Origin of the sequence: Verticiella sediminum (genome assembly GCF_007558815.1) — a bacterium.
GTDB lineage: Bacteria > Pseudomonadota > Gammaproteobacteria > Burkholderiales > Burkholderiaceae_B > Verticiella > Verticiella sediminum.
In genome coordinates this window covers 56675-281993 of the sequence record NZ_VLTJ01000007.1, presented here as the reverse complement: position 1 = coordinate 281993, position 225319 = coordinate 56675, and the positions used below count along the sequence as shown (strand labels likewise).

The following is a 225319-nucleotide window of genomic DNA, read 5'->3' as shown; positions in this document are numbered from 1 at the left end:
CGAGGAGGAGGGGCAGCGCTTTCCGGTGTCCTTCCTGACTTCCGGCGCGCTCGCCGGCACCTTCGATACCGGCTGGCTGTCGCTGCGCGATGCTGCCGGGATCAGCCTGGGCGAGGCGCTCGCCGCGTACGGCACCGACGCCCAGGCCATCGGCGCGCTGGCGCGCGACCCGGCGCGCTACGCGGGCTATGTCGAGGTGCACATCGAGCAGGGTCCGGTGCTCAACGCCATGGGGCTGCCGCTGGGGGTGGTGAGTTCGATCAACGGCAGCCGCCGCTACCTGGGCGAGGTGGCCGGCGTCGCCTGCCATGCCGGAACCACGCCGATGAACGCGCGTCACGACGCCGCGATGGCGGTGGCCGAATGGATGCTCGAAGTCGAGCGCGCGGGCGCTGCGGGGCGCGAGACGGTCGCCACGGTGGGCAGCCTGCAGGTGCCCGGCGGCGCGGTCAACGTCGTGCCCGGGCTGTGCCGTTTCAGCCTGGATGTGCGTGCGCCCGACGATGCGCGGCGCGACGCCCTGGCCGACGCCTTGCTCGCCGAGCTCGAGCGCGTGTGCGCGCGGCGGGGCGTGTCCTGCCGCATCCAGGAAACCTTGCGTGCGGCGGCCGCGCCCAGCGACGCGCGCTGGATGGCGCGCTGGGAGCAGGCCGTCGTCGCGCTGGGCTTGCCGGTGCATCGCATGCCGAGTGGGGCGGGGCACGACGCGATGTGCATGCACGCGATCCTGCCGCAGGCGATGCTCTTCGTGCGTGGCGAGAACGCGGGCATCAGCCACAACCCGCTGGAGAGCACGACCAGCGACGATATCCAACTGGCCATCGATGCCTTCTCGCATCTGCTCGATGCCACAGGCGAGGGCGACGACGGCTCGAATGCACCGTTTTGAAGCGTATATCGCACCTTATTGGTGCGCTGTGCATTGGCGGTGCGATAGGATGCAGGCGGCATGGGGCTGTCAATCCAGACTTGGCATGGATGTTGCAAAAATTATTTGCAGGCCGGCGTATCCGGCATCACATCCAGCGCTCAAGGAGTTCCCCGGCCATGTCTTTTCGCCTCTTCGCCCGCGTGTCGTCCGTGCTGGCAGGTACCTGCCTGGCGGTCGCCGCCCAGGCCCAGACACCCATCAAGTTCCAGCTCGACTGGCGGTTCGAAGGGCCCGCGGCGCTGTTCACCCATCCGGCGGCGCAGGGCTACTTCAAGGAGGCCGGGCTGGACGTCACGGTCGATTCGGGCAGCGGCTCGGCGGCCTCGATCTCCCGGGTCGCGTCCGGCTCGTACGAGATGGGTTTCGCCGACATGGCGGCGCTCATGGAGTTCCACGCCAACAACCCGGAGATACCGAACAAGCCGGTCGCCGTGATGGTGGTCTACAACAACACGCCGGCAGCGGTGCTGTCGCTGCGCAAGGCCGGCATCGCCACGCCCAAGGAGCTCGCCGGCCGCAAGCTGGGCGCGCCGGTCTTCGATGCCGGGCGCCGTGCTTTCCCGCTGTTCGCCGCCGCCAACGAGGTGGGCGAGGTGAGCTGGACGTCGATGGATCCTCCGCTGCGCGAGACGATGCTGATGCGCGGCGACGTGGACGCGATCACCGGCTTTTCCTTCACCTCGCTGCTCAGCCTGGAGACGCGCGGCGTCAAGACCGAGGACATCAACGTGTTCGCCTATCCGGATTACGGGGTCAAGCTGTACGGCAACGTGATCATCGCCTCGCCCAAGCTCATCGAGGAGAACCCCGCGGCGGTCACCGCCTTTCTGGGCGCGCTCGCCAAGGGCGCGGGCGAAGTCGTGCGCGACCCCGAGGCCGCCATCGGTTCGGTCAAGGCGCGTGACGGCCTCATCGACCTGTCGCTGGAGCTGCGCCGGCTGAAGCTGGCCCTGGATTCGGTGGTGGTGTCGGACGACGCCCGCAAGGACGGCTTCGGCCGGGTGGACCCGGAGCGGCTCGCGCTGATGGGGCGCCAGGTGTCCGACACCTACGCCACCAAGACGCCGGTGGACGTCGCCGCCGTCTGGAACGGCGGCCTGCTCCCTGAAGCCAGCGTGCTCGACGCGGTGCTGCCGTCACGCTGACCAGGGGCCGAAGCGCAAGCCTCGCCCGCCGGGGCGGGGCGAGCGCGGCCGATCCATGCTTCGCGCCTGCGACGCCTGCGTCCCGTGGCGCACAGGCTCCCGCTGCGAGGCGGGAGCGATGCCTTTCACGCGGCAAGCCGTAAACGCCCACCCGCCAACCCGCCCGCGTGCCGCCGGATCCGACCGCACGCAGGCCCGCATACCCCGAGATACCGGATGACGACTGGTTCCAACGCACGCGCTTTCGTCGATTTCCGCGACGTCTGGCTCGCCTACAACGACGAGCTGCTCGCTGCCAACCATTTTGCGGTCGAAGCCATCAACCTGCAGGTGCGCGAAGGCGAGTTCATCGCCATCGTCGGCCCCTCCGGCTGCGGCAAGTCCACCTTCATGAAGCTGGCGACCGGTCTGCGCATGCCATCGATCGGCAGGATCCAGATCGACGGCAAGCCCGTGACCGGCCCGCTCAAGATCTCCGGCATGGCCTTCCAGTCGCCCTCGCTGCTGCCCTGGCGCACCACGGTCGACAACGTCCTGCTGCCGCTGGAGATCGTCGAGCCCCACCGCTCCAACCTGAAGCGCCAGCGCAAGGACTACGAGGAGCGTGCGCGCCACCTGCTGCGCAAGGTCGGCCTGGGCGGCTACGAGGACAAGTTTCCCTGGGAGCTCTCGGGCGGCATGCAGCAGCGCGCATCGATCTGCCGGGCGCTGATCCACGAGCCCAAGATGCTGCTGCTGGACGAGCCCTTCGGCGCCCTCGATGCCTTCACGCGCGAGGAGCTCTGGTGCATTCTGCGCGACCTCTGGACCGAGCAGCGCTTCAACGTGATCCTGGTCACGCACGACCTGCGCGAATCGGTGTTCCTCGCCGATACCGTGTACGTCATGAGCAAGAGCCCGGGCCGCTTCGTGGTGCGCCGCGAGATCGAGCTGCCGCGCCCGCGGGAACTGGCGGTCACCTACACCAAGGAGTTCACCGACATCGTGCTGGAGCTGCGCGGGCACATCGGCGCCATCCGCGACGGCGCGCAGCAAGCCGGCGGCGGCCCCCTCATCAGCCAGTGAGCCGCATGCGCGCTCCGTTCGCGACGGCAGGGCGTGCGCGCCGCCGTCTTCCTCGATTCTCGACCTGACCCCACCATGAAGAATTTCAAGCAATTCGAGCCCTGGGCTCCCTGGCTCCTGCTGGTCGCGGTGCTGTCGCTCTGGCAGTTCCTGTGCCAGGTGCTGAACGTCTCCGAGTTCATCTTCCCCAGCCCGGTGGCGATCTGGCAGAAGTTCTGGGAGTTCAAGGAGGTGATCGCCGGCCATGCCTGGCGCACCTTCTGGGTCACGCTCGCCGGCTTTGGCCTGTCCATCGTCGTCGGCGTGCTGCTGGGCTTTCTGATCGGCTCCTCGCGCCTGGCCTACGCCGCGGTCTATCCCTTGATGACCGCGTTCAATGCGCTGCCCAAGGCGGCGTTCGTGCCGATTCTCGTCGTCTGGTTCGGCATCGGCGTCGGGCCGGCCATCCTCACCGCGTTCCTGATCAGCTTCTTTCCGATCATGGTCAACATCGCCACCGGCCTGGCCACGCTGGAGCCCGAACTGGAGGACGTGCTGCGCGTGCTGGGCGCCAAGCGCTGGGACGTGCTGATGAAGATCGGCCTGCCGCGCTCGCTGCCGTACTTCTATGCGTCGCTGAAGGTGGCCATCACGCTGGCGTTCGTCGGCACCACGGTGTCCGAGATGACCGCCGCCAACGAGGGCATCGGCTATCTGCTGATGTCGGCGGGTTCGTCGATGCAGATGGGCCTGGCCTTCGCCGGGCTGATGGTGATCGGCGTGATGGCGATGGTCATGTACGAACTTTTCAACCTGCTGGAGAAGCACACCACGGGCTGGGCGCGCCGCGGCTCGCAAGGCTGAGGAGGATAGTCACCCGGTCCGCGCCGTCCGGGCCGCGCCGCGCGCGGGCCCGGACGGCGCCGCGCGGCTATCCGGGAAAGAGTTGTGCGACTGCGCGCTCCAGGCCCGTATAACCCGTGCAGCGGCACAGATTGCCGCACATCGCCGCCCGGGCTTGCTCGCGGCAGGCCGCCGCCGGCTGGCGGTGCAGCCAGGTCAGCGTCATCACCACGCCCGCGGTGCAGTATCCGCACTGCACCGCCCCCTGTTCGGCCAGGGCCTGGCGCACGGGCAGGCTGACGACGTCCGCCGCCACCGACTCGATGGTGCGCACGGACCGGCCCTGGAGCTGGTAGGCCATGACCAGGCAGGCGTTGACGGGCACCTCGTCGAGCCAGACCATGCAGGCGCCGCAGCGGCCGATCCCGCAGCCCGGCTTGGCGCCCGTCAGGCACCAGTGCTCGCGCAGCAGGGTGAGCAGGCGCGTGTCGGCGCGGCACTCGAGCGCGACGGGCTGCCCGTTGAGCTGCAGCGCCAGGCGCAACGTGGTGTCGGGCGCGGGACCGGATCGCGAGATGTCAGCGTTCATTGGGAGGCTCTCCTGTCGCGCGAGCGTGCGCGGCGCCGGATTCCAGCATGGCGACGATGTCCGGCGCCTTCAGGGGGAGGCGGTTGACCGGCAGCCCCAGCGCGCGAGAGAGGGCGTTGGCCACGGCCGGCACCGCGATGTTGACGCCGATCTCGCCCGCCCCGCGCGGCCCGATGGGGTCGCCTTCGAACAGGTTCTGCAGCGCCAGCACCTCAATGCGGGGCGCGTCGGCCAGCGTGGGGATGAGATAGCCATCGAGATTGCGGTGCGCATAGCGCCCCTCGGTGCACGGAAGGTCTTCCAGGACGCACATGCCCATGCCCATCACCGCGCCGCCTTCCATCTGGCCGAGCAGACCCTGCGCCGATACGGTCGGCCCGAGGCTGGTGCACACCACGAACCGCTCGAGCCGCACATTGCCGCTCCACGTGTCCACGGCGACCTGGGCCAGTGCCGCGCAGGCACCGAAGACGAAATGGGTGTCGTGGGCGTTGCCCGCCGGGTCCTCGGCGTCGAGTTCGACACTGAGCCGCGGCCGTTCGCCGCCCAGGCGGCGGGCCAGTTCGCCGTAGCCCAGGCACAGCGCGCCATCCGCATGGATGCCGCCCGGGCCCGCCGTGAGCGTCGCGCCGCAGGTGTCGGGCAAGCCCTGGGCGCCGGCCAGCAGCCGGCGCATCCATTCGGCGCGCAGCGCCAGCAGCGCGCGCCACACCAGCGTCGTCGCGCGCGAGGCCGCCACCGGGCCGGAGTCGGGCGCCACGCGGGTGTCCCCGAGCACCGGGCGCACGTCGTCTTCGGCACAGCCCAGGTGGCGTGCGCACATCGCGCGGATGGCGCCGACCAGGTTCTGGCCGAGTTCCGTGAACCCGCAGCGCAGCTCGATCGCGCCGTCCGCGGCCAGGGCAAGCTCCATGCGGCTGGCGCTAGGGCCGCCCTTGCCGAAGCCGTCGCTGCGATGCACCAGCGCCAGGCCCACGGCATGGATGAACCGGCGCTCGGCGCTGCGCCAGAGTCGTGGGCCCTGCCACAAGGGATGCGCGCGCGCGACGTCCAGCGCGCGGTGCGGCCCGTCGAACGGCACCATCTGCTGCCCGAGCGGGCCCGGCGCGTGCGGTGGGGTGAGGTTCAGCGCGCGAAAGGCATCCGGGGCCATGCCCGCACACGCGGCCAGCCGATCGATCTGGCGTTCGAGCGCGAACTGCGTCTGCACGGCGCCAAAGCCGCGGAACGCGCCCGCCACGCCGTTGTTCGTATAGACAAGCCTGGCCTGGATGGCGACGGCCTGGTATCGATAGGGCCCGGGAGCGTGCTCCAGCGCGGCGTCCAGCACCTCCGGCCCGTGCGTGGCGTAGGCGCCCGTGTCGGCGAGAATCTCGACCTCGTGAAAGGTCAGGCGTCCCCGCGCGTCGCAGCCGGTGCGCATGCGCACGCGCATGGGGTGCCGCTTGACGCCGAAATCCGTGGACTGCGGCCGGCCCAGGTGCAGCCGCACGGCGCGCCCTGTCTTCCACGCGAGCAGCGCGGCGATCGGCTGGACGGTGAGTTCGTCCTTGCCGCCGTAGGAGCCACCCACGGGCGTCCCGGTGGACTGCACGCGTTCGAGCGGCAGGCCGAGCATGTCGGCGATGACCTGGCGTTCGCGCGCCGGATTGTGGCCGCCGAAGAACAGGTGCAGCCCGCCCGCACCGTCCGGCTCGGCCACGCCGCCCTCGGTCTCGAGAAAGGCATGCATCTGGCGGGGCGTGTGGTAGACCTCCTCGATCACGTGCGCGCTCATTGCCTGTGCGGCGGCCAGATCGCCGCGCGCATGGCTCGCCGCATGCAGCAGATTGCCGCCGGCGTGGACCCAGGCGTCGTGCTCGAGGTCGGGGTCCAGCGCGCGTTCGGGGTCGGCGATCGTCGGCAGCGGCGCGTAGGCTACGTCGATCAGCCGCGCGGCGGCCAGGGCCGTGGGCAGGTCGTGCGCGGCGACGGCCGCGACTGGGTCGCCGATATAGCGCACCTTGTCGCCGCACAGAAAAGGGCGGTCGGCGCGGCGCAGCCCATAGTCGCGGGTGCCCGGGATGTCGCGATGCGTGACGACGGCGTGCACGCCATCCAGCGCCAGCGCGGCCCGGGTGTCGATGGACACGATGCGCGCATGGGGATGCGGGCTGCCGAGGATGACGCCCCTCAACTGGCCCGGCCGTATCCGGTCCGTCAGGTAGCCGGGGTTGCCGGCGAGCTTGGCATCGACGTCGGGACGGCGGCCCGCGCGCAGGTGCTCGAGGGGACGCAGGATGTGATGAGGCGGCTCGAAACGCATGATTCAGAGGAATCCGCAGTGGCCGGCGACGAGCCGGCTGGCGAGGGTGGCGAGATCCCCGGGCAGCGAGCGCGCGCACGCCTCGCGCAGCAGGGCCAGGCGGCCGCGGCGATCCACGGCGTCCTGCCGCAGCACCGTTTCGGCCGCATGCAGGCGATGCCCCCGCACGCCCGGCGCACAGGCCGCGATGCGCACCGGCGCGCCGGCGTCCTCGCACACCGCCCAGCGCAGTGCGATGCTCAGGCGCGCCGGCGAGAACGCGGCGCGCAGCCCGATCTTCTCGTAGACCGCGCGCGGGCGAGGGGCCTGCCCGCCGTGCTGCGCCAGGCGCACGGCGAGCAGCAGCGGCACCGGCTCGCAGGCATGGAGCTGCGCAAGCGGAATGCAGCGCCCGTCGGCAAGTTCGGCCAGCGCGTCCAGCACCAGCAGCGCGGGCATGCTGTCGCCCGCGCCCCACGCGACGTTGCCGCCCAGGGTGCCGAGATGGCGCACGCCCGGGGCCGCGACCTGGCCCAGGGCCGTGGCTAGCAGCGGTGCGTGACGCAGCACCAGAGGGTGGGCGCGCGCGGCTTCGAGCGTGGTGCCCGCGCCGATGCGCAGCGCGTCCCCGGTCAGCCGCACGTCGTTGGCGCCGAGACAGGCGCGCACGTCGATGAAGCAGGTGTCGTCCGGGGCCTGGTGCGGCTCGGGCCACTCCTGCTGGATGCGGGTGCCGCCGGCGATGTAGCGGGCCCGTCCGCCCAGCCGATCGGCGAGCGCCTGCGCAAGCTGCGGCGTGGCGGGCGTGACGACCTGCATGGTGGGCGCCGGTTCAGTGGCCAGCCCAGAACTTGCGGTGCAGGTGCTCGATCTCGGCCTGGATCTCGGGCACCGGGCCGATCACCTGCACCGGCTTCTGACTGTGCTCGAACACGTAGCGCGACGACACGCTCATGGTGGGATTCTCCGCATGGTTGCCGGTGCACGCGAGCAGCGCGGCCTCGGTGATGCCGAACACCACGCGCCCGATGTTCGCCCAGTAGGCCGTGCCGGCGCACATGCAGCAGGGCTCGACCGTGGTGTAGAGCGTGCAGTCCCACAGGAACGCCGGTGTGAAGTTGGTCGCCGCGATCCGCGCGAGCGTGGACTCCGCATGGTTGACGGTGTCGATGTTGCATTGCTCGAGCAGCACGGTCTCGTGGTCCGGGCCGACCAGAATCGCGCCGAACGGATGGTGGCCGAGCGAGATGGCGCGTTCGGCCACGCGCTGCGCATGGCGCAGGTGACGCAGGATCTGCTCGGACGTAGGAGCGCAAGGCCGGGCGGGCGACGGTTGGGAAGACATGGTGGGCGTGCTCATGAGGTTCAGGCCGCGCTGGCGCGGCTCCAGTCGAAGTAGCGGCGGTGCAGCCACTGCACCAGGCTGTACAGCGCCAGGCTGCTGATGACGAGAAGGATGAGCGCGGCAAAGGCCAGCGGTACCTTGAAGGACGAGGTGGCGAACAGGATCAGGTAGCCCAGGCCTTTCTCGGCGGCGACGAACTCGGCGACCACCGCGCCGACGATGGACAGCGTGATGGACACCTTGAGCGCGGAAAACACGTAGGGCACGGCGAAGGGCATCCGGATCTGCCAGTACTGGCGCGAGAGGCTCGCGCGCAGCGAGCGCGACAGTTCCAGCAGTTCCGCCGGAACCGACGCCAGCCCGAGCGCTGTCGATACGACCAGCGGGAAGAAGGCGATCAGCGTGGTGATGACCACGCGCGGCAGGACGCCGGCGCCCAGCGTGACGACGATGATGGGCGCGACCGCGACGATGGGCGTGGACTGGATGACGACCAGCCACGGCATGACGATGCGCGAGAGCAGGGCGGATCGCGTGATCGCGATGGCCAGCGGGATGGCCAGCAGGATCGCCACCGCGTAGCCGGCCAGCGCGACCTGCAGCGTGGCGCTCAGGTGCTCGAGCCAGCGCGATGCGCCGAGATCGAGCGCGGCGCGCCAGATGGCGTCGGGCGCGGGCAGGATGTATTCGGGCACGCCGAGCAGGCGGCAGCCTAGCTGCCATGCGAGGATCACCGCGAGAAAGACGAGCAGGGAGGCGTGACGGTTGAACAGGGAGGTCATGGCGGGTGCGGCGTAGCGTCAGTCGGGCTTGCGGCTGAAGACCTGGACCCGGATGTCGTTGGCCATGCGGGTGAAGACCGGATCGGCCAGTGTGGCGAGGTTGCGCGGCCGCTCCAGCGGCACGTCGATGATGTCGGCGACCCGGCCCGGCCGCGCGCTCATCACCACGATGCGGTCCGACAGCAGGAGCGCCTCCTGGATCGAGTGGGTGACGAACACCACCGTCTTAGGCCGCTCGTTCCAGATCCGCAGCAGCTCGAAGCTCATCTCGTCGCGGGTGAGCGCGTCGAGCGCCGAGAAAGGCTCGTCCATCAGGAGGATGTCGGGATCGTGCAGCAGCGAGCGGGCGATCGACACGCGCTGCTGCATGCCGCCGGAGAGTTCGTCCGGCCGCTTGTGGCTGAAGTCGGACAGCCCGACCATGGCCAGCAGTTCCTGCGCGCGGGCCGTGTCCGACGGGCTCACCCGGCCGTATTTGTGGCGCATGGGAAACGTGATGTTCTCGAGCACGCTGAGCCAGGGCAGCAGCGTCGGCTTCTGGAACACCAGGCCGATGTCGTCGCGGGGCTCGGTGACGGGCTGCTCGAACACGCGCACCGCGCCGCTGCTCGGCAGCAGCAGGCCCGAGATCAGGCGCAGGATGGTGGACTTGCCGCAGCCGGACGGCCCGATCAGCGAGACGAACTCGTGGCGGCGCAGGTGCAGGTCGACGCCTTGCAGCGCCGTGACGGGGCTGCCGTCACTGGAGCGGAAGGTCTGGGTGAGCGCATCGAGGTCGATGACGTGTTGCATGGACTGCCTGGTTCTTCTCGGAAGGCCGGGTGCGGGCGCAAGCCGGGCGCACGGGGCGCCCGCAGCCCGCACAGGGGGCCATAGCGTTGACAGGCCCTAGTCGGCGAGGAAGCTGCGATCGACCAGGGTTTCGGGATCGACCTTAGCGGGGTCGTAGTCCATCGACTTGGCCACCCAGCCCCAGGTCGAGGCGAGCAGGTCGCGGTCGAAGCGGCCCATGCCGTCGCGTTCCGAGACCGGCGTGCGCAGCAGCGGGATGGACGATTCGAACTCCGCCTGCACGACCGCCACCTCGGCTTCGGGCACCTGGGCCTTGAGCGCCTGGGCGGCGGCCTGGGGATTGTCGATGGAGAACGCCAGGGCCTTGTTCAGCGCCCTCAGGTAGCGCCTGAGGACATCGGGCCGTTCCTGGATGGTCTTGTCGCTGGCCAGGACGGACCAGCCATAGCCGTCCAGGCCGAACTGGGTCCAGGGCAGCACCTCGAGCTCCTTGCCGGCCTGCTTGAGGACCGTGCTGAAGGCGGGGGCGACCGTCACCCAGTTGATGGTGGCGTCCACCCGGCCCTGGGCCAGCATGGGCGCGAGCGCCGACGGGTCGGACTTGACGACCCGGATACGCTCGGGGTCCACCCCGTTCCTTTCCAGGACCACCGGCCAGAGGGCGTTGGAGGACGAGAACGTCGGCATGGCCACGGTCTTGCCTTCCATGTCCTTCAAGCTGCGGATCTGCGAGTCGGCGCGGGTGAACAGCGCGTCGGGCTGGTTGGAATACAGCGACATGACGGCCTTGACCGGCACCTTGCCCTCGGCCGCCGCCATCATCAGGGCGGAGATCCCGCCGAAGCCCACATCCGCCGAGCCCGAGGCGATCTTGGTGACGGCATCCGAGGAACCGCGGCCCGGTACGACCCTCACCTCGAGCCCTTCGTCGCGGAAGAAGCCTTGTTCGATGCCGGCGTAGACGAAGGATTTGTCGCCGCCCGGCAGCCAGTCGAGCTGGACGGTCAGTTTGTCGGCGGCCAGGGCGGTTCCGCTGAAGACCGCGAACAGCAGCGGGGCGAGGAAACGGTGCTTGATCATGAAGAGACTCCTGAAGTGAGACCCGCCCCTACGCGCCGCGCGCGCCCCTCGAGGGGCGGCGCCGGCGGGCCGGCAAAGCCGGCTGCGCGGCGCCCTGGATCGGGTCGAAACGGTTGCATGCGTCGCGGCAAGCGCGAAGCGCAGTGGGGCGGGTGCTCAGCATGGCCCGGCGTCCGGGTCGAGGGCCGGGGCGGCCAGCATGGCCAGGCCGGTGTGCAGCGCATTCAAGAGGTCGAGCGGACAGGCGAGCTGCGGAACGTGGCCGCAATCCAGGCTGACGCGCACGGCGCCGGGCGTCAGAGCCTGCATGAGGCGCTGCAGCGGCAGCGTGACCGAGCGGTCCTGCAGGCATTCGATATAGAGTCGCGGCACCCGGCCGAAGCGCGCCGCGCTCAGGCGATTGCGCATGTCCCGGCCCGGCTCGGGCTGGGGGCAAAGGCGCGCGGCCGCCGCCGCGGCCGCGTTCGGCTCGCAATCATGGAGGAACAGGTCGCGCGCCGCGTCGGCCGGTACACGGCTGGCGCTGCCATCGGGTTCCCAGGCCAGGCGCGGCCCGACGCCCTCGTAATGGAAGGCGGGATCCCGCCTGCGGCATTCGGCGATGAGTTCGGCGTAGCTCATGCCGCTCGGCAGCATCATCCCGCTGACATAGACCAGCGCATGCACGCGCTCGGGCGCGGCCTGCGCCACCTGCGATGCGGTGATCCCGCCGCCGCTGTGACCGAGCACCACCGAGGGCGCGCCGATGCGCTGGAGCACGTGCAGCACGTGCTCGGTGTAGCCCTCGAGATTCGCCTGAGCCACGGAGCCGGCACGGGCGTCGTTGCCGGGCAGGTCGACGGCGTGCACCTGCCAGCCGGCGGCTTCGAGCAAGGGGCGCCAGCCGTCGAATGCCCAACTGCCCTGCCAGGCCCCGTGGATGAGCACCAGCGGCGGGCACGCCGGCATGCGGTCGGTTGCGGGCTCAGCCATAGGTGCGCCGATAGCATGCGATCTGGTGCTCTTCGACCGTCACGGCCGGATAGCGCGGCGTCTCGCCGGGCGCCAGACAGGTCGGCAGGCACTCGACGCGGTGTTCCAGGTTGCCGGTGAAGAAGAACGGCACGGAATAGCGTTCCCGCCCCGAGCGGTTGATGACGCGATGCAGCGTGGACACGTAGCGCTCGTTGGTCCAGCGCGCGAACAGATCGCCGATGTTGACGACGAAGGTGCCCGGCACGGGCGGAGCGTCGATCCAGGCCTCGGCCTGCGTGTCCCAAACCTGCAGGCCACCGATGTCGTCCTGCAGGAGCAGGGTGACACCGCCGAAGTCCGTATGTTCGCCGCAGCCCTTTTCGCCCGGCTGCGGGTTGGCGGGCTGCGGCGGGTAGTGCAGCAGACGCAGCGTTGCGGCCGGGTCCGTCAGATAGTGCTGGAAGTGATCGATGGGCAGGTCCAGCGAGAGCGCCAGGCCGCGCACGATCCATGCGCCCAGGTCATAGGCCGCACGGTAGTAGCGTTCCATCACCGGACGGAACTCGGGCGGGTGCAGCGGCCACTGGTTCGGCCCGGTGTTGAACCGGCCGGCCAGCACGCGCGGATCGTCCGCCGGTATCTCGGCGCCGATGTAGTAGCTTTCCTTCACGTCGGGCGGCGCGCCGGCTTCGAGTGTCTGCGCGCGCAGGGGTTCGTAGCCGCGGTTGCAGGGCGAATGCTTCTTGTCCAGCGCCAGCTTGGCGGCCATGGGCTGCTGGAAGAAGGCCCGGCTCGCGGCGAACACGTCGTCGATCAGCGCCGGCGGCACGCCGTGATTGCAGATGTAGAAGAAGCCACGCCGCTCGCAGGCGTCGCGCAGTTGCTGCGCGAGCGCCATCTGCGCGGTGGGGTCGGCGCTGCGCAGGCCGGCGATGTCGATCACCGGCAGGGTTGCGCTCGAGAGCGGGTTTTCGTGGGACATGCAAAGACTTCCGGAGCAGGGGTTCGATGCCAGTTTAGGAACCCCGCCCGCCATTCGATAGCACCGAATTCTGTGCATGCCGATGCCGAAATGAGAGCACGCACCGCGAACGGGAAATCGCCGGCCATCGTGCCCCGAGCGGGTGCGCGGGGTTGCCCCCATGCCCGTTCCCGGTGCGCGCCCCCGAGCCGGCCAGGCGCTGTCTGCGGTGCCGGAGCGCCGGGGGTGAATGTCGGATGTCGATACATCCTAGCGCTGGTCCAGGGTGTCGCCGATGATGCGGATGAAGGCGTCGAGCGCGGCGGGCAGGGTGCGGCCGGCACGCACGTAGACGCCGAGTTCGGAATGCAGCGGCAGGTTCAGCGGCACGTGTACCAGCCGGCTTTCGCGCAGTTCGCGCTCGAGCCCCAGCACGCTCTGGAAGAACAGGCCGACGCGTTCCTCGACCAGGCGCTTGGCCAGCTCGATGGAGGAACTCTCCATGACGACCCGCAGCGAACGCTTGTACTGCGCGATGACCGGCTGCAGCAGGCGGTGGATCGACAGTTCGGGCGAGGGAAGGATCAGCGGGTAGGCCGCGCAGGTGGCGAAATCCACCTGGGGCAGCCGGGCGATCGGGTGGTCGGGCGGAACGATCACGCCCAGCGGAAAGTAGCCGACCGCGACCTGGCGCAGGCCCTCGTGCCGTCCGACGGAAAAACCGATGCCTACGTCGGCGTCGCCCTGGGTCACGGCCAGCGCCGCCTGGTCGGAGCCGCACACCTGCAACTGGACGCGGATGGTGGGGTAGCGGCGATGCATTTCGCCGAGCACGCGGGGCATGAAATCGGCGTTGAGGCCTTCCACGGCGGCCAGGCTGACCGAGCCGCGCTGCACCCCGCGCAGCATGTCCAGCTCCGAGAACATGCGCTTCTCGTCCTGGAGTACGGTGATGACGTGGCGCGAGAAGACTTCGCCCGCGGGCGTGAGGCGCAGGCCCGAAGCCATCCGCTCGAAGAGCGGCGCGCCGATCTCCTCCTCCAGTTGCAGGAGCTGGCGGTTCACCGCGGACGAGGCGACGTGCAACTGGCGCGCCGCCTCGCGGATCGAGCCGCAGCGGCGGATCATGTCGAAATACCTGAGCGAGCGGGCGTGTATGTGCATCGGGATCGTCGCCGGGCTCCGGCGGTGGTGAATCGCCGCCAGCGCGCCGAGCGGCTCGCTGCCTCAGTACTTCGCGAAGTTCGCGGTGATGCGCTCGCGCAGATAGTCGCCGCCGCTGATCGGGGGATACTTCTTCTGCGGCCCTTCGATGATCGCGTCCTCGTTGGCCTGGCAGAAGAAGGCCAGGCTGTAGCGCGGGCCCAGGTACTCGTCCGGCCGCGGGCAGCGCACGCGGTGAAAGTTCGAGGGCAGCACGTCGTCGCTCCAGCGCATCAGCATGTCGCCGATGTTGCAGGTGATCACGCCTTCGTCCGGCTCCACGCTGGTCCAGGCGCGGCTTTCCATGTCCTTGCCCGGCAGCACCTGCAGGCCGCCCTGGCCCTTCTTCTGAAAGAGCAGGGTGAGGGTGTCGAAATCGGTATGCGCGCCGGCGCGCCAGATGCCGGGCTGGCCCTGCAGCGAGTGCTCGTCCATGGCGAAGTAGTGCAGCATGCGCAGGGTGCTCTGGTAGCGCGGCGAGGACGGATCGTGGGCGCGGGCGAAGAACTCCTCGTCGAAGCCGAGCCTGTCGGCAAAGCACGAGAGGATCTGCATGCCGAGCTTCCAGCAATCCGCTTCGAAGGCGAGCGCCTCGGCCTGGAAGCCCGGCAGCTCGGCCTCGGTCGGCCACAGGCCCTGCATGCGCGGGCGCGTGATCTGGTAGGACTCCTTCTGGTCGGCGGTGCGCGTGGACGGGCGCACCTGCGCCTTGCTCTCCCAGCCGGCGTTGCGGCTGAGCGGCCATTGCGCCTTGACCGCATCCGGCTGGGCGAAGAAGCGTTCGGCGGCGTCGAACGCACGGTCGATCCGCTCCTGCGGGATGCCGTGGTTGCAAACCTGGAAGAAGCCGATGTCGACGGCGGCGCTCCAGAGTTGTTCCGTGATTTCCTGCTTGCGCTCGGCGAAGTTCGAGAGGTCGATGCGGCGCACTTCGCGCTGTGTGCTCTCGGTGCCCATGTCGCCCATGCGGGCTTCCTTGGCGAGTTCGGCGAGCGTGTGGGCCGACGTGGCGGTGGGTGTGCTGTTGGTCATGGTGTGCTTCCTGTGGATAGGGAACCAGGAAGGACGCTGTGGGCCGCGCGCCCGGGCAGCGTCGCTCCTGGCATGGACGACCGGCTCGGGCGCCGCCCCCGCGCAGGAGCGGCGCCCGCCGATCGCATCCAAGAGCAATGACCCGCCGGCCCGCACGGCCGACTGAACGCTTCTACTCTTGGTTTCCGCCATGCAGGTTTCATGCCAATTGGACCCACATGCAGTTGGCATGGAACCTGCATCGTCCTGGTCAAGAGTAGAAGCGTTCAGCGGCTCGTCTGCGTCATCGCCGACAGACCGCCCGGAAATTGCTCGATACGCCCCGTCGCAGTGCGCGGCAGGGCGCATGCTTGTGCATATTCCCGGAGGCTTTCATGAAGCGACGCACCATTTTGAAGCTCGGCGCGGCAGCCGCGCTCGGTACTGCCCTTTCTCCCGTCCTGGCCAGCGCACCGCGCGGCAAGCTCACACCCGTCAAGTTCACCCTGGATTTTCGCGTCACCTCCCAGACCTCGCCGTTCCTGCTCGCGCTGGCCAAGGGCTATTACGCCGAGGAAGGCCTGGACGTGCAGATCGACGTGGGTTCGGGCTCGGTGGCCTCGATCACGCGGGTGGCGAGCGGAGCCTACCAGCTCGGCCTGGGCGACATCAGCGCGCTGATCGAGTTTCGCGCGAACAACGCCGGCGTCGCGCCGGTGCAGGCGATTTATCAGTACTACAACCGCGCCCCGTTCGTGATCATCGGCCGCAAGGATCGCGGCGTCACGGAGGATTTCCGCTCGCTCCAGGGCAAGCGCGTGGCCGGCGCCGCCGTGGAGGCCGTGCGCCGTAGCTGGCCGATCGCCGCGCGCCGCCTGGACGTGCCGGAAGACCTGTTCGACTGGGTCACGACGGACTTCAGCGCCCGCGACAACGTCGTGGTGCGCGGCGACGTGGACGCCGCCACCTATTTCCACGACTCGGCGGTGTCGCTGTTCGCGCGCATGCCGCCCGAGCAGTTGTCCATCCTATCGTACGTCGATACCGGCGCCCATCTCTACGGCAACGCGGTCATCGCCAACCCGACGCTGCTGCAGGAGCAGCCCGACATCGCGCGGGCCTTCCTGCGCGCCTCGAACCGCGCGCTGCGCGAGACGCTGCAGGACGATGCCGAGGCCATCGCCGCGACGCTCAAGCGCGAACCCATGCTGAACCGCGACGTCGAGCGCGAGCGCTGGGCCATCTGCCGGCAGTACATCGCGGGCCCGGAAACGCAGCGCGTCGGCCTGGGTGGTGTGGACCCGGCCGTGATGCAGACGCAGATCGAATCGGTCGCGACGGTATTCGGCCTTGCCCGTACCCCGGCGATGGCGGAGATCGTCACGGACGACTACCTGCCCGAGGCGGGCGAGCGCGAGGTGACGGCATGAGGGCCGTCGAGACCGGCCTGCCGCCAGAGCAAGCGCTGAATGCGCGCGACGGCACCTATCTGCGCCAGGCGATCGCGCTGTCGGTCACGGCCCGCGAGCGCGGCAACCGGCCCTTCGGCGCGGTGATCGTGGCCGACGACGGCGAGGTGCTGGCCGAGGCCTGGAACGCCAACGGCGAAACCGGCGACTGCACGGCCCATGCCGAGACCTCCGCCGTGCGCGAGGCAAGCCGGCGGCATGGCCGCGAACGCCTGGCCGGCAGCACCATCTACTCGTCGGGCGAGCCTTGTGTGATGTGTGCCGGCGCGATCTTCTGGGGCAACATCGGCCGCGTGGTGTTCGGCATCGACGCCGTGCGCCTGCGGGCCTTTCGCGGCAGCCGGACCGACCAGGTCGACATCGAGATGTCCTGCCGCGAGGTGTTCGCGGCCTCGACGCTGCCGATCGAATGCCTGGGCCCGGCACTCATCGAGGAAGCCGGCGCGCCGCATCGGGGCGCCTGGAAGGATTGAACCCTTCTTCCCGGCCGCCCGCCGGCGGCCGCGCAGGCGGTACGCCGACCGTCCAGGCGCCGACGCCCGCTACACCAGGAAAAAGTCGCCGAAGCCCATGCGCTTCAGGCCGCGCCGATAGGCGATCGAGCTGCGATCGGCGGGGATGTGGCCTTCCAGCGAGATGTCCAGCGGCAGGCGTTCCGGCTTCTGGGCCTCGACCATGCGGCGGTCTTCCTCGAAGACCCGCAGATTGAAAGCCTGCACTTCTTCTTCGCTGAGGTGGGTGTTGACGTCGCGCGCGATGGGCACGAAGAGCCGCGTGCGGCGTGCCGACACCGGCGAGGCCGCGTTCATGATCACCTGCCGCCCGCCCTCGGGAAAGTGGATGGTGAGCGTCGCCGTGAAAGGCAGGTGGGCCTCGAAATGGCGCAGCCAGACGAAGCCTTCCGGCTCGGCGACGCCGGCGCTGCGCGGATAGTTCGACACCTGGCTGTAGTAGTCCGCGACGAAGCCGTGCGGCGTCACGCGGGTCTGGTAGTCGGGGACTTCCTGGTTGTCCGGATCGGCGAAGGTGTCAGTATGCACCCAGGCGAAGTGCGCGACATCCAGGAAGCCTTCCACCTGGCGGCCGGCGAAGGCGGCGATGTCGAAGGGCGGACAGACCACCTGCACGAAGCCGAGATCGTCCCAATGCGGCATGTCGGGGATGCCGGGCGCGGCCTCGCCGGCCTCGGGCGCGAGACAGGTCCAGACGAGGCCGTAGCGCTCGATCGCCGGGAACGTCGTCAGGTTGAGCTTGGCCGGCGCCGACTGCGCCGGGTGGGCTGGAATCCGGTTGCAGCGTCCGCCGCTGCCGAAGCGCAGGCCGTGATAGGCGCAGACCACGCCTTCGCCGTCGTGGCGGCCCATGCTGAGCGGTACGCCACGATGCGGGCAGACATCGCGCGCGAGCACCACCTCGCCGTGTACACGGTAGGCCACCAGCGGCTCGTCGAGCAGCATCAGTTGCCCGGGCTGTTCACGCACGTCGGCGCTGCGCGCCACGGGATACCAGTGGCGCGCCAACAGATGCCAGTCCTGCGGCTCGAAGGTGCAGCCGGGCGGCGGCACCGGCGTGCGGGACGGGCGGGCGGCGGCGATGGGGGCGGCGGCATTGTTGCAGGACGTCATCGTCATCCGGAGTCTCCAGCATGCGCCGGCGCGCGCAGCGCAGGCGGATCGAGGGGGAGTGCGTCGCGCGCGAACCGGATCGCGCGCGACGACGCGGGCGGGGCCGGTCGGTCGGCGCCCTTGGTCAGTCCAGCGGATTGCCTTGCACGTTGGCGTAGATGCCGCGGATGATGTTGCTGCCGTCCTCTTGCCAGAGCTCGTCGTACCAGGCCTGGGTGACGGCCGGGTCCTTGCCGTGGGTGACGTCGCAGCGTTTGCGCGCGCGCAGCACCAGGTCGCTCGCGCGCTGTACGCGGCGCTGCGCATAGCGCCGCAGGGCGTCCTCGACACCCAGCGTATTGGTCTGCAGGGCGATGGCCAGGACCACGGCGTCTTCCATGGCGGCGCAGCCGCCCTGGCCGATGTCCGGGGTCGTGCTGTGGGCCGCATCGCCCAGCAGCGCCACGCGGCCGCGCGTCCAGGTGTCGAAGGGTTCGATGTCGTGGATCTCGACGCGGTTGGTGCCGTTCTCGTCGATGCGCTCGATCAGCGTCTGCACCGGCGCGGCCCAGCCGCGGAAGTGCTCGCGCAGGATGGCCTTGTACGTGGCGCGCTCGTTGGCCTGGCCCTTGGGCAGCGGCACGTCGAAGAAGAAATAGAAGCGGTTGCCGGCCACGGGCATCACGGAGACGCGCTTGCCTTCGCCGACGAAGGTGGTCCACTGGTCCGCGGGTGCGATGGCCGTATCGATCTCGACCAGGCCGTTCCAGTTCACGTAGCCCGCATAGCGCCGCTCGGGCTGATGGCCCAGCACGTGGCCGCGCACCACCGAGTGCGTGCCGTCCGCGCCGATGAGCACGTCGCTCGCCACGGTCTGCCCGTTGGCGAAGACGGCGGTCACGGCCGAGGCGCCGTCCTCGACGCCGACCAGCGGCATGCCCAGCGCGATGTCCTCGGGGCCGAAGGCCCGCATCAGCATGTCCTGCAGGCCGGCGCGCGCCACCGGATACGGGCGCTGGCCGGCCTGCTCGACCAGAGGCTGCAGGCTGAAGCGCGTCATCGTGCGGCCGCTCGCGCCGTCGACGTAGGCCATGTGGTCCATCCGGCCGCCCAGCGCGGCGACCTGCTCGGCCAGGCCCAGATAGTTGAGGCATTTGACGCCGTTCGGCCACAGCGAGATGGCTGCGCCGACGGGGCGTATTGCTTCCACTTTTTCGAATACCTTGACTTCGTAACCCAGGCGCTTGAGCGCGATGCCCGCGCTCAAACCGCCCATGCCTGCACCAATGATGCTGACCTTCATACCGCGTCCCTCGTTCCATGCACCAGAATGGCGCGCGAGGGCGCGCCAGCATGGGGCATCCTGGCTGCGATGCCCCTCGCGGCGCGCTCAACCCGAGCGTCCGCGAATTTTGCATACAAAAATCGTGCCCACTTTCCACCGAGGACCGCAGCGGGGGTGGTTCCGGCGCACGTCCGACGCGGGTTCCCCGGTATGTACCGGAACGCGGCGCTGCCTCAGCGGCTCGCGGCCACCACGAGCAGCATCGGGCGCTGCATCTCGTCGCCCAGGGCCGGCTGCTGCGCCAGTTGATCGGCGCTGGGCGACCATTCGGCGATGCGCTCCAGGGTGAAACCCGCCGCGAGGAGCGTATTCACGGTCGTCGCAAGCGTACGATGGTACTTGCGTACGCCGTCGGCGAACCAGTGGGTGATGCGCTCGCCTTCGCAGGCATAGTGATCGAGCGCCCAGGTGCGCTCGCCATCCTCGCGCTGCAGCCATCCGGGCCGGGTCGAGGCCATGTAGATGGGGTGCTCGATGGTGAACACGAACGCCGACCCGGGCCGAAGCGCGTCGAACACGCTCGCCGCCAGGCGCGCGTAGTCCTCGACGTAGTGCAGGGCGAGGGCGGAATAGGCAAGGTCGAACGCGGCGCGGGGCAGGCTGAGCTGTTCGAGATCGGCGCGCTGGTAGCGCACGGCGGGCGAGGCGGTGAGTTCGCGCGCCCGGGCAAGCATGTTCTCCGAGAGGTCCAGGGCCAGCACCGAGGCGGCGTCCTGCTGGGCCGCCCAGCGGGCAAAGGCGCCGAATCCGCAGCCGAGGTCGACGACGTCACGCCCGGCTAGGGCGGGCAGCAGTGCCCTGACCGACGGCCACTCGGGAGCGCCGTCCAGGCCGAGGACCGAACGCGGCAGCCCGCTGTAGCCCGCGAAGAATTCCGGCGTGTCGTAGATGTTCTGTGCCATGGCGGAACGGGACGCAGGCTGCGGGGCGGCCGGACGCCTTGCGGCGACCGGCGCGGCGCGGTTCAGTGGAAATGCTGCGGCGACGGATCGACGTCGGCAGGCAGCTCGGCATGCTCGAGCACGCCCAGCGGATCGGGAAAGAACGGCGCGCCGCAGTCGTCGCAGAACTCGGGCGGCAGAATGCCGGGCAGCCGGCGGATGTCGGTGACGCCCAGGCTTTTCAGAAGCTCCACGATTTCGTCCAGGGCGCCGACCGGCGCATCGTCGCCGGCCATGCCGGGCTCGGCCGGCTCGCGCCCGAACAGCGGCCACACCACGCCGTAGATCACGTCGTTGCTGTTGCGCTCGGTGAAGCCGATGCGGTATTCGTCGATCTGCTGCTCGCCGATGCCGGCGATCACCGCGCGCAGATGGTCGGGCGGGAAGTTGGCCGTGGTCTCGAGCCAGCTCACCGCCGCGCGCACCGACAGCGGACGCACGCAGCGATCCGCCTCGCGATTGCCCATGTACCAGGCGTCGGGCAGGAGGATCTCGAAGCCGCAGCCCGGCAGCAGCCCGGTGAAGGTGGGTTCGGCCTGAGCCTGCCAGCCGGCCAGGCAGGCCGCCCGGCTGGCCGAGGGATCTTCCGGCGTCTCCTGCCAGCGGAACACCGGCTCGCCTTCCTTGACGACGACCACGCCGGCGACATAGCGCGTGTCGGCCAGCATCTCGGCGGTCTCGGCGTCTTCGGGCAGGCTGACTTTCTGCGTGGTGTTCTTGCCGAGCGCCTGCAGGGTGAGGCGATGCAGCCACTGCTGGGTGGCCGAGAAGCTGCGCGGCATCTGGTCGATCGAGAGCAGGCCCGGCACCAGCGCCAGGCGCGCCTCCTTGGCAAGCACGTGCCCGTGCAACTGCGCCTGCAGCGCCTCGATGGCGTCGCGGCGCATCTTGCCGGAGGGGATGCTGTAGCGCGTCCACACGGCAAGCGGAGCGACGACGAGCAGCGCTTCGTAGCGCTCGCCGTCCTTCTCGAATACTTGGGACTCGGACTGCGTCTCGCACAGCTCGGCCAGCACGTCGTAGGCCGCCGGGTCGCGCGTGAAGAGGTCGTCCAGCGCGCCGTCGATCGGCCCGTCCTGGCCCGCACGCATGAGCTTGCCGAGCAGAGCGTCGAGCTGGCGCTCCCAGTAACGGTCTTCGACGCGGCTGCTGGATGCGGCCAGCGACTGGGCAAGCAGCACCAGGCGATCGGTATCGCGGTGGCTGGCGCGCTGGCTGGCGGAAACAGAACGGGAACGGGGCATCGAGGGCACAAAATCGAAGAGGAACCGCCTAGTTTACCGCGCCTGCGCGGATCGGGCTGGCGCCTTGGGCGACGGGCGTGCGAGCCGGTATCATGGACGCACTTTTCCCCCCACACCCGACCAGACGAGGAATGCCCGCCATGTACGAAAAACTGTCCATGTATATCGATGGTGAGTTCATCGATGCCGCGGCCAAGGCGCAGGATGTGATCAACCCGGCCACCGGCGAAGTGCTGGGCCAACTGCCGCACGCGTCGCGCCAGGACCTGGACCGCGCCCTGCAGGCGGCCGAACGCGCCTTCGTGCAGTGGCGCCAGACCTCGCCGGTGGAGCGCGCCCGCATTCTGCGCCGGGTCGGCGAACTGGCGCGCGAGCGCGCCGCGGACATCGCCCGCAACATCACGCTCGACCAGGGCAAGCCGCTGGCCGAGGCCACCGCCGAGGTGCAGGGCTGCGCCGAGCACTGCGACTGGCACGCCGAGGAGGCGCGTCGCATCTACGGGCGCATCGTGCCGTCGCGCGATGCGCGCATGCGCCAGATGGTGCTGCGCGAACCGGTCGGCGTGTGCGCCGCGTTCACCCCGTGGAACTTCCCGCTCAACCAGGCGATCCGCAAGGCGCTCGCCGCGCTGGGCGCCGGCTGCACGCTGATCCTGAAGGGGCCCGAAGACGCCCCGAGCGCGGTCGTGGCCATGGCCCGCCTCTTTCACGATGCCGGCCTGCCCAAGGGCGTGCTCAACATCGTCTGGGGCGTGCCGAGCGAGATCTCGACCTACCTCATCGAATCGCCGATCGTGCGCAAGATCTCGTTCACCGGTTCGGTGCCGGTGGGCAAGGAACTCTCCGCGCTGGCCGGCAAGCACATGAAGCGCGTCACCATGGAGCTGGGCGGGCACTCGCCGGTGATCGTCTGCAACGACGCCGACATCGAGGCCGCCGCCGTCGGCCTGGCCAAGTTCAAGCTGCGCAACGCGGGGCAGGTGTGCATTTCGCCCACCCGCTTCTACGTCCAGGAAGGCATTTTCGATGCCTTCGCCGAGCGTTTCGTCGCGCAGATCGAGGGCACCCGCGTGGGCGACGGCCTGGAGCAGGGCACCCAGATGGGGCCGCTGGCGCATGCCCGGCGCGTGGACGCCATGGCCGCCTTCATCGACGACGCACACAAGCGCGGCGGCAAGGTGCTGACCGGGGGCGATCGCCTCACGGTCGGCGAGGGCAAGGGCTACTTCTATGCGCCGACGGTGATCGCCGGCCTGCCGGACGACGCCCGCCTCATGACCGAGGAGCCGTTCGGCCCGGTCGCGCCGCTCACGCAGTTCAGCGAGGTCGACGACGTGCTGCGCCGGGCCAACAGCCTGCCCTTCGGCCTGGCCTCCTACGTCTTCACCACCAACCTGCAGACTGCGCACCACATCTCGAGCAACCTCGAGGTCGGCATGGTCGGCGTCAACCACTTCGGCGTGGCGCTCTCGGAGCTGCCCTTCGGCGGCGTCAAGGACAGCGGCATCGGCAGCGAAGGCGGGCAGGAGACCTTCGACGGCTACCTGGTCACGAAGACGGTGACGCAGATCTGACGTCGCGCCTGGACGGCCTGTCGACCGGAGCGTCTCGGCAGAGACGCCGCGGCGGCGGGTCGTACCGCTTCCGTTCTTCCCGGAAGCGAAGCTCTGAGATTTCGAACCTTTCTCAAGCCGCCTTCTTCGCGGCTGCTCCCTCGTCAGCCAGCAACTGGCGCAGCACGAACGGCAGAATCCCCCCGTGCTGGTAGTAGTCCACCTCGATCGGGGTGTCGATGCGCAGCAGCACCGTGACGCGCTGCTCGACGCCGTCCTCGCGATGGATCACCAGGGTGACGTCCTGCTGTGGGCGGATGCCGTGCTCCAGGCCCTCGATGTCGTAGGTCTCGCGGCCGGTGATGCCGAGCGACTGCACGCTGTCGGCGCCCTTGAACTGCAGGGGCAGCACGCCCATGCCGACCAGGTTGCTGCGGTGGATGCGCTCGAAGCTGCGTGCGATCACGGCCTTGACGCCGAGCAACTGGGTGCCCTTGGCGGCCCAGTCGCGCGAGGAGCCGGTGCCGTATTCTTCGCCGCCGAAGACGACGGTGGGTATGCCGGCGGCCACGTACTTCATGGCGGCGTCATAGATGGACATCTGCTCGCCGCCGGGCTGGAACAGGGTGTCGCCGCCCTCGAAGCGGCTGCCGTCAGCCCTGGGCGGGATCATGAGGTTCTTGATGCGCACGTTGGCGAAGGTGCCGCGCATCATGATCTCGTGGTTGCCGCGCCGGGAACCGTAGCTGTTGAAGTCGGGCTTGAGCACGCCGTGCTCGGTGAGCCAGCGCCCGGCCGGCGAGGTGTCCTTGATCGAGCCGGCCGGCGAAATGTGGTCGGTGGTGATCGAGTCGCCGAACACGCCCAGCGCCCGCGCGCCGCGCACCTGGGGCATGGGCGCGGGCGTCATCTCGAAGCCCTCGAAGAACGGGGGCTCGGCGATGTAGGTGGACTTGGGCCAGTTGTAGGTCTCGCCGGTGACGCCCTTGATCTTTTCCCACAGCTTGCCCGGGTTCTGCTGGACCTGGGCGTAGTTGTCGCGGAAGTCCCTGGGCGTCATGGAACTCTGGACCAGCGCCTGGATCTCCTCGCTGGTCGGCCAGATGTTGCCGAGCCAGACGTCGCCGTCCTTGCCGCGGCCCACGGGCTCGGTCATGAGGTCGACGGTCATGTTGCCGGCGATGGCGTAGGCCACGACCAGGGGCGGCGAGGCCAGGAAGTTGGCCTTGATGTTGGGATGGATGCGCGCCTCGAAGTTGCGGTTGCCCGAGAGCACGGCGGCGCACACCAGATCGTTCTCGAGGATGGCCTGGTTGTACTCCGCGGCGAGGTCGCCGGCGTTGCCGATGCAGGTGGTGCAGCCGTAGGCCGCGACGTCGAAGCCGAGTTGCTCCAGGTAGGGCAGCAAGCCGGTCTTCTCGAGATAGTGCGTGACCACGCGCGAACCCGGTGCGAGCGAGGTCTTGACCTTGGACGAGACCTTCAGACCGGCCTCCACCGCCTTCTTGGCGAGCAGGCCCGCGGCCAGCATCACGTTCGGATTGGAGGTGTTCGTACACGAGGTGATCGCCGCGATCAGCACGTCGCCGTTCTTGAGCGAGACGTTTTTCTTGGCGGTCGGGAAGATCTCGCTCAGCTTCTCGGCGGGTTGAGCGAAGCCGTTCTCGGCGATCGGGCGGCTGAAGAGGTCGATGAAAGTGGACTTGACGTTGCCGATCTCGATGCGGTCCTGCGGGCGCTTGGGGCCGGCGAGCGACGGGGCGACCGTGGAGAGATCGAGCGTGAGCAGCTTGGTGTAGTCGATGTCCCTGGCCTTGGGCACGCCGAACATCTTCTGCGCCTTGAAGTAGGATTCGAGGGCGGCGATTTCCTCGGCGGTGCGGCCGGTGGCGCGGAAATAATCGATGGTGCGCGTATCGACCGGGAAGAAGCCCATGGTGGCGCCGTACTCGGGCGCCATGTTGCCGATGGTGGCGCGGTCGGTGACGCTCAGGCTGGACGTGCCCTCGCCACAGAACTCGACGAACTTGCCGACCACCTTCTCCTGGCGCAGCATCTCGGTGATGCGCAGCACGAGGTCGGTGGCGGTCACGCCTTCGCGCAACTGGCCCTTGAGCTCCACGCCGACCACGTCGGGCGTGAGGAAGTAGACCGGCTGGCCGAGCATGCCGGCCTCGGCCTCGATGCCGCCCACGCCCCAGCCGACCACGCCGATGCCGTTGATCATGGTGGTGTGGCTGTCGGTGCCGACGAGGGTGTCGGGATAGTAGACGCCGTCAGCCGTGCGGTGCACGCCGCGCGCGAGGTATTCGAGGTTGACCTGGTGCACGATGCCAAAGCCCGGCGGCACCACACCGAAGGTCTTGAACGCCTGCATGCCCCACTTCATGAACTGGTAGCGCTCCTGGTTGCGCTTGAATTCCAGCTTCATGTTGAGATCGAGCGCCTTGGGCGTGCCGAAGTAGTCGATCATCACCGAGTGGTCGACGACCAGATCGACCGGAACCAGCGGCTCGATAGCCTTGGGGTTCTTGCCCATGCGCTGGGCCACGCTGCGCATGGCCGCCACGTCGGCGAGCAGCGGTACGCCGGTGAAATCCTGCAGCACCACGCGCGCCACCACGAAGGGGATTTCTTCTTCGCGGGAGGTGTTCGGCTGCCAGCCGGCGAGCTGGCGCACGTGCTCCTCGGTGACCTTCTTACCGTCGCAGTTGCGCAGCACGGCTTCGAGCACCACCCGGATCGACACCGGCAATCGGGAGATGTCCACCCCCAGGGCCTTGCCCAGGGCGGGCAACGAGTAATACTGCCCTGATTTGTTGTCGCCGATCTTGAATTTCTTGAGTGTGCTGAAGCTGTTGTGCGGCATGGTGGGCTCCGTGAAGGAATCGTCTAAATCTACCATTTATATGCAGCGCACGCGCGATGCGCGCCTGTCTGCAAGCTTACGTCGAACAGGTCTTGTTTTCCAGTGTCTTATATAAGATATAAGACCATAGGGACCATATGGGGAGCTTGCAGCAAGAAGCAAGCCCTGCGCGTGCCGCAGTGCGTTGCGCGCCACTCGCGCCGCGGCCGAGGGCCAGGTTCAGGCCAGGCCCAGCACGCGGGCGGCGTTGTCCTTGAGGATGCGCTGGTGCAGCTCGGGACGAAAGCCGGCTTCCTGGAAGTCCTTCATCCAGCGCTCCGGGGTGATGAGCGGGAAGTCCGAACCGAACAGCACACGGTCCTTCAACTGGGTGTTGGCATACTGCACGAGCTGGGGCGGGAAGTACTTGGGCGACCAGCCCGAGAGGTCGATGTGTACGTTGTGCTTGTGCAGGCAGACCGACAGCGCTTCGTCCTGCCAGGGCCAGGACGGATGCGCGATGATGATCTTCATGTCGGGGAAATCCGCCGCCACGTCGTCCAGGTGGATCGGGTTGGAATATTTCAGCTTCAGGCCGCCGCCGCCGGGCAGGCCGGTGCCGATACCCGAATGGCCGCTGTGGAAGATGCACGGCAGGCCGGCCTCGGCGATCACCTCGTACAGTGGATAGGCCAGCGCATCGTTCGGAAAGAAGCCCTGGGTGGTCGGGTGGAACTTGAAGCCCTTGACCTGGTAATCCTCGATCAGGCGCCGCGCCTCGCGCACGCCCATCTTGCCCTTGTGCGGGTCGATGCTCGCGAACGCGATCATGATGTCGGGGTTTTGCAGCGCGGCCTCGGCGATCTCTTCGTTCGGGATGCGCCGGCGCCCCATGTTGGCCTCGGAGTCCACCGTGAACATGACGAAACCGATCTTGCGCTCGCGGTAGTACTCGATCGTCTGCGGGATGGTCGGCCGGTGGTGGAACTTGAAGTATTTCTCGGCCGCCTCGTCGAATTCCCTGCCGAAGGCATCGGGCGGACAGCGGCAGGAGACTTCGGCGTGGACGTGGACGTCTATGGCGTCGAGATCCTGAATGTTCATGAGGCAGCTCCGCGGGAAAGTCCTCGTTTAGTTATGGAATTTAATTAATTTCCATAACTATATCGACGCGCGTACGCCCGCTGACCTGGGGAAAACCCGGGCGCTTTCTGCAGCACGAACGCGCGCGCCCGGACGAGCCGGGCGCGGGACGGACAACGCGGCCCGGCCCGGCAGCGCACCGGGCCGGGCGCCCGACTCAGTCGGGCAGGGCGTAGGCGATGATGTAGTCGCCGCGCTCGGGCGACTGGCGGGCGCCGCCCGCGTTGATGACGACGTACTGTTTGCCGGTCTTGGGCGAGACGTAGGTCATCGGCCCGGACTGGCTGCCCACCGGCAGGCGCGACTTCCAGATCTCCTTGCCGGTGGCCGCGTCGAAGGCGCGCAGGTAGAAATCCTGCGTGCCGGCGAAGAACACCAGGCCGGACTGGGTGGCGAGCGAGGGGCCGAGCGTGGGCATGCCGATGGGAATCGGCAGGCCCATGCGGATGCCCAGCGGGCCGGTGTCCTTGACCGTGCCGACCGGCACCTGCCAGACGATCTGGCGGGTTTCCAGGTCGATCGCGGTCATGGTGCCGAAGGGCGGCTTCTGGCACGGAATGCCGAGCTGCGACAGGAAGCGCTGGCGCATGGCGCCGTACGGTGTGCCCACCTGGGGCACCGCGCCCATCTCGATGCCGCTCGCGTTGGACGGCATCTTGTCGCGCGGGATCATGTAGTTGGCCAGGCCCAGCCGCATGTCGTTGACGAACATGAGGTGGTTGTTCGGATCGACCGACACGCCGCCCCAGTTCATGCCGCCGAGCGAGCCCGGCATCTGCAGCCCCCAGTCCAGGCCGGGCGGCGTGTAGACGCCTTCATGACGCATGGTCTTGAAGGTGATGCGGCACAGCAACTGGTCGAACGGGGTGGCGCCCCACATGTCGGATTCGACCAGGGTCGTGTTGCCGATCGAGGGCATGCCCACCGAATAGGGCTGGGTCGGCGAGTAGCGTTCGCCGGGCAGGTCGCCCTGCGGCACCGGACGTTCCTCGACCTCGGCGATCGGCTCGCCGGTGACGCGGTTGAGCATGAAGATCTCGCCCTGCTTGGTCACCTGCACGAGCGCGGGCAGCGTGCCGCCCTTGCCGTCGGGCACGTCGTAGAGCAGCGGTTGCGCCGGAATGTCGAAGTCCCAGAGATCGTGGTGGGTCATCTGGAAGTGCCAGCGCACGGCGCCGGTGGCCGCGTCCACGGCCACCACCGAGGAGGAATAGCGTCCGTCGTCCTCGGTGCGAAGGCCGCCGAAGAAGTCGGGCGTGCGGTTGCCCGTGGGCAGGTAGACGAGGTTGAGCTCGGGGTCGTAGGCCATGGCGGCCCAGACGTTCGGTGCGCCGCGGCTGTAGGTGCCGCCCGGTGGCGGCTCCTTGGTGATCGCGGGGTTGCCCGAATCCCAGGCCCAGACCAGGGCGCCGGTGCGCGCGTCGAAGGCGCGCACGACGCCGGGCGGCTCGTCGACCGCCCAGTTGTCCGCGACACGCCCGCCCACCACGACCAGGTCGCCGGCGACCAGCGGCGTCGACGTCTGCTGGTACCAGCCGAACGGGATCTCGCCCATGCCCTGGGACAGGTCGACCGTGCCGTTGTCGCCGAAGCCGGCGCAAGGCTGGCCGTCGTCCGCATTCAGGGCGATCAGGCGGGCATCGACGGTGGGCAGATACAGCCGGCGCGTGCACACGCCGGGCACGGCATTGTCCACGTCGATGGCGGCGCCCGAGGACTGCGTGGCGTCGGGCGCGCCCTCGTCGGCGTGATAGCCCAGCCCGCGGCAACGCTGCCAGCTCGGCGCCTTGCCCTTGGCGTCGAAGCGCCAGCGCTCCTTGCCGGTGTCCACGTCCAGCGCGATCACCTTGGAGTAGGGGGTGCAGACGTAGAGCGTATCGTCGATCTGCAAGGGGGTGTTCTGATCCTCGGCGCCCGCGCCGGTGCTCACGGGAATATCGCCGGTGTGTGCCGTCCACGCCACCTGCAGATTCTTCACGTTGTCCCGGTTGATCTGGTCGAGGCGGGCGAAACGGTCTCCCGCCGTGGTGCCGCCCCAATGCCGCCATTCGGTCTGGCCCTGGCCTTGCGCGACCGGCTGGAAGCTGGGGGCGGGCCCCTGGGCGGCGACGATGTGGCTGGGCACGAAGGCATAGGCGCCGGCCACGATCAGCGCGAGCGCCGTCACGCCGGCCAGCACATAGGCGCCGCGGCCCGCGCGCTCGCCCGTGGTCCTGACCAGCAGCGGGTAGACCAGTGCGACCAGCACGGATATGACGCCGAACGCGAACAGGCGCGAGACCAGCGGCCAGAATTCGAGGCCGGCATCCCAGACGGCCCACACCAGCGTGGCGAGCATGACGACGAGGAACAGCCAGGCGCCGGCGGGCCGTCCGCGTGCCATCAGCCAGCCGCTGACGAGCAGGCCCAGGCCTGCGACGACGAAATAGAGGCTGCCGCCGAGGACGGCGAGATACACGCCGCCCAGCGTCAGGAACAGGCCGCTCAGCAGGACGAGCGCGGCCACGATCCAGACTGGCCAGCGCACAGCGCGGGAAGGTAAGGGATCAGGATTCTTCATTGTTGTTTCCGAGGATGCCAGGGAATGCAGGACGAGCGCTCCAGCCGGGAGGACCGGCACGGCACGCGGGAGAACTCGCCGCGGCGGAGTGTTGCGGGGGTGCGCAACCCCGACATTGTAGTTCTTGCGGCTATCCGCTCGCGGCGCGGGCCTCGCCTTGCCAGGTGCCCGCGCGCCGTGTCCTCTACAATCCGCCGGCGATTGCGGTGGACGCGGCGCGTGCCGCCGCCCGTTGCGGCGCACCAAGAACAACAAGCCTCGATGGAGTATCACGTATGGCATGGCCATTCGTGCCGGTGCGCAACGCGCTGGCTATCAGTACCACCCTGTTCCTGCTTGCCGGCTGCCAGCCGGATCGGGAGCCGCCGGCCGGCCCGCCGGCAGCGCAGGCGGCGCGCGAACTGGCGCTGGACGGCAGCGTGCGCGGCGAGCTGACCACGCAGAGCGCCATGAACATGAACGACGGCAGCCGCTACGACGTGGTGGACGTGAAGGTGCCGGGCGACAAGGCCGTGCGCATCACGCTGGACAGCGCCTTTTCCGGCGTGCTTGCCCTCTACAGGGAAGGCGAGCTCGTCGAAGGCCCGTCGGGCGCGCAGTCGTGCTGCGGCGAATCCCGCGGCCCGGCGGCGCTGGTGTTCCAGCCGGCGGCCGACGCCGCGTACAGGATCGCGGTGAGCGGCGCCGACCGCCGTGGTTTCGGCCCCTTCAGCCTGCAGGCGAGCGCCATCGACATCGTGAACAGCGGTGCGCTCGAATCCGGCAAGAGCCTGACGGGCTGGCTCGGGCGCGACACGCCGCTGCGCGGCGAGCATCGCGCCAACGTGTACGACGTGAACCTGACCGAGGCCGGCCTGTACGAGTTCACCCTGCGTTCGCAGGATTTCGACGCCTATCTGCAGTTGCGCGGGCCGGGCGTCGAGCTGGAGGACGACGATAGCGCGGGCGATCTCGATGCGCGCATCTCGGCCTATCTGGAGCCGGGCGCCTACAGCCTGCGCGCCGGCAGCCTGAGCCAGGAGGGAGCCGGCGTCTACACCGTGACGAGCGCACGCGCGGAGCTGCCGGCCGGCACGGTCCTGCAGAACGATGGCGAGCTTACGGCGGGCCAGGCGGTGATGGGCAGCATCAGCGGCAAGCCGCGCCAGTACCAGTTCACCGTGCGCGAGCGCTCGCGCCTGACGCTGACCATGGATTCGGACCAGTTCGACGCCTATCTCGAGCTGCGCGGCGCCGGCGTCGCGCTGGAGGACGACGATAGCGGCGGCGGCAGCAATGCACGCCTGGACGTCGTGGTGGAGCCGGGCAGCTACACGATCAACGCCAGCGCCCTGAGCGGCGGCGGGATGTACCGGTTGCTCGCGCAGACCGGCCCGGCGCCGGCGGCGGGTGGCGGCGAGATCGCGCCCGGACGCAGCATGGAGGCATCCCTGAGCTCGGGCCGGCCCGACGTCTATGAGCTGCGCATCCCGCGCGCCGGCAGCTATGTGGTGACCATGCGTTCGACAGGTGTGGATTCCTACCTGAAGCTGTCCGGCAACGGCGTCCAGGTCGAGGACGACGACGGCGCCGGCAATCTGGACGCCCGCCTCGCCGTCGATCTCGCCGCCGGCACCTACCGCCTGGAGGCCTCGTCGGTCGATCAGAACGCCGGGGTGTATCAGCTATCGGTGGAGTGAGGACGCCCCATCGGGCTCAATAGCCCAGGAGATTGCGTCTGACGTGCAGCAGATGGGTGCGCGCCGTCTCGGTGGCGCGCATCGCGTCGCGCTCGCACAGGGCGTCGACCAGGGCGCGGTGTTCGCGCTGGTAGGCTTTGCGCCTCTCGTCGGTCAGGCTGCGCCGCTTGAGCACGCCCCACGAAGCATGCGAGCGCGCGTGGTTCATGAGCGAGAACACGTTCTCGATGAGCGGGTTGTGCGCCGCGGCCGCGATGGCTTCATGCAGCGCGGCATCCCAGGTCTCGAAATCCTCGAAGCTGTCGGCGGCCTCGGCCCGCTCGCAGCACAGTCTCATGTGCTCGAAGTCCGCGGGGCGGGCATGTTCGACCACCAGCGCCGCGATTGCCGGCTCGAGCGCCAGGCGCGCGGCCATCAACTGGGCCGGGCTGGTCGTCATCGCGTCGTCCTGCAGCCGCTCGACACCGTTCGCCTCGCCGCCGGGCGCGGCGACATAGGTGCCGCTGCCCACGGTCTGGCTGATCAGGCCCCGCGCCTTGAGCTGCGCGAGGGTGCGCCTGACGGTCGAACGGCTGAGCCGGTGGGCAGCCGCGAATTCGCGCTCGGTCGGCAGGCGGTGTCCGTGCGGCCACTCGCCGGAGGCGATGCGCGCGAGAATCTCATCGCGCAGGGCGGAGGTCTTGTCCATGGGATCTCGGAAGTTTGCGTCATGGTACCAATAAAGACCAATTTTCGCGTACCTATCGATATATCCTGTGAGATTGGTCCACATTAGGGCTGATTTGGTATTTACTTGGTGCCGTATTGGGCCTATATTTCGGGAATTGGCATGTATTGGACCGAGGCCGGTCCGACTTTTCCGGAGCACCCATGAAGATTGCAGTTTTTCGGAGCGAGGGGCGGCGCCAGGTCGGCGTCGTCGCGGACGATGGCAGCACGGTGCAGGCCCTGGCGCTGTCCGATGACGAGGCCGAGCGCGGCGCGCTCGCGCTGATCGCGCGCATGCAGGCGGGGCAGGCGTTGCCGGATCGCGCCGGGCCGCTCCTGCCCTGGGCCAGTGTCGAGCCGGAAGCGCCCATTCCCCTGCCGCATCGCAATCTCTTCTGTGTCGGCCGCAATTACCACGCACATGCACGCGAGCTGTCGGGCTCGGTGTTCCAGGCGAACGACGGCGCCAAGGAAGCCTGGCCGATCGTCTTCACCAAAGTGCCGCAAACGGTGATCGGCCCCCGCGACGAGGTACGGCTGCCGGCTGGCATCACCGAGCAGGTGGATTACGAAGCCGAGCTTGCCATCGTGATCGGCAAGGGCGGACGCAACATCGCCCGCGCCGATGCGCTGGGCCACATCTTTGGCTACACCGTCGTCAACGACGTCACCGCGCGCGACGTGCAGATGCGTCACCAGCAATGGGATCTGGGCAAGTCCTTCGACACCTTCTGCCCCATGGGCCCCTGGCTGGTCACCGCCGACAGCTTCGACGGCGCCGACACGCGGGTGCGCTGCTGGGTCAATGGCGAGCTGCGCCAGGATGCGCGCACGCAGGATCTGATCTTCGACATCCCGACGCTGATCGAGACCTGCTCGCGCGGCATCACGCTGATGCCGGGCGACATCATCGCCACCGGCACGCCGGCGGGCGTGGGCATGGGCATGACGCCGCCTTCGTGGCTGCGCGCGGGCGACGTGGTGCGCATCGCGATCGACGGCCTGGGCGAGATCGAGAACCGATTCGTATGACGTTCGCATGAACCCAAGGGCCAGGCGCAGCGCAACGCATGCCGCGCCGGCCACACTCGGAGGAGGAGACGATGCAGAACAGAATCTGGCGCCGGCTGGCGCTGTGCGCGGCCGGGCTGGCCATGACGGCGGCTGCCCAGGGGGCCGACTACCCGACGCGTGCGATCACCATGATCGTGCCTTTCCCGCCCGCGGGCGTGGCCGACATCGTGGCCAGGCCGGTGGCCGAGGCGCTGTCGCGCGAGCTGGGGCAGTCGGTCGTGATCGAGAACCGGCCCGGCGCCGGCGGCGGCCTGGGCATCGGCCAGGCCGCCAGGGCGCAGCCGGACGGCTACACCTTGCTGATGAGCCTGTCCTCGATCTCGATCCTGCCCGCCGCAGACCGCGTGCTGGCGCGCGAGCCCGCGTATCGCCTGGACCAGTTCGTGCCCATCGCCCGCGTCACCGCCGATCCCACCGTGCTGGCGGTGCGCGCGGACGCGCCCTGGCAGTCCGTCGAGGACTTCCTGGCGGACGCCGGGAAACGTCCCAAGCAGATCAACTACGGCAGCTCCGGCGTGTATGGCACGATGCACCTGCCCATGGAGATGCTGGCGCATGACGCCGGCGTGGAACTGATGCACATCCCGTTCACGGGAGGCGGGCCGGCGGTGCAGGCCCTGCTGGGCGGACAGGTGGACGTGCTGGCGACCGGGCCGTCTACCGTGCTGCAGCTCATCGAGGCGGGCCGGGTACGGGTGCTGGCGCACTGGGGCGACGAGCCGCTGGCCAGCCTGCCCGACGTGCCGAGTCTGCGCTCGCTCGGCCACGACGTGGGCTTTCGCCAGTGGTCCGGCCTGTTCGCCATCGAAGGCACGCCGGAGCCCGTCGTGCAGCGCCTGCGCGACGCGATGGCGAAAGTGGCGCAGGACGAGCGGCTGAACCGGACCATTTCGGCTACCGGCAGCCCCGTCGCCTACCTGGACGCGCAGGCGTTCGACGAGTACTGGAAAGAGGATACGCAAGTGTTGACCGAAACCGTCGAGCGCATCGGCAAGGTGGATTGACCGCGATGGTCAACCCTCGGGCGGCGTGGCGCGGCGCACGCGGATGACGCGCGCCTCGCTGCCGTCCGTCAGTAGGTAGAGACGCCCGTCCGGCCCTTGCCGGACGTCGCGGATGCGTTCGTCCAGTTCGGAGAACAGGGCTTCGCGGCGTACCACACGCGGGGCCTCGGGTGGCCCGAACAGCTCCATGCGCCATACGGCCTTGCTGGACAGGCCGCCCACGAAAAGATTGTCCCGCCATTGCGGCAGTTCGTCGCCCGTATAGATCAGCAGATTGCTCGGCGCGGCCGAGGGCAGCGTCCAGTAGGTGAGCGGCGGCGCCATGCCGGGCTGCTCGGCGGTGCCCGCGCCGATGGGCGCGCAGGTATCGTATTCGCAGCCGTACGAAACCACCGGCCAGCCGTAGTTGGAGCCCTTGCGGGCGATGTTGATTTCGTCGCCGCCCAGCGGGCCGTGCTCGGCGATCCAGAGTTCGCCAGTCTGCGGATGCACGAAGGCGCCTTGCGGATTGCGATGGCCCAGCGTCCAGACCTGCGGCAGCGCGTCCTGTCGGCCGACGAAGGGATTGTCGTCGGGGATGCCGCCATCGGTGCGGATGCGCAGCGTCTTGCCGTGCGCCATGGCGGGGTTCTGCGCGTGGCCGCGTTCCTCGTCGACGCGGCGGTCGCCGAGCGTGATGAAAAGATGGCCGTCGCCGGACACCGCGATGCGCCCGCCCAGGTTCTCCAGGCTGCGCACCTTGGGGGTCTGGCGAAACAGGATTTCGGTGTCCTCGGCGCGCGCGAGATCCTCGCTCAGCCGAGCGCGCGCGACCACCAGGCCGTTGCCGGCGTCGAGGTCTTCGGCATCGGCCTCGGTGTAGCTGAAGTAGAACAGGCGGTTCGAGGCGAAAGCCGGGTCCAGGGCAATGTCGAGCAGGCCGCCGTGCTCGCGCGCATCCACGTCGGGCAGGCCTGCGGTGGCGACGGGTTCCAAGCCGCCGTCAGGGCGCACCACGCGCAGCCGGCCGGGGCGCTCTGTCACCAGCATCCCGCCGTCCGGTAGAAAGGCCATGCTCCAGGGGCGCTCGAAACCGCTGGCATGGGTTTCGGCGTGCGCCGATGGCGGCGTGGCGGCCTCGCCCGTGGCGGTATCGATGGGCGTGGTGCCGGCCTGGGCGGCATCGGGCGCCGCGCTGGCGGCGACAGCCGCGCCCGAAGAACAGCCGAACACCAGGGTCAGCACAGCGGCCGCGCGTTGGGCCGAATCGAGAGGCGTGGCGGTGGCCGATTCCGGCTGATCCGGGAGCGGTGCCCTATGCAGTGCGGTACGAGGCATGACATCGTGGCCTGTTCACAGAAGGGCAGCCCATCTTACCGGCATGGTGCGGTTCCCCACAATGCAGTGCGGGGCCCGCCTGGGCTTCGAGACGGCTCAGCGGCCGCCGCATCATCGGCCTTTCTCGCTCGCCTTCGCCGAGCGCAGGGTGATCTGCACGATCTCGGACGCACGCCCCAGGCGCAGCGCGAAGCCGGGCCACAACCCGGCGCCGTTGCTCACGTAGAGCTGCATGCCGCCGACCTGGTAGCGGCCCGAGACGTAGCCGTCGTTGGCCCATTGGGTGACCCAGTGCAGGCCCAGCACCTGGCCGCCGTGGGTGTGGCCGGACAACTGCAGGTCGGCGCCGGCGCGTGCGTTCTCCTGGGCGCCGGGCGGCCGGTGGCTGAGCAGGATGACGGGGGCATCGCGCTCGACGCCGGCAAGCGCTGCATCGATGTCGGGCATCGGCTGGCCGAAAGGCGCCGCGGCCCGGTCGGTGACGCCGGCCAGCACGAACTGCGCGCTGTCGCGGCCGATGCTCACATGCTCGTTGAGCAGCATGCGCACGCCCAGGCGCTCGAAGTGCTCGAGCCATTGCCGATACCCGAGGTAGTACTCGTGGTTGCCGGGAATCGCGTAGACAGTGTGCTGCGCGGCGAGCTCACGCAGGGGCTCGACGTCGTCGGTACGTGCGGCGACCGTGCCGTCGACCATGTCGCCGGTGAGCACGACCAGGTCCGGGGCTAGGGCGCGGGTTCGGTCGACGACGGCTTGCATCCACGGCCGCTGCAGCAGGCGGCTGGCATGCAGGTCGGTGAGCTGGACGATGCGAAAGCCGTCCAGCCCGGCCGGCAGCCGTGCGAGTTGGATCTCGATGCTGCGCACCTCGGGCACGCGCACCGCCTGCCAGACCCCGACGGCCGCCAGCAGCAGGGCGACGACGCCGATGCCCGCGCGGGGCGCCGGCGCCGTGAGCAGCGTGCGCGCCGTGCGCCGGGACAGCGGCCAGGCCAGCAGGCCGAGCAGGTCCTGGACGAGCAGCAGGACCGCGGCGACGACTATGCTGCCGAAAGCCCAGTTGAGCACCATCAACGCCGCGGCCGGGATCTCGGGAGACGCCATGGAGCCGAAGAAATTGCGCGTGACCAGATGGTGCTGGGATGCCAGCAGGATCGGAATGGCCAGCGCCCACTTGAGCGGAGCGCGCCAGCGTTGGCGCCACACCAGGCGCCAGATCACGTAAAGGGCCAACAGACAGGTGACGGCATGAAACACTTGGGTTCAACTCATCCTGGACGGTCGTCGAGCGCCCGGGAGCCCGGGAGCCCAGGCGCTGGACGACGATAAAAAAAGAGGCCCGGGCGTTGTCGCCCGGGCCTCGCCTTCACGCGTTCGGAAAGACCTCAGGCGCCGACCGAATCCGCGATCTCCTTGTACTCTTCGATCTGGTCGAAGTTCAGGTACTGGTAGATCTTGTCGCCGTTCTGGTTGATGACACCGATGTCGGCCATGTATTCCTCGACGGTCGGGATGCGGCCCAGGCGCGAGCAGATCGCGGCGAGCTCGGCCGAACCGAGGTAGACGTTGGTGTTCTTGCCCAGGCGGTTCGGGAAGTTGCGGGTGCTGGTCGACATCACCGTCGCGCCTTCGCGCACCTGTGCCTGGTTGCCCATGCACAGCGAGCAGCCCGGCATCTCGGTGCGCGCGCCGGCGGTGCCGAACACGCCGTAGTGGCCTTCCTCGGTCAGTTGCTGGGCGTCCATCTTGGTCGGCGGGGCGACCCACAGCTTGACCGGGATGTCGCGCTTGCCTTCGAGCAGCTTGGACGCCGCGCGGAAGTGGCCGATGTTGGTCATGCAGCTACCGATGAACACTTCGTCGATCTTGGCGCCGGCCACGTCGGACAGCACCTTGACGTCGTCCGGGTCGTTCGGGCAGGCCACGATGGGCTCCTTCACGTCGGCGAGGTCGATCTCGATCACGGCGGCGTATTCTGCGTCGGCATCCGGCTCCATGAGCTTGGGATCGGCCAGCCAGGCTTGCATGGCCTTGATGCGGCGCGCCAGCGTGCGCTCGTCCTCGTAGCCGTTGGCGATCATCCACTTCAGCATCACGATGTTGCTGTTGATGTACTCGATGATCGGTTCCTTGTTCAGGTGCACCGTGCAGCCGGCGGCCGAACGCTCGGCGGACGCGTCGGACAGCTCGAACGCCTGCTCGACCTTCAGATCGGGCAGGCCTTCGATTTCCAGGATGCGGCCGGAGAAGATGTTCTTCTTGCCTTGCTTGGCGACCGTCAGCATGCCCTGCTTGATGGCATAGAGCGGGATCGCGTTGACCAGGTCGCGCAGGGTGACGCCGGGCTGCAGCTTGCCCTTGAAGCGCACCAGCACCGATTCGGGCATGTCCAGCGGCATGACGCCGGTGGCGGCCGCGAAGGCGACCAGGCCCGAGCCGGCCGGAAAGGAGATCCCGATCGGAAAACGCGTGTGCGAATCGCCGCCGGTGCCCACGGTGTCGGGCAGCAGCATGCGGTTCAGCCACGAGTGGATCACGCCGTCGCCCGGGCGCAGCGAGACGCCGCCGCGGGTGCTGATGAACTCGGGCAGGGTGTGGTGCGTCTTGACGTCCACGGGCTTGGGGTAGGCCGCGGTGTGGCAGAACGACTGCATGACGAGATCGGCCGAGAAGCCCAGGCAGGCCAGGTCCTTGAGTTCGTCGCGGGTCATGGGGCCGGTGGTGTCCTGGCTGCCGACGGACGTCATGCGCGGTTCGCAGTAGGTGCCCGGGCGGATGCCCTGGCCTTCCGGCAGGCCGCAGGCGCGGCCGACCATCTTCTGCGCGAGCGTGTAGCCCTTGCCGGAGTCGACCGGGTTCTGCGGCAGGCGGAACAGCGTGGAGGGCGGCAGGCCCAGCGCCTCGCGAGCCTTGGCGGTGAGGCCGCGGCCGATGATCAGGGGGATGCGGCCACCGGCACGCACTTCGTCGAACAGCACGTCGGACTTGACCTGGAATTCGGCGATGACCTCGCCGTTCTTCAGGGCCTTGCCTTCGTAGGGGCGCAGCTCGACCACGTCGCCCATCTCCATCTGGGAGACGTCCAGTTCGATCGGCAGGGCGCCGGCGTCTTCCATGGTGTTGTAGAAGATCGGGGCGATCTTGCCGCCCAGGCACACGCCGCCGAAGCGCTTGTTCGGCACGAAGGGGATGTCCTCGCCGGTGAACCAGAGCACCGAGTTGGTGGCCGACTTGCGCGAGGAGCCGGTGCCGACCACGTCGCCCACGTAGGCGACCAGGTGGCCCTTGTCCTTCAGCGACTCGATGAAGGCCACGGGGCCGCGCTTGCCGTCTTCCTCGGGCTGGAACGCCGCGCCTTCGCGCTTGTTCTTGAGCATCGCGAGGGCGTGCATCGGGATATCCGGGCGCGTGGTCGCGTCCGGCGCGGGCGACAGGTCGTCGGTGTTGGTCTCGCCAGGCACCTTGAAGACGGTGATGGTCAGGCTCTCGGGCAGCTCGGGGCGGCTGGTGAACCACTCGGCGTCGGCCCAGCTCTGCAGCACGGCCTTGGCGTCCTCGTTGCCCTGGTCGGCCTTTTCCTTCACGTCGTGAAAGGCGTCGAACATCAGCAGGGTCTTCTTCAGGCCGGCCGCGGCGATCTTGCCGACTTCGGCGTCGCCCAGCAGGTCGACCAGCGGGGCGATGTTGTAGCCACCCAGCATGGTGCCGAGCAGTTCGGTGGCCTTGGCGCGCGAGACCAGGCCACAGGTGTCCTTGCCCAGCGCGATCGCGGCCAGGAACGATGCCTTCACCTTCGCGGCTTCATCCACGCCGGCCGGCACGCGGTGCGTGAGCAGGTCGAGGAGGAAATCTTCTTCGCCCTTGGGCGGGTTCTTGAGCAGGTCCACCAGAGCAGCGGTCTGTTGGGCGGACAGAGGCAGGGCGGGGATGCCCAGCGCGGCGCGTTCGGCCACGTGTTGGCGATAGGATTCCAGCATCGGAGTCGCTTAGGGAGATGAAGGTTGAAGGAGGGTCGCCCGCATTGTAGTTCGCCAGGGCCTTCGGGGCAAACTCTTGTGTCTTATATAAGACATCATGCGCGTATGGCGCTCCGGTGCGCAGTGTTCCGGCGGGCAAGGCGCAGGCTCGTTGCGGCTCGACAGACAGGGTGCCCGGGCATCGAGCGCGTGCGCACCCATGAGCGCGCACCAACGACGGGAGGCTGTGCACCCCGAACGGCCGGTCGATGCACGGGTGTGGGGCCGGGCGTGGGCGCCGGCAGCCTGCTTGCCTGCGGGCCCGCCGGATCGGGCCGCCGGATGGGGCTGCCACGCATGTATCCATCCCCTTCGAGTTGGCGCAGTTCTTGCATTGTTCCGCCATGAAGGTGCGCGTATTGCCGTATGCGGTGCAACCGAATGGAGATGGGCATCATGGTTCCCGTTGTCGACATGTCCGGATACGCTTCGCCGGGCGGCAGGGCGGCAATCGCCCGGCAGGTGGCCCGGGCGGCGCAGGACATCGGATTTTTCACGATAACGGGGCACGGTGTCCCGGCTGCGCTCATCGAGGACATGCGGGCAGTGTCGAAGGCGTTCTTCGGATTGCCCGCCGCGCAGAAGGCAACGGCGCATCGCAGGCATCCTGATCACAACCGCGGCTTCTTCCCGTACGGCGAGGTGGCCCTGGCCAAGAGCACGGGGCACGCCACGCCGCCCGACCGCAAGGAAGTGTTCTCCATGGGGCTGCAGCGTCCACCGGAGGATGTGGACCCGTCCAACCCGGATGCGGCCATCCATTTCGCGCCGAACTACTGGCCCGAGGGCTTCCCGAGGATGCAGGAAGTCTGGGCCCGCTACTTCGACGAACTGCTGGCGCTGGCGGACCGGCTGATGCGCGTCTTCGCGCTCGCGCTGGATCTGCCGGAAGACTTCTTCGTCAAGCGGATCGACCACTCGCCCAGCAGTCTGGCCGCGGTGGACTACTTCGAGACGTCCCATGCCGCGCAGGAGCAGCAACTGCGCGCCGGCGCGCATACCGACTACGGGACCTTGACCATCCTCCTGTCGGAGAACAAGCCCGGCGGGCTGCAGGTGCGTACCCGGGCGGGCGAATGGATCGATGTGCTGACGGTTCCCGACGCCTTCGTCATCAACATCGGCGACCTGATGCAGCGCTGGACCAACGACAAGTGGCTGTCCAACCTGCACCGGGTGGCCAATCCGCCTGCCGACGCCAGCGGGAACAGCCGCCGGCTATCGATCGTGTTCTTTCACAACGCGAACTTCGATGCCCTCATCGAATGCATTCCCAGTTGCCTGGACGACGGGACGGCCAAGTATCCGCCCATCCTGGCCGGGGAACATCGTCTCGAGAAGTTCCGCCGGGCGAACCGCGTCTCCTGAATCCCTGTAGCCGAGTCCGAACATGATCCGATCCTTCCGTCGTCTTGATCGCAGTTTCACGCGCGGCATCGCCGTGCTCGTGGTGGGTGCGGCCGCCACGCTGGCTCACGCGCATGCCCAGGCCCAGGTGACCCTGCGCGCCGTGGGGCAGACGTCGAATACCGGCTTTCACGTGCCCATCGAACGCGAGTTCTTCGAGCAACTGGCGCAGACCTCGGGCGTCGATCTCAAGGCGACGATCACGCCGGCCGACGTGGCGGGCATCCAGAATGCCGACGCTTTGCGTTTGCTGCGCAACGGGACTTTCGACGTGATGTCGGTCCAGATCGGCCAGGCCGCTCGCGACGACCCCTTCATCGAAGGTATCGATCTGGTCGGTGTGGCCACGGATATGGCATCCATCCGCAAAGCCGTCGATGCTTACCGGGAGGTGCTGGATCAGCGTCTGCAGAAGCGCTTCAACGCGAAAGTCCTGACCCTCTGGCCTTTCGGTCCGCAGGTCATTTTCTGCAAGTCCCCGCTCGCCGGTGTGGCCGACCTCAAGGGGCGCAAGGTCCGGGTGTTCACGGCATCGATGTCCGCCCTGGTTTCGCAATTGGGCGGCGTGGGCGTGACCATGCCGACGCCCGAGGTCTATCCCGCGCTGGAGCGTGGCGTGGTCGAGTGCGCAATCAGCGCTGCGTGGGCCGGCAACCTGAACAAGTGGCCCGAGATCACCGATCGCCTGCTGCCGCTGGGCCTGTCCAGCTCGGTGCAGGGCCATTTCATCAACCTGAACACCTGGAACAAGTTCTCGCCCGAGGAGCAGGCAAAGCTCACCGCACAGTTCGACCTGCTGGAGGAGCGGTTGTGGCAGCTCGCCGAATCGCTGGAAGCGCGCGGGATCGAGTGCAACACGGGCCAGGGCGAATGCGCGTCGCCCTTCACCCGCTTTTCGATGGGGCTGGCGCCGGTGGCTGCGGCCGACCAGGACATCGTGAAAAAGGCCGTGCAGGAGGCCGTCCTGCCGGCATGGAAGAAAACCTGCGATGCCATCGAGCCCACATGCTCGGCCACCTGGAACGGCACGGTCGGCGCCTCGATGGGCGTGGCCATTCCCTGACGCCGGAGCGCGCAGCATGCGATTCACATTCCTGATGGCGCGGGTGACGGACCGGATAGCGCTGGCCGCCGGCTGGTGGCTGCTCATGTATGCCACGGTGGTATGCATCGAGATCGTGGCGCGCAAGTTCCTGCAGACCAGCATCCAGGGCATCGACGAGGTCGGCGGCTACACGCTGGCGGTGGTGGCTGCCGTGGGCTATTCAGGCGCCTTGCTCAGCCGCAGCCACACGCGCGTGGACTTCGTCCTGAATCGCCTGCCTGTGCGGATGCGCTGTGTCCTGAACGTGACTGCCATGGTCCTGCTTGCGATCCTGGCCGGCCTCCTGGCCGAGGGCGGCTGGCGCGTCCTCGAGGAGTCCCTGGAGTTCCAGTCGCGCTCCACGTCGCCGCTGCAGGCGCCGCTCTACGTGCCGCAGGCCGTCTGGCTGGCGGGGCTCGTGCTGTTCTTCCTGACGGCGCTGGTTCTGTGCGTCGAGTCGATCGTACTCGCCGTGAGCAAGGGGCCCGCCGCGGTCAACCAGCGCTTCGGCCCGCCCTCGCTGGAGGAGGAAATCCGCGCCGAGGCGGGGCTCGAAGTTCGCGAACCGGCTGCGGCGCGACCGGCTACGGCAACGCTCGCGCCGAAGGTGCAGTCGTGAGCGCCACCCCCCCGCTGCCTGCAGGCGCTGACGCGTCTGCCGCGGGAAGGACGTCGCGCAGCGACGGGAGGGTAGCCCGGTGAGCGCGATCGCCATGTCGGCGGTCATCTTCGCGGCCATGCTGACGCTGATGTTCCTCGGCCTGCACATCGCAGTCGCGATGTTCGCCGTGGCGGTCGTCGCGGCCGCCGTCTGGATCGGCCCTGCGGCGGTCCACGCGGTGGGTACCCAGATCTGGGCGGCGACCGAGGATCCGCTTCTGCTGTCGATTCCGCTGTACATCCTTCTGGGCGAGCTGCTGGTAAGGGGAGGCTCGACGGACAAGATGTATGGCTCGTTGAGCGACTGGTTCGGACGTATGCCGGGCGGCCTGCTGCATTCCAATATCGCAGCCTCGGCCATGTTCTCCGCCGTATCCGGATCGTCCGTGGCGACGGCCGCCACCATCTCGACCGTGGCCTTGCCCAACTTCCGGCAGCAGGGCTATGACCCGCGACTGGTGCTGGGCTCGATAGCCGCCGGCGCAAGCCTGGGCAACCTGATCCCGCCTGGCATCGCGTTCCTGATCTATGGCGCCATGACCAATACCTCCGCGGGGCGGCTGTATGCCGCCGGCATGGTGCCCGGCCTGCTCATGGCGCTCTTGTTCCTGCTGACGATCTACATCATCGCCCGCGCGCGGCCGGGCTTGACGGGTGCGCGTCCCCAGCCGCTCAGCCTGCGGGACAAACTGCGCCGCAGCCGCTATCTTGCGGGGCCTACGGTCATCTTCGTGGTGGTCATGGGGGCCATCTATACGGGTTGGGCCACCGTCACCGAGAGCGCGGCGATCGGCGTGATGCTGGCTGTCGTCTTCTGCGCGCTCTACGGAACCTTGTCGGTGGGCCTGCTGCACGACGCCTTTCGCGCGACCATGCGGCTGACCGCGATGAGCATCCTGATCCTGTCGGTCGCGTTCTACCTGAACTTCGTGCTCAGCCAGTTGGGCGTGGCACAGGCTTTGTCGCGCGTGGTCGGCGGCATGGAGGTGTCGCCCATCGTGCTGCTGTGGTGCCTGGCCGTTTTCTATTTCCTGCTCGGCATTTTCTTCGAGACCCTGCCGATGCTGGTCGGCACCGTGCCCATCCTGTTCCCCATCGTGGCCGCGGCAGGCATCGACCCCATCCTGTTCGGCGTCTTCATCGTCCTGATGACCGAGATGTCGCTGCTCAGCCCGCCGGTCGGCATGACGCTTTACGTGATCCAGGCGGTCCGCGGGGAAGGCAGCATCCGCGAAGTGTTCGCGGGAACGCTGCCTTTCCTGGCGGCGATGATCCTGATGACCGCGGTGCTGATTCACGTGCCGGCGGTGGCGCTGTGGCTGCCGAGCCTCATGTTCGGCCGCTGAGCGGGCGCGTTGTTCCATGGTGGCGGCGCGGCGGCGGTGCGCATGAAGCGCCGCACCACGCGCGCGCTGACGCCGCCGTGCGCATAGGCTGGCGTCTTTGCACTCCGGATCCGCGCATGCGCACTCCCGTCGTCACGCCGCCGCAAGCCCGCGATACGCCGGACTACGATGGCCGCTGGAAAGACGCGCTCGATGCCTATGTCGGCGCCTGTCTGGCGCTATTCTGGCCAGAACTTCACGCCGAGGTGGACTGGTCCACGCCGCCCGTATTCCGTGACAAGGAACTGCAGCGCCTGGCGGGCGCGCGCAGACGCGGGCGCCGCCACGTCGACAAGCTCGTCGACGTGCACCTGCGCGGCGGCGGGACGGCCCAGCTTTTCATCCACATCGAGGTGCAGGGCAGGGTGGATCACGCGTTTCTCTCGCGCATGTACACCTACCACTATCGGCTGCGTGATCGCCATCCGGGGCGCGAGGCCATCCATCTGGGCATTGCAACCCGCTCGCCCGCTGGGCCGCCCATGCTGACCTATCGGCTGGCGCCCTTGCAGGGACGGTTCGGCCATCTGGAGTTTGCCTTCCCGGTGGTACATTTGGCAGACTGGCGTGGCCGACAGGCCGAACTGCTGTCGCTTGCGGCGCACAATCCGTTCGCGATCGTCGTGCTGGCCGATCTGGCCTCCAGCGGCCTCGCCGAGCGCGCGCCTGCGGCCCGATTGCGGCGCAAGACCGAACTGACACGCCTGCTCTATCAGCATGGCTACGGCGAGAGCGATGTGCACCGCCTCTTCGTTTTCATCGACGGGGTCCTCACCCTGCCGCCGCTCGAGCGGCTGGCATACACCGAGGCCATCGCCCGCCTGGAAGGAGAATATGACGTGGCCTATGTCACCAGCGTGGAGCGGGTAGGGATTCAGAAGGGCCTGGAGAAAGGCCTGGTCATGGGGCGCGAGCAGGGCCGGGCCGACGGCGTGCGGGAAGCGTTGGCGGCCCAGCTCGAACAGCGCTTCGGCGCCTTGCCGCCCGATGTGCGTGCACGCATCGGGGACGCCGCGCCGGATGTGCTGCTCGCGTGGCTGATGCGGGTACTGGAAGCGCGCTCGCTCGACGACGTGTTCGGCTGACCGGACGCGATGTTCGCGGGCCGCTCGACAGCCCGCGAACGGCGATCTGCGTTCAGCCGTCCAGGCCCAGCACCTGCTGCATGTCGAACAGGCCCGGCGCATGGCCGGCCAGGTACCGCACGGCGCGCAGGCTGCCCTGCGCGTAGTTGGCGCGGCTGCTCGAGCGGTGGGTGATCTCGATGCGCTCGCCGGTGCCGCAGAAGAAGACGGTGTGATCGCCCACGATGTCGCCGCCGCGCACCACCGAGAAACCGATGCGTCCGGGCTCGCGTTCGCCGGTGTGGCCGTGGCGCGCCCAGTCGGCGACGTCGTCCAGCGACTTGCCCCGGGCCTGGGCGACGACCTCGCCCATCTTCAGCGCCGTGCCCGAGGGGGCGTCGACCTTCTTCCTGTGATGCGCCTCGAATACTTCGACGTCGTAGTCGGGCAGCATGCGCGCGGCAAGCTCGAGCAGCTTGAGCGTGGTGTTCACGCCGACGCTCATGTTGGGCGCGAAGACCACGCCGATGCGCTGCGCGGCCTGGGCGATGGCCGCCTTGCCGGCATCGTCGAAGCCCGTGGTGCCGATGACGACGTTGGTGGCGTGCTCGACGCAGGCCGCCAGATGCGCCAGCGTGCCTTCGGGTCGGGTGAAATCGATCAGGCAATCGGCGTCGGCGAGCGCAGCCGGGTCGTCGGTGATGACGACGCCGGTGTGCTGGCCCAGGAAAGCCCCGGCGTCCTGCCCCAGGCCGGGGCTGCCGGCGCGGTCCAGGGCCACGGCAAGGGACAGGTCGGGCGCCTGCAGAACGGCGTCGATGAGTTCGCGGCCCATGCGGCCGCTGGCGCCGGCGACGGCGACGCGGATGGTGTTGCTCATGTGCGGAACAGGGTGAGGGCTCAGCGCAGCGGCACCGTGCCGCCCGATCCGCCCGCGCTCGGCACGGAGGAGGGGCTGGCGACGGGGGCCTTCTGCAGTTGAAGCATGGGGTTGCGCACGGCTTGGGGCTGCTCGGCCTGCTGGGTTTCGGTGTCCTCGCGTTCGGCCGGCGGCGGCACGACGGCGCCGGCGCCCAGCCCGTCGATGCTGCCGACCACGGCGCCCGGCTCGGGCAGCGGGCTGAAGGCCTGCTCGCCTTCGCGCGGTTGCTGGAACGGCTGCAGGTTGGGCTGGGGATCGCCGTCCCAGCGCGCGAGGATGTCGCCGTCGAAGTACACCGTGAAGTGGCGCTCCTGCACCTGGCCGTAGCCCGGCTTCAGGAAGTAGGGATATTCCCAGCGGTCGGCGTGGAACAGCGGCGTCAGGGTCGGCGTGCCGAGCACGTAGCGCACCTGCTCGCGCGTCATGCCGGGCCGTAGCTGGGCGATCTGCTGGGACGTGACCCAGTTGCCCTGCTGGATGTTGGGGCGGTAGGGCTGCCAGAACGCGCGGCCAGTACGGTCGACGGCGCCGCAGGCGGCAAGGGTGGCCGCGGCCAGCGCGACGCAAGCCAGGCGCGCTGCGCGGCGCCCGCCAATGAAGCTCGAAGATGACACGATATGGGAGCCTGTCTCGGGGTAGTCCGGCAAAAACGGTATCATAACGGCTGAAGCCGCAAGCAGGGAATTTGCCATGTCCGACCAGAACGAACTCAAGAGCATGGGCCTGAAGGCCACGTATCCGCGGCTGAAGATCCTCGATATCTTCCGCAGCGGTACCGAGCGCCACATGAGCGCCGAAGACGTCTATCGGGCCCTCATGGCCGAGAACGTCGAGATCGGCCTGGCCACGGTGTATCGCGTGCTCACCCAGTTCGAGCAGGCCGGTCTGCTCTCGCGCAGCCAGTTCGACAGCGGCAAGGCCGTGTTCGAGCTGAACGAGGGCGATCACCACGACCACCTCGTCTGCACGAATTGCGGACGCGTCGAGGAGTTCTACGACGCAGAGATCGAGCGCCGCCAGCACCTGGTGGCCAAGGAGCACAACTTCGTGTTGACCGGACACGCCATGGCACTGTACGGCATCTGCCCGCAATGCGCTGCGCGCGGCAAGGGCGGCCACGTGGGCTGAGGTCCGGTCGTGCCTGCCCCGGGCCCGCTTGGCGCCCGGGCGGGCAGGCGCTGCCAGCGCGTGACCCGCCTGGGATCAGGGTACGAGTACGGTCGAGCCGGTGGTGCGGCGGCCTTCCAGGGCGCGATGCGCCTCGGCGGCGTCGGCCAGCGCAAAGCTCTGCTGGGGTTCGCTGACGATGCGTCCGGCCAGCACGTGCTCGAACAGCTCCCGGGCCATCTCCAGCATGTGCGCGCGCGGCTGGATGTAGTGCATCATCGCGGGCCGCGTCATCCAGATCGACCCCTTGGCAGCCAGTAGCTGCGAGTCCACGACGACCGATCCCGAGGAGGTGCCGTTGCTCACCAGCGCGCCGCGCGGCTGCAGGCAGTCCAGCGAGTCCATCAGCGTGTCCCGCCCCACCGAGTCGTAGACCACGGGCACGCCCTTGCCGTTCGTGATTTCCCTGACGCGCTCGACGATGTTCTCGCGCGCGGTGACGATCGTGTGCGCGCAGCCGTGGGCCCTGGCGATCTCTGCCTTTTCGTCGGTACTGACGGTGCCGATCATGGTTACACCCATGGCGCGCGCCCACTGGCAGGCGATCAGTCCCACCCCCCCGGCGGCGGCGTGATAGAGGATGGTTTCTCCGCCATGGAGCGGATAGACCTGGCGAAAAAGGTATTGCGCCGTCATGCCCTTCATCATCAACGTGGCGGCGGTGCGCTCGGCGATGCCGTCCGGCAGCGGGATCAGGACGTCGGCCGGCATCGTGCGCGCCTGGGCGTACGCACCTTGAGGGCCGATCAGGTAGCCCACGCGCTGGCCGACCTCGACCTCGGTCACGCCCGGGCCCACGGCTTCGACCACGCCGACCGCATCCGAGCCCAGGCCGTTGGGCAGCGCCAGGGGATAGCGGCCGGTGCGAAAGTAGACGTCGATGAAATTGACCGCGATGTAGCTGTGTCGCACGCGCACCTGTCCGGCGCCGGGTTCTCCGACGGCCACGTCTTCGAGTTTCAGGACTTCAGGGCCGCCGGTTTCGTGGAATCGGATCGCCTTGACCATGGGAATCTCCTTGCGTTTTCTGGGGGGGCGGGCAGGTCAGTTCAGTTGGATGCCGAAATTCTTCACGATGCCCGCATTGCGCTCGAACTCGGCGCGCAGGTCGCCTGCGAGCTGTTCCTGCGTGCGCTGGGCCCGCACGATCTCGAAGCCCGTGCTCGCGTAGCGTTCGCTCATGATGGGCGAAGCGTTGAGCTTGGCGAACGTAGCGTGCATTTTCTGCATCAGTTCGGGCGGCGTTGTGCCCGACGCGAAGACGCCCGCCCAGTTGCTGAAATCGATCTCCGGGTAGCCCAGTTCGGCCATCGTCGGCACTTCGGGATACTCCGGCAGGCGGTCCCGGTAGGCGACGCCCAGCAGCTTGACCCTGCCGCTCGCGATCAGGGGCTTGGAGGTCACGGAACCGTCGAACATCAGCGGGATCTGGTTGCCCATGACCTGCGTCAATGCGGGCGCCGAGCCTGCGAACGGTACGTGCTGCATGTCCAGACTCGCCTTCTGGTTGAGGATGGCGCCGGCATAATGCGATGCCGTGCCCTGGCTGTACGAGGCGAAGGAGACCGAGCCGGGATGCGCCTTCACGTAGTCGATGGCGCCCCGGGCATCGTCGGCCTCGAATTGCGGCGAGGCGATGAAGAGCATGACCGAGCGCGCCATCTGCGCCACCGGCTTGACGTCGGTCATCGCGTCGAATCCGCCGTCGAGCACGTGCGGAACTTCGGTCAGGATGTTCGTGACCGTGATCAGCAGGGTATTGCCGTCGGCGGGCTGCGACAACAGGTGCTTGACGGCGATCGCACCGCCCGCGCCGGGCCTGTTCTCGACGATGACGGGCTGCTTGATTTCGTGGGACAGTTGGTCGCTGACGATGCGCGCAAAGATATCCATGGTCCCGCCCGCGGGTGCGGGCACGACGAGCTTCACGGGTTTGTCGCCGAATGCGAGGGCGGCCGGTGCAGGCGCGAGGGCGGCGAGCGCCATCGAGAGGGTGGCAAGACAGGACAGGCGTTTCATGGCGGGATGACCTGGAGGTGGATGCTGGGATCGGGTGTTCGTTCAGACGAAGGCGCCGTGCCTGGACGCGGGGGCGGGCTTTGCCTGTCGGCGCCGGGCCGCGCGAGGCGGCAGCGCCGGCCTTGCGCGGCCCGGCACGGTGACGCTGCGATGGCGCAGCCGCACGCGGCCTTCAGGCCACCTTGCGCAGGAATCCCTGCTGGCACCCGTCGCGGTTGGGCGCGAAGCCGTTGGCCGCCAGCGTCTCCTCCACGGTGTCGTAGAACACCCCGATCCGGCTGATCTCGCGCGCCTGCCGGGCCGTGGCGATGGGGCGGCCGAATTCCCGGGCGATGCGCACCAATTGCTCGATCTGCGCCGCCGTCCCGATCTTGGCGCTGCGGTCCTGGTTCCACAGGTTGTCCTCGGTGCCGCAGCGCACGTGCAGCCCCATGGCGATGCCCATCATGTTGACCGGCAGCACGTTGAGCACCGAGCTCTCCACCGTCAGCACCGCGCCGTCGGGCACGGCGCGCACGAAGTTGGCCAGGCTGTAGACGCTGGGCGTGTCCATGCCTCCGCCGATGGCCACCCAGTTCATGACCAGCGGGCCCTTGTAGATGCCGCGGCGCATCAGCCGCTCGACCGATTCGAAGCTGTTCAGGTTGTAGCATTGGAAGGCGCTCTGGATGCCCGCGGCGCTCAGGCGGCGGATGTGCTCCTCGGCCCAGCCCGGCTGCGCCGGCACGGTCATTTCCTTGTAGGCATTGAAGACCGCCGGTTCCTCCATCGAGGTGCCTGCGATGTCCCTGGCGTCGAACTGCTCCAGGATGTTCATCTGCGAGGTGTTGATGGTCACCGTCACCTGGTCCGGCTTGGGATCGAGCTCGGCCAGCATGTGGCGCGTGTCGTCGGAGAGCCACTTGGCCGCGGCACCGTCGGTCTCGGGCGCGAAGCTGATCGAGCCACCGACCTGGATGATCATCTCCGGCACGCGCTCGCGCACGCCGGCGATCAGTTCGTTGAACTTCGAGAGTCGCTTGCTGCCCTTGCCGTCCAGTTCGCGCACATGCAGGTGCAGCACCGTGGCGCCGGCGTTGTAGCAGTCCACCGCCTTCTGGATCTGCTCTTCCATGGTCACGGCGATCTCGCCAGGAAAGTCCGAGGGCAGCCACGAGGGCGCGTAGGGCGCGGCGGTGATGATCAGCGGCTGCTGGTTCTCGGGGAAAAGGTGGCCGTCGAGAAAGTTCATGCGTGTCTCCGTTGCGAGGTCATCGAGCGTGGCTCGTCATCCTGGAAGTGCGGTCCGTGCGCCGGCGCTGCGAGCGCCGTCGAGCCGGTCCGCGGTGGGGGGGTGCGGTTGGCGGCTCAGAACGTGGGTGCGCCGACGATCGCGGCACGCTCCATCTTGCGGTGGCAGGGCGGGTAGTCCATCACCGCGTAGTGCTGGGTCGCGCGGTTGTCCCAGATCGCCACGCTATGGGGCTGCCAGCGCCAGCGCACCTGGTACTCGGGAATGGCGGCCTGGCTGATCAGATACTGCAGCAGGCCGGAGGCGCCCTGGGTGAAATCCTGGCCGAAGCGCACGTTGGCGGCGGTGTGAAAGTTGGTGAAGTGCGTGGTGAAGCCGTTGACGAACAGCACCTTCTCGCCGGTTTCGGGATGGGTGCGCACGACGGGGTGCTCGGCGTCCGGGTACTGCGCCTTGAGGGCCAGCCGCTTCTCGATGGGCATGGCGGCGCCGAAGGTGGCCTCGATGCTGTGGCGCGCCCGCAGCGGCGCGATCAGCGCCTTGATATGTTGGGGCAGCCGTTCGTAGGCCAGCGCCATGTTGGCCCACATGGTGTCGCCGCCCACGGGCGGGCATTCGACACAGCGCAGCACACAGCCCATGGGCGGCGCTACGCGCCAGGTGGCGTCGCAGTGCCAGGAGTTCTCGTAGCGGTCGTTGGGGTGCTCGGGCGACTTGTAGATGCAGACCAGGCCGGGGTGATCCGGGTCGCCGCCGACCACGGGATGGTCTTCCAGCTCGCCGAAGCGGCGCGCGAAGGCAACGTGCTCGGCGCGGCTGATGTCCTGGTTGCGCAGGAACAGGACTTTGTACCTGAGCAGCATCGCCTTGATCTGCGCGAAGAGCGCATCGTCGCGTGCCGCATCGGCGAGATTGACATCGAAGAGCTCGGCGCCGATGGCGCAGGTGAGGGCTTCCAGGCGCATGCTTGTCTCCAGTCCTTGTCGTAGGCCAAGCCTGCATCGGGCTTGCTCTTACGTAGCCATACTTACGTAGCCATACTTTAGGAAGGTCAGGCCGGGCGCGTTGTGCAATTCATGCCACCGCTTGTGCATTTCGTGCCAGAATCCCAGCTCCGGGCAGGAGAATCAGCATGTCCACCCTGGTGCGTGCAGCCGCGTTGACCAATTTCACTGAGGTCTTTCGGGCCCTGGGCGACGACCCCGAGCGGGCGCTGCGCCAGGCCGGCCTGCGGCCTGCGCTGATCCGGCAGCAGGACCAACTGATCGACGTTGCCCTGGCCGCCCGGCTGCTGGAGGACGCGGCGCGCGCCACGCAGTGCGAGTCCTTCGGCCTGCGGATGGCGCAGTCCCGGCAACTCTCGAATTTCGGCGCGGTCAGCCTGCTCCTGCTGCACCAGCCCACCTTGCGCCACGTGTTCAAGACGCTGATCGAGCACGCGCACCTGCTGAACCAGTCGCTGGCGATACAGATGGAGGAGGCGGGCGGTGTCGTCGTCCTGCGCGAGGACATGGCTTCGGCCGGCCCCATGCGCCAGTCCATCGAGCTGGCGATCGGCGTGCTGTTTCGCATGGGCGAAAGCCTGCTGGGGCAGTGCTGGCGGCCGCAGCGCGTGTGTTTCAGTCACTCGGCGCCCAAGGACGGCGGCACGCATGCCCGGCTGTTTCGCTGCCGCGTCGAGTTCGACGCCGAGTTCAACGGCATCGTGTGCCGCGGGGCCGACCTGGACGAACCCAACCCGCTGGCCGATCCGGTGCTGGTCCACTACGCCCGCAAGGTGCTGGAGGCGATGCCGCCGCAGGGCTCGGCCCGCGTCGGCCAGCAGGTGCGCCAGGCGCTCTACCTCGCGCTGCCGTTCAGCCATGCGACCTGTGCGAGCATTGCGCAAGGTATGGGCCGCAGCGTGCGCACGTTGCAGCGCGAGCTGGACCGGGAAGGCCTGAGCTTCTCCGAACTGCTGGACAGCGTGCGCCAGGACCTCGCGCAGCGCTATGTCGCCAACCCGCGCCACAGCATCGGCCAGGTCGCCGCCATGCTCGGCTATGGCAGCCATAGCGCGTTCACGCGCTGGTTCAGGGCGCGCTTTGGCGAATCACCGCAGGCATGGCGCGAGCATGCCCGCGGCTGAACAGGCCCTAACTGTCGCGCTGGCCGGCGCTGGCCGGCCGGTTGCCGATCCCGGCCAACGCGCGGCCGGGCGGCGGCGTGCCTCCGCCCGCGCTCAGGCGATCTGCCCGTCGTAAGCGTCGCGCAGCTCGCGCTTGAGCACCTTGCCGATGGCGCTGCGGGGCAGTTCGTCGATCAGGCGCACGTCGGCGAGCCGCTGCATCTTGCCCAGGCGCTCGTTGGCCCAGCCGAGCAGCGTGGCGGCATCGCACGCCGCGCCGTCGCGCAGCACCACGAAGGCGACCGGGGTTTCGCCCCAGCGCTCGGACACGACGCCGACCACGCTCACGTCGGCCACATCGGGGTGCTTGCGCACTTCGGCCTCGATGTCGCTCGGGTAGATGTTGAAGCCACCCGAGATGATCATGTCCTTCTTGCGGTCGACCAGTTGCAGGAAGCCGTCGGCGTCGAAGCGGCCGACATCGCCGGTGCGGATGTAGCGGTTGCCGTGCTCGTCGAACCACACCGCCTCGGCGGTCTTCTCCGGAAGGTTGAGGTAGCCCGTCATCATGGCGCCGGAACGGCCGACGATCTCGCCCTGTTCGCCGGGCCGGGCCGGTCGGCCTTCGTCGTCGAGCAGGAGGATCTGGTGCTTGGGTGCGGGCTTGCCGACGGTGTGCAGCTTGTCCGGGTAGCGGTCGCATTCCAGAATGCACACGCCGCCGCCTTCGGTCATGCCGTAGGACTCGATCAGCCGGCCGGGCCAGCGGCGCAGCACCTCGGCCTTGAGTTCGGCGCGAAAGGGCGCGCTGGTGCACTGCTTGACCTGGGTGGACGACAGGTCGAACTTGTCGAAATCGGGGTAGGCCATCAGGCGCTGGTATTGGGCGGGCACCAGCATGGTATGGGTCATGCGGTGACGTTCGGCCAGGGCGAGGTACTGCGCAACGTCGAACTTGCCCATGAAGACCGTCGTGCCGCCGTTGCCCATGGTCGAGAAGAAGCTGACCAGGGTGGTATTCGAGTACAGCGGGGTGGACAGCAGCGTGACCGAGTCCGGGCCGTAGGCGGTGAGCGTGGACGAGCCGCCCTGTAGCTGGGCGGCGCGCATGCCGAAGGGCTGGACGATGCCCTTGGGGGTGCCGGTGGTGCCGGACGAGTAGATGACGTTGAACGGCCAACCGGCCAGCGGCTGCACGGGGGCCGGCTTCGCGCCCTCGGGGGCCAGCCAGCCCGACAGCGGCTCGGCGCCGGCGGCTGCGTCGTCCAGGGCGATGCGGCGCACGCCCGCGGGCAGCTCGGCGAAGCTCGCCGCCGTGCCGCTGTCGACGAAAAGATGCCGGGCGCCCGAATCGGCGAGCATGGCGGCGAGGGCGGCCGGGGCGGCGGATGGTGGCAGCGGGGCGACCGCGACGCCGGCGCGCAGCGCGCCCAGGTAGACGGCTGCGTACGGATTGGAGTTCGTGGCGCAGATGGCGATGCGCCCGGTGGGCTCGATACCGTCGCGCTGCAGGGCGGCTGCGATGCGGTCCATCAGCGCGTCCAGTTCGGCGTAGGTGAGTACGTCGTCGTTGTGCAGCAATGCGCGATGCTGCGGGCGTTGCGCGGCGGTGCGCGCGATGCGCAGGGCGACCGAATCCACCGGCGTCGTATCCGTCACGGTCGTGGTGCTCATGGGTATCTCCTGTCTACTCTACTTGGATAGCATTTCGCGCGCTGCGCGGCGCGTCGTATGGGTGATCTCGATGCCGCCCAGCAGGCGCGCGATCTCGTCGATGCGGCCATTGGCGTCGAGCCGGGCGATGTGCGAGCGGGTGGCCCCGCCGGCCTGCGACTTGGCTACCTGGAACTGGGTATTGGCGCAGGCCGCGACCTGCGGCAGGTGTGTCACGCAGAGCACCTGGTGGCGCGCGCCGAGCGAGCGCAGCAGGCGGCCGACGACTTCGGCCACGGCGCCGCTCACCCCCGTGTCGACCTCGTCGAAGATCAGGGTGGGCACGCGCGCCGCCTGGCTCGCGATGACCGACAGCGCCAACGAGATGCGTGCGAGTTCGCCGCCCGAGGCGACCTTGGCGAGCGGGCGCGGCGTGGTGCCGGCGTGGCCGGCGACGCGGAACTCCACGCCCTGGTCGCCGGCCGGGCCGGGCTCCGCGTCGATCAGGCCCACCTCGAAGCGCCCGCCGTGCATGGCCAGCGTCTGCATGGCCTCGGTGACTGCGCGGCCGAGCGCGGTGGCGGCCTTGCCGCGCGCCTGGCGCAGCTTGCCGGCCGCCTTGCGATAGGCCTGTTCGGCGGCCCCGGCGCGCTGGCGCAGCCCGTCCAGATCGTGGGCCTGCTCCAGCGTTTCCAGGCGCTCGTGCAGGGCGGCGTGACGCGCGGGGATGTCTTCGGGTGCGAGGCGGTACTTGCGGGCGGCATCCATGATGGCCTGGATGCGCGCGTCGAGTTCGGCCAGGCGGGCAGGGTCCAGTTCGAGCTTGCCGAGATAGCTGTTGAGATCGGACACGGCTTCGGCCAGCGCGATGCGCGCCGATTCGAGCGCCTCGGCCACGCCCTCGAGGCCGGCATCGTGCTGCGCGAGCTGGCCGACGCGCTGTGCCGCGGCGGCCAGTTGATGGTGGGTGCTGTCGTCCGCCTCGTCGAGCTGGGCGAGGGTCTGCGCCACGCCGTCGATCAGGCTTTGCGCGTGCGCGAGCCGCTCGTGTTCGGCCTGCAACTGCGGCCATTCGTCGGCGGCCAGACCGATGCGGTCGAGATCCTCGAACTCCCATTGCAGGCGCTCGCGCTCGCTGGCCAGGCCCTGGGCGTCGCGCTCCAGCTCGGCGAGCTGGCGGGTGAGCCTGCGCCAGTCGTGCCAGGCGCCGCGGACCGCCGCGCGCAGCTCGTGATGGCCGCCATGGTCGTCGAGCAGGTCGCGCTGCGCGTCGCCGCGCAGCAGGCTCTGGTGGGCGTGCTGGCCGTGGATGTCGAGCAGGCGTTCGCCGAGCTCGCGCAGTTGCGCAACCGTGGCCGGCACGCCGTTGACGAAGGCGCGCGTGCGCCCGCCGGTGTCGACCACCCGGCGCAGGATCAGGGTGTCGCCCTCGTGGCCGAGTTCGGCCAGCCACTCGCGCAACCCGGGCGGGGGATCGAACACGGCGCTGATGTCGGCACGGCTCGCGCCTTCCCGGATGACCGAGACGTCCGTGCGCTCGCCCAGGGCCAGGGCGAGGGCATCGATCAGGATCGACTTGCCGGCGCCGGTCTCGCCGGAGAAGACGGTGAAGCCGGGCCCGAACTCGATGTCGGCGGTATCGACGATGACGAAATCGCGGATGTGCAGTGAGCGCAGCATGGAATACGGGGCGGTGGGGGCCTCAGGCCGGACAGCCGGACGCGGCGTCCTCGCCGTCGCTGTCGCCCTGCGAGGGCATGCGGTTCCAGTTGAGTTTCTGGCGCAGCGTGGCGTAGTAGCTGTAGCCGAGCGGGTGCAGCAGGCGGATGGTGTGCGCCGCGCGCCGCACGACGATGCGGTCGTCGTCGGTGAGCTGCGACCAGGTTTGCATGTCGAAGTGGGCGCTGGCGCCGGCCTCGACGCGGCCGGTGGAGACCAGCGTGATCTCGATTTCGCAATCGGACGGCAGGACGATGGGGCGGTTGGACAGCGCCTGCGGCGCGACGGGCACGAGCACCAGGCCGTGCACGCCGGGATGCAGGATGGGCCCGTTGGCCGACAGGGCATAGGCGGTCGAGCCGGTGGGCGTGGCAATGACCAGGCCGTCGGCGCGCATGGTGGCCATGCTGGCGCCGTTCACGCTGACGTGCATCTCGATCATGCCGCCGCGGCCGGCTCGGCTGAGCACGACATCGTTGAACGCCTCGGCCTCGTAGAGCACATCCTCGCCCCGGCGCACGGTGCCCGCGAGCAGGATGCGCTCGTCGGATTCGTAGCGGCCCTCGAGCACCTGGCGGATGGCGTCGGCCGCCGCGCTCAGGCGGATGTCGGTGACGAAGCCCACGCGGCCATGGTTGATGCCGACCAGGGGCACGTTGAAGCGCGCCAGCCGGCGCGCGGCGCCGAGCATGGTGCCGTCGCCGCCGATCACGATGGCCAGCGAAGCGCGCGCGCCGATTTGCGCCGCGGTGGCGGTGGGATAGGCGGTGACCCCCGTGTTGGCGGCTGTCTCGGCCTCGAAGAGCACCTCGCGGCCCGCGTCGCTGAGCTGCCCGGCCAGGGCGAGCAGGTGCCCGGCGATGCCGGCATCGTTGTGGCGGCCTATCAGGGCGACGGTGGGAAATAGCATGGGATTGCGCAAGAGGTGCCTGGTCGCTGATTATAGGGGGCGATGCCCGGCGTCGTGGCCTTGAACTGCGCGTTGGCAGCCATACCTGTCATCTGCTGCCGTGTGTTCTAGAATACCTGCCATGGATGATCGAGCGCGTGCCCTGTTGAAGGTTCTGATCGAACGCTACATTGCGGACGGTACCCCCGTCGGTTCGCGTACGCTATCCAAAGTCTTCGACCTGTCGCCGGCCACCATCCGCAATGTGATGGCCGACCTCGAGGAGCTGGGCCTGATCCACAGCCCGCACACCTCGGCAGGGCGCATTCCCACGCCCAAGGGCTATCGCGTGTTCGTCGACACCATGCTCGCGGTGCAGCCCTTCGAGCTGACGCATGCCAACATCCGCGACATGCTGCCGGTGGCCGACCCGCAGCGCGCGGTGAGCGCCGCCGCGGCGCTGCTCTCGAACCTCTCGCAGTTCGCCGGCGTCGTGCTCTCGCCCAAGCGGGCCCAGGTGTTCCGCCAGATCGAGTTCATCCGGCTGTCCGACCGGCGCGTGCTGCTCATCATCGTCACGCCCAACGGCGACGTGCAGAACCGCATCCTGTCGGTGCAGCGCGATTACCGCGACCAGGAGCTGCTGGAGGCGGCGAATTTCTTCAACGCGCATTTCGGCGGCAAATCGTTCGACGAAGCCCGGTCCGCGCTGCAGTGCGAGGTCGACCGGCTGCGCGACGACATTTCCTCCCTGATGCAGGCCGCCGTCGAAGCCGGTACCGAGGCGGCCACCGAATCCGACGACGTGGTGATCTCGGGCGGCGCCAAGCTGCTGGAAGTCGCGGACATCACCTCCGACATGGACCGCCTGCGCCGCATGTTCGGCCTGTTCGAGAAGAAGACCGAGCTGCTCAAGCTGCTCGACGTCTCCAGCCGTGCGCAGGGGGTGCAGATCTACATCGGCGGCGATTCCCAACTGGTGCCCCTGGACGATGTCACGGTCATCACCGCTCCCTACGGCGTGGATGGCAGAGTGGTCGGCACCCTGGGCGTGATCGGCCCGACGCGCATGGCCTACGAGCGCGTCATCCCGATCGTCGACATCACGTCGCGCCTGCTCTCGAACGCGCTGAGCCACCATTCATGAGCCGGGCCTGTCGCAGGCGGCCGGGTCGGCCGCCGGGCGCCGGTACGGCGGCGCCATGAGATCCCGCTTTCTGCCCGAGCCCGAGGTGCCGGCGCACGCCCCCCTGCGCGGGGTGCCCGGCATCGTCCTGGTCAACCTGGGCACGCCCAGCGCGCCCGAGCCGGCGGCGATCCGGCGCTTCCTGCGCGAATTCCTGTCCGACCCGCGGGTGGTGGAACTGCCGCGCTGGCTGTGGTGGCCCATCCTGAACGGCCCGGTGGCCTGGCTGAGGCCGCGGCGCATCCAGCACAACTATGCCTCGGTCTGGCTGCCGGGCGGCTCGCCCCTGCTGGTGCACAGCCTCGCGCAGCGCGACGCGCTGCAGGCCCGGCTGCGCGAGCGCGGGGTCGCGGCCGAGGTGGTGCTGGCCATGCGCTATGGCGAGCCCGCGCTCGCCGGGGCGATCGACGGCCTGCGCGCGCGCGGCTGCGGGCGCATTCTGGTGCTCCCGCTCTATCCGCAGTATTCGGCGAGCACCACGGCCACCGTGGTCGACGCTGTGGCCGCCCATCTGGCGCGGCTGCGCAACCAGCCCGAGACGCGCTTCGTCCTGCGCTACAGCGAGGATGCCGGCTACATTGCCGCGCTCGCCGAGAGCGTGCGCGCGCACTGGCGCAGCCAGGGGCGGGGCGGGCACTTGTTGATGAGCTATCACGGCCTGCCCAAGGCCTCGGTGGCGCTGGGCGACCCCTACCACGCCGAGTGCGAGGCGACCTCGCGCCACCTCGCCCGTGCGCTCGGCCTGGCCGACGATGCCTGGACCATGACCTTCCAGAGCCGCTTCGGCGCGGCCGAGTGGCTGCAGCCCTACACCGAGCCTACCGCGCGCGCGCTGGCCGGGCAGGGCGTGCGCACGCTGGACGTGGTCTGTCCGGGCTTCGCCGCCGACTGCCTCGAAACCCTGGAAGAAGTCGCGCAGGGCTGTGCCCGCACGTTTCGCGACGCCGGCGGCCAAGCCTTGCGCTACATCCCGGCGCTCAATGCCGAGCCGGCCTGGATCGACGCCCTGGCCACGCTGGCGGAACGCAACTTGCTAGGTTGGGCTCCCGGTTCCAGCCACGATGTGAGGACGAGTCATGACCCAACCCCCGAAGAAGACCGCCGAGAACAAGACTGACAAACGCGAGGCGGAACTGGATCGGGCGATCGACGACACTTTTCCGGCGAGCGATCCGGTCTCGCCCGATGCCGGCAAGTCCGTGCCGCGCGAGAAGGGGCGCGAGGACGCAGGCGAGCGCGAACTGGACGAAGCACTCGACGAGACCTTTCCGGCCAGCGACCCCCTGCCGGTGAACGATCCCGACCACGCGAACGACCGCGGCGCCAAGCGCTGAAGGCCATCCAGCGACCCAGGGGCCGCGGCCCCTGGGGTGGCCGACCGCGACCCCACGCTCCCATTCCTTGCGCGCAGCCAACGCGTCGCCGTGCCCGCCAGCGGACGCTGCGCGATGCCTGCCCGACCCCGGCGGCCAGGGTGGCGCACCTCCCGTGACTCTGCTGCTCTTGAAGTTCGATCCCGGTCATCAAGCACTGGCGCACTCGTTCGGCCTCGCCGGAGGCGTTGACCTGCTCGAACACATCGAGCGGACGCCTTTCGATTTGCAGCAGCGATCCAGCGCCTGGAACTCGGCGGCGAAGCGGGCCACCAGCTTGGCCTAGTTGGTTTGCAGACGACCGATGACCGACCATTGCAGGTCGGTCAAGTCCTGCATGGCCTGCCATTTGCGGTGTGCCTCCTGGACGTTATTTTCGCCCGTCAAGAAGCTGGCGAACGTGCTGCGCGCGCTGTGCCGCTGATCGAGCCACCGTTCAGGTGCTGCAGCTTGTCCGGGTTTCTGGTGATGTAGATCGCGACAATCTTTTCCTGCTCGATCTGCAAAGCGGTGGTCTGCACGATCCCGCCACCCTCGACGGTGACGAAACCGGGTAGCCCGTCGATCACGGCGTAGCGGATCAGAACCGATGGCGACTCGACGAACGCCTGCGCAAGCTGGATGTGCCGCGCCATCACCTCTGCGATGCCGATCAGCGGGCGCGGCGAGGCGGGCACTTTGCCGCCGCCATCGGTGCAGGTCGTCACGTCGTCTCCGAGTAGTGACCGCAGGCTGTCCAGGTCACCGTTACGGGACGCAGCGAAGAAGGCGGCGGCAATCTCCAGTCCACGCTCTTTCGTCACTGGGAAGCGAGGGCGGGCGGCCTGAATGTGCGCCCGTGCTCGACTGGCGAGTTTTCGGCATGCCGCGGTATCGCGATCTATGGCGCTGGCAATATCGTCAAATCCGATGCCGAAGACATCGTGCAGTAGGAATGCTGCTCGTTCCAATGGAGACAGGCGTTCGAGCACCATCATCAGCGCAAGCGTGATGTCGTCGATGGAATCCGCCCCCTCGGCTTCGACGATGGGCTCGGGCAACCACGGCCCGATATAGGCCCTGCGCCTGCGCCGAGCGGATTTCAATTCGTTCAGGCAGAGCCGGGTCACTATGGTGCGCAGCAAGGCCGCTGGCTGGCGCACCGTGTCGCGGTCAGCCGCCAGCCAGCGCAGATAGGCATCCTGAACGACATCCTCGGCATCCGCGACCGAGCCGAGCATCCGGTATGCCAGACGGACGAGACGAGGACGTATGTCGGAAAATGGCGGCTCAGTGAAAGAGGTGTCGTTCATCTTGCTGCCCGTTCGCTATGCTGCGTGAACTGCGGAGACCTGGTAGAGGCTCGGCGCGACCGATGTCGCGAGGGCGGCGAACTGCTTGAGCTGCTCCTGCGTCTCCGGCTTTTTCATGAAGCCCTCGAAATGCTCCTTCGACGCCCATTGGGCGTAGTTCACCACCTTCGTGCCGTCGAGGCTGCTGTGAATGCAGACGGAAACGAAGCCGGGCTGATGCCGGATGGTGTTCTCGGTCGATTCCGAAAGCGCCTTCGCCAGTTCGGCCTGCCAATCGGGCTCGACCTCGTAGACATTGATCAGCGTCAGGTATGTCGCTTGGGGGTCGATCGCCGCCGTGTTCTTGCTGGGCATTGTTTTTCCTTTGCAATGGTGAGATGGCAACGGCGGCTCCGGAAATCGGTGCCGCCAGAGACATGACAACGGTGGCTGCCGAAACGTGACGTGGTTGAAAACTCGACGAGAGAGTTTTTTTGAAGGTTTTCAATGCCGCGTGCGCGGCGGGCGCGGGGAGGGCCGGGCTGGCCGCGCCGATGCCTGCCTCGGCGGCAACGCCGGCCCAAGGATGGCGGTGCGGCGGCCGGCGTCCCGGCTGCTCCGTGCAAAAAAATCCTCCCATGCCCCTTGAACCCATGCCGGCAGTCCCCATGTCTGGCGAGTAACAGAGACCCTGGCGACGTTGGGGTCTCCGCCGAGATTCCAGAACACACTCGTTGCAACATGGAGGATGCCGATGTCGGCTCACCAAGATATCGATCCCAATCAACCGCCGCCGACGGGCGAGGCGGTCGACCCTCAGGCGCCGGCGGCGCCCGAGGCCGGCGCCGCGCCCGAAGCGGGGGGCGTGGACGCGGTCGACGCGCTGCAGGCCCGCGTGACGGAGCTCGAAGCCCAGCTCGCCGAGGCCCGGGACCAGGTCCTGCGCGCCCATGCCGATGCCGAGAACGCGCGGCGCCGCGCCCAGGACGAGGTGGTCAAGGCGCGCAAGTTCGGTATCGAGTCCTTCGCGGAGAGCCTGGTGCCGGTCAAGGACAGCCTGGAGGCCGCCCTGGCCCAGCCGAACCAGGAGGCCGCGGCCTGGCAGTCGGGCGTCGAATCCACGCTGCGCCAGCTCGTCAACGCCTTCGAGCGCAACCAGTTGGCGGAGATCGCCCCCGCGGCGGGCGAGAAATTCGATCCGCACCGCCACCAGGCGATCTCCTCCGTACCGGCCGAGCAGGCGTCCAACACGGTGGTGCAGGTGCTGCAGAAGGGGTATCTCATCGCCGACCGCGTGCTGCGGCCCGCGCTGGTGGTGGTGGCTGCGTAAGAGATTTTGTCGGGCGGCCGGAAAACCGGCTTGAAAACCCCGACGCCAACCCAAGATTGGATGCATCCGGGTCGTGGCGCAGCGAAGGCTGGGCGGTCCGACCCCATACACGAACAACTCTCAGGAACAACTCATCATGGGCAAGATCATCGGTATCGACCTGGGCACCACCAATAGCTGCGTGGCGGTGCTCGAGGGAGGTCAAGTCAGGATCATCGAGAATGCCGAGGGCGCGCGCACCACGCCTTCGATCGTGGCGTACATGGAAGACGGCGAGATCCTCGTCGGCGCGCCCGCCAAGCGTCAGGCCGTGACCAATCCGGCCAACACGCTGTATGCGGTCAAGCGCCTGATCGGCCGCAAGTTCGAGGAAAAGGCAGTACAGAAGGACATCGGCCTGATGCCCTACAAGATCGTCAAGGCGGACAACGGCGACGCCTGGGTCGAAGTGCGCGGCCAGAAGCTCGCGCCTCCCCAGGTCTCGGCCGAGGTGCTGCGCAAGATGAAGAAGACGGCCGAAGATTACCTCGGCGAGGAAGTCACGGAAGCCGTGATCACCGTGCCGGCCTACTTCAACGACAGCCAGCGCCAGGCCACCAAGGACGCCGGCCGCATCGCGGGCCTGGACGTCAAGCGCATCATCAACGAGCCGACCGCGGCCGCGCTGGCCTTCGGCCTGGACAAGAGCGAGAAGGGCGACCGCAAGATCGCGGTGTATGACCTGGGCGGCGGCACCTTCGACGTGTCGATCATCGAAATCGCCGACGTCGACGGCGAGAAGCAGTTCGAAGTGCTCTCGACCAACGGCGACACCTTCCTCGGCGGCGAGGACTTCGACCAGCGCATCATCGACTACATCATCGCCGAGTTCAAGAAGGACCAGGGCGTGGACCTGGGCAAGGACGTGCTCGCCCTGCAGCGCCTGAAGGAAGCTGCCGAGAAGGCCAAGATCGAGCTGTCGTCCAGCCAGCAGACCGAGATCAACCTGCCGTACATCACGGCAGATGCCTCCGGTCCGAAGCACCTGAACCTGAAGATCACGCGCGCCAAGCTGGAAGCGCTGGTCGAGGAGCTGATCGAGCGCACCATCGAGCCGTGCCGCACCGCCATCAAGGATGCCGGCGTGAAGGTGTCGGACATCGATGACGTGATCCTGGTCGGCGGCATGACCCGCATGCCGAAGGTGCAGGACAAGGTCAAGGAATTCTTCGGCCGCGATCCGCGCAAGGACGTCAACCCGGACGAAGCCGTGGCCGCCGGCGCCGCGATCCAGGGCTCGGTGCTCTCGGGCGAGCGCAAGGACGTGCTGCTGCTGGACGTCACCCCGCTGTCGCTGGGCATCGAGACCCTGGGCGGCGTGATGACCAAGATGATCACCAAGAACACCACGATCCCGACCAAGTTCTCGCAGGTGTTCTCCACGGCCGACGACAACCAGCCGGCGGTGACCATCAAGGTGTTCCAGGGCGAGCGCGAGATCGCCTCGGCCAACAAGCTGCTCGGCGAGTTCAACCTGGAAGGCATTGCGCCGGCGGCGCGCGGCCTGCCGCAGATCGAGGTCACCTTCGACATCGACGCCAACGGCATCCTGCACGTGTCGGCCAAGGACAAGGGCACCGGCAAGGAGAACAAGATCACCATCAAGGCCAATTCGGGCTTGACGGAAGAGGAAATCCAGCGCATGGTGCGCGACGCCGAGCAGAACGCCGAGGAAGACCATCGGGTCGCCGAGCTGGCGCAGGCGCGCAACCAGGCCGACGCCCTGGTGCACGCGACCCGCAAGTCGCTCACCGAGTATGGCGAGAAGCTCGATGCGCCCGAGAAGGAAGCCATCGAGAAGGCCATCAAGGACGTCGAGGACGTGCTCAAGGAAGGTGACAAGGCGCAGATCGATGCCAAGGTCGCGGCCCTGACCGAAGCCTCGCAGAAGCTCGGCGAGAAGATGTATGCCGACATGCAGGCCCAGCAGCAGGCGGGCGGCGCACAGCCGCAGCAGGAAGCCAAGCCGGCCGACGACAACGTCGTCGATGCCGACTTCAAGGAAGTCAAGCGCGACTCCTGATCGGCCGCGAGGTACAGGGAACCGCATCATGCCGCTTCGCAGGCATGATGCGGTTCCTTTTGTCCATGGGTATTGTCGTTCGCGAGCCACTGCGGCTGCGCAGGCGGACGGCGGTGTTTTTTTCGGGCCCCTGCGCGGCAGGGCCCCATGAATCCTCGGCGCGCGGGCGGCAGATCCTGCCGGCGCGCCCTCAACGCTGACGACGATGGCGAAACGCGATTTTTACGAAGTTCTGGGCGTAGCCAAGAACGCTTCGGACGAAGAGCTGAAGAAGGCCTACCGCAAGCTGGCCATGAAGTACCACCCGGACCGCAATCCGGACAGCAAAGAGGCCGAGGCCAAGTTCAAGGAGTGCAAGGAGGCCTATGAGGTCCTTGCCGACTCCCAGAAGCGTGCCGCCTATGACCGCTTCGGCCATGCCGGCGTCGATCCTTCGGCCGCGGCCGGGGCGGGCGGCGGCGCGCATTTCGCGGACGCCTTCGGCGACATCTTCGGCGAGATCTTCGGCGGCGGGCGCGCCCGGGGCGGCGGCGGCCCGCAGGTGTATCGCGGCGCCGACCTGCGCTACGGCATGGAAATCACGCTGGAGCAGGCGGCTGCGGGCTTCGACACCGAGATCCGCGTGCCCAGTTGGGAAAGCTGTGACGTGTGCCACGGCAGCGGTGCCAAGCCGGGCACTCAGCCCAAGACCTGCCACACCTGCGGTGGCGCCGGCGCGGTGCGCATGCAGCAGGGCTTTTTCAGCGTGCAGCAGACGTGCCCCACCTGCCATGGCACGGGCAAGGTGATTCCCGAACCCTGCGCGCATTGCGACGGCGTGGGCCGCGTCAAGACCAACAAGACGCTGCAGGTCAAGATTCCCGCCGGCATCGACGACGGCATGCGCATCCGCTCCTCGGGCAACGGCGAGCCGGGCGTGAACGGCGGGCCGCCGGGCGACCTGTATGTCGAGGTCCGACTCAAGCCGCATGACATCTTCCAGCGCGAGGGCGACGACCTGCACTGCGAGTTGCCGATTCCGTTCACCACGGCGGCGCTGGGCGGCGACATCCAGGTACCGACATTGAACGGGCGCGCCGAGATCACCGTGCCCGAGGGCACCCAGAGCGGCAAGACCTTCCGCCTGCGCGGCAAGGGCTTGAAGGGCATCCGTTCGAGCTACCCGGGCGATTTGTATTGCCACGTATCGGTCGAGACGCCGGTGCGCCTCACCGAAGAGCAGAAGGCGATCCTGCAGCAGTTCGCGGATTCGCTCAGCGAGGGCGGGGCGCGCCATTCGCCCCAGAGCAAGTCATGGACGGAACGGGTGAAATCGTTCTTCAGTTGAGGCCGTCGGCGCGGCCCGCGGCCGCGTGACGGTGTTGTTGCAAGGTAGTCGCTGCGCGGGCGCGCAAGTTGCGGTAGCCTCTCGCTTCGTCCGACATGTAGAGGGTGAGTGACCATGCGGGGCAGCATCGACTATCAGGCCGTCTTCCGGGCTTTCCCGCTGCCGAGCGCCTTGCTCACCCGCGACATGATCGTGGTGGCGGCGAACGACGCCTTCCTCCAACTGCTCGAGGTCAAGCCGCAGTGGCTGGTCGGGCGTTCGTTGTTCGATTGCCTGCAGGGCATGGACCCCGCCGACGTCCAGCCGTTTCGCGACGCGCTGTTCGCGCCGATGTTCCACGGCCGGCGCGAGAGCATGGTCCTGCGTCCGGGCTGGCCGGGCGCCGATGGCCAGCCGCAAGGCGCGCGCTGGCGCGCGGTCAACGTTCCGATGCTGGGCGTCACGGGCCAGCCCGAGGCCCTGCTGCACTGCCTGGTGCCGCCAGGCTACGCCGCGCTGCCGGGCCAGAATGAGGTGCTCGACGGGCAGAGCTCGCCCGGTAGCCTGGCCGCCGCGGCCGCCTTCTACACACCCGCGAGTCACGCCGAACCGCCGGTTGCCGACGCGCAGGCGGGCGCCCGCGACGCACTGCTGATCGTCAGCACCGACGCGGCGCGGCGCGAGCTTGCCGGCCTCGCCCTGCGCGAAGCGGGCTACCAGGTGTACGAGGTGGACAGCGCGGAGGCGGCGATGCGCTGTTTCGACGCCAGCCCGGCCGGCGGCCTGGGGCTGGTGTTCATCGACCTCGTGGACGGCGCCGATACGCTCGCGCGCAGCGCCTTCGCCGCGATCGACGATGTCGAGGTGCTGCAGGCGACGGGCGGAGGTGCAGGGCTGCGCACCACCCTGGGCGCGGTCAATCTGGCGCGGCCCTATACCGCGGCCCAACTGCTCAGCCAGGTCAGGCACCTGCTGCGCAACCGCGAACAGCGCCTGCTCTTTCGCGAGGCGACCGCGCAGAGCACGACCTCCGCCCTGGCCGAACCCGGCGTCACGGGCAATGCGGCGCCCGAGAGCCTGAACATCCTGCTGGTCGAGGACAGCTCGGAGACGCGCGACGCCGCGCGCGACCTGCTCGAACTGCTGGGCCACCAAGTGACGGCGGTCGAGACGGCCGAGGCGGGGTTGCAGATGCTCGCCGAGGGCGCCAGTTTCGATGTCGTCTGTACGGACGTCAGCCTGCCGGGCATGAGCGGGACGGCGCTCGCCATGGCGGTACGCCAGGAGTACCCGGAGATCGGCATCGTGATCGCTTCCGGCTACGACGATGTGGCGATCGATGCCGCCGGCCTGGGCGCGGCGGTGCTGCCCAAACCCTACAGCCCGGAGTCGCTGGAAGCGGCGCTGCGCGCGGCGCGTGCCGGTTGAGCAGGCGGGTTACAGTGGCGTTTGGTTCCCACCCGTGCGAGATCCCATGTCGCAGAACACGTCCACATCCTCCCTGACCGAAACCACGCTCGATTCCGAAGTCCTGGTGCGCGGCGGCTTCCTCGAAGTCCGGCGCGACCACGTCCGGCTACCCGACGGCGCCACCACGACGCGCGAGTACATCGTGCATCCGGGCGCGGTGGTGGTGATTCCGCTGCTCGACGACGGCAGGCTGGTCATGGAAAGGCAGTACCGCTATCCGGTGCGGCAGGCGATGATCGAGTTCCCGGCCGGCAAGCTCGATCCCGGCGAAGATCTGCAGGTCTGCGGCGAGCGCGAGCTGCGCGAGGAAACCGGCTATTCGGCGATGCAATGGGCCTATGCCGGCCAGATCCATATCGCGATCGGCTATTCCGACGAAGTGCTGCACGTCTATCTCGCGCGCGGCCTGCGCGCGGGCGAGCGCAAGCTCGATGAAGGCGAGTTCCTCGATGTGTTCACCATGTCGCGCGACGAGCTGGCGCGGGCCTGCCTGGACGGAAGCATCACGGACGCCAAGACGCTCTCATGCGCGCTGCGCTTGCGCGCAATGGACGAGGGCGAGTGGCAGCCCGATTGGCAGCCGGCCAGGCTGGGTTGACCACCAGCCAAAAAGCAAGCCTGGCCGCGCGCGGCCATGAAACTGCGGTGCTGCGATCCGGCGCACAGCGGAGCCGGCTTGTAGGGTGCAGGTGCTGGCTTGACGGGCCCGAATGACTGGCTATCTCAATCCTCGAACACGTCGTCCAGCCCCGCCGCATCCAGCACGCGCAGCAGCCCCGCCTGGAGGGTGTCCGGCGACGCGGCCTGCACGCGCTCGCGGGCGTGCGTGGGCAGCGGGCCGAAGCGGCGTTCGAGCTGGGAGGACAGTGCCTGGCGCAGCCCGTCGTGGCGGCCTGTCAGCGTGCAGGAGGGGGTGGACCTGCCTTCGCATGCGCCGCGCCCCAATCGCGCACGACGCCGGGCAGAATGCCGCTGGCATAGGCGCCGGCTCCCTGGGTGAGAAACACCGAAAAGTCGGCGTCGGCGGTAGTGTCGGCGCGGTCGGAGATGGTGCGTATCACGGCGAACGGCCGCTCGAACTCGTGGCATACCTGGGCCACCGCCGCCCCCTCCATCTCCACGCACAGGGCGTCCGGCGCGGCCGCGCGCACCGCCGCCATGGTCTGCTCGCACTTGACGAAGCGATCGCCGGTGGCGATCAGGCCGCGATGCGTGCGTGGCGCATCCAGCCGCAGCCGGCCTTCGCTCGCCGCGGCGATCGCGCCGGCCGCGTCCTGCGCCAGGAAGCGGTCAGCGCTGCGCCGCAGCATCCCGGACAGCTCGGGGCAGGCGCCAAAGCGCGTCATGCCGAGCAGCGGTACCTCATAGGGCGGAAAGATCGGGCTGGCGTCGAGGTCGTACTGCATGAGCGTATCGGCGACGACCACGTCGCCCACCCGGACCTCGGCGTGCACGCCGCCGGCCAGGCCGGCGACCAGCACGGCGTCGGCGTCGAACTCCCGGATCAGCGTGACGGTGGTGGCTGCGGCCGCGGCCTTGCCGATGCGCGCCATGGCAATGACGCAGTCGACGCCTTCGATGGCGCCCTCGTGGAATTCACGGCGTCCGATCAGGTGGCGGCGGGGGCCGGTCATGGCGGCCAGCAAGGCCTGGATTTCGTCTGGCATGGCGGCCAGGATGGCCAGAGTGGGCATGGCGTGACCTCGTACGGCGTGAACTCGCTGACAGCGCAGGGGCGGGGGCCGGGAACGGCCCGGATGAAACAAGCGCGCATTATCGCCGAGTCCAGCGTCGTGCCGGATTTGTGCGGTGTCGCGTTTAATTACGCTTTGCTCGTCGGCCGGACATGGTGGGCACCCGGGGCTTACGTTATTCTGCCTGCTTTCCCGCGCGCAGGATGCACCGATCGGGCGTCGCGCCGGCTCGCCCTCGGGCGAGCGCCGGCCGCCGGCCGGGCCGGCTTGGACTTGGCTGGCCAGCATCCCGTCAGTCGTTCGCGGGCCATGAGACGGAGTCCAATGACCACCGACATCCTCCCCTTCGTGCGTGCCTGGGTTTCGCACCCGCTGCGCGTCGCTTCTATCATTCCTTCCGGCGAAGCCCTCGCCGCTCTCATCACCAAGGACATCGACGCGGACACCGGCCCGGTGCTGGAGCTGGGTCCAGGCACCGGGGTATTCACGCGGGCCCTGCTCGCGCGCGGCGTGCCCGAGTCGGCGCTGACGCTCGTGGAATTCGGCGGCGAGTTCTCCCGCATGCTGGAGCGGCGCTTTCCTGCCGCGCAGGTACTGCACATGGACGCCGCCAGGCTCGGTCGCTGCGACGCCCTGGCCAGCCGGCAGATGGGAGCGGTCGTGAGCGGTCTGCCGCTGCTCTCGATGTCGCCGCGCAAGGTCATGGCCATCCTCGGCGGCGTCTTCGCCCACCTGGCGCCGGGCGGCGCGCTGTACCAGTTCACGTACGGGCCGCGCTGTCCGGTCTCGCGCCGGATGCTGGATCGGCTGAGCCTGCGCGCCGTGCGCGTGGGCACCGTGCTGCGCAACATGCCGCCCGCCACGGTTTATCGCATCAGCCGGCGCGGCCCGGCCCGCGGCCACCCGCAGCCGACACCGGTCGCGCCGGCCTGCGGCGAGGCAGAGGTGCACTGAGGATACGCGCAGCAGGAACATGGCGTCGACAGGCCCTGGAGTGCAGGGCCGCACGGGCTTGGTCCTTGCTGCGAGGAGCGCTCACCGGAGGAAGCCACTATGGGTTCGGCCGTCATTTCCTGCCTCGTCTATCGCGATGCGAACGCCATGATCGAATGGCTGCGCACGGCATTCGGCTTCGCCGAGCGCGTGGTCTACCGCAACGACCAGGGCGTGGTCGAACACGCCGAACTCACCCTGGGCGACGGGATGGTGATGCTCGGCAACCGGCGCGATTCCGAGTTCTCCCGCCTGATGGGCGAGCCCGGGACGTTGGGCGCGGTGACGCAGAGCGCCTACCTGGTGGTGGCCGATGCCTACGCCGCGCTGGCGCGCGTGCAGGCGGCCGGCGGCAGCATCGTGAGCCCTCTCAGGCATGACGAGGCGGCGGGCGACCAGTTCGTCTGCCGCGATCCGGAAGGCCATCTCTGGTGCGTGGGCACCTACGACCCCTGGCAGGCCGCGGCTGGCTGAGCCATCTTGGGACCTGGTTGCGGCGCCGCGCTATCCTTGCCGATTTGGGTGAAGAACATGCTCGGATTGCTGCAGCGGGTGGCGCGCGCCAGCGTGCATGTCGAGGGCGAGGAGGTCGGCGCGATCGGGCGCGGGATTCTGCTGCTGGTCTGTGCGGAACCGGACGACGGTGATGCCCAAGTCGATCAACTCTTCGACAAGGTGGTGCGTCTGCGCATCTTCCCGGACGACGAAGGGCGCATGAACCGCAGCCTGCGCGATGTGGACGGCGGCCTGCTTATCGTCAGCCAGTTCACGCTGGCGGCCGACACCCGGCGCGGCACGCGGCCCGGCTTCAGCCGTGCCGCGCCGCCCGAGCGCGCCCGGCGCCTGTACGACCTCCTGGTGCAGCGTGCGCGTGCCCAGGTGTCCCCGGTGGCTTGCGGACGCTTCGGCGCCGACATGCAGGTGTCGCTGGTCAACGACGGGCCGGTGACGATCCCGCTGCAGGTGGGCACGCGCGGCGGCGCCGCGCCGGCGCCGTGACGCCGTGCCGTTCCCGTATGCCGGCGTGCAGCGCTGCCCCATGAACGGCGGCGGCGAACGTCCGGGGCGCGACCTTCAGTCGCACTCCGCCACGCCCGCGCTCACCATCCAGCTCACGCCGAATCTGTCCTTCACCATGCCGAAGGCTTCGGCCCAGAAGGTCTTGGTCATGGGCATGCCGACCTCGCCGCCGGCCGAGAGGGCCGTGAACACGCGCCGGCCTTCCTCCGTGCTCGGCAGCGATACCGCAAGCGAGATCGCCGAGTTGGGCGCTACGTAGCCCATGGCCGGCGGTACGTCGCTGGCCATGATGGCCGCCTCCGGCAGCTTGAGTATCGAGTGCAGCACTTTCTGGCCCCAGGCCGGGTCCTGCTCGGGGCACGACATGTCGGCGGGAGCCTCGGCCCAACGCATGATGTTGAGTTCGCCACCGAACACGCTACGGTAGAACTCCATGGCTTGCTCGCAGTCGCCATTGAAACCCACATACGCTTCGATCTTCATGATGTCGCTCCTGGATGAGGTGGCCGCACGCGCGGACGCTTGTTCCGGGCATAATGTGTACGGTGTCCACAAAGATACCACCGGCCCTGCCGACTGTCTGCAACCGTATGTCCGCCACTGTGTCCGCTACCGCCAAGCCCAGCGCTGTACGCCGCACCTATCGCCACGGCGATCTGCGCCGCGCCCTGATCCAGGCGGGGCTCGAACTGGCACGCCATGGCGGGCCGCAGGCCGTAGTACTGCGCGCGGCCACGCGCGAGGTCGGGGTCGCGCCCAATGCCGCCTACCGGCATTTCGCCGACCATGCCGCCTTGGTGGACGCGGTGCGCGCCGCCGCGCTGGCCGAGGCCGCGCGCGACATGGAAGCGGCGGGCACCGGCCTGTGGCTGGCCCAGCCGGGCCCGGAAGCCGCACGGCGCGCGCTGCGGGCCGTGGGGCAAGGCTATCTGCGTTTCGCCCGGCGCGAACCGGGGCTGTTCAGGACCGCCTTCGCGGGGGTGTTCGGCCCGCAGCCCGGGCGGCCCAGGGACCCTGCGGCGGCGGGGGATTCGGGCTACAACCCGTTCGAATTACTGGCTCGGGCCCTGGACGCAATGGTCGCGGCCGGCATCCTCGAGCCGGCGCGGCGGCCGGGGGCCGAGTACCTGGCCTGGTCGGCCGTGCACGGCATGGCCTGGCTGGCGCTCGAAGGCCCGCTGCGCGGGGCCGAACCTGGCGCCGTGGAGGCTCAGGCCGAGCGCCTGCTCGACATGGTGGAGGCCGGGTTGCCGTGCGTGCGCGCTGTGGGTGGCTGAGCAGAGGCACTGCGTGCGCGAGGCCGTCAAGTGAGGCCGTCAACGCCACCCCCGCCGCATCCCGGGCGCGAGGCAGGCGTGCTGCTCAATGCTTGTGTTCAGGTTTGCCCTTGCGGGGCCCGGACGCCATGCGCTCTAATTCGGCTTTGTCCATCGACTTGTACATGGATTTCGAGGCGCCCTTGAGTTCGCTCTGTTTGCGCTCGCCGCGCTTGGCCGAGAGGGCTGCCCCGGCGGCCATCTGCTGGGCCTTGGATTTGGCTGGCATGATTCTCTCCTTGGATCGGTATGGGTGGGTGGTGCGGCAGGCGCCGCGTGCATTCAGGGCAGCAAGCGACATGCCCCGGAAGGTGCCCGGGTGAGGAGGGCGGGCGCACTGCTCGCGCTCCTGCTGGCAGGCTGTGTGGCGTCCGGCCCCCCGGGGGCGCATCTGGGCACGCCGGGCACCGAGACGATGACGCCGGACCAGCTCGTACAGACGGATTTCAATCGGACGGTGAGCGTGGCCATGCGCGAGAATCTCGCCAGCCTGGACACGCTGCTCGAGAAGCTGTATCGGCGCAATCCGCGCGAATGGCGCAAGTCCGGGCGGCAGAGCCATCTCGAGGCCGTCGGTATCGTGCGTCGCGCCATCGCCGAACAGCGCGCGCCGGCCGACATCGCGGGCCTGCGCGACATCCAGGTCCTCGCCGTGGCGCTCGACCCGGCCTACCAGGGCGACCGTGTCCAGGCGCTCATCTACGGCCTGGCCGATACCATCGTGGCGGCGCATAACGGCAAGACGCGTTTCTACGCCTTCGACGTGCTCAACGGCCAGCATGTCTACAACGCCGCGCGCAACGTCGAAGCCGCGGCCTGGCTGCTCGCCAGCAGGCGCAATGCGGCGGGCGAGCCCCTGCTGTTCGCCAACGAGATCGCCGCCGACGGCGCGAACCTGAGCTTCGAGCGCGAGTTCGGCGCGCTCATCGGCCGCCTGGACCTGATCGCCAGCCTGCTCGGCGAGAATTCGCGCAGGCTGGGCATCAATTACGCGCAGAACCTGCTCTTCTTCGCCTTCCTGCCGGTGCGCTGAGCGCACCGGCACGGCGCGCACGGTCAGCGCGGCAGGGCGTAGGCGATCACGTAGTCGCCGGGCTTGGTTTCCAGCGAGCCGTGGCCGCCGGCGACCACCAGCAGGTACTGCCGCCCATCCTCGCCCACGTAGGTCATGGGCGTGGCCTGGGCGCCGGCGGGCAGGCGCGACTGCCACAGGCGCTCGCCGGTGTCGACGTCGTAGGCGCGTACGTAGTAGTCGATGGTGCCCGACAGAAAGCCGACGCCCGCCGCGGTGATCATCGGACCGCCCAGGCTGGGCACGCCCATGCGAAACGGCAGGGGGATGGGCGAGCGATCGCGCACGGTGCCGTTGCGATGCTTCCAGGCGATCTCGCCGCTCGTGAGGTCGGCGCCGGCCACGTAGCCCCAGGGCGGCGCCTGGCACGGCAGGCTGAGCGGCGACAGGAAGGGCTGCAGCCGCACCGCGTACGGGGCGCCGAAGTTCTCGTTGAGCGAGGGCAGCGAGCCTTGCGCGGTATCCTGACCCTGTACATACAAGGTGGTGTCGTCCTCGCGCGGCACCAGTTGCGACACGAAGGCGAGATGGGTCGGCGTCGCGAACACGATCTGGCGCTGCGGGTCGATGGCCACGCCGCCCCAGTTGAAGGTGCCGAAGTTGCCGGGGTAGACCAGGGTGCCCTCGAGCGAGGGCGGGGTGTAGCGGCCCTCGTAGCGCAGGCGGGCGAGCTGGATGCGGCAGGCGAGCTGGTCGAACATCGTGGCGCCCCACATGTCGCGCCCGGTCAGCGGCGGCGCCGCGAACGACAGGGCGGAGGCGGGCTGGGTGGGCGCGGTGGTGTCGCCTTCGACCGCGCCCTGCGGCGCGGCAACGTCGGCCACTGGCAGAATCGGCTCGCCGCTGCGGCGATCGAGCACGTAGATGTCGCCCTGCTTGGTCGGCTGCACCAGCGCCGGCACGTTCTGTCCGTCCACGACCAGATCGACCAGCGAAGGCTGGGCCGGCACGTCGTAATCCCAGAGGTCGTGGCGCACCGTCTGGAAATGCCAGCGCACGCGTCCGCTGGCCAGTTCCAGGGCCACCACGGACGAGGAGTAGCGGCCCGCTTCGGCGCTGCGGTTGCCGCCCCACTGGTCGGGCGGCTGGTTGCCCATGGGCACGTAGACCAGGCCCAGGCTTTCGTCCACGCTCAGGGGCGCCCAACTGTTGGGCGAATTCGGCGTGTAGGTCTGGCCCGGCGCCAGTGGCTCGGTCGCCTCCGGATTTGCCGAATCCCAGTTCCACAGCAGGGCACCGGTGTGCACGTCGTAGCCGCGCACCACGCCCGACGCTTCGCTGGTGGAGACGTTGTCGAGCACCGTACCCGCGACCACCAGCACGTTGCGCGAGACCACGACCGGCGAGGTCGAGTAGTACGAGCCAGGGTTGACGTTGGGCATGCGGTCCCACAGATTGATCTGGCCGGTGCCGCTGCCGAAGTCGGCGCAGACTGCGCCATCCTCGGGCGAGAGGGCGATGATGCGGCCATCGGCGGTGGGCATGAAGAGCTTGGCACCGCAGTCGTTGCGGGTGCTCTGGGCGTCCGCCGCCGCGACCGGCTGGCCGGGGCGGGTATACGGCGTGGACTGGCCTTGCGCATACGCCCCGGTACCGGGCGGCGCGTTGGTCGGCGCTGCGTCCTGAGGGTCGTCGCCGGCCTGGCTGCCGTCGACGTTGGGACCGCCGGCCACGCCCGTGCTGCGCTCGGCGGCATCGCCTTGCGCGTCCGCCGGCGAGCCCGCGGCTGCCGGCACCAGCAGCGGCGTGGCCGCCGGGCTGCGATCGATGGGAGAGCCGCGGCCATCGTGATAGGACAGGCCGCGGCAGGTCAGGTGCTGCAGCGCGAGCTCGCCCTGGATCAGCGGGTCGTAGCGCCAGAGCTCGTCGCCGCTGGTGGCGTCCAGTGCGATCACCGACTGGTGCGGCGTGCAGAAGATCAGGCGGTTGCCGATCTTCAGCGGCGTGACTTCGAAGGTGGTCTCCTCGGGATCGCCCGGGCGCCCGCGCACGTCGCCCGTCCGGTAGCGCCAGGCCTCGCGCAGATCGCTGACGTTCTGCGGGGTGATCTGGGTCAGCGGCGAATAGCGCTGTCCGTATCCGGTGCGCCCATAGGCGTGCCACTCTCCGGGCGGCACGGCCGGCGCGGCCGGATCCTGGTCCGAGCTGGCGGCTCGCTGGGGTGGCAGCCGGCCGTCGATGTCATGAGGATCGACGAACCAGGACGCGATGGCCACGGCCGCGAACAGGACGAGCGTGCTGCCCAGGGCGACGCAGGCGGCATAGTGCGGCGCCCCGGTCTGCCAGGGGCGCCGAGCGGGTTCGACCGTCTCCGCCGGTGCGGCCGCCGGGTCGATGGCTGTACCGTCGGCCACCCTCGGGGCGATTTCGTCGGTGGGTTCGGCGGGCACCCGGGCGGAGGGCGTGGGCACGGAATGCTGCACCGGCTGGGAGACCGGCACCAGGTCGGTGCGCGGCATGTTCAGGCGCCGCCGGACCCACGGCGTGAGCAGAAACAGGCCGAGCAGAAAGACCACGTCGCCGCGCGCGGCCAGGGGCCACCAGTCCAGCCCCGCCTCCCACAGGCTCCAGACCAGGGTGCACACGGTGAGCCCGGCATGGACCCACAGCGCGCGGGCGTCGCCGCGCGAGAGCAGGATGGCGGTGGCGCCCATGGCGAGGCCGGCTATCAGGTAGAACCAGGATCCGCCGAGTGCGATCAGCCAGACGCCGCCGATCAGCAGCATCAACGCCATGATGGCAAAGACGACGGCGGTGACGATCAACAGTGTCGAGTGTCGCGCTGCCCGCATGTTCTTCCTCCGGTCTCGGTGCTCGCCGGCGCTGGTCGGTCCGGCGTGGCTGAAACCGCTCGTAGCACTTTCGATGCCCACGGCCGCGGCGACACGATGTCAGGGTGCGTCGAGCCGGCCCAGCAGGGCCTGTGCGGCCGCAGGCGCGCGTTCCTTCGCGCCATTGATGACGAAGACGTAGACCTCGCTCGCCTGGCGTGCCCAGCGTGCCGCCTCGCGCGCCAGCTCGTCCAGTTCGTCGTCCGGATAGCCGGTCTCGATCTCGCTGCGCGCGCGCAGCATGCGCGCATAGAACACGCCGCCGCCGGGGTGGCCCGGGATCTGCGGATCGTCGGTATGGGCTACCGCCACGGCGTGACGCTCGGCCAGGGCCTGGCAGCGTTCCGGCGTGAAGCTCGCATGCCTGACCTGCAGCACGTGGTGCAGGCGCCGCTTGCCGACCGTCTGCGGCAGCAGTGCGCAGAAGGCGGCGAGATCGGCCTCGTCGTAGGCGTAGTTGGCGGTGAGCTGCCAGAGGATGGGGCCGAGCTTGGCCTGCAGCGCGTCGATGCCGCTCTCGACGAACGTCGCGATCGCCGGGCCGGCCTCGGCCAGCGTCCGGCGTTGTACGGCATAGCGCGGCGCCTTGAGCGCCAGGCGAAAGCCGGGCGGGGTGGCGGCGTGCCAGCTCGCGTAGGTGTCGCGCGTCTGGGTGCGATAGAAGGTGGCGTTCACCTCGATGGCGCTCAGGCGGCGGCTGGCCCAAGCGAGCTGCTCGCGCTCGGGCAGCCCGGGCGGATAGAAGGTCTCGCGCCAGGGCGCGTAGCGCCAGCCGCCGATGCCCACGCGGATGGCGCCGGGCTTGCGTGCGGTGCTCATCGGTGGCTCCGCTCGAGGGCGCGCTCCTTGCTGGGCGTCGAGGGGCCGCCCGGCGAGCCCGGGCCTGGGGCCGGTTGACGCACAGGGGAATCCAGCGCGTGGACAAGCCCTAGGCAAGCGCGTTGCGTTCGGCGCATGATGCGCGGTGTCGGCAGCCGGGCGCCATGCACTGTGGGCGCCGCGGGCACCACTGGCTTCATCATTGGGAGAATCATGTTGCACCGTCTCGTTGTCCTGGGACCCGCCTTGCTGGCGGGCGTACTGTCCGCCGGCGCGCATGCGCAGTCCGGCGATACCTTGTCGAGCTGTCTGCAGCGCCTGCGCGCGCAGGCGCCCGCGCAGGGCGTGAGCGTGGCGGACTTCGATCGCTACACGCAGAACGTCACGCTCCTGGAGAGCACGGTGCGTGCCGCCAAGAGCCAGCCCGAGCATCGCGACACCTGGTGGGAGTATCTCGCCAAGACGGTCGACCAGGAACGCGTGGACGACGGCAGCAAGGTGCTCGCCGAGCAGGCCGCCGAGCTGGCGCGCATCGAGCAGGCCTACGGCGTGGAGGAGCACGCCCTGGTCGCGATCTTCGGCATCGAGACCAATTATGGACGACAGCTCGGCAAGACGCCGGTGCTGGATGCCTGGGTGACGCGCGCCTGCACGGAATCGAACCGGCTGTGGGCGGCGAATGTCTATGCGGCGATCAAGCTGCTGCGCGACGACGTGGTCCAGCCCGAGCAGTTCGTCGGATCGTGGAGCGGGGCCTTCGGAATGACGCAGTTCATCCCCACCTCGTTCTATGAACTGGCCGCCGACGGCGACGGCGATGGCCGCATCGATCTGTACGGTTCGCTGCCGGATGCGCTGGCCTCGAGCGCCAACCACTTGCGCAAGCGCGGCGTGCGCTGGACGAGCGGGGTGCCGCCCGTGGTGGAGGTGCGCCTGCCCGAGGCCCTGGCCGCGCGGCTGCCCGCCTCGCCGGCCGAGGCCACCCTGGGCGATGACCGGCGCACGCTCGCCCAATGGGTGCAGGCCGGCGTGCGCGCGGCCGACGGCGCGGCCCTGGCGGGCTCGGCGAAGGAGGCCCAGGCCTATCTGTTCGCGCCTGCCGGCCGCGATGGCCCGGTGTTTCTTGCAACGCGGAATTTCGACGCCATATTGCATTACAACCGCTCGCCGCGTTATGCCCTGGCGGTCAGCCTGCTCGTGAACCGCCTGTCCGGCGGGAGCGGGTTGACCACGCCCTGGCCGACCGACGACCCCGGCCTGTCGCGCGCCGAGATCCGCGAGCTGCAGCAGCGGCTGCTGGATCGAGGCCACGACGTCGGCGTCGCCGACGGCATCCCCGGCGCGCGCACCCGCGAGGCCATCGAGGCCGAGCAGGCGCGCCTGGGGCTGCCGGTCGACGGCCGGCCCGGCATGAAGGCCCTGCAGGCATTGCGCCGCGCAGGCGCCTGAGTCCGGGGCAGGGCGGTGCCGGGGCGACGACACCCGGCACCGCCCGCAACGCGCGCGGGTTCAGCCATGGTCGTCTTTTTTCGAGGAACGGGCAGCCGGCATGGCGCCGGCCGCCAGGGCCGAACGGCCCTATCAGGAGGCCTTACATGAAGAACAACGATCCGCGTGCGTGGATGTGGTCGGACGCAGTCCAGATGCTGGCGCGCGCCGAACGCATGCACCGGCAGATGTTCCAGCCGGTGGCCGGACGCCGTACGGCGCGCGCGCCGGCCTGGGAACCCCCCGTGGATGTACTCGAAACGCAGGACGCGCTGCTCGTGCTGGCCGCGCTGCCGGGCGTCGATCCCGAACACATCCAGGTCACGATAGACAACGGCGTGCTCGTCATTGCCGGCGAGCGCGTGCGTCCGCCCGAACTGGACGTCGCCGTCATCCATCGCCTGGAACTGCCCCAGGGGCGCTTCGAGCGTCGCCTGGCGCTGCCCGCCGGCCGCTTCGAAGTGCGGCGCCCGGCTGTCGTCAACGGCTGCTTGACCATCGTCCTGCGCAAGCTGGCCTGATCGCGGAGACCCCATGTCCGATCAAAATCCGAATTTCACGGCCGCCGGCCAGACCGGCGGCGCTCAAGCGCGCGGGCCCGAGCTCGGGCCCGACGAACTCATCATTCTCCCGGTGCGCAACTTCGTGCTGTTTCCCGGCGTCGTGATGCCGGTGATCGCCGGGCGCGCGTCCTCGGTCGCCGCGGCCCAGGAAGCGGTGCGCCGCGGTCTGCCGGTCGGCATCCTGATGCAGCGCGATGCCGCCGAGGAGGAGGCCACCGCCCTCGGCATGCACCGCATCGGCGTGAGCGCCAACGTGCTGCGCTTCGTCACCGCGCCGGACGGCACCCATCACCTCATCGCCGAAGGCCAGCAGCGCTTCTTCGTCGAGAGCTTCGTGCGCGAGAAGCCCTACATGATCGCCAAGGTACGCCGCATCGAGGAGCCCGAAGGCGTGGGCGAGCCCGACATCGAGGCGCGCTTCATGAACCTGCGCTCGCAGGCGGTCGAAGCGCTGCAGCTCCTGCCGCAGACGCCGCCCGAACTGCTGGCGGCGGTGAACGGCGCGAACTCGGCCTCGTCCCTGACCGACCTGGTCGCGGCCTATCTCGACGTGGAAACCGACGTCAAGCAGGACATCCTGCAGACGATCGACCTGGCCCAGCGCATGGACAAGGTCGCCAAGCTGCTCGCCCAGCGCATCGAGGTGATGCGCCTCTCGCACGAGATCGGCAAGCAGACCAAGGCCTCGCTGGACGAGCGCCAGCGCGAGGTGCTCCTGCGCGAGCAGATGGCCGCGATCCAGAAGCAGTTGGGCGAGGACGAGGGCAAGAACCAGGAGCTCGCCGACCTGGGCGAGGCGATCGGCAAGGCCGGCATGCCCGAGGACGTCGAGAAGATGGCAAAGAAGGAGCTGCGCCGCCTCGAGCGCATGCCCGATGCCTCGGCCGAGTACGGCATGATCCGCACGTATCTCGATACCCTGATCGAACTGCCCTGGGCCGAGCCCGTGGACCCGCCGATCGACATCGACGAAGCGCGCCGCGTGCTCGACGAGGACCACTACGGCCTGGACAAGATCAAGAAGCGCATCATCGAGTTCCTGGCCGTGCGCAAGCTCGCGCCCACAGGCAAGGCGCCCATCCTGTGCTTCGTCGGGCCGCCCGGCGTGGGCAAGACCTCGCTCGGCCAGTCGATCGCCAGGGCCATGGGCCGCAAGTTCGTGCGCGTGAGCCTGGGCGGCGTACATGACGAGGCGGAGATCCGCGGCCACCGCCGCACCTATGTCGGCGCCATGGCGGGCAACATCATCCAGGGCATCCGCAAGGTCGGCGAGCGCAACTGCGTCATGATGCTCGACGAGATCGACAAGATGGGCTCGGGCGTGCATGGCGACCCGGCCGCGGCGATGCTCGAAGTGCTCGATCCGGAGCAGAACGGCACCTTCCGCGACAACTACCTCGGCGTGCCGTTCGACCTGTCGCGCGTGGTGTTCATCGCCACCGCGAACATGCTCGAATCCATCCCGGGCCCGCTGCGCGACCGCATGGAAGTCATCGGCCTGGGCGGCTACACCGACGAAGAGAAGCTGCAGATCGCCAAGCGCTACCTGGTGCCGCGCGCGCGCAGAACCAACGGGCTGGGCGACGAGCAGGCGTCGATCACCGACGAGGCGGTGGTGCGCATCATCCGCCACTACACGCGCGAGGCGGGCGTGCGCAACCTCGAGCGCGAGATCGCAAGGGCCTTTCGGCGCACCGCGGTCGAGTTCGCGCAGGGGCACACCGAGCCGGTGGCCATCGGCGTGGCGCAACTGCACGATCTGCTCGGCGCGGAGCGCTTCGAGGACGAGGTGGCGATGCGCGTGAGCGTGCCGGGCGTGGCCACGGGCCTGGCCTGGACGCCGGTGGGCGGCGACATCCTCTTCATCGAGGCGGCGCGCGTGCCGGGTTCGGGACGCCTGCAGCTCACCGGGCAACTGGGCGACGTGATGCGCGAGAGCGCGCAGGCGGCGATGAGCCTGGTCAAGTCGCGCGCGGGATCGCTGGGCATCGAGAGCGCTGCGCTCGAAAAGAGCGACATCCATGTGCACGTGCCGGCCGGGGCGATTCCCAAGGACGGCCCGAGCGCGGGGGTGGCGATGTACACCGCGCTGGTCTCGGCGCTCACCGGACGTACCGTGCGCGCGGATACGGCGATGACGGGCGAGATCAGCCTGCGCGGGCTGGTCCTGCCGGTCGGCGGCATCAAGGAGAAGGTGATCGCCGCCGACCGTGCCGGCATCACGCGGGTGATGCTGCCGGCGCGCAACCGGCGCGACTACGAGGAGATCCCCGAGGACGTGCGCAACCGGCTGGCCTTCATCTGGCTGGAGACGGTCGACCAGGCCATCGCGAACGCGCTGGAGACCGCCCCTGCGGCAGCCTCGCCCAGCCCGGCGCTGGACGAGGCCGAAGCCCAGGCCTGAAGCCGGGACGCCAGACCGCCGCGCAGACGCCACACCGGCGCCTGCGCGATCCGCCGCGGCACAGGCGCCGGCCGGCAGGGCATGCTATCTGCTGGCCGGTGTCTTCTTGCGTCCGCGCGCGGCACACCGCGCGCTCCCCGAGCGGAGAACCGTATGACCTCAGGCAGTACAAAACCTCTTTCCCCCACCGGAGCGTCGGCCGCCGAGGCGGCCTGGCGTGACGGCCATGGTGTCATCCAGCACGGCAAGACGACCGTCGCGCGCATCGTGCCGCTGGCGCAGCGGCTGGTGGCCGAGGGCCGCGCGGCGGACGAGGATGCGGTGTACCGCGTTCTCGCCGCGGCCGACCGGCTGGCCAGCGCGGCGATGTGGCTGGTCGTGCACATGACCTACGCGCGCCGTGTCGACCCGGACGGTGCGCTGCTCGCCGCGGCCGACTTCAAGCCCGACCCGGAAGGGCACACGGGCGGCGCCCTGAACATGGTCATGGCGTACGTCGGCTACCTGGCCGCCAACGCGCTGAGCGGCAGCACGCGCTCCTGGCTCATGGGGCAGGGCCATTGCGTGGCGGCCATCGAGGCCGTGAACGTGCTGGTGGGCAATCTCTCGCCCGCCCAGGTGGGGCGCTACGATCGCACGGCCCGGGGCATGAGCCAGCTATGCCAGGATTTCTACTCTTATGCCCAGGGCCCCGACGGCGCGCCGGCCACCCCGCTGGGCAGCCACGTCAATGCGAACACCGCGGGCGGCATCCTGGAGGGCGGCTATCTCGGCTTTGCCGAGGTGCAATACACCCACATGCCGCTCAAGGGCGAGAGCCTGGTCGCTTTCCTGAGCGATGGCGCGTTCGAGGAGCAGCGTGGCAGCGACTGGTCGCCGCGCTGGTGGCGCGCTAGCGACAGCGGCGCGCTGCTGCCGATCATGGTACTGAACGGAAGGCGCATCGAGCAGCGCACGGAGATCGTGCAGGGCGGCGGCGCCCCCTGGCTCAGCCGCCACCTGCAGTTGAACGGCTTCGAGCCGATCGAGCTCGACGGGCAGGACCCGGCCGCCTACGCCTGGGTCATCCTGGAAATGGAGAGCCGGCTGCGCGACATCGAGCGCCAGCTCGACGCCGGCGAGGCGGGCTACCCGGTGCCCTTGCCCTATGCCATCGCCAAGTGCGAAAAGGGCTACGGCTTTCCCGGCGCGGGCACCAACCGGGCGCACAACCTGCCGCTGTCCGGCAACCCGTCGGTGGACGACGCGGCGCGCCAGGAATTCAACACCGGCGCCGCCGCGCTGCACGTGCCGCCGGCAGCGCTGGAGGAGGCTGTGCAGGCGCTGAACCAGCACCGGGCGCAGGGGCGGGTGCGCGAGGGCGATCATCCGCTCGCCCGGCGCCGCGTGCCGCTGCCCACCGCGCCGGCGCCTGGCTGGGTCGAGCCCGACGGCGCCAGCGGCTCGCCCATGCAGGCCCTGGACCGCTATTTCATCGACCTGGTCCGCGCCAATCCGCAATTGCGTGTGCGCGTGGGCAACCCCGACGAGTTGCGCAGCAACCGCATGGGCGGCACCCTCGATCTGCTCAAGCACCGCGTCAACCAGCCCGAGGCGGACGGCCCGGAAAGCCTGGACGGCTCGGTCATCACGGCCTTGAACGAGGAGGCGGTGATCGGCGCGGCGCTCGGCAACAAGGGCGGCCTGAGCCTGGCCGTCACCTACGAGGCCTTCGCCGTGAAGATGCTGGGCGCGCTGCGCCAGGAGATCATCTTCACGCGCCACCAGCGCCTGGCCGGCCAGGCGCCGGGGTGGATCGGCGTTCCGCTGGTGCTGACCTCGCACACCTGGGAGAACGGCAAGAACGAGCAGTCGCACCAGGACCCGACCCTGGCCGAGGCCCTGCTGGGCGAGATGTCGGACACCGCGCGCGTGCTGTTCCCGGTCGACGAGAACAGCGCCGTCGCGGCCATGCGGCTGATCTACGAAACCCATGCCGTGATCGGCGCGCTGGTCGTGCCCAAGCGCGCCGTGCCGCGCCTGCTCTCCGGCGAACAGGCCCAGATCGCGTGCCGCCGGGGCGCCGTGGACGTGGGCGTGACCGAGGGCACGCCCGTGGTGCAACTGGTCGCGGTCGGCGCCTACCAGCTCGACGAAGCCGTGCGCGCCGCCCGGCGGCTGGCCGAGCGCGGCTGCCCGGCCCGCGTCACGGCGGTGATCGAACCGGGCCGCCTGCGCACGCCGCGCGACGAGCTCGAAAGCGAGTTCGTCCTGGGCCATCACGATCTGCAGAGCTGCTTTCCCGCCGAATTGCCCCGGGTCCTCGTCTCGCACGTGCGCCCCGAGCCGCTGCTCGGCACGCTGCGGCGCATCGACGGCGGGCCGCAGCGCATGCGCGCGCTCGGCTATGCCAACCGCGGTGGCACGCTGGACGTGCAGGGCATGCTGTTCGCGAACCGCTGCACCTGGGCGCATGTGGTGGATGCAGCCGCCGCGGTCATGGGGCTGCCGCGCGAGCGGCTGCTCGAGCCGGCGGAGGTCGTGGCCGTGGACGGGGTGGGCGACCCCGGCGTGTTGCGGCATGAATGAAGCGGATGGCCGGACGGCGACCGGAGGCGACGGGCCGGCTGGCCCGTTTGCGTAGGCGGGCCGCGGGCGGTGAGGGCGGGGTAAGCTAGGGCCTCCCGAGGGCCCAGCGCCGGCCCCGGTCCTCCATCCGTCCAACCCATCCGTCTCGTTCGCCATGTCCGACTCCGCAAGCTTGCCGCCCCACCACCATGCCCTGCTGCTGACCCCGCGCGAAATGGCGCTGGCCGACCAGGCGGCGATTGCCGCCGGCGTGCCCGGCGCACGCCTGATGGCGGCCGCGGGCAAGGCGGTGGCCGACGCCATCTGCACCCGCTGGTCGCCGCGGCGCGTCACCGTGCTGTGCGGCCCCGGCAACAACGGCGGCGACGGCTTCGTGATCGCGTGCCGGCTGCGCGAGGCCGGCTGGCAGGTGCGCCTGGCCCTGCTCGGCGATCGGGCCGCCTTGCCGCCCGACGCCGCCCTGCATGCCCGCGAATGGCCGGGCGCGGTCGAACCGCTCGAGCCGGCCTGCGTCGGCGACGCCGAACTGGTGGTCGATGCGATCTTCGGCGCGGGTCTGTCGCGCCCGCTGGACGGCGCGGCCAAGGCCACGCTGCAGGCGGCCGAGCGGCTGGGCGTGCCGCTGTGCGCGGTCGACACGCCCAGCGGCCTGGATGGGGAAAGCGGCAACCTGTCGGGCTATACGCCGCATGCCGCGCTCACCGTCACCTTCTTCCGGCGCAAGCCGGGCCACCTCCTGCTGCCGGGCCGCGAGCACTGCGGCGAACTGGTGGTGGCCGACATCGGCATCCCGCCCGAGGCGCTGGGCGCCGTCGGGCGGCAGGCGCCCTTGCAGTGCTGGGCGAACGGGCCCCGGGTCTGGCGCGAGGCGTTTCCCTGGCCGCGGGCGCAGGGCCACAAATACCAGCGCGGGCACGTGCTGGTCGCGGGCGGCGCGCTGATGACCGGCGCCGCGCGGCTGGCGGCGCGCGCGGCGCAGCGCGTGGGCGCGGGACTGGTCACGGTGGCCGCGCCGGCCGCGGTCTGGCCGGTGTATGCGAGCGCGCTGGAGAGCATCATCGTCGCGCGTGTGGAGAGCGACGCCGACTTTGCCGGGCTTGCCGCGGACCCGCGCAAGAACGCGTTGCTGGTCGGTCCCGGCGCGGGCGCCGACGAGAGCACCCGGCGCCAGGCCCTGGCCGCGCTGGCCGCGGGCCGCGCCACCGTGCTCGACGCGGATGCCCTCACGGTGTTCGCGCGCGATCCGCGCACGCTGTTCGACGCGGTCCAGGGGCCGACGGTACTCACGCCCCACGACGGCGAGTTCGCCCGTTTGTTCGCGGCCGCCGGGGACAAGCTGTCCCGCGCGCGCAAGGCCGCGCGCGAAAGCGGCTGCGTGCTGGTGCTCAAGGGCGGCGATACGGTCGTCGCCGCGCCGGACGGCCGCGCGCTGGTCAATGCCCACGCGCCCGCCACGCTCGCCACCGGCGGCACCGGCGACGTGCTGGCGGGCATGATCGCCGGTTTGCTGGCCCAGGGCATGCCGGCGTTCGAGGCGGCCGGGGCGGCCGTGTGGCTGCATGGGGAGGCGGCCTATGCGTTCGGTCCCGGCCTGGTCGCCGACGACCTGCCGGCACACCTGCCGCAGGCTTTGGGCACACTGGCGCGCTGGCAGCCGCACTGAGGCCGCTCGGCGCGCTTGGCCGTGGAGGAAGGCGGCGCGCGCGGCCAGGACGGTGAGACATGGGCGCCGGCCGCAACCCGGGCCGCCTGGCCGATGCTTGGTTCGCTGCCCGTGCCGTGCATGTATACAATGCCTCATCGTCGCACCTCTCCAGGTGGCGCAAGGAGATCCCATGGCCGGCAAACCCGCAGGCGCCGCCCTGCGCAGCGTGTCCGATGCTGCCGAGGCGGGCGGTTCGCAGACCCTCAAGGCCCAGCTCGGGCTGCGCGAACTGATCCTCGATGGCGAACTCGCCGCGGGCGAACGCATTTCCGAGCTGTGGGTGGTCGAGCGTCTCGGCGTGTCGCGCACGCCGGTGCGCGCGGCCTTGCTGCGCCTGCTGGATGAAGGGTTTCTCGACCCCATCCCGTCCGGCGGCTACGCGGTGCGCGCGTTCAGCGAGGCCGATGTGCGCGATGCCATCGAGATGCGCGGCACCCTGGAGGGCATGGCGGCGCGTCTGGCCGCCGAGCGCGGGGTGCCGGCGCGCGTGCTGCATGCCATGCACGCGGTCGTCGAGGACATCGATGCGGTGCTGGCGGACGACTTGAGCGAGGCGGGCTTTGCACGCTATGTCGCCTTGAACGAGCGTTTTCACCGCCTGCTGGCGGGCGCCTGCGGCAGCGCCGTCGTCGAGCGCCAGATCGACAAGGCCGTGCGCCTGCCGTTCGCTTCGCCCAGCGGTTTCGTCATGGTGCAGTCGGCGGGCAGCGACGCGCGCGAGGTGCTGGTGCTCGCCCAGGCGCAGCATCGGGCGGTGCTCGACGCGATCGTGCATCGCGAGGGCGCACGGGCCGAGGCGCTCATGCGCGAGCACGCACGGATCGCGCTGCGCAATCTCGAGCGCGCCTTCGACAGCCATGCCGCCATGGGCCGGCTGCAGGGCGGGGCGCTGATCCGGCGCGCCGGACGCCAGGCGTAGCGGGGTCTCTGTATACATCGAGCTGCCGTTCTTGAGTGCCGCGTTGCCTCGCGCCCATTTCCGACACGAGCCATTGTGATTGGTTCGTTCATATATTCAATAGGTTGCTGTCGGAATTCATCTTGATGGCGGGCCAAGGCTGGTCTCGAATCCGGAAACCCTTCTTGACGCTGTACTTTTTTTGTATACAATAACGCGAACAGAACCGGCCACGGTCAGCGCGTCCAGCCGCGCCGGCCTCGAGCCGCGGCCGCCGCGCCATGCGGCGCACTCCGGAGGAGACACATGCATCCCAAGAACGCCTGGTACGTCGCCTGTACCCCCGACGAGTTCGCCGATAAACCGCTGGGCCGGCGCATCTGTGGCCAGCCCCTGGTCTTCTTCCGCGGGGAGGGCGGCAAGGTGAGCGCGCTGGAGGACTTCTGTCCGCACCGCGGTGCGCCGCTGTCGCTCGGCTTCGTGCGCGAGGGCAAGCTGGTGTGCGGCTACCATGGCCTGGCGGTGGCGCCGGACGGGCGCTGCGCGCACATGCCGGCGCAGCGCGTGCGCGGCTTTCCCTCGGTGCGCAGGGTGCCGGCGATCGAACGCTACGGCTTCGTGTGGGTCTGGCCGGGCGATCCGGCCCTGGCGGACGAGGCCCTGGTGCCCCGGCTGGTGTGGGGCGACAACCCAGAATGGGCCTACGGCGGCGGCCTCTACCACATCCAGTGCGACTACCGCCTGATGGTCGACAACCTGATGGATCTCACGCACGAGACCTACGTGCACGCCAGCAGCATCGGCCAGCCCGAGATCGAGGAGGCCGCGCCGCAGACCCGCGTCGAGGGCGACACGGTGATCACCAGCCGCCACATGCACAACATCATGCCGCCGCCGTTCTGGGCCGCGGCCTTGCGCGGCAACGGGCTGGCCGACGATGTCCCCTGCGATCGCTGGCAGATCTGCCGCTTTTCCCCGCCCAGCCACGTCATGATCGAGGTCGGCGTCGCGCATGCGGGCAAGGGCGGCTACGACGCCGACCCGCAATACAAGGCGTCGAGCATCGTGGTGGACTTCCTCACGCCCGAGACCGACACGTCGATGTGGTACTTCTGGGGCATGGCGCGCAACTTCAAGCCCGGGGACGCCGCGCTCACCGAGACCATCCGGGCCGGCCAGGCCAGGATCTTCGCCGAAGACCTGGACATGCTCGAGGCGCAGCAGCGCAATCTGCTCGCGTATCCTGAGCGGCGGGTGCTCAGTCTGAACATCGACGCCGGCGGCGTGCAGTCGCGCAAGATCATCGAGCGCATCGTCATGGCCGAGCAGGCCATGGCCCAGGCGGTGGCGACGGCCTAGCCGGCCGTGCGGCGCCCGCCTGCGCCAGCGGCAGCGCGTCCTGGCAGCGTCGCGGCGGTTGGGGCGCCGCCATGTGCGCGGTAATATCGCTCGTTGCCTCCGATCACCTGCCCGCAGGCGAGCCCACGGCCCGCCGGCTTCCTGCAACCATGAAAGCTCAAATCCTCAAGAAAACCGACGCTGCGCTGGACATCTGCACCTTCGAGCTGGGCTCGCCGGACGGCAAGCCGCTGCCCGCGTTCTCCGCGGGCGCACACATCGACGTGCACCTGGGCGAAGACCTGGTCCGCCAGTATTCACTGTGCAATCACCCCGATGCCTCGGGACGCTACGTGATCGGCGTATTGCTCGATCCCGCGTCGCGCGGCGGCTCCAGGGCCATGCACGCGCTCAAGGAAGGCGACATCCTCGAGATCAGCGAGCCGCGCAACCACTTTCCCCTGCACGGCAGCGCCGAGCACTCGATCCTGCTCGCCGGCGGTATCGGCATCACGCCCATCCTGTGCATGGCCGAGCGTCTCGCCAACATCGGCGCGTCGTTCGAGATGCACTATTGCACGCGCTCGCCGGAACGCACGGCGTTTCGCGAGCGCCTGGCGGCGGACGACTTCCAGGCCTGCTGCCGCGTGTATCACGATTCCAGGCCTGAGGCCGGCAAGCTGGACCTCGCCGCCGTGCTGGGCGCGCCGGCACCCGGCAAGCATCTCTACGTGTGCGGGCCCGGCGGCTTCATCGACGCGGTGCTGAGCGCGGGCCGCGCGGCCGGCTGGGCAGAGGACAACCTGCATCGGGAGTACTTCGCCAACGTCGTGCAGGCCGAGGCGGGCGACGGCCCGTTCCAGGTCAAGATCGCGAGCAGCGGCCAGGTGATCGACATCGCCGCCGACCAGAGCATCACCGACGCGCTGGCCGCCGCGGGCGTGGACATCCCCGTTTCGTGCGAGCAGGGCGTGTGCGGCACCTGCCTCACCAACGTGCTGGAAGGCGTGCCGGATCACCGCGACCTCTATCTCACCGACGAAGAGCGCGAAGCGAACGACCAGATGCTGCCCTGCTGTTCGCGCGCCAAGTCGTCGATGCTCGTGCTGGATCTCTGAGCGACGGCGGGCGCGCCCGGCGAGGCGCGAGGTGCGAACAGGCCCCGGCTACAGCGTGTCGAAACGCTCGTAGCGCCGCTCGCTCAGCTCGGTCTCGCTCGTCACGTCGGCCACCCGCGCGGGCGGCGGGCCGTGGCGCATCCATTCGAGCATGCGGTCGATCTGGTCCGGTTCGCCCTGGATCACGGCCTCGACCGAGCCGTCGTCGTCGTTGCGAACCCACCCCGTGATCTTGAGCTGGTGCGCCTGGCGAGTGGTGGCGGCGCGATAGCCCACGCCTTGCACGACGCCGGTGACGCGTACGCGCAGGGTTTCTCGCGGCTGGCCTTGTGTGGCGGATCGGGTCATGGCTGCTCCGGTGTCCGGGTCGGGGCGGAATGGGCGTCGCCGTCGTCGCGGGCGGCCGAGGCGGCCACGCCCGCGGCTGCGGCGCTCGCCACGGCGGCGACCTCGGAATTCGTCGCGGCCTCTTCATTGCCGCCGCGCGACTCGGAGCTCGCCATCCAGGCGATCAGCGACGAGCGCATGGCTTCTTCCACGCTCATCTCGAGCGGCTGCACCCATTCGCTGGGCACGAAGATCGTATAGCCGCCGATCATGTAGCCCATGGGCAGGTACACGGCCACCCGCGCGCCCGGCAGAAAGCCCTCCGGCAGCCCCTCGGTGCCGGTGCGCGTGACCAGGCCGACCACCTCGATGGGCTGGCCGGGTACGCGCAGCACCACGACCTGCTGGTTGGCCGGCTTGCCGCTGTTGGGCGAGAAGTAGTCGGCGAAGCTCTTGAGCGACGAATAGATGCTCTTGATCACCGGCGTGTTCATGAAGGGCCGCTCCATGAAGGCCACAATGGTGCGCACGCGCTGCTTGGTGACGAGATAGCCGATCAGCAGGATGCTGATGACACCCAGGGCCAGGCCCATGCCCGGTACGTAGAAGCCGCCGATGAAAGGCCGCAGCAATCCCAGGGCGACGTTCTCCGTCCACACCAGGAAGACATACAGCAGGTAGATGGTCAGGGCGACCGGCAGGATCGTGATCAGCCCCGTGAAAAAGTAAACCGAAAGTCGCTTCATCATCGATAGATAACTCCAGCGGCAGCCTGTTCCCGCGGGCGCCGCCGTGCGAGCATAGCAGCACTGGCTGACACCCGCTTGACACAGGCTGTCGCACTGTCGGGGGCGTCTGCGGATATGATCTGTGCCTCTCTTTCTGTGCGAGGCCGCCGCTTGCCGGACATGTCGTATCCCACGTCGCGACGCGCACGCAGCGGGCGTGCCTGCTGCTGGCTCGCCTGGCTGCTGGTGCTGTGCTGCTGGCTCGCGCCGGTGCACGCGCAGGATGCGCCGACGGCCGACGTGCAGCAGAGCCTGGACGCGGCCCGCGCGCAGGTCGACAAGGCCCGCACCGCCCTGCGCAGCGACGATGTGACCGACGCCGAACTGCAGGCGCTGCGCGAGGCCATGCAGGAGGTGCAGTCCGAGGCGGCCAGCGCGGTCGATGCGCTCGATCCGCAATTGAACAGCGTGCGGGCGCGTCTCGAGGAACTCGGGCCGCCGTCGCCCGACACCAAGGAAGCGCCGGACATCGCCAAGCAGCGCAAGGAGCTGCAGGCCAGCCACGGTGCGCTCGACGGGCAGCTCAAGCTCGCCCGCCTGCTGGTGGTCGAGAGCGAACAGGTGGCGAGCCAGATCGCGGCCAAGCGCCGCGCCGGCTTTCAGGCCCAGCTCGGCGAACGCATCGCGCCCGTGTTCGACGGCGAATTCTGGGCCGAGGTGCGCGAGGAACTGCCGGGCGATCTGGTGCGCCTGGAGTCGTTGTTCGCCTCGGCCGGGCTGGCCGTGCGCGCGCTGCCCGCGCCTGTGCTGGCCGCGCTCACCCTGGCCGCGTTGGGCGTGGTCGGCCTGCGTTGGTGGCTGGGCCGTGCGCTGCTCACGCTCACCGCGCACCGCGTGCCGGCGGGACGCTTGCGCCGTTCGTTCCGGGCGGTGGCGGTGGTGGCGCTGTCCACCGGCACACCGGTGCTCCTGCTGGTGCTGATCCGGGTGCTGCTCGAGCGCGAAGCCGTGGCGGCGGACACTGCCGCCGGGGTGCTCGGCGGCATCATGGCCGCGCTCGCCTTCGGCGGCTACGTGGTGGGCCTGGGCCAGGCCCTGCTCTCGCCGCAGCGGCCGTCGTGGCGCCTGCCGGCGGTGCCCGACCTGCTCGCGCGCCGCGCGCGCTGGTTCCCGTGGGGGCTCGCCATCGTGCTGGTGGCGATCTGGCTCACCGAGCGTGTGCTCGCGGCCATCGACGCCAATCTGCTCACGGCCGTGCTGCTCAACGCGGTCCTCGCGGGCGCGCTGAGCCTGGTGATGATCGTGGCGCTCTGGCAGGGCGAGCGGGTGCGCCTGAAGGCGCGCCGCCAGCCCGAGGACGAGCGCCAGGCGGCTTACGCGCTGCCGTGGTGGCTGGCGCTGATGATGAGCGCCGCCTGGATCGTGCTGGGCCTGGTCGTCGTGTGCCTGTTGACGGGCTATGTGGCGCTCGCCAGTTTCGTTGCCAAGCAGCTTGCCTGGACCTTGATCGTACTGTGCTCGGCCTACCTGCTCGCCGTCGTGATCGACGACGCGCTGCACACGCTGGCCGGTGGACGCGAAGGCGATGCCCAGGGCGTGGGGCGGCGCAGCCAGGCGGTGGTGATGGTCTCGGGCTTCGCGCGCGTCTTCATCCTGCTCGCCGCGCTGGCCATGGTCGCCGCGCCCTTCGGGCAGGGGCCGAGCGAACTGGTCGGCCGCCTCGGCCTGATCGGCCGCGGCCTGACGATCGGCGCCGTCACCCTGCGTCCGGTCGCGCTGCTGCATGCCGCGCTGGTCCTGGTGCTCTGCCTGGTCGTGCTCGGCGTGCTCAAGCGCTGGCTGGCCGACCGCTTCCTGCCCACCACCGGCATGGACGAAGGCATGCGCGGGTCGGCCGCCACGCTGTTCGGTTACGTCGGCGCGGTGGTGGCCGTGGCGCTGGCCCTGATCGCCGCCGGCATCGGTCTGGAGCGCGTGGCCTGGGTGGCGAGCGCCTTGTCGGTGGGCATCGGCTTCGGGCTGCAGGCGGTGGTGCAGAACTTCGTGTCGGGCCTGATCCTGCTCGCCGAGCGGCCGGTGCGGGTGGGCGACTGGGTGGCCATCGGCGGCGTGGAGGGCGACATCCGCAGGATCAACGCGCGCGCCACCGAGATCCAGATGGGCGACCAGTCCACGCTGATCGTGCCGAATTCGGAGTTCATCACCAAGGCCGTGCGCAACGTGACCTACACCAATGCGATAGGCCTGGTCAGCTTCAAGCTGCCGCTGCCGGTGCAAACCGATCCGGAACTGGTGCGCGAGGTCGTGCTAGCCGCGTTCGAGGCGCACGAGGACGTGCTGGAAGCGCCGGAGCCCGCGCTCTTCATCGATGGCCTGGACGGCCGGCATCTGGTGTTCAACGCCAGCGGCTACGTCAGCTCGCCGCGCATCGCCTACCGCACGCGCAGCGCCTTGCTGTTCGCCATCGTCAAGGCCCTGCGCGAGCGCGGGGTATCGCTCGCGGCGCCCGAGACCGAGCCGTCGCCGGTTGGCGCGGGCGCTAGGAGAGATTGACCGGGCCGCCTTGCAGGGCCGCGGCGAGCGCCGTGGCCTGCCAGCCGGTGTCGATGCGATCGAAGCGCAGGGGATGGGCATTGCCGAGCAGCGTGGGGGTGACCGGCACCGAGAGCAGGGCGGCGAGCACGTACAGGGTGCCGCCATGGGCCACGACGAGCACCGGCCCGGGCTGCAGCAGCGCCTGCTCGAGCGCGTCGCGCGTGCGTTCGACGAACAGGTCCAGGGTCTCGCCCTGGGCGGGGCGGCAGTCCCAATCCAGGTCGGCCGAGGAGCTGCCGATCAGTTCGCCGAAGTGGCGCTCGCGCAGGCCTTGCGCGCCGTTCGGGGTGAGTACGTGGTGGGCGGCGACGATGCTCGCCGTGTGGTGCGTGCGCGCCACGTCGCTGCAGACGATGGTGGCGATCGGCTCCCTGGCCAGCGCCTTGCCCGCGGCTTCGGCCTGGGCAATGCCGGTGGCGTTGAGCGGCTCTTCGTACGATTGGAAGATCCGGCGCGCGTTGCATTCGGTCTGCCCGTGGCGCAGGAAGTAGAAGCGTTCGGTCTGCGGCGCGAGCTGTAGCCCGCTGGCGATTTCGAGGAGCCGGTTCAGGCCGCGGTGGGCGGCGACGGTGGAGGGCGAGGCAAGAGGATGGGCGGACATCGGGTCGGTTCGTGACGTGGGCGGGAGCCTTCGATTCTTGCCGATCCGGCGCCCTGTGCCAAGTCGCGCCGCGGCGCCGGCTTGGCCGGCCCATTGGTGGTGCCCTGTAAAACTGCCGCGACACCGTCCAGGGCTCAGCGCAGCCGGCTCCCCGCCGGTCCGCCAGTGCCACCCCCGGGGGGCGCGTGAGCGCGTAGAGGGTCACCTCTCTACGCAGGTGGGATAACTGTAGGTGCCTACCGTCAACCTGGCTTCCTTGCCCCGGTTCCAGAACTCGATCGGCCCCTGCGCGCTGCTGCCGGTGTAGCGCGCTCCCGATGCGGCGATCGCCGGCGCCAGCGGAAACACCGCGTCGCCCACGCGCAGCGTCATCTGGTCGCTGGCTTGGGAATAGCGCGTGTGGATCGTCTGCGGGCCGCACTGGAACGAGGACTCAATCACGTCGCCGCCGTCCGACCCCGATGCGGGCGCAGGCATGGGGGCGACAGCGGTCCCGACCATGCTGGCGCCGGGCGTGGTCGGCGATACGGCCGTGTCGTGGTAGGGGTTGGCGCAGCCGGCGAGCACGGCGCCCAGGGCAAATACGCCGCCGCCCGCGAGGGCACGGTAGCAGGGCATGGTGTTTCTCCTTGTTGTTGGAACCGCCGTTGGCCACGCAACCCCTGTGCCATGACGCGACGGGTATGATGGCGGCTTGCCCGTTCGAGCCGTCCCGATGTCCGCGCTGCCCGTCATTGCCCTTTTCCTGCCCGCCGGCGCACGTGCCGATGCCTGGGTATCGGCATGGCTGGCCACGGCCGAGGCCGCGCGCACACTGGTGCTGGCTCACGGTGACGTCTACGCGCAGCCCGCGCATCCGCTCTATGCCCAGGTGCTGGAGGCGCCGGCGGCCAGCCGTGCGTCGCTGCGGCCCGTGTGCGTGTGCTGCGTGCCTCAGCGCGGGCTGGTGCGCACGCTGGACGAGTCGAGCTGGCGCTTTGCGCGGGGCGGCCGGCGCGCGTACGAACGCGTGCTGCTGCTCAGCAACGCTGCCGAGCCGACGGCCGTGCTGCGTACGCTGCTCGACGATGCGCGCATCGCCGCCAAGTACGCCCTCGCGCGCTGCCTCGTGGCGCTCCGGGAAGGCCCACCGGGCGCGGCGGTCGAGGACGGTCTGCTGCGCCGGCTCGAGTTGGCCGATGCCTTGCTGGTGGATGCCGACGCGCGGCCGGCGTGGCAGGCATGGCTTGCGCAGGCCGGGGTGCCGCCGCCCGTCTGCTCCGAGCTGGCCTCGGCCCTGGCCTTGCCCGTGCCGGCGCCCGCTGCGCTGCACGCGCTGCGCGAGCGCGCGCATCCCGGGTTCTGATCCCGCCGGCCTGGCCGGCCCTCTTGTCTTGAGATTCTCATGAGTGAGCCTTCCGACGGTCTGCTGCATTGGCAGTCCGGTGACGGCGCTGCCAAGGCGGCGCCGTGGCGTTCGACCCAGCCGCTGCCGCGCCGCCTGGTCCCCGCCGACGACCGCATGGCGGCCGACCAGGCGTTTCGCCTGGCCGCCGAAGGAACGGCGCTGGTCTGGGAGGGCGACTACCAGAATGCGCGCCAGTTGCTGCAGGCGCTCGCGCGCCGTCTGGAGCGGCGAGGGCGGCCGCGCCGCCAGCCGGAAGACCTGACGCAGGCCTTTCACCTGCAGCGCCAGGCGCAGGCCCAGCGTGCCCGGCTGCTCGGCATGGTGGCGCTGCCCTTCGACACGGGCTGGCGCCTCGGGCTCAGGCGCGCGCCGGACGTCAGCCTGGCCTGCGAGCAGGCCTGGGGGCCGCTCGCGACACCGGCGCTGGTCCCGCTGCGCGACCTGCTGGGAGCGATCGGCGCCTACGAATGGCGCCGGCGCGGCGTGCCGGTGGCGGCGCTCGACGCGGCCATCCATCCGCATTACGGTGTGTTCGCGCCCACGCGCGGCGAGTACATCGATCTGCTCGCCACCGCGCCCCTGCCGGCCGCGGCTCTCGCCATCGACGTGGGCACCGGCACCGGCGTGCTCGCGGCAGTGCTGGCGCGGCGCGGCGTGCCGCGCGTGCTTGCCACCGACGTGCAGCCGGCCGCGCTCGCCTGCGCGCGCGAGAATCTGGCCCGGCTGGGCTACGCCGACCGGGTCGAGGTGGTCCAGGCGGATCTCTTTCCGGCGGGCGTGCGCGCCGGGCTGATCGTGTGCAACCCGCCGTGGCTGCCCGGCAAGCCGGCCGCACCGCTGGAGGCCGCGATCTATGATCCCGACAGCCGGATGCTGCGCGGCTTTCTGCAAGGCGCACGGGCGCATCTCGCGCCCGAGGGCGAGGCCTGGTTGATCCTGTCGGATCTCGCGGAACGCCTCGGTTTACGCGCGCCCAATGCGCTCGCGGGCTGGGTGGCCGCGGCTGGCCTGACGCTGGTCGAGCGCCACGACATTCGGCCGCGGCATGGCAAGGCGCGGGACGCCGACGACCCGCTGCATGCCGCGCGGGCGGCCGAGATCACCTCATTGTGGCGGCTGCGCGCCGACTGAACCGGGCAAGGTCCGGTGCGGCACGCCGGCTCGCCCGGCGCGCCGCACCGGCGCAGGCTCAGGCCGTCTCGTCGTCATCGCTGCCGCGCGCGGCGATGTCGGCGTGCACCTGGGCCATGTCGACTTCCTTCACCTTGGTGAGCAGCTCGTCGAGCTGGCCGGCCGACAGCGCCCCCGGCTGGGCGAACAGCATGACGCGCTCGCGGAACACCATGATGGTGGGAATCGAGCGGATGTTGAACGCCGCGGCGAGTTCCTGCTGGTCTTCGGTGTTCACCTTGGCGAAGGTGATGTCGGTGTGCTTCTCGGAAGCCTTCTCGAACACGGGCGCGAAGCTGCGGCAGGGCCCGCACCAGGGGGCCCAGAAATCGACCACGACCGTGCTGTCGCCGGTCACGACCTCCGGTAGGGTTTCCTGATCCAGTTCGACGATGCTCATGGTCTCTCCTTGATAGGTTACGCATTACATGGGGCTGGGGCGGCCGGGTTCAAGCGCCGGGCCCGCGGCGGGCTTCAGTGGCTGGCGTGCACCTGGGCCAGGATCTCGTAGGATCGCTTGCGATCGGCGAAATCGTGGCAGTCGGTCACCACCATCACCTCGTCGGCCTGCGTTGCATCGATCAGCGCCTGCAATTCATGGGCCACGGTCTCGGGGCCGCCGACGATCGCGGCGCCCAGGCGGTCCATCACCGCCGCCTTTTCACGCAGGTTCCAGACCTGGTCCATGTCGTCCACCGGCGGCTGCAGCGGGCGCCGCTCGCCGCGCACCATCGACAGGAACTTCTGCTGGGCCGTCGTGGCGAGCCGACGGGCCTGCGCGTCGGTTTCGGCGGCCACGACCGGCACGCCGATCATGGCGTAGGGACGCTCGAGCGTCGCCGAAGGCTGGAAGAGGTGGCGATACAGGCGCATCGCCGCCATGCCTTCCGGCGAGAAGTGGCCGGCGAACGAAAACGGCAGGCCGAGCTGGGCGGCCAGGCGCGCCGAGAAATCGCTGGAGCCCAGCAGCCAGATCGGCACGTCGACGCCGGCGCCGGGGATCGCGCGCACCGGCTGGCCCGGCTGCTCGGCGGCAAAATAGCTGCGCAGTTCCTGCAGCAGGGCCGGGAAACGGTAGCCCGCCTGCGGATCGCGCCCGAGCGCGCGCAGGGTGGTCGGATCGGTGCCCGGGGCGCGGCCCAGGCCCAGGTCGATGCGCCCGGGAAAGAGCGTGGCCAGGGTGCCGAACTGCTCGGCGACGATCAGCGGGGCATGGTTGGGCAGCATCACCCCGCCCGAACCCACGCGCAGCGTCTGCGTGTGGGCGGCGACCTGGCCGATCAGCACGGCGGTGGCGCTGCTGGCGACGCCCGCGATGTTGTGGTGCTCGGCCAGCCAGAAGCGGCGATAGCCGAGCGCTTCCACGTGGCGCGCGAGTTCGACGGTGTTGCGAAAGGCGTCGGCCGCCGTGCCGCCCTCGACGATCGGGGCCAGATCGAGGACGGACAGCGGCGTGGCGGACAGGGGTTTCATGGGGACTCCGTGAGCGGGCGGTCGCGCCGCCGCGACGGCGTGCGCAGGATGGGCATGCGCCAAGGATAGCCCATCGTGCGCGAGGCCGAACGGATGCGTGGCGCCGGGCTCGGAGCCGCATGCGAAGGCGCGGCCTGCGGTAAAGTTGTGCATCGTTCGCGTCGCCGACGCGGCACAGCGCAGGAGCAGGGTGGCATGGCAGCGGAATCGGGCATGGCGTTGACGCAGACCATCGCCTTGCTCGGGGCGGCCGTGGTGGGCGTGCCGCTGTTTCGCCGGCTGGGCCTGGGTTCGGTGCTGGGCTATTTGTGCGCCGGCCTGGTCATCGGCCCCTCGGGGCTGGCCTTGATTACCGATCCGCGCACGCTGCTGCACGTGGCCGAACTGGGCGTGGTGCTGTTTCTCTTCGTGATCGGTCTGGAGATGCGCCCGTCCAAGCTCTGGGCGCTGCGCGGGCAGATCTTCGGCCTGGGCGTGGCCCAGGTGCTCGCCTGTACCGCCTTGCTCACCGGCGTGGGCACGCTCGCGGGGCTGCCCGTGCCGGCCGCCTTCGTGGGCGCGGCCGGCTTCGTGCTGTCCTCCACCGCGGTGATCATGCAGATGATGAAGGAGGCCGGCGAGCTCACGCTGCCGGCCGGGCAGCGCGCGGTATCCATCCTGCTGCTCGAGGATCTGGCCATCGTGCCGCTGCTGCTGGCGATCAGTGTCTGGGCGGCGCTGCACGGCCGCGGCGATGTGCACGCCGCGCCGTTGTGGCAGAGCATCGGCATCGCGCTGCTTGCGCTGGTGGCCGTGCTCGCCGCCGGGCGCTGGCTGCTCGACCCCATGTTCCGTCTGCTCGCCAGAGTGCGCGCGCACGAGGTCATGACCGCGGCGGCACTGCTGGTCGTGCTGGGTGCGGCCTATGTCCTGGAAGCGGTGGGCCTGTCGATGGCCATGGGCGCCTTTCTCGCCGGGGTGCTGCTCTCCGAATCGTCGTTCCGGCACGAGCTGGAGGCCGACATCGAGCCGTTCCGCGGCCTGCTGCTCGGCCTGTTCTTCCTGAGCGTGGGCATGGTGCTCGATCTGCGCCTGGTGATCGAGCAGTGGCCGCTGGTGCTGGCGGGCACGCTGGCCTTCATGGCGGTCAAGGCCCTGGGCATCTACCTGGTCGCCCGCCTTTTCGGCGCGGGCCGCGTCGAGGCCGAACGCCGCGCCGGTCTCTTCGCGCAGGGGGGCGAGTTCGCCTTCGTGCTGTACTCGGCGGCGCAGGCCGCGGGCATGATCGAGCCGGCCACCTCGGCGGTGATGACGGCGATCGTCGTCCTGTCCATGGCCTTCACGCCGCTGGTGGTGATGGCGCAGCGGCGCTACGCCAAGCCGGCGCCGCCCTCGATGGAAGGCATCGAGCATGCCAACGGTCTGCACGCGCGCGTGCTGGTGATCGGCTTCGGCCGCTTTGCCCAGGTCGCGGCACAGTCCCTGCTCGCCAGGCGCATCAGCGTGTCGCTGATCGAGAGCGACGTCGACATGATCCGCGCAGCGGAGCGCTTCGGCTTCAAGGTGTACTACGGCGACGGCACCCGCCTGGACGTGCTGCGCGCCTCGGGCGCGGCCACCGCCGAGGCGATCCTGATCTGCGTGGACGATCCCCGTGCCACCGACCTCATCGTGGAGCTGGCCAAGACCTCGTTCCCGCATGCCGCGCTCTTTGCGCGCGCCTACGACCGCGGCCATGTGCTGCGCCTGGTGGCCGCGGGCGTGGACAATCAGGTGCGCGAGACCTTCGAGTCGGCGCTGGCATTCGGCCACATGGTGCTCACGGAGCTGGGTTTTTCCGCGGACGACGCCGACGCCACGATCGAGGAAGTGCGCGACTGGGACGCCGAGCGCCTGCGCGTGCAGATCCTGCGCGGGCTCGAGGCGGGCAATACACTGGTGCGCAACAATGTCAGCACGCCGATGCCCGAACCATTGCGTCCCCCGGACAAACATACCGGCCCCGATACCGGGGCCAGAGGAGAGCCAGGATGACAGCCTTGACCCTTGAGCAACGCAGGCGCGATCTCGGCGGCGGCCTGAGCGTGGGGCGGGTCCTGCCCGCAGCGCAGCGGCGCATGGTCGGCCCCTTCGTGTTCTTCGACCACATGGGGCCGCTCACGCTGGCCGCGGGCGTGGATCGCGGTGTGGACGTGAGGCCGCATCCGCACATCGGCCTGTCCACCGTGACGTATCTGTTCGCCGGCGAGATCATGCATCGCGACAGCGTGGGTTCGGCGCTGCCGGTGCGGCCCAAGGAAGTGAACTGGATGACGGCGGGCAAAGGCATCACCCACAGCGAGCGCTTCGAGAAGGCGCGCGCCCAGGGCGACTTCCTGCACGGCATCCAGGCCTGGGTCGCGCTGCCCACCGAATTCGAGGAGGCCGACCCTTCGTTCTCGCATCACGAGGGCGGCGATCTGCCGCGCTGGTCCGAGGGCGGTGTGCATGGCCAGTTGATCGCCGGCGAGGCGTACGGCCTGAAGGCGGCGGTGCGCACGCACTCACCGCTGTTCTACGCGCATCTGGAGCTGTCCGCGGGCGCCTCGGCCGAGCTGCCGGCCGGCCACGCCGAGCGGGCGTTGTACGTGGCCCAGGGCGCGGTGCAGGTCGCCGGCGAGCGCATCGACGCCGGCCGCATGCGCATCCTGGACACCGCGGACACGCGCGTGAGCGCCATCGAGCCGGCCACCGTCATGGTGCTCGGCGGCGAACCCGTGGGCGAGCGCTACCTGTACTGGAACTTCGTGTCGTCCTCGCGCGAGCGGCTCATGCAGGCCGCGGCCGACTGGAAGGCGGGACGCATGAAGCTGCCCGACGCCGACGATGAGGAGTTCATCCCGTTGCCGGAGAAGGGCCCGGCGCCGCCGCCGGCCATGTCCTGAATCCCTGAACCACGGCGCCGCCGTGGCCGGCGTCCGCAAGCCGGCGGGCGCCGTCCGCGGCGAGTTGCCTCCGTCCCGTTCGCAGGAGAAGCTGCATGAGTTCCGAAACCCATTCCGCGCGCGCCCTGGCCGAGATCGTGAGCCGCATCGGCGATGCGCGCTACGCCGTGGTCAACGAAGCCGGCCGTCATCGCGTCGTGTGCGATGAAGGGATCACCGACGGCGGCCAGGACGCCGGCGCGAAGCCCTACGAACTGTATCTGTCCGCGCTCGGCGCGTGCACGGCCATGACGCTGAAAATGTACGCCGAACGCAAAGGCTGGCCGCTGGAGTCGGTCGACGTGCGCCTGGCCTTTCTGCGCGGGGAGGCCGGCGATCGCATTGCCCGCGAACTGGTGGTGCGCGGCGAACTCGACGACGCGCAGCGCGCCCGCCTGGCCGACATCGCCGAGCGCACGCCCGTCACGCTGACGGTCAAGGCCGGCACGCCGGTCGACACTACCCTGGCGCCGCGCGAGGCGGCATGAACGGCATGGCCGGCAGCCCCGGCGCGTAGGCCGTGTCGGCCGCTTGTGCATCGGGATGGCGGGCCGCATAGAGGCGCGCCAGGCGGTACAGGCGCTCGCGGCGCAGGATCTCGGCCATGCCGCCCTGGCGCGGCCGGCCGGCGGCGGCCAGGCCGTCCACCGTGGCGCGCAGCACGGCCGCCACGGGTTCGGCGTCCTCGCTCCACCAGCGCACCAAGAGCCGGTCCGGATCGAGCACGTCCATGCCCATGCGGCGCAGCTCCGGACGGTTGAAGTCCTTCAGGTTCCAGGTGAGCACCGACACCTCGGGCGGGGCGGCCAGGCCGCTGCGGGCGCGGCGCGCGAGGCCGGCCGCGATCACGTGCCAGTCCTTGGCGTCGCTGTAGCGCAGGCCGGTTTCGTACGGCGCCACCTCGCCGGCGTCGGCTTGAGGAAAGCGCGCCTGCATGAGCGCCCATTCCTGCTCGAGCACGCCCGGCTCGATCGGCCAGAGCCGGGCGGCGTTGCGCCGCCATTCCTCGCCGATGCGCGCGCTCCAGACGGGCAGGTAGCGGCCGGTGGCCGCCAGTTCGAGCAGGGCCGGACGCAGGACGCCGGACATGAGGATGCAGGCGTCGAGGACGATGAAGTGGGGGCGGGCAGTGCTGGGCATGGCGCAGTGTAGCGCCTGGCGCCGGCGCACGCCGCCGCGTCTGGCTACAATTCCCGCTTTTGGGGCCACGCGGCCGGGGTGAGCATGTCAGCCGTCATCGCGCTCGTATTCGACTTCGACGACACGCTCGCGCCGGACAGCACGAGCGGGCTGCTCGAACACATGGCGGTGGACGCCAAGGCGTTCTGGCGCGACACCGTCGACCCGCTGGTGGCCGCCGACTGGGACCCGGTGCCGGCCTACCTCTACGCCTTGATCGCCTTGTCGCGCGCGGGCACCTGCGGCCCGATCACGCGCGATCGGCTGGCGCAGTGGGGCGCGCAGGTGCCGCTGCACGAGGGCGTGGATACGCTTTTCGCGCGGCTGCGGGCGTACGTCCAGCAGTTCGACCCGGCCGTCCAGCTCGAGTTCTACCTCATCTCCAGCGGCATCGGCGACGTGGTGCGTGCAACGCCCATCGCCGGCGAGTTCACCGATATCTGGGCCTCGGAATTCTCCTACGACCCCGAGGGCGCGATCGATTTTCCGCGCCGCATCGTGAGCTTCACCGACAAGACCCGCTACCTCTTTCACGTGCAGAAGGGCATCGTCGGGCCGCGCTTTCGCGGCAAGCCCTTCGAGGTCAACCGCAAAGTGCCGGAGGAGCGCCTGCGCGTGCCCTTCGACCGCATGATCTTCGTGGGCGACGGCTATACCGACATTCCGTGCTTCTCGCTGATCCGCAAGTCCCGCGGCACGGCCTTCGGGGTCTGGGACCCGCTGCATCGCGACAAGCGCAGCCGGGCCTGGGGCTTCGTGGAGGACGGCCGCGTTTCGAACCTGAACTACGCGCGCTACGGCGAAGAGGCCGAGCTCTACCAGTTGCTGGAGATGGCGATAGCCGGCATCGCCCAGCGCATCGCGCTCGCGGGGCACAGCTATGGCGGTTGAGGATGGCGGCGTCGCCGCGACCAGCGTGCGCTTCAGCGCCGCGGACGAGGGCTGGATGCAGCGTGCGCTCGCCCTGGCGGCCCTGGCGGGCGAGCAGGGCGAGGTGCCGGTCGGAGCGGTACTCGTGGCGGCCGACGGCCGTGTGCTGGGCGAGGGCAGCAACCGGCCCATTGCGAGCAGCGACCCCACCCAGCACGCCGAGATCGTGGCGCTGCGCGCGGCCTGCGCGGCGGCCGGCAACTACCGGCTGCCGGGGGCCACGCTGTATGTCACGCTGGAGCCCTGCGTCATGTGCATGGGCGCCATGCTGCACGCGCGGCTGGCGCGCGTGGTGTACGGCGCCGCGGACCCCAAGACGGGTGCCTGCGGCGGCGTGATCGACGTTCCGGCCGAGCCCAGCCTGAACCACCAGACACGGGTCGAAGGCGGCCTGCTGGCCGCTGCCTGCGGCCAGTGCCTGCGCGAATTCTTCCGCGCGCGCCGGCGTGCCGCCCGGCGCGCGGCCGCCGCGGCGCTTGTCGGGCCCGGGACGCCGGCGGGCCTGCCCGACGAGGGCGCAGGCAGCGGCGGGTGAATCGTTCAAGGGCTGCCGAGGCCTTGCACCGAATGCAATAATGTTGCGATAACGCCTTGATTTTGCTATCATTGCAACAACATTGCAAAAGTGTCCGCCCGCGCAGTGCGAGCCCCCCGCCCGCACCTCGCGCGCCAACGCGGCGCCGTCACCCCGTCCACATCATGCCCAAGGCTACGCAAGCTCCCGCCGCCATCCCGCGCCGTCTCAGCGTGTTCGCGCTGTCCGCGCCGGGCCGTCTCGTCCTGGTCGCGCCCCTGGTGGCCGCCCTGTGGCTGGCCGTGGCGTGGGCATGGGGAGGCGCGGTATGAGCGCCCCCGCCCGGCCGCCCGAAGGGGGCGCTCCCTCCCTCGGGGAGGATGTCGCGCAGCGACAGGAGGGTACCCCAGTGAGCGCCACCGCGAGAGGGTCGGGTGGCGACGCGGGCGCGGCCTCGATGCCGGTGATCCGCCTGGACGGCGTCGAGGTCGTCCTGCGCGGGCGCCGCGTACTGCACAGCGTGACGGGCGGCTTCGAGGCCGGTTCGCTCACGGCCATCGTCGGCGCGAACGGCGCGGGCAAGAGCACCTTGCTCAAGGCGGTGATGGGGCTGGTGCCGCTCGCCTGCGGCGACATCGAGCTGGCGGTGGAGCGTCAGCGCATTGCCTATCTCGCCCAGCAGTCCGGCATCGAGCGCAGTTTTCCGTTGTCGGTCCTGGATTGCGTGCTGCTCGGCTTCTGGCCGCGCGTCAGCCTGTGGCGCCGGGTCGGCCGCGAGCAGCGCGAGCGGGCGCTGGAGGCGCTGGCCGGCGTCGGCCTGGCCGACGTGGCCGAGCGCCCGGTCGGCGCCTTGTCCGCCGGGCAGTTCCAACGCATGCTCTTCGTGCGCGTGCAGTTGCAGGACGCCGGCATCATCCTGCTCGACGAACCCTTCAACGCGGTCGACGCGCGCACCACCGACGAGCTGCTTGAGATCGTCGCGCGCTGGCATGGCGAAGGCCGCACCGTGGCCGCCGTGCTGCACGATCACGCCCAAGTGCGCGCGCATTTCCCCAGTACCCTGCTGCTGGCCCAGGCTCCCGTGGCCTGGGGCGATACCGACGCGGTGCTGTGCGCCGAGAACCTGCGCCGCGCGGGCAACCAGACCAGGGCCTGGGACGCAAGGGCGGCTTGAATGAAACCCACCCCCTGCGCGCTGACGCTGCGTTCGCTGCCGGCTCCGCGGTGCCCTGGATCGGGCGGCGCCGGTTTCGCGCGGTGCGCGCCAGAGATCTTGCCCGCATGAGTCTGTACGATCTGGCCATCGCACCGTTCCAGGATTTCGTCTTCATGCGCCGCGCGCTGGCCGCGGTGTTCGCGCTGGCGCTGGGCAGCGCGCCGCTGGGCGTGCTGCTCACGCTGCGCCGCATGAGCCTGGCGGGCGACGCGCTCGCGCACGCGGTGCTGCCCGGCGTGGCCGTGGCCTTCATCGTGTTCGGCCTGTCGCTGCCGGCGCTGAGCATCGGCGGTTTTCTCGCCGGGGTGCTCGTGGTGCTGGCCGCGGTATGGGTGAGCCGCTACACCGACCTCAAGGAAGACGCCAGCTTCGCCGCGGGCTATCTGGTCGCGCTGGCGGCGGGCGTGCTGCTCATCTCCTCGCACGGTACGCAGATCGATCTGCTGCACATCCTGTTCGGCAACATCCTCGGCGTGGACCGCGTCGGCCTGGTGCTCGTGACCGGGGTGAGCAGCGTCACGCTGGTCGGCCTGGCGCTGTTCTACCGGGCGTTCCTGCTCGAGAGCTTCGACCCGGCCTACCTGCGCAGCATCACGGGCGGAGGCGGGCTGTTCCAGTTCCTGTTCCTGATGCTGGTGGTGGCCAATCTGGTCGCCGCGTTCCAGGTTATGGGTACATTGATGGCGGTCGGCCTGATGATGCTGCCCGCCGTGTCGGCCCGGCTCTGGCACGCCATGCTGCCGGCCCAGCTCCTGAACGCCGCGCTGCAGGCGCTGCTGGCGGGCTATGCCGGCCTGCTGTTGTCGTATCACTTCGATCAGCCCTCCGGGCCGGTCATCGTCATGTGCTCGGGCGCGCTGTATGCCTTGTCGCTGCTGCTCGCGCCGCAGGGCTGGCGCGGCCGGCGCAAGGCGCACCTGCACGCCGAGGCGGTCGCGCAGGGCCACCTGCACCACGACCACGAACACCACTCCCATCTTCACTGAAGCGCTCACGCGCGCGAGATTGCCCATGATCCGATTCCGACTCGGCTGGCTGGCCGCCGCCGTCCTTTGCCTGGCCAGCGCGTCCGCCCGCGCCGAACCCGTGTCCGTGGTGGCGAGCTTCAGCATCCTGGGCGATGTCGTCGAACGCGTCGGGGCGCAGCACGTCAGGGTGCAGTCGCTGGTCGGTCCCGACCAGGATGCCCACGTGTTCCAGCCTCGGCCCTCGGATGTGGCCGCGGTGGGCAAGGCGCAACTGGTGGTCATCAACGGCCTGGGCTTCGAGGGCTGGATCGCGCGCCTGATCCAGGCGGCGGGCTATCGCGGCCCGGTCGCGCTCGCCACCGAAGGCGTGCCGGCGCGCGGCCTGGCGCCCGGCGCCCATGCGCATGGCGACGCGGGCGACGATCACGGACATGACGACCACGACCACGATCATGCGCCTGCCGCCGGCAGCGCCACCGGCACGCCCGATCCGCATGCCTGGCAGAACCCGCTGAACGTGGCGCGCTACGCGCACAACATCGCCGGGGCGCTGTCGGTGCTGGAGCCGGCCCTGGCCGCCGAGTTCCAGGCCAACGCGCGCGCCTACGAGACCGAACTGAGGGCGCTCGACGCCTGGATCGCGCAGCGCATCGAATCGGTGCCGCAAGCGCGCCGCGTGGTCATCACCACGCACGATGCCATGGGCTATTACGCCGACCGCTATCACGTGAAGTTCGTGCCGGCGCAGGGCATCAATACCGCGAGCGAGCCCAGCGCGCGCCAGGTGGCGAACCTGGTCCGGCAGGTGCGGGCCGAGGGCGTATCGGCCCTGTTCGTCGAGAACATGGCGTCGGACACCGTACTGCGCCAGATCGCGGCCGAGACCAGCGTGGCCATCGGCGGGCGCCTGTACAGCGACGCCTTGTCCGCGCCCGCCGGCGAGGCCCCCGACTACATCACCATGATGCGGCGCAACACGGAGCACCTGGTCACTGCGATGCAGGCCGGCGGGCAGTGAGCGCCTCGGCGTAAGCCGGTTGGCGGGCTCCGATGCGCCGCCGGCGACCTGCCGCCGCGCCGGCCAGGGCTTGAAAAGAATACCCCTAGGGGGTATATTGGACCCATACCCCAGACGGGTATCGAGGTCTCATGTCCAGCAGTGCCCCCAGTCCTTCGGATCCACGCCGCCCGCTCACGCTCGCGCTGCACGGGATGACGTGCGCCGCGTGCGCCAGCCGTATCGAAACCGTGCTCAACCGTGTGCCCGAGGCGCACGCCATGGTGAACTTCGCCACCGAGACGGCCACGGTCGAGTGGCCGACGGGCGCCGATGCCGCGCCGCTGCTGGCGGCCGTGCGCAAGGCGGGCTATGAGGCCGAACTCGTCGAGGCGCTCGCGCAGGTGCCCACGGACCACGCCGCGCAGGCGCAGGCGATATTCCGCCGTTTCGTTCTGGCCGCGGTCTTCACCTTGCCGCTGATGATCGAAATGGCCGCCATGCTGACGGGCGGCCATCACGGCGTGGTGCCGCGCTGGCTGCAGTGGCTGCTGGCCACGCCAGTGCAGTTCGTGGCCGGTGCGGGCTTCTATCGCAGCGCCTGGCGCAGTGTGCGCGGCGGTTCGGCGAACATGGACGTGCTCGTCGTGCTGGGCACCAGCATGGCCTATGGCTACAGCGCGGTGGTGACCGCTTTCGGCCTGGCGGGCGCGCACGTGTACTTCGAGGCCAGCGCGGCCATCATCACCCTGGTGCTGCTCGGCAAGTGGATGGAGCAGCGCGCCAAGGGCAGGGCGTCGGATGCGATCGCCCATCTGCTCGGGCTGTCGCCGCGCACGGCGCGGGTGCGCCGCGGCGATGGTTACGTCGAGATTCCGGTGAGCGAGCTTGCCGTGGGCGACATCGTCCAGGTCAGGCATGGCGAAGTGATCGCGGTGGACGGCGAGGTGATCGAGGGCCGGGCGGCGGTGGACGAAAGCCTGCTGACCGGCGAGAGCCTGCCGGTGGACAAGGGGCCCGGCGCCCGCGTGCATGCCGCCACGCGCAATCAGGGCGGCAGCCTGACGGTGCGCGCCGCCAGTGTGGGCGCCCGCACGCACTTGGCGCAGATCGTGCGCCTGGTCGCCCAGGCCCAGGGCTCGCGCGCGCCCATCCAGCGGCTGGCCGATCGCATTTCCGCGGTGTTCGTGCCCAGCGTACTGGCGGTGGCGGCGCTGACGTTCGCGCTGACCTGGTGGTGGACCGGCGCCGGCGTGCTTGCGCTGGTGCACGCGGTGGCGGTGCTGGTCATCGCCTGCCCGTGCGCCCTGGGCCTGGCCACCCCCACCGCCGTCATGGTCGGGGTCGGGCGCGGCGCCGTGCACGGCATCGTGTTCCGCAGCGCGGCGGCGCTGGAGACCGCGGGCCGGCTGGATGTGCTGGTCGTGGACAAGACCGGTACGCTGACCGAGGGCCGTCCGCGCGTGGTGGACGTGCATGCGGAACCCGGCCGGACGCCGGCCCAGGTGCTGGCGGTCGCCGCCGCGCTGGAGGAGGGCTCGGAGCATCCGCTGGCCGCGGCCATTCTCGATGCCACCCAGGCTGCCGGCGTGGTGGTGCCGCGGCTGGAGGCCTTCGCGGTGGTCGAGGGCATCGGCGTCGAGGGCACGCTGGCCGGCGCGCCGGCGCGCATCGGTGCGCCGGGCTGGGCCTTGCAGGACACGCCGCAGGCAGGCGCCGCCGATGCCCTGGTCGCCGGACGCGGCGCGGGCCACACGCTGGTCGCGGTGGTGCACGCCGGGGCGCTGCTGGGCTCCATCGCGCTGGCCGATGCGGTGCGTCCATCGTCCCGCGAGGCGGTGCAGCGCCTGCGTGCGCTGGGCGTGGAGGTGGTCATGCTGACCGGAGACAACCCGGGCACGGCGGCGGCCGTGGCCGCCTCGGTGGGCATCGATCAAGTCCAGGCGCAGGTGCTGCCCGCCGGCAAGGCGGACTACGTGGCGCGCCAGCGCGCCGAGGGCCGCGTGGTGGGCATGGCCGGGGACGGGGTCAACGATGCACCGGCCCTGGCCACGGCCGACGTGGGCTTCGCCATGGGCGCGGGCAGCGACGTGGCGCTGGAGGCCGGCGACATCACGCTGATGCGCAACGACCTGCGTTCGGTGGCCGACGCCATTGCGATGTCGCGCGCCACCCTGCGCAAGATACGCCAGAATCTTTTCTTCGCCTTTTTCTACAACGTGCTGGGCATCCCGCTCGCGGCTTTCGGCCTGCTCAATCCGGTGATCGCCGGCGCGGCGATGGCCATGAGTTCGGTCTCGGTGCTGGGCAACTCGCTGTTGCTGCGGCGCTGGCGCCCGCCGGCGGACGACGTGCAGGACGCGGGCACGGTGCCGGCACAGACTCAGGGAGTTCGATCATGACGACACAGAGCATCACCTTGCCCGTTCAGGGCGTCACCTGCGGCGGCTGCGTCGCCACCTTGCAGCGTGTGCTGGGCGGGCTGCCCGGCGTGGCCTCGGTCGCGGTGGAGCCGGCGAGCGGGCGCACCGAGGTGCGCTACGACCCGGCGCGCACCGATCGCTCGGCGATGGTCCAGGCGGTCCAGGATGCCGGCTATGACGTCGCCTGAGGACGCCGCGCCGGCGCCGGCCTGCTGCGCCGCGCCCGAGGACGCGGCGCGCCGTGTCGTGCAGCCCGACAAGGCCAGGCTGCTGGCGCGCCTGTCGCGCATCGAGGGCCAGGTGCGCGGCGTGACGCGGATGATCGAGGAAGACCGTTATTGCATCGACGTGCTGACGCAGCTCGCCGCGGCCAAGTCGGCGCTGAACGGCGTGGCCATGCAGCTCCTCGAGAACCATGCCCGCGGCTGCGTCACACGGGCCGCGCACGATGGCGACGGCGAGGCGGCCATGGACGAATTGATGAAGGTGTTGCGCCGCCTGGACGGCAAGGCCTTCGACTAGGGCGCTCGACAATGCGCTGCCTGCGCAGGTTGCAGCGCGCGGCATCCTCCGGCCGCGTTGCAGCGGCTACACTTTCGCATTGTCCAGAACCCTGCGAACGCCGTGCCTTACTCCGTCGATCACGACCATCCCCACGATCATGCCCATGCGCACGATCATCCGCCCGCCAAGGGGCGCCGCAAGCGCGAGGGGATTTATCTCATCTCGCCCGCGGGCGCGGTGCTGGAACCGGACAGCGTCGCGCTCGCCCGTGAACGCCTGAAAGCCTACGGCTACAGCACGGTGCTGGACCGCGCGGCGCTCGCGCGCCAGCAGCGCTTTGCCGGCACCGACGAGCAGCGCCTGGCGGCGTTCGAACGCGCGGCCGCCCAGCGCCACGACATCGTGATGGCGGTGCGCGGCGGCTACGGCATGACGCGCCTGCTGCACCGGATCGATTGGCATCGCATGGCCGACAGCGGCAAGCGCTTCGTCGGCCACAGCGATCTCACTGCCTTCCAGTTGGCGCTGTATGCCCAGACCGGCACCGTCAGCTATGCCGGCCCGATGGCGCGCTACGACTTCGGCGGCAAGAAGCTCGACGAACTCACGGCGGAGATGTTCTGCGAGGTGATGCGCGGCGAACTGGAAGTCGTGAGTTTCGAGTCGCCGGACAGCGATCCGGTCGATGCGCGCGGCGTGCTGTGGGGCGGCAACCTGGCGCTGGTCACCGCGCTGCTCGGTACGCCGTATCTGCCCAAGGTGCGCGGCGGCATCCTCTTTCTGGAGGATATCAACGAAGCGCCGTACCGCATCGAACGCATGTTGATCCAGTTGCTGCAGGCCGGCGTGCTGGCGCGCCAGAAAGCGATCGTGCTGGGCCGTTTCACCGGCTACCGCACCACCGACCTCGACGGCGGCTACGATCTGGCGGACGTGATCGCCTGGATCCGCCGGGAAAGCGGCGTGCCGGTGATCACCGGCCTGCCGTTCGGGCATGTACCGACCAAGGTCACGCTGCCGGTGGGCGCCAAGGTGGGCGTGGCCACCGAAGGCGGCATGGCCTATCTGGTCCTGCAGGAACACAGCCACTGATTCCGCCGCGGCGGGGTTCGAATTCATCCATTGCTTGCGAGGTCCGTCCTATGCCGATCGTCGAAGTGGGGTCCGCCCGTGTGTTCTATCGCGTCGAGGGCCAGGGCCCCGGCCTGGTGCTGGTGCACGGCACGGGCGGGGATTCGTTCACCAACTGGGCGCAGGTCGCGCCCGCCTTTGCCGATGCCTGGACGGTGGTGCGGCCCGACTACGCCGGCTCGGGCCAGACCGAGGACGATGGCGCGGCCCTCACGGTGCCCTTGCTGGCCGAGCAGGTGCTCGGCGCCGCGGACGCGGCCGGTCTGGACTGCTTCGACCTGGTGGGCTTCTCGCTCGGCTCGGCCGTGGCCGTGCACCTGGCGGCGCATTGGCCGCAGCGCGTACGTCGCCTCGTGCTCACCGCGGGTTTCGCGCATGCGCGGGGGCCGCGCATGCAATTGCAGTTCTCGCTCTGGACCCGCCTGATGGTCGAGGACCGGCGCAGCTTCTGCGAACTCGCCATGCTGACCGGCTTCAGCCCGGCCTTTCTCGCCGGCCTGACACCGGCGATGGTCGAGGAGCTGGTGCAGATCGGCGTGCAGGGCAATCCATGGGAAGGCATGCTGCGCCAGACCAGGCTCGACGCCGAGCTGGACGTGAGCGAGGCGCTCGCGCGCATCACCCAGCCGACGCTGGTCATCGGCTGCACGCACGACCACATGGCGCCGCCCGCGCACGCGCGCGAACTCGCGCAGGCCATCCCGGGTGCCAGCTACGTCGAGCTGGAGAGCGGGCACCTGCTGCCCATGGAAGCGCCCGAGCGCTTCATCGCCGCTGTCCGGCCCTTCCTCGCCGCCCGGTGAGGCTCACGCACGCGTGGTATCTTAGGTTCGAACGCCGGACGCCCAGGGCGCACCGGCACGCATTGCCTCGGTGAGCGTTGACCACGGGCCAAAGCGCAAGCCTCGTCCGCACTCACAGGCCCCGGCGCATGGGCCGGCGGCTGGAGAAGGTCTTGAAGAACTACGATCTGCATTGTCATTCCACGGTGTCCGACGGCGAGCTGCCGCCGCGGGCGGTGGTGGCCCGCGCGCTCGAACACGGCGTGGACGTGCTGGCGCTCACCGACCACGACGAAGTGGCGGGCGCGGCCGAGGCCGCGCAGGCGGCGCGGGCGCTGGGCCTGGCCTTCGTTCCGGGCGTGGAAATTTCGGTCACCTGGGCCGGCAAGACGATCCACGTGGTCGGCCTGCGCGTCGATCCGGACGACGCCGCGTTGGTCCAGGGCCTCGCGCTGACGCGCGACGGCCGGCTCGATCGAGCGCGGGAAATGGGCGCGCGGCTGGCCGCGCTGGGCATCGAGGGTGCGTTCGAGGGCGCCATGGCCCGGGCCGGCAACCCGGCCCTGGTCAGCCGGACGCATTTCGCCCGCTATCTGCTGGACGTCGGCCATTGCCGCGACATGAACGCAGCCTTCGACCGCTACCTCGGCACCGGCAAGCCGGCCTACGTCGACATGCAGTGGGCGCGCCTGTCCGACGCGCTCGCCTGGATCGCCGGCGCGGGCGGGCAGGCGGTTCTGGCGCATCCGGGGCGCTACGACTACAGCCCGACCGCCTTCGGCGCGCTCTTTGCCGAGTTCAAGGAGCGCGGCGGCGCGGCGATCGAGGTCGTGACCGGCAGCCACTCGCCCGACCAGTACGGCGAATATGCCGACATTGCGCGGCGCTACGGCTTCCTGGCCTCGCGCGGGTCGGACTTCCACGCGCCGGGCTACGGGCGGGTGGACTTGGGCGAGCTGCCACCGCTGCCCGCGGGGCTGACGCCCGTCTGGCACGATTGGGGGCTGGGGTGAGAGTCCCCCCTACGCGCTTGCGCGCGTCCAAGGAAACGCCGAGCCGCCCTAAGTTTCCTTGCCCCCTCGGGCAGCCGTACGGAGACTGACATGAACAAGGCTTTCACCAAGGAACAGGACGACGCCGACGACGAGGATGCCGTCCCCGCCGAACTGGCGCTGCCCAAGGGCACGCGCAACTATCTGACCCCGCGCGGCTATCAGCGCCTGCGCGACGAGCTGGCCCACCTCATGACGGTCGAGCGGCCCAGCGTGGTGCAGATCGTGTCCTGGGCGGCCTCGAACGGCGACCGCTCGGAGAACGGCGACTACCTGTACGGCAAGCGCCGGCTGCGCGAGATCGACCGCCGCATGCGCTTTCTGACCAAGCGTCTGGACCTCGCCGAGGTCGTCGATCCGCGCGAGCAGCAGAACACCGACCAGGTGTTCTTCGGCGCCACCGTCACCTATCTCGACGCCGACGGCGAGGCGCATTGCGTGAAGATCGTCGGCGTGGACGAGGCCGAGCCGCTCAAGGGCAAGATAAGCTGGATATCGCCCGTCGCGCGCGCCATGACCAAGGCCCGGGTGGGCGACACCGTGACCCTGCGCACGCCGGGCGGCGTACAGGAACTGGACATCGTCGAAGTGGCATATACGGACGCCGAGCCGGGCGACGAGCCGGCGCCCTAGCGGGAGGCCTGCCCGCGCCGCCTTGCAGCGGCGCGGGCGCGGGCACGTTCAGCCCTTCAGCCGCACGATGCGCTGCACCTGCGGCACGCGGCGCAGGTAGCGAAAGACGCGGGCCAGGTGCTCGCGGCCCTCGACCTGGACGGTGAGGTGCAGGATCACGCTGGAGACGGCGTCGTCCTGCGTGGTGACATGGGTGATGTTGGAATCGGCCGCGGTGAGTTCGGCCGCGATCCGGCCCAGCACGCCGCGCTCGTTGCGCGCGACCACGTCGATGCGCGTGGTGAAGTGGCTCTTGGTGTGTTCGTCCCAGGCCACGTTGACCCAGCGTTCGGGCTCGCGGGCGCGCAAGCGCTTGGCCACCGGACAGTCGGCGGTGTGCACGACCAGGCCCTGGCCCAGGCGGATGAAGGCCATCAGGCTGTCGCCGGGGATCGGCGAGCAGCAGGACGAGAGCTGCACCGACTGGCCTTCGTTGCCCTGGATCAGGATGGGCGCGCTGCGCGCCGCCACGAATTCATCGACCGCGGCGGCGGTGGTCGCCACCACGTCGGCGCCGGGCGCGAAGCGGCGCGCCACCACGGCGGCCAGGCGTTTGCCCAGGCCGATGTCGGCGAGGATCTCCTCGCGTGAATCGGCGCCGGTGGCGCGCGCGAGCTTGTGCCACACCGGGTCTTCCGCGGGGGGCATATGCAGGCCGAGCAGGGTCAGTTCCTGGGTCAGCAAACGCTCGCCGAAGGCGACCGATTCGGTGTACTTGACCGTGCGCAGATAGTGTCGGATCTCGGAGCGGGCGCGTCCGGTGCGCACGAAGTTCAGCCATTGCGCGTTCGGGCGCGAGGCCGACGAGGTGACGATGTCGATCGTATCGCCGCTCTTGAGCTCGGTGCGCAAGGGAACGAAATCCCCGTTGACCTTGGCCGCGACCGTCTGGTTACCGATGTCGGTGTGGATGTGGTACGCGAAATCGATCGGGGTGGCGCCGCGCGGCAGCGAGATGATCTGCCCGCGCGGGGTGAACACGTAGACCGCATCCGGAAAGAGATCGACCTTGACGTGCTCGAGGAACTCGCCCGAATCGCCGGTCTGGCGCTGGATGTCGAGCAGCGACTGCAGCCACTGATGAGTGCGCTTTTGCAGGTCGTTCAGCGACACGTCGGCGCTCTTGTAGAGCCAGTGCGACGCCACGCCGCTCTCGGCGATGTGGTGCATGTCGCGGGTACGGATCTGGAACTCCACCGGGGTGCCGTAGGGGCCGACCAGGGTGGTGTGCAAGGACTGGTAGCCGTTGATCTTGGGGATCGCGATGTAGTCCTTGAACTTGCCGGGCACCGGGCGGTAGAGCTGATGCAGGGTGCCGAGCGCGAGATAGCACTCCGGCTGGCTGTGCACCACTACGCGAAAGCCGTAGATGTCCAGCACCTCGGAGAACGACTTCTTCTGCTCGACCATCTTCTCGTAGATGCCGAACAGGGTTTTCTCGCGGCCGTACACCTCGGCCTCGATGCCGGCCGCCGGCAGGGCCGCGCGCACGGCGTCGGTGATGCGTCCCACCACCTCGCGACGGTTGCCGCGCGCGGCGAGCACGGCCTTCTGCAGCACGCGATAGCGGTTGGCGTACATCGCCTCGAAGCAGCGATCCTGCAGCTCGCGGAACAGCACGTTCAGGCCGAGCCGGTGGGCGATCGGCGAGTAGATGTCCAGGGTTTCGCGCGCCACGCGCCGCCGCTTCTCGGGAGAGACCGCGTCCAGCGTGCGCATGTTGTGCAGGCGGTCGGCCAGCTTGATGAGGATGACGCGCACGTCGCGCGCCATCGCGAGCAGCATCTTGCGAAAGCTCTCGGCCTGCTGCTGGGTCTTGCTGGCGAATTCCAGGCGATCGAGCTTGGAGAGCCCGTCGACCAGTTCGGCCACCTCGCCGCCGAAGCGTTCGGCGAGCTCCTGCTTGGGGACGCCCTGGTCTTCCATGACGTCGTGCAGCAGCGCGGCCATCAGTGCGTCCGCGTCGAGCTTCCAGCCGGCACAGATCTCGGTGACCGCGATCGGGTGCGTGATGTAGGGCTCGCCGCTGCTGCGGAACTGGCCCAGGTGGGCGGCGTCGGAGAATTTGTAGGCCTCGCGCACCCGCTGGACGTCGGCGGGTGCGAGATAGGCCGATATCTGCTCGGTGAGCGGTGCGAGCGTGACCGGCACCGCACCGGGTGCGACCGGGGCAGGGGATACGGTGCCGGACTCCGTCATGATGCGACCCTCGGGCAGACAGTTGCGATAGGCCTCAGGTCGGGACCTTGCGCAGCATTTCAACGCCGGTGGCGCCGACGGCGACTTCGCGCAGCGCGGTCACGGTGGGCTTGTCCTTGGAGTCGACGCGGGCCATGTGGCCCTGGGCGAGTTCGCGTGCGCGGTACGTGGCGGCCAGGGTGAGCTTGAAGCGGTTGGGGATCTGCTTCAGGCAGTCTTCGACAGTGATGCGGGCCATGTGGATTTCCTCGGCGAACGAAGGGTGTATCGGAAAAACGGCGGGAGAACGACAAGAACCGCCGGGCCGCGGCGGCCGGCGGTGGAATCAGTGGCCGTCGTTGAGGATGCCGAGCTGGGCAAAAAGCTCGGCATGCCGCGCGGACTGGCTGGCGTAGCGCAGGCGGCTTGCCCGGATGATGGTTTCAAGTTCTTGCAGTGCTACGCTAAATTCTTGATTAATAATAACATATTCGAACTCTGGCGCATGCGCGAGTTCGCCGCCCGCGGCCACCAGCCGGCGCGCGATGACCTGCGGATCGTCCTGGCCGCGGCGGTGCAGGCGTTCTTCGAGCACCTCGATGGAAGGCGGCACGATGAAGACCCCCACGGCGCTCGGGAAGTGCTGCCGCACCTGGCGCGCGCCCTGCCAGTCGATTTCCAGGATGGCGTCGCGGCCTTCGCTCATCGCGGACTGTATCCAGCGCCGCGGGGTGCCGTAGTGGTTGCCGTGCACTTTGGCCCACTCGAGCAGTTCGCCGCTTTCCCGCATGGCCTCGAAGGCCTCGGGCGTCACGAAATGGTATTCGCGGCCATCCTGCTCGCCCGGACGCGGCGCGCGCGTGGTGCACGAGACCGACAGGTGGATGCTGGGATCGTTGCGCAGCAGCCCGGCCACCAGGCTGGACTTGCCGCCGCCGCTGGGCGCGGCGATGATGAAGAGATTGCCGGCGTGCGGCGCGTGGGCAAGGGTATCCATCCGCGTATTCTAGCGTGGCGGTATTATCCTACGGGTGCGACTCGATGCAGAAGTCGCGGTACGGAGACAGCATGGCATACACACCTTTCGATCTCACTGGCAAAGTGGCCCTGGTCACGGGCGGCAACGGCGGCATCGGCCTGGGCTTCGCCCGGGCCCTCGCGCAAGCGGGCGCCGACATCGCCATCTGGGGCACCAACGCAGGCAAGAACGCCGCGGCCGCGCGCGAAATCGAGGGCCTGGGCCGGCGCGCGCTGGCGCTCGAGTGCGACGTGGGCGACGAGGCGGCGGTGCAGCAGGCCTTTGCGCGCACCCTCGAGACCCTGGGCCGGGTCGACGGCTGCTTTGCCAACGCGGGTGTGAGCGGCCGCGGCGTCGGCTCGTTCCGCGACATGAGCTCCGAGGAATGGCATCGGGTGCTGCGCGTCAACCTGGACGGCGTGTTCTACACCTTTCGCGAGGCCGCGCGCCACATGGCGCAGCGCGAGGGCGGCGGCGTGCTGGTGGGCACGGCCTCGCTCGCGGCCATCGAAGGCGCGCCGCGCAACGAGCACTACGCCGCCACCAAGGGCGGACTGATTTCGATGGTGCGCGGCCTGGCCGTCGAGCATGCCCGCTTCGGCGTGCGCGCCCATGCCGTGCTGCCGGGCTGGATCGAGACCGACATGACCGCCCGCAAGACCGCCGACGACAAGTTCCGCGGCGCCGTGATGCCGCGCATTCCGATGCGGCGCTGGGGCACCGGCGACGATTTCGGCGGCATCGCCGTCTACCTCATGAGCGACGCCTCGCGCTATCACACTGGCGACACGTTCGTGATCGACGGCGGCTACGCGCTCTTCTGACCGAGCCGCGCGGCATCGTCCGCCGTGCTCCCGCAGTGCTCCTATTCCCACCCGAAGAAACATCATGTCCACGACGACCAACGACGCGCACGAACTCGTGCTGATCGAGCGCGACCCCGCGGGCTACGCGGTGCTCACCCTGAACCGCCCGGACGTGCTCAACGCACTGTCGCGGGCTCTGCGCCAACGTCTGGCCGAGGCATTCGAGGAACTCGCCGACGACGCATCGATCCGCGTGGCGATCCTCACCGGCGCCGGCCGCGGCTTCTGCGCCGGGCTGGATCTCAAGGAGCTCGCCGCCGCGGCCGCCGACGGCAGCGCGGCCAGCCATGAGCGCCCGCTCGACCCCGTCGCTGCGATCGGCCGTTTTCCGGGGCCTGTCATCTGTGCCGTCAACGGGGCGGCCATCACCGGGGGCTTCGAACTGGCCCTGGCGGGCGACGTCCTGCTCGCGTCGGAACAGGCGCGCTTTGCCGATACGCACGCACGGGTCGGCATCATGCCCGGCTGGGGGCTGTCGCAGAAGCTCAGTCGCCTGATCGGCGTCATGCGCGCCAAGGAACTCTCGCTGTCCGGCAATTTCCTGTCGGCCGCCCAGGCCGAAGCCTGGGGGCTCGTCAACCGGGTGGTGCCGGCCGACGAGCTGCTGCCGCAGGCGCGCCGGCTCGCGCTCGACATGCTCGAGGCCGATCCGGGCATGCTGCTCGCCATGAAGCGCCTGATCGACGACGGCTATGCGCTGCCGTTCGGCGAGGCGCTGGCCCTGGAACGCGAGCGCGGCGACGCCGCGCGCCGCTACGATGCGCCGGGCGTGCGCAACTGGCAGGATACGGTGCGCAACCGTGGCCGCGCCCAGGCCGGGGAGGCAACGTGAGCAGCCAGGTTTCCAACACCGGCGTCCAGACGCAGGACGCGCCCCTGTTCCTCGGCATGACGGCGCCCGGCATGGCGCCGGCCGAGTTGCGTCCCGCTGCGCTGGTCATCCTCGCGCGCGACGGCGAGCAGGGGCTCGAGGTCTTCATGCTCCAGCGCACGCGCGGGGCGGATTTCGTCCCGGGCGCCAACGTCTTCCCGGGCGGCGGCGTCGATGCCGACGACGGCTCCGCGCAGATCGCCGCGCTCAGCCCGGGGCTGGACGACGCCGCGGCCAGCCGCATCCTGGGCATCGCGCAGGGCGGTCTCGCGTTCTGGGCCGCGGCGGTGCGTGAGTGTTTCGAGGAAGCCGGTCTGCTGCTGGCCACCGACGCCAGCGGGGAGCTGGTCGATTTCTCGGCAGCCCAGGACGCCAGCCGCTACGCCGCCGTGCGCGGCGAGCTCAACGCGGGGCGCCAGGGTTTTGCCGCGATGCTGCGCGAGCATGGCCTCACGCTGGCGCTCGATCGCATGGCCTACTTCAGCCACTGGATCACGCCGATGGGGATGAAGCGGCGCTACGACACGCGCTTCTTCGTGGCGGCCGCGCCGGCGGGCCAGGTCGCGACGCACGACGAAGCCGAGACGGTCGACAGCGTATGGATTCGGCCGAGCGATGCGCTGGCCCTGAGCGATGAAGGCAAGTTCACGCTGGTCTACGCCACTCGCCAGACGCTGCAGCAACTGGCCGGCTTCGCCAGTGTGGCCGAGCTGATGGCCCACGCGTGCAGCACGCGCAGCATCGCCCCGTGCATGCCGCGCATCGCGAGCAGCCGCGACCAGCAGCGCCGGGTGGTCGGCCCGCAGGACGCGGCCTATGTGGAGATCGGCCTGCTCGATCCCGAGGGCCACGGCCGCGCCTGTTGCGAGATCGTGCCCGGCCGGCTGGTCGCGATGCGCCCGGGCCTGTGGCGCCTCACCGCCGCCAACCCGGGCTACATGACGGGCCCCGGCACCAACACCTATTTCATCGGCGACGCCGAGGGCATCACGGTGATCGACCCGGGCCCACTCGACGACGCGCACATCCAGGCCATCCTCGCGCTCGCGCCGGGGCCGATCACCCAGGTCCTGGTCACGCACACGCACTCCGACCATTCACCGGCCGCTGCGCCGATCAAGGCGGCCACCGGCGCCACCGTGCTCGGCCTGCCCGCGCCCGTGGCCACCCACGACCAGACCTTCGCGCCGGACCGGCTGCCCGTGCACGGCGAGCGCATCGAGACCCGGGCCGGCGTGCTGCGCGTGCTGCATACCCCCGGGCACGCCAGCAACCACCTCTGCTATCTGCATGAAGCCGAACGCATCCTGTTCACGGGCGATCACATCATGCAGGGCTCGACCGTCGTGATCAGCCCGCCGGACGGCGACATGAAGGCGTATCTGGACTCGCTCACGGCCCTGCTGGACGAGGAGATCACTTACCTGGCTCCGGCGCACGGCTACGTCATGGGTGAGCCGCGCGCCGTCGTCGGCGGGCTGATCGAGCACCGGCTGCGCCGCGAGGCGCTCATCCTGCGTTTTCTGCAGCGCGAGGGGCCGGCCGACGAAGAAGCCTTGCTGCCCAAGGTGTATTCGCACGTGGTGCCGCCGCTCAAGAAAGTGGCTGCGCGCTCGCTGCACGCCCACCTGCTCAAATTGCAGGCAGACGGCAAGGTCGCGCTGCAAGGCGGCCGCTGGGCGGCGCTATCGTCCGAATAGCCGGGTGTTCGCAGGGATGCTGTTCTGATTGCTGGGGATTACCCTAGGTTACTTTGTGTAACCCACAAGGGCGGCGCGCGGTGTCGCCCTTCGTGTATCGGTCCTCACAACGCAACATGGCAACCCACTCCCGTACTCGGCGCGGCACGCGCATCTCCACTCGCCTGTTCCTCGGTTTCGGCGTCGTCCTGTTGTTCACATTGCTGGTCTCGCTGGCCGGCATCTATGTGGCACGGGAAGTCCATCATGAGAATGTCCGGCTGCAGGTGGCCGGCGCCCTGAAGGACGGCGTGGTGGCAGCCTCCCAGGAGCAGATGGCGTATCGCGTGGATTTCGATCGCCAGCGCATCGCGCGCAACGAGGCGCTGCTCGCCACCCTGCAGGGCCAGGTCGAACAGGCGCGCGGGCTCTCCTGGGACGAGCAGAATGCGCGCGCGTTGGCGGGCCTGGACGCGATGATGCGCGACTATCGGGCGCGCCGGGACGAGATGGTGCAAAGCCGCGAGGCGCAGATGCGGGCGCGCGTGGGCTGGGACGAGCCGATCCGCGAGCTGCGCGAGGCCTATGCGTCCTTCTCGGCGGACATGGCCGCGGCGAGCGCGCCGGATTCGCATAGCTACGACCCCGCGATTGCCGAGCTCGCGCTGCTCGTCACGGAACTGGAATACCAGTTCGCCTACGCCATCTACGATATCCGGGGCCTGCTGATCGCGGGCGACCAGCCAGCGCAAGAGAGTGCGTTGTCCGCCCTGGACGGGCTGGCGCGCCGCACCGGGGCGATCGGCATGCAATTGCCGGACAGCTATCGCGTGCGCACCGAGGCCATCGTCAAGCAACTGGCGAATGTGCAGACGCAGGTCGCGGCGTACCTGCCCGCCGTGCAGCAGGAGCGCGCTGCCAGCGTCCGCATGAACCAGATCGCCGAAGGGCTAGTGGACGCGGCCGACGGGCTGATGGACGAGGCGCTGGCGAGCATGCAGGCCAGCAGCGAGAGCGCGCTCTACCTGATCGGCGGCTCGGCGATGGCGGCCCTGCTGGTCGGCCTGGCGTTCGCGTTCGGCATTTCGCGCGGCATCACCCGGCCCCTGCGCGAGTCGGTGGCTGTGGCCACCCGCATCGCCGGGGGTGATCTCACAGTGTCGGTGCCGGTGCGCCGCAACGACGAGATCGGCCATTTGATGCAGGCGATGGACACCATGAAGCGTTTCCTGACCACGACCGTCGCATCGGTGCGCGAGGGCGTCGGGCAGATCAACGGCGGCGCGCGCGAGATCGCCTCCGGCAATGCTGATCTGTCCGCGCGTTCCGGGCAGCAGGCCGCCGCGCTGGAGCAGACGGCAGCCAGCATGGAGCAGCTTTCCTCCACCGTGAAGAGCAATGCCGAGAACGCACGCCGGGCGAGCCGGATCGCCCACGACGCTTCGGGGGTGGCCACGCAGGGCGGCGAATCCGTCGGCCGCCTGGTGGGCACCATGGACGGCATTTCGTCCAGCTCGCGGGAGATCGCCGAGATCATCAGCGTGATCGAAAGCATCGCCTTCCAGACCAACATTCTTGCGCTCAACGCCGCGGTCGAGGCCGCGCGCGCCGGGGAGCAGGGCAAGGGCTTCGCCGTGGTGGCCAGCGAGGTGCGCGCGCTGGCCCAGCGCAGCGCCACGGCGGCCAAGGACATCCGCGATCTGATCGGTGAATCGGTGCGCCGGGTCGCCGCCGGCACCGGCGAGGTGCGCGACGCGGCCAAGACCATGCAGGACATCGTGGTCGCCGTCGAGCAGGCCACCACGATCATGCAGGAGATCGCGGCCGCCTCCGAGGAGCAGGCGAGCGGCATCGAGCAGGTCAACCGCGCCATCGGCCAGATGGACGACAGCACCCAGCAGAACGCGGCCCTGGTCGAGGAGGCCGCCGCGGCATCCGCCTCGCTCGAGGCCCAGGCCGCCCGTCTGGCGCAGGCCGTGGCTGTCTTCAAGCTGCAGATGAACGAAACCGCTGCGCTCGCCTCGCCGCCGGCCAGGACCGCAAGTGCGGCGGCGGCGACGGCCCGGGCTCGTCGCGCGCCCGCGGCCCGGGCCGCGGCGCCGGCTGCGCAGGCGGCCGCCAAGCCGACGCCCGCCCAGCCCGTCCGCCCGCTGCTGGGCACCGCGGCGAGCGCGCAAGCCGGCTTCGGCGCGCCGAGCGCGGGACGCCGGGCGGCGCCCGCCTATGCGAAGGCGGCCGACGACGATTGGACGACCTTCTGAACCCAGTCTTTCGGCGTGAGTCGCTTCCGACTGAAGGCGGGAGCTTCCTCGCCACTCCATGGGGGCGCCTTCGGCGCCAGGATGGATTTGCCCCGCCAGACCTCGCCGTGAACGGCGAGGCTTGCGCTTTGGCCCGTGGTCAATCGCTCGACAGCGGCGTGGGCCACCAGTCCGGCAGCAGGGCGCGCACCCCGGGCTGCCGGTAGCGCTCGTCCAGCAGGTGGATCACTCCGGCATCGGCCGGGGTGCGGATCACCCGGCCGGCCGCCTGTATCACCTTGCGCAGCCCGGGATACAGATAGGCGTAGGCATAGCCATCGCCGAATGCGGTGTGCAGTCGGGCACGCAGCGCTTCGTTGCTGGGGTTGACCTGCGGCAGTCCGAGGGTGGCGATGAACGCGCCCACCAGGCGCGTGCCCGGCAGGTCGATGCCTTCGCCGAATGCGCCGCCGAGCACGGCGAAACCGATGCCCTGGCCCTCGGGCGTATAGCGGGCGAGAAAGGCGTCGCGGCCGGCCTCGTCCAGGCTGGGCGGCTGGCGCCAGCAGGGAATTTCCGGGTGGGCGAGCGTGAACTGCGTGCAGACCTGATCCAGATAGGCGTAGCTGCTGAAGAAGGCCAGGTAGTTGCCCGGCCTGTCGGCGAACTGCCGCGCGATGGCCCCGACGATGGGGGGTACCGACGCAGCACGGTCGCCATAGCGCGTGGACAGGCGATGCGGCACCCGTACCTGGAGCTGCTCGGCGCGAAAGGGCGACGCCAGTTCCAGCCGGCGCGCCTGGGCCGGCAGGCCGAGCATGTCGGCGTAGTAGTGCGCCGGCCCGAACGTGCCCGAGAACAGCAGGCAGCAGTGCAGCGCAGCCCAGCGCGGCGCCAGAAAGGGCGCCGGCACGAGGTTGCGCAGCGTGATCCGCAGGGCCCGGGCGCCGTTCGGGGCGCCGAGCTCGACGATCGAGTGAGTGCCGTAGCGCTCGGCCAGGCGCAGAAAGTGCAGCAGTTCGAAGTAGTAGTCGAGCAGTGCCGGGTCGGCGGCGGCGTCGCTGCGGGCGAGATGCTCGGCGAGGGCGCTCGCCGCGCGCCGGTGCGCATCGACGAATCGCTCCGGCAGCTCGTCGAGCACGCGATACGTGCCCGTAGCCTCGCGCGCCAGGTTGCCCCAGGCGCGCGCAAGACCGCGCCAGGTGGCGCCCAGCGCCGGATGGGCCCGGCGCGCGGCGGTCAGGCTGGCGCGCGCCAGATGCGCCGAGTGCATGTCGCGCACGCGCTCGACGAGGTTGTGCGCTTCGTCCACCAGCACGGCGCAGCGCCACCCCTCGGCGGCGGCGAGCGGAGCGAGCCAGGCTGCCGGATCGAAGGCATGGTGATAGTCGCCGATCACCACGTCGGCCCAGGGCACCATGGCCTGGGCGAGAAAATACGGGCATACGGCATGGCGCGCGGCGATGCGCTCGCTGGCGGCCTTGTCCAGCCAACCGGCCTGGGCCGCTTCGATGCGGGCCGCCGGCAGGCGGTCGTAGAAGCCTCTGGCGCGCGGGCATTGTTCGCCGGTGCAGGCGGCGCCGGGGTGCACGCAGGCCTTGCTGCGGGCGACCAGCTCGACCACGCGGACCATGGGCGCCGCGACCGGCCCGGCGAGGGCGGCGAGCGCATCCAGCGCCAGGGCGCGGCCGGTGGTGCGCGCGGTCAGGTAGAACACCTTGTCCAGGCCCGCCTCGGGCATGGCGCGCAGCACGGGAAACAGCGTGCCCAGCGTCTTGCCCGTGCCGGTGGGCGCCTCGATCGACAGGCAGCCGCCGTCGCGCGCGGTGCGGAAGGCGGCGATGGCCATGCGCCGCTGCTCGCCGCGAAACTGCGCGTGCGGAAAGCGCAGTTGGGCCAGGCCCGCGTCCCGGCGGCGCCGGTGGCCGGCCTCGGCCCGCGCCCAGTCAGCGTACGCCGCACAGGCTTGCTCGAAGCCGGCGCGCAGCGCCTGGGCGTCGTGGCTTTCGCTGAGTACCGTCTCGGTCTCGCTGCCCAGGTCGAAATACACCAGGCGCAGTTCGATGCGGGCCAGGCCGCGCGCCTGGCACAGCAGCCAGCCGTAGATGCGCGCCTGCGCCCAGTGCACTGCGCGCTGGCTGGAGGGCATGCGCGCAAGATCGCCGCGGTGCGTCTTGATTTCCTCCAGGGCGTTGGCGGGGGCATCGTAGCCGTCCGCGCGTCCGCGCACACGCACACCGGCATGCTCACCCTGCAGGAAGACCTCGCGTTCGTAGCCGGCGCTGCGCCGGGCGGCCACGGTCGCGTGCCCGGCCAGGCCCTGCTGGGCCGAGGGCGACATGGCGAAGCGCAGATCGATGTCGCCCGTGCGCACGAACTCGCAGAGCGTGCGCACGCCGACGCAATGGGGCGGATCGGGAAGAGGGGACGCGGGCAGGGCAGGCATGGCGTACTGGATGGATATCCAGATTGTATGCCGAGCGCCCGACGAGCGCTGCAACCATGGACGCGACGCGAGCCGCCCGTACGCCCGCCGGGCGCTCAGCCCTCGAGGGTCTCGTGCACGTTGCTTGCGCCCTGCTTCCAGTAGGCCGAGGCGCGCAGGTTGGCCTTGTCGACGCCGAAGCGCTCGACCACCAGGGCGCGCAGTGCCTTGGCCTGCGCCGCTTCGGCGGCGATCCAGACATAGCCCGCGCCCGGCGGCAGGCTCAGCGCGGCGATCGCGTCGTCGAGCGAGCGCGCCTGCGAGCCCTGCCGATGCACCCAGTGCACGGCCGTGCGGGCCGGCGAATCGAGCGCGATCTCGTCGTGCACGTCGTCGATCGCGACGACCGCGATGGCCCGGGTTTCGGCAGGCAGCTCGCGCAGGCGGCGCCCGATCGCCGGCAGCGCCGTTTCGTCGCCGATCAGCAGATGCCAGGGATAGTCCGCGGGAATGATGAAGGAGCCGCGCGGCCCGCCCACGCCCAGGTACTGGCCGACCTCGGCCTGGGCGGCCCAGGTCGTGGCCGGCCCTTCGCCGTGCAGCACGAAATCGATGTCGAGTTCGCGTGCCCGGGTGTCCACCCGCTGCGGGGTGTAGTCGCGGGCCGGCGGGCGCGGGACATCGTCGGCAAAGACGATGCCATCCGGCGTGGCGGTCGGCAGCGCGGGCCGGCTCTGGCCAGGCAGCGGGAAGAACAGCTTGACGTGATCGTCGAACGAAGCCGAGACGAAATCGGCCAGATCGTCGCCGGTAAAGGTGATGCGCCGGATGCGCGGCGCGATGTCGTTCACGCGGAGCACGCGCACCAGGCGGAATTTCAGGGGATGGCGCACGCGCTGCACGCGGCGTTCGGTGGTGGGTAGCGTCATGGGGATTCTTGCAGGGGGTCGTTGAGAACGGCGGGAGCCGGACTGACAGCGGGAATGCGCGCCAGCTCGGCGCTGGCGCGGCGCAGGATGGCGGCGATCTTGCGTTGTTGCGCCGGCGTGGCCTGGGCGTGGCGCAGCAGGGCCCGGCGCAGTGTCTGGCGCGCGAGGACGTAATCGGGTAGAAAGCCAGAAGCCAGGTCTTCGCCGTCGGCGCCGATGTCGAACGGCTCGCCGCGCGCCTCGTGCTTGAGCCAGGCCATCTTGCGCGAAGCATGCTCGAGCTGGGCGAAGAGCAGCTCGGCGCGCTCGCGCTCGGCGGCGAGATGGGCGCGGCCGGCGTCGGTGATGCGGTAATTCTTGCGGCCCTGGCCCGCATCCACGTCCACCCAGCCCAGCCGGTGCATGGCGGCCAGCGCCGGGTACATGACGCCTGGGCTGGGATGGTAGAAGCCATGGCTCAGGGTGGCGAGCTGGCGGGTGAGGGCATAGCCGTGGGTCGAGCCTTGCGCAAGCAGGGTGAGCAGCATGAGCTGCACGTCCTGGGCGGGGAACTTGCGACCCCGGACCAGGGACTGGTCGCTGAAGACGGTCATGGCGCGCTGTACCGGAGTGCGAAATCGGAAGACGGATGCATGAACTGGTAAATAAGAATTATTCCATATATCGTACGATAATATCGTCGACGCTGCAAAGGGGCCTGCGGGCCGGGCCGGTGAGCCCGCACGCTGATCTGGATCAACCGCCCACCGGATGGGGGGCACGATAATGTTGCAACGCGAAAGAGATATACCAGCCGTGGCGGGAACTGTCCCGACACCCGGCACTCCCTCCCTGTTGGAGCCGGTGTGCCGGCGGGTGGCGCCCGCGCGCACTGGCCCATAGCCCCATCCTGAACAGGAGTCATGCCCATGAAATCGTCCCTGCCCCCGGTCGCGCTCTATCAGGCCAATATCGACCTGACACGCGAGCTCGTCGACGCCTGCCGGCAAAACGGAGAGGATTGGCTGCAGCTCACGCAGCGCATGCTGAGCGGCTCGCTGTCGGAGCCGGCGCGCGAAGCGGACGCGCTCGCCCACGCGCCGGACCCATCCGCCTTTGCCGCGGTGGCCGCGACCGGCGCTTGCCAGCAGTGGGACAGGGCGTGCGCCGACGTGCAGACCCTGATGGAGATGTCGATGGCCAACCAGACCGCCTTCGCGGCCGCCGTCGGGCGCGCCGTGGGCGAATGGCAGCGGCAGGTGTCGGCCGTCGTCGGCGCGGCCGTGGTGGACGGCTCTGTGGCCGAGGCCCCGCCGCCGCGCGCGTCGCGCACGGCCTCGCGCAAGGTCGACTCGTGAAAACAGGCCTGCCGGCCGGTCTGTCCGCCGAGGTGTTTCGGGGCAAGGTCTTCGACGAGCTGGCCGTGGGCGAGAGCGCCGAGCTGCGGCGCACGCTCACGCCCGCGGACATCCAGCTCTTTGTGGCGATCGCCGGCCAGACGCAGCCGGCCGGGAACACGCCGGACGCCGGCCACTATGCGGCCCTGGCACACGGCATGTGGGCCGCGGCGCTCGTTGCCGCGCTGCTTGGCACGCGGCTGCCGGGCCCGGGCACCGTCTACGAAGCCCAGGCACTGGATTTTCTCGGCCCGCTGGCGGTCGGGGATACGTTGACCGTGCGCGTGGCCGTGCTCGGCCGGGATGCGGCCAGCCGGACGGTGCGCCTGTCGTGCACGGCCACCAACCAGCATGGCCAGGCGGTGCTGCGCGGCGAAGCCCGTGTGCGGCCGCCCGGGCAGCCGGTCGAGCTGGCGCGGGCCGATCTGCCGGCGCTGGATGCGCCGGGCAGCGCCGGCCTGCAGGATCTGCTCGCGCGGGCGCGCCGCTACGCGCCGGTGCGCACCGCGGTGGTCCATCCCTGCGACGCCTTGAGCCTGTCCGCCGCCTTCCAGGCCCGGCAGGCGGGGTTGATCGATCCGGTGCTGGTGGGGCCGGCCGCACGCATCGGCCAGGTGGCGCGCGAGGCCGGGCTGTCCCTGGACGACATGGCGCTCGACGACGTTCCGCACAGCCATGCGGCGGCCGCACGGGCGGCCGAGCTCGCGGGCCAGGGCAGGGTGGGGGCGATCATGAAGGGCAGCCTGCACACCGACGAGCTGATGGCCGCCATCCTGGCGACGACTGCGGGCCTGCGCACCGAGCGGCGGGTAAGCCACTGTTTTCTCATGCACACGCCGGCCTATCCGCGTCCGTTCATCATCACCGACGCCGCCATCAACATTGCGCCCGGCCTGCACGAGAAGGCCGATATCGTGCGCAATGCCATCACCCTGGCCCAGGCGATCGGCGTGGCGCGGCCGCGGGTGGCCATTCTCGCCGCGGTCGAGACGGTCAACCCCGCCATGCCGGCCACGCTCGACGCCGCGGCCCTGTGCAAAATGGCCGACCGCGGCCAGATCACCGGCGCGGTGCTCGACGGCCCGCTCGCCTTCGACAATGCCGTGTCCGCGGCGGCGGCGCGCGTCAAGGGCATCGTGTCCGAGGTCGCTGGCCAGGCCGACATTCTGGTCGTACCCGACCTGGAAAGCGGCAACATGCTGGCCAAGCAGCTCGAATACCTGGGCGGCGCCGCGAGCGCGGGCGTCGTGCTCGGTGCCCGCATACCGATCATGCTCACCAGCCGCGCCGATCCCGCCGCATCGCGATTGGCGTCGTGCGCGCTTGCCGTGCTGCTGGCCCAGGCCGCGCAGGCGCCCGCGGCTTGACGACTTTGGAGGCGACATGCCCACGGACGATGCCATCCTGGTGCTGAACTGCGGTTCGTCGAGCATCAAGTTCGCTGTGTTCGCGCCCGCGCAGGGCGCGGTGCCGCGCGAGCCGGCCTGGAAGGGCCAGGTCAAGGGCATCGGCGGGGCCGCGCCCGTGTTCGAGGAAAGCGGGTGCGAGCCGCGCGCGCTGGCCCCGGGCGCGGCGGGCAGCGAGCGGCACGATGCGCTAGCCTGCATCCGCGAACGCGTGCTGGACAGGCTCGAGGGCCGCGGCCTGGCGGCGGTGGCGCACCGGGTGGTGCATGGCGGGAGCCGCTACTTCGAGCCGGTGCGCGTCGAATCGGGCGTGCTCGCCGATCTCAGGTCCTACATTCCGCTGGCGCCGCTGCACCAGCCCTTCGCGCTGGAAGCCATCGAGGTGCTGTTGAGCGCGCGGCCCGATCTGCCGCAGGTGGCTTGCTTCGACACCGGCTTTCACCACACCCTGCCGCGGGTGGAGCAGATGCTGCCGCTCGACCGCGCGGCCTACGATCGCGGGCTGCGGCGCTACGGCTTTCACGGCCTGTCTTACCAGTATCTCGCGACCGTGCTGCCCGAACGCCTGGGCGACGCGGCGCACGGGCGCATCGTCTGCGCGCACCTGGGCAGCGGCGCCAGCCTGTGCGCGCTGCAGGGCTTGCGCAGCGTGGCGACGACCATGGGCTTCTCCGCGCTGGACGGTCTCATGATGGGCACGCGCTGCGGCTCGCTGGACCCGGGTGCGGTGCTTTATCTCATGGAGATCGAGAAGCTCAGCCTGGAAGACGTCGCGCACGTGCTGTATCACGAGTCCGGCCTGCTGGGCATGTCCGGGGTGTCAGCCGACGTGAGCCAGCTTCTCTCTCTGGAGGCCGAAACCGGCGAGCAAGGCGAGCACGTGCGCGAAGCGCTCGCTCTCTACGTGCGGCGCATTGTGCGCGAGATCGGCAGCCTCGCCGCGGCCCTGGGCGGGCTGGACGGCCTGGTCTTCACCGCCGGGGTCGGCGAGCATGCCGCGCCGATCCGCCAGCGCGTGTGCGAAGGCCTGGCCTTTCTGGGCGTGCGACTGGACGGCGCGGCGAATGCGGCGCAGGCAGCGCGCATCAGCGCGCCCGACAGCACGGTCAGCGTGCTGGTCGAACCCACCAACGAGGAATGGGTCGCGGCCAGCCAGGCCGTGGCGATGCTGTCGGCCTGAGCGCCGGCGCCCGTGGCCGCGCCGGACAGCGGTTGCCACTATGCTTGCACGATGGCCCGTGCAGCCTTCCCGCCCGGGCAACCGCAATCCGACACGGAGACAATACATGCGTGACTTCGAACAACCCGGCCGCTCGCTCGTCATGGCCCGCAACGGCATGGCCGCCACCTCGCAGCCGGCCGCCACTCTGGCCGCGATCCAGGTGCTCGAGCGCGGCGGCAATGCCATGGACGCCGCCATCGCGGCCTGCGCCGTGCAGTGCGTGCTCGAGCCCGGCTCCACCGGCGTGGGCGGCGACTGCTTCGCGCTGTACGCGCCCAAGGGCGACACTGGCCGGCTCGTCGCCTACGACGGCGGCGGCTGGGCGCCCGCCGGGGCGAGCCTCGCCGCACTGCGCGAACTCGGCGTCACCCACATCGAACGCCAATCGCCACACGCCGTCACCGTGCCCGGCGCGGTCGACGCCTGGGCGCGGCTGGCCGGCGATCACGGCAGCCTCGCGCTGGCCGAGCTGCTCGCTCCGGCCATCCGCCTGGCCGACGAGGGCTACGCCGTAGCGCCGCGCTGCGCCTTCGACTGGGCGGCGCAGGCCGCGCTGCTGCGCAACAACGCGGGCGCCCGCGAACTGATGCTGGACGCCGAGGGCAACGCGCCCAGCGCCGGCTCGGTGCATCGCCAGCCGCGCCTGGCCGAGACCCTGCGCCACATCGCCGCCCACGGCCGCGACGGTTTCTATCGGGGCCGCGTGGCCGAGGACATCGTCGGCACGCTGCGCGGTCTGGGCGGGCTGCATACGCTGGAGGATTTCGCCGACTACGCGGGCGAATACGTGGCCCCGGTGAAAACGGGGTTTCGCGGCTACGAGGTGCACGAGTGCCCGCCGCCGGGGCAGGGCGCCGTCGCGCTGCTGATCCTGAAAATTCTGGAGCGCTTCGAGGCCGACGGCGAGCCGCTGGGCGCCGATCGCCTGCACATCGAGATCGAGGCCTGCCGCCTGGCGTATGGCATACGCGACGCCTGGCTGGCCGATCCGCGCCATGGCCCGGTCGATCTGGACTGGCTGCTCTCGGAGCAACGGGTCGACACGCTCGTCGGGCAGATCGACCTGGCCCGCGCGATGCCGAAGGTGCCGCACTACGCGCCGCTCGAGCACAAAGACACGGTCTACATCTGCGTGGTCGACAAGGAGCGCAATTGCGCGAGCTTCATCAACTCGATCTTCACCCCGTTCGGCGCGGGCATCATGACCGCGCGCACGGGCGTGATGCTGCACAACCGGGCCCAGTGCTTTTCGCTGGCGCCAGGGCACGCCAACGCCATCGCGCCCCGCAAGCGTCCGCTGCACACCATCATCCCGGGCATGCTGAGCCGCGATGGCCGCGCCGTCATGAGCTTCGGCGTCATGGGCGGACACTACCAGGCGATGGGGCACGCGCACTTCGTCTCCAAAGTGGTGGACTACGGCATGGACATGCAGAGCGCCAACGCCATGCCGCGCGTGTTCCCGCGTCCAGGGCAGGGGGATGTCGAGCTGGAGCACACCGTACCGGCCGCGGCGTGCGCCGAGCTCGAGCGCCGGGGCTTCAAGCTGGCGCGTCCCGCCGCGGCGATCGGCGGCGCGCAATCCATCTGGATCGACTGGGAGCAGGGCGTCCTGCTGGGCGCCTCGGATCATCGCAAGGACGGCTGCGCGCTGGGCTGCTGAGACCCGGCGCTGTTCGCCTCCTGACACCGGGCGACGCGCCGGCGGCGGTTCAGGCCTGGCGGGCGTCGGCCGGTGCGGCCGGCGGTCGGCCCGCTTCGGCGGCCTCGCCTTCCGCGGGCGGCGTGAAGCGCGTCACCAGCACCTGGTCGATGCGATAGCTGTCCACGTCCATGACCTCGAACTTGTAGCCGCCCCAGGTCACGGAATCCGTGCGCCTGGGCACGCGGCGCAGCATCACCATGAGAAAGCCGGCCAGCGTCTCGTATTCGTCTTCGTGCAGCAGTGTGTCGATCTCGAGCACGCGCTGCACATCCTGGATCGGCGTGATCCCATCGATGAGCCAGGAGTTCTCGTCCCGGCGCACGATCATGTCGTCGTCCCGGTCGTGCACCAGGCCGCCCATGACCGTGCTCATCACATCGTTCAGCGTGATGAGGCCGACCACCAGACTGTATTCGTTGACGATGATGGCGAAGTCCTGCCCCACCAGGCGGAACTGGTCCAGTACCTCGGCCAGCGTCAGCCGATCGGGCAGGACCAGGGCCTTGCGCACCAGGTCGTTGTCGCGCAGGTGGATCGGTCTGCCGTTGAGCACGCGCTGAAACAGGTCGCGCGCCTCCACGTAGCCGATGACGTGGTCGATGTCCTTCTCGCACACCGGATAGGCGGCGTAGGGCTCCTTGGCGATGCGCGCGCGGATGACTTCGTCCGGGTCGTCGATCAGGAAATAGGCGATGTGCTCGCGCGCGGTCATCGAGCTGGGTACCGTGCGGGTGTCCAGTTCGAAGACGTTCTCGATGACCTGCTGCTCCCGGCGCTCGAGCGCCCCGGAAAGCGCGCCCGCCTCGGTAAGCGCCAGGATGTCGTCGGAAGTGATCGTCTCGTCGCGCTGCTGCGGCAGCTTGAACAGCGCCATCAGCAGATCGGTGAGCTTTGCGTACAGCCACACCACCGGTTTGAGCACCGTCATCAGGAACAGCATGGGGCCGATGATGCGCACTGCGACTTTCTCCGGCACCGCCATGCTCACACGCTTGGGCGCCAGGTCCGAGCCCAGGATGAACAGGCTGGTCACCAGCAGGAAGGCCGCCAGAAAGCCCGCGGTGCCCGCTGCCGCCTCGCTCATCCAGAGCGCAAAGAAGGGCGTGAAATAGGGGCTCAGCAGGCCCTCGCCGACGATCCCGCCCAGTACCCCGAGTGCGTTCACGCCGATCTGGATCACCGTGAAGTAGTGGCCCGGCTGCTCCTGTACCCGCATGACCCGTTCGGCCCGGCCATCGCCCTGTTCGGCGAGCTGGCGCAGGCGCAGCCTGCGCGAGGCCGCCATGGCGATTTCGGCAATGGAAAAGAAGGCGCCCGCGGCGACGAGCAGGGCGAGCAGGAACAGACTTTGGCCTAGGGTCATGGAGGGCACGGCAAGGCGCGCCGACCGGGCCGGTTGCGGCGGTTGACGTCGCTTTCCGTGTGGAGGATGACGGGATGGTCATTTTACGGGAGGCGCCCGGGGGCCGGCCTCGTTCACCTCGCGGCCTGCCGCTTTTTCGTCTTCTTTCGCCAGGAGCCGCGGCCAACGTGGGCACGTTTTCGCAGAACGAAACACTTAGCGAAAACCGTCCTGCACAGCGGAACATCGCACGGCTTCGGCTGCTGCGCACTCGGGCGCGCACTTCCTATCATGGGCTGTCGGTGCGCCATGCATCGACATCACGATATTCAGGAGACCTGCCCATGTTCAAGTACGACAGCACCCGTCGCCGTGTTCTTGCCCTCGGTGCTGCCGCCGCGGCTTTCGCCGCATGGCCGCTGGCCCACGCCAGCAACTATCCCGAGCGACCGATCCGCTTCATCGTGCCCTTCAATCCGGGCGGCGGCACCGACATCTCGGCGCGCATCGTCGCCGAGAAGCTCTCCGGGCGCCTGGGGCAGCCCATCATCATCGAGAACCGCGGCGGCGCCGCGGGCCTGATGGGCACCGCAGCGGGCGCCAACGCCGATCCGGATGGCTATACCTTCGTCTTCTCGCTGAGCACGTCGCTGCTCATCAACCAGTTCCTGTTCGAGAAGATGCCCTACGACCCGCAGAAGGACCTGGTCATGGTGAGCCAGATCGCGACCGCGCCGGTCGTGCTCGCCGTGCATCCCTCGGTGCCGGTGAACACCGGGCCGGAGCTGATCGCGTACATCCGCCAGAACCAGGGCAAGCTCTCGTACGGCTCCTGGGGCGTGGGCTCGTACGCCCACCTGGGCGGCGCCTACATGAGCGAAGTCACCAAGGCCGACATGTCGCACGTGCCGTACAAGGGCGAGGCCGCCATGCTGCAGGACATGCTGGGCGGGCTGGTGCCGATGGCGTTCGCCAGCGCCATGGGCGTCAAGCCCCACGCCGACACCGGCCGCCTCAAGATCATCGGCACCACCGGCAGGACGCGCATGGCGGTGCTGCCGGACACGCCCACCTTGTATGAACAAGGGCTGCAGGACGACGCCTACAGCATCGTCGGCTGGGTCGGTCTGGCCGCACCGGCCAAGACCCCGCCCGAGATCGTGCAGCGCGTTTCGCAGGAAGTCGCCGCGGTGCTGGCGGTCGACGAAGTACGCGAGCGCTTTGCCACCATGGGCTTCACCGCGCTGGGCAATACGCCCGAGCAGTTCGCCGCCAACTATCAGCAGGATCTGCCGGTGTGGCAGGCGCTGGTGCAGGTGTCGGGGGCGCGGCTGGATTGACCGCGGCCACCCGGTAGCTGTCGACGGGCGGGGGGCTAGCGGTGGCGACCGGCCTTCGTCGCCGAAGCCGGGGCGCCCGCACCGCCTGCCGCTGTCAGCGGCAGCTCCGAGAGCACACGCCGGGCGTTGGCGGCGCAGGTCATGTCCTGCGGCTTGGCCTCGATCTGCGCCACCAGTTCGAGCAGGTGCGCCCTGCTTTGCGCGAGTTGTGCCTGCAGGGCCTCGATGTCGAACACCTTCCGGCGCAGCGTGTCGACCAGGGTGCCATGCTCCCATTGCGCGAGATCGCTGGGCAGCAGCACGCGCAGCTCGTCCAGGCTGAAGCCCAGGCGCTGCCCGGCAGTGATCAGTCTGAGTGTCAAAGCCGCATCGTCGGGGTAGCTACGGTAGCCGTTGGCTTGGCGCTCGACCGCCTTGAGCAGGCCGATGCGTTCATAGAAACGGATGCGGGACGGTGCCAGACCCGTGCGCTGCGCGAGTTCTCCGATTTTCATGTTCACGATGCTCCGATGAGATGCACAGTTTGACATTGAACCTGACTTCAAGGTTAATCTCTCGGCGCATATGCGAGGTGCAACGTCATGAAGGCGAACGGAATGCAGACGGTCTTGGGAGCGAATGGTCAGATCGCCACGGAACTGGCGCGCGAGCTGCGACGCAGCTACACGAGCGAGGTGAGGCTGGTGAGCCGCAACCCGCGCAAGGTCAACGAGACCGACTGCCTGGTGTCCGCCGACCTGCTCGATGCGAGGCAGACCCTTTATGCGGTCAGGGGCAGCCGCGTCGTCTACTTCACGGCCGGTCTGCCGCCGGATACCGAGCTGTGGGAAAAGCAGTTTCCTGTGATGCTCGGGAACGCCCTGAACGCATGCCGGGCGGAGGGCGCCAGCTTCGCCTATTTCGACAACACGTATATGTATCCGCAGGACGACCGGCTCCAGACGGAGGAGATGCCGTTCGCGCCGGTCGGCCGCAAGGGCAAGGTGCGCGCGGCAATGGCGTCGATGGTGCTCGAAGAGATGGCGCGCGGCGATATTCCGGTCCTCATCGGCCGCGCGCCCGAGTTCTACGGCCCGGGCAAGACCCAGAGCTTCACGAATGCACTGGTCATCGACAGGCTCAAGGATGGCAAGAAGCCGCGCGTGCCGGTGCGCGACGACACACGGCGAACGCTCATCTGGACGCCCGACGCGAGCCACGCACTGGCGGTCCTGGGCAACACGCCTGACGCGTTCGGGCAGACCTGGCACCTGCCGTGCTGCGACGACCGGCCGACGTACAAGGAGTTCGTCGCCATGGCCAGCGAGGCCTTTGGAAGAGAGGCCTCTTATGGCGTCATCGGCAAATGGACCTTGTCAGCCGCCGGCCTCTTCTCCAGGCAAGTGCGCGAGATCAGGGAACTGCTGCCCCGGTACGAGCACGACAACCTCTTTGATTCCACGAAGTTCAAGCGGCGGTTTCCGGACTTCGAGCTGACCACCTACCGGCGCGGACTCGAACTGATTCGCCGGGGCATCGTCGCCAGCTAAGCGGAGCAGTGCGCGGCGCGCCACGGGGATGAAGGCCGGGTCGTGCCGCGACGCGGGCCCTATCGACGAGCGCGGGCGATGGGAGAAAGTGGATCTCGCGCCAGCATCTCGATGACCAGCGCAATGAACCACTGGTGCAGTGCCGAGGTCTCGTACCGTTCATGCCAGACCAGTTCGACGGTGCGCGCAGGCGCCGCAACCGGCGGCGCAACGCGCTTGAGGCCTGTCGTGCGCACCGTCTCGAGGCCCTCGGACCAGGGCAGCACCGCGATCAGGTCGGATCGGCGCACGGCCTCGTAGGCCGCCGAGTAGTGACTCACCGTCGCGACCAGGTTGCGTTGCAAGCCACGGCTTTGCAGTACCCGGTCGTAGATGGCGCCCGCATGGCCCGCGAGGCTCACGTCCAGATGACGTGCATTCAGAAATCGCTTCAGCGGAATCCTGTCCAGCTTCGCAAGGGGGTGTCCGCTGCGCATGAAGCAGGGAAACTCCACCGTCCACAGCCGGCGTGATCGCATGAAGCCCGGCCTTTCCACGTCGTCGTTGTAGGCTCCGATGGCGAAATCCGCTCTGTTGTTGTCCAACGACTGTCCGAAGTCCACCACCGTCCCGGGAAGGGCATGCAATCGCATCCCCGGCGCGAGCTTGCCCAGACGCTCCAGCAGCCGGGGACCGGCGATGCATGCCACGTAGTCGGTCATCGAAATCGTCACGCGTGCGTCGCTGTGCAACGCGTCGAAGCTCTCCCCCTCGAGCGTGCCTCGGATGGTGCGCAGGGAGCGCGATAGCGGCGACCACAACTCCAAGGCGCGCCGGGTCGGGCGCACGCCTGCGCCGCTGCGCACGAACAGCGGGTCGTCGTAGGTCTCGCGCAGCCGCTTCAGCGCGTTGCTGACCGTGGGCTGGGTCAGCGAGAGCTTGTGCGCGGTGCGAGTGACATTGCCCTCGATCATCAGGGCTTCGAACACCTTCAGCAGGTTGAGATCGGCGTTGCGGTAGTTCATGGATGCGGGTGCTGGAACCATTCACGCAGTCGATGGAGTGAATTCAGTATATAAATTTTTCAATATCTTTCTTTGATCCTACTCTGGCGAGCTTGGATGGTCATCGCCCATCCTCTCACTCCCAAGAAATGGAGACAGCCTCGCCATGACCATGATCTCGGCCCGCGTCGAGCGGCTTCCGTTTTCCGGCTTCCATCGCAAAATGTTGCTTGCCGGCGGCCTGGGCTACACCTTCGATGCGATGGACGGCGCGGTCCTCGCCTTCGTCATACCGGTACTGCGCACGACCTGGAACCTGTCCACCGCGGAACTCGGCATGATGGTCAGCGCGGCCTTCGTCGGCGCCATCGTCGGCGCGTTCTCAGCCGGCACGCTGGGCGACCTGATCGGCCGGCGCAAGGTGATGATGTCCGCGCTGGTCCTGTATTGCCTGGCCTCGGCCGCCAGCGCGATGGTCAACGACTGGCACGCCTTCGTGGCACTGCGCATCGTGGCCGGCATTGGCGCCGGCGCCGAGAGCGTGATCATCGCGCCCTATCTCTCCGAGTTCGTCGCCCGCCGCTACCGCGGCATCTTCACCGGGGCGCTGGCGGGCTTCTTCTCGTTCGGCTTCGTGCTCGCGGCGCTGCTGGGCTACTTCATCGTGCCAACGTCCCCCGACGGCTGGCGCTACGTCATCCTCATCACGGCCGCGCCAGTCGTGATCCTGCTGTGGTGGCGCCGCACCCTGCCCGAATCGCCGCGCTGGCTCGAGAGCCAGGGTCGCGCCGCTGAGGCCGAGGCCACCTTGACCGTGATGGAAGCTTCAGCCATGCAGCGCGGCGCCGCATTGCCCGCGCTGGACCCGGAGGAAGTCGCCTCGCAGACGCCGAGTGCCGAGCGCGGCTCGCCGCTGAAGAACTACGCCACGCTGCTCTCGCGCAAGCTCAGGCGCATCACCCTCATGACCTGGGCGCTGTGGATGTCGCAAGCCTTCAGCTACTACGCTTTCTTCACCTGGATTCCGAGCCTGCTGGTGCAAAACGGCATGTCGCTGACCAGGAGCTTCGGCTTCTCCATCGTGATGTACGTCGCGCAGATCCCGGGCTACTTCTCTGCCGCCTGGCTCAACGAGGTCATCGGCCGCAAGGCGGTCATCGTCTCCTACATGCTGCTGGGCGGCGTGTCCGCCATCACCATGGGCCTCGCCACAGGCGAGACCCAGATCATGTTTGCGGGGATGGCACTGTCCTTCTTCATGAATGGCGCCTACGCCGGCATTTATGCCTACACGCCGGAGGTGTTCCCGACCCAGGTGCGCGCCACCGGCACCGGCATGGCTTCCGGCATGAGCCGCTTCGGCGGAGCCATCGCTCCCCTCATGGTGGGCCTCGTCTATCCCGCTGCCGGCTTTGCCGGCGTGTTCAGCATGACGACGGCCGTGCTGCTGTTCGGTGGGCTCGCCGTGCTGATCTTCGGCGTTTCCACCAAGAACCGGTCGCTCGAAGCCATCTCGGCGCAAGAGATGGCTCACTGAGCACAGAGGACACATCCATGCAAATCATCCCATCCTGCGAGAACCCCGACCCACCGGAAATCTCGCGGCGCCTTGGCGCGGTGCAGGCTGAGATGGCCCGGCAGGGCCTGGACTTCTATCTCAGCCACGACCCGTCGAACATCTACTACCTGACGAACTTCAAGAACTTCGTCCACGAGCGGCCGTTCATCCTTCTGGTGCCTGCCAGCGGTGCGCCGACCCTGCTGTGCCCGAAGCTGGAAGAAACGCACGTGCGCTCGCGCGCCGTCGGCGAACTACAGCTCCTGACCTACTTCGAATTCCCCGCGCCCAAAGGGCAGATGTGGTCCGACCGCCTGAACGAGGTGCTCAAGCCGTCGCATCGCGTCGGCATCGAATCGCTGTGCCCGCTCGCCGTGTTCAAGGCGGTTCCGGGCACTGCGGTGCAGACCGACATCGTCGACACGGTACGCGAGATCAAGTCGGCCTACGAGATCGGCCGCCTCGCATATGCGAGCCGGTGGCTCAGCCGCGGCCATGCGCGGCTGCTCGCCGCCGCCAGGCCCGGTGCCTCGACGCTGGCCCTGAACTCGCAGATCGGCGGCGCACTCGTCGGCGAGCTGCTCGCCGACAACCCGCGCGCCAACGTGCTGGCCTGCGAGGCGATCGCGGTGGCCACGCCACCCGCGTTCTCCCACGATCCGCACCTGGTGCCCGATCTGTCGTGCGAGCTGGTCGAAGGCGGGCCGCACGTCACGCTGCTGTGCGGCACGGCGAACGGCTACGGCGCGGAAGTGGAGCGCACCTTTTTCATCGGCCACGTGCCGGAAGCCGCGGTACGGCCCTTCCATGCGATGCTCGAAGCGCGTGCCCTCGGCTTCGAGCTGACGGTGCCGGGCGCCGACATGGCCGAGGTGGACCGAAGGGTCAATGATCTCCTGAAGGCGCGCGGCTACGGCGACAACCGCCTGCATCGCACCGGCCACAGCTTCGGGGTGACGCGGCACGAAGCGCCGTTTCTCGCTGAAGGCTATGCGCACGAGATCAAGCCGGGAATGCTGTTCAGCATTGAACCGGGGATCTATCTGCCCGGCATCGGCGGCTTTCGTTTTTCCGACACGGTGCTGGTCACGGAAACCGGCAACCTGTCGCTCACGCACGCGCCCGAGACGCTGCAGGCGCTGACGCTGCAGGTGGAGGCATGAGAGTGCGGTCATTGCTCAGCTTGCGCGTGCATCCAGGCCAACGCGAAGCGGCCGCGCAGGCCTTTGCACGCAGGCGCGTGCTCGAGGAATGCGCCGAGGCCATTCCGGGTTTTCTCGGGGGCGAGCTGATGCTTTCGCAGGACGACCCCGACCTTATGTATGTGAGCGCGTTGTGGGACGGCGAGGCGTCGTACCGGCAATGGCTTGCAAGCCCGGTGCGCGCGGCGCAAGGCCCCCATCTGGCCATCTTCCTGGCGCAGGCGCCTTCTTCCACCCTGCTCGAAATGGCCCATTCCTGCAACGCGCCGCCATGATCGACGAGGCCTTTATCGCGTGTCAGGCTGTTGTCACGGCGAACCTGCGGGTTACTGAGCCAACGGTCTCGACATCTGATGCTCAATGCGTTTCGGATGGCGCGTGCGACACCGAAACCCTCACTCGATGTTCTGCGCCTGCTCCCGCAACTGCTCGATCAGCAGCTTCAGATCCACCGCCGCGCGCGTCATCTCGATTGCGCCCGCCTTGGAGCCCAGCGTGTTCGCCTCGCGGTTCATTTCCTGGAAGAGGAAGTCCAGCCGCTTGCCCGGGCTGCCCGAGGGACGGCCGCGGCCACTGGCACCCCCGCCGCCGAGGATGCGATCGAGCTCGGTGAGGTGCGACTTCAGGCGCGCAAGCTCCTCGTCGACGTCGATGCGCAGGGTGAAGAGGGTGGCTTCCTGGGCGAGCCGTTCGGAAAGCTCGGCGCCGCTGATGTTCTGGAAACCGCCCGGGAACGCCGTGGCCACGGTGTCGCGCAGCTTGCGGCCCAGGCGCTCGCGGTAGTCGTTGAGTATCTGCGGCAGTTGGCCCTGGACCTGTTCAAGGACTTCGCCGATCGCGCTCGCCTTCTCGCGCATCACGCCGGCCAGGCGCGCGCCCTCGGCGTCGCGCGCCTGCTGGAACTGGACCAGCGCCTGGTTGCAGGCGGCCAGGACGGCCTCGTCCCACTGCGCCGGGTCGTCGGCGTCGGCCTGCACGCCGGGCCAGGCCAGCAGTTCGGCCAGGCGCGGCGCGGCGGTGTCGGGCACGACGGCACGCACGGCCTGCAGAAGCTCGGCCGCACCCTGCAGGGCCGCGATGTTGATGCGGCCCGGGTCGGTCTGGGCGCGGCGCAGCAGATTGGCCCGCACCTCGACCTTGCCGCGCGGCACCGCCGCGCAAAGGCGTTCGCGCAGGGCGGCCTCCAGGTGGCGCAGCTCGTCGGGCACGCGGAAATACAGGTCGAGGTAACGGCTGTTGACGCTGCGCAGTTCGAGGGTCACCGTCCCGATGGGAAGGTTGACGCTCGCGCTGCCGAAGGCGGTCATGCTGCGGATCATGGGCGGGCTCGTACAATCTGGGTTTGGTATACGCCGGCATTCCACCGGTGCAACAGGTAGCAATCATATGACAGCTTTGGATAACGCAACCGTCTCGCCGCGCCCGTCGGGGCGCGCGGCCGACGCTCTGCGCGAGGTGCGCATCCAGCGACACTACACCCGTCACGCCGAAGGCTCGGTGCTGGTGAGCTTCGGCGATACGCAAGTGCTCTGCACGGCGAGCGTGCTCGACAAGGTGCCGGGTTTTCTGAAGGGCCGCGGCCAGGGCTGGCTGACCGCCGAGTACGGCATGCTCCCGCGCGCCACCCACACCCGCGGCGAGCGCGAAGCCGCGCGCGGCAAGCAGAGCGGCCGAACCCAGGAGATCCAGCGCCTGATCGGCCGCAGCCTGCGCGCGGTGATCGATTTGAGCGCGCTGGGCGAGCGCACCCTGCAGCTCGATTGCGACGTGATCCAGGCCGACGGCGGCACCCGCACGGCCAGCATCACCGGCGCCTACGTCGCGGCCGCGGATGCGGTGCGCTGGATGATCGAGCGCGACATGCTGAGCGAATCGCCGCTGCGCGATCACGTTGCGGCCGTGTCGGTGGGCATGGTCGGCGGGCAGCCCGTGCTCGATCTGGACTATGTCGAGGATTCGGCCTGCGATACGGACATGAACGTGGTCATGACCGGCGCGGGGCATTTCGTGGAAGTGCAGGGCACCGCCGAGGGCGTGCCGTTCACGCGCGGCGATATGAACGCGCTCCTGGGGCTGGCCGAGCAGGGCATCGCCCGCCTCGTGCAACTGCAGCGAGAGGCATTGGCATGAGCAGCGCGGCAGGGTTGCCCGACGGCGGCGTGCCGTGCGCGCGTCGGGACGCCGGTGCGGCCGGCGGGAGGGCGCGCCAGTGAGCCATGCGCCGATGACGGGCGGTTCGGCCGGGCTCGGCCGCGTCGTCCTGGCCTCCAACAACGCCGGCAAGCTGCGCGAGTTCGCCGCGCTGCTCGGCGCGCACGGCATCGAGCTGGTGCCGCAGTCGCAGCTCGGCGTGCCGCAGGCCGAAGAACCGCACGTCACTTTCCTCGAGAACGCGCTGGCCAAGGCGCGCCATGCGAGCAGGCTCACCGGCCTGCCCGCGCTGGCCGACGATTCCGGGCTGTGCGTGCGCGCCCTGGGCGGCGCGCCCGGCGTGTATTCGGCGCGCTACGCCGCGCTCGCCGGCGGCGAGAAGTCGGACGCGGCCAACAATGCCCTGCTGGTGGAACGCCTGCGCGGCGAGCCCGAGCGCTCGGCATGGTATGTGGCGCTCCTGGTGCTGGTGCGCTCGGCCGATGATCCCCAGCCCCTGGTCGGCGAGGGCATCTGGCGCGGCGAGATCATCGACACACCGCGCGGCGAGCACGGTTTCGGCTACGACCCGCACTTCCTGCTGCCCGAACTCGGCCGGACCGCGGCCGAGCTCGAACCGGCGCAGAAGAACGCGGCGAGCCATCGCGCGCGCGCCCTGGCCGCATTGATGGCGCGGCTGGACGAAACGCGCTGATGCGAACGATCCCCATCCTGCCGGCCGGGCGCGCCGGCGCGGGCGAGGGCACTCGGCTGAGCCTGCTGCCGCCGCTGGCCTTGTATGTCCATGTGCCGTGGTGCGTGCGCAAGTGCCCGTATTGCGACTTCAATTCGCACGCGGCCGAGGGCGAGGTGCCCGAGGCGGCGTACCTGGCGGCGCTGGCCGCGGACCTGGAACAGGCGCTGCCCCTGGTCTGGGGGCGCAAGGTGGTGTCGGTCTTCATCGGGGGCGGCACGCCCAGCCTGCTGTCGGCCGCGGCGCTGGATGCGCTGCTCGCCATGCTGCGCTCCTATTTGCCGCTGCTGCCCGAGGCCGAGATCACGCTGGAGGCCAACCCCGGAACCGCCGAAGCCGGCCGCTTCGCCGACTACGCGAAAAGCGGCGTGAACCGGATCTCGCTGGGCATCCAGAGTTTCGACGACGGCTGTCTGCACGCGCTCGGGCGCATACACGATGCGCGCGCGGCGCGCAGCGCCGTCGAGATGGCCCAGCGCGCCGTCGCGCGCGTGAACCTGGACCTCATGACGGCCCTGCCGGGGCAGACGCGCGACATGCTGGCCAGCGACGTGCGCACTGCGCTCGGCTTCGGCACCGAACACTTGTCGCTCTATCACCTGACGCTCGAGCCCAACACGGTCTTCGCCAAGTTTCCGCCCGCGGGGCTGCCCGACGAGGACGAAGCCGCCGCCATGCACGACATGGTGGTGGATATGGCGGGCGCCGCGGGCCTGGAGCACTACGAAGTCTCGGCCTATGCGCGGCAGGGGGCGCGTTGTCTACACAACGTCAATTACTGGGAGTTCGGCGACTACCTCGGCATTGGGCCGGGCGCGCACGGCAAGCTGTCGTTCCCGGATCGTATCGTGCGCCAGGCGCGGCTGCGCAATCCGCAGTCGTGGATGGCGCAGGCCGTGCAGCGCGATGGTTCGCACCTGGCCGAAGACCGCGAAGTCGCCGCCGACGAGCTGCCCTTCGAGTTCATGCTGAACGCGCTGCGCCTGCGCGACGGCGTGCCGGCGAGCTACTTCCCGGACCGCACCGGCCTGTCGCTGGCCGCCATCGCGTCGGCCCTGGCCGACGCGACCAGGCGCGGCCTGCTCGACCCGGACCCGGGCCGCCTGAAGCCGAGCCCGCTGGGCTGGCGCTTTCTCAACGATTTGCAGGCCTTGTTTCTGTGACGGGCCGAGGATGAAACCCACCCCCCGCGCGCTGACGCGCGCCCCCTCAAGGGGGCGGCACCGGCGGACCGGCAAAGCCGGCTCCGCGGTGTCCTGGATCGCATCGCTGCAGCGCCATGCTTCGGGGCGGCGAGCGGCGGTGGAGCAACTGCCATGACGGATTCGATCGACAAGGGCGATCTGGCGGCCCTGAACGCCAGCTTCCAGGCCGTCGAGGCGCGCATCGCCTCGGCTTGCACGGACGCGGGCCGCGAGCGCAGCAGTGTACGGCTGCTGCCCGTCACGAAGACCGTGGCGCCGGCGCGGCTGCGCGCGGCCCACGCCCTGGGCTACGCCTGGTTCGGCGAGAACAAGGTGCAGGAAGCGCAGGAGAAGGCCGAAGCGCTCGCCGAGCTCGCCATCGACTGGTGCATCATCGGCCATCTGCAGACCAACAAGGCGCGCCACGTGGCGCGCTTCGCGGCCGAACTGCATTCGCTGGACAGCCTGCGCCTGGCGGCCGAACTGGACCGCCGCCTGCAGGCCGAAGGGCGCGCCATGCGCGTGCTGATCCAGGTCAACACCTCGGGCGAGGCGAGCAAGGCCGGCCTCGCGCCGCAGGACGTGCCGGCCTTCCTGCGCGAGCTGCCCGCATTCGCCTCGCTGCAGGTGCGCGGGTTCATGACGCTGGCCATGGCCTCCGACGACGAGGCGAGGGTGCGTGGCTGCTTTCGGCTGCTGCGCAGCCTGCGCGAGGCGGCGCGCCAAGATGCGCCGGCCGGGCTCGCGTTCGACGAACTGTCCATGGGCATGTCGGGCGACTTCCCCTGGGCGATCGCCGAGGGGGCGACCATCGTGCGCGTGGGTACCGCCTTGTTCGGCGAGCGGCACTACGCCTGAGCTGCGCCGCGCGCCCCGGCCGCTGCGCGGAGCGCATGCGGCCCACGCGATCCGCGCACGCTCGTAAAGCACCGTGTCGGTGCCTTCCATTTGTATCTTCGCACTTATATAGTGCGTTTATGCCCCATCATGGTGTGCTTCCACCTGAAATCTGTCCCGAGGGCCCCGAATACTTCCTCCGGGCACCAGAACGGCGCGGCCAATTTGCCGTGCATGCCCGTCGTTTTCCCGGCGGCAGGCACCGAACAGGTGCTTGCTCCCACACGATGCCAATTTTTGGCACGGTCTGTGCTTTTACCCGTCAGACCTTTTTTGCAGACTTGATCGCCACTTTTCCCCTAGAGGAGCATTCATGGCCAGCCATCAGGACATTCTCAAGCTGATCGCCGAGCAGGAAGTCAAATACGTCGATTTCCGTTTCACCGATACGCAGGGCAAGGAGCAGCACGTCTCCGTGCCGGCGCGCACCGTCGACGAAGACAAGCTTGAGTCCGGCCACGCCTTCGACGGCTCGTCGATCGCCGGGTGGAAGGGTATCGAAGCCTCCGACATGCTGCTCATGCCGGACGCCGATACCGCCCGCATCGATCCGTTCCGTGAACAGACCACGCTGATCCTGACTTGCGACGTCGTCGAGCCGGCCGACGGCAAGGGCTACGATCGCGACCCGCGCTCGCTCGCCAAGCGCGCCGAAGCCTACCTGAAGTCCAGCGGCATCGGCGACACCGCCTACTTCGGCCCCGAGCCCGAGTTCTTCGTGTTCGACGGCGTGACCTGGGCTGCCGGTGCCGGCGGCGCGTTCTACAAGATCAAGGCCGAGGAAGCCCCCTGGGAAAGCGGCGTCGACTACGAGAACGGCAACATGGGCCACCGCCCGCGCCACAAGGGTGGCTACTTCCCGGTCCCGCCCACCGACTCGTTCCAGGACATGCGCTCCGAGATGTGCACGCTGCTCGAAGAGCAGGGCGTGCCCGTCGAAGTGCACCACCACGAAGTGGCCTCGCCCGGCCAGCTCGAGATTGGCACCGTGTTCAACACGCTGGTGCGCCGCGCCGACTGGAACCAGGTCCTGAAGTACACGGTGTGGAACGTGGCCGACGCCTACGGCAAGACCGCCACCTTCATGCCCAAGCCCATCGTCGGCGACAACGGCTCGGGCATGCACGTGCACCAGTCGATCTGGAAGGATGGCCAGAACCTGTTCGCGGGCAACGGCTACGCCGGCCTCTCGGAGTTCGCGCTGTACTACATCGGCGGCATCATCAAGCACGCCCGTGCGCTGAACGCCATCACCAACCCCAGCACCAATTCGTACAAGCGTCTGGTTCCGCACTTCGAAGCGCCGGTCAAGCTCGCCTATTCGGCGCGCAACCGCTCGGCCTCGATCCGCATCCCGTACGTGAGCAATCCCAAGGCGCGCCGCATCGAGACCCGCTTCCCGGATCCCATGGCCAACCCGTACCTGGCGTTCTCGGCCCTGATGATGGCCGGCCTGGACGGCGTCGTGAACAAGATCCACCCCGGCGATCCGGCCGACAAGAACCTGTACGACCTGCCGCCGGAAGAAGACGCGAAGATCCCGACCGTCTGCTCGTCGCTCGAACAGGCCCTCGAGGCGCTGGACGCCGATCGCGAGTTCCTGACCCGCGGCGGCGTGTTCAGCAACTCCATGCTGGATGCCTACATCTCGCTGAAGATGGAAGAGGTCAATCGTCTGCGCATGACCACGCATCCGGTCGAGTTCGACTTGTACTACGGTCTGTAAGCGGTCCTCGGAACGGACGGGACCGGGCATGCTCGACTCTGGTGTGAACGACCTTTCCGTTCTGGACCTGCTGGTAAGTGCGGTGCTGCTCCTCGACGACGAGGGCAGCATCGTGCACGCCAACGCGGCTGCCGAAGATGTGTTCGGCCTGTCGCGCCGGCAACTGCTCGGCATGCCGGTCTGCCGCCTCTTCGACGAAGCCGAAGCGCTGCAGCAGTCGCTGCGGGAAGCGCGCGACGATCTCTTCGCGCACAAGATACTGCCCCTGTCGGTGACGCGCCCCGGCGTCGATTCGATGCTGCTGAGCGGCGCCGTGGTGGTCCTGCACGGCCAGCCGTGGCCCATGCTGCTCGAGCTGCGCGAGACCCACTACCGCGACCGCATCGAGCGAGCCGAGGAACGCCTCGAACACGCCGACGCCAACCGCGAGCTGCTGCGCAACCTGGCGCACGAAGTCAAGAATCCGCTGGGCGGGCTGCGCGGCGCGGCACAGTTGCTGCAGGCCGAGCTGACCGATCCGCGGCTCACCGAATACACCCAGGTCATCATTGCCGAGGCCGATCGCCTGCACGGGCTGGTCGATCGGCTGCTCGCGCCGCACCGCGTGCCGCGCGTGGTGACCCTCATCAATATCCACGAAGTCTGCGAGCGTGTCGCCGCGCTGGTCATGGCGGAGTACGGGGCCGGCCTGAAGCTGGTGCGCGACTACGATATCTCGGCGCCCGAGCTGATGGCCGACCGCGAACAGCTCATCCAGGCGCTGCTGAACATCGTGCGCAACGCTGCCCAGGTGCTGGCCGAACAACGCCGGCGCGGCCAGGCGCAGATCGTCCTGCGCACGCGCGTGGCGCGCCAGGTGACGCTGGCGCGCCAGCGCCACCCGCTCGTGCTGGTACTGCACGTCATCGACAACGGCCCGGGCATTCCCGAGTCCATCCGCGAACGCGTGTTCCTGCCGCTGGTCACCGCGCGCGATGGCGGCACCGGCCTCGGGCTGTCGCTGGTGCAGACGATCATCCAACAACATGGCGGCGCGATCGACTTCGATAGCCGTCCCGGCTGCACGGAGTTCCGGCTGATGCTGCCACTGAATTCTCAAGGCTAACCGGAGCACACGATGAAACCGATCTGGGTTGTCGATGACGACCGTTCCATCCGCTGGGTCCTGGAGAAGGCGCTCGAGCGCGCGGCGCTGCCCTGCGTGAGCTTCGCCAACGCGTCCGACGCCCTGGCCGCCCTCGAGCACCAGCGTCCGCAGGTACTGGTGTCCGACGTCCGCATGCCGGGCCTGGGCGGGCTGGAGCTGCTGCGCGCCGTGAAGTCGCGCTATCCGGAAATCCCCGTCATCGTGATGACAGCGTACTCGGACCTGGACAGCGCCGTGGCCTCGTTCCAGGGCGGGGCGTTCGATTACCTGGCCAAGCCCTTCGACGTGGACGCCGCGCTGGCGCTGATCCGCCGCGCCATCGGCGGCAGCGCCGACGCGCAGCAAGCGGCCGAGCCCGCGGCCGATGCCGGCGCCGTGGGCGGCAGCGCGGGCCCGTCCAGCCATGGGGCTTTCCAGCCCGGCATGCTGGGCCAGGCGCCCGCCATGCAGGAACTCTTTCGCGCCATCGGTCGCCTGTCGGCCTCGGCGGCGACGGTGCTCATCACGGGCGAGTCGGGCAGCGGCAAGGAGCTGGTCGCGCGCGCGCTGCATCGGCACAGCCCGCGCGCCGACAAACCGTTCGTCGCCATCAACACGGCGGCGATCGCGGGCGAACTGCTCGAGTCCGAACTCTTCGGCCACGAGCGCGGCGCGTTCACCGGCGCGCATGCCCGGCGCGCCGGCCGCTTCGAGGAGGCCGACGGCGGCACGCTGTTCCTCGACGAGATCGGCGACATGCCGGCCGAACTGCAGACTCGCCTGCTGCGCGTGCTGGGCGACGGCACCTTCTACCGCGTCGGCGGGGCGAGCCCGATCCGGGTGAACGTGCGGGTCATCGCCGCCACCCATCAGCCGCTCGAGCAGCGCGTGCGGCAGGGCACGTTCCGCGAGGATCTGTTCCACCGCCTGAACGTCATCCGCCTGCGCCTGCCGCCGCTGCGCGAGCGCGCCGAGGACATTCCGCTGCTGGCCGCGCACTTCCTGACGGCCAGCGCACGCAGCCTGGGGGTCGAACCCAAGCGCCTGAGCGCCACGGCGTCGCAGGCCCTGATGCGGTTTCCTTTCCCGGGCAACGTGCGCCAGCTCGAGAACATCTGCCACTGGCTCACCGTCATGGCGCCCTCGCAGATGATCGACGTGCGCGACCTGCCGCCCGAGCTGCGCGAGTTCGCGGCCCAGGCCAGCGGCGCCGCGCCGGCCGCGCCGGGCTGGGCGAGCGACTCGCCCACCTCGGCCGAGGCCGTACTGGCTCAATCGCGCACGGCCGACCTGGCCGGCGACACCCTGCACGGCGAGCGCACCGCCATCTCGGCGCCGTCCGCCGCCGTGGGCGCGTCATGGCTGAACAGCCTGCAGGCGGACGCCATGAGCCGCCTGCGCGCCGGCGAGACCAACATCATGCACGAGATGACGCGCGACTTCGAACGCGTGCTGATCGCCGCCGCGCTGCATGCCTGCGGCGGCAGGCGCGTGGACGCCGCCACCCGCCTGGGGCTGGGACGCAACACCATCACGCGCAAGATGCGCGAGCTGGGCATGGAGTAGGGCGGGCGAGCGCAGAGCCGGACGGCTCGCGCTCACCCGGCACGCGCCGCCGGGGGACCCTCAGCCCTTGGCCGGCTTGCGCTGCACGAACGCCTGCACCGCGGCCTGATGCTCGGCGGTGCGGTGGGCCAGCGCCTGCATGCCGGCCGACAATTCCAGCAGGGTGTCCAACCGCGTGTGTTGCCCCTCGCGCAGCAGACGCTTGCTCATGCGCAGCGCGGGGCCGGAGTTGGCCGCGATGCGCTGCGCCAGTTCGCGCGCCGCGGCGAGCAGCTCGCTGCCCGGCACCACGCGCGACACCAGGCCCCAGTCCAGCGCCTGCTGCGCGTCGATGGTGTCGCCGGTGAAGGTCAGTTCGGCCGCGCGCGACATGCCGATGGTGCGCGGCAGCAGCCAGGCGCCGCCGTCGCCGGGAATGATCCCCAGCTTGACGAAACTCTCGGCAAAACGCGCCGTGTCGGCGGCGATGCGGATGTCGCACATGCACGCGAGATCGCAGCCGGCGCCAATGGCCGGGCCATTGACCGCCGCGATGACCGGGACTTCGAGGTTGTACAGCGCCAAGGGCAGGCGCTGGATGCCCTCGCGGTACTCGTGCCGCAGGTCGGCGGGCAGGATCGCGGGGTCGAGCTGGCGCTGCATCTCGTGGATGTTGCCGCCCGACGAGAACACCGTGCCGGTGCCCGTCAGGATCACGACCTTGATGCTGTGGTCTTCCTCGATGCGCCGGCAGGCGGCGCCGAACTCGGCCACGGCGGTGTTGCCGGTGAGCGCATTGCGCTTGTCCGGCTGGTTCATGGTCAGGGTGACGATCGGGCCGTCCTGTTCGTAGAGGAGGAAGTCGTTCATAGGGCGCCTGGGCAATGGGATTGGAGGTCGGTGACCATGCTGCCAGCCGGGCGCGGCGGTGTCCAATACCATTGCCTGCCGGGGTGATAGCGCGTGTGTATCGCAAGTGGCGGTATCGGTATTGGACGCGCCGCGCGCGCCTGGGTAATCTCGCACGATCATGCAAGCCATCACCGCACACGTCATCCCGCCTCGCGAAGAGGCCCTGCGCGCCGAGATCCGCGCCTTTCTACAGGCCCAGCTCCAGGGCATGCCGGCCGAGCGCCGCGCGCGCTCGTGGATGGGGTTCGACGCCGGCTTCAGCCGCGCGCTGGCCGAACGCGGCTGGGTCGGCCTGACCCTGCCCACGGAATACGGCGGCGCCGGCCTCGGCCATTTCGCCCGCTTCGTGCTGGTCGAGGAACTGCTCTGCGCCGGGGCGCCGGTGTCGGCGCACTGGATCGCCGATCGCCAGAGCGCGCCGCTCCTCCTGAACTACGGCACCGAGGCGCAGCGGCGCTTCTACATCCCGCGCATCTGCCGCGCCGAGGCGTTCTTTTGCATCGGCATGAGCGAGCCCGGCTCGGGGTCCGACCTTGCCAGCGTGCGTACCCGCGCGGTGCCGAGCGAAGGCGGCTGGCGCCTGAACGGCAGCAAGATCTGGACGACGAACGCGCATCGATCACACTACATGATCGCCCTGGTGCGCACCTCGGGCAACCCGGACGACCGGCACCAGGGGCTGTCCCAGTTCGTCATCGATCTGAAGACGCCCGGCGTCAGCGTGCGCCCCATCACCGATCTGGCGGGCGACGCGCATTTCTCGGAAGTCTTCTTCAGCGACGTGTTCCTGCCCGACGACGCGCTGATCGGCAGCGAGGGCGACGGCTGGAAGCAGGTGAATGCCGAGCTGGCTTTCGAGCGCAGCGGCCCGGAGCGCCTGTATTCGAGCATGGTGCTGATCGAAGGCTGGCTCGCCTTGCTGCGCACGCGCGCGGCGGCCGGCGCCGGCCTGCGCGGCCAGGACACCGAACTGCTGGGCCGCATGCTGGGCCAGCTCGCCGTGCTGCGCAGCCTCTCGGTGGGCGTTACCGCGCGCCTGGCCGAGGGGGAAAGCCCGCTGCTGGAAGCCGCGCTGGTCAAGGAGCTCGGCACCACGTTCGAGCAATGGGTGCCGCGCGCCGTCGCCGACGCCCTGGCAGCGCAGCCGGAGCTGCCCGTGCCGGCCGAGCTCGCGCGCACGGTGGCCTATCTGATGCAGGTGGCGCCCACTTTCTCGCTGCGCGGTGGCACGCGCGAGATCCTGCGCGGCATGATCGCGCGCGGACTGGGCCTGCGCTGAGTGCAGCGCGTCACGAGGAGAACGTAATGGAATACATGCTGCGCGACGCATTCGACGACTTGCTGCAGACGGCATGCACGCCCCAGGTGGTGCGTGCGATCGAATCGGGCGCCGACGACGGCGCCGCATTGTGGGCCCTGTTGGACGAATCGGGCTTTCTGGCCGCACTCGAACCCGAGGCGGCCGGCGGCGCCGGACTCGGCCTGGCGAGCGTGTTCGACCTGCTGCTCCTGGCCGGCGGCCACGCCTTGCCGCTGCCGTTCGCGCAGACCCTGCTCGCGCGCGGCTGGCTGGCTGCGGCCGGCATCGAGGCACCGGCGGGCCGCATCGCCTTTGCGCCCTTCGTGCAGGATGCGGCGCAGGGCAGGCAGGCCCGCGTGGCCGGCGGCGCAGTTGCCGACTGGGTCCTCGCCGCGGACGGCGAGCACGCGCGGCTGCTGGCCACCGACGGCCTTGCCGCCGAACCGGACGGCGTGCACGCCAGCCTCGCCGTCACCGCCACGTGGCAGACCGGGGCAGGGCGCGCGCTCGCGCTGCCGGCGCTGGGCCTGCGCGAGCTGGCCGGTCTGTCCATGGCGGTCTCGGTGGCCGGCGCGGCCGAGCGGGTGCTGGCGATGGCCGTCGCCTACGCCCGCGAGCGCCAGCAGTTCGGCCGCCCCATCGGCAAGTTCCAGGCGATACAGCACGAACTCGCGGTGATGGCGCAGGAGGTCGGCGCCATGCGCATCGCGGCCGAGCAGGCCTGCCAGATCGGCTTGCCGCTGGCCGGCCTGCCGGTCTGCGTGGCGGCCTATCGCAACGCTGCCGGCGCAGCGCCGGTAAGCGCCGCTGCCCACGCGATCCACGGCGCGATCGGCGTGACCGCCGAACTCGATCTCAATCTGTACACGCGCCGCCTGCTGCAATGGCAGGGGGACGCCGGCTCGGCGGCCTATTGGGCGCAGCGAATCGGCAGCGCGGCACTGCACGCGCAGGAGAGCGCGCTCGACTTCCTGCGCACGCAGTTGATTCCGCAAACGGCGTGAGCCTGGGCGCCCCAAAGCGGCGCGCGGGCGAGCGATACAGCGCACGCTGCCCGGTTTTGGGGCGCTTGCCCGCGCCGGCGCGCGCTGCCTTGGGGCGTACAGGGGCATCGCGATGCCTGGCGGCGCGCCGTAGCGCGGGCAGGCCCGGCGGTACCGGCACCAGGTAAAAATCGGCACAGTCCTTGCATTTCGCAACCCGTCTATCGCCGGGTTCGGCAAGGAGAGTCGTCGTGAAGCTTGTGAACGGACTCACGCTGGAGGAATGGCGCGGGTTGTACGCCGAAGGCGGGAGCGAACCCGCGCGTATTCTGCATACGCTGCGCGCGTCGCTGCGCGCCGACGATCCGGCATGGGTCCACATCGTCGGCGAGTCCGGGCTGGACGCGCAATTGTCGGCATTGGCCGAGCGCGTGGCGGCGCTGGGCGGCGATCGCGCCGCCTTGCCCCTGTACGGGGTGCCCTTCGCCGTCAAGGACAATATCGACGTGCAGGGCATGCCGACCACGGCCGGCTGCCCGGCGTATGCCTACGAACCGGCCGCGCACGCCTTCGCCGTCGCGCGGCTGGTCGAAGCCGGCGCCATCGTCCTGGGCAAGACCAACCTGGACCAGTTCGCCACCGGGCTCGTCGGCACGCGCTCGCCGTATGGCGCCGTGGCCAATGCCTTCGATCCGACGCGCGTCTCGGGCGGCTCGAGTTCGGGCTCGGCCGACGTGGTGGCGCGCGGCATCGTGCCGTTCTCCCTGGGCACCGACACCGCGGGCTCGGGCCGGGTACCGGCGGGCTTCAACAACATCGTCGGCCTCAAGCCGACCCGCGGCTGGTTGAGCACGCGCGGCGTGGTGCCGGCTTGCCGCTCCCTGGACTGCGTATCGGTGTTCGCGCTCACCGTGGACGATGCCGAACTGGTCGCGCGCGCGGCGGCGGGCTACGACGAGGACGACCCCTATTCGCGCCAATGGCCGCGCGGCGTGCCGCGCCGGGAAATGGGCCAGCACCCGCGTCTGGCCGTGCCCGAGCACCCGGAGTTCCACGCCGATGCACAGGCCGAGGCCGCCTGGCAGGCCACGCTCGCACGGTTGCGCCAGGCGGGCGTGAGTCTGGTGCCGGTGGATTTCTCGCCCATGCGCGAGCTGGCCAAACTGCTCTACGAGGGCCCCTTCGTCGCCGAACGGCACGCCAGCCTCGGCGCGTTCGTGGAGCGGCATCCCGCCGAGGTCGATCCCGTGGTGGCCGGCATCGTGCGCCAGGCGCAGGCGTATACGGCCAGCGAGCTGCTGCAGGCAGAGTATCTGCGCATGGCGCTCAAGCGCCGCATCGAGCGCATCTTCCAGCGCTGCGACGCGCTGCTGGTGCCGACCGCGCCGACGCATCCGACGCTGCAGGACGTGCGCGAACGTCCGGTGGCGGCCAATGCCGAACTCGGCTATTACACCAATTTCGTCAACCTGGCCGACTGCAGTGCACTGGCCTTGCCCGCCGGCATGCGCGCCGACGGGTTGCCGTTCGGTGTGACCCTGGTCGCGCCCGCCTGGCATGACTGCGCACTGGCCAACTTCGGCCGCTGCTGGCAGCAGCTTGCGCCCTGGACGCTGGGGGCGACCGGCCGCGCCATGACGCGCGGGGCGGCCCGCGCGCCGTCCACACCCTGCGAAGGCTTCGTGCGGGTGGCGGTGGCGGGGGCCCACTTGTCGGGCATGCCGCTCAATTACCAGTTGGTCGAGCGCGACGCCCGGCTCGTCGAGCGCACCACCACCGCCCCCGCGTACCGCCTGTACGCGCTGACCGACACGGTGCCGCCCAAGCCCGGTCTCGCACGGGCCAGCGGCGGCGCGGCCATCGACGTGGAAGTATGGGACATTCCCGTGGGCCATTTCGGCAGCTTCGTCGCGCTGGTGCCGGCGCCGCTGGCGATCGGCACGCTCGAGCTGGCCGACGGGCGTTGCGTGAAAGGCTTCGTGTGCGAACCCTGGGTGCTGGCCCAGGCCCGCGACATCACGGCATTCGGCGGTTGGCGCAATTACCTGGATTACCTGACGGCCGTTCCCGCGTGATCCTGCGCACGCCGACGGCCCTGGATGCGGCCGTCGGCGGCGGCTCAGCGCCCCTGGAACTTCGGCGGGCGCTTCTCCACGAAGGCGCGGCGTCCTTCCTGCACATCCTCGCTGGCGAGCAGCGCGTTCTGCACGCGCTTCTCCTCGCGCAGGAATTCCGCCGGATCGGGCCATTGCCGATTCAGCATGTCGCGCAGGGCGGCGAGCGCGAGCGGCGCGCGCGTCATGAGCTTGGCGGCACATTCGCGGGCCAGGGCGAGCGCCTCGCCCTTGGGCGCGGCATGCTCGATCAGCCCCCATTCCAGCGCCTGGGCGGTGGGCACGGCCAGCCCCTCGAGCATCATGCGGCGGGCACGGCCCATGCCGATGCGCTGGGGCAGCGTCCAGCCCAGGCCCACGTCCGGGATGAGGCCGATGCCGGTGAACGGGGCGCAGAACTTCGCACCTTCGCCGGCGACGACGTAGTCGCACATCAGGGCCAGCGAGAACCCGGCGCCGTAGGCGTTGCCTTCGACCGCGGCGACGAGCGGCTTCTTGCCTTGCTGGGCGATGGCGAACACTTCGTGCAGCACGTCGAGCAGCGTCTCGCCGTTGGGCCCGGGCGTGCGGTCCTTCAGGTCCGCGCCGGTGCAGAAGTGCCCGCCCGCGCCCGTCAGGATGACCACGCGCACGTGCGGGTCCTCGAGCAGGGCGATGAAGTCGCGCTTCAGGTCCAGCGCCGCCGGCGCCGTCAGGGCGTTCATGCTGGCGGGGCGATTCAGGGTGACGACGGCGACGCCGTCGGCGCGCTCGACCAGAATGGGTTGGTCCACGCTCGTGGTGTTCGTGCTCATGGCTACTTTCCTTGCCAGACGGGCGCACGCTTCTCGGCGAATGCGCGCGCACCTTCCTTGGCGTCTTCGGATTGGAATACCGGCGTGGCGATCTCGCGTTGACGATCCCATTTCTCACCGGCCGGCCAGTTTACCGACTCGGACGCCACGCGCTTGCTGCCGGCGGTCGCGAGCGGCCCGTTGGCGGCGATCGCCGCGGCCAGCTCGAGCGCCTTGTCGAGCGCACCGCCGGCGGGCGTGAGGTGGTTCACCAGCCCGTAGCGATGGGCGTCCTTGGCGGGCAGCAGCGCGCCCGTCAGGATGTATTCCATGGCGATGTGATACGGCAGGCGCTGCGGCAGCCTCAGCAGGCCGCCGGCCGTGGCCATCAGGCCGCGCTTGACCTCGGGCAGGCCGAAGTTCGCGTTCTCGGCGGCGACGATCAGGTCGCAGGCCAGCGTGACCTCGAAGCCGCCGGCCAGCGCATAGCCTTCGACCGCGGCGATCAGCGGCTTGCGCGGCGGCGCTTCGTTCAGGCCGCCGAAGCCGCGTCCCGGCACGTTCGGGCGCTCGCCGCGCAGAAAGCCCTTCAAGTCCATGCCGGCGCAGAAGTTGCCGCCCGCGCCGGTGATGATGCCGACACGGATGTCCGGGTTCGCGTCCAGTTGGTCCAGGGCCTGGACCATGGCCTGCGCCATGGCCAGCGTCGCGGCGTTGCGTGCCTCGGGACGGTTCAGGGTCATGATCTGCACGCCATCGCGCACTTCGACCAGCAGTTCTCCACTCATGGAATGTCTCCTCATACACCTCGGGTAGTGCAGAATTTGGGTGGCAGCAAGCGGTGCTGCTGTCTGCCGATCCGATCGACAGACGATGTCGCAGCGTGCGTCTGCTGAATCCTGGATTTCCCCGGAAATATATCACCGCTTCGATGCCCTATTGTCTCCAGGTTTCACTGGACCGGATCGTTCAGGCCAGCGTGTAGGCGGTTTTTACGGTGGTGAAGAATTCCTGAGCGTAGCGTCCCTGCTCGCGGGGGCCGTAGCTCGATGCCTTACGCCCCCCGAAGGGCACGTGATAATCGACGCCTGCCGTGGGCAGATTGACCATCACCATGCCGGCTTGTGCGTGGCGCTTGAAGTGCGTGGCATGCTTGAGGCTGGTGGTGGCGATGCCCGCGGACAGGCCAAACTGTGTGTCGTTGGCTACGGCCAGTGCCTCGTCGTAGTCCCGCACGCGAATCACGCTGGCCACTGGCCCGAACACTTCTTCGCGATTGATCCGCATGGCAGGCGACGTGCCAGCCAGCAGTGTGGGCGCGACGAAGTAGCCAGCCTTGCCGCTGCCCGTGTGGCACTGGACGGGTGTGCCGCCGGCGGCTATCGTGGCGCCCTCTGTCAAGGCGATGTCGATGTGGCGCAGATCCTGGCTCATCTGCGCTTGACTGACGGCCGGACCGATGTCCGTTCCCACCGCCAAGGCGTCGCCGACCTGCAGCCGGGCCATGCGAGCCGCCAGAGCGGCGATGAAGCGCTCGTGTATACCTTCTGTCACGATGAGCCGGCTCGAGGCGGTACAGCGCTGGCCGGTGGAGAAGAAAGCACTCTGGGCGCACAGTTCCACCGCCTGGTCGAGATCCGCGTCGTCCAGGACCACCTGCGGGTTCTTGCCCCCCATCTCGAGCTGTACTTTCTTGCCCGACTGTGCGCATTGCGCGGCGATGCGGCTGCCCACTTCCACCGAGCCGGTGAAGCTGACGGCCGCGATGGCGGGATGGTTCACCAAAGGCTCGCCGATCACGCTGCCGCGGCCCATCACTAGGTTGAACACACCTTCCGGGATGCCGCTGCGATGGATGATCTCGGCCAGTATCCACGCCGTTCCCGGCACGAGATCGGCAGGTTTGAATACCACGCAGTTGCCATAGGCCAGCGCAGGCGCGATCTTCCAGGCCGGGATGGCGATGGGAAAATTCCACGGAGTGATGATGCCGATCACGCCCACGGGTTCGCGGGTGATCTCCACTGCGACGCCGGGCCGCACCGAAGGCAGGATCTCGCCGGACAGCCGAAGGCATTCGCCGGCAAAGAACTTGAAGATGCTGCCGGCGCGCATCACTTCTCCCAACGCCTCGGGCCGCGTCTTGCCTTCCTCGCGCGCCAGCAGTTCGGCCAGTTCGTCCTTGCGGGCCAGGATCTCGACACCGATACGCTCGAGTGCGTCGCTGCGCGCCTGGATGCCCGCGGTGGACCACGTGGCAAAGGCGGCCTGCGCAGCCTGCGCGGCGACATCGAGCTGCGTCGCATCGGCCTGGGCATACAAGCCGATCACGTCGTCCGGATCGGAGGGATTGCGGTTCTCGCCATAGCTGGATCCGGCGTGCCAGGCGCCAGCAATGAGATTGTCGTACGGCATGTCAGTTCATTCGTATCAATGTGGCTTGCCGGCAAGGCATGAGTCCTGCCTTGCGCAGCGAAGGGTGGTTTACAGGCCGCCCAGCGCCTGCAGCCGGGCGTCGATCCATGAGGTGTCCAGTCTGCCTTCGGCGATCTGCGCCAGCGTCATCTGCTCGGCCGCATGCTTGGCAGCGGCGGCGGCGTAGACACTCTGCGCCCTGTCGTACGGCACGCACAGCAGGCCGTCGTCGTCGCCGATGACCAGGTCGCCCGGCTCGATGGTCATGCCGTCCAGCGCGACGGTGCAGTTGATCTCGCCGGGGCCGTCCTTGTAGGGACCGCGGTGGGTGACGCCCGCTGCGTACACGGGAAAGCCGCCGCGGCGGATCGTCGCGCTGTCCCGGATGGCGCCGTTGATCACGATGCCCGCCAAGCCGCGCTTCTGCGCATATGAGGCCATGATCTCGCCGATGATGGCGTTGGTGAGGTCGCCCCCCGCATCGACCACAAGGACGTCGCCGGGTTGCGCGAGTTCCAGTGCCTTGTGGACCATCAGGTTGTCGCCCGGCCTGGTGCGCACGGTCAGGGCAGGCCCGCCCATCGGGCTGCCGTCGTGCATGGGCCGCAGGCGCGCGCCGCCGGCCGTCATGCGCGACATGCAGTCGCTGACGTTGGCCACCGGGATGCGCAGGAATTTCTGAACGAACTCATTGCCGATCGCGCGCTTGCGCGGGTGTATCTCGAAACCGATCATTGTGCTGCTCCTGCAGGGGAAATGATGAAGCCGCTTTCCAATGGGCACGTCGGCGGGGACGGGCGGACGCTGGCCGGCTCCCTGGCCGACGTGCAACCCGCGGAGACGTCATGCACGCGTCAGTTCACGCGCGTCAACAGCGGCTTGCCGGCCAGATGCTGCTCGGCATTCTCCAGGAAGCGAAGTACCGAGGCGTGGATGGCTTGGGGCGAGATGCCGCCGATATGCGGGGTCAGAACGGCATTCTCGAATTCGAGCAGAGCCGCAGGCGGCGTCGGCTCATGCTCGTAGACGTCCAGCGCCACGGCGAAAATGCGCTTGTCGCGCAGCGCCTCGGCCACGGCCTGGGTGTCGACCAGCGTGCCGCGCGCGATATTCACGAGCACGCCCTGCGGGCCCAGCGCGTCTAGCACCGGTTCGTTCACCGCGTGATAGGTAGCCTTGCCGCCTGGCGCCGCGATCACCAGGAAATCGCACCATTGCGCGAGCGACACGATGTCGTCGAACCACTGGAAGCCCAGTTCGTCGCGGCGCGTGCGGCTGTGATAGCCGATCTGCATGTCGAACCCTTGGGCGCGCCTGGCGATTTGGCGGCCTATGGCGCCCATGCCGAAGATGCCCATCCTGCGCGCCGAGACCTGTGGCGGCCGGGGGATGTCGTCGCGCCACAGGCCATGGCGCACGCCATCGTTCAGAAACGGCAGTCGGCGAACGGCTGCCAGCAGAATCGCCATGGCATGATCGGCCACTGCCGCGTCGTTGGTGCCTGCAGCATTGCAAACCGGGATGCCGCGGACCCGTGCGGCCTCCAGGTCCACGTTCTCGAAGCCCACGCCGACGGTGCAGATGAGTTCCAGGCTGGGCATCGCCGCGATCTCAGAGGCCAGCAGCCCGTTCGTGCCATTGGTGAGCACGAAGCGTATGTCCTGGCCTCGAGCAGCGATCTGCGCACTTCCCTTGCTGCGATCGGCGCCCAGGTTGTCGTTGGGGGCATACAGCATGTCGAAGCGCTCCGAGACCAGGGCGCGGTGCTCTTCGGAGAGAAAGACGAGAACGAGCAGCAAGGGTTTCATAAGCATGTACGAGAAGGAGAATGAACCGCGACATCACAACATGGTGCGCTGGGCCCTTGTCAATCGATCCGCGCGCCGGAGACTTTCACCAGCTCCCCCCATTTCTGGATCTCGCTGTCCATCACTTTTCCGAACTGTGCGGGCTGACTGCCCACCGGGATCGACCCCTGGTCCGCCAGGATCTTGCGTACCGAAGGGTCCTGGGTGGCGGCGTGGATGGCATTCGCCAGCTTCTCGATCACTTCGGAGGGGGTGCCCGCCGGGGCGAACACGCCGTTCCAGAGCACGACCTCGTAGCCGGGCAGGACTTCGCGCATAGCGGGTACGTCCGGCAGCCGACTGGAACGCTCCCCGGTCGTGACGGCCAGGGCGCGCAGCTTGCCGCTGTCGATGAACGGCAACACTTCCACCAGCGGCGAGAACACCGCCTGGATCTGACCGGACAGCAGATCGGTGTTGGCAAGTGAGCCGCCCTTGTATGGCACATGTATCATCCGGCCCTCGACCATGTTGTTGAACAGCGCACCGGACAGATGCTGCGAGCTGCCGTGGCCTGCCGAGCCATAGTTCACCGGCCCCTTGTCCTCGCGGACATAAGCGACGAACTCATCCAGGGTATGCGCCGGCAAGTCTTTGTTCACCACCAGCACGTTGGGAATGAGGGCGACCTGCGATACCGGCATCAAGTCCTTGCGCACGTCAAAGCCCATGTCCTTGTACAGGGTGACGTTGGTCGTCATGGTGCTGGTATGCAGCAGCAGGGTATAGCCATCGGGCTTGGCCTTTGCGACCAGCGAGCCACCGATGTTGCCTCCGGCGCCCGGACGGTTGTCCACGACCACCGATTGGCCGAGTTCCTTGCCCAGCCGATCGGCCAGGAGCCGGGCAGTGGCATCCGTGCTGCCGCCCACGGCAAAGGGAACGATCATGGTGATGGGCCGGGCCGGCCAGTCGGCGGCCTGAGCCCCGGCGCACAGCGCCAGCGTCCAGGCCAGCGAGCACGCAAGGCGGGAGAGAGGGTTCATGGGTGTCTCCTTGATGTTTTCTTATGGCCGGGTAACGGGGCGCCGGCGCCCTGCGCCGGAACACCCGTCTGCGCGATCAGCGCTGGCCGTCTCCGACCGAGATTTCGTCGGCGCGCAAACCTCCCAGACGCTCGTGCACGCGCGATCCGGTGGCAACCACCAATGCATAGAGCAGCTCATCCGGGCGCGGGCTATCGATTGCGCCGACGTCCATGGTGCTGAAATGGCTGCGCACGTAGCAGGCTTCGATGTGATGCAGCGGAATCTGCAGACGGGTGCCCGCAGACGCCACCACCTTCGCCGCCGGCACGATGGACTTGGCTTTGGGCAACACGGCGCGCATGGACCAGCCTCCCGCTTCGTGCCAGATGGCGCCGTGTTCCAGTTCGCCGTTCAACCCGACGATCGCGCCTTTGCCATAGGCCTGGACGTGCTCGGCGCCACCCACGGCAGCCATGAGTTCGGGCACGATCTCCTTGGCCAGTACTTTGGAGTCCTCGACCAGTTGGGACAGGTCTTCGACGTAGCGGCCGGCGTACGGATTCTTGATGACCACCGCGATCGCAGCCATCTTGATCGGCGTCTGCCGCACAGGCCCGCCTTCGTGATAGATCGACTCGACATTCAACTGCTTCTTTCGGACTTGAATCGCCATGTTCCTTCGCTCCTTGAGGTTCGGCGGGATGGATGCGCAGCACCCGGTTTTCGGGTGTCTTGCGCTATTGAGGGGTCAGCCCGGCAGCGTTGAAGACCTGCCCCCACTTGTCGATGTCCGAGGCGATCAATTCCCGGAAACCTTCTGCAGAGGACGTGCGCACGGTCAGGCCATTGGCGGTGAACTGCTCCTGCAGAGAGGGCGAGCGCAGTACCGCGCCCAGGGCTTCATTGAGACGTGTCACCACGTCGGCCGGGGTGCCGGCCGGGGCGGCCGCGCCGAACCAGACAGTAAGGTCGTAGCCCGACAGCCCCGCCTCGTCCAGCGTGGGCAGTTCCGGGGCCAGCGGCGAGCGCGTCTTGCTGGTGACTCCCAGGGCGGTCACGTGGCCCGAGCGCGACTGCTGCAACCCGTTGACCATATCGGCGATCGTGAAATCCAGCACGCCAGCCATCAGATCCGTCATGGCCTGAGGCACACCGCGGTAGCCTATCGGGGTGGCGGTAAAGCCGCCCATGGAGACGACCTGAGCAGCGCACAACTGCGCGGAACCCGATCCGTATCCATAAGACAGCTTTTCCGGATTGGCTTTGGCATATTCGATCAGGTCGCTCACGCTCTTGACGGGCAGGTCGCTGCGCGCGACGAGCATGAAAGGGGCATCGGCCACCAGGCCGATGGGCTCGAAATCCTTCCTGGGATCATAGGGAAGAGACTTGAACGCACTGACATTGCTTGCGCCCGTGCTGACTCCCACCATGAACAAGGTATATCCGTCCGGGGCGGACTGCATGGCTGAGGTCGTGCCCACGATGCCATTGGCACCGGCGCGGTTTTCGACCACCACCGATTGCCCCAGTTCGCTGTTCAGGCCCTGCGCCAACGCACGCGCCACGACGTCGGTGATGCTGCCGGGGGTGAACGGCACGATCAGCCGGACAGGCTTTTCCGGGTAGTTGCTCCATGCCAGCATGGGCATGGCGCACAACAACGCAGTGAAGAGGCGTCTCTTCATCTTGAGTCTCCTGGGTTTTCTTTCTGTCGCGCTCGGCCGCTTATTCCGGCTTGGCGCCGAACTGCGCGCCGGCCCATTGCTCGATGTGCCGGATGGTATGCACGTTGTCGCGTTCGCCGTCGCCCTGGCTGATCGCGAACGCGAGATACTGACGCGCAGCCGGGTTGACCGACATGGGCACACCCAGTTTCTCGGCTTCGTCGATGCACATCTTGACGTCCTTGTGCAGCAGCGCAGTGGTGAAGCGCACGGGAAAGCTGCGGTCGAGGACGCATTGCGGAATCCGCTCGAGCGTCGCGAAGGAACGTCCGCTGGACACGTTGATCACATCCAGCAACGTCTGGGGATCGAGCCCGGCCTTGACGCCGTAGACCAGTGCCTCGCAACTGGCCACCATGCTGGTGGCATAGAGCGTGTTGTTGATGATCTTCGTGGTCTGCCCCAGGCTGGGATCGGCTCCCAGGTAGAACACATTCTTGCCGATGACCCGCAGCACGGGTTCGATCTCGTCGAACGCGGTCTTGGGACCTGCCGCCATGACGGCCAACGTGCCTTTCTCGGCCGCTACGGTGCCTCCGCTGACCGGGGCACCGATCATGGCGATGTTCTTCTCGGCCAGCAGCGCCTCGACGGTCTTGGTGATCGAAGGGCCGGTCGTGGACAGGTCGACCAGAAGGCGCACGCCTTGCACGTTCGCCACCTGTCCAGCAACCTCGGCCACGACGGCCGGCATGGGCAGGCACAGCAGCACGACGGGCGTCTGTTCGGCCAGCGCCTGCACGCTGTCGGCGCCTTGCGCGCCGCGGGCCACGATGCGCTCCTGCGCCGTGGTCGAGCGGTCATGCACCACCAGTTCGTGGCCCGCGGCGAGCAGGCGGCTCGCAAAGTGCTGGCCTATGTTGCCCAGGCCTATCAGTCCCAATTTCATTCCTACCGTCTCCACAGGATTCGTCCGCGCCGCCAGACGGGCAGCCCGGTGCCGCAAGATGTGGAGATCGTAGGGATTCGGTGGATACTGCGCGAGTGCTAATTCCGCCGTGGGATATAGCTTCAGGTTAATTGCCCGGCAGCGGATGCCGCCGGCGGGCTCATCGTGCGCAGCCGTCTTCCTTCTGCATCTTCAGAAGCATATCCACGAACTTTCCGGCGTGGCTCTTTCCAGTGTCGAAGGCCGAGCGCACGATGCTGGGGTGGAGAGGAATGTCCTCCGTAAGCGGCAGTACGTGTATGTCGGGCCAGGCCATGCTCTGGGCAGTGAACTGGTCGATCATCGCCACGCCGGCTCGCATGCGCACCAGGCTGCAGGCGATGTCGGTCTGGTGGATGTAGATGGCAGCCTGCAGTTCCACGTTCGCCTTTTGAAACGCCGCGGACACCAGTTGGCCGAACGGAATGCTGGGATGATGGGCGATCAGCGGAAACCGCGCCAGCTCGGCGATGGTCACGCTTTCGCGCTGAGCCAGCTCGTGTCCGCGCGGCACCACGCAGACCATGCGGCCTTCCATGAACGGCGTCACTCGCAGGTTGGGATGCTCGATGGGCAACACCGAAATGGCCAGATCCACCTTGTTGCTCAGCACGTCCTGTGGCATGCCGTTCAGCAGCGCCAGCGAATAGTTCACCTGGATGTTGGGATACTGCTGCACGAAACGAGTGATCGCGTCCGCCACCAACCCGCGGCTCAGTGCCGGGCTGCACGCCAGGTTCAGGACCCCCGAGGGGCCGCAGGCGAGCCCCCGTGCGAAATCGTCCACGCGCAGCAGTTGCTGATAGCACTGGTCGACTTCGCGGTACAGGACCTCTGCTTCGGACGTGGGAACGAGCTTGCCTTTCACACGGTTGAACAGTGTCAGCCCAAGCGTCAGTTCGGTATGCGCCACGATGCGGCTGAGCGCAGGCTGGGAGGTGAACAGCAGCCGTGACGCTCCCTTGATCGAACCCGTCAACATGACGGCGCGAAATACTTCCATCTGGCGTAGGCTGAATCGCATGCGGGCATCTCCGTACCATTGATATTCGAACTTGCTTGCGCGGTCGATGCGGCGGGGCGGCCGCATAACGCCATGGCATACCCCATCGCGGATTTCGCACTCGCCCGCACAGGGGGCAGCGCCCTAGAATCCGCAGCAAATCAAGGTATTGTCGCGCAACCGCGACGTCCGAAGACACCCGGAGACAACGATGCAGATCAAGCCCCTATTCGCGGCAGGTATCCTGGCAGGGTCAGCCCTGACCCCACCGGCGCAGGCGAAAGAATATCCCCGCCAGCCGATCCAAGTGGTCGTGCCGTATGCCGCAGGCGGCAATCTCGATGTCACCGCACGCGCCATCGCCCAGCCGCTGGCTGAAGCGCTGAAGGGCTCGGTTGTGATCGTCAACAAGCCAGGGGCAGGGGGGTCGGTTGCCTCGACCTACGTGTCGCGCGCCAAACCGGACGGCTACACGGTGATGATCACCGCCAATACCGAGCTGAGCGTGACTCCGTACATTACCGGCGCGCCGTACTCCATGGACTCCTTCGCCTCGGTGGGAACCATCAACACCGTGCCCATGCTGATCGAAGTCCATCCCGATTCCAAGTACCGCCAGATCGGCGAATTGATCAAGGCTGCCTGCGCTCAGCCCGATACGGTGACCATGGGAGTAGCCGGCATCGGCTCGGTGAACTACATGGCTCTGCGCTTTCTGGAGCAGGCCACTCAATGCAGGTTCCGCATGGTTCCCTACCAGGGCTCAGGACCCGCCGTCACAGCCTTGCTCGGCAATCAGGTGGATGCGGTCATCGATCAAGTCTCCAGTTCGCAGTCTTATCTGCGTACGGGCAAGCTGCGGGCGCTGGCCATGATGTCCCCGCAACGGCCGGCCGGCTGGGAAGACGTTCCCACACTGGCGGAGTCCGGAATCGAGGGTGCCGACATGGCGACCATGGCTGCCCTGGTGACCCCGAAGGACGTGAGCGAGGATATTCGCAACAAGCTGTCCGCGGCGCTGAAGCTGGCTCTGAGCGATGCGCGCGTGCAGGAGAACATCAAGGCCTTGGGCGGCATTCCGTATACCGCAGAACATGACGACTTCATGGCCGAGATCAAGCCGCTGCGCGCCTTGGCGGAGAAGTACAAGGCGGAGGGCAGACTTTGATTGCCCGCGTGTACGACCTGGGCGTGCCGCCGCCCGACACCTATACTGCCCCTGAGTTCGCGGTTCCGCCTCTGGCATGCGACACGCATGCGCATGTGGTGGCGTCGGACACGGTGTGCTACCCGTTCGCAGACGAGCGCAGCTATACGCCTGCTCCTGCGTCGCAGGAGCAGTATTTCACGATGCTGGACGCGCTGCGCCTGCAGCGCGGCGTTCTCGTGCAGATCAGCGTCTATGGCACGGACAACCGGCTGATGTTGGAAACGCTCCAGCGGAATCCGGACCGGCTGCGTGGCGTGGCCGTCCTTCCCGCCGAAGTCAGCGACGCCCAACTGGATGCGATGCACGCGGCCGGGGTGCGCGGCGTGCGCATCAACACGCAGTTGAAAGGCGGCGTCGGCCTCGAGCAGGCGCACGCGCTGGCGCAACGGATCAACCGCTTGGGCTGGCACATGCAGTTCTTCATGCACGCCGGCGAAATACGCCCGGCGCTGCGGACGCTGTCGAGCCTGCCCGTGCCCTGCGTACTGGACCACATGGGCGGCATTCAGGCGGACACGCAGGCCGCCCTGGTCGACGATGTGGCGATGCTGGTGCGCAACCACGGTTGGTGGGTGAAGCTTTCCGGCGCGTACCGCGTGGCATCGTCGCCCGCGCAGGCGGCTGCGGTTTCCGACATGGCCCGCGCCTTGATCGCCGCCGGTAGGGAGCGCATGCTCTGGGGAACAGACTGGCCCCATGTCCACATGGACTGGATGCCCGATACCGGCGCTCTGCTGAACCAGCTACGCACGTGGGTCGACGACGAGGCGACGCTGGAAGACGTCCTGGTGCGCAACCCCGCCCGGCTGTATGACTTCTAGGCGCATCCGGCGAGCGTCGCCGCCGGTATCGGCAGACGGCGCTGGCGTGGCTGCGCCACGTGCTGGACGGGACGGAGTGGAGGACGGGCGCCGCGGAACAAGCCCATGTACGGCGCCCGGGCGCGCTCAGCGCGGCTGCATGCGGATGGCGCCGTCCAGGCGGATGGTCTCGCCGTTCAGGTAGCCGTTCTCGAGCATCTGGCAGGCGAGCGAGCCGAACTCGGCGGGCGCGCCCAGGCGAGCCGGGTTGGGCACGCTCTGGCCCAGCGAGTGGCGGATGTCCTCGGGCAGGCGGGCGAGCAGGGGGGTGTCGAAGATGCCCGGGGCGATGGTGTTGACCCGGATGTTCTTGCTGGCGAGATCGCGGGCGGCGACCAGGGTCATGCCGACGATGCCGGCCTTGGCCGAAGCGTAGGGAGCCTGGCCGATCTGGCCTTCGTAGGCCGCCACCGAGGCGGTCATGACGCAGGCGCCGCGCTCGCCGTCGACGACTTCGTTCCTGGCCATGCGCGCGGCCGCCTTGCTCACCACGTTGAACGAGCCGATCAGGTTCAGGCGCACGATGGCCTCATAGCGCTCGAGCGAGCCGGGGTTGCCCTCCTTGTCGACGAAGCGCACGGGGCCGCCGCCGCCCGCGCAATGCACGAGCGCACGCAGCGGGCCGAAGGTCTCGGCCATGTCGTAGGCCGCTTCGATCTGCTCGGCGCTGGTGACGTCGGCCGCGGCGAAGGCGGCGTTGCCGCCCAGCGAGAGCGCCACGTCGGCGCCGGCCGAGGTGGGCAGATCGACGATGAGCACGTGCGCGCCCCGCGCGATGAGTTCGCGCGCGGTGGCCAGGCCCAGGCCCGATGCGCCGCCGGTGACGACGGCGGAAATTCCTGCAAGCTTCATGTCTTTCCTCCTGAAGTGGACCCGCCCCCTATGCGCTGCGCGAACCCTCTCGGGAGGCGGCGCCGGCGGACCGGCAGAGCCGGATACGCCGTGCCCCCGATCGAGCTGCGCCGGCTGCATGCGGCGCGAGTCGCAAAGCGTCGTGGGCGGCGGGCTGTGCCGCATTGTATTTACAAGCGTTCGATGATGGTGGCGTTGGCCATGCCGCCGGCCTCGCACATGGTCTGCAGGCCGTAGCGCCCGCCCGTGGTGTGCAGCGCATTGATCATGGTGGCCATCAGGCGCGTGCCGGAGGCGCCCAGCGGATGACCCAGGGCGATCGCGCCGCCCCACGGATTGAGGCGGCTGTCGTCCGCGCCCAGTTCGCGCTGCCACGCCATGGGCACCGGCGCGAACGCTTCGTTGACCTCGAAGTGATCGATGTCGTCGAGCTTGAGCCCGGCCTTCTTCAGCGCGCGCTGGGTGGCGGGAATGGGCGCGGTGAGCATCATGAGCGGGTCGTCGCCGATCACGTCCATCGCGACGACGCGCGCGCGCGGCGTGAGCCCCAGGCGCAGCGCCGTGGCCTCGCTCATCAGCAGCATGGCCGAGGCGCCGTCGCTGATCTGCGAGGCGTTGCCGGCGGTGATGCGCCAGTCCTTGATCTCGGGGAAGCGGGCAGCCAGTTCGTCGTTGCGGAACGACGCCTTGAGATCGCCCAGCTTCTCGGCGGTGGTGCCGGCGCGGATGGTCTCGTCCTGCTCGGCCAGGCCGTGCGGCGTGCGGATGGACACGATCTCGTTGTTGAACCAGCCGGCGCGGCGCGCAGCGTCGGCGCGTTCGTGCGAGCGGGCCGAGTAGGCGTCCAGCTCGGCGCGCTCGATGTTCCAGCGCGCGGCGACGCGTTCGGCGCATACGCCCTGGCCGATGGGGCCGGGCGCGTAGCGTTCGATGAAGCTCGGGCCGTAGGGGTTCTGGTCCAGGCGGGACACCCCCATGGGCACCCGGCTCATGGATTCGACGCCGCAGGCGATGACGATGTCGTAGGCGCCGGCGGCAATGCCCTGCACGGCGAAATGCACGGCCTGCTGGCTCGAGCCGCACTTGCGCTCCACGGTGGTGGAGGGCACGTGCTCGGGATAGCCGGCGGCCAGCCAGGCCACGCGGCCCGGCGACCCCGATTGTTCGCCGACCTGGCTCACGCAGCCGGTGATGACATCGTCCACCGTGCCCGGGTCGATCTTGTTGCGCTCGATCAGCGCCTGCAGCGTCTGGGCGAGCAGTTCGGTCGGATGCATCTCGGTGAACAGCGAGCCGGGCTTGGAGCGGCCCATGGGCGTGCGGATCGCGTCGACGATGACGGGGTTGTGCATGGAGGATCCTTGGCGCGCGCGGCGCAGTCTCGGGGCGGCGGAGGGCCGTCTAATGGTTATCGATCATCGGATGGTGTTGAACTATAGGCCTCGACTTATTCATCGTCAACGCCATTTTTCCATGTCTGAATGCCAGAAAATGAGGCACAATCCTCAAAAAATGGAAACCAGAACTCAAAATTCTATGGAAATTGCCACCGTCCCTGCGGATACCGAGGCCGAATCCCGGCTCGTCGGCGCCCTGGCGCGCGGCGTGGCCGTGATGCGCGCCTTCACGCCGACCCGCACGGCGCTGAGCGTCAAGGAACTGGCCCAGGCCACCGGCCTGCCCAAGCCGACGCTGGCGCGCCTGCTCGATACGCTCTGCGAGCTGGGGCTGCTGCGCTATTCGGAACGGCTCTCGCGCTACGTACCGGGGCTGGGCATGCTCACGCTGGGAGCGCCCGTGCTGGCGCGCATGACCATCCGGCAACTCGCCCGTCCCCTCATGCAGGAGCTTGCCGATCATGTGCGCGGCCAGGTCGCGCTGGTCGCCGCCGATCGCCACGAACTCACCTACGTCGAGATCGTGCACGGCGCCGACAGCGTCCTGTTCCGCCCCGAGATCGGCGGGCGCATCTCGGTGGCGCGTACCGCGTCGGGGCGGGCGTACCTGTGCAGCCTGAGCGAGCCCGAGCGCCGGCACTACGTCGAGCAGGTGCTGCACGATCCGGACGGCGCGCGCCGCCCCTGGCTGGCGCAGCGCCTGCAGGCTGCCGAACGCAGCCTGGCCGAACACGGCATGTGCCTGAGCCATGGCGACCTGCACCGCGAAATCGAAACCGTCGCCGTGCCGTTCCCGACGCGCGTGGACGGCGAGTTCTGGGTGCTGGCCACCTCGGTGGGCAAGTTCAACCTGCGCGGCGACGAGATCTTCAGCGACATCGGTCCGCGCGCGGTGACGCTGGTGCGCACGGTCGAGGCGGCGCTGGGCGGCGGCTGACCCGCACACGGCAACGAATTCGCGCGCGGGTCGAACCCGGCCGGTGCGCTTCACCCGATTGGAGACAGACATGACATCCCTGCGACGCTGGGCCGAGCAAAAGACCGACGCAACCGCACTCACCCTGATCGATGCGGGCGGCATCGTGCAAACGCGCACCTGGCGCGAGCTCGACGAACGCGCCGGGCGCATCGCCCGCTGGCTGATCGGACAAGGCCTGCAGGCAGGGGACAACATCGGCCTGGTCATGGAGAACAACCTCGCGCTGTTCGACGTGGCCTGGGCCGCGCGCCGGGCAGGGCTCTACTACACGCCCGTGAACATCCATCTCACGGGCCGCGAGGCCGGCTACGTGCTGTCCGACTGCGGCGCCCGGGCGGTGTTCACCACGCCGGCGATGGCCGGCCTGACGCGCGACATCCTGCGCACGGCCGCCGACGCCGCCTTGCCCGCCTACGTCATGGAAGGCGAGGCCGAGGGCCTGGCCGCGCTGGAGCCGCTGCTGGCCAGCGTGGACATGGCAGACGAGCTGCCGCCGCGCCCGGTCGGCCGCGATCTGCTGTACTCCTCCGGCACTACCGGCCTGCCCAAGGGCATCCGCCGCGCCATGGTGCCGTACGAGCGGCGCCTGGAGCCCGAGCCCGAACTCGAATCCTGGCGCCGCACCTACGGTTTCGACGAGCACACCGTGTATCTGTCGCCGGCGCCGTTCTATCACGCGGCCCCCTTGCGCTACATGATGCGTACCACCGAAGTCGGCGGGCGCAACATCGCCATGCGCAAGTTCGATCCGCAGGTCGCGCTGCAGGCGATCCAGGACTTTCGCGTCACGCACAGCCAATGGGTGCCCACCATGTTCGTGCGCATGCTCGACCTGCCCGAGGAGGAGCGCGCGCGCTACGACCTGTCCAGCCTGAAGGTGGCCATCCATGCCGCCGCGCCGTGCCCGGTGCACGTCAAGCGCCAGATCATCGACTGGTTCGGCCCCGTCGTGTACGAGTATTACGCGGGTTCGGAATCGGCCGGCATCACCTCCATCAACAGCGAGAACTGGCTTGCCCATCCGGGCTCGGTCGGCCAGGCCATCCTCGGCAAGGTGCGGATTCTGGATGACGACGGCAACGAGCTGGCGCCGGGCGACGTCGGCAACGTGTATTTCTCGGACGGCCCGCGCTTCGAATACCACAACGACCCGGAGAAGACCCGCAAGGCCTACAACGACAAGGGTTGGGCGACCTACGGCGACCTGGGCCATCTCGACGCCGAAGGCTATCTCTACCTCAGCGACCGGCGCGTCGACCTCATCCTGTCGGGCGGCGTGAACATCTATCCGGCCGAGATCGAGAACGCGCTGATCCAGCATCCGGCGGTGGCCGACGTTGCCGTGATCGGCGCGCCCGACGCCGAGTTCGGCGAATCGGTGCTGGCTGTCGTGCAACTGCACGACGGCTACGAAGGCGACGCGGCGATGGCCGAGACGCTCGCTGCGCACTGCCGCGAGCAACTGGCCGGGCTGAAGGTGCCGCGCGTGTTCGTCTTCGATCATCCGCTGCCGCGCCTGGAGAGCGGCAAGCTGCTGCGCCGCCGCCTCAAGGACCATTTCCGCGATCATGCCGTGGGCGGGCACGTGGTGCGCCCAGCCAGGCGCGCGGCGAACTGAACCCACAGCCATCGCCGTACAGGCAGGAGAAACATCGACATGCGTACCGTCTATCGCGACGATCACGAACATTTCCGCGAACAGGCCCGCCGCTTCCTGGAGCGCGAGGTCATTCCCTTTCACGATCAGTGGGAGAAGGACGGCCTCGTGCCCAAGGAGGTCTGGCGCAAGGCCGGCCGCGAAGGCCTCCTGAACACCATGCTGCCCGAGCCCTACGGCCAGGGCGGCGACTTCGGCCACTCGGCCGTCCTGCTCGAGGAGATCACCCGGGCCGGCGCGAGCGGGCTGGGCTTCTCACTGCATTCGGACATCGTCGCGCCCTACATCTTCCGCTACGGTACCGACGAGCAGAAGGAACGCTGGCTGCCGCGCATGTCGCGCGGCGAGCTGATCGGCGCGATCGCCATGACCGAGCCCGGCACCGGCAGCGACCTGAAGTCCGTGCGCGCCCATGCCAGGCGCGAGGGCGACGAGTACGTCATCAACGGGCAGAAGACCTTCATCACCAACGGCTACAATTCCGAGATCGTGGTCGTGGTGTGCAAGACCGACCCGCAGGCCGGCGCCAAGGGCGTCTCGCTGATCGTGGTGGAGGAGGGCACGCCCGGCTTCAGCAAGGGGCGCAAGCTCGAGAAGATCGGCCTGCACGCGCAGGACACCGCCGAACTCTTCTTCGACAACGTGCGCGTGCCGGTGGGCAACCGCCTGGGCGAGGAAGGCAAGGGCTTCGCCTATCTCATGCACGAACTCGCGCAGGAGCGCCTCATCATCGCGCTGCGCGCGGCCACCTCGATCGAGACCATGCTCGAGCAGACGCTGCAGTACACGCGCGAGCGCAAGGCCTTCGGCCAGCCGATCTTCGACTACCAGAACACCCGCTTCAAGCTCGCCGAGGCGCGCGCGGAAGTCGAAATGGTGCGCGTGTTCGTCGATCACTGCCTGGCCCTGCATCTGAAGCGCGAACTCACGCCCGTGCAGGCCGCCATGGCCAAGCTCACCTCGACCGAGGCGCAGGGCAGGCTGCTCGACGCCTTCCTGCAGATGCACGGCGGCTACGGCTACATGGCCGAGTACGGCATCGGGCGCGCCTGGATCGATGCGCGCGTGATGCGCATCTACGGCGGCACCAGCGAGATCATGAAGGAGATCATCGCGCGCACGCTCTGAGCGAGCGTGCGAACGGGCCGGCCCGGCGGGCCTTGCGGATCGTCTACACTGTGCGGTTTTGCCCGTGCCGCCACGAGCGGTTGCGGTCCAACCGCCGGAACCCGCCATGACCACATCTGCCTGCGGGGTCGACTTCGGTACTTCCAACTCCACTGTTGGCTGGTACCGGCCGGGTCAACCCAGTCTCCTCGAGCTCGAGGACGACAAGCCCACGCTGCCTTCGGCGATCTTCTTTCACGATGACGACGAGGAGGTGAGCTACGGCCGAGCCGCGCTCGCCGACTATCTGGCCGGCTACGACGGCCGCCTCATGCGTTCGATGAAGAGCCTGCTCGGCAGCTCGCTGATGGAAGGGCACACCGAGGTGCGTGGGCGGCCCATGCCGTTCCGGGTGCTGTTGACCGCCTACATCCGCGAACTGCGCGAACGCGCGCAGGCGAGCGCCGGGCGCAGCCTCGAGCGCGCCGTGTTCGGCCGCCCCGTCTTCTTCGTGGACGACGACGCCAAGGCCGACCAGCTCGCGCAGGACACCCTCGAAGCCATTGCGCGCGACGTCGGTTTTCGCGACGTCCTGTTCCAGTACGAGCCGCTGGCCGCCGCTTTCGACTACGAATCCCGCATCGACGCCGAAGCCCTGGTGCTGGTCGTGGACATCGGCGGGGGCACCTCCGACTTCTCGCTGATCCGCCTGGGCCCCGCGCGCGCCGGACGCGCCGAGCGCCGCGACGACATCCTCGCCAACGGCGGCGTGCACATCGGCGGCACGGATTTCGACAAGCAGTTCAACCTGTCCGCCATCATGCCCATGCTGGGCCTGGGCGGCGAGTTGACCAGCGGCAAGCAGGTGCCGGCCATGCCCTACATCCATCTGGCGAGCTGGCACACCATCAACAATGTCTATACACGCAAGATGCAGGACATGTTGAAGCAGATCCGGGCCGAGGCCGTGGACAAGGACAAGCTCGACCTGCTGCTCAGCCTGGTCGCCGCGCGGGCGGGCCATTGGCTGGCCTACCAGGTGGAGCAGGCGAAGATCTCGCTGTCCGACGCCGGCCAGGCCGAGGTCGACCTGTCGCGCCTGGCCAAGGGCCTCACCGCGAACCTCAGCCGCCAGGCCCTGGACCAGGCGATCGGCGGCCTGGTCGAGCGCGTCGATGGCGCCGTCGAGCGCATCCTTGTCGATGCCGGCCTGCGCGCCGCCGACGTCGACACCGTGTTCTTCACCGGCGGCTCCAGCCGCGTGCCCCTGCTGCGCCAGCGCATCGCCGCGCGCCTGCCCGAGGCGGCCCACGTCGAAGGCGACCTGTTCGGCAGCATCGGCTCGGGGCTTGCGCTGGACGCACAGCGGCGCCTGGGGTGACTCTGCGGCGCCGGCCCGGGCGCCGGGGCGGCCGTTCAGGCCGCAAGACTCACCGCAACGCCGCCAATTGCGATTCGAGCTGGGCGAGCGTCGGCGTGATGATCGGGATGAAGGCGGCTTCGCGCCAGCGCCGCGCGAAACCGGTGCCGTTGACTTCCTGGTAGGCGCGACTGCCGCCCGCCTGCAGTTCGAGCCAGGCGGCCTGCCGGACCTGATAGGCCAGGGCGATGCGCACGCGGAACAGGGCGGCCGGGCCGGTGGCGTAGGCGCCGCTGCGCAACCCGGCGAGCAATTCATCGTACAGGCTGCCCAGTTCGCGCTCGCACGCATCCAGCCCCTGGGCGACGGCGCCCGCCAGCGGGCCGGCGGCGCGCGCCGCCGCGATGCAGGCGCTCGCCAGCCCGAGCGACAGGCCGCATTGCAGGCCGATGAAAGCCGGGCGGAACGCCGGTAGCGCCGAGGCCAGGTCCTCGTGCAGAACGGCGTGCGCGTTTGCCGCCACGGCTTGCAGCGCCAATGCCGCGGTATGGCTGCCGCGCAGGCCGATGAGGTGGCCTTGGGGTTCGGCTCGCAGCCCCGTCGAAGGCCCGTCCACGGCGAAGACGGCGACGCCGCCATCCGGACGGGTGGCGCCCAGCATCACGCTGAAACCCGCGGGGCGGGCGTTGGTGGTCCAGGGCACGCGGCCGTCCAGGCGCCAGCCGCCGTCGTCCCGGCTGGCCTGCACCCGCATGGGCTCGAGGCCGCCCAGGCTCTTCATGGCATTGGACAGGCCGGGCGCGCCGGCGCGTGCGCCCGACAGCAGCGCGGGCAGGCGGGCCTCGCGAGCCTGCGCCTGGGGACTGCTCGCCACGATTTCGAGGCTGCCGCGCTGCGCCCAGTAGACGAAGGCCACGGTGAGCGACTGCGTGGCCAGCGCGACGACCGCGGCCAGCGCGTCCGTGATGTCGCCGCCCTGGCCGCCGGCCGCGCGCGGGATGCCCAGGCCCAGATAGCCCGCCTCGGCCAGGCGCGGCAGCACGTCGGTGGGGCGCGCGGAGGTGTTTGTGTGCACGCCCTGGTCGAGCGCATCGGCGCTGGCCGCCACCCAGGGCGGGACGGCATCGTGAACTTGCGCGAGCGGCATGGCGAAGGCTGGGCGCCCCATGAGCGGCATGGACGGAGTCTCCCGAGGGTTCTTCTTGTCATCGGCCATCGCGCGGCGCGCCACACCCGTCCCGTCGGGACATGCAGCGCGCCGGCCGGCGACAGCGGGCGTCATCGTAAACCAGGACGCCACCGTCCGGCCGCTTCCGGCGTGTTCAGGATGTCGGCACGGGCGCGGGCGCAGCCTGACCGCCGCCCGCCATGGCCGCCTCCACCAGGGGCTTGGCCCACTCCGGCGTACGCGCGAGATCGTCCACGGCGGTGGGCCAGCGCGGCCGGCCTTGCGCCATGTCGAGCAGCAGGCGCGGATCGGCCACGCCGGCGCCGGGCGCGGCATCCTGGCTGTTGTCGTAGACGTGCAGGCGGGCCAGACGCGGCATGAGGGCGATCAGGTTCAGGCGCGCGGCGTCGTAGCGTTCGCGTATCTTGTCGGCGGGAATGTCATGTCCGCCGGCCTGGACCCGGGCGCGCACGCGGGCGATGTGCCGCTCGGGCGTGTCCAGCCCGCAGAACCAGACCATCACGTCGTGGGTGCGGGAAGCGGCGGCGATCTTGCGCGCCACGGTGTTGCCGCCCAGGGTGGTCTCAAAGGCGTAGGTCTCGCCCGCGGCGAGGGCTGCGTCGAGCCTGCGCATGCCCTCCTGCCAGGCGGCCGCGTTGGCTTCGCCCTGGGTGCAGCCCGTCAGGGCGATCAGTTCGCGCGCATAGGTGTCGGGGTTGTACCAGGCCAACCCCTTGCGCGTGAGCAGGTGGCCGCCGATGGAACTCTTGCCGGCGCCGTTGACGCCGGCAAGCACATACAGCGCCGGGCGGGGCATCAGTACCCGCTACCGGCCTTGACTGCACCCTCGAGCGCGACCGGCTCGTCGAAGATGGAACGCAGCCGCTCGGCGGCGTCGTCCTGGCGCAGGACGGCCAGGCGCTCGTCGAAGCGGCTGCGCAGGGCATCCAGCCCGGAGGCAGCGCTTTCATGGGCGGCCTCCACGGCCGCCATGAGGGCCTTGTATTCGCGCATGGACAGCACGACGGCTTCGGGCGCGCTGTGGTTGGTGATGACGAGTTTACCCTGCTCGCTGACCCTGCGCATGACGCCGCGCCAGCCGTGCTTCTTGACATCCGAAGCCGCGGCGCGGGGCAGGGTATCGAATGGAGGGGACTGAAGGGCGGTGGTCATGGTGCCTCCTGGCGGGAGCGCGTCGGGTTCGCGGACAAGCCCATTTTACCCATATTGGCCAAAATAGCCAAAGGTATACGCCAGGCGTTCATGGTTCCCTCGCCGGCGCCGGCAGCGCAGCGCGGGCGACGGCCCGGCGCTGCGGCCGAAAACGCCAGCAGACCAAGAGACCATAGCCGAGCACCAGCCCGGCAAGCGTCCACAGTTCGCCCCGCACCTCATGCAGCGACACGCCCATCTGATTGAGGCGCACCATCAGGTTGATGCCCGGCACGATGGGAAGCGCCTGGGCGGCGGTGTGCAGTGCCGGCGGCGTCAGCACGTCGGGCCAGGACAGGTTGGCCAGGAAAAAGAGCGGGATCGAGGTGGCCGTCACATACTGGAAGGCGCGTTCGCGCGTGTCGAAGTAGCTGCCGACGAAGGTGCCGAAGAGCACCGTGGCCGCTACCAGCAAGGGCGCCGCCACGAGCAGCCCCGGCAGATTGCCGCCGCGCGGGTAATCCTGCACCCAGGCCGTGAAGCCCAGGTAGTACAGCATACCGCCCAGGCCGACGGTGGCGAACCCGGCCAGCATGCCGAGCAGCCGGCGCGGCGGCAGGCTCAGGCGACGGCCCGTGGCCTGCCGGCGCGTACCCAGCAGCACGCCGATGCCGATCAGCAAAGTCTGGTGCACGATGAGGATGGATACTCCTGGCACGATGCTGCTGCCATAGCCTTCGTGCGTATTGAAGAGCGGGCGTTGCACGAGTCGCACGGGAGGCTGCATGGGCGCGCCGAGGAACCTGGCCTGCGCGCCCGCCGCCTGCGCCGCGAAATCCCCGACGGCGGCGGCCAGCCCGGTCAGCGCCCAGCTTGCCCGCCCCAGGTAGGCGCCCTCGGCCAGCAGTACCAGCGGGCCCTGCTGGCCGCGCAGCACGTCGCGGGCGAAGTCGCGCGGGATGTAGAGCAAGGCGTCGGCCTCGCGCGCTTGCACGATGCGCCGGGCCGCGTCCAGGTCTGTGGCCTGGGCCACCACGCGCACCTCGCGCAGCGCCTGCACGCGGCGCAACAGGGCGCGGCTCAAGGCGCTGGCGTCCTGGTCCACCACCACGATCGGCAAGTCGCTGGCCACCTCGTGACGATAGGCCGAGGGATAGAAGAACGAGTACAGGATCACTGCACCGATCATGGTGACCACGGCATAGCGGTCGGTCACGATGGCCAGCAACGTTGCGCGCCAGGCGGCGAAGAAGCCGGCGCTCATGGCCGCGCTCCGGCGTCGGCGGGAATGCCATTCCCGCCTACTGCCTGCGGACGCCCCAGCGGCGCAAGCCGCCGGATACCGACCGCGCCGCACACTGCGGCGATCACCAGCAGCGTGCCCAGCGGGGCCAGGGAGACGGGCCAGGGCGAGCCGATCAGCATCTGCTGGCTCTGCACGTGCTCATAAGCCGTCAGCGGCAGCGCGGCGCTCCACGCCCGCACGAAGAGCGGCGCGCCGATGGTGGGAAACGTGGCGCCCGAGAAAGCGAGCGATGCGCCGATCGACAGGCCGACCAGCGACATGGCGCTGCCCATGTCGCGCAGCACCCCGGCGAAGAAGCAGGCCACCGCCGCGCAAGCCAGGTGCAACAGGAACTGGCCGGCGGCCAGCAAGGCGAGACTGCCGGCGATGCCGTGGCCGCGTATCCAGCCCACGTAGGCCAGGCTTGCGAGGCCATAGAGCGTGAAGAGCAGCACATAGGGCATCAGTTTGCCCAGGATCGCGCGCACCGGCGCCTTGCCGAGCCAGATCGCGCAGGTGCCGTCGCGGATCTCGCGGCCGAGTGCCGCCGCCATGGCCAGGGCCGACACCAGCGAGAGCAGGGCGGGCGCGATCAAGGGCAGCAGGAACAGCTCGTAGCTGCGCGCCGGATTGCCGAGAATGCCGCTCTGCACCACCACCGGCGCTGGACGCAGGCCCTGGGGGCCGCGCTGCGCGGCCATCGTCCGGGTCAGAAAGTGCGTGTTGAAGGCCGTCACGGCGTCGCCGATGTCGCGCGCAGCCGACTGGCCGGCCGTGAGATAGCTGCCGTTGTAGTAGTCGATCACGGTGACGCGCTCGCCGCGCCGCAGGGCCCGGCCGAAGTCGCGCGGCACCAGAACGGTGGCGTAGACGTCCAGGCGGCGCACGGCCGCGAAACCTTCCTCCGGGCTCGTCTCCTGGCGCGCAATGCGTACGCCTGGGCTTGCGTCGATCAGGCGCAGCAGTTCGCGGCTGTCCACGCTGTTGTCCTGGTCGACGACCGCGACGGGAATCTCGCGCATGACCGAGGGGCTGAGCAGCCAGGCCATGAGCACCAGCATGGCGATGGGCAGCAGCGTCACGAAGGCGAGATCCCAGCGCTCACGCGCCAGATGCCGGCACTCGCGCCGCCACGCCCGGCGAAAGCCCGCGCGCGCTGCCGCCGTCACCGCGTGGGCGGCCATGGATACAGCACGCTCATGCCTGGGCGCAGGCCGGCGATGGGCTCGACGGGCCGGGCGCGCACCTCGAAGCTGCGCACGTCGTAGCCCGAGGACTGCCGCGTAGCGCGCCAGGTCGCGTACTCGCCCGCCGGATTGATGAAATACACCTCGAACTCGGCCGAGCGGCCGGCGAGCGCCGGGATGGTGCCGCGCAGCCGACCGCCCATCCCGACGCCGCCCATGTCGTCCTCGCGCAAATAGAAAGCCACCCAGGGGTGGTCCACATCGACGATGGTGAAGACGGGAAACCCTGCCGGCACCAGTTCGCCCACATCGGCCATGCGCTTGCTGACCTCGCCGGCCTGCGGGGATCGGCCGCGGGTCTCCTCGCGCGCGGCCTCGACCTCGGCCAGCGCGCCCTCGGCCTGACGCACCTGGGCCTGGGCCGCGGCTTTGTCCTCCAGCCGCGCGCCGGCAAGCGCCTGGTCGTACTGGGCGCGCGCGGCGTTCGCCAGCTCGTCGGAACTGCGTGCCTGGGCCAGGGCTTCGTCGCGCTTCTGGCGGGTGAGCACGCCTTCGCGATAGAGATTGTCGACGCGGCGATAGGTGGCCCGGGCGAGTTCGGCGCCGGCCACGGCACGCTTCCAGTTGGCCTGCGCGGCGCGGATGTCCTCGCTGCGCGCACCTTCATCGGCTTTGTCGGCGACGGCCTGCGCGGCGGCGACGGCGGCGCGGGCCTGGGATGCCTTGGCCGCCACCTCCGGGCTGTCCAGCTCGAACAGGATCTGCCCGGCATCGACCCGTGCGCCTTCGCGCACCGCCAGGCTGGCCACGCGGGCCGTGATCTTGGCGGCGACGTTCACCGAGTCGGCATCGACCATGCCTTGTACCTGTCCCGGGGCCGGCCGGCTGGCGAGCCACAGCCCGGCCGCGATGACGGCGACCAGCAACAGCCCGAGCAGCAGCGCGGCAAGACGGCGCGCGCGGGACGGGGGTGACGGCGAGGGTGCCGAAGCCGGCGTGTCGGTGGTGGACGGCGCGGGTTCAATCATGGGCAAGGGTCTGGTCGGCGCGGCGGCGGAACTCGTCGTAGCGATGCATCTGCCCGCTCACTTCGAGCAACATGGCGAGCGCGACGTCGTATTGATAGGCGGCCTGGGCGCGCTCGACCCGAGCACCGCCCAGGGCCAGCCTGGCATCGATCACATCGAGCGACGTGGCCTGGCCTTCGCGGTAGGAAAGCTCCTGCAGGCGCAGGTTTTCCTGGGCCTGGGCGATGCTGCTGCCGAGCAGGCGGTATTGTTCGCGCGCGGTGTCGAGTTCGTACCATGCCTTGCGCACGCCGAGCACCACCTGGTTCTCGGCCTCGCGTATGCCGGCTTCTGCGCGCTGTAGCTGCGCGCGCGCCGCACTCACCTGGCGCGGCCTGTCCTGCGGCGAAAGCAGGGTGTAGCGCATACCGATGCCGACTGCCCAGTCCGCATCGTCCAGCAACTGGTCGCGGCGACGCAGATCGTATTGTCCGAACAGATAGACCTGCGGCTTGAGCTTGGCCTGCTGCACCGCCACGCCTTGCTCGGCCTGCGCCGCCGTTGCGCGCAGGGCGTTGAGTTGCGGGTGCAGGGCGCGCGCCGCGTCTTCGAATTCGACGAGCCGGCCGGGAGGGCGATGGTTGACGAACAAGGGGGAGAGGGTCGGCACGACCTTCTCGCTGCGCAGCAAGGTGGCCAGCGCCGTCTGCAGGATGGCCAGGTCGTTGACGGCTTTCTGGTATTCGCGCGCCGCCTTGTCGCGCGCTACCGTCGCCTGCAGGCGCTGCGCGCGCGTGGCGAAACCCTCGCGCTCGAGCTTGGCGGCGTCGGACAGATGGCGCTCCAGGCCCGCCAGGGTGTCCTTGCGGATACCGGCGGCCATTTCGGCGAGCTGCTGGCCGAAATAGGCTTGCACCAATTGTACCGACAATGACTGCCGCTCTGACTCCCGTTCGGCGCTCGCCTGGTCCGTCGCGGCGGCTGCGGCGCGCTGCGCCGCGGGGATCTGCCCGCCGGTATAGAGAGGCAGCACGGCGGATACGACGGGCCGCGTGCGCCAGTCCTCGTACTTGCGCGAGAGCGGGCCCTGAATGCCGAATTCCTGTGCGAGCGGCTCGAGCGGGCCCAGTGGCACCTCGATGGTCTTCTGGAAATTCAGCCGCCGCACCTCGGCCGTGATCTCGGGCAGCCGCAGGTAGCGCGTAGCGTCCTGCAGATCCTGGCGCTGACGCACAGCGGCATCGGCGGCGGCGAGCGCATCGGACACCTGTTCCAGACGCCGTTGCGCTTCGTCGAAACTCAGGGCAGGCGAGGCCAGCGCCACACTGGCCGGCGCAAGAGCCAGGAGGCATGCGCACAACCGCCGCCGGGCCTGCAGGTATCGCGATGCCTTCCCGATTCCCCCCACGGCAGCTTCCTGTTTCGATCGACAACCAAGTGTTGCATCGTGCCCAGGGGTGCGCAATCCAGCGTCCCGGTATTGTTGCCCTCAGGCAACGTCACATCGAGCGGCATGCAGGCCGCGAGGTGGACGAGACTGACGCTTGGCGCGTGCTCAGAGATCCAGGGTCGCGACCACCGGCGCGTGGTCCGAGGGCTGGTCGTTGCGCCGCGGCTCCTTGTCGATCGCGCAGGCGGTGCACGCATCGCGCAGCGGCGGCGAGAGCAGGATGTGATCGATGCGCAGGCCGGCATTGCGCCGGAAGGCGAGCTGCCGGTAGTCCCACCAACTGAACGACTTCTCGGGCTGCTCGAACAGGCGAAACGCGTCGGACAGGCCGAGCTCGATCAGCGCGCGCAGCGCCGCGCGCTCCGGTTCGGACACCAGGACCTGGCCCTCCCATTTGGCCGGATCGTGCACGTCGCGGTCATCGGGCGCGACATTGAAGTCGCCCAGCAGCGCCAGCCGGGGGTAGCGCTGCAGTTCGGCCGCGACATGCTCGCGCAGCGCCGCATACCAAGCCAGCTTGTAGGGGTATTTCTCGCTGTCCAGCGACTGCCCGTTCGGGCAGTACGCGCTGATCACGCGCACCTCTCCCGCCGGGCTGTCCAGCGTCACCGAGATCAGGCGCTGGTGGGTGTCGTCGAAACCCGGCATGTTGCGCACCACGTCACGGACGGGCGCACGGCTCAGTACGGCCACGCCGTTGTAGGTCTTCTGCCCCGTGAACGCGGCGTGATAGCCGGCCTCCTCGATGGCGGCCAGCGGGAATTTGTCGTCGGTGAGCTTGAGTTCCTGCAGGCACAGCGCGTCCACCGGGTTGGCGGCCAGCCAGTCCAGGGTCTGGTTGAGGCGGATTTTCAGGGAATTGACGTTCCAGGTGGCGATTTTCATGAAGCGAATAACGTGTTGATTCTTATGTACTTATGAATTCTATGCGAGTTTGCCGGCCGCCTGGACGATCGCCTTGCCGCATTCGACGCCATCCTGCGTTCGCTTCACGTTCCACATCCCACAAACAACGACGCCGCAGCAAGCTGCGGCGTCGCGCCAGGTCAATGTGGTCCGGGACGTCAGTCCGCAGCGCTGTTGCTGCGCTTGGCAAGGGTTCCATCGAACAACTGGAACGTGTCGTTGCCGAGGTAGGTTGCCGGGCGCCCGTGCAGATCGCAGTACTGGCTGCTCGCCAGGTCCAGGTGATCCAGGGGAGTGACGGGCTTGGGTCGTACGAACAGCGTCACCAGATTACTCTTTCGATCGACAGCGAGGAATGTTGATATAGACACGATGAGCCCTCTCCTCCAGATGGTTCGCACAGAGCACTTAGCAAGCATCGTGCCTGGTCGAACGGCGTCCGGCTGCTACCGGGCGCGCAACGTTCGGCTGGCACTGCCGCGAGGGTGCCAACCGGGCTGTAGACGGACAAGGACATGAACGAATGGCTGCAGCGCCATGCGCGCAACACCCACGGCCGGGATATCGCGGTCGGCGATATCCACGGCCATTTCAGCGCATTGCGCACCGAACTGGAGCGTATCGGCTTCGATCCCAAGCGCGACAGGCTGTTCAGCGTGGGCGATCTGGTGGACCGGGGGCCGGAATCCGCCCAGGTGCTGACCTGGCTCGAGCGGCCCTGGCTGCACGCGGTGCGCGGCAACCACGAGGATATGGCCCTGCGCTACGCGCAAGGCAACCCGATGGACCGCGAGAACTATCGCGCCAACGGCGGCGGCTGGTTCATCGACGCAGCACCGGTATTGCGTGCGAAGGTGGCCGCCGCCCTGGCACGCCTGCCCTGGGCCATCGAGCTGCAAACCGAAGCCGGCCCGGTCGGCCTGATCCATGCCGACTGTCCGGGCGGCGACTGGGGGCGCTTGCCCGAGCGCCTGGAGACGGGCCGATCGGCCCGCGCGCTGGCCCTGTGGGATCGCACCCGCATCACCGAGGGCGACACGCGGCCGGTGGCCGGGCTGCGCGCACTGGTGGTCGGCCATAGCCCGCTCGCCGACATCCGCGTGCTCGGCAATGTGCATCACATCGATACCGGCGGCTGGCTGCCGGACGGCCACTTCACACTGCTCGACCTGGCCACGCTGGCACCGGCCGAACCGCTAGCGCAGCGACGCGCCCGGCCGCTGCGCTAGCCCGACGAAGACGAAGATCCAGATAAATGGACGTGCCAGTCGCATGCTTGGAGCGTTCGACGGCACCGGGGCCCCATTCGCGCTCGGCAGCGCCGATCATCCGGTCTACCCGGCTCACCGAGGATGGCGCGCAAAGCGCGGCGGTGTAGAGGCTGGACGCGGACCGACTCAGGGCGTCACGCGCAGGCCGGCACAGCCTCCAGCGCGCACCGCAGCTCCGCATCCCAGCGCTGCGCCAGCGCATCGACCGAGGCGAGCGCCCGGTGCAGCGAGGCGTCCAGCGCCTGGCCGCCGAACTCCTGGTGCTCGACGGCGACGTGCGCGAAATCGGTCACGCCGATGAAGCCCAAGGCCGTCGTGAGAGAGCTTTCCAGATGGTTCATGGCAGCGTGCTCGCCGCCCGGGTCCATACCATGGCCGCCGCGTGCGACCAGGCTTGCCGCGCGGATGCGGCGCGGCGCGAGCAGCGGGACGTAGGGATCGGCGCGCTCGGGCACGAAGTCCATCGTGACACCGATGCGCACGACGTTGTCCACCCAGGCCTTGAGGCCCGCCGGCATGCCGAAGTTGTAGAGCGGCGAGCCGATGACGAGCAGATCGGCCTGCGCCAGCTCGGCGGCCAGGGCGTCGCTCTCGCGCAGTGCGGCGCGCATGGCCGGCGTACGCTGCGCCACGGGCGTATAGGCTGCGGCGATCCAGTCGTGCGTGACGGCCGCGGGCGGCGTCAGCCCGACCTCCCGGTGCACGATGACATCGCCCGGCCGTCGCAGGCGCCAGCGCGAGGCGAAATGGTGCGTGAGCCGGCGGGAATAGGCGCCATGGGCGTCGATACCGCCCAGGCCTGGGCGAGCGCTGGCGTCGACGATGAGTAGGTTGGCCATGGTGTTCTCCATGCATGGTTGAGAAGGATTCATGTCGTGCTTGACGACAGAGACCAATCTATCGAACCATTCATTGCTGGACAAACGATGATTTCTCGTCGTCATGGCAAAAGAAAATTCATCCATGAAACGCCGGCGCCTGCCGTCGCTGGTTGCGCTGCGCGCGTTCGAGGCGGTGGTGCGCCTGGGCAGCGCGCGCGACGCCGCGGCCGAGCTGTCGGTCACGCCCACGGCGATCAGCCACCAGATCCGCCTGCTCGAAGAGGAGCTCGGCACCGAGCTCTTCGTGCGCCGGCCGCGGCAACTGCTGCCCACGGCGCAGGCCAGGGCTCTCGCGCAGGCGCTGGAATCGGCCTTCGATACCGTGCACGACGCCGTGGCGCAGGCGCGCAGGCCTGCCACGCGCGCTTGCCTGACGGTGTCCACCACACCTGCCATTGCCGTGCGATGCCTGATGCCGGCCCTGGAACAACTGCGTGCGAGCGCGGCTTGGCTGGATGTCAGGGTCCACGCCACCCACGAGCCGGTGGCGCTGGACGGCCTGACGGCCGACGTGGCCATCCGCTATGGCCTCGGGCCTTGGCCCGGACTGCGCCAGGAACCCTTGTTCACCAATGTATTCGCGCCCGTGTGCAGCCCGCGGCTGGGGCTGAGCCGCGCCGCGGACCTGGTCGGCCAGACCCTGCTGCACTTCGAACCCTATCGGGGCCGCAGCCTGCCCATGGACTGGCGTACCTGGCAGGCCCAGGCGCGCGTGCCCGGCCTGGATCTGGAGGCCGGCCCCACCTTCACCGACGAGACGCACATCATCGGTGCGGTCATGGCGGGGCAGGGTGTCGCGCTGATGAGCCTGCCGCTGATCGCGCGCGAACTGGCCGAGGGCAGCTTGCACCAGCCCTTCGGACCCGCCTTGCGCGCGCCGCCGTTCCAGTTGGTCTATCCCGCCGAGCGGGCCGACGAGCCCGCGGTGGCCGCGGTGTGCGCCTGGATACGCGCCTGCGTGCCGCCGCCTCAGGTTGCCTTGGGCAGCGGCCGGCTGCGCAGCGCGCGCTGAAAGCAGTATTGGCCAATGGCCGCCATCACCGCCAGGGTAGTGGCGGCAGCCAGCGAGGGGCTGGGGCCGATGCCGGCCAGCACGGTGCTCAATGCGCCCACGCCCATCTGGATCGACCCGTACAGCCCGGAGGCCGAGCCCACGACGCGCGGATTGACGCCGATCGCCTGGGTCAGCGCCGCGGGCGACGCGATGCCCGCGCCCAGAGTGAAGCCATAGACCAGCAGCAGCGTGAGCCAGACCGACATGCCGTGCGCCAGCACGCTGACGAGCAGGGTGATGGCGACGAGCACGCTGAGCGCGTTGCCGGCGAGCAACAGCCGCCGCAGGGGAATCCGGCCAAAGGCGCGGCTGGCGATCAGGCTGCCGGTGGCCGAGCCCAGGACCACGACGGCCAGGTACAGCCCGACCTCCGAGCTGGAGCGGTGCAGCTCGTGCGTGAAGATGAATGGCGCGGCCGACACGAAGGCATAGATCGAGGTCGTCGCGCAGGCCCCGCCGATGGTGTAGTACAGGAACTGCGGGGTGCGCAGCAGTTCGCCATAGTGCCGGCCCACGGCCCGGAAACTCGTGGCGCCGCCCGCCGATGTCTCGGGCAGCAGGCGCCAGGCGAGCACCGTATTGAAGATACCCAGCCCGCACAGCACGACGAAGATGGAGCGCCAGCCGACGTATTCGGCCAGAATGCCGCCGAGCAGCGGGGCCAGGCCCGGGCCGAGCGTGATCATGAGAGTCATCAGGGCGAGCCGGCGCACGGCCTGGTCGGGCGCCGAGGTGTCGCGCACGATGGCGCGGCCGAGCACCAGGCCCGCGCAGCCGCCCAGCGCCTGGAACAGCCGGGCGCCGATCAAGGCGTGCGCATCCGGCGCCAGCATGGCGGCAAACCCGCCCACGGTGTAGATCCCCAGGCCGACCATCAACGTGCCTTTGCGGCCGTAGCGGTCGGACAGGGGGCCGTAGATCAACTGCCCCAGCGCCAGCCCCAGGATGTAGACGCTGAGCGTCATCTGCATCGTGCTCTGGGACACGCCAAGCTCGCGTGCCGCCGAGGGCAGCGCGGGCACGAAGATGTGCATGGCGAGCGTGCCGCTCAGCGTGATGAGCGCGAGCAGCCAGAGCGGCACGGCGGGGCGGACGGCCGTCGCGTTCATGGCCGCGCCGCCTCGCCGATGTCGTCGGCGTCGCTCAGCCTGGCGCAGATGCGCGCAAGCACGTGCTCGGCGGTGGCCAGGTCCTCGGCGGCGATGCCGGCCGTTGCCTTCTCCAGGACGTCGGCCGCGCTCGCGGTGACCTGCTCGACCATGGCCAGCCCGGCGGGCGTCAGCACGATGGCCCTGGCGCGCCGATCGTCGGGCAGGCCCTTGCGTTCGATCAGGCCCGCGGCTGCGAGCGCATCGAGCACACGCACCACGGCGGAGTTGTCGAGCCCGAGCGCCTGGGCGAGTTCCTTCTGGCGCAGCGCCTCGGGCGCGCGCGCGAGCTGCAACAGGGGGCGCCAGGTGGCCTGCGTGAGGCCATAGGGTTGGAGACGTTGATCGACGGCGCGCCGCCACAGCCGGGCGGCCAGCCCGATGCGGGCACCCAGCGCATGCCCGTCCGGGGCAGGGCTGGTGGGTGGGATGGTGTTCATGAGGGCATCAATGATACATCAATTGATGACATATCATCAATTGCATTGGAAACTTTCATGTCGGGCCAGGCAGAAGAGGCCCAGGTCGCGCAGGCCCGGCAGGCTGGCGCCGAGGCGAGCCCGCGCAGACGCCCGGCGGGCCGGTCTCAGTGCGGCCGCGGCACCCAGCGATAGAACACGGCGGCCGCGACCAGCCCCATGCAGCCGATCACGCTGATCCCCGCGGCCAGCGACACCAGCGAGGTCATGGCGGCCAGCAGCGCGGGCCCGCCGCTGGTGCCCAGGTCGGACATCAGCCGCCACACCCCCAGGAACTGCGTGCGCCCCTGCGCGGGCGAGGCATCGGCGGCGAGCGTCATGACGATGCCCGAACCGATCCCGTTGCCAAAGCCCAGCACCAGGCAGACGAGCACGAACGCGATCGGCGCATGCGTCCATGGAATGGCGATCAGGGCCAGCCCCATCAGCACCGAGCTGGGCACCGCCACCCACAGCCGACCGTGCTGGTCCATGACCTTGCCGGCCGGGTAGAACACCGACATGTCGATCGCCGCGACCAGCCCGTAGACGAGCGAAATGGTCGTGGGTTCGAGCCCGAGCTGCTCGGCCCAGAGCGGTACGACGACCTGGCGCGATGCGCGCAGCACGCTCACCAGCAGCACACCGACGCCCAGCGTGGCGAAGACGTGCCGGTGCGCGCGCATGACGTCCACGATGCGTATCCGGGGACGGACGGGGGCGGGGCCGTCGCGCGGCTCGACGCCCAGATCGGGCGAGGCCCAGGCGATGAACCCGGCGCCCGCCATGGCGACGGCCGCCACCGCGTAGGCCCCCGAGAGCCCGAAGGCGTGGATGAAGGCGGCTCCCGCGAACGGGCCCACGAAGACCCCGATGCGCGTGGTGCCGCCCAGCGTGGACAAGGCGCGCGCGCGCATGCTCAGCGGCACCGCTTCGGTCAGATAGGTCTGGCGCGCCAGCAGGAATACCGCCGAGCCCGCGCCCACGAGCAGCACGCAGGCGCCGAGCGACCACACGCCCGGCGACAGGATGCAGCCGATCAGCGCGAGCGTGCTCAGCACACCGGCGAGGATCATGGCGCGCCGCTCGCCGATGCGTGCAGCCAGCATTGCCGCGGGGATGTTGCCGAGCAGCGAGCCGATGCCGACCAGGGCGGCGACGAAGCCGGACAAGGCCAGCGACGCGCCATGATCGCGCGCGCTCAACGCGAGCACCGGCAGGATGGCGCCATTGGCGGCGCCGTAGAGCAGGGAAGGGCCGAACGCCGGAACGGCGATGCGGCGCAGGCTGAAGGTGTCGTCGTCTGTCACGATGGTACGTGCCCGGCGGACGGGCGGCAGGGCGCGCGGCCAGCAGCGCCCCACACCCGTCGGACGACGGGCAGCGGGAGGGGCCAACGGGACCGGTGCATCATGAAGGGGGGAAGGGCAGCGGCCAGCCACGGAGCTGGCCGGCGCGCGGGTGAAAGGGCGATTATGCCACCGCCACGCCGGGGAATGCCGTTTGCTCCGAGGGCGGTCGAAGCCGCCATCCGCACCGGAGCCCCTGCATGTCCCGGCACAGCGACGCCGGCCGCCGCTGCGCCGAGCTGTGTGGAACAATGGCGGCCTGATCCATCCGGAAAGCCGCCGCATGTCCCTGCCTGCCCGCATCGTCCAGCACCGATTCAGCGTTCTCACGCCCGGCCGCGGGTTCACGGAAATATCGCGCGAAGTGGCGCGTTGCGTCGCCGAGGCGGGCATGCAGGCGGGAACCGCGCACGTCTACACGCACCACACGAGCTGTTCGCTCATCATCACCGAGAATGCCGCACCCGAGGTGCGCCACGACCTCGAACGGTATATCGCGCGCCTGGTTCCCGATGGCGATCCGGCCTACCGGCACGACGACGAAGGCCCGGACGACATGCCCGCGCACATCCGCGCGGTGCTGACCAGCGCGAGCGCGACCGTGCCCATCGTGGCCGGCGCGCTGGCCCTGGGCACCTGGCAGGGGATCTACCTCTGGGAGCATCGCACGCACGGGCACCGGCGCCAGCTCACGATCACGCTGACCGGCGCTTGAAGAAGGGCCCGGCGCGCGCCCTCGCGGCCGGGCCGCACGACAGTCGCGCGAACACGGCGCAAGCCCGCCGGCGGGCCGTTCCTCCGGGTGTCTCCCGGCGGGCGCGGCATGGGAGACACCGCATGGCCGGCCTCTATTTCGAAGACTACAAGCCCGGCATGGTGATCAACTCAGCGAAGGACAGCGGGCCATCGTCGATGCCGCAGAGAAGATCTGCGCCGACTTCCCGCTCGAGTACTGGCGGGCAAGGGACAGGAACCACGAGTTCCCGCACGAGTTCTTCGAGGCCGTCGCCAGCGGCGGGTGGCTGGGCATCTGCATGCCCGGGGACGTGGGCGGCGATACCCGGGCGGTGCGGCGCATGGCGGTTCGGCCCGGGTCGAACGTGCCGCGGCCCAGGGGCGGGAACCTCGGCATGACGGCCGGTCGGGCCGGCCGGTGCTCGCGTTAGACCAGTTTGACGAGCTGCTTGCCGAAGTTCCGGCCTTTGAGCAGGCCGATGAAGGCGTCCGGCGCGCTGGCCAGGCCCTCGGCCACGGTCTCGCGGTACTTGATGCGGCCGCCGCCGACGTGTCCGCCCAGCTCCTTCAGGCCTTCGGGCCAGAGGTCCAGGTGATCGGAGACGATGAAGCCTTCCATCTTGAAGCGGGCCACCAGGAACATGGCGGGGTTCAGGATGGCGCTGCGGGCCGGCTCGTCGGGCTTGTTGTCGTAATCGGAGATCAGGCCGCACACGGCCACGCGGGCGAAGGTGTTCAGGCGCGCCATCACGGCATTGAGCACGTCGCCGCCGACGTTCTCGAAGTAGCCGTCGACCCCGTCCGGCGTGGCGGCACGCACCAGCCGGGCCAGTTCGCGCAGGTCCTTGGCCTGCTTGTAGTCCACGCAGGCGTCGAAGCCGAGTTCGTCGACGACGTACGCGCACTTCTCGGGGCCGCCGGCGATGCCGACCGCACGCATGCCGTCGATCTTGGCGAGCTGCCCGACCACGCTGCCCACGGCGCCGCTGGCCGCGCTGACCACGATGGTCTCGCTGGCCCGCTTGGGCGCGATGATCTTGCGATAGCCGTACCAGGCGGTCATGCCGGGCATGCCGACCGGGCCCAGGTAGGCCGACATGGGGATGCGGCTGGTATCCACCTTCTGCAGGGCCGCGCCCTTGGCCACGCCGTATTCGGTCCAGCCGAGATTGCCGACCACGTGCTCGCCCGGCTCGAAGCCGGCGTGGCGGGACGCCACCACCTCGCCGACCGTGCCGCCGACCATGGTCTCGCCCAGCGGCTGCGGCTGGGCGTACGAGCGCGACTCGTTCATGCGCCCGCGCATATAGGGGTCCAGCGACAGGTAGTGCACCTTCACGAGCACCTCGCCTTCGGCGGGCGCCGGTACGTCGACGGTTTCGAGGCGGAAATTGTCCGGGCTGACGTGGCCGTCCGGCCGCGAGGCAAGCACAATGCGCTGCGCACGTTGAGCTGTCATGGGTATCTCCTGAGTGGGTGGCGGTGCGCGGCCCGGCGGCAACTTACGCCGGCCGCGCCTGAAACGCTGTTCGGGTCAGGCGGCCACTTCGATCACGACCTTGCCCGTGACCTTGCGGTTCATCATGTCGTTGAGCGCCTGCGCGCCCTGCGCGAGCGGGTAGTGCGCCGAGATGTGCGGGCGCAGCTTGCCTTCGGCGACCAGGGCGAACATGTCCTTGACGTCCTGCGCGAAACGCTGCGGCTCGCGCTGCGTATAGCTGCCCCAGAACACGCCGACGATCGACGCCCCCTTGAGCAGCGCCAGGTTGAAGGGCAGGCGGGGGATCTCGCCGTTGGCGAAGCCGATCACCAGGTAGCGGCCGCGCCAGCCGATGCTGCGAAAGGCCGGCTCGGCATACTCGCCGCCGACGGGGTCGTAGATGATGTCCGGGCCCTTGTCGCCGGTGAGGGCCTTGAGGCGCTCGCGCAGGTCTTCGCTGGCGTAGTTGATGGTCTCGTCCGCGCCGTTGTCGCGGCAGATCTGCAGCTTTTCCTCGGTCGAGGCGGCGGCGATCACGCGCGCGCCCAGCGCCTTGGCGATCTGGATGGCGGAGATGCCCACGCCACCGGAAGCGCCCAGCACCAGCACGGTTTCGCCGGCCCTGAGCTCGGCACGATCCTTCAGCGCGTGCCAGGAGGTGCCGTAGGTGAGCAGGAAGGCGGCCGCGGTATCGAAGCCCACGCCTTCAGGCACCGGAATGGCGCGCGCGGCCGGTAGCCTGACCTTTTCGGCGAAGGCGCCGGAGGTGCACAGGCCGAGGACGCGGTCGCCGGCCTTCAGATGCTTGACGTTCTCGCCCACGGCCGAGACGATGCCCGCCATCTCGCCGCCCGGCGCGAACGGCAGCTCGGGCTTGAACTGGTACTTGTTCTGGATGATGAGCACGTCCGGGAAGTTCACGCCCGCGGCCTTGACGTCGACGACGATCTCGTCGGCCTTGGGTTGCGGATCGGCCACTTCTTCCAGGACGAGGGTGTCGGGCAGGCCGTACTGCTTGCACAAAAGCGCTTTCATGGGACGTGGTTCCTCCAGTTATATGCCGCGGGGATGGACGCTGCGCGTCCATTCCGACTTTTCTAAACGTCCCGGCGAGTGTAGCAGCGCCGTCAGGCTTCGGCCATCCCGCTATGGCGCAGCAGAGCGGCGATGTCCGGCTTGCGGCCGCGGAAGGCGACGAAGGAATCCAGCGCGCAGCGGCTGCCGCCCACGGCCAGGATCTCCTTGCGAAAACGCGCGCCCACTTCCGGCAGCAGCCGGGTGTGCCCGGCGCCGGCCGCCTCCTCGAACGCGGCGAAGGCGTCGGCCGACAGCACCTCGGCCCACTTGTAGCTGTAGTAGCCGGCGCCATAGCCGCCCGCGAAGATGTGCGAGAAGCTGTGCGGCGAGCGGTGCCAGTCCGGCGGCACCAGCACGGCCACCTCGTCGCGCACCGAGCGCAGGATCTGCATCACGGCGCCGATGTTGGCCACATCCTTGTTCTGGTGCAGCAGCATGTCGAACAGTGCGAACTCGATCTGCCGCACCGTGCCCAGGCCGCTCTGGAAGTTGCGCGCCGCCAGCATGCGGCCGTGCAGCTCGCGCGGCAGCGCTTCGCCCGTCTGGACGTGGGCCGAGAGCCGCTGCAGCACGTCGTACTCCCAGCAGAAGTTCTCCATGAACTGCGAGGGCAGCTCGATGGCGTCCCACTCCACACTGCCGAAGGGCGATGCGCCGGGTTCGTCGACCTCGGAGAGCAGGGCGTGCAGCGCGTGGCCCATCTCGTGGAACAGGGTGATGACGTCGTCGTGCGTGAGCAGCGAGGGCTGCTCGGCCGAGGGCGGCGTGAAGTTGCAGGTCAGGAACACCACGGGCGTCTGCAGCCCGCGCGCCGTGCGCCGGCGGTTGCGGTCCAGGTCCACCCAGGCGCCGCCCTGCTTGCCGGTGCGCGCGAAGAGGTCGAGATACAGGTGGCCGGCGAGCGCGCCGTCGGCATCCTCGACGCGGATGACTTCGACGTCCTTGTGCCAGACCGAGGCGTCGCGCGCGTGCGCCATGCGCACGCCGAACAGCGCCTGGACCACGTCGAAAAGGCCGGCGACCACCCGCGGCTGCGGGAAGTAGCGCTTGACCTCGTCCTCGGAGTAGTCGTAGCGCTTGGTGCGCAGGCGTTCCGAGACGTAGGCCACGTCCCACGGGTGCAGTTCCTGCAGGCCGAGTTCGTCGCGCGCGAAGGCGCGGACTTCGTCCAGGTCCCGGACGGCGTAGGCCTTGGCGCGCGCGGCCAGATCGCACAGGAAGTCGAGCACCTGCGCCGGCGACTCGGCCATGCGCGTCTGCAACTGCTGCTCGGCGAAATGCGCGAAGCCGAGCATGCCGGCTTCCTCCGCGCGCAGCGTGAGCAGGCGCTCGATCAGGCCGGAGTTGTCGTAGTCGGGGCTTTGCGCCGTGTCGGATGCGCGCGTGCCGTAGGCCTTGTACAGCCGGGCGCGCAGCTCGCCGCTGTGCGCGTACTGCATCACCGGGATGTAGCAGGGCGCCTGCAGCGTGAGCTTGCAGCCCGGCTTGCCGTCGGCCTGCGCCGCCGCCCGGCCCGCGGCGATCACATCGTCCGGTATGCCGGCCAGTTCGGTGTCGTCCTCCACGTAGAGGGCGTAGCCGTCGGTGGCGTCGAGCACGTTCTCGGAGAACTTCTGCGAAACCGCCGCCTGCTCTTCGGAGAGCTCGGCGAAGCGCTCGCGCTGCGGCTGCGGCAACTCCACGCCCGAAAGGCGGAAATCACGCAGGGCGAGTTCGATGATGCGCTGGCGCGTGGGCGAGAGGGCGGCGAAGCCGGCATCCTCGCGCAGACGCTTGTACTGGCGGTACAGGCCTTCGTGCAGGCCGACCCAGGTGGAGAATTCGGTGACTTTCGGCAGGGCCGCGTTGTAGGCGGCGCGCAGCTCGGGGGTGTTGACCACGGCGTTCAGGTGGCCGACGGCGGACCAGGCGCGCCACAGCGGTTCGCCGGCATCGTCGATGGCGTCGATCACGGCTTCCCAGGTCGCGGGCGTGGCGGGGTCCGCGGCCTTCTCGATCGCGGCGCGCGCCCGGGCCAGCAGGGTGTCGATGGCGGGCTCGACGTGTTCCGGACGGATGGCGGCGAAATCCTGCAGTTCGCCGATGTTCAGCAAGGGATTGGTCATAGGGGTAGGGGTTGCTTTCCGGGATGTCGATGGGAGCCAGATGGGGACGGGCCGCACGCATGCAAGCCGCGTGCTCGGCGAGTACTCCAGCTTACGCCGGCGCGCCGCCTGCGAGCCGTGCGGCGGGGGGCTCGCGCAAGGACGGCAAGCCCGGTCGGCTCCCGCCGCGCAACGCACGGCGGGCATGGCGGCAAGGCGCCGTCGCCAGGCGCGGCCTCAGGCGCGCGCGCCCAGCTTGCGTTCGGCCGCTTCCAGTGTATTGATGAGCAGCATGGCGATCGTCATGGGGCCGACGCCGCCGGGCACGGGGGTGATCGCACCGGCCACTTCCTTGGCGCCGGCGAAATCCACGTCGCCGCAGAGCTTGCCGTCGGCGCCCCGGTTGATGCCGACGTCGATCACCACCGCGCCCGGCTTGACCATGTCGCCGGTGACCATGCCCGGCTTGCCGGTGGCCACCACGAGCACGTCGGCGCGGCGCGTGTACGCGGCGAGCTCGCGCGTCTTGGAGTTGCACAGCGTGACCGTGGCGCCGGCCTGCAGCAGCAGCATGGCCATGGGCTTGCCGACGATGTTGCTCGCGCCCACCACGACCGCCTCGGCGCCGCGCAAGGGCACCTCGGCGCTCTCGAGCATCTTCATCACACCGTAGGGGGTGCAGGGGATGAACAGCGGCTGGCCGGTCATCAGCATGCCGGCGTTGGAAACGTGAAAGCCGTCGACATCCTTCTCGGGCGCGATGGCCTCGATGACCGTGTGCGAGGAAAGATGCTTGGGCAGCGGTAGCTGGACCAGGATGCCGTGGATGCTGTCGTCGGCGTTCAGCGCCTGCACGCGGGCGAGCAGTTGCTCTTCGGTGAGGTCGGCCGGCAGTTGCTCCAGCACGGAATGAAAACCCGCTTCCTCGCAGGCCTTGACCTTGTTGCGCACGTACACCTGCGACGCCGGGTCGGCCCCGACCAGCAGCACGGCCAGCCCGGGACGCACACCGTGCTCCTTCAGGAGCGCAGCGGCGCGCTCGGCGGCCTGGGTGCGGAGGGAACGGGCGAGTTCGGTCCCGTTGATGATACGTGCGGTCATGCTGGTGAATCCATGGCGGAGAGTGAACGGGGCGCCCGGCGGCTCGGAGCCGCGGGCGGTCAGGTGCATATGATAGCGGGGACGTATCGCAGGGCCCAGAATGCGGGCGTGAAAGGGGCGGTTCAATACGCACACCCCAGCACGCTACCTGTGAGGTTACTTAGCGCGGGGGTAAGCGCGCGCCCGCGCGGCCGCCCGGAGGGCGCGCGCCGCCTCCCTGCAAGGGAGGTGGCCACGCCAGCGGCCGGAGGGTGGCATCTTCGCGCGCCGCCTCCCCTCAGGGGAGGTGCCCGCGCCGCGGGCGGAGGAGGTCAACACCTAACTTTCCGCCTTGCTCAGCGCCACTTTCATGAGGTCCGCCACGGTGGCGACCTGGAGCTTCTCCATGATGTTGGCGCGGTGCGCCTCGACGGTCTTGATGCTGATGCCCAGGTCGTCGGCGATCTGCTTGTTCAGGCGGCCGGCGACAATGCGCTCGAGCACCTGCTGCTCGCGCGAGGTGAGGCGGGCGAGCATGGCCTCGCGGTCACGTCGGCTTGCGGCGGCCTGGGCCTGTTCGCGCGCCTTCTCGAACATGTTGCCGACGATGTCGCGCAGGTCGGCGTCGTTGAAGGGCTTCTCGAGGAAATCCACCGCGCCCTTCTTGATGGTGGACACGGCCATGGGCACGTCGCCGTGGCCGGTGATGAACACCGTAGGCAGGGGAAGCTGGCGCGCGATCAGGTGCTCCTGCAGCTCAAGCCCGCTCATGCCGGGCATGCGCACGTCGACGATCAGCACGCCGACACTGGCTGGATCGTACGCGGCAAGAAAGGCTTCGGCGCTGTCGTAGGCCCGCACGCGATAGCCGTTGGCCTCCAGCAGCCAGCGCAGCGAATCGCGGACCGCCTCGTCGTCGTCGACGATGTAGACGATGTTCGACGGGGACGTGTTTCTCATCATGCCGTTTACTCCTTTGTGAATGCCAGCGCCGGTACGTTGCCGGTCTCGGTTTCGTTGTCGATGTCCTGGGTCGCGGGCTGCAGGGGAGCGACCCAGGGCAAGGTGAACGAGAAAATGGTTCCGCCGTCGGGATTCGGCGCCGCCCACAGTCGCCCGTGATGCGATTCGATGATCGTACGGCAGATGTTCAGCCCCATGCCCATGCCCTCGGCCTTGGTGCTGAAAAAGGGTTCGAACAGGCGCTGGGGGTCCAGCTCGCCCAGGCCGTGGCCGTGATCGCGCACGGCGACTTCCAGCGTGTCGTCGCGCTGGGTGACGCTCACGAAGACCTGCCGCTGCGTGGCGTCGGCCATGGCGTCCATGCCGTTCTTGATGAGATTGAGCAACACCTGCTCGATCAGGATCGGATCGGCCATGGCATCGGGCAATCCCGCCGGCACCTGCTTGACGATCTCGATACGGCGCTTCTCGGCGTCGATCTCGGCAAAGCCGACGGCGTTCTCGATGACCTCGGCGATGTCCACGCGCTGGTGGCGCGGCTCGCTGCGCTTCACGAACTCGCGGATGCGGCGGATGATCAGCCCGGCCCGCGCGGCCTGCGCCGCCGCCTTCTCCAGCGCGGGCAGCAGATGCTCGGGATCGGTCTTGCCGGCCTTGACCAGGGCCACCGCGCCCATGCTGTAGTTGGCGATCGCGGTGAGCGGCTGGTTCAGCTCATGGGCCAGCGACGACGCCATCTCGCCCATGGTGATCAGCCGGCTGGTCATCTGGATCTTTTCCTGCTGCAGCAGCGAGGCGTCTTCCTGGGCGCGGCGCTCGGTGATGTCGCGCGCCACCTGCATGCGCACGCGCCGCCCGTCGGTCCAGGCGAGCATGCGGTGGTGCACCTCGAACCAGCGCTTGACCGAGGGCGAGTAGACCTCGACGGCCTCCTCGGTATAGCGGCCGCGCCGGCCGGCGAGGAGCTGGCCGTGGCCCGCCGCCTGGGAGCCGAATATCCGGCGATACGTCTTGTTGGCGAACAGCAGCTCCAGCCCCTGCGGGCCGTCGGCCGTCACCGAGATCGCATCGTCCAGCCCCTCGAGCACGGTCATGAAGCGTTCGTGCGCGGCGGCCAGCGTCTCGCGGATGCGCTTGGATTCGGTGATGTCGGTGATCGAGGTCATCCAGCCGGTCTGCACCCCGTTGCGGTCCACCAGCGGCGAGACGTACATGCGCGTGGTGAGGCGTGAACCGTCGCGCCGCTGGGCCTGCATCTCCAGCCCGCTGGTGGGCGCGTTGCCGGCGAGCAGCATGGTCATCATCCGCTGGTGCGCCGCGTGCTGGCCGGGAACCCAATAGGGGAACGGCGGTGTCCTGCCGATGAGGTCGGATTCGTTCCAGCCGATCAGGCGGCAGAACGCCGGGTTGACGTAGGTGATGCGGCCCTCCATGTCGAGCACCCGCATGCCCGTCAGCATGGAATTCTCCATCGCGCGGCGAAATGCCGTCTCGGCGATCAGCGCGGCTTCGGCGCGCTGCCGGAAGCGCGTATGGCGCCACAATGTGAAGAGCGCCCACACAATGACCAGCGAAAGCGACAGAACCACCCACTGCAGGGCCTTCGGGGAGGCGCCACTCAGGGCAAGATAGGGGTTCTCGAACTGATCGGTCCAGATCAGCACGGCCGCAAGCACGCCGCCCAGCGCCGCCAGGGCGATCAGGGGGGTGACCCAGTAGAGATGGCGGCGGACCCGGCCGGTTTCCGGCAGAGGTGCGCTGGCGCTGGTTTGTGGTGGTCTGGCCATGCTGCAAGTGTAATTCGGCACTGCAACAGAGTGCAGCCGAATGGAGTCCTGTTTATTTCACATTATGGAATGATGCGCCGCAATATGAAATTTTGATTGCCCTGCACGGGGAGAGCCCCCTAGAATTCGGGGCATTCGATGACGAAACTCGGAGACCCGCATCCATGTCCGCGCTACCGAACACCCCCCAAGACGACGACGTCGACGAAACCCAGGAATGGCTGGAGGCGCTCGAAGCCGTGCTCGACCGTGAGGGTCCGGAGCGCGCGCATTTCCTGCTCGAGCGCCTGATCGACCTCGCTCGCCGCTCCGGCGCGAACATGCCGTTGCGCGCCACCACGGCCTACGTCAACACCATCCCGCCCCACCTGGAAGTGCCCTCGCCGGGTCGCGCCGACCTCGAAGAGCGCATCCGCTCGTTCGTGCGCTGGAACGCCATGGCCATGGTGGTCAAGGCCAACCGCCACTCCCCCGCGGACGGCGGCGACCTCGGCGGGCACATTGCGTCCTTCGCTTCGGTGGCCACCATGATCGGCACCGGCCAGAACCATTTCTGGCATGCCGAAACGGCCGAGCACGGCGGCGACCTGGTGTATTTCCAGGGGCACTCCTCGCCCGGTGTGTACGGCCGCGCCTACCTGGAAGGCCGCCTGACCGAGGAGCAGCTCGACAACTTCCGCCAGGAAGTCGACGGCAAGGGCCTGCCCTCGTACCCGCACCCCAAGCTGATGCCGGACTTCTGGCAGTTCCCGACCGTCTCCATGGGCCTGGGCCCGATGATGGCGATCTACCAGGCGCGCTTCCTGAAGTATCTGCATGCCCGCGGCATCGCCGACACCAGCAAGCGCAAGGTCTGGGTGTTCTGCGGCGACGGCGAGATGGACGAGCCCGAATCGCTGGGCGCGATCAGCCTGGCCGCGCGCGAGAAGCTCGACAACCTGGTCTTCATCATCAACTGCAACCTGCAGCGCCTGGACGGCCCGGTGCGCGGCAACGGCAAGATCATCCAGGAACTCGAAGGCGACTTCCGCGGCAGCGGCTGGAACGTCATCAAGCTGATCTGGGGCGGCTACTGGGATCCGCTGCTCGCGCGCGACAAGGAAGGCATCCTGCGCCGCATCATGGAAGAGACCGTCGACGGCGAATACCAGGCCTACAAGGCCAACAACGGGGCCTTCGTGCGCGAGCACTTCTTCGGCAAGCATCCCAAGCTGCTCGAGATGGTCAGCCGCATGACCGACGAGGATGTCTGGCGCCTGAACCGCGGCGGCCACGATCCGCACAAGGTCTATGCTGCCTTCCATGCGGCGGTGAACCACACCGGCCAACCCACGGTCATCCTGGCCAAGACCATCAAGGGCTACGGCATGGGCCGCGTGGGCGAGGCCAAGAACCCGACGCACCAGCAGAAGAAGCTGCCGCTGGAATCCATCCGCGAGTTCCGCGACCGCTTCAACATCCCCGTGCCCGACGACCAGCTCGACGCGCTGCCGTACTGCAAGCCGGCCGAGGATTCGGACGAGATGAAGTACATGCTCGAGCGGCGCAAGGCGCTGGGCGGCTTCCTGCCGCACCGCCGCCAGCGTGCCGACGAGACCCTGCCGGTGCCCGAGCTCAAGGCCTTCCAGGCCGTGCTCGATCCCACCGCCGAGGGCCGCGAGATCTCGACCACGCAGGCCTTCGTGCGCATTCTCACCGCGCTGCTGCGCGACAAGGCGCTCGGCCCGCGCGTCGTGCCCATCGTCGCCGACGAGTCGCGCACCTTCGGCATGGAGGGCATGTTCCGCCAGATCGGCATCTACGCGCCCGAGGGCCAGAAGTACATCCCGGTCGACAAGGACCAGGTCATGTACTACAAGGAGTCCAAGGACGGCCAGATCCTGCAGGAAGGCATCAACGAGGCGGGCGCCATGAGCTCGTGGATCGCGGCGGCCACGTCGTACTCCTCGAACAACCGCATCATGGTGCCGTTCTACATCTATTACTCGATGTTCGGCTTCCAGCGCGTGGGCGACCTCGCCTGGGCCGCCGGCGACATGCAGGCGCGCGGCTTCCTGCTGGGCGGCACCTCCGGGCGCACCACGCTCAACGGCGAGGGCCTGCAGCACGAGGACGGCCACAGCCACCTGCTCTCGAGCACGATCCCGAACTGCGTCTCCTACGACCCGACCTTCGGGCACGAAGTCGCGGTCATCATCCAGGACGGCCTGCGCCGCATGGTGGGCAACCAGGAGAACGTGTACTACTACCTGACCCTGCTCAACGAGAACTACGCGCATCCGGGCCTGAAGCCGGGCGACGAGGAAGGCATCATCCGCGGCATGTACCTGCTGCGTTCCGAGCGCGCCGAAAAGGCCGACGCGCCGCGCGTGCAGCTCATGGGCTGCGGCTCGATCCTGCGCGAAGTCATGGCCGCCCAGGAACTGCTGCGCGACGACTGGGGCATCGCCTCCGACGTCTGGAGCGTCACCAGCTTCACCGAGCTGCGCCGCGACGGCATGGACTGCGAGCGCCACAACCTGCTGCATCCCGAGGGCGAGGCCCAGGTGCCGTACGTGGCCCGCCAACTGGCCGAGCACCCGGGCCCGGTCGTGGCCTCCACCGACTACATGAAGATCTTCGCCGAGCAGATCCGCGCCTATCTGCCGCGCGATCGCCAGTTCCGCGTGCTCGGCACCGACGGCTTCGGGCGGTCGGACTTCCGCAGCAAGCTGCGCGAGCACTTCGAGGTCGATCGCCACTTCGTGGCCCTGTCGGCGTTGCGCGCGCTGGTCGAGGAGGGCGTGCTGCCCAAGAATGTGCTCGCCGATGCCATCAAGAAGTACGGCATCAATCCCGACAAAGCCAACCCGCACCACGCCTGACCACGGGTCCAAGCGCAGTCCTCGCCCTCAGGGCGGGGACACGCGCGAGACCAACCCAAGCTGGCGCCGCAGGCGCCCCCATTTTGTGGCGAGAAGCTCCCGCCTTCGGGCGGGAGCGACTCACGGAAGGAAGCACGAGGCATGAGCCAACTCACAGAAATCAAGGTCCCCGACATCGGCGATTTCGCCGAGGTCGAGGTGATCGAAATCCTGGTGGCCGAAGGGGACACGATCCAGGCCGAGCAGAGCCTGGTCACGGTGGAGTCCGACAAGGCATCGATGGAGATCCCGGCCTCGCAGGGCGGGGTGGTCAAGTCGCTCAAGGTCAAGGTGGGCGACAAGGTGTCCGAGGGCTCGGTGCTGCTCGAGGTCGAGCCGGCCGAGGCCAAGGCGGAGCAGCCCGCGAGCGCCAAGGCCGGCGACAAGGCCGATGACGCCCAGGCCGAGGCGCCCAAGGCCGAGAGCGGCAAGGCGGCGGGCGGCAAGGCGGCGGGCGGCGGCGATCCGCAGGCGCCGAAACCCGCGTCGGCCGAACCGGCCCGCGCCGCGCGCGAGGAAGCCGCGGCAATGCCGGCCGGGCAGGCCCAGCGCACGCCGCCGGTAGTGGCTGCGACCGACAGCACGGTGCCCGTGCCGCACGCCTCGCCTTCGGTGCGCAAGTTCGCCCGCGAACTCGGCGTGGACCTGCACCGCGTGCGCGGTTCCGGCCCCAAGCAGCGCATCACCCAGGACGATGTGCGCAATTTCGTCAAGCAGGCGATCCAGGGCGGTACGCCGGCCGCCGCGCCGGCTGCGGCCGGTTCGGCCGACGGCGCCGCGCTCGGCCTGCTGCCGTGGCCCAAGGTGGATTTCGCCAAGTTCGGTCCCATCGAGACCAAGCCGCTGTCGCGCATCCAGAAGATCTCGGGCGCGAACCTGCACCGCAACTGGGTGATGATCCCGCACGTCACCAACAACGACGATGCGGACATCACCGAACTCGAGAAACTGCGCGTGCAGTTGAACCGCGAGAACGAGAAGGCCGGCATCAAGGTGACCATGCTCGCCTTTCTCATCAAGGCCGTGGTGGCCGCGCTCAAGAAGTATCCGCAGTTCAACGCCTCGCTGGACGGCGACACCCTGGTCTACAAGCAGTACTACCACATCGGCTTCGCCGCCGACACGCCGAATGGCCTGGTCGTGCCCGTGGTGCGCGATGCGGACACCAAGGGCGTGCTCGAACTGGCGCAGGAGACTTCCGCGCTCGCCAAGAAGGCGCGCGACGGCAAGCTCTCGCCTTCCGAAATGCAGGGCGGCTGCTTCTCGATCTCGTCGCTGGGCGGGATCGGCGGCACGCACTTCACGCCCATCATCAACGCCCCCGAAGTGGCGATCCTGGGCGTCTCGCGTTCCTACGAGAAGCCGGTCTGGGACGGCAAGCAGTTCGTCCCGCGCCTGACGCTGCCGCTGTCGCTGTCGTACGACCACCGGGTCATCGACGGCGCCGCGGCCGCGCGCTTCAACGCGTACCTCGGCGGTCTGCTCGCCGATTTCCGCCGCGTCATTCTCTGAGGGAGTCCGTACGATGAGTCAAACGGTGGAAATCAAAGTCCCCGACATCGGCGACTTCGCCGAGGTCGAGGTGATCGAGGTGCTGGTCGCCGAAGGCGACACCATCGAGGCCGAGCAGAGCCTGGTCACGGTGGAGTCCGACAAGGCATCGATGGAGATTCCGGCCTCGCAGGGCGGGGTGGTCAAGTCGCTCAAGGTCAAGGTGGGCGACAAGGTGTCCGAAGGCTCGGTGCTGCTCGAGGTCGAACCGGCCGAGGGCGGCGGCAAGAAAGACGCCAAGGAAGCACCGCCCGCGGCCAAGGACGATGCCCCCGCCCAGGCGAAGGAAGCCGTCCCGGCGCAGGGCGCGGGCGAGCCGGCCAAGCCTGCGCCGGAAGAAAAGCGCGAGCCCGCCCGCGCGGCCGCGCCGGCGGCGCCGGCCTATGAGGGCAAGGCCGACGTCGAATGCGACGTGCTCGTGCTCGGCGCCGGCCCCGGCGGTTATTCCGCGGCCTTCCGTGCCGCGGACCTCGGCCTGAACGTCGTGCTCGTCGAGCGCTATGCCACCCTGGGCGGCGTCTGCCTGAACGTGGGCTGCATCCCGTCCAAGGCCTTGCTGCACACCGCGGCCGTGATCGACGAAGCCAAGGCCATGGCGGCCCACGGCATCAGCTTCGGCGAGCCCAAGATCGATCTGGACGCGCTGCGCAAGTTCAAGGACGGCGTGATCGGCAAGCTCACGGGCGGCCTTGCCGCCATGGCCAAGATGCGCAAGGTCACGGTGCTGCGCGGCACCGGCCGCTTCGTCGGCCCGAACCACCTGCGGGTGGAGGGCGAGAAGGCGCAGGTGGTGGGCTTTCGCAACGCCATCATTGCCGCGGGCAGCCAGTCGGTGAAGCTGCCCTTCCTGCCCGAGGACGAGCGCATCGTCGACTCCACCGGTGCACTGCAACTGAAGGCCGTCCCGAAGAAGATGCTGATCGTGGGCGGCGGCATCATCGGCCTGGAAATGGGCACGGTGTATTCCACGCTCGGCGCCCGCCTGGACGTGGTCGAGATGCAGGACGGCCTGATGCCCGGCGCCGACCGCGACCTGGTCAAGGTCTGGCAGAAGATGAACGCGCCGCGCTTGGACAACATCATGCTGAAGACGCGCACGGTATCGGCCGAGGCCCGCGAGGACGGCATCTGGGTCGGCTTCGAAGGCGAGGGCGCCCCCAAGGAGGCGCAACGCTACGATCTCGTGCTGCAGGCGGTGGGGCGCAGCCCCAACGGCAGGAAGATCGACGCCGAGAAAGCCGGCGTGGCCGTCACCGACCGCGGCTTCATCGACGTCGACGGCCAGATGCGCACCAACGTGCCGCACATCTTCGCCATCGGCGACATCGTCGGCCAGCCCATGCTGGCGCACAAGGCGGTGCACGAGGCCCACGTGGCGGCCGAAGTCGCCGCCGGCGAGAAGAGCTGGTTCGACGCGCGCGTGATCCCGTCGGTGGCCTACACCGATCCCGAGATCGCCTGGGTCGGCCTGACCGAGGACGAGGCGAAGAGGCAGGGCGTTGCGGTGAAGAAGGGGCTCATGCCCTGGAGCGCCTCGGGCCGGGCGATCGCCAACGGCCGCGACGAAGGCTTCACCAAGCTGCTCTTCGACGCCAAGGACGGCCGCATCCTGGGCGGCGGCATCGTCGGCACCCATGCCGGGGACCTCATCGGCGAAGTCGCGCTGGCCATCGAGATGGGCGCGGACAGCGTGGACATCGGCAAGACCATCCACCCGCACCCCACACTGGGCGAATCCATCGGCCTGGCGGCCGAAGCGGCCGACGGGCATTGCACCGACCTGCCGCCGGTGAAAAAGCGGTGAAGGCAGGCGCCGGCCTCGCCGGGCCGGCGCCACGGCGGCTGTTGCACTGGCCGCCTGCGGCGGCTTGCGGCATCAACTGTGTTTTTATACAGTCACCGCCTAGGGTGCGAGACACGGCTACCCACGGCGACGCCCGCCCGAACCCCACCACGGAGACAGCATGGACCAGGATGCATACTTCTGGCAGATCCAGTCAGGCCGTATCCCGCAGCCGCCCGCAGCGCACACCCTGGGCATGACGATCACGGCGGTGGACGCTGCGAGCGGCACGCTGCAGGCGACGTTCGAAGGCAAGGCCGCCTTCGCCAACCCCGCCGGCCACATCCAGGGCGGGTTTCTCTCGGCCATGCTGGACGACACCATGGGGCCGGCGCTCGCGGCCACCTTGGCGGCCGGCGAGTTCGCGCCCACGCTGCAACTCAACGTGCAGTTCCTCAGCCCGGCGGTACCGGGCGTCTTGCATGGCACGGGGCGGGTGCTGCGGCGCGGCGGGCAGATCTGTTTTCTCGCCGGCGAACTCGCCCAGGATGGCCGCCTCGTCGCCACGGCGACGGCCACGGCGGCGATCCGCCGCCTCTAGGGTGGGATAGCGGCCTTCATCCGCGGGCGCGCGCCCGGCTTCAGGCCCCCGCCGCGCGCGGCTTGACGGCCGCCGCCGCGCGTGCCGCCTTGGCGCGCGCCATCTCGACGTCCTCGTGCACCGCCAGGGCCACGCCCATGCGGCGCTTCACGAACGATTCGGGCTTGCCGAACAGGCGCAGGTCGGTGCCGGGGTCCGACAACGCGGTGGCCATGCCCTCGAACACCAGTTCCTGCGCGTCGACCCCGCCATAGATGACGGCACTGGCGCCGGGCTCGCGCAGGCGCGTGTCGACCGGCAGGCCGAGCAGAGCGCGCGCGTGCAGCTCGAACTCGTTCTGCGCCTGGGTGACCATCGTGACCATGCCGGTGTCGTGCGGGCGCGGGCTCACTTCCGAGAACCACACCTGGTCGCCCGCCACGAAAAGCTCCACGCCGAACACGCCCAGCCCGCCCAGCTCGCCAGTCACCTTGGCGGCGATCTCGCGCGCGCGCGCCAGGGCGAGCTCGGACATGGGCTGGGGCTGCCAGCTCTCGACGTAGTCGCCGTCCACCTGACGGTGGCCGATGGGCGCGCAGAAATGGGTCTGCACCTCGCCGTCGGCCGAGTGCGCGCGCACGGTGAGCAGGGTGATCTCGTAGTCGAACTTGATGAAACCCTCGACGATGATGCGCCCCGCTCCCGTGCGGCCGCCCTCCTGGGCGTACTGCCAGGCGCGCGCCACGTCGTCCGGGCCGCGCAGCAGCGACTGGCCCTTGCCCGACGAGGACATCACCGGTTTGACCAGGCAGGGATAACCGATGCCGCCGTCGATGGCGGCCTGCAGCTCGGCCTGGGTGTCGGCGTAGCGGTACGGCGAGGTTGGCAGCCCGAGGGTCTCGGCCGCGAGGCGGCGGATGCCTTCACGGTTCATGGTGAGGCGCGCGGCGCGCGCGGTGGGCGTCACACGCGCCGCGCCTTGCGCTTCCAGCTCGACCAGGACGTCGGTGGCGATGGCTTCGATTTCCGGCACGATGATGTGCGGGCGCTCCTCGCCGATCACGCGGCGCAGCGCATCGCCGTCGGTCATGGCGATGACGTGCGCGCGGTGCGCCACCTGCTGGGCGGGCGCATTCTCGTAGCGGTCGACGGCGATGACCTCGGCGCCCAGGCGCTGCAGCGCGATGACGACTTCCTTGCCCAGCTCGCCGGCGCCGAGCAGCATGACGCGCAGCGCGCTGGAGGACAGGGGGGTGCCGAGCGGGGGAAGGGGAGCGGTGCTCATGGAACGGTCCGTGCGAAGGTGATCGACAAGGCATTAATGTAACGTCTTCGCAGCCCTTCACGGCCATGCGGGGCCGGCCTCAGCGGTGCAGTTCCAGGATTTCCAGATCGGCTTCGTGCGGCGGGCGCGGGAACTCCAGGCGCATGCGCTGCGGCGAGATCGGCACCAGATAGCCCACCTGGTTGCGCGCGCGCTTCTCGCCGTAGCGCGGGATGTGTGCTTCGTCGCCCAGCGCGAGCGCGCCGGCATAGCCCAGGCGGGTTTCGCCGATGTCATAGAACGTGCCGCCGGTGCGCTGCGAACCGGTGAGTTTCTCCAGCCGCAAGCCCTCACTGTCATCGGTGATGCGGCATTCGAAATCCTGGTAGATCACGATGGGCAGCTCGGGAACGCGGGCGAGCTTGATCACGCGGCACCGCCAGACCCCGGCCAGCTCGGCCGGGGCGATGTCGCGCGCAGACCCCTCCAGCACGCGCTCGAGCTCGGCCACCTGCGCGGGCTCGCCATGCTTGCGCACGTATGCCAGCGTATCGCGGCGCACCGGTTCATACATCGAGAGACGGTCGCGATCCAGGCTGGTCAGCATGTCCGGAAACGGCGCATCGGCGCGCACGGGTGCCGAGGCGAAAAGCAGCAGCGCGGCGGCGCCAGCAGCGCAAAACAGGCGAGAGGGCACGGATGTTCACCTTGCACGACCAAAGCCTTATGGTCGCACACCCGCGCATGTCGGAATGTATGCGGCTGTGTCCCTTTGGCTGGCGCGATCACGCCGCGACGCGCTCCTGCTGCTCGACGCCGATCGTCGGCACGCCGGGCGTCCAGCGCTCCACACGCACGATGCGCCCGGATTCGTCGTGACGCACCAGCAGGCGCTGCGCACCCTCCGGCATACCCAGGCGCGCCGCCGATGCGAGCGTCGGGCCGGGCCGATAGAGTTCCTCGACCTCGGCCTGGTCGCGCAGCCGTATCCAGTCGTGAAAACCGCAGATGATCATCCAGCTCACGAGCAGGGTGGCCATGCCCGCGACCACGCCGACATACACCACGAGTTCGGCGACCTCCGCCGCCGTGCCTCCCACGGTCACCAGCGAATGGTGCACGTACAGCGCGAACAGCACCCACATCACGGTCACCATCGCCGGGCGCAGGAGGCGGAACCAGGCGGCATACAGCAGGCCTTCGCTGCGGCCATAACGAATCACATAGTCGCGCAGCGGCGCCGCGCTTGCATCGATGATTATGCCTTTCATACCTTCATTCCTCTATCTGGGCTAACCCACCGTGCACGCGAGCGCGCGCGGCGGAACAGGACCTGGGGCAGGGCAATCACCGTGGTGATCATGCCCAGCATCCAGAACGCGACCGGATACCACACCGTATCCAGGTAGTACCGCAGGATGCGGTAATCGTACTTTCGGTCGATGACGATGCCGGCCAGCAATTGCGCCAGACAGGTCAGGAACAGCAGCGTGCCGTGCCAGCGCGGCACCACGTCGTAGCGCCAGCCCTCCGGCAGGGTGAAGAACATGCCGACCAGCGCCAGCACGATCAAGAGGAGCAGGCTGTAGGCCCACACCACGCTGAGCCAGAATTCGAAGAAGATCGGCCACATCAGGATGTGGCGCGGATGCATCAGGCGCGGCGCGTACTTCATGGCCGTCTGCAAGCCGCCCTTGGCCCAGCGCAGCCGCTGCCGGTACAGCCCCTTGATCGTCTCGGGCATCAGGATCCAGGTCAGCGCGCGCGGCTCGTAGCGCAGCCGCCAGCCCGAGAGCTGCAGCTTCCAACTGATGTCGATGTCCTCGGTCATCATGTCCGCGCTCCAGTAGCCCACGTTCTCGAGCGCGGAGCGGCGAAACATGGCCATCACGCCCGAGACCGTCATCAGGCGGCCGTACAACTGCTGCGTGCGCTTGATCAGGCCGATGATCGAGGAGAATTCGCCCACCTGCATGCGCCCGAGCAGCGTCGAGCGATTGCGGATGCGCGGGTTGCCCGTGACTGCGCCCACCTTGTCGTCGGCGAGCAGGTGCGTGAGCATGAAGGTGATGGCGTCCGGGTCCGGCAGCGAGTCGCCGTCGATGCACAGGAGAAACTCCGCGTCGGTCAACTGCGCCGCGGTGGTCAGACCGATCGCCTTGCCCTCGTTGCGGTGCTGGTGCAGTACGAGCAGCTCGGGGTGGTGATCGACCAGACTGTCGAGCAGGGGGCCGGTCTCGTCGCGGCTGCCGTCGTTGACCGCGATCACCACGTAGTTCGGATAGCGCATCGTGTGCAGGTGCGAGATGACCTCGACCACGTTGGCGCCCTCGTTGTAGCAGGGCACGACGATCGCGACCTTCGGGCAGCGCGGCAGCGCGGTGTCCTGCAGGCGCCGGCCTTCCTCGAAGATGAAATAGTGCAGCAGCCCGCCGATGATCCACAGGTAGGACATGAAGAACGGATAATAGAAAACGAAGCTGGTCAAGCTGACGTGCAATTCCTGCTGCATGGTGATCTCTCGTGCCTGTGGCGAAGTCAGCGGCGCAGGGCCTGCAGCGCCTGTTCGCGGCTTTCGTTCTGCTGCGGGCTCAGGCGGCGCACCTTGAGCGTGCCCATCAACGACATGGCCGGGCGCAGCACCTCGATGTTGGGGTGATCGCCGATGAAGTCGTCCGGGTAGTAGCCGTAGTGCACGGCGCCCAGCGAGCGCAGTTGCTGCATCTGCGTGAGCATCTCGCGGCTGTCCACGTTCTCCCCGGTGCGCCAGTCGCGCGACTGCAGCTCGAAGATCGTGCGGTCCAGGCCGTCGGCCGCGCGTACGTTATTGACCAGCATGCGCAGCCAGCGCTTGGGGTCCTCGGCATTCTCCATGCGGGGCATGGCCATCAGGGCAACATAGTCGTAACTGTCCAGGAAGTCCTGCAGGTTCTGCGAGAAGTCGCGCTCCGTGGCGGGGTCCATCACCGGCATGGCGAACAGATTGCGCGCCTTGCGCATGACTTCGCCGCGCTGATAGCCCTCGACCGTGCGGGTGATCTCCTGCGTGAAGTCGATCAGATAGCGCGTCTTGGCCCGTACCCATCGGTCGTGCAGCTCGGGCGAGGCGCGAATCGCCTGCACGTCCGGCGGCAAGCCCCAGCTCTCGTAGACTTTCAGCGCTCCCGGGCTGGCGTCCTCGGTGTCGTCGAGCACGGCGTCGTCGTGAAAGAGAATGCCCTCGAACCAGGCGTTCTTCGCCAGGTCCTCGTAGATCTCGTCGATGACTTCCCGCACCTGCGGATCGAAGGGCGAGAGCCGGGTCGGGCTGCCGACGCCGCGCTCGCCCGGCCCCCGGCTGACCGACTGCACCGTGCGTCCGGCGACAGGATGCCCCTCGGGCAGCGTGAAGGTGAGCACGGGCATCCAGGCGTAGACGCTCACTTCGGCGCGCGTGCGCAGTTGCCATGACACGCGGTTGAAGAGGTCGGCTCGCATCGGCATGTGGCGATTCGGAAAGTACACCGACCGGATGTCGCCATCCCCCAGCGGGTCGGCAAACGCCTGTACATACACCGCGCTAGGCTCCAGGTCCCGGATGCGGTCGATCAGGGCCGACAGGTTGCGGTCTTCCTGCGCCGGATCGGGATCGTAGATGTAGTCCAGGTCGACCTGGACCACGCGCTGTACCGGCGCCGGCTCGATTTCGGTCCATACCGGTTCGCGCAGCGCCGCCTGCAGCTTGGCCACGTCGAACTGATAGTCGACCAGCGAGCGGCGCAGTTGCGACAAGGGCAGATCCGGCGTGTTGGGCCCCGTGCGCAGCGTGAACATGATGCCCATGCCCAGCTCGGCCGCGGCAGCGTCGGTGTCGCGGTTCTGCGCCCCATAGGGCCAGGCGATCGCGCGCGGCGCGCGGCCGGCGTGTTCGGCGATCAAGCGGGCGCTGTGCGCCAGGTCGGCCCGCACGCGCGCGCGATGCTCTTCGTCGGTTTCGTAGGTCCGGGTGACGGGGTCGTAGATGCGCGTCGAGGCGGCCGGGCGCTCGTTGCCCTGCGGATTGCTCAGGACGCCGCGGTGCAGATCGTGCGTGTGGGAGATGAACTCCACCAGAGGCGAGGCAGCCATCTCGCGCACCTGATCCCAATTGAGAAAGGTATTGCGCGGCACGGTGAGCTTGGCGCTCAGCGCGATCGGCTGGTCCGCCGGCAGATCCACCCACGACGTGACCAGGGCGAACACGGCCGGATAGCCGAACTGCTTGAGCAGGGGAAAGACGTGGGTGTAGTTGCTTGCGAAACCGTCGTCGAAGGTGAGCAGCACGGCGCGCGGCGGCAACGGCTTGCCGCCCGATCGCGATTGCACGACGTCGTCCAGACTGATCGGATGGTAGTCGTTGGCGCGCAGCCACTCGAAGGCATCGACCAGGCCCCGCGTCTCGATGGCGAAGGCGTCGGGGAAGTCGGCGAACGACGCGCGCAAGCCATCCCTCACGTCGTGCAGGCACAGGATGCGGAAGGTTTGCCCGTCGTCGGGGTCGGGCGGGGGCTGGAAGTCCATGCGCCAGGTGGCCGCGGGCGCGGCAGGGCTCATCAGGATGGAGAAAAACACCAGCAGGAGGCAGGCGTAGCGACGCATCGACTCGACTCAGAAAGGAATGTTGAGACTGAAATAGGCGGACAGCCGCTTCTCCGGCTCGCCGTCGTAGGGCCGCTTGCCGTAGCCGACGCCGTACACGATCCGGGTGTCGCGCTGCAGGTCCCAGACTTGTTCGAGGCGCACCTCCCATATGGGGTCGGTCCCGACACCTTGCTGGTGGTAGAGCCCCGCCGTGCCGTACACCCGCTGACGGAATGCGCGGCGTCCGTCGCGCCAGGGGCGCCATTCGTACATCACGGTCGCCTGGCCGCTGTTGTCGCTGGGCGGACTGAAGTAGGAGACGTCGCTGCGCCGGTTGTCCGAGTGCTCGACGGACACCCAGCCGGTCACGCCATGGCGCGGCGCGTCGTAGAGCGTGCGCGACACGCTCACCGCGCCGCTCTGGCGCAGGTTGCCGTCGCTGTAGTCGTCGCGCCGGTAGGTGGCGTCCACGTAGGTGCGGCTGCTCGGCTGCCAGCGCACGCCCAGTTGCATGCCCCAGGCATGCGTGCCGTCGGCGTACGCACGCCAGGGAATGTCATTCAGGTCCGAATCGACCTGCGCCGTGAGGCGCCAGCCGTCGGACGGGTAGTAGTGCACCATCCCGCTCGCGCCCGTACGCCCGTTGTCGCCGTTGGATCTGTGCAGCTCGGCCTGGGCTTCCACGCGGTCCTTGCGATAGTCCACGCCCACGCCGTTGCGCACGCGCGTCTTGCGCTCCGGGTCGAGGTCGGCCCTGCCCACGAACTGATGCACCAGGAGGCGGTAGTTCTCCGCGATCGGCGCGGAATACAGATGGGTGTCGATCGACCACTCGTTGCGGGCGGCGAACGGGCGATCGTCGCCGGTTCGCCCACCGCCTGCGTCCACCGTGAGCAGGGGCGAATCGTGTACTTGCAGGTCGCGCTGCAGCGCACGCACCGCACCCTGTTCGGGCAGCGCCTCGGACAGCGAACCGATGACCTCGCGGGCGGTCTTGTAGTCGCGCAAGGTCAGCGAGGAGCGGGCCAACCCCACCAGCGCCTCGATGTCGTCGGGACGCTCGTTCAAGTCCGCGCGAAAGGCATTGCGCGCTTCCTCCGGATGGCCGTCGCCCATGCGCGCGTCGGTCGCGGCGGCACGCAGCGAGGAGCTGAACGGCGCATCGTGCTGAAGCGCGTCGAGCACGCGCTGGCCCGCGTTCAGATTTCCTGTATAGACAAGATATTGGGCACGCAGGCGATTCGCGCGCTCGTAATCCGGGTTGGGCGTCTCGGGCAGGGGCGCCAGCGCGACATAGGGCGGCGACTCCTTCTCGGCCAGTGCGAGTTGCGCCGCGGCTTCCTCGGCGCGGCCGCGATCGAGGTAGGTGTAGATCAACTGCTCGCGCACCGCAACGCGGTCGATGTCGCCGGGCGTGGCGCTCGCCAGCGCGGCCTCGAAGCAGCGGATCGCCTCGTCGCGCCGCTCGGCGAGTTCGTAGGCCTGGCCCGCGGCGACCAGCACATAGGCCGGCGTCTTCTCCAGCGGCTGGCGCAGGCCCTCGAACAGCGCGATGGCCTCGTCGGTGCGGCCGCGCTGCGCCAAGGCGTAGATGAGATCGTGGGTAAGCCGCAGGCGCACAGCATCGTAGGCAGGTATTGCAGGCAGGCTGGCGCGCAGCGCCACGGCGTCCGCGATCGCGCTGTCCATCGCCACGTTGCGGCGCGGCGCGGCGCTCTCGCGCATTTCGGCGCGAGCCCAGCGTATGCGCTGTGCGATGGCGGCGTGGCGCAGGCTCGCGAGTTCCACCGGATCGAAGGCCTCCGGCTGGCTCTGCGCCAGGTCCAGCGCGAGACTGGCCGCGCCGGCCCCGGCCGCGGCCGATACCTTAGCGCGCAGTTCGTCGGCGTTCTGTGCGGCGTGCGCGCCGCTGGCCGTCGTTGCCGTAGCGATGGCGAGCGCAAGGCAGGAGCGGCGTAGGGCGGGGGAATCGAACATGCGAGGCATCATGCGATACAGCTTCCAGGGTTGCCGGGTCGCCGTGGCTGAAGGCTCGGCGATGTGGCGCCCATAGTAGGCAGTACCCGCCAGGCGCTACAACGAGGCAGATGGCCTAGGCCCCCTGGCGGAAAGGCTATAGTGTTGGTCTACACAATACGCAGCAAAGCGCCTCCGGCGGCGCGGGCAAGATGCGACAAAATCGACAGACATGGTGGCTGACCGGCGCCCGCTGGAGCGCGGGCGCGCTCGCGCTCGTCCTCTTCGCGGCGGTGCTCCTGCCCACGCTCACGCGCACCAGCGACGAGCCGCTCCTGGCGGCCCTGGCCAGCCATGTGGCCTATCTCTATGGCGCCGCCGTGATCATGGGCGTCATCGGCTGGGTCGACAGCTACTTTCTGTACCGGCGCAACCGCGAGGATCGCCGCGTCTAGCGCGCCTGTCTACGCGCATCGCCCAGAGCCGGTCTGCGCGGGCCGCCGGTGCAGCGCAGCATGCGCAGCGCCCGGGATGTACACATACGGAAACAAAGCGTCGGCACGCTTAAAACAACCGGCCTAGGCCCGCGGCCCGCGCGCTCGGCTCAGACCCTGCCTACGCCATTTTGCCGATGCCTGGCACGGAGGAAATCCTCTAATTTTCGCTAGAGCACCGGCACACCGCCGGGCAATCGCCGTCGATGCGCAGCGCGTGGCCAATCGCCGGCAGACCTAACCACGCGCGCCTGCCGGAGCCAGTCTTCACATGTTCGTAGCGGCGTTGATGGACCCGCATCCCCTGCTTCGGCTGGGACTGGCGCGTATTCTGGGATCGATCTCGAGCATCGGCGATGTGCACACCTACGACCCTCACGACCTGGAGCCCGCGAGCACCGGTTTCGCGCGCCTGGCGACTGCGGACATCCTGCTCTTCGGCATGTGCGGGGACGAGGCCCTGGACCAGCAGCGGCTGGAGCGCATGAGCGCCCTGGTCTCGCCGCGCCACGTGCTGCTGCTGGCCGACGACCCGCACTGGATGGCGCCGCGCCATCCCCTGGTGGCCGGCCGGGTCAGGAAATCCGCACCGACCGACCTGATCGAAGCCGCGGTGCGCCTGATCCTCGCCGGTGGCCGCTGCTTTCCGGCCAGTTGCAGCGCCGGCGAGGGGCCGCACCCGGTGGCCCAGGCTGTGCCGGCCGCGGCCGCCGTCCCGGCGAGCATCCCGCATGATCTCGGCGAGGGCCAGTCTTGGCCGTCCACGCAGGAGATCGCGAACGGCGCACGCGCGCTGCGCATCACCCCGAGGCAGTTCGAGATCCTGGTGCTGCGCTCGCACGGGCTGTCGATGAAAGCCGTGGGACAGGCACTGCACATCTCGGAGGCGACGGTCAAGGCCCATGCCTCGTCGATGTACCGCCGGCTCGACGTGGCCAATTGCCAGGAAGCCATCCAGCTCGCGGTACGCCGCGGTGTGCGCCTGCAGGCCACGGTGGAGGCGGTCCCGCCGGCGGACGATATGGACGGCTGAGCAACGGGCGGCATCGCCCTGATGCCCTGGGTGCGGCGGGCGGCATCGCCCGCGGGCACCGGGACGCGCCACGCGCAGGCCTCAGGTCGCGGCCGACTGCACCGCATCGGCGAGGCGGCGCACGCAGTGCTCGGCGGTCGTCGGATCGACGTGCTCGACCATCAGGCGCAGCTTGGCTTCGGTGCCCGAGGCGCGGATCAGCACCCGGCCGCGGCTGCCCAGTTCGCGCTGCACCTGCAACTGCGCCTCGCGCAGGCGCGTGTTCTGGCGCCAGTCCGTACCGGGTTCGATGGGGACGTTGACCAGTATCTGCGGGTACAGCACGAGATCGGCGATCCACTGGTCCAGCGGCTGATCGGCCTGGCGCAGCGCGGCGAGCACCTGCAGCGCGGCGACCAGGCCGTCGCCGGTGGTGTGGCAGTCCAGGCACAGCAGGTGGCCGGAGCTCTCGCCGCCATAACGCCAGCCGAGCGCCTGCATGCGCTCGAGCACGTAACGATCGCCGACCGCTGCGCGCTCGAAGCCCACGCCGAGTTCGCTCAGACGGCGTTCGAGCGCGAAGTTCGTCATCAGGGTGCCCACCACGCCTTGCACCGGCGCACGCTGCAGGCGCTCGCGCAGGATGGCGTAGAGCAGTTCGTCGCCGTTGTATATACGGCCACTCGCATCCACCACCTGCAGGCGGTCGGCGTCGCCGTCCAGGGCGATGCCCAGGTCGGCGCCGCGCGCGAGCACCTCGCGCGCCAGGGCCTGCGGATGCGTCGCGCCGACGCCGTCGTTGATGTTCAGCCCGTCCGGTTCGCAGCCGATGCAGCTCACCGAGGCGCCCAGTTCGCGGAACACCGGCGCGGCAATGTGGTAGGCCGCGCCGTGCGCGGCATCGACCACCAGATGCAGGCCGCCGAGGTCCAACTGCGACGGAAAGGTGCTCTTGCAGAACTCGATGTAGCGTCCGGCCGCATCGTCCAGGCGCCGCGCCCGGCCCAGATCGGCCGAGGCCACGCAGCTCGCCGGCGCGAGCAGCGCCTCTTCGATCCGCATTTCGACGGCGTCGGGCAGCTTCATGCCCGTCGGCCCGAAGAACTTGATGCCGTTGTCCTCGTAGGGGTTGTGCGAGGCGCTGATCACAACGCCCGCCTGCAGGCGCAACGCCCGCACGAGGTAGGCGATCGCCGGCGTGGGCAGCGGGCCGGCGAGCACGACGTCCACGCCGGCCGACGAGAACCCCGCCTGCAGCGCCGACTCCAGCATGTAGCCGGAGAGTCGCGTGTCTTTGCCGATGAGCACTTGGGGCCGCGCGCCCAACGGCGCATCGCCATGTGCCAACACCCGGCCCGCTGCGTGGCCCAGGCGCAGGGCGAACTCCGCATTGATCACCGGGCCGCCGACTCTGCCGCGTACGCCGTCGGTACCGAAAACTCGATTCTGCATGGTCATGATGCTCCGGCCAAAAATGAGGTGCCTCAAAACGTGAACGGAAGCCGCGGGGCGACGCGGCGCAACTGGCGCCGGAAGGCGGCCTGGATGCGCGCCAGCGCTTGCGCGCTGTCGGCCTCGAACCGCACGACCATGCCGCGCACACCCGTGGCAGCGCTGGCTGCGCCGAAGCCGTCGCTGTAGTCGACGCGCACCCCGTCGCGATCGGCGCTGCGATACGCGCCTGCAAAGGCCTTTTCCTCGGCCAGCGACGCCAGCAGGCGCTCGGGCTCCACATTGCCGGTGTCGACCAGGCAGGGCGGCGTGGCGTGCGTTGGCGCGGGCAGTCTGGTCGCCGTGTCGCCCAACGACTCGGCAAGCTCGATCAGACGCGCCGCGGCATACACCGCGTCGGCGCCGGCATGCCAGCGGTCCTGCAGATGCAGGCGGCCCAGGGCGTCGCCGCCCAGCAACGCGCCAGTCTCGCGCATGCGGGCGCGGATCTGCTCGGCATGCGCCAGGATCGGCAGCCCGCCGGCGGCGCGCACGGCGCTCGCCACGCTGCGGCTGCTCTGCATGTCGATGACGACGCGGGCGCCGGGTTGCCGCGTCAGGAGATCGCGGGCGAAAAGGATGAGCTGCGCATCGGCGCCTATGCATTGCCCGTCGGGGCGCACCAGGACAGTGCGCGTGCCCGCAGCATCCATGGCGATGCCGACGTCGGCCCCGGAATACTTCAGGCAGTAGCGCAGCGCCTGCAGGCTGCCGGGGTCGGCCGGCTGCCACGCCGGCTCGGCGCCGGCCGCCTCGCCCTCGAAGAAAAGCTGGACCACCTCGCAGCCCAGCGCGCGCAGGGCGCCTTCGACCAGGCGCCCGGTGGCGCCCGCGCCCGCGTCGAGCGCAATGCGCCGCGGCCTGGGCAGGCGGATGTCGCAGGCCAGCCTGGACGTATAGGCTGGTGCCAGGCGAGCGAGCGTATAGCCTCCCGGCAGGCCGGCGCGCGGCGTGGGCAGCAGCATGCGCATCTGCAGCTCGGCAATGAAATCTTCGTCGCCGGCCACGCCATCGTGCTCGATCTCGAACAGCGTGGCATGCTCGGCATGCCAGGCGCTGCCGATGTGGATCAGCGTACGCGTGCCCAGCAGGCGGGCGCCGAAGCGCAGCAGCGGCGCCGTGCTCGGGCCGGCGTCGAAGACCCGTACGCCGCTGGAGCGCGCGCCCGCCTGCAGGGCCGCAGCCAGCTCGACGTCGGCGGCGCGGCCCTCGTGCCCGAGCAGCAGCGCGTCGGCGCCGCGCTCGCGCATCCAGCCCGCGAGCACCGCGCCGAGCAGGCGCGCATAGCCGGGATCGATATGGCTCGGCCAGTGGCGCGCGCCGCGAGTCCATCCGCCGTGGCGCGTGCCATGATGGGTGCCGATAGGCTGCATCTCGATGCTTCCTGTGAGTAGTGTTACACGCTCGTGCGCGCGCTGGCCGAAAGCGGGGGTTCCCGCGCTGCCCGACCGACACGCTCTTCTGCGTCAGTGCAGGGTGGCCTTGCACAGGCTCGCCCTCGAGCGAAAGGCTTACACGCCGGCCCGTGATCAAGAATGTCGGACGTCGTGCCGAACCTTGCGGGCTGCGCGTCTATTGCACGGGTTTTCAGGGAGCACGCCCATTGGGCGGATGGCCTAGGCCGGCGGTGCCGGAGCCATCCATAGGGATGAGGGCGGGACGATGATGGGATGAAGGTATCGGGCCAGCGCAACCTTCGTGTCGAAGGTCTGCACGCAGCCACGCCTCATCGTGGCCATGCCGGGCCGGGATGCACCGCGCCGGCCCATCCCAGGATCACTGGCGAGCACGCAGCGGTGCAGCCAGCACTCAATCGAACAGGATGCCGCGTTGACGCGCGGCATATACCGCTTCGCCCTTGCTGCTGACGCGCAGCCGCTGGTAGAGCGTCGAGGCGTGCGCCTTGGCGGTGGCGGTGGAGATGTTGAGAATGCGGCTCACCGTCTTGATCGGATAGCCGCGCGCAAGCAGGGTAAGCACCTCGTACTGGCGCGGTGTTACGTTGAGCAACTGCGCACCGGCGGCGGCGTCGAGCGTCGAAGCCTGGGCTGGAACGCCGGCCGGCGCGGGCGATGGTGTGGTGGTCACGGCGCGCACGGCGGACGGTAAGGGTGCGCGCTGCGCTGCGCCCTCGGCTGGCGAGTTCACGGCCACTGTGGCTGCGGCTACAGTGGCGCCGGCATTGGCCGCGGCTGCGCCCGGCGCAGCCAACAAGGTCGAACGCGCAGCCGTCGACATGCTGGCGTTGGGCAGGTTGGACACGCTCAGGCGGATCGCCGCTTCGACCACCTCGATGCCCGCCGTACTCGAAATGCAGCCGTAGACGCAGTCCGGCAGGCCGCCCGCCGGTGGCTCCCAGGTGACTGACGGCTCGGAAAGCAGCAGCATGCGGCGCGGCCGCAGCAGCCGGTCCACGTCCGCGAGCAGCTTCCAGCCCGCCCCCAGGTCGAGCGGCATTCCGAGAACGATCAAGTCCACATCGCATGCCAGATAGGCGAACTCCTCGATGGCACGTGCGTCCAGTGGGACGACGTCCCAAGATCCCGACATTCCCCCGATGAGTTGCGTCAATCCCAGGCGCATCAACGGATGCGTTTCGATGAGTACGACTTTTGCCATGGCCTCCCCCGTTGTCTGGCCACCGGCCCCCCGCGGCCGGCGACTGGCGATAAGAACGGAGCAGCGTTGTGCCCCGCCTGCGTTACAAATCCGGAAGCATGCGGCGCCTTCATTGCGAAGGCGCCGGCTACATCTGCCTCCTGCAAGCAGGGCTGTCACTGGCGCAATAAAGTTAGCAGATGTAGGTAATTCGCGGACGTGACGTACGTCAATAGTCGTACAAAACGTCAGCTTTGGGTAAAGAAAATGGATCTAAGAGATTCGTACGATGAACGAGAAGGAACTAGATAATGTCCGGTTCCCGATAACTTTTGTTTTTCATTGCCGCACTTGGTTTCAAGCTGATCCATCTCCAAGCTCGACCGCCTTTCCCATGGAATGGGAACCGACCGTATCCCCCGGCCGCCGCAGGCGCCGCAGCGCGAGCGGCAAGCCAGCCGGCGCGAGCGCTGCCTGAACCTCTCGGGGCGCCACCAGCCTCACTCGTCTTCGAGCAGGCGGGCCGCGCGCGAGGTCACCGCCGAGCCGGCCCGGTGGTAGGCAACCACGCTGCTCACGCTGGCATGGCCGGTCATGGCCATGACCTCGCCCAGCGGCAGGCCCTGACGGCCTGCTTCCGTGACGAAGCCCGAGCGCAGGCTGTGCGCCGCGTAGTCTCCCTCCAGCCCGGCCAGTTCGCAGCGCGTGCGCACGATGCGCCGCACCGACTCGGCCGACAGCGGCCCGCCCAGCACGCCGCCCCGGCGCACACGCCGAAAGAGGGCGCCGTCCCGAATGCCCGCTGCCGCGAGCCAGGCGTCGAGTGCCTGCGCCGCGCGCCCCACGATGGGCTTGTACGTATCGGCCCGCACCGAGCCTTCACGGTTCGTCTTGGAATAGACGAGCGTGAAGAGGTAGCCGTCCGGCGTGCGCCGGGTGTTCTCGAAACTTGCCTGCACAACCTCCGAGCGCCGGCGCCCGCCGCTCGCCCAGGCAAACAGCAGCAGGGCGCGGTCGCGCAGCCCGATCAGGCTGTCGTCGCAGGTATCCAGTATGGCCTCCAGTGGTTCGCGAGTGAGGGCGTCCTTGCGGGCAGGGCGCGCGCCGCGCCGCGCATAGGCGCTGCGCGCACGCGCCATGAGCGTGCCCACGACGCGGTCGCGGCAGGGGTTCGGCTGCCCCTGGCTCTCATGCGCCTCGGACAGCACGGCCAGGCGATGCTGCACGGTGGACAGCTTGAAGGGGCCCAAGGCGCGCTTGACGCCCATCTTCACCAGCCGCGCGTCCAGGTCGGCGGGCAGATCGTGCCGCAACCCGGCGGCGTCGGCGTGCTGCACGTGGTCCGCGATGAACTGCAGCACCGCCCGCACCGAGACGGGCAGCTCGAGCGCAGCGCCAAAGCGCAGCTCGTGCCAGGCCGCCCAGTACCGGATCGCTGCGCGGTACGACGCCACCGTGTTGTCCGAACCGCCTTCGCGCAGCAGCGAGCGCACGGAGTCGCCGCTGTCGCCTAGCTGTTCGAGCGCCAGTGCGAGATCGCTGCGCCGTCGTTGGGCCCGCGCAAGCGGAGCGGGGAGGGGAGTGCCATCGGAATCCGACATGACGATCCGTTAATGTAGTATTTATTACGTTATACGTATTATATAATACGTAAATAAGCAATTAGTGCGGATAACATTCAATTATCCAACGTAAATAGAGATGCGGCGCACATCGCGTGCATCGCGACATGGACGAGCGACATGGCAACGGGAATTCAGCAGCAGGACGTGTGGATGGCGGCCGACGCACTGCTGCGCGCGGGCGAGCAGCCCACCATCGAACGGGTGCGCCTGTACCTGGGACGCGGCTCGCCCAATACGGTCGGGCCGCATCTGAAGGCCTGGTTCGGCACGCTGGGCATGCGGCTGGACGGCGCAGGCGGTTCGCAGCTTCCGGAGAGCGTGGAAAGGGCAGCGTACGCCCTCTGGGAGGCCGCCACCGAGCAGGCGGGCGCCCGTGCCGCGGCCCATCTGGCCGACCGGGAAGCCGCGCTGCACGAAGCCCGCGCGGCCTTTGACCGGGATCGCGAAGCACTCCAGCGCGAACGCGAGCGCCTCGGCGCCCGCGAGGCCGACCTCACGCACACCATGCAGGCCGCCAACGCGCACGCGGCGGCCGCGCAGGAAAGCGAACGCGCGGCCCGCCAGGACGCCGCCCGGCTGCGCGATCAACTGAGCGCCGAGCGCGAGGAATCGTCACGGTTGGCGCAAGCCTTGGAGCTCGCCGAAGGGCAGGTCAAGGAGGCCCTGTCGAGCCATCAGCGCGACCTTGCCGCCGCCCAGGCGCGACATGCCGCCCATGAACGGCGCTGGCTCGCCGACATCGATCACGCACGCACCAGCGCGCGGCGTCTGGAGCAGCAACTGACGCTTGCGCGCAAGGCGCTCGGCGAGGCGGAGCAGCGCATCGCCGGGCTCGCGGCCGAGCTCGAGCGCGTGCGCGGCGAGTCCGGGCGCGCCGAGGCTGCGGCCCAGGCCCGGCTCGAGCACGCGAACCACCAGCATGCGCTGCTCCAGACGCGTCTGGACGAACTCGCGCAGAGCCAGCGGGACATGCAGGCCCGGGCGGATGCCGAGGGCCTTGCGCTGCGGCAGCAGTGCGCCGCGCTACAGGCCCGGGTCGATACCCTGGGCGCCCACCTTCAGGACAAGGAGCAGCAACTGACCCTGCTGGTCCAGGCGCTCGCGCGCCACGCGCCCCCGCCGCCTGCCCCGGAAAACGAGCAGAACGCTTAAGTACGGCTTAAGTTTGCCGGCATGACTTCTTGATTGACGGGGCGATGCGCCTGGGCATGGTGGACTACGCCATCGACGATCCGTTCGACTGGCAACGCGCGCTGCAGCGTCTGCTGTCGCGTTGCGCCAGCGCGGCGCCGCGCGCGCTGGCGCAGACCAAGCACCTGGCGCGCGCGGCCGACGGCATGCTCGCGTGGCGCACGCAAGGCCTGCCCGAGTACCTGGACGATGCCGCCCGGGTCTTCGCCGCCCAGATGCGCCGGGACGCCGTCGAGGGTGTGCGCGCCGCCCGGAAGAAGCGCGCCCCTGTGTGGCCGGAGTAGTTGCCCTGGCTTGACAAGTCCGACGCCGGAGCGCAATCTAAACCGATGAGCACGCGCCCAGCCCCCGTTTCGATCATCATTATTCGCACCATTGCGGCAATGGTGGGATAGCGCGCGTTCGGATCCAGTCTTCTCGAAACCCGCCCCACGAGGCGGGTTTTTTGTTGGAGCCGCCGCTGGGGTCATTGTCAGCGACTTCCCATGGCCACCCCATCCTTCAACGATCCCGCAACCGACCTCGCCACGCTCTGCCAACCCTATCTGGCTCGCATACTCGCCGCGCCCGTCTACGATCTCGCCCGGGAAACCGCGTTGCAGCCCGCGCCGCGCCTGTCGCGCCAGCTCGGATGCGACGTCTGGCTCAAGCGCGAGGACCAGCAGCCCGTGTTCTCGTTCAAGCTGCGCGGCGCCTATGCCAAGATGCGCAGTCTGTCGGCCGCACAATTGCGCGGCGGCGTCGTCACGGCGTCGGCGGGCAACCATGCTCAGGGAGTGGCGCTGGCCGCCTCGCACCTGGGCGCGCGCGCAGTGATCGTGGTGCCGGCGACGACACCGCAGGTCAAGCAGGACGCCATCCTCGCGCTGGGTGGCACGGCCGTGTCGCTGATCCGTCATGGCGCCTGCTATAGCGACGCTGATGCGCACGCGACGCAAGTGGCGCAGGATCGTGGATTGACCTCGGTGCCGGCGTTCGACGATCCGGACGTGATCGCAGGGCAGGGCACCGTGGGCCTGGAGATCCTGCGCCAGCATGCCGGCCCACTGCATGCGGTATTCGTGCCCATCGGCGGCGGCAGTCTGGCCGCCGGGGTGGCCGCCTGCATCAAGGCCGTGCGCCCGCGGATCCGGGTCATCGGCGTGCAGACGCATGAGAGCTGCGCGATGGCGCGCTCGATCGAGGCCGGCGAACGCATCGAACTGGAGCATGTCGGCCTGTTTTGCGACGGCACGGCGGTACGCCGGGTCGGTGCTGAGACCTTTCGCCTGTGCCGCCGCCTGCTGGACGACATCGTGCTGGTCGACAACGACGCCGTGTGCGCGGCGATCCGCGACATCTTCCTCGAAACGCGGAGCATCGTCGAACCGGCCGGCGCGCTTGCGCTGGCCGGGCTGGCGCAATACACCGCCCGCCACGACCACGACCACGCCGGCGCGCTGGTCGTCGTCACCTCGGGCGCCAACGTCAATTTCGAGGGGCTGGGCGACATCGCACGACGCGCAGCGGCATGCCGGGACTTGCAGCCTGCATGAGCCGCAGCCGCCGCCCGTCCGGCGCCGTGGTCCGCGCCTTGCTGCCGCCAGCGTCCCGCAAGGATCGCGGCCGCGCGATTCTGCATACGACTGGAGGCGCTCATGATCGATCACACCGGCATCCTGGTTTCCAGCCTGGAAACCAGCAAGGCGTTCTATGAAAAAGCGCTCGAGCCCCTGGGCTACGGCATCGTCAAGGAGTACCCGGATGGTGTGGGCTTCGGCCCACCCGACCCGGGCGAGGGCGATCCCGGCGGTGGATTCTGGATCATCCAGGGCAATCCCCAGGTGCCGCGCACGCACATCGCCTTCCGGGCGGTCGGCACGGCCGCAGTCGACGTCTTCCATGCCGCCGCGCTGGCCGCCGGCGGCCGCGACAACGGCGCACCCGGGCTGCGCCCGCAATACCACGCGCGCTATTACGCTGCCTTCGTGCTCGATCCGGACGGCTACAACATCGAGGCGGTCTACCACGGGGCCGATGCGCCCGCCTGACCCTGGAATCGACCGGGCCAGGATGGACCCGGACCGGAAATCGCCCGGATCAGGACCAAGTCAAAGCGGGTCCGGCACGATGCAGCGTCCGTAGATCCCGCCAACAAGGCCTGCGAGGAACCGCCAATCTCCGGTGTGCCGGACTCCATCGCCGACCACGGCGGCGGGTTCGCTTCGCAATGCCCTAGCTCCCTTTCTTCCGTTTTTTGCTCATGCGGCAAAGCAGGCCAATGCACGTCGCGTGCCTGGCGGCGCTCCCGCGCGTGCATAGCCAGCAGGTGTACTATGCACTGCTTACATAAGTGTCTATACTTCTGTCTTCACATGCAAAGCAGCATCCCGGCTTGCCCGACTGCTGCTTTCGATCAGGACAGGAACCCGTCATGGCATTGAAGACCGTTACGCTCGACGACAAATACACGCTGACGCAGGGCCGCATCTTCATCACCGGCACCCAGGCGCTGGTCCGCCTGCCCATGACGCAGCACGCCAGGGATCAGGCCGAGGGCCACAACACCGCGGGCTACATCTCCGGCTATCGCGGCTCGCCGCTGGGCGGCCTGGACGAGCAGATCCACAAGGCCGGCAAGCCGCTCGCGGCTCACGGGATCGTCTTCGTGCCCGGCATCAACGAGGATCTGGCGGCAACCGCGGTGTGGGGGTCGCAGCAGGCGGAGATCGGCGGCGAGGGCAAGTACGACGGCGTGTTTGCCCTCTGGTATGGCAAGGGGCCCGGCGTGGACCGCACGGGCGATGCCTTTCGCCACGGCAATCTGGCCGGCTCGTCCCGGCTGGGCGGCGTGCTCGTGCTGATGGGCGACGACCACACCTGCGAATCCTCCACGACGTGCCACCAGAGCGAGTTCGCCATGGTCGACGCGATGATCCCGGTGCTCAGCCCGGCCGGCGTCCAGGAGATTCTCGACTACGGGGTGCTGGGCTGGGCCTTGTCGCGCTACAGCGGATGCTGGGTGGGCATGAAGTGCGTCAAGGACACCGTCGAGGCCACGGCATCCGTGGATGTCGACGTCCAGCGTGTGCGGGTCGTCCTGCCTGACGATGTCGCGCTGCCGCCGGACGGCGTCAACATCCGCCAGCCCGACACCCCGCACGCCCAGGAAGCCCGCCTGCATCGCTACAAGCTGGCGGCGGCGCGGGCCTTCGCGCGCAGCAACCGCCTCGACCGCATCGTCATCGATGGCCCGGCGGCCCGTCTGGGCGTGATCACCCACGGCAAGAGCTATCTGGACGTCCTGCAGGCCCTGGACGATCTGGGTCTTTCCGAAGCGGATGCCGCAGCGCTCGGCCTGCGCCTGTACAAGGTCGGCATGCCGTGGCCGCTGGAGCCGCAAGGCGCGGCCCGGTTCGCCGAAGGGCTGGAAAAAATACTGGTGGTCGAGGAAAAGCGCAGCCTGATCGAAACCCAGCTCAAGGAGCAGCTCTACGGCCGCCAGCCGGCGCCCGTCATCGTGGGCAAGCTCGACGAACACGGCGCGGCGCTGCTGCAGCCGGAGATGGCGCTGGACTCCAACCAGATCGCGCTGGCCATCGGCGAGCGCCTGCTGGCCCTGGGCGGCAAAGAGGAACTGCGCCAGCGGGTCGAGGCCATACGCGCCGACGGCGCCGCCAAGGACATCGTCGATGCCCTGCCGCGCAGCTTCTATTTCTGCAGCGGCTGCCCGCACAGTTCGTCCACGGTGCTGCCCGAAGGCAGCAAGGCGTACGCCGGTATCGGCTGTAGCTGGATGGCGCAGGCCATGGACCGCTCCACGACCGGCTACACCCACATGGGCGGCGAAGGGCTGTCGTGGGTCGGCGAAGCGCCGTTCTCGCAACGCCGGCATATGTTCCAGAACGTGGGCGACGGCACATACTTCCATTCCGGTTTGCTCGCCATCCGCGCCGCGGTCGCCGCCGGGACCAACATTACCTACAAGATCCTGTACAACGACGCGGTGGCGATGACCGGCGGGCAGCGCCACGACGGCGCGCTGGACCCGGCGATCATCGCCCGCCAGGTCCATGCCGAAGGCGTGCGCCGCATCGCCGTCGTCACCGACGAGCCGGGCAAGTACCCGCGCGCGACCGCATGGCCGACGGGCGCGACGATCCACCACCGCGATGACCTCGACGCCGTGCAGCGCGAATTGCGCGAGATCCCGGGCACGACGGCGCTGATCTACGACCAGACCTGTGCCGCCGAAAAACGCCGCCGCCGCAAGCGCGGCGCCTTTCCCGACCCGGCCAAGCGCCTGCTGATCAACGATCTCGTCTGCGAAGGCTGCGGGGATTGCGGCGAGGCCTCCAACTGCGTGTCCGTGCAGCCGCTGGAAACCGAATTCGGCAGAAAGCGCACCATAGACCAGTCCTCCTGCAACAAGGATTACTCCTGCGCGAAGGGGTTCTGTCCCAGCTTCGTCACCGTGCTCGGCGGCAAGCTGCGCAAGCCCTCCGCGGTCGCCGCCACCGCGGCGCCGGAGGTCCTGCCCGAACCGGTGCTGCCCGGCATCGATGACCGGGTCTACAGCATCCTGGTCGCGGGCATGGGCGGGACCGGGGTCGTCACCATCGGCGCCATACTGGGCATGGCGGCCCACCTGGAAGGGCGCGGCTGCGGCCTGCTGGACATGGCCGGGCTGGCGCAAAAAGGCGGTTCGGTCTGGAGCCACCTGCGCTTCGGCCCGTCGCCGGAATCCATCAAGAGCATCCGCATCGCCGCCGGCGGCGCCGACCTGATACTGGGTTGCGACATGATCGTCGCCGGCAACGGCAAGTCCCTGGCCGCGGCGCGGCAGGGCAGGACCCGCATCCTGGTCAATACCCGGCAGGTCATGCCGGGCGACTTCACGCGCAACGCCGACCTGCAGTACCCCGAGCAGCGGCTGCGCCGCAATATCGTCCAGGCCGCCGGCGAAACGCATGCGGAGTTCGTCGACGCGGGCCGGATCGCGCAGGCCCTGCTGGGAGACAGCCTCGCCACCAATATGTTCATGCTGGGTTTCGCCTACCAGCGCGGCCTGATCCCGGTCGGCGCCGAGGCGATCGATGCGGCCATCGTGCTCAACGGTGCCGCGCAGCAGATGAATCGCGATGCGTTCCTGTGGGGGCGCCGGACCGCGCTCGACCCGGCCGCCGTCGAGCGCCTGCTGGCCGCCAGGCAGGCGGCGGCGGGGGCCGGCGTCTCCCCCGCCCCGGTCCGGGACCTGGAGGAGGCCATCGGAATGCGCGGCCGGTTCCTGGCCGGCTATCAGGACGAGGCCTATGCGCGCCGGTATGCCGCCCTGGTCGAGCGCGTGCGTGCGGCCGAGCAGCGGCAGTTCCCCGGCCGCGGCGAGCTGGCCGCGGCGGCGGCCAAGTATTACTTCAAGCTGCTCGCCTACAAGGACGAATACGAAGTCGCACGGCTCTATACGGAGAGCGGCTTCCTGGACCGCGTATCGGGGCTGTTCGAGGGCAGCTACAAGCTGGTCTTCAATCTCGCCCCGCCGCTGCTGTCGCGGCCGGGCGCCGCGGGCCGGCCTGCCAAGCGGGAGTTCGGCCCATGGATCGTCCCGGTGTTCCGGCTGCTGGCCAGGCTGCGCTTTCTGCGCGGCACCGCGTTCGATGTTTTCGGATACGCCGCCGATCGCCGCCAGGATCGCCTGCTGATCGAGCAGTACGAGCAAACCGTCGAGACTATCCTGGGCAGGCTGGAAGGCGGCAACGGAGCCGTTTCCTACGACACGGCGGTGGCACTGCTGAGTCTGCCGGAACAGATCCGCGGCTACGGCCATGTGCGCGCCCGGCATATCGAAAAGACCCGTCAGCGCGAACGCGAGCTACTCGACGCGCTGCACCGAAGAACTGTCGTCCTGAAGCGGGCGGCATAAGGAGCAAAACAATGGCTTTGGCACCCACGGCCAGAAAGGCAGCAGGGCAGGCACGCGACGAAAGCAGCGTGGAGCGCCTGTACCTGGACCTGCGCGATCGCGCGATGCGTTACCAGTTCAAGCCGGGCGCCCGGATCAACGAGCAGGTGCTCGGCCGCGAACTCGGCGTCAGCCGCGGCCCCCTGCGCGAGGCACTCAACCGCCTGGTCGCCGAGGGCATGCTGGACTTCGTCATGAACAAAGGCTTCTTTCGCAAGGCGATCAGCGTGGATGAAGTGTTCGACCTCTACCAGGTGCGCATCGCGCTGGAGCGCAGGGCCGTCTTCCTGGCCGTGCAGCGCGCCAGCGACGCGGACATCGCCGCCGTCATGCAGTACTGGGACGACGTGATGGCGCGCGCGCCCAGCCTGGACACGGGCGACTTCGTCCTGGCCGACGAGGAATTCCACCGCCGCCTCGTCGCGCTGGCCCGCAATAAGGAATTGTCGGCCTTCATGGAAGTCGTGACCCGCCGCATACACGTGGCCAGGCACATCGACATCGAGCAGCAATCCGAGTGGAACCTGCAGGCCTTCGACGCACACAGGGGCGTGGTCGAGCTGATCGCGCGACGCGATACCCAGGCGGCGCTCGCGCTGCTCACCGAGCACATCGACATCAGCCTGAAGCGGGCCATCGAGATCACCAAGGAAATGGCCGCGCGCTTCTTCCTGGTCGAGGCGAGCAGCGCGTCGGAGTATCCGGCGGCCGGTGCGACCCACAGCGTCCATCGGATCAAGCCGTAGACCGACCCTCGGGCAGTGCCATAACGATTTCGGACGCACGATCGTCCTTTTCCGGAGACATTCATGTACGCAGCCCCTCCCATCCTGGAAACACAGGTCTACGCCAAAGTCCCTCCCGAACTGGAGGTCAGGGATCGCTCCTCCGACTGGCTGCAGGGGCGCCAGCATGGCAAGCCGACTTCGTTTCTCGAAGGCCCGTCCTTCGACCTCGCGGGCAATCTGTACGTGACCGACATCCCCTACGGCCGCGT

At 69.1% G+C, this 225319-nt stretch carries 200 protein-coding genes and 2 pseudogenes (2 of these 202 cut by a window edge); 103 read left to right on the top strand and 99 right to left on the bottom strand.

The window, feature by feature from the left end; translation table 11 throughout:
* The 4 genes from uraD to FOZ76_RS04620 form a co-directional block, all read left to right on the top strand.
* Positions 1–889 carry the 3' end of a 2-oxo-4-hydroxy-4-carboxy-5-ureidoimidazoline decarboxylase gene (gene uraD / locus FOZ76_RS04635; RefSeq protein WP_143946959.1) on the top strand. It extends 917 nt beyond the left edge of the window, so only the last 889 of its 1806 coding nucleotides appear in the window; its start codon lies beyond the left edge, outside the window; the stop codon is at positions 887–889.
* Positions 890–1047: 158 nt separating this feature from the next.
* Complete coding sequence (locus FOZ76_RS04630; RefSeq protein WP_143946958.1) at positions 1048–2076, top strand: ABC transporter substrate-binding protein; 1029 nt, start codon at positions 1048–1050, stop codon at positions 2074–2076.
* Positions 2077–2292: 216 nt separating this feature from the next.
* Entirely contained in the window at positions 2293–3141 is an 849-nt protein-coding gene (locus FOZ76_RS04625) for an ABC transporter ATP-binding protein (protein ID WP_143946957.1), read from the top strand.
* A gap of 75 nt (positions 3142–3216) precedes the next feature.
* Entirely contained in the window at positions 3217–3984 is a 768-nt protein-coding gene (locus tag FOZ76_RS04620; RefSeq protein ID WP_143946956.1) for an ABC transporter permease, read from the top strand.
* A gap of 67 nt (positions 3985–4051) precedes the next feature.
* On the opposite strand, the gene FOZ76_RS04615 is transcribed toward FOZ76_RS04620, so the two are convergent.
* The 11 genes from FOZ76_RS04615 to FOZ76_RS04565 form a co-directional block, all read right to left on the bottom strand.
* On the bottom strand, positions 4052–4552 hold the full coding sequence (locus FOZ76_RS04615) for a (2Fe-2S)-binding protein (protein ID WP_143946955.1): 501 nt from the start codon (positions 4550–4552) through the stop codon (positions 4052–4054).
* A complete protein-coding gene (locus tag FOZ76_RS04610) occupies positions 4542–6857 on the bottom strand; it encodes a xanthine dehydrogenase family protein molybdopterin-binding subunit (protein ID WP_143946954.1) in 2316 nt (771 codons plus the stop codon). Before FOZ76_RS04610 ends, FOZ76_RS04615 begins: the two co-directional genes overlap by 11 nt.
* 3 nt (positions 6858–6860) lie before the next feature.
* Positions 6861–7655, bottom strand: a complete 795-nt coding sequence (locus FOZ76_RS04605; RefSeq protein ID WP_143946953.1) for an FAD binding domain-containing protein — start codon at positions 7653–7655, stop codon at positions 6861–6863.
* 13 nt (positions 7656–7668) lie between these two features.
* Positions 7669–8181, bottom strand: a complete 513-nt coding sequence (locus tag FOZ76_RS04600; RefSeq protein ID WP_143946952.1) for a nucleoside deaminase — start codon at positions 8179–8181, stop codon at positions 7669–7671.
* Between the two features lie 20 nt (positions 8182–8201).
* Positions 8202–8963 carry an ABC transporter permease gene (locus FOZ76_RS04595; RefSeq protein WP_143946951.1) on the bottom strand — a complete coding sequence of 254 codons (762 nt, stop codon included), beginning with the start codon at positions 8961–8963 and terminating at the stop codon, positions 8202–8204.
* Positions 8964–8981: 18 nt separating this feature from the next.
* Positions 8982–9755 (bottom strand): ABC transporter ATP-binding protein, encoded by a 774-nt coding sequence (locus tag FOZ76_RS04590; RefSeq protein WP_143946950.1) that lies wholly within the window; start codon positions 9753–9755, stop codon positions 8982–8984.
* A 96-nt stretch (positions 9756–9851) separates the two neighbouring features.
* Entirely contained in the window at positions 9852–10835 is a 984-nt protein-coding gene (locus FOZ76_RS04585) for an ABC transporter substrate-binding protein (protein ID WP_143946949.1), read from the bottom strand.
* A gap of 156 nt (positions 10836–10991) precedes the next feature.
* Positions 10992–11807 carry an alpha/beta fold hydrolase gene (locus FOZ76_RS04580; RefSeq protein ID WP_246129285.1) on the bottom strand — a complete coding sequence of 272 codons (816 nt, stop codon included), beginning with the start codon at positions 11805–11807 and terminating at the stop codon, positions 10992–10994.
* Complete coding sequence (locus FOZ76_RS04575) at positions 11800–12771, bottom strand: isopenicillin N synthase family dioxygenase (protein ID WP_143946948.1); 972 nt, start codon at positions 12769–12771, stop codon at positions 11800–11802. Before FOZ76_RS04575 ends, FOZ76_RS04580 begins: the two co-directional genes overlap by 8 nt.
* Positions 12772–13020: 249 nt before the next feature.
* Positions 13021–13914 (bottom strand): LysR family transcriptional regulator, encoded by an 894-nt coding sequence (locus tag FOZ76_RS04570; protein WP_143946947.1) that lies wholly within the window; start codon positions 13912–13914, stop codon positions 13021–13023.
* A gap of 63 nt (positions 13915–13977) precedes the next feature.
* A complete protein-coding gene (locus FOZ76_RS04565; RefSeq protein WP_143946946.1) occupies positions 13978–14985 on the bottom strand; it encodes an isopenicillin N synthase family dioxygenase in 1008 nt (335 codons plus the stop codon).
* Between the two features lie 374 nt (positions 14986–15359).
* On the opposite strand from FOZ76_RS04565, the gene FOZ76_RS04560 reads away from it, so the two are divergent.
* Together FOZ76_RS04560 and FOZ76_RS04555 are read left to right on the top strand one after the other, a co-directional pair.
* Entirely contained in the window at positions 15360–16394 is a 1035-nt protein-coding gene (locus tag FOZ76_RS04560; protein WP_143946945.1) for an ABC transporter substrate-binding protein, read from the top strand.
* The gene (locus tag FOZ76_RS04555) at positions 16391–16906 is read left to right on the top strand and encodes a nucleoside deaminase (RefSeq protein WP_143946944.1); all 516 of its coding nucleotides are present in this window, start codon (positions 16391–16393) and stop codon (positions 16904–16906) included. Before FOZ76_RS04560 ends, FOZ76_RS04555 begins: the two co-directional genes overlap by 4 nt.
* A gap of 69 nt (positions 16907–16975) precedes the next feature.
* Here FOZ76_RS04555 and FOZ76_RS04550 read toward each other — a convergent pair whose 3' ends face one another.
* The 4 genes from FOZ76_RS04550 to FOZ76_RS04535 all read right to left on the bottom strand — a co-directional run bounded on the left by FOZ76_RS04550 (position 16976) and on the right by FOZ76_RS04535 (position 21567).
* The gene (locus FOZ76_RS04550; RefSeq protein WP_143946943.1) at positions 16976–18064 is read right to left on the bottom strand and encodes an aromatic ring-hydroxylating oxygenase subunit alpha; all 1089 of its coding nucleotides are present in this window, start codon (positions 18062–18064) and stop codon (positions 16976–16978) included.
* Positions 18065–18182: 118 nt separating this feature from the next.
* Positions 18183–19340 carry an FAD-dependent urate hydroxylase HpxO gene (gene hpxO, locus FOZ76_RS04545; protein ID WP_143946942.1) on the bottom strand — a complete coding sequence of 386 codons (1158 nt, stop codon included), beginning with the start codon at positions 19338–19340 and terminating at the stop codon, positions 18183–18185.
* A gap of 215 nt (positions 19341–19555) precedes the next feature.
* A complete protein-coding gene (locus FOZ76_RS04540) occupies positions 19556–20284 on the bottom strand; it encodes a class I SAM-dependent methyltransferase (RefSeq protein WP_143946941.1) in 729 nt (242 codons plus the stop codon).
* A 62-nt stretch (positions 20285–20346) separates the two neighbouring features.
* On the bottom strand, positions 20347–21567 hold the full coding sequence (locus tag FOZ76_RS04535; protein ID WP_143946940.1) for a DUF2863 family protein: 1221 nt from the start codon (positions 21565–21567) through the stop codon (positions 20347–20349).
* A 140-nt stretch (positions 21568–21707) separates the two neighbouring features.
* On the opposite strand from FOZ76_RS04535, the gene FOZ76_RS04530 reads away from it, so the two are divergent.
* Positions 21708–23141 (top strand): NAD-dependent succinate-semialdehyde dehydrogenase, encoded by a 1434-nt coding sequence (locus FOZ76_RS04530; protein WP_143946939.1) that lies wholly within the window; start codon positions 21708–21710, stop codon positions 23139–23141.
* A gap of 112 nt (positions 23142–23253) precedes the next feature.
* Here the strand turns inward: FOZ76_RS04530 and acnA are convergent, their stop codons facing one another.
* From acnA to FOZ76_RS04515, 3 genes are all read right to left on the bottom strand, one after another.
* The gene (gene acnA, locus FOZ76_RS04525; RefSeq protein ID WP_143946938.1) at positions 23254–25989 is read right to left on the bottom strand and encodes an aconitate hydratase AcnA; all 2736 of its coding nucleotides are present in this window, start codon (positions 25987–25989) and stop codon (positions 23254–23256) included.
* Between the two features lie 219 nt (positions 25990–26208).
* The gene (locus FOZ76_RS04520; RefSeq protein ID WP_143946937.1) at positions 26209–27072 is read right to left on the bottom strand and encodes an amidohydrolase family protein; all 864 of its coding nucleotides are present in this window, start codon (positions 27070–27072) and stop codon (positions 26209–26211) included.
* A 196-nt stretch (positions 27073–27268) separates the two neighbouring features.
* Positions 27269–29671: a glucose/quinate/shikimate family membrane-bound PQQ-dependent dehydrogenase gene (locus tag FOZ76_RS04515; protein ID WP_143946936.1), complete on the bottom strand. Its 2403-nt coding sequence runs from the start codon at positions 29669–29671 to the stop codon at positions 27269–27271.
* A gap of 275 nt (positions 29672–29946) precedes the next feature.
* Here FOZ76_RS04515 and FOZ76_RS04510 point away from each other — a divergent pair, with 275 nt between their 5' ends.
* Positions 29947–31350 (top strand): hypothetical protein, encoded by a 1404-nt coding sequence (locus FOZ76_RS04510; protein ID WP_143946935.1) that lies wholly within the window; start codon positions 29947–29949, stop codon positions 31348–31350.
* A gap of 16 nt (positions 31351–31366) precedes the next feature.
* On the opposite strand, the gene FOZ76_RS04505 is transcribed toward FOZ76_RS04510, so the two are convergent.
* Positions 31367–32038: a FadR/GntR family transcriptional regulator gene (locus tag FOZ76_RS04505; protein ID WP_143946934.1), complete on the bottom strand. Its 672-nt coding sequence runs from the start codon at positions 32036–32038 to the stop codon at positions 31367–31369.
* 182 nt (positions 32039–32220) lie between these two features.
* Between FOZ76_RS04505 and FOZ76_RS04500 the strand changes: the two genes are divergently transcribed.
* Both FOZ76_RS04500 and FOZ76_RS04495 read left to right on the top strand, forming a co-directional pair.
* The gene (locus tag FOZ76_RS04500; protein ID WP_143946933.1) at positions 32221–33090 is read left to right on the top strand and encodes a fumarylacetoacetate hydrolase family protein; all 870 of its coding nucleotides are present in this window, start codon (positions 32221–32223) and stop codon (positions 33088–33090) included.
* Positions 33091–33161: 71 nt separating this feature from the next.
* Positions 33162–34136, top strand: coding sequence for a tripartite tricarboxylate transporter substrate binding protein (locus FOZ76_RS04495; RefSeq protein ID WP_143946932.1), 975 nt, complete (start codon positions 33162–33164; stop codon positions 34134–34136).
* A gap of 9 nt (positions 34137–34145) precedes the next feature.
* On the opposite strand, the gene FOZ76_RS04490 is transcribed toward FOZ76_RS04495, so the two are convergent.
* The 3 genes from FOZ76_RS04490 to acnB form a co-directional block, all read right to left on the bottom strand.
* On the bottom strand, positions 34146–35453 hold the full coding sequence (locus FOZ76_RS04490; protein ID WP_143946931.1) for a PQQ-dependent sugar dehydrogenase: 1308 nt from the start codon (positions 35451–35453) through the stop codon (positions 34146–34148).
* Between the two features lie 111 nt (positions 35454–35564).
* Positions 35565–36710 carry a metallophosphoesterase gene (locus tag FOZ76_RS04485; RefSeq protein ID WP_143946930.1) on the bottom strand — a complete coding sequence of 382 codons (1146 nt, stop codon included), beginning with the start codon at positions 36708–36710 and terminating at the stop codon, positions 35565–35567.
* Positions 36711–36838: 128 nt separating this feature from the next.
* Positions 36839–39430, bottom strand: coding sequence for a bifunctional aconitate hydratase 2/2-methylisocitrate dehydratase (gene acnB / locus FOZ76_RS04480; RefSeq protein WP_143946929.1), 2592 nt, complete (start codon positions 39428–39430; stop codon positions 36839–36841).
* Positions 39431–39865: 435 nt separating this feature from the next.
* Between acnB and FOZ76_RS04475 the strand changes: the two genes are divergently transcribed.
* From FOZ76_RS04475 to FOZ76_RS04455, 5 genes are all read left to right on the top strand, one after another.
* Complete coding sequence (locus tag FOZ76_RS04475) at positions 39866–40837, top strand: isopenicillin N synthase family dioxygenase (protein ID WP_170235293.1); 972 nt, start codon at positions 39866–39868, stop codon at positions 40835–40837.
* Between the two features lie 22 nt (positions 40838–40859).
* Complete coding sequence (locus FOZ76_RS04470; protein WP_143946927.1) at positions 40860–41939, top strand: TRAP transporter substrate-binding protein; 1080 nt, start codon at positions 40860–40862, stop codon at positions 41937–41939.
* Positions 41940–41955: 16 nt separating this feature from the next.
* The gene (locus FOZ76_RS04465) at positions 41956–42579 is read left to right on the top strand and encodes a TRAP transporter small permease subunit (protein ID WP_170235292.1); all 624 of its coding nucleotides are present in this window, start codon (positions 41956–41958) and stop codon (positions 42577–42579) included.
* 79 nt (positions 42580–42658) lie between these two features.
* Complete coding sequence (locus FOZ76_RS04460; RefSeq protein WP_246129284.1) at positions 42659–43966, top strand: TRAP transporter large permease; 1308 nt, start codon at positions 42659–42661, stop codon at positions 43964–43966.
* A gap of 116 nt (positions 43967–44082) precedes the next feature.
* Positions 44083–45090: an RpnC/YadD family protein gene (locus tag FOZ76_RS04455; protein WP_143946925.1), complete on the top strand. Its 1008-nt coding sequence runs from the start codon at positions 44083–44085 to the stop codon at positions 45088–45090.
* A gap of 52 nt (positions 45091–45142) precedes the next feature.
* On the opposite strand, the gene dapB is transcribed toward FOZ76_RS04455, so the two are convergent.
* Both dapB and FOZ76_RS04445 read right to left on the bottom strand, forming a co-directional pair.
* On the bottom strand, positions 45143–45949 hold the full coding sequence (gene dapB / locus FOZ76_RS04450) for a 4-hydroxy-tetrahydrodipicolinate reductase (RefSeq protein WP_211365998.1): 807 nt from the start codon (positions 45947–45949) through the stop codon (positions 45143–45145).
* A gap of 20 nt (positions 45950–45969) precedes the next feature.
* Positions 45970–46605 (bottom strand): outer membrane protein assembly factor BamE, encoded by a 636-nt coding sequence (locus FOZ76_RS04445; RefSeq protein WP_342781862.1) that lies wholly within the window; start codon positions 46603–46605, stop codon positions 45970–45972.
* A gap of 76 nt (positions 46606–46681) precedes the next feature.
* On the opposite strand from FOZ76_RS04445, the gene fur reads away from it, so the two are divergent.
* Complete coding sequence (gene fur, locus FOZ76_RS04440; protein WP_143946923.1) at positions 46682–47119, top strand: ferric iron uptake transcriptional regulator; 438 nt, start codon at positions 46682–46684, stop codon at positions 47117–47119.
* A 75-nt stretch (positions 47120–47194) separates the two neighbouring features.
* Here fur and FOZ76_RS04435 read toward each other — a convergent pair whose 3' ends face one another.
* From FOZ76_RS04435 to FOZ76_RS04420, 4 genes are all read right to left on the bottom strand, one after another.
* The gene (locus FOZ76_RS04435) at positions 47195–48166 is read right to left on the bottom strand and encodes a quinone oxidoreductase family protein (protein ID WP_143946922.1); all 972 of its coding nucleotides are present in this window, start codon (positions 48164–48166) and stop codon (positions 47195–47197) included.
* Positions 48167–48202: 36 nt separating this feature from the next.
* Positions 48203–49177, bottom strand: a complete 975-nt coding sequence (locus FOZ76_RS04430; protein WP_143946921.1) for a Bug family tripartite tricarboxylate transporter substrate binding protein — start codon at positions 49175–49177, stop codon at positions 48203–48205.
* A gap of 172 nt (positions 49178–49349) precedes the next feature.
* Positions 49350–50408, bottom strand: a complete 1059-nt coding sequence (locus FOZ76_RS04425; protein ID WP_143946920.1) for a beta-keto acid cleavage family enzyme — start codon at positions 50406–50408, stop codon at positions 49350–49352.
* Between the two features lie 116 nt (positions 50409–50524).
* Positions 50525–51373, bottom strand: coding sequence for a TauD/TfdA dioxygenase family protein (locus FOZ76_RS04420; protein ID WP_143946919.1), 849 nt, complete (start codon positions 51371–51373; stop codon positions 50525–50527).
* A 167-nt stretch (positions 51374–51540) separates the two neighbouring features.
* On the opposite strand from FOZ76_RS04420, the gene FOZ76_RS04415 reads away from it, so the two are divergent.
* Complete coding sequence (locus FOZ76_RS04415) at positions 51541–52536, top strand: AraC family transcriptional regulator (RefSeq protein WP_143946918.1); 996 nt, start codon at positions 51541–51543, stop codon at positions 52534–52536.
* Positions 52537–52629: 93 nt separating this feature from the next.
* On the opposite strand, the gene FOZ76_RS04410 is transcribed toward FOZ76_RS04415, so the two are convergent.
* The 3 genes from FOZ76_RS04410 to FOZ76_RS04400 are packed head-to-tail and all read right to left on the bottom strand — an operon-like array spanning position 52630 to position 56797.
* Positions 52630–54189 carry a class I adenylate-forming enzyme family protein gene (locus FOZ76_RS04410; protein WP_143946917.1) on the bottom strand — a complete coding sequence of 520 codons (1560 nt, stop codon included), beginning with the start codon at positions 54187–54189 and terminating at the stop codon, positions 52630–52632.
* A gap of 18 nt (positions 54190–54207) precedes the next feature.
* On the bottom strand, positions 54208–55848 hold the full coding sequence (gene recN, locus FOZ76_RS04405) for a DNA repair protein RecN (protein ID WP_143946916.1): 1641 nt from the start codon (positions 55846–55848) through the stop codon (positions 54208–54210).
* A 22-nt stretch (positions 55849–55870) separates the two neighbouring features.
* Positions 55871–56797, bottom strand: a complete 927-nt coding sequence (locus FOZ76_RS04400) for an NAD kinase (protein ID WP_143946915.1) — start codon at positions 56795–56797, stop codon at positions 55871–55873.
* A 121-nt stretch (positions 56798–56918) separates the two neighbouring features.
* Here FOZ76_RS04400 and hrcA point away from each other — a divergent pair, with 121 nt between their 5' ends.
* Genes hrcA through FOZ76_RS04385 form a run of 3 tightly spaced genes read left to right on the top strand, consistent with a single transcriptional unit; the run spans position 56919 to position 59296 of the window.
* Positions 56919–57923, top strand: a complete 1005-nt coding sequence (hrcA, locus tag FOZ76_RS04395) for a heat-inducible transcriptional repressor HrcA (protein WP_143946914.1) — start codon at positions 56919–56921, stop codon at positions 57921–57923.
* Between the two features lie 55 nt (positions 57924–57978).
* Positions 57979–59079 carry a ferrochelatase gene (gene hemH, locus FOZ76_RS04390; protein WP_143946913.1) on the top strand — a complete coding sequence of 367 codons (1101 nt, stop codon included), beginning with the start codon at positions 57979–57981 and terminating at the stop codon, positions 59077–59079.
* Positions 59039–59296 (top strand): hypothetical protein, encoded by a 258-nt coding sequence (locus FOZ76_RS04385; protein ID WP_143946912.1) that lies wholly within the window; start codon positions 59039–59041, stop codon positions 59294–59296. The genes hemH and FOZ76_RS04385 overlap by 41 nt, the downstream gene beginning before the upstream one ends.
* A gap of 205 nt (positions 59297–59501) precedes the next feature.
* Here FOZ76_RS04385 and FOZ76_RS27860 read toward each other — a convergent pair.
* The 3 genes and pseudogenes from FOZ76_RS27860 to FOZ76_RS04370 form a co-directional block, all read right to left on the bottom strand.
* Positions 59502–59716 (bottom strand): annotated as a pseudogene (locus FOZ76_RS27860) (YggS family pyridoxal phosphate-dependent enzyme); the annotation flags it as partial.
* A gap of 2 nt (positions 59717–59718) precedes the next feature.
* Positions 59719–60627, bottom strand: a complete 909-nt coding sequence (locus FOZ76_RS04375) for a sigma-70 family RNA polymerase sigma factor (protein ID WP_143946911.1) — start codon at positions 60625–60627, stop codon at positions 59719–59721.
* A 15-nt stretch (positions 60628–60642) separates the two neighbouring features.
* Positions 60643–60981 (bottom strand): antibiotic biosynthesis monooxygenase family protein, encoded by a 339-nt coding sequence (locus tag FOZ76_RS04370; protein WP_143946910.1) that lies wholly within the window; start codon positions 60979–60981, stop codon positions 60643–60645.
* Positions 60982–61360: 379 nt separating this feature from the next.
* Here FOZ76_RS04370 and grpE point away from each other — a divergent pair, with 379 nt between their 5' ends.
* The 5 genes from grpE (at position 61361) to FOZ76_RS04345 (ending at position 67372) form a co-directional block, all read left to right on the top strand.
* The gene (grpE, locus tag FOZ76_RS04365) at positions 61361–61936 is read left to right on the top strand and encodes a nucleotide exchange factor GrpE (RefSeq protein ID WP_143946909.1); all 576 of its coding nucleotides are present in this window, start codon (positions 61361–61363) and stop codon (positions 61934–61936) included.
* A 136-nt stretch (positions 61937–62072) separates the two neighbouring features.
* A complete protein-coding gene (dnaK, locus tag FOZ76_RS04360; protein WP_143946908.1) occupies positions 62073–63998 on the top strand; it encodes a molecular chaperone DnaK in 1926 nt (641 codons plus the stop codon).
* A gap of 205 nt (positions 63999–64203) precedes the next feature.
* Complete coding sequence (dnaJ, locus tag FOZ76_RS04355) at positions 64204–65325, top strand: molecular chaperone DnaJ (protein ID WP_143946907.1); 1122 nt, start codon at positions 64204–64206, stop codon at positions 65323–65325.
* Positions 65326–65439: 114 nt separating this feature from the next.
* Complete coding sequence (locus FOZ76_RS04350; protein WP_143946906.1) at positions 65440–66732, top strand: response regulator; 1293 nt, start codon at positions 65440–65442, stop codon at positions 66730–66732.
* Between the two features lie 46 nt (positions 66733–66778).
* Positions 66779–67372, top strand: coding sequence for an NUDIX domain-containing protein (locus tag FOZ76_RS04345; protein WP_143946905.1), 594 nt, complete (start codon positions 66779–66781; stop codon positions 67370–67372).
* Between the two features lie 125 nt (positions 67373–67497).
* Here the strand turns inward: FOZ76_RS04345 and FOZ76_RS04340 are convergent, their stop codons facing one another.
* Entirely contained in the window at positions 67498–67719 is a 222-nt protein-coding gene (locus FOZ76_RS04340) for a hypothetical protein (protein WP_143946904.1), read from the bottom strand.
* Positions 67671–68468 (bottom strand): 5'-methylthioadenosine/adenosylhomocysteine nucleosidase, encoded by a 798-nt coding sequence (locus FOZ76_RS04335; RefSeq protein WP_143946903.1) that lies wholly within the window; start codon positions 68466–68468, stop codon positions 67671–67673. Before FOZ76_RS04335 ends, FOZ76_RS04340 begins: the two co-directional genes overlap by 49 nt.
* A 324-nt stretch (positions 68469–68792) precedes the next feature.
* Here FOZ76_RS04335 and FOZ76_RS04330 point away from each other — a divergent pair, with 324 nt between their 5' ends.
* From FOZ76_RS04330 to dtd, 3 genes are all read left to right on the top strand, one after another.
* Complete coding sequence (locus FOZ76_RS04330) at positions 68793–69422, top strand: class I SAM-dependent methyltransferase (protein ID WP_143946902.1); 630 nt, start codon at positions 68793–68795, stop codon at positions 69420–69422.
* Positions 69423–69521: 99 nt separating this feature from the next.
* On the top strand, positions 69522–69935 hold the full coding sequence (locus FOZ76_RS04325) for a VOC family protein (protein ID WP_143946901.1): 414 nt from the start codon (positions 69522–69524) through the stop codon (positions 69933–69935).
* A 57-nt stretch (positions 69936–69992) separates the two neighbouring features.
* Positions 69993–70460: a D-aminoacyl-tRNA deacylase gene (dtd, locus tag FOZ76_RS04320; RefSeq protein ID WP_143946900.1), complete on the top strand. Its 468-nt coding sequence runs from the start codon at positions 69993–69995 to the stop codon at positions 70458–70460.
* A gap of 75 nt (positions 70461–70535) precedes the next feature.
* On the opposite strand, the gene FOZ76_RS04315 is transcribed toward dtd, so the two are convergent.
* Positions 70536–70964, bottom strand: a complete 429-nt coding sequence (locus tag FOZ76_RS04315; protein WP_143946899.1) for a VOC family protein — start codon at positions 70962–70964, stop codon at positions 70536–70538.
* 107 nt (positions 70965–71071) lie between these two features.
* Here FOZ76_RS04315 and FOZ76_RS04310 point away from each other — a divergent pair, with 107 nt between their 5' ends.
* Positions 71072–71758 (top strand): TetR/AcrR family transcriptional regulator, encoded by a 687-nt coding sequence (locus FOZ76_RS04310; RefSeq protein WP_143946898.1) that lies wholly within the window; start codon positions 71072–71074, stop codon positions 71756–71758.
* Positions 71759–71843: 85 nt separating this feature from the next.
* Here the strand turns inward: FOZ76_RS04310 and FOZ76_RS04305 are convergent, their stop codons facing one another.
* Complete coding sequence (locus FOZ76_RS04305; RefSeq protein ID WP_143946897.1) at positions 71844–72026, bottom strand: DUF3008 family protein; 183 nt, start codon at positions 72024–72026, stop codon at positions 71844–71846.
* Positions 72027–72161: 135 nt separating this feature from the next.
* On the opposite strand from FOZ76_RS04305, the gene FOZ76_RS04300 reads away from it, so the two are divergent.
* Positions 72162–72830 (top strand): hypothetical protein, encoded by a 669-nt coding sequence (locus FOZ76_RS04300; protein WP_246129283.1) that lies wholly within the window; start codon positions 72162–72164, stop codon positions 72828–72830.
* A gap of 23 nt (positions 72831–72853) precedes the next feature.
* On the opposite strand, the gene FOZ76_RS04295 is transcribed toward FOZ76_RS04300, so the two are convergent.
* Positions 72854–75661, bottom strand: a complete 2808-nt coding sequence (locus FOZ76_RS04295) for a PQQ-binding-like beta-propeller repeat protein (protein ID WP_246129282.1) — start codon at positions 75659–75661, stop codon at positions 72854–72856.
* Positions 75662–75760: 99 nt separating this feature from the next.
* Positions 75761–76519: a DUF72 domain-containing protein gene (locus FOZ76_RS04290; protein WP_143946895.1), complete on the bottom strand. Its 759-nt coding sequence runs from the start codon at positions 76517–76519 to the stop codon at positions 75761–75763.
* A gap of 213 nt (positions 76520–76732) precedes the next feature.
* On the opposite strand from FOZ76_RS04290, the gene FOZ76_RS04285 reads away from it, so the two are divergent.
* The 8 genes from FOZ76_RS04285 to FOZ76_RS04250 all read left to right on the top strand — a co-directional run bounded on the left by FOZ76_RS04285 (position 76733) and on the right by FOZ76_RS04250 (position 88601).
* Entirely contained in the window at positions 76733–77968 is a 1236-nt protein-coding gene (locus FOZ76_RS04285) for a lytic murein transglycosylase (RefSeq protein ID WP_246129281.1), read from the top strand.
* Positions 77969–78114: 146 nt separating this feature from the next.
* On the top strand, positions 78115–78528 hold the full coding sequence (locus tag FOZ76_RS04280; protein ID WP_143946893.1) for an Hsp20/alpha crystallin family protein: 414 nt from the start codon (positions 78115–78117) through the stop codon (positions 78526–78528).
* A gap of 13 nt (positions 78529–78541) precedes the next feature.
* Positions 78542–80974 (top strand): endopeptidase La, encoded by a 2433-nt coding sequence (gene lon, locus FOZ76_RS04275; RefSeq protein ID WP_143946892.1) that lies wholly within the window; start codon positions 78542–78544, stop codon positions 80972–80974.
* 153 nt (positions 80975–81127) lie between these two features.
* Positions 81128–83542 (top strand): phosphoketolase family protein, encoded by a 2415-nt coding sequence (locus FOZ76_RS04270; RefSeq protein ID WP_143946891.1) that lies wholly within the window; start codon positions 81128–81130, stop codon positions 83540–83542.
* A gap of 154 nt (positions 83543–83696) precedes the next feature.
* Positions 83697–85205, top strand: a complete 1509-nt coding sequence (locus FOZ76_RS04265) for an NAD(P)H-hydrate dehydratase (protein ID WP_143946890.1) — start codon at positions 83697–83699, stop codon at positions 85203–85205.
* 172 nt (positions 85206–85377) lie between these two features.
* A complete protein-coding gene (locus tag FOZ76_RS04260; protein ID WP_143946889.1) occupies positions 85378–86166 on the top strand; it encodes a GntR family transcriptional regulator in 789 nt (262 codons plus the stop codon).
* A 285-nt stretch (positions 86167–86451) separates the two neighbouring features.
* A complete protein-coding gene (locus FOZ76_RS04255) occupies positions 86452–87504 on the top strand; it encodes an aromatic ring-hydroxylating oxygenase subunit alpha (RefSeq protein WP_143946888.1) in 1053 nt (350 codons plus the stop codon).
* A gap of 149 nt (positions 87505–87653) precedes the next feature.
* Positions 87654–88601 (top strand): PDR/VanB family oxidoreductase, encoded by a 948-nt coding sequence (locus FOZ76_RS04250; protein ID WP_143946887.1) that lies wholly within the window; start codon positions 87654–87656, stop codon positions 88599–88601.
* 48 nt (positions 88602–88649) lie between these two features.
* Here the strand turns inward: FOZ76_RS04250 and FOZ76_RS04245 are convergent, their stop codons facing one another.
* Positions 88650–88949, bottom strand: a complete 300-nt coding sequence (locus FOZ76_RS04245) for an acylphosphatase (RefSeq protein WP_143946886.1) — start codon at positions 88947–88949, stop codon at positions 88650–88652.
* Positions 88946–89674 carry a DUF502 domain-containing protein gene (locus FOZ76_RS04240; protein ID WP_143947062.1) on the bottom strand — a complete coding sequence of 243 codons (729 nt, stop codon included), beginning with the start codon at positions 89672–89674 and terminating at the stop codon, positions 88946–88948. Before FOZ76_RS04240 ends, FOZ76_RS04245 begins: the two co-directional genes overlap by 4 nt.
* A gap of 162 nt (positions 89675–89836) precedes the next feature.
* On the opposite strand from FOZ76_RS04240, the gene FOZ76_RS04235 reads away from it, so the two are divergent.
* Entirely contained in the window at positions 89837–92209 is a 2373-nt protein-coding gene (locus FOZ76_RS04235; protein ID WP_170235289.1) for a DUF3772 domain-containing protein, read from the top strand.
* On the opposite strand, the gene FOZ76_RS04230 is transcribed toward FOZ76_RS04235, so the two are convergent.
* Together FOZ76_RS04230 and FOZ76_RS04225 are read right to left on the bottom strand one after the other, a co-directional pair.
* A complete protein-coding gene (locus tag FOZ76_RS04230; protein ID WP_143946884.1) occupies positions 92196–92852 on the bottom strand; it encodes a histidine phosphatase family protein in 657 nt (218 codons plus the stop codon). The genes FOZ76_RS04235 and FOZ76_RS04230 overlap by 14 nt on opposite strands.
* 201 nt (positions 92853–93053) lie before the next feature.
* Positions 93054–93470 carry an MliC family protein gene (locus FOZ76_RS04225; RefSeq protein ID WP_170235288.1) on the bottom strand — a complete coding sequence of 139 codons (417 nt, stop codon included), beginning with the start codon at positions 93468–93470 and terminating at the stop codon, positions 93054–93056.
* Positions 93471–93567: 97 nt separating this feature from the next.
* Between FOZ76_RS04225 and FOZ76_RS04220 the strand changes: the two genes are divergently transcribed.
* Together FOZ76_RS04220 and FOZ76_RS04215 are read left to right on the top strand one after the other, a co-directional pair.
* Complete coding sequence (locus FOZ76_RS04220; protein ID WP_143946882.1) at positions 93568–94197, top strand: CobW family GTP-binding protein; 630 nt, start codon at positions 93568–93570, stop codon at positions 94195–94197.
* A 39-nt stretch (positions 94198–94236) separates the two neighbouring features.
* Entirely contained in the window at positions 94237–95370 is a 1134-nt protein-coding gene (locus tag FOZ76_RS04215; protein ID WP_143946881.1) for a N5-glutamine methyltransferase family protein, read from the top strand.
* Between the two features lie 58 nt (positions 95371–95428).
* On the opposite strand, the gene trxA is transcribed toward FOZ76_RS04215, so the two are convergent.
* On the bottom strand, positions 95429–95809 hold the full coding sequence (gene trxA / locus FOZ76_RS04210) for a thioredoxin (protein ID WP_143946880.1): 381 nt from the start codon (positions 95807–95809) through the stop codon (positions 95429–95431).
* Between the two features lie 74 nt (positions 95810–95883).
* Positions 95884–96882, bottom strand: coding sequence for an LLM class flavin-dependent oxidoreductase (locus FOZ76_RS04205; RefSeq protein ID WP_143946879.1), 999 nt, complete (start codon positions 96880–96882; stop codon positions 95884–95886).
* 195 nt (positions 96883–97077) lie between these two features.
* Here FOZ76_RS04205 and FOZ76_RS04200 point away from each other — a divergent pair, with 195 nt between their 5' ends.
* The 3 genes from FOZ76_RS04200 (at position 97078) to FOZ76_RS04190 (ending at position 100312) form a co-directional block, all read left to right on the top strand.
* The gene (locus tag FOZ76_RS04200) at positions 97078–98895 is read left to right on the top strand and encodes a monovalent cation:proton antiporter-2 (CPA2) family protein (protein ID WP_143946878.1); all 1818 of its coding nucleotides are present in this window, start codon (positions 97078–97080) and stop codon (positions 98893–98895) included.
* Entirely contained in the window at positions 98892–99785 is an 894-nt protein-coding gene (locus FOZ76_RS04195; protein ID WP_143946877.1) for a pirin family protein, read from the top strand. The genes FOZ76_RS04200 and FOZ76_RS04195 overlap by 4 nt, the downstream gene beginning before the upstream one ends.
* Before the next feature lie 95 nt (positions 99786–99880).
* Positions 99881–100312, top strand: a complete 432-nt coding sequence (locus tag FOZ76_RS04190; protein WP_143946876.1) for an OsmC family protein — start codon at positions 99881–99883, stop codon at positions 100310–100312.
* Here FOZ76_RS04190 and FOZ76_RS04185 read toward each other — a convergent pair.
* Positions 100284–100964 carry a PIN domain-containing protein gene (locus tag FOZ76_RS04185; protein WP_143946875.1) on the bottom strand — a complete coding sequence of 227 codons (681 nt, stop codon included), beginning with the start codon at positions 100962–100964 and terminating at the stop codon, positions 100284–100286. The two genes, FOZ76_RS04190 and FOZ76_RS04185, sit on opposite strands and share 29 nt — an antisense overlap.
* 84 nt (positions 100965–101048) lie before the next feature.
* Between FOZ76_RS04185 and FOZ76_RS04180 the strand changes: the two genes are divergently transcribed.
* The 13 genes from FOZ76_RS04180 to greB all read left to right on the top strand — a co-directional run bounded on the left by FOZ76_RS04180 (position 101049) and on the right by greB (position 112153).
* Positions 101049–101894: an HAD family hydrolase gene (locus tag FOZ76_RS04180; protein WP_143946874.1), complete on the top strand. Its 846-nt coding sequence runs from the start codon at positions 101049–101051 to the stop codon at positions 101892–101894.
* Positions 101884–102468, top strand: a complete 585-nt coding sequence (gene tadA / locus FOZ76_RS04175; RefSeq protein ID WP_143946873.1) for a tRNA adenosine(34) deaminase TadA — start codon at positions 101884–101886, stop codon at positions 102466–102468. The genes FOZ76_RS04180 and tadA overlap by 11 nt, the downstream gene beginning before the upstream one ends.
* 164 nt (positions 102469–102632) lie before the next feature.
* Complete coding sequence (locus FOZ76_RS27395; RefSeq protein ID WP_170235287.1) at positions 102633–102779, top strand: hypothetical protein; 147 nt, start codon at positions 102633–102635, stop codon at positions 102777–102779.
* A gap of 77 nt (positions 102780–102856) precedes the next feature.
* On the top strand, positions 102857–103621 hold the full coding sequence (locus FOZ76_RS04170; RefSeq protein WP_342781861.1) for a metal ABC transporter ATP-binding protein: 765 nt from the start codon (positions 102857–102859) through the stop codon (positions 103619–103621).
* Positions 103622–103728: 107 nt separating this feature from the next.
* Complete coding sequence (locus tag FOZ76_RS04165; protein WP_143946872.1) at positions 103729–104649, top strand: metal ABC transporter permease; 921 nt, start codon at positions 103729–103731, stop codon at positions 104647–104649.
* A 25-nt stretch (positions 104650–104674) separates the two neighbouring features.
* Positions 104675–105649 carry a metal ABC transporter solute-binding protein, Zn/Mn family gene (locus FOZ76_RS04160; protein ID WP_143946871.1) on the top strand — a complete coding sequence of 325 codons (975 nt, stop codon included), beginning with the start codon at positions 104675–104677 and terminating at the stop codon, positions 105647–105649.
* Between the two features lie 131 nt (positions 105650–105780).
* Positions 105781–108030: a heavy metal translocating P-type ATPase gene (locus tag FOZ76_RS04155; RefSeq protein ID WP_143946870.1), complete on the top strand. Its 2250-nt coding sequence runs from the start codon at positions 105781–105783 to the stop codon at positions 108028–108030.
* Positions 108027–108239, top strand: a complete 213-nt coding sequence (locus FOZ76_RS04150) for a heavy-metal-associated domain-containing protein (RefSeq protein ID WP_143946869.1) — start codon at positions 108027–108029, stop codon at positions 108237–108239. The genes FOZ76_RS04155 and FOZ76_RS04150 overlap by 4 nt, the downstream gene beginning before the upstream one ends.
* The gene (locus tag FOZ76_RS04145; RefSeq protein ID WP_143946868.1) at positions 108226–108573 is read left to right on the top strand and encodes a metal-sensitive transcriptional regulator; all 348 of its coding nucleotides are present in this window, start codon (positions 108226–108228) and stop codon (positions 108571–108573) included. Before FOZ76_RS04150 ends, FOZ76_RS04145 begins: the two co-directional genes overlap by 14 nt.
* Before the next feature lie 102 nt (positions 108574–108675).
* Entirely contained in the window at positions 108676–109647 is a 972-nt protein-coding gene (locus tag FOZ76_RS04140; RefSeq protein WP_143946867.1) for an LD-carboxypeptidase, read from the top strand.
* A gap of 50 nt (positions 109648–109697) precedes the next feature.
* The gene (locus FOZ76_RS04135) at positions 109698–110489 is read left to right on the top strand and encodes an alpha/beta fold hydrolase (RefSeq protein ID WP_143946866.1); all 792 of its coding nucleotides are present in this window, start codon (positions 109698–109700) and stop codon (positions 110487–110489) included.
* 128 nt (positions 110490–110617) lie between these two features.
* Positions 110618–111481: a 3',5'-nucleoside bisphosphate phosphatase gene (locus FOZ76_RS04130; protein ID WP_143946865.1), complete on the top strand. Its 864-nt coding sequence runs from the start codon at positions 110618–110620 to the stop codon at positions 111479–111481.
* A gap of 90 nt (positions 111482–111571) precedes the next feature.
* The gene (greB, locus tag FOZ76_RS04125; RefSeq protein WP_143946864.1) at positions 111572–112153 is read left to right on the top strand and encodes a transcription elongation factor GreB; all 582 of its coding nucleotides are present in this window, start codon (positions 111572–111574) and stop codon (positions 112151–112153) included.
* A 48-nt stretch (positions 112154–112201) separates the two neighbouring features.
* On the opposite strand, the gene FOZ76_RS04120 is transcribed toward greB, so the two are convergent.
* From FOZ76_RS04120 to gmk, 3 genes are all read right to left on the bottom strand, one after another.
* The gene (locus FOZ76_RS04120; RefSeq protein ID WP_143946863.1) at positions 112202–114391 is read right to left on the bottom strand and encodes a RelA/SpoT family protein; all 2190 of its coding nucleotides are present in this window, start codon (positions 114389–114391) and stop codon (positions 112202–112204) included.
* Between the two features lie 34 nt (positions 114392–114425).
* Complete coding sequence (gene rpoZ, locus FOZ76_RS04115; RefSeq protein ID WP_143946862.1) at positions 114426–114629, bottom strand: DNA-directed RNA polymerase subunit omega; 204 nt, start codon at positions 114627–114629, stop codon at positions 114426–114428.
* Positions 114630–114716: 87 nt separating this feature from the next.
* On the bottom strand, positions 114717–115367 hold the full coding sequence (gene gmk / locus FOZ76_RS04110) for a guanylate kinase (RefSeq protein WP_143946861.1): 651 nt from the start codon (positions 115365–115367) through the stop codon (positions 114717–114719).
* Between the two features lie 71 nt (positions 115368–115438).
* On the opposite strand from gmk, the gene FOZ76_RS04105 reads away from it, so the two are divergent.
* From FOZ76_RS04105 to FOZ76_RS28135, 4 genes are all read left to right on the top strand, one after another.
* Complete coding sequence (locus FOZ76_RS04105) at positions 115439–116212, top strand: SDR family NAD(P)-dependent oxidoreductase (RefSeq protein ID WP_143946860.1); 774 nt, start codon at positions 115439–115441, stop codon at positions 116210–116212.
* A gap of 64 nt (positions 116213–116276) precedes the next feature.
* Positions 116277–117086 (top strand): enoyl-CoA hydratase, encoded by an 810-nt coding sequence (locus tag FOZ76_RS04100; RefSeq protein ID WP_143946859.1) that lies wholly within the window; start codon positions 116277–116279, stop codon positions 117084–117086.
* Positions 117083–118825 (top strand): MBL fold metallo-hydrolase, encoded by a 1743-nt coding sequence (locus FOZ76_RS04095; protein WP_342781860.1) that lies wholly within the window; start codon positions 117083–117085, stop codon positions 118823–118825. Before FOZ76_RS04100 ends, FOZ76_RS04095 begins: the two co-directional genes overlap by 4 nt.
* Before the next feature lie 116 nt (positions 118826–118941).
* Entirely contained in the window at positions 118942–121065 is a 2124-nt protein-coding gene (locus tag FOZ76_RS28135; RefSeq protein WP_281282930.1) for a methyl-accepting chemotaxis protein, read from the top strand.
* A 139-nt stretch (positions 121066–121204) separates the two neighbouring features.
* Here the strand turns inward: FOZ76_RS28135 and FOZ76_RS04085 are convergent, their stop codons facing one another.
* The 3 genes from FOZ76_RS04085 to FOZ76_RS04075 all read right to left on the bottom strand — a co-directional run bounded on the left by FOZ76_RS04085 (position 121205) and on the right by FOZ76_RS04075 (position 124991).
* Positions 121205–123490, bottom strand: coding sequence for a helicase C-terminal domain-containing protein (locus tag FOZ76_RS04085; protein ID WP_143946858.1), 2286 nt, complete (start codon positions 123488–123490; stop codon positions 121205–121207).
* Positions 123491–123585: 95 nt separating this feature from the next.
* Positions 123586–124398, bottom strand: a complete 813-nt coding sequence (locus FOZ76_RS04080) for a siderophore-interacting protein (RefSeq protein WP_143946857.1) — start codon at positions 124396–124398, stop codon at positions 123586–123588.
* Complete coding sequence (locus FOZ76_RS04075; protein ID WP_143946856.1) at positions 124395–124991, bottom strand: PadR family transcriptional regulator; 597 nt, start codon at positions 124989–124991, stop codon at positions 124395–124397. The genes FOZ76_RS04080 and FOZ76_RS04075 overlap by 4 nt, the downstream gene beginning before the upstream one ends.
* A 315-nt stretch (positions 124992–125306) precedes the next feature.
* Between FOZ76_RS04075 and FOZ76_RS04070 the strand changes: the two genes are divergently transcribed.
* From FOZ76_RS04070 to FOZ76_RS04055, 4 genes are all read left to right on the top strand, one after another.
* Positions 125307–125735, top strand: a complete 429-nt coding sequence (locus FOZ76_RS04070) for a phasin family protein (protein ID WP_170235286.1) — start codon at positions 125307–125309, stop codon at positions 125733–125735.
* The gene (locus tag FOZ76_RS04065) at positions 125732–127141 is read left to right on the top strand and encodes a bifunctional enoyl-CoA hydratase/phosphate acetyltransferase (RefSeq protein ID WP_246129280.1); all 1410 of its coding nucleotides are present in this window, start codon (positions 125732–125734) and stop codon (positions 127139–127141) included. The genes FOZ76_RS04070 and FOZ76_RS04065 overlap by 4 nt, the downstream gene beginning before the upstream one ends.
* A 16-nt stretch (positions 127142–127157) precedes the next feature.
* Positions 127158–128360, top strand: coding sequence for an acetate/propionate family kinase (locus FOZ76_RS04060; RefSeq protein WP_143946853.1), 1203 nt, complete (start codon positions 127158–127160; stop codon positions 128358–128360).
* A 106-nt stretch (positions 128361–128466) separates the two neighbouring features.
* The gene (locus tag FOZ76_RS04055; RefSeq protein ID WP_143946852.1) at positions 128467–130065 is read left to right on the top strand and encodes a gamma-glutamyltransferase family protein; all 1599 of its coding nucleotides are present in this window, start codon (positions 128467–128469) and stop codon (positions 130063–130065) included.
* Between the two features lie 49 nt (positions 130066–130114).
* Here the strand turns inward: FOZ76_RS04055 and paeA are convergent, their stop codons facing one another.
* Positions 130115–131470: a polyamine export protein PaeA gene (gene paeA, locus FOZ76_RS04050; protein ID WP_143946851.1), complete on the bottom strand. Its 1356-nt coding sequence runs from the start codon at positions 131468–131470 to the stop codon at positions 130115–130117.
* 323 nt (positions 131471–131793) lie between these two features.
* Here paeA and FOZ76_RS04045 point away from each other — a divergent pair, with 323 nt between their 5' ends.
* A complete protein-coding gene (locus tag FOZ76_RS04045) occupies positions 131794–132789 on the top strand; it encodes a Bug family tripartite tricarboxylate transporter substrate binding protein (protein ID WP_143946850.1) in 996 nt (331 codons plus the stop codon).
* Between the two features lie 35 nt (positions 132790–132824).
* On the opposite strand, the gene FOZ76_RS04040 is transcribed toward FOZ76_RS04045, so the two are convergent.
* Positions 132825–133283 carry a MerR family transcriptional regulator gene (locus FOZ76_RS04040; protein ID WP_143946849.1) on the bottom strand — a complete coding sequence of 153 codons (459 nt, stop codon included), beginning with the start codon at positions 133281–133283 and terminating at the stop codon, positions 132825–132827.
* Positions 133284–133385: 102 nt separating this feature from the next.
* Between FOZ76_RS04040 and FOZ76_RS04035 the strand changes: the two genes are divergently transcribed.
* Positions 133386–134318 (top strand): SDR family oxidoreductase, encoded by a 933-nt coding sequence (locus FOZ76_RS04035; RefSeq protein WP_143947058.1) that lies wholly within the window; start codon positions 133386–133388, stop codon positions 134316–134318.
* Between the two features lie 59 nt (positions 134319–134377).
* On the opposite strand, the gene FOZ76_RS04030 is transcribed toward FOZ76_RS04035, so the two are convergent.
* Positions 134378–135322 (bottom strand): LysR family transcriptional regulator, encoded by a 945-nt coding sequence (locus FOZ76_RS04030; protein ID WP_143946848.1) that lies wholly within the window; start codon positions 135320–135322, stop codon positions 134378–134380.
* Positions 135323–135467: 145 nt separating this feature from the next.
* On the opposite strand from FOZ76_RS04030, the gene FOZ76_RS04025 reads away from it, so the two are divergent.
* From FOZ76_RS04025 to FOZ76_RS04015, 3 genes are read left to right on the top strand one after another with little or no spacing between them, the layout of a single operon-like run.
* Positions 135468–136838, top strand: coding sequence for an MFS transporter (locus FOZ76_RS04025; RefSeq protein ID WP_143946847.1), 1371 nt, complete (start codon positions 135468–135470; stop codon positions 136836–136838).
* A gap of 17 nt (positions 136839–136855) precedes the next feature.
* Positions 136856–138022: a M24 family metallopeptidase gene (locus FOZ76_RS04020; protein WP_143946846.1), complete on the top strand. Its 1167-nt coding sequence runs from the start codon at positions 136856–136858 to the stop codon at positions 138020–138022.
* A gap of 11 nt (positions 138023–138033) precedes the next feature.
* The gene (locus FOZ76_RS04015) at positions 138034–138336 is read left to right on the top strand and encodes an antibiotic biosynthesis monooxygenase family protein (RefSeq protein WP_170235285.1); all 303 of its coding nucleotides are present in this window, start codon (positions 138034–138036) and stop codon (positions 138334–138336) included.
* A 120-nt stretch (positions 138337–138456) separates the two neighbouring features.
* Here the strand turns inward: FOZ76_RS04015 and FOZ76_RS04010 are convergent, their stop codons facing one another.
* Positions 138457–139380, bottom strand: coding sequence for a YicC/YloC family endoribonuclease (locus FOZ76_RS04010; protein ID WP_143946844.1), 924 nt, complete (start codon positions 139378–139380; stop codon positions 138457–138459).
* Positions 139381–139447: 67 nt separating this feature from the next.
* Here FOZ76_RS04010 and rph point away from each other — a divergent pair, with 67 nt between their 5' ends.
* The 7 genes from rph to ntrC all read left to right on the top strand — a co-directional run bounded on the left by rph (position 139448) and on the right by ntrC (position 147444).
* Entirely contained in the window at positions 139448–140191 is a 744-nt protein-coding gene (gene rph / locus FOZ76_RS04005) for a ribonuclease PH (protein WP_170235284.1), read from the top strand.
* 94 nt (positions 140192–140285) lie between these two features.
* Positions 140286–140906: an RdgB/HAM1 family non-canonical purine NTP pyrophosphatase gene (rdgB, locus tag FOZ76_RS04000; RefSeq protein ID WP_143947056.1), complete on the top strand. Its 621-nt coding sequence runs from the start codon at positions 140286–140288 to the stop codon at positions 140904–140906.
* Positions 140906–142108 carry a radical SAM family heme chaperone HemW gene (gene hemW / locus FOZ76_RS03995; protein ID WP_143946843.1) on the top strand — a complete coding sequence of 401 codons (1203 nt, stop codon included), beginning with the start codon at positions 140906–140908 and terminating at the stop codon, positions 142106–142108. The genes rdgB and hemW overlap by 1 nt, the downstream gene beginning before the upstream one ends.
* Before the next feature lie 153 nt (positions 142109–142261).
* Entirely contained in the window at positions 142262–142987 is a 726-nt protein-coding gene (locus tag FOZ76_RS03990; RefSeq protein ID WP_143946842.1) for a YggS family pyridoxal phosphate-dependent enzyme, read from the top strand.
* Between the two features lie 352 nt (positions 142988–143339).
* On the top strand, positions 143340–144752 hold the full coding sequence (glnA, locus tag FOZ76_RS03985; RefSeq protein WP_143946841.1) for a type I glutamate--ammonia ligase: 1413 nt from the start codon (positions 143340–143342) through the stop codon (positions 144750–144752).
* A 28-nt stretch (positions 144753–144780) separates the two neighbouring features.
* Positions 144781–145857, top strand: a complete 1077-nt coding sequence (gene glnL, locus FOZ76_RS03980) for a nitrogen regulation protein NR(II) (RefSeq protein WP_143946840.1) — start codon at positions 144781–144783, stop codon at positions 145855–145857.
* Between the two features lie 12 nt (positions 145858–145869).
* Positions 145870–147444 carry a nitrogen regulation protein NR(I) gene (gene ntrC, locus FOZ76_RS03975; protein ID WP_143946839.1) on the top strand — a complete coding sequence of 525 codons (1575 nt, stop codon included), beginning with the start codon at positions 145870–145872 and terminating at the stop codon, positions 147442–147444.
* Between the two features lie 60 nt (positions 147445–147504).
* Here ntrC and FOZ76_RS03970 read toward each other — a convergent pair whose 3' ends face one another.
* Positions 147505–148293: a crotonase/enoyl-CoA hydratase family protein gene (locus tag FOZ76_RS03970; RefSeq protein ID WP_143946838.1), complete on the bottom strand. Its 789-nt coding sequence runs from the start codon at positions 148291–148293 to the stop codon at positions 147505–147507.
* 160 nt (positions 148294–148453) lie between these two features.
* On the opposite strand from FOZ76_RS03970, the gene FOZ76_RS03965 reads away from it, so the two are divergent.
* The 3 genes from FOZ76_RS03965 to atzF all read left to right on the top strand — a co-directional run bounded on the left by FOZ76_RS03965 (position 148454) and on the right by atzF (position 152693).
* Positions 148454–149614 carry an acyl-CoA dehydrogenase family protein gene (locus FOZ76_RS03965; protein WP_143946837.1) on the top strand — a complete coding sequence of 387 codons (1161 nt, stop codon included), beginning with the start codon at positions 148454–148456 and terminating at the stop codon, positions 149612–149614.
* A gap of 26 nt (positions 149615–149640) precedes the next feature.
* Positions 149641–150639 (top strand): acyl-CoA dehydrogenase family protein, encoded by a 999-nt coding sequence (locus FOZ76_RS28130; RefSeq protein WP_143946836.1) that lies wholly within the window; start codon positions 149641–149643, stop codon positions 150637–150639.
* A 230-nt stretch (positions 150640–150869) separates the two neighbouring features.
* Complete coding sequence (gene atzF, locus FOZ76_RS03955) at positions 150870–152693, top strand: allophanate hydrolase (RefSeq protein WP_246129279.1); 1824 nt, start codon at positions 150870–150872, stop codon at positions 152691–152693.
* A 44-nt stretch (positions 152694–152737) separates the two neighbouring features.
* On the opposite strand, the gene FOZ76_RS03950 is transcribed toward atzF, so the two are convergent.
* The 10 genes from FOZ76_RS03950 to FOZ76_RS03905 all read right to left on the bottom strand — a co-directional run bounded on the left by FOZ76_RS03950 (position 152738) and on the right by FOZ76_RS03905 (position 162414).
* Positions 152738–153526: an enoyl-CoA hydratase/isomerase family protein gene (locus tag FOZ76_RS03950; RefSeq protein ID WP_170235283.1), complete on the bottom strand. Its 789-nt coding sequence runs from the start codon at positions 153524–153526 to the stop codon at positions 152738–152740.
* Between the two features lie 2 nt (positions 153527–153528).
* Positions 153529–154293 (bottom strand): crotonase/enoyl-CoA hydratase family protein, encoded by a 765-nt coding sequence (locus tag FOZ76_RS03945; RefSeq protein ID WP_143946834.1) that lies wholly within the window; start codon positions 154291–154293, stop codon positions 153529–153531.
* Between the two features lie 181 nt (positions 154294–154474).
* On the bottom strand, positions 154475–155920 hold the full coding sequence (locus FOZ76_RS03940) for an aldehyde dehydrogenase family protein (RefSeq protein WP_143946833.1): 1446 nt from the start codon (positions 155918–155920) through the stop codon (positions 154475–154477).
* 69 nt (positions 155921–155989) lie between these two features.
* Positions 155990–156655, bottom strand: a complete 666-nt coding sequence (locus FOZ76_RS03935) for an RraA family protein (protein WP_143946832.1) — start codon at positions 156653–156655, stop codon at positions 155990–155992.
* Positions 156656–156774: 119 nt separating this feature from the next.
* Entirely contained in the window at positions 156775–157728 is a 954-nt protein-coding gene (locus FOZ76_RS03930; RefSeq protein WP_143946831.1) for a 2-hydroxyacid dehydrogenase, read from the bottom strand.
* A 59-nt stretch (positions 157729–157787) separates the two neighbouring features.
* A complete protein-coding gene (locus FOZ76_RS03925) occupies positions 157788–158753 on the bottom strand; it encodes a Bug family tripartite tricarboxylate transporter substrate binding protein (RefSeq protein WP_143946830.1) in 966 nt (321 codons plus the stop codon).
* Positions 158754–158829: 76 nt separating this feature from the next.
* Positions 158830–159408 (bottom strand): amino acid synthesis family protein, encoded by a 579-nt coding sequence (locus FOZ76_RS03920; RefSeq protein ID WP_143946829.1) that lies wholly within the window; start codon positions 159406–159408, stop codon positions 158830–158832.
* A gap of 64 nt (positions 159409–159472) precedes the next feature.
* The gene (locus tag FOZ76_RS03915) at positions 159473–160423 is read right to left on the bottom strand and encodes a Bug family tripartite tricarboxylate transporter substrate binding protein (RefSeq protein ID WP_143946828.1); all 951 of its coding nucleotides are present in this window, start codon (positions 160421–160423) and stop codon (positions 159473–159475) included.
* A gap of 40 nt (positions 160424–160463) precedes the next feature.
* On the bottom strand, positions 160464–161408 hold the full coding sequence (locus tag FOZ76_RS03910; protein WP_425473231.1) for an NAD(P)-dependent oxidoreductase: 945 nt from the start codon (positions 161406–161408) through the stop codon (positions 160464–160466).
* Positions 161409–161511: 103 nt separating this feature from the next.
* On the bottom strand, positions 161512–162414 hold the full coding sequence (locus tag FOZ76_RS03905) for a LysR family transcriptional regulator (RefSeq protein WP_143946826.1): 903 nt from the start codon (positions 162412–162414) through the stop codon (positions 161512–161514).
* Between the two features lie 190 nt (positions 162415–162604).
* On the opposite strand from FOZ76_RS03905, the gene FOZ76_RS03900 reads away from it, so the two are divergent.
* Positions 162605–163561 carry a Bug family tripartite tricarboxylate transporter substrate binding protein gene (locus tag FOZ76_RS03900; protein ID WP_143946825.1) on the top strand — a complete coding sequence of 319 codons (957 nt, stop codon included), beginning with the start codon at positions 162605–162607 and terminating at the stop codon, positions 163559–163561.
* An 8-nt stretch (positions 163562–163569) separates the two neighbouring features.
* Positions 163570–164424 (top strand): amidohydrolase family protein, encoded by an 855-nt coding sequence (locus FOZ76_RS03895; RefSeq protein WP_246129278.1) that lies wholly within the window; start codon positions 163570–163572, stop codon positions 164422–164424.
* Between the two features lie 126 nt (positions 164425–164550).
* Here FOZ76_RS03895 and FOZ76_RS03890 read toward each other — a convergent pair whose 3' ends face one another.
* The gene (locus FOZ76_RS03890; RefSeq protein ID WP_143946824.1) at positions 164551–165315 is read right to left on the bottom strand and encodes an SDR family NAD(P)-dependent oxidoreductase; all 765 of its coding nucleotides are present in this window, start codon (positions 165313–165315) and stop codon (positions 164551–164553) included.
* A gap of 170 nt (positions 165316–165485) precedes the next feature.
* Positions 165486–166667 (bottom strand): thiolase family protein, encoded by a 1182-nt coding sequence (locus tag FOZ76_RS03885; protein ID WP_143946823.1) that lies wholly within the window; start codon positions 166665–166667, stop codon positions 165486–165488.
* 184 nt (positions 166668–166851) lie between these two features.
* On the opposite strand from FOZ76_RS03885, the gene FOZ76_RS03880 reads away from it, so the two are divergent.
* From FOZ76_RS03880 to FOZ76_RS03865, 4 genes are all read left to right on the top strand, one after another.
* Entirely contained in the window at positions 166852–167649 is a 798-nt protein-coding gene (locus FOZ76_RS03880; RefSeq protein ID WP_143946822.1) for an IclR family transcriptional regulator, read from the top strand.
* 70 nt (positions 167650–167719) lie between these two features.
* Positions 167720–169309: an AMP-binding protein gene (locus FOZ76_RS03875; protein ID WP_143946821.1), complete on the top strand. Its 1590-nt coding sequence runs from the start codon at positions 167720–167722 to the stop codon at positions 169307–169309.
* A gap of 39 nt (positions 169310–169348) precedes the next feature.
* Positions 169349–170476 carry an acyl-CoA dehydrogenase family protein gene (locus FOZ76_RS03870; RefSeq protein WP_143946820.1) on the top strand — a complete coding sequence of 376 codons (1128 nt, stop codon included), beginning with the start codon at positions 169349–169351 and terminating at the stop codon, positions 170474–170476.
* 106 nt (positions 170477–170582) lie between these two features.
* On the top strand, positions 170583–171836 hold the full coding sequence (locus FOZ76_RS03865; RefSeq protein ID WP_143946819.1) for an Hsp70 family protein: 1254 nt from the start codon (positions 170583–170585) through the stop codon (positions 171834–171836).
* Positions 171837–171885: 49 nt separating this feature from the next.
* Here the strand turns inward: FOZ76_RS03865 and FOZ76_RS03860 are convergent, their stop codons facing one another.
* The 9 genes from FOZ76_RS03860 to FOZ76_RS27390 form a co-directional block, all read right to left on the bottom strand.
* Positions 171886–172992, bottom strand: coding sequence for an acyl-CoA dehydrogenase family protein (locus FOZ76_RS03860; protein ID WP_170235282.1), 1107 nt, complete (start codon positions 172990–172992; stop codon positions 171886–171888).
* Positions 172993–173137: 145 nt separating this feature from the next.
* Complete coding sequence (locus tag FOZ76_RS03855) at positions 173138–173800, bottom strand: ATPase (protein WP_143946817.1); 663 nt, start codon at positions 173798–173800, stop codon at positions 173138–173140.
* On the bottom strand, positions 173800–174156 hold the full coding sequence (locus FOZ76_RS03850; RefSeq protein WP_143946816.1) for a type II toxin-antitoxin system prevent-host-death family antitoxin: 357 nt from the start codon (positions 174154–174156) through the stop codon (positions 173800–173802). The genes FOZ76_RS03855 and FOZ76_RS03850 overlap by 1 nt, the downstream gene beginning before the upstream one ends.
* Positions 174157–174244: 88 nt before the next feature.
* Positions 174245–175399 (bottom strand): ABC transporter permease, encoded by a 1155-nt coding sequence (locus tag FOZ76_RS03845; RefSeq protein WP_143946815.1) that lies wholly within the window; start codon positions 175397–175399, stop codon positions 174245–174247.
* A complete protein-coding gene (locus tag FOZ76_RS03840) occupies positions 175396–176604 on the bottom strand; it encodes an ABC transporter permease (RefSeq protein WP_143946814.1) in 1209 nt (402 codons plus the stop codon). The genes FOZ76_RS03845 and FOZ76_RS03840 overlap by 4 nt, the downstream gene beginning before the upstream one ends.
* On the bottom strand, positions 176586–177635 hold the full coding sequence (locus FOZ76_RS03835; protein ID WP_143946813.1) for an HlyD family secretion protein: 1050 nt from the start codon (positions 177633–177635) through the stop codon (positions 176586–176588). The genes FOZ76_RS03840 and FOZ76_RS03835 overlap by 19 nt, the downstream gene beginning before the upstream one ends.
* Positions 177628–178974, bottom strand: coding sequence for a TolC family protein (locus FOZ76_RS03830; RefSeq protein ID WP_211365995.1), 1347 nt, complete (start codon positions 178972–178974; stop codon positions 177628–177630). Before FOZ76_RS03830 ends, FOZ76_RS03835 begins: the two co-directional genes overlap by 8 nt.
* A 195-nt stretch (positions 178975–179169) precedes the next feature.
* A complete protein-coding gene (gene xth / locus FOZ76_RS03825; RefSeq protein WP_143946811.1) occupies positions 179170–179949 on the bottom strand; it encodes an exodeoxyribonuclease III in 780 nt (259 codons plus the stop codon).
* 179 nt (positions 179950–180128) lie between these two features.
* Entirely contained in the window at positions 180129–180296 is a 168-nt protein-coding gene (locus tag FOZ76_RS27390) for a hypothetical protein (protein WP_170235281.1), read from the bottom strand.
* A gap of 189 nt (positions 180297–180485) precedes the next feature.
* On the opposite strand from FOZ76_RS27390, the gene FOZ76_RS03820 reads away from it, so the two are divergent.
* Complete coding sequence (locus FOZ76_RS03820; protein ID WP_143946810.1) at positions 180486–181199, top strand: metallophosphoesterase; 714 nt, start codon at positions 180486–180488, stop codon at positions 181197–181199.
* 176 nt (positions 181200–181375) lie between these two features.
* Here FOZ76_RS03820 and FOZ76_RS03815 read toward each other — a convergent pair whose 3' ends face one another.
* A complete protein-coding gene (locus FOZ76_RS03815; protein WP_143946809.1) occupies positions 181376–182080 on the bottom strand; it encodes an FMN-dependent NADH-azoreductase in 705 nt (234 codons plus the stop codon).
* A 124-nt stretch (positions 182081–182204) separates the two neighbouring features.
* Between FOZ76_RS03815 and FOZ76_RS03810 the strand changes: the two genes are divergently transcribed.
* Positions 182205–183134, top strand: a complete 930-nt coding sequence (locus FOZ76_RS03810) for a LysR substrate-binding domain-containing protein (RefSeq protein ID WP_143946808.1) — start codon at positions 182205–182207, stop codon at positions 183132–183134.
* Here the strand turns inward: FOZ76_RS03810 and FOZ76_RS03805 are convergent.
* The 3 genes from FOZ76_RS03805 to FOZ76_RS03795 all read right to left on the bottom strand — a co-directional run bounded on the left by FOZ76_RS03805 (position 183092) and on the right by FOZ76_RS03795 (position 186092).
* Complete coding sequence (locus FOZ76_RS03805; protein ID WP_143946807.1) at positions 183092–184285, bottom strand: multidrug effflux MFS transporter; 1194 nt, start codon at positions 184283–184285, stop codon at positions 183092–183094. The two genes, FOZ76_RS03810 and FOZ76_RS03805, sit on opposite strands and share 43 nt — an antisense overlap.
* A complete protein-coding gene (locus FOZ76_RS03800; RefSeq protein WP_143946806.1) occupies positions 184282–184764 on the bottom strand; it encodes a MarR family winged helix-turn-helix transcriptional regulator in 483 nt (160 codons plus the stop codon). The genes FOZ76_RS03805 and FOZ76_RS03800 overlap by 4 nt, the downstream gene beginning before the upstream one ends.
* A 146-nt stretch (positions 184765–184910) precedes the next feature.
* Complete coding sequence (locus tag FOZ76_RS03795) at positions 184911–186092, bottom strand: MFS transporter (RefSeq protein ID WP_143946805.1); 1182 nt, start codon at positions 186090–186092, stop codon at positions 184911–184913.
* Positions 186093–186414: 322 nt separating this feature from the next.
* Here FOZ76_RS03795 and FOZ76_RS03790 point away from each other — a divergent pair, with 322 nt between their 5' ends.
* Both FOZ76_RS03790 and FOZ76_RS27845 read left to right on the top strand, forming a co-directional pair.
* A complete protein-coding gene (locus tag FOZ76_RS03790; protein ID WP_143946804.1) occupies positions 186415–186846 on the top strand; it encodes a secondary thiamine-phosphate synthase enzyme YjbQ in 432 nt (143 codons plus the stop codon).
* Between the two features lie 184 nt (positions 186847–187030).
* Positions 187031–187297: pseudogene (locus tag FOZ76_RS27845) on the top strand (acyl-CoA dehydrogenase family protein); the annotation flags it as partial.
* Here FOZ76_RS27845 and FOZ76_RS03780 read toward each other — a convergent pair.
* From FOZ76_RS03780 to FOZ76_RS03755, 6 genes are all read right to left on the bottom strand, one after another.
* On the bottom strand, positions 187294–188325 hold the full coding sequence (locus tag FOZ76_RS03780; RefSeq protein ID WP_143946803.1) for an NADP-dependent oxidoreductase: 1032 nt from the start codon (positions 188323–188325) through the stop codon (positions 187294–187296). The pseudogene FOZ76_RS27845 and the gene FOZ76_RS03780 overlap by 4 nt on opposite strands.
* Before the next feature lie 75 nt (positions 188326–188400).
* Positions 188401–189381 (bottom strand): NADPH:quinone oxidoreductase family protein, encoded by a 981-nt coding sequence (locus tag FOZ76_RS03775; RefSeq protein WP_143946802.1) that lies wholly within the window; start codon positions 189379–189381, stop codon positions 188401–188403.
* A 92-nt stretch (positions 189382–189473) separates the two neighbouring features.
* Entirely contained in the window at positions 189474–191528 is a 2055-nt protein-coding gene (locus tag FOZ76_RS03770) for a M3 family metallopeptidase (RefSeq protein WP_143946801.1), read from the bottom strand.
* Positions 191529–191744: 216 nt separating this feature from the next.
* Positions 191745–192608 carry a bifunctional methylenetetrahydrofolate dehydrogenase/methenyltetrahydrofolate cyclohydrolase FolD gene (gene folD / locus FOZ76_RS03765; RefSeq protein WP_143946800.1) on the bottom strand — a complete coding sequence of 288 codons (864 nt, stop codon included), beginning with the start codon at positions 192606–192608 and terminating at the stop codon, positions 191745–191747.
* Between the two features lie 318 nt (positions 192609–192926).
* Entirely contained in the window at positions 192927–193547 is a 621-nt protein-coding gene (locus tag FOZ76_RS03760) for a response regulator transcription factor (RefSeq protein WP_143947053.1), read from the bottom strand.
* Between the two features lie 8 nt (positions 193548–193555).
* Positions 193556–195337, bottom strand: coding sequence for a PAS domain-containing sensor histidine kinase (locus FOZ76_RS03755; RefSeq protein WP_143946799.1), 1782 nt, complete (start codon positions 195335–195337; stop codon positions 193556–193558).
* Positions 195338–195501: 164 nt separating this feature from the next.
* On the opposite strand from FOZ76_RS03755, the gene aceE reads away from it, so the two are divergent.
* The 4 genes from aceE (at position 195502) to FOZ76_RS03735 (ending at position 202175) form a co-directional block, all read left to right on the top strand.
* On the top strand, positions 195502–198201 hold the full coding sequence (gene aceE / locus FOZ76_RS03750) for a pyruvate dehydrogenase (acetyl-transferring), homodimeric type (RefSeq protein ID WP_143946798.1): 2700 nt from the start codon (positions 195502–195504) through the stop codon (positions 198199–198201).
* A 141-nt stretch (positions 198202–198342) separates the two neighbouring features.
* A complete protein-coding gene (locus tag FOZ76_RS03745; protein ID WP_143946797.1) occupies positions 198343–199752 on the top strand; it encodes a dihydrolipoyllysine-residue acetyltransferase in 1410 nt (469 codons plus the stop codon).
* A 13-nt stretch (positions 199753–199765) separates the two neighbouring features.
* Positions 199766–201595 carry a dihydrolipoyl dehydrogenase gene (lpdA, locus tag FOZ76_RS03740; RefSeq protein WP_143946796.1) on the top strand — a complete coding sequence of 610 codons (1830 nt, stop codon included), beginning with the start codon at positions 199766–199768 and terminating at the stop codon, positions 201593–201595.
* 160 nt (positions 201596–201755) lie between these two features.
* Positions 201756–202175 (top strand): PaaI family thioesterase, encoded by a 420-nt coding sequence (locus FOZ76_RS03735; RefSeq protein ID WP_143946795.1) that lies wholly within the window; start codon positions 201756–201758, stop codon positions 202173–202175.
* A gap of 40 nt (positions 202176–202215) precedes the next feature.
* Here the strand turns inward: FOZ76_RS03735 and purT are convergent, their stop codons facing one another.
* The 6 genes from purT to pgaA all read right to left on the bottom strand — a co-directional run bounded on the left by purT (position 202216) and on the right by pgaA (position 209994).
* Positions 202216–203439, bottom strand: a complete 1224-nt coding sequence (gene purT, locus FOZ76_RS03730; RefSeq protein ID WP_143946794.1) for a formate-dependent phosphoribosylglycinamide formyltransferase — start codon at positions 203437–203439, stop codon at positions 202216–202218.
* Positions 203440–203518: 79 nt separating this feature from the next.
* Positions 203519–204115, bottom strand: coding sequence for a DUF4893 domain-containing protein (locus FOZ76_RS03725; protein WP_143946793.1), 597 nt, complete (start codon positions 204113–204115; stop codon positions 203519–203521).
* An 88-nt stretch (positions 204116–204203) separates the two neighbouring features.
* Positions 204204–204689: a hypothetical protein gene (locus FOZ76_RS03720; RefSeq protein WP_143946792.1), complete on the bottom strand. Its 486-nt coding sequence runs from the start codon at positions 204687–204689 to the stop codon at positions 204204–204206.
* Positions 204686–205930, bottom strand: a complete 1245-nt coding sequence (pgaC, locus tag FOZ76_RS03715; protein ID WP_143946791.1) for a poly-beta-1,6-N-acetyl-D-glucosamine synthase — start codon at positions 205928–205930, stop codon at positions 204686–204688. Before pgaC ends, FOZ76_RS03720 begins: the two co-directional genes overlap by 4 nt.
* Positions 205931–205956: 26 nt before the next feature.
* The gene (gene pgaB / locus FOZ76_RS03710; RefSeq protein ID WP_143946790.1) at positions 205957–208035 is read right to left on the bottom strand and encodes a poly-beta-1,6-N-acetyl-D-glucosamine N-deacetylase PgaB; all 2079 of its coding nucleotides are present in this window, start codon (positions 208033–208035) and stop codon (positions 205957–205959) included.
* A gap of 9 nt (positions 208036–208044) precedes the next feature.
* Positions 208045–209994, bottom strand: a complete 1950-nt coding sequence (gene pgaA, locus FOZ76_RS03705; RefSeq protein ID WP_143946789.1) for a poly-beta-1,6 N-acetyl-D-glucosamine export porin PgaA — start codon at positions 209992–209994, stop codon at positions 208045–208047.
* A gap of 191 nt (positions 209995–210185) precedes the next feature.
* On the opposite strand from pgaA, the gene FOZ76_RS03700 reads away from it, so the two are divergent.
* Both FOZ76_RS03700 and FOZ76_RS03695 read left to right on the top strand, forming a co-directional pair.
* Positions 210186–210428 carry a hypothetical protein gene (locus FOZ76_RS03700; protein ID WP_143946788.1) on the top strand — a complete coding sequence of 81 codons (243 nt, stop codon included), beginning with the start codon at positions 210186–210188 and terminating at the stop codon, positions 210426–210428.
* 310 nt (positions 210429–210738) lie between these two features.
* Positions 210739–211500 carry a helix-turn-helix transcriptional regulator gene (locus FOZ76_RS03695; RefSeq protein ID WP_143946787.1) on the top strand — a complete coding sequence of 254 codons (762 nt, stop codon included), beginning with the start codon at positions 210739–210741 and terminating at the stop codon, positions 211498–211500.
* Positions 211501–211581: 81 nt separating this feature from the next.
* On the opposite strand, the gene glmM is transcribed toward FOZ76_RS03695, so the two are convergent.
* From glmM to FOZ76_RS03675, 4 genes are all read right to left on the bottom strand, one after another.
* Positions 211582–212931, bottom strand: coding sequence for a phosphoglucosamine mutase (gene glmM, locus FOZ76_RS03690; protein WP_425473229.1), 1350 nt, complete (start codon positions 212929–212931; stop codon positions 211582–211584).
* A 32-nt stretch (positions 212932–212963) separates the two neighbouring features.
* Positions 212964–214343 carry a phosphohexomutase domain-containing protein gene (locus FOZ76_RS03685; RefSeq protein WP_143946785.1) on the bottom strand — a complete coding sequence of 460 codons (1380 nt, stop codon included), beginning with the start codon at positions 214341–214343 and terminating at the stop codon, positions 212964–212966.
* A 436-nt stretch (positions 214344–214779) separates the two neighbouring features.
* A complete protein-coding gene (locus tag FOZ76_RS27840) occupies positions 214780–215589 on the bottom strand; it encodes a response regulator transcription factor (RefSeq protein WP_246129277.1) in 810 nt (269 codons plus the stop codon).
* A gap of 479 nt (positions 215590–216068) precedes the next feature.
* Positions 216069–217169, bottom strand: coding sequence for a site-specific integrase (locus tag FOZ76_RS03675; RefSeq protein WP_211365989.1), 1101 nt, complete (start codon positions 217167–217169; stop codon positions 216069–216071).
* Positions 217170–217310: 141 nt separating this feature from the next.
* Here FOZ76_RS03675 and FOZ76_RS03670 point away from each other — a divergent pair, with 141 nt between their 5' ends.
* From FOZ76_RS03670 to FOZ76_RS03640, 7 genes are all read left to right on the top strand, one after another.
* Complete coding sequence (locus tag FOZ76_RS03670) at positions 217311–218345, top strand: DNA-binding protein (RefSeq protein ID WP_143946784.1); 1035 nt, start codon at positions 217311–217313, stop codon at positions 218343–218345.
* A 29-nt stretch (positions 218346–218374) separates the two neighbouring features.
* On the top strand, positions 218375–218668 hold the full coding sequence (locus tag FOZ76_RS03665) for a Clp protease/crotonase-like domain-containing protein (protein ID WP_143946783.1): 294 nt from the start codon (positions 218375–218377) through the stop codon (positions 218666–218668).
* 201 nt (positions 218669–218869) lie between these two features.
* Positions 218870–219919 carry a threonine ammonia-lyase, biosynthetic gene (gene ilvA, locus FOZ76_RS03660; RefSeq protein WP_143946782.1) on the top strand — a complete coding sequence of 350 codons (1050 nt, stop codon included), beginning with the start codon at positions 218870–218872 and terminating at the stop codon, positions 219917–219919.
* Positions 219920–220021: 102 nt separating this feature from the next.
* Complete coding sequence (locus FOZ76_RS03655) at positions 220022–220414, top strand: VOC family protein (protein WP_143946781.1); 393 nt, start codon at positions 220022–220024, stop codon at positions 220412–220414.
* Between the two features lie 383 nt (positions 220415–220797).
* A complete protein-coding gene (locus FOZ76_RS03650) occupies positions 220798–224283 on the top strand; it encodes an indolepyruvate ferredoxin oxidoreductase family protein (RefSeq protein ID WP_143946780.1) in 3486 nt (1161 codons plus the stop codon).
* Between the two features lie 11 nt (positions 224284–224294).
* Positions 224295–225068: a GntR family transcriptional regulator gene (locus tag FOZ76_RS03645; protein WP_143946779.1), complete on the top strand. Its 774-nt coding sequence runs from the start codon at positions 224295–224297 to the stop codon at positions 225066–225068.
* A 63-nt stretch (positions 225069–225131) separates the two neighbouring features.
* Positions 225132–225319 carry the beginning of an SMP-30/gluconolactonase/LRE family protein gene (locus FOZ76_RS03640; protein WP_143946778.1) on the top strand. It continues 727 nt past the right edge of the window, so the window shows 188 of its 915 coding nt (coding positions 1–188); it begins with the start codon at positions 225132–225134; the stop codon falls past the right edge of the window.

Excerpts from the sequence above, each read along its gene's own strand:
- FOZ76_RS04195 (WP_143946877.1), top strand. The coding sequence starts at position 98,892 with ATGACAGCCTTGACCCTTGAGCAACGCAGGCGCGATCTCGGCGGCGGC.
- FOZ76_RS04215 (WP_143946881.1), top strand. The coding sequence starts at position 94,237 with ATGAGTGAGCCTTCCGACGGTCTGCTGCATTGGCAGTCCGGTGACGGC.
- FOZ76_RS03905 (WP_143946826.1), bottom strand. The coding sequence starts at position 162,414 with ATGCGATTCAGCCTACGCCAGATGGAAGTATTTCGCGCCGTCATGTTG.
- FOZ76_RS04285 (WP_246129281.1), top strand. The coding sequence starts at position 76,733 with ATGTTGCACCGTCTCGTTGTCCTGGGACCCGCCTTGCTGGCGGGCGTA.
- FOZ76_RS04150 (WP_143946869.1), top strand. The coding sequence starts at position 108,027 with ATGACGACACAGAGCATCACCTTGCCCGTTCAGGGCGTCACCTGCGGC.
- FOZ76_RS03720 (WP_143946792.1), bottom strand. The coding sequence starts at position 204,689 with ATGAAAGGCATAATCATCGATGCAAGCGCGGCGCCGCTGCGCGACTAT.
- FOZ76_RS03990 (WP_143946842.1), top strand. The coding sequence starts at position 142,262 with ATGACGGATTCGATCGACAAGGGCGATCTGGCGGCCCTGAACGCCAGC.
- FOZ76_RS04540 (WP_143946941.1), bottom strand. The coding sequence starts at position 20,284 with ATGGCACAGAACATCTACGACACGCCGGAATTCTTCGCGGGCTACAGC.
- FOZ76_RS04375 (WP_143946911.1), bottom strand. The coding sequence starts at position 60,627 with ATGAACGACACCTCTTTCACTGAGCCGCCATTTTCCGACATACGTCCT.
- dnaK (WP_143946908.1), top strand. The coding sequence starts at position 62,073 with ATGGGCAAGATCATCGGTATCGACCTGGGCACCACCAATAGCTGCGTG.
- FOZ76_RS04400 (WP_143946915.1), bottom strand. The coding sequence starts at position 56,797 with ATGCTATTTCCCACCGTCGCCCTGATAGGCCGCCACAACGATGCCGGC.
- acnB (WP_143946929.1), bottom strand. The coding sequence starts at position 39,430 with ATGCTGGAATCCTATCGCCAACACGTGGCCGAACGCGCCGCGCTGGGC.
- FOZ76_RS03915 (WP_143946828.1), bottom strand. The coding sequence starts at position 160,423 with ATGAAGAGACGCCTCTTCACTGCGTTGTTGTGCGCCATGCCCATGCTG.
- FOZ76_RS04160 (WP_143946871.1), top strand. The coding sequence starts at position 104,675 with ATGATCCGATTCCGACTCGGCTGGCTGGCCGCCGCCGTCCTTTGCCTG.
- FOZ76_RS04280 (WP_143946893.1), top strand. The coding sequence starts at position 78,115 with ATGAAGAACAACGATCCGCGTGCGTGGATGTGGTCGGACGCAGTCCAG.
- FOZ76_RS04240 (WP_143947062.1), bottom strand. The coding sequence starts at position 89,674 with ATGAAGCGACTTTCGGTTTACTTTTTCACGGGGCTGATCACGATCCTG.
- FOZ76_RS04515 (WP_143946936.1), bottom strand. The coding sequence starts at position 29,671 with ATGAAGAATCCTGATCCCTTACCTTCCCGCGCTGTGCGCTGGCCAGTC.
- ntrC (WP_143946839.1), top strand. The coding sequence starts at position 145,870 with ATGAAACCGATCTGGGTTGTCGATGACGACCGTTCCATCCGCTGGGTC.
- FOZ76_RS04310 (WP_143946898.1), top strand. The coding sequence starts at position 71,072 with ATGTCCGCCACTGTGTCCGCTACCGCCAAGCCCAGCGCTGTACGCCGC.
- FOZ76_RS04555 (WP_143946944.1), top strand. The coding sequence starts at position 16,391 with ATGAGGGCCGTCGAGACCGGCCTGCCGCCAGAGCAAGCGCTGAATGCG.
- FOZ76_RS03655 (WP_143946781.1), top strand. The coding sequence starts at position 220,022 with ATGATCGATCACACCGGCATCCTGGTTTCCAGCCTGGAAACCAGCAAG.
- FOZ76_RS03935 (WP_143946832.1), bottom strand. The coding sequence starts at position 156,655 with ATGATCGGTTTCGAGATACACCCGCGCAAGCGCGCGATCGGCAATGAG.
- FOZ76_RS03775 (WP_143946802.1), bottom strand. The coding sequence starts at position 189,381 with ATGAAAGCGCTTTTGTGCAAGCAGTACGGCCTGCCCGACACCCTCGTC.
- FOZ76_RS03925 (WP_143946830.1), bottom strand. The coding sequence starts at position 158,753 with ATGAACCCTCTCTCCCGCCTTGCGTGCTCGCTGGCCTGGACGCTGGCG.
- FOZ76_RS04470 (WP_143946927.1), top strand. The coding sequence starts at position 40,860 with ATGATCCGATCCTTCCGTCGTCTTGATCGCAGTTTCACGCGCGGCATC.
- lon (WP_143946892.1), top strand. The coding sequence starts at position 78,542 with ATGTCCGATCAAAATCCGAATTTCACGGCCGCCGGCCAGACCGGCGGC.
- FOZ76_RS04420 (WP_143946919.1), bottom strand. The coding sequence starts at position 51,373 with ATGCGCCTGGAAGCCCTCACCTGCGCCATCGGCGCCGAGCTCTTCGAT.
- FOZ76_RS04260 (WP_143946889.1), top strand. The coding sequence starts at position 85,378 with ATGGCCGGCAAACCCGCAGGCGCCGCCCTGCGCAGCGTGTCCGATGCT.
- FOZ76_RS03965 (WP_143946837.1), top strand. The coding sequence starts at position 148,454 with ATGCAAGCCATCACCGCACACGTCATCCCGCCTCGCGAAGAGGCCCTG.
- FOZ76_RS03920 (WP_143946829.1), bottom strand. The coding sequence starts at position 159,408 with ATGGCGATTCAAGTCCGAAAGAAGCAGTTGAATGTCGAGTCGATCTAT.
- FOZ76_RS04265 (WP_143946890.1), top strand. The coding sequence starts at position 83,697 with ATGTCCGACTCCGCAAGCTTGCCGCCCCACCACCATGCCCTGCTGCTG.
- FOZ76_RS04425 (WP_143946920.1), bottom strand. The coding sequence starts at position 50,408 with ATGAACTTTCTCGACGGCCACCTTTTCCCCGAGAACCAGCAGCCGCTG.
- FOZ76_RS04190 (WP_143946876.1), top strand. The coding sequence starts at position 99,881 with ATGAGTTCCGAAACCCATTCCGCGCGCGCCCTGGCCGAGATCGTGAGC.
- FOZ76_RS03950 (WP_170235283.1), bottom strand. The coding sequence starts at position 153,526 with ATGAGCACGAACACCACGAGCGTGGACCAACCCATTCTGGTCGAGCGC.
- FOZ76_RS04100 (WP_143946859.1), top strand. The coding sequence starts at position 116,277 with ATGTCCACGACGACCAACGACGCGCACGAACTCGTGCTGATCGAGCGC.
- glmM (WP_425473229.1), bottom strand. The coding sequence starts at position 212,931 with ATGCAGAATCGAGTTTTCGGTACCGACGGCGTACGCGGCAGAGTCGGC.
- FOZ76_RS03890 (WP_143946824.1), bottom strand. The coding sequence starts at position 165,315 with ATGAAGCTTGCAGGAATTTCCGCCGTCGTCACCGGCGGCGCATCGGGC.
- FOZ76_RS03970 (WP_143946838.1), bottom strand. The coding sequence starts at position 148,293 with ATGAACGACTTCCTCCTCTACGAACAGGACGGCCCGATCGTCACCCTG.
- gmk (WP_143946861.1), bottom strand. The coding sequence starts at position 115,367 with ATGGATACCCTTGCCCACGCGCCGCACGCCGGCAATCTCTTCATCATC.
- hpxO (WP_143946942.1), bottom strand. The coding sequence starts at position 19,340 with ATGAAGGTCAGCATCATTGGTGCAGGCATGGGCGGTTTGAGCGCGGGC.
- FOZ76_RS04620 (WP_143946956.1), top strand. The coding sequence starts at position 3,217 with ATGAAGAATTTCAAGCAATTCGAGCCCTGGGCTCCCTGGCTCCTGCTG.
- lpdA (WP_143946796.1), top strand. The coding sequence starts at position 199,766 with ATGAGTCAAACGGTGGAAATCAAAGTCCCCGACATCGGCGACTTCGCC.
- FOZ76_RS04055 (WP_143946852.1), top strand. The coding sequence starts at position 128,467 with ATGCGTGACTTCGAACAACCCGGCCGCTCGCTCGTCATGGCCCGCAAC.
- FOZ76_RS03875 (WP_143946821.1), top strand. The coding sequence starts at position 167,720 with ATGACATCCCTGCGACGCTGGGCCGAGCAAAAGACCGACGCAACCGCA.
- FOZ76_RS04025 (WP_143946847.1), top strand. The coding sequence starts at position 135,468 with ATGACCATGATCTCGGCCCGCGTCGAGCGGCTTCCGTTTTCCGGCTTC.
- FOZ76_RS04570 (WP_143946947.1), bottom strand. The coding sequence starts at position 13,914 with ATGCACATACACGCCCGCTCGCTCAGGTATTTCGACATGATCCGCCGC.
- FOZ76_RS04345 (WP_143946905.1), top strand. The coding sequence starts at position 66,779 with ATGTCGCAGAACACGTCCACATCCTCCCTGACCGAAACCACGCTCGAT.
- dtd (WP_143946900.1), top strand. The coding sequence starts at position 69,993 with ATGCTCGGATTGCTGCAGCGGGTGGCGCGCGCCAGCGTGCATGTCGAG.
- FOZ76_RS03735 (WP_143946795.1), top strand. The coding sequence starts at position 201,756 with ATGGACCAGGATGCATACTTCTGGCAGATCCAGTCAGGCCGTATCCCG.
- paeA (WP_143946851.1), bottom strand. The coding sequence starts at position 131,470 with ATGACCCTAGGCCAAAGTCTGTTCCTGCTCGCCCTGCTCGTCGCCGCG.
- FOZ76_RS04585 (WP_143946949.1), bottom strand. The coding sequence starts at position 10,835 with ATGATCAAGCACCGTTTCCTCGCCCCGCTGCTGTTCGCGGTCTTCAGC.
- FOZ76_RS04430 (WP_143946921.1), bottom strand. The coding sequence starts at position 49,177 with ATGAAACGCCTGTCCTGTCTTGCCACCCTCTCGATGGCGCTCGCCGCC.
- FOZ76_RS04370 (WP_143946910.1), bottom strand. The coding sequence starts at position 60,981 with ATGCCCAGCAAGAACACGGCGGCGATCGACCCCCAAGCGACATACCTG.
- FOZ76_RS03800 (WP_143946806.1), bottom strand. The coding sequence starts at position 184,764 with ATGAACACCATCCCACCCACCAGCCCTGCCCCGGACGGGCATGCGCTG.
- FOZ76_RS03745 (WP_143946797.1), top strand. The coding sequence starts at position 198,343 with ATGAGCCAACTCACAGAAATCAAGGTCCCCGACATCGGCGATTTCGCC.
- fur (WP_143946923.1), top strand. The coding sequence starts at position 46,682 with ATGTCCGACCAGAACGAACTCAAGAGCATGGGCCTGAAGGCCACGTAT.
- FOZ76_RS03790 (WP_143946804.1), top strand. The coding sequence starts at position 186,415 with ATGTCCCTGCCTGCCCGCATCGTCCAGCACCGATTCAGCGTTCTCACG.
- FOZ76_RS04490 (WP_143946931.1), bottom strand. The coding sequence starts at position 35,453 with ATGCCTCGTACCGCACTGCATAGGGCACCGCTCCCGGATCAGCCGGAA.
- FOZ76_RS04595 (WP_143946951.1), bottom strand. The coding sequence starts at position 8,963 with ATGACCTCCCTGTTCAACCGTCACGCCTCCCTGCTCGTCTTTCTCGCG.
- rph (WP_170235284.1), top strand. The coding sequence starts at position 139,448 with ATGACAGCTTTGGATAACGCAACCGTCTCGCCGCGCCCGTCGGGGCGC.
- rpoZ (WP_143946862.1), bottom strand. The coding sequence starts at position 114,629 with ATGGCCCGCATCACTGTCGAAGACTGCCTGAAGCAGATCCCCAACCGC.
- FOZ76_RS04565 (WP_143946946.1), bottom strand. The coding sequence starts at position 14,985 with ATGACCAACAGCACACCCACCGCCACGTCGGCCCACACGCTCGCCGAA.
- FOZ76_RS04120 (WP_143946863.1), bottom strand. The coding sequence starts at position 114,391 with ATGACGGAGTCCGGCACCGTATCCCCTGCCCCGGTCGCACCCGGTGCG.
- FOZ76_RS03770 (WP_143946801.1), bottom strand. The coding sequence starts at position 191,528 with ATGACCAATCCCTTGCTGAACATCGGCGAACTGCAGGATTTCGCCGCC.
- FOZ76_RS04105 (WP_143946860.1), top strand. The coding sequence starts at position 115,439 with ATGGCATACACACCTTTCGATCTCACTGGCAAAGTGGCCCTGGTCACG.
- FOZ76_RS04560 (WP_143946945.1), top strand. The coding sequence starts at position 15,360 with ATGAAGCGACGCACCATTTTGAAGCTCGGCGCGGCAGCCGCGCTCGGT.
- FOZ76_RS03945 (WP_143946834.1), bottom strand. The coding sequence starts at position 154,293 with ATGAGTGGAGAACTGCTGGTCGAAGTGCGCGATGGCGTGCAGATCATG.
- FOZ76_RS03865 (WP_143946819.1), top strand. The coding sequence starts at position 170,583 with ATGACCACATCTGCCTGCGGGGTCGACTTCGGTACTTCCAACTCCACT.
- FOZ76_RS04085 (WP_143946858.1), bottom strand. The coding sequence starts at position 123,490 with ATGCCTGCCCTGCCCGCGTCCCCTCTTCCCGATCCGCCCCATTGCGTC.
- dnaJ (WP_143946907.1), top strand. The coding sequence starts at position 64,204 with ATGGCGAAACGCGATTTTTACGAAGTTCTGGGCGTAGCCAAGAACGCT.
- FOZ76_RS04030 (WP_143946848.1), bottom strand. The coding sequence starts at position 135,322 with ATGAACTACCGCAACGCCGATCTCAACCTGCTGAAGGTGTTCGAAGCC.
- pgaC (WP_143946791.1), bottom strand. The coding sequence starts at position 205,930 with ATGCAGCAGGAATTGCACGTCAGCTTGACCAGCTTCGTTTTCTATTAT.
- hemW (WP_143946843.1), top strand. The coding sequence starts at position 140,906 with ATGCGAACGATCCCCATCCTGCCGGCCGGGCGCGCCGGCGCGGGCGAG.
- FOZ76_RS03820 (WP_143946810.1), top strand. The coding sequence starts at position 180,486 with ATGAACGAATGGCTGCAGCGCCATGCGCGCAACACCCACGGCCGGGAT.
- FOZ76_RS04250 (WP_143946887.1), top strand. The coding sequence starts at position 87,654 with ATGAAAGCTCAAATCCTCAAGAAAACCGACGCTGCGCTGGACATCTGC.
- FOZ76_RS04295 (WP_246129282.1), bottom strand. The coding sequence starts at position 75,661 with ATGCGGGCAGCGCGACACTCGACACTGTTGATCGTCACCGCCGTCGTC.
- trxA (WP_143946880.1), bottom strand. The coding sequence starts at position 95,809 with ATGAGCATCGTCGAACTGGATCAGGAAACCCTACCGGAGGTCGTGACC.
- FOZ76_RS04045 (WP_143946850.1), top strand. The coding sequence starts at position 131,794 with ATGTTCAAGTACGACAGCACCCGTCGCCGTGTTCTTGCCCTCGGTGCT.
- FOZ76_RS03670 (WP_143946784.1), top strand. The coding sequence starts at position 217,311 with ATGGCAACGGGAATTCAGCAGCAGGACGTGTGGATGGCGGCCGACGCA.
- FOZ76_RS04155 (WP_143946870.1), top strand. The coding sequence starts at position 105,781 with ATGTCCAGCAGTGCCCCCAGTCCTTCGGATCCACGCCGCCCGCTCACG.
- FOZ76_RS04130 (WP_143946865.1), top strand. The coding sequence starts at position 110,618 with ATGGGCCGGCGGCTGGAGAAGGTCTTGAAGAACTACGATCTGCATTGT.
- FOZ76_RS04335 (WP_143946903.1), bottom strand. The coding sequence starts at position 68,468 with ATGCCCACTCTGGCCATCCTGGCCGCCATGCCAGACGAAATCCAGGCC.
- FOZ76_RS04615 (WP_143946955.1), bottom strand. The coding sequence starts at position 4,552 with ATGAACGCTGACATCTCGCGATCCGGTCCCGCGCCCGACACCACGTTG.
- FOZ76_RS04330 (WP_143946902.1), top strand. The coding sequence starts at position 68,793 with ATGACCACCGACATCCTCCCCTTCGTGCGTGCCTGGGTTTCGCACCCG.
- FOZ76_RS27840 (WP_246129277.1), bottom strand. The coding sequence starts at position 215,589 with ATGGCAAAAGTCGTACTCATCGAAACGCATCCGTTGATGCGCCTGGGA.
- FOZ76_RS04135 (WP_143946866.1), top strand. The coding sequence starts at position 109,698 with ATGCCGATCGTCGAAGTGGGGTCCGCCCGTGTGTTCTATCGCGTCGAG.
- FOZ76_RS03650 (WP_143946780.1), top strand. The coding sequence starts at position 220,798 with ATGGCATTGAAGACCGTTACGCTCGACGACAAATACACGCTGACGCAG.
- FOZ76_RS03850 (WP_143946816.1), bottom strand. The coding sequence starts at position 174,156 with ATGACCACCGCCCTTCAGTCCCCTCCATTCGATACCCTGCCCCGCGCC.
- FOZ76_RS03755 (WP_143946799.1), bottom strand. The coding sequence starts at position 195,337 with ATGGCCAGACCACCACAAACCAGCGCCAGCGCACCTCTGCCGGAAACC.
- FOZ76_RS03855 (WP_143946817.1), bottom strand. The coding sequence starts at position 173,800 with ATGCCCCGCCCGGCGCTGTATGTGCTTGCCGGCGTCAACGGCGCCGGC.
- FOZ76_RS04590 (WP_143946950.1), bottom strand. The coding sequence starts at position 9,755 with ATGCAACACGTCATCGACCTCGATGCGCTCACCCAGACCTTCCGCTCC.
- FOZ76_RS03900 (WP_143946825.1), top strand. The coding sequence starts at position 162,605 with ATGCAGATCAAGCCCCTATTCGCGGCAGGTATCCTGGCAGGGTCAGCC.
- FOZ76_RS03860 (WP_170235282.1), bottom strand. The coding sequence starts at position 172,992 with ATGCCGCTCATGGGGCGCCCAGCCTTCGCCATGCCGCTCGCGCAAGTT.
- FOZ76_RS04625 (WP_143946957.1), top strand. The coding sequence starts at position 2,293 with ATGACGACTGGTTCCAACGCACGCGCTTTCGTCGATTTCCGCGACGTC.
- tadA (WP_143946873.1), top strand. The coding sequence starts at position 101,884 with ATGGCGGTTGAGGATGGCGGCGTCGCCGCGACCAGCGTGCGCTTCAGC.
- FOZ76_RS04205 (WP_143946879.1), bottom strand. The coding sequence starts at position 96,882 with ATGAAACCCCTGTCCGCCACGCCGCTGTCCGTCCTCGATCTGGCCCCG.
- FOZ76_RS04415 (WP_143946918.1), top strand. The coding sequence starts at position 51,541 with ATGTCCACCCTGGTGCGTGCAGCCGCGTTGACCAATTTCACTGAGGTC.
- FOZ76_RS04145 (WP_143946868.1), top strand. The coding sequence starts at position 108,226 with ATGACGTCGCCTGAGGACGCCGCGCCGGCGCCGGCCTGCTGCGCCGCG.
- recN (WP_143946916.1), bottom strand. The coding sequence starts at position 55,848 with ATGCTGCGCTCACTGCACATCCGCGATTTCGTCATCGTCGATACCGCC.
- FOZ76_RS28135 (WP_281282930.1), top strand. The coding sequence starts at position 118,942 with ATGGCAACCCACTCCCGTACTCGGCGCGGCACGCGCATCTCCACTCGC.
- FOZ76_RS04315 (WP_143946899.1), bottom strand. The coding sequence starts at position 70,964 with ATGAAGATCGAAGCGTATGTGGGTTTCAATGGCGACTGCGAGCAAGCC.
- FOZ76_RS03685 (WP_143946785.1), bottom strand. The coding sequence starts at position 214,343 with ATGCAGCCTATCGGCACCCATCATGGCACGCGCCACGGCGGATGGACT.
- FOZ76_RS04060 (WP_143946853.1), top strand. The coding sequence starts at position 127,158 with ATGCCCACGGACGATGCCATCCTGGTGCTGAACTGCGGTTCGTCGAGC.
- FOZ76_RS27395 (WP_170235287.1), top strand. The coding sequence starts at position 102,633 with ATGCCCAAGGCTACGCAAGCTCCCGCCGCCATCCCGCGCCGTCTCAGC.
- rdgB (WP_143947056.1), top strand. The coding sequence starts at position 140,286 with ATGACGGGCGGTTCGGCCGGGCTCGGCCGCGTCGTCCTGGCCTCCAAC.
- FOZ76_RS04610 (WP_143946954.1), bottom strand. The coding sequence starts at position 6,857 with ATGCGTTTCGAGCCGCCTCATCACATCCTGCGTCCCCTCGAGCACCTG.
- FOZ76_RS04270 (WP_143946891.1), top strand. The coding sequence starts at position 81,128 with ATGACCTCAGGCAGTACAAAACCTCTTTCCCCCACCGGAGCGTCGGCC.
- FOZ76_RS04510 (WP_143946935.1), top strand. The coding sequence starts at position 29,947 with ATGGCATGGCCATTCGTGCCGGTGCGCAACGCGCTGGCTATCAGTACC.
- FOZ76_RS03845 (WP_143946815.1), bottom strand. The coding sequence starts at position 175,399 with ATGAGCGCCGGCTTCTTCGCCGCCTGGCGCGCAACGTTGCTGGCCATC.
- FOZ76_RS03930 (WP_143946831.1), bottom strand. The coding sequence starts at position 157,728 with ATGAAACCCTTGCTGCTCGTTCTCGTCTTTCTCTCCGAAGAGCACCGC.
- FOZ76_RS04385 (WP_143946912.1), top strand. The coding sequence starts at position 59,039 with ATGACCCAACCCCCGAAGAAGACCGCCGAGAACAAGACTGACAAACGC.
- FOZ76_RS04550 (WP_143946943.1), bottom strand. The coding sequence starts at position 18,064 with ATGACGATGACGTCCTGCAACAATGCCGCCGCCCCCATCGCCGCCGCC.
- FOZ76_RS04255 (WP_143946888.1), top strand. The coding sequence starts at position 86,452 with ATGCATCCCAAGAACGCCTGGTACGTCGCCTGTACCCCCGACGAGTTC.
- FOZ76_RS03805 (WP_143946807.1), bottom strand. The coding sequence starts at position 184,285 with ATGAACGCGACGGCCGTCCGCCCCGCCGTGCCGCTCTGGCTGCTCGCG.
- FOZ76_RS03675 (WP_211365989.1), bottom strand. The coding sequence starts at position 217,169 with ATGTCGGATTCCGATGGCACTCCCCTCCCCGCTCCGCTTGCGCGGGCC.
- FOZ76_RS03760 (WP_143947053.1), bottom strand. The coding sequence starts at position 193,547 with ATGAGAAACACGTCCCCGTCGAACATCGTCTACATCGTCGACGACGAC.
- FOZ76_RS03810 (WP_143946808.1), top strand. The coding sequence starts at position 182,205 with ATGAAACGCCGGCGCCTGCCGTCGCTGGTTGCGCTGCGCGCGTTCGAG.
- FOZ76_RS04605 (WP_143946953.1), bottom strand. The coding sequence starts at position 7,655 with ATGCAGGTCGTCACGCCCGCCACGCCGCAGCTTGCGCAGGCGCTCGCC.
- FOZ76_RS03695 (WP_143946787.1), top strand. The coding sequence starts at position 210,739 with ATGTTCGTAGCGGCGTTGATGGACCCGCATCCCCTGCTTCGGCTGGGA.
- FOZ76_RS04185 (WP_143946875.1), bottom strand. The coding sequence starts at position 100,964 with ATGCCCAGCACTGCCCGCCCCCACTTCATCGTCCTCGACGCCTGCATC.
- FOZ76_RS03815 (WP_143946809.1), bottom strand. The coding sequence starts at position 182,080 with ATGGCCAACCTACTCATCGTCGACGCCAGCGCTCGCCCAGGCCTGGGC.
- hemH (WP_143946913.1), top strand. The coding sequence starts at position 57,979 with ATGAGATCCCGCTTTCTGCCCGAGCCCGAGGTGCCGGCGCACGCCCCC.
- FOZ76_RS04010 (WP_143946844.1), bottom strand. The coding sequence starts at position 139,380 with ATGATCCGCAGCATGACCGCCTTCGGCAGCGCGAGCGTCAACCTTCCC.
- FOZ76_RS04070 (WP_170235286.1), top strand. The coding sequence starts at position 125,307 with ATGAAATCGTCCCTGCCCCCGGTCGCGCTCTATCAGGCCAATATCGAC.
- FOZ76_RS04035 (WP_143947058.1), top strand. The coding sequence starts at position 133,386 with ATGCAGACGGTCTTGGGAGCGAATGGTCAGATCGCCACGGAACTGGCG.
- aceE (WP_143946798.1), top strand. The coding sequence starts at position 195,502 with ATGTCCGCGCTACCGAACACCCCCCAAGACGACGACGTCGACGAAACC.
- FOZ76_RS04475 (WP_170235293.1), top strand. The coding sequence starts at position 39,866 with ATGGTTCCCGTTGTCGACATGTCCGGATACGCTTCGCCGGGCGGCAGG.
- FOZ76_RS04530 (WP_143946939.1), top strand. The coding sequence starts at position 21,708 with ATGTACGAAAAACTGTCCATGTATATCGATGGTGAGTTCATCGATGCC.
- FOZ76_RS04225 (WP_170235288.1), bottom strand. The coding sequence starts at position 93,470 with ATGCCCTGCTACCGTGCCCTCGCGGGCGGCGGCGTATTTGCCCTGGGC.
- FOZ76_RS04020 (WP_143946846.1), top strand. The coding sequence starts at position 136,856 with ATGCAAATCATCCCATCCTGCGAGAACCCCGACCCACCGGAAATCTCG.
- FOZ76_RS04235 (WP_170235289.1), top strand. The coding sequence starts at position 89,837 with ATGTCGTATCCCACGTCGCGACGCGCACGCAGCGGGCGTGCCTGCTGC.
- FOZ76_RS04325 (WP_143946901.1), top strand. The coding sequence starts at position 69,522 with ATGGGTTCGGCCGTCATTTCCTGCCTCGTCTATCGCGATGCGAACGCC.
- folD (WP_143946800.1), bottom strand. The coding sequence starts at position 192,608 with ATGACCGCACGTATCATCAACGGGACCGAACTCGCCCGTTCCCTCCGC.
- pgaB (WP_143946790.1), bottom strand. The coding sequence starts at position 208,035 with ATGCGTCGCTACGCCTGCCTCCTGCTGGTGTTTTTCTCCATCCTGATG.
- FOZ76_RS04080 (WP_143946857.1), bottom strand. The coding sequence starts at position 124,398 with ATGACGCTACCCACCACCGAACGCCGCGTGCAGCGCGTGCGCCATCCC.
- xth (WP_143946811.1), bottom strand. The coding sequence starts at position 179,949 with ATGAAAATCGCCACCTGGAACGTCAATTCCCTGAAAATCCGCCTCAAC.
- FOZ76_RS04580 (WP_246129285.1), bottom strand. The coding sequence starts at position 11,807 with ATGGCTGAGCCCGCAACCGACCGCATGCCGGCGTGCCCGCCGCTGGTG.
- FOZ76_RS04245 (WP_143946886.1), bottom strand. The coding sequence starts at position 88,949 with ATGACCCGATCCGCCACACAAGGCCAGCCGCGAGAAACCCTGCGCGTA.
- dapB (WP_211365998.1), bottom strand. The coding sequence starts at position 45,949 with ATGAGCAACACCATCCGCGTCGCCGTCGCCGGCGCCAGCGGCCGCATG.
- FOZ76_RS04435 (WP_143946922.1), bottom strand. The coding sequence starts at position 48,166 with ATGGTCAAGGCGATCCGATTCCACGAAACCGGCGGCCCTGAAGTCCTG.
- FOZ76_RS04290 (WP_143946895.1), bottom strand. The coding sequence starts at position 76,519 with ATGAGCACCGCACGCAAGCCCGGCGCCATCCGCGTGGGCATCGGCGGC.
- FOZ76_RS04305 (WP_143946897.1), bottom strand. The coding sequence starts at position 72,026 with ATGCCAGCCAAATCCAAGGCCCAGCAGATGGCCGCCGGGGCAGCCCTC.
- FOZ76_RS04075 (WP_143946856.1), bottom strand. The coding sequence starts at position 124,991 with ATGACCGTCTTCAGCGACCAGTCCCTGGTCCGGGGTCGCAAGTTCCCC.
- acnA (WP_143946938.1), bottom strand. The coding sequence starts at position 25,989 with ATGCCGCACAACAGCTTCAGCACACTCAAGAAATTCAAGATCGGCGAC.
- ilvA (WP_143946782.1), top strand. The coding sequence starts at position 218,870 with ATGGCCACCCCATCCTTCAACGATCCCGCAACCGACCTCGCCACGCTC.
- FOZ76_RS04520 (WP_143946937.1), bottom strand. The coding sequence starts at position 27,072 with ATGAACATTCAGGATCTCGACGCCATAGACGTCCACGTCCACGCCGAA.
- FOZ76_RS03645 (WP_143946779.1), top strand. The coding sequence starts at position 224,295 with ATGGCTTTGGCACCCACGGCCAGAAAGGCAGCAGGGCAGGCACGCGAC.
- FOZ76_RS04180 (WP_143946874.1), top strand. The coding sequence starts at position 101,049 with ATGTCAGCCGTCATCGCGCTCGTATTCGACTTCGACGACACGCTCGCG.
- FOZ76_RS04535 (WP_143946940.1), bottom strand. The coding sequence starts at position 21,567 with ATGCCCCGTTCCCGTTCTGTTTCCGCCAGCCAGCGCGCCAGCCACCGC.
- FOZ76_RS28130 (WP_143946836.1), top strand. The coding sequence starts at position 149,641 with ATGGAATACATGCTGCGCGACGCATTCGACGACTTGCTGCAGACGGCA.
- purT (WP_143946794.1), bottom strand. The coding sequence starts at position 203,439 with ATGAGCACCGCTCCCCTTCCCCCGCTCGGCACCCCCCTGTCCTCCAGC.
- FOZ76_RS04410 (WP_143946917.1), bottom strand. The coding sequence starts at position 54,189 with ATGAGCACCACGACCGTGACGGATACGACGCCGGTGGATTCGGTCGCC.
- hrcA (WP_143946914.1), top strand. The coding sequence starts at position 56,919 with ATGGATGATCGAGCGCGTGCCCTGTTGAAGGTTCTGATCGAACGCTAC.
- glnL (WP_143946840.1), top strand. The coding sequence starts at position 144,781 with ATGCTCGACTCTGGTGTGAACGACCTTTCCGTTCTGGACCTGCTGGTA.
- FOZ76_RS03870 (WP_143946820.1), top strand. The coding sequence starts at position 169,349 with ATGCGTACCGTCTATCGCGACGATCACGAACATTTCCGCGAACAGGCC.
- FOZ76_RS04200 (WP_143946878.1), top strand. The coding sequence starts at position 97,078 with ATGGCAGCGGAATCGGGCATGGCGTTGACGCAGACCATCGCCTTGCTC.
- FOZ76_RS04040 (WP_143946849.1), bottom strand. The coding sequence starts at position 133,283 with ATGAAAATCGGAGAACTCGCGCAGCGCACGGGTCTGGCACCGTCCCGC.
- FOZ76_RS04350 (WP_143946906.1), top strand. The coding sequence starts at position 65,440 with ATGCGGGGCAGCATCGACTATCAGGCCGTCTTCCGGGCTTTCCCGCTG.
- FOZ76_RS04630 (WP_143946958.1), top strand. The coding sequence starts at position 1,048 with ATGTCTTTTCGCCTCTTCGCCCGCGTGTCGTCCGTGCTGGCAGGTACC.
- FOZ76_RS03940 (WP_143946833.1), bottom strand. The coding sequence starts at position 155,920 with ATGCCGTACGACAATCTCATTGCTGGCGCCTGGCACGCCGGATCCAGC.
- FOZ76_RS04220 (WP_143946882.1), top strand. The coding sequence starts at position 93,568 with ATGTCCGCGCTGCCCGTCATTGCCCTTTTCCTGCCCGCCGGCGCACGT.
- FOZ76_RS04495 (WP_143946932.1), top strand. The coding sequence starts at position 33,162 with ATGCAGAACAGAATCTGGCGCCGGCTGGCGCTGTGCGCGGCCGGGCTG.
- FOZ76_RS03885 (WP_143946823.1), bottom strand. The coding sequence starts at position 166,667 with ATGCACAACCCCGTCATCGTCGACGCGATCCGCACGCCCATGGGCCGC.
- FOZ76_RS03780 (WP_143946803.1), bottom strand. The coding sequence starts at position 188,325 with ATGACAGCTCAACGTGCGCAGCGCATTGTGCTTGCCTCGCGGCCGGAC.
- pgaA (WP_143946789.1), bottom strand. The coding sequence starts at position 209,994 with ATGTTCGATTCCCCCGCCCTACGCCGCTCCTGCCTTGCGCTCGCCATC.
- FOZ76_RS04600 (WP_143946952.1), bottom strand. The coding sequence starts at position 8,181 with ATGTCTTCCCAACCGTCGCCCGCCCGGCCTTGCGCTCCTACGTCCGAG.
- FOZ76_RS03880 (WP_143946822.1), top strand. The coding sequence starts at position 166,852 with ATGGAAATTGCCACCGTCCCTGCGGATACCGAGGCCGAATCCCGGCTC.
- FOZ76_RS04165 (WP_143946872.1), top strand. The coding sequence starts at position 103,729 with ATGAGTCTGTACGATCTGGCCATCGCACCGTTCCAGGATTTCGTCTTC.
- FOZ76_RS04500 (WP_143946933.1), top strand. The coding sequence starts at position 32,221 with ATGAAGATTGCAGTTTTTCGGAGCGAGGGGCGGCGCCAGGTCGGCGTC.
- FOZ76_RS04230 (WP_143946884.1), bottom strand. The coding sequence starts at position 92,852 with ATGTCCGCCCATCCTCTTGCCTCGCCCTCCACCGTCGCCGCCCACCGC.
- FOZ76_RS03700 (WP_143946788.1), top strand. The coding sequence starts at position 210,186 with ATGCGACAAAATCGACAGACATGGTGGCTGACCGGCGCCCGCTGGAGC.
- greB (WP_143946864.1), top strand. The coding sequence starts at position 111,572 with ATGAACAAGGCTTTCACCAAGGAACAGGACGACGCCGACGACGAGGAT.
- grpE (WP_143946909.1), top strand. The coding sequence starts at position 61,361 with ATGTCGGCTCACCAAGATATCGATCCCAATCAACCGCCGCCGACGGGC.
- FOZ76_RS04465 (WP_170235292.1), top strand. The coding sequence starts at position 41,956 with ATGCGATTCACATTCCTGATGGCGCGGGTGACGGACCGGATAGCGCTG.
- FOZ76_RS04505 (WP_143946934.1), bottom strand. The coding sequence starts at position 32,038 with ATGGACAAGACCTCCGCCCTGCGCGATGAGATTCTCGCGCGCATCGCC.
- FOZ76_RS04575 (WP_143946948.1), bottom strand. The coding sequence starts at position 12,771 with ATGTCCCACGAAAACCCGCTCTCGAGCGCAACCCTGCCGGTGATCGAC.
- glnA (WP_143946841.1), top strand. The coding sequence starts at position 143,340 with ATGGCCAGCCATCAGGACATTCTCAAGCTGATCGCCGAGCAGGAAGTC.
- FOZ76_RS04455 (WP_143946925.1), top strand. The coding sequence starts at position 44,083 with ATGCGCACTCCCGTCGTCACGCCGCCGCAAGCCCGCGATACGCCGGAC.
- FOZ76_RS03840 (WP_143946814.1), bottom strand. The coding sequence starts at position 176,604 with ATGGCCGCCCACGCGGTGACGGCGGCAGCGCGCGCGGGCTTTCGCCGG.
- FOZ76_RS03835 (WP_143946813.1), bottom strand. The coding sequence starts at position 177,635 with ATGATTGAACCCGCGCCGTCCACCACCGACACGCCGGCTTCGGCACCC.